Origin of the sequence: Phyllobacterium sp. 1468, assembly GCF_031455525.1 — a bacterium.
GTDB lineage: Bacteria > Pseudomonadota > Alphaproteobacteria > Rhizobiales > Rhizobiaceae > Phyllobacterium.
On the sequence record NZ_JAVDSX010000001.1, the window covers coordinates 169,364 to 400,049 of the forward strand.

General features: G+C 56.6%; 220 protein-coding genes, 1 tRNA gene, 1 pseudogene and 1 riboswitch (2 of these 223 cut by a window edge). Of the genes and pseudogenes, 86 read left to right on the plus strand and 136 right to left on the minus strand.

The window, feature by feature from the left end; translation table 11 throughout:
* The 4 genes from J2X72_RS00865 to J2X72_RS00880 all read right to left on the minus strand — a co-directional run.
* Positions 1-710, minus strand: partial view of a fumarylacetoacetate hydrolase family protein gene (locus J2X72_RS00865; protein ID WP_310067438.1) — the 5' portion only. Its footprint begins 445 nt before the window's first position; 710 of the gene's 1,155 nt are visible here — the first part of the coding sequence; the start codon lies at positions 708-710; its stop codon lies off the left edge, out of view.
* 146 nt (positions 711-856) lie between these two features.
* Positions 857-3,118, minus strand: a complete 2,262-nt coding sequence (locus J2X72_RS00870; protein WP_310067440.1) for a molybdopterin cofactor-binding domain-containing protein — start codon at positions 3,116-3,118, stop codon at positions 857-859.
* Positions 3,118-3,615 (minus strand): (2Fe-2S)-binding protein, encoded by a 498-nt coding sequence (locus J2X72_RS00875; RefSeq protein ID WP_209999269.1) that lies wholly within the window; start codon positions 3,613-3,615, stop codon positions 3,118-3,120. The genes J2X72_RS00870 and J2X72_RS00875 overlap by 1 nt, the downstream gene beginning before the upstream one ends.
* Positions 3,612-4,988, minus strand: coding sequence for a cytochrome c (locus tag J2X72_RS00880; RefSeq protein WP_310067445.1), 1,377 nt, complete (start codon positions 4,986-4,988; stop codon positions 3,612-3,614). The genes J2X72_RS00875 and J2X72_RS00880 overlap by 4 nt, the downstream gene beginning before the upstream one ends.
* Before the next feature lie 221 nt (positions 4,989-5,209).
* Here J2X72_RS00880 and J2X72_RS00885 point away from each other — a divergent pair, with 221 nt between their 5' ends.
* The 9 genes from J2X72_RS00885 (at position 5,210) to J2X72_RS00925 (ending at position 13,989) form a co-directional block, all read left to right on the plus strand.
* Positions 5,210-6,184 (plus strand): DMT family transporter, encoded by a 975-nt coding sequence (locus J2X72_RS00885; RefSeq protein ID WP_310067447.1) that lies wholly within the window; start codon positions 5,210-5,212, stop codon positions 6,182-6,184.
* Between the two features lie 80 nt (positions 6,185-6,264).
* Positions 6,265-7,155 (plus strand): MBL fold metallo-hydrolase, encoded by an 891-nt coding sequence (locus tag J2X72_RS00890; protein ID WP_310067450.1) that lies wholly within the window; start codon positions 6,265-6,267, stop codon positions 7,153-7,155.
* Between the two features lie 113 nt (positions 7,156-7,268).
* Positions 7,269-7,877 carry a cupin domain-containing protein gene (locus J2X72_RS00895; protein WP_112523865.1) on the plus strand — a complete coding sequence of 203 codons (609 nt, stop codon included), beginning with the start codon at positions 7,269-7,271 and terminating at the stop codon, positions 7,875-7,877.
* A gap of 117 nt (positions 7,878-7,994) precedes the next feature.
* Positions 7,995-8,933, plus strand: coding sequence for a substrate-binding domain-containing protein (locus J2X72_RS00900; RefSeq protein WP_310067453.1), 939 nt, complete (start codon positions 7,995-7,997; stop codon positions 8,931-8,933).
* Between the two features lie 75 nt (positions 8,934-9,008).
* Positions 9,009-9,812, plus strand: coding sequence for an ATP-binding cassette domain-containing protein (locus J2X72_RS00905; RefSeq protein WP_209999262.1), 804 nt, complete (start codon positions 9,009-9,011; stop codon positions 9,810-9,812).
* Entirely contained in the window at positions 9,809-10,837 is a 1,029-nt protein-coding gene (locus tag J2X72_RS00910; protein WP_405044627.1) for an ABC transporter permease, read from the plus strand. The genes J2X72_RS00905 and J2X72_RS00910 overlap by 4 nt, the downstream gene beginning before the upstream one ends.
* Positions 10,838-11,929, plus strand: a complete 1,092-nt coding sequence (locus tag J2X72_RS00915; protein WP_310067458.1) for a phosphotriesterase-related protein — start codon at positions 10,838-10,840, stop codon at positions 11,927-11,929.
* A gap of 30 nt (positions 11,930-11,959) precedes the next feature.
* Complete coding sequence (locus J2X72_RS00920) at positions 11,960-12,730, plus strand: glutamine amidotransferase (protein ID WP_209999260.1); 771 nt, start codon at positions 11,960-11,962, stop codon at positions 12,728-12,730.
* Between the two features lie 11 nt (positions 12,731-12,741).
* Entirely contained in the window at positions 12,742-13,989 is a 1,248-nt protein-coding gene (locus tag J2X72_RS00925) for a Zn-dependent hydrolase (RefSeq protein ID WP_310069227.1), read from the plus strand.
* On the opposite strand, the gene J2X72_RS00930 is transcribed toward J2X72_RS00925, so the two are convergent.
* Complete coding sequence (locus J2X72_RS00930) at positions 13,984-14,928, minus strand: GlxA family transcriptional regulator (protein ID WP_310067461.1); 945 nt, start codon at positions 14,926-14,928, stop codon at positions 13,984-13,986. The two genes, J2X72_RS00925 and J2X72_RS00930, sit on opposite strands and share 6 nt — an antisense overlap.
* A gap of 104 nt (positions 14,929-15,032) precedes the next feature.
* On the opposite strand from J2X72_RS00930, the gene J2X72_RS00935 reads away from it, so the two are divergent.
* Both J2X72_RS00935 and J2X72_RS00940 read left to right on the plus strand, forming a co-directional pair.
* A complete protein-coding gene (locus tag J2X72_RS00935; RefSeq protein WP_310067464.1) occupies positions 15,033-15,833 on the plus strand; it encodes an SDR family oxidoreductase in 801 nt (266 codons plus the stop codon).
* Positions 15,834-15,973: 140 nt separating this feature from the next.
* Positions 15,974-17,767 carry a chloride channel protein gene (locus J2X72_RS00940; RefSeq protein WP_310067467.1) on the plus strand — a complete coding sequence of 598 codons (1,794 nt, stop codon included), beginning with the start codon at positions 15,974-15,976 and terminating at the stop codon, positions 17,765-17,767.
* A gap of 26 nt (positions 17,768-17,793) precedes the next feature.
* On the opposite strand, the gene J2X72_RS00945 is transcribed toward J2X72_RS00940, so the two are convergent.
* Positions 17,794-18,630: an aldo/keto reductase gene (locus J2X72_RS00945; RefSeq protein ID WP_310067469.1), complete on the minus strand. Its 837-nt coding sequence runs from the start codon at positions 18,628-18,630 to the stop codon at positions 17,794-17,796.
* 2 nt (positions 18,631-18,632) lie between these two features.
* Positions 18,633-19,127 (minus strand): GFA family protein, encoded by a 495-nt coding sequence (locus J2X72_RS00950; protein ID WP_209999254.1) that lies wholly within the window; start codon positions 19,125-19,127, stop codon positions 18,633-18,635.
* Positions 19,128-19,343: 216 nt separating this feature from the next.
* On the opposite strand from J2X72_RS00950, the gene J2X72_RS00955 reads away from it, so the two are divergent.
* From J2X72_RS00955 to J2X72_RS00975, 5 genes are all read left to right on the plus strand, one after another.
* Entirely contained in the window at positions 19,344-19,952 is a 609-nt protein-coding gene (locus J2X72_RS00955) for a TRAP transporter small permease subunit (RefSeq protein WP_209999253.1), read from the plus strand.
* Positions 19,949-21,391, plus strand: a complete 1,443-nt coding sequence (locus J2X72_RS00960) for a TRAP transporter large permease subunit (RefSeq protein WP_310067473.1) — start codon at positions 19,949-19,951, stop codon at positions 21,389-21,391. Before J2X72_RS00955 ends, J2X72_RS00960 begins: the two co-directional genes overlap by 4 nt.
* Positions 21,392-21,542: 151 nt before the next feature.
* On the plus strand, positions 21,543-21,701 hold the full coding sequence (locus J2X72_RS00965) for a hypothetical protein (protein WP_310067476.1): 159 nt from the start codon (positions 21,543-21,545) through the stop codon (positions 21,699-21,701).
* Between the two features lie 82 nt (positions 21,702-21,783).
* Entirely contained in the window at positions 21,784-22,761 is a 978-nt protein-coding gene (gene dapA, locus J2X72_RS00970) for a 4-hydroxy-tetrahydrodipicolinate synthase (protein ID WP_310067478.1), read from the plus strand.
* Positions 22,762-22,828: 67 nt separating this feature from the next.
* Positions 22,829-23,101 carry a hypothetical protein gene (locus tag J2X72_RS00975; protein ID WP_310067480.1) on the plus strand — a complete coding sequence of 91 codons (273 nt, stop codon included), beginning with the start codon at positions 22,829-22,831 and terminating at the stop codon, positions 23,099-23,101.
* Positions 23,102-23,132: 31 nt separating this feature from the next.
* Here the strand turns inward: J2X72_RS00975 and J2X72_RS00980 are convergent, their stop codons facing one another.
* From J2X72_RS00980 to J2X72_RS01020, 9 genes are all read right to left on the minus strand, one after another.
* Positions 23,133-23,582: a PTS sugar transporter subunit IIA gene (locus J2X72_RS00980; protein WP_310067482.1), complete on the minus strand. Its 450-nt coding sequence runs from the start codon at positions 23,580-23,582 to the stop codon at positions 23,133-23,135.
* 38 nt (positions 23,583-23,620) lie between these two features.
* Complete coding sequence (locus tag J2X72_RS00985; protein WP_310067484.1) at positions 23,621-24,313, minus strand: response regulator transcription factor; 693 nt, start codon at positions 24,311-24,313, stop codon at positions 23,621-23,623.
* The gene (locus J2X72_RS00990) at positions 24,310-27,015 is read right to left on the minus strand and encodes a sensor histidine kinase KdpD (protein WP_310067486.1); all 2,706 of its coding nucleotides are present in this window, start codon (positions 27,013-27,015) and stop codon (positions 24,310-24,312) included. The genes J2X72_RS00985 and J2X72_RS00990 overlap by 4 nt, the downstream gene beginning before the upstream one ends.
* A gap of 322 nt (positions 27,016-27,337) precedes the next feature.
* Complete coding sequence (gene kdpC / locus J2X72_RS00995; protein WP_310067488.1) at positions 27,338-27,907, minus strand: potassium-transporting ATPase subunit KdpC; 570 nt, start codon at positions 27,905-27,907, stop codon at positions 27,338-27,340.
* 12 nt (positions 27,908-27,919) lie between these two features.
* A complete protein-coding gene (kdpB, locus tag J2X72_RS01000; RefSeq protein WP_310067490.1) occupies positions 27,920-30,013 on the minus strand; it encodes a potassium-transporting ATPase subunit KdpB in 2,094 nt (697 codons plus the stop codon).
* The gene (locus J2X72_RS01005) at positions 30,010-30,183 is read right to left on the minus strand and encodes a hypothetical protein (protein WP_310067492.1); all 174 of its coding nucleotides are present in this window, start codon (positions 30,181-30,183) and stop codon (positions 30,010-30,012) included. The genes kdpB and J2X72_RS01005 overlap by 4 nt, the downstream gene beginning before the upstream one ends.
* Before the next feature lie 11 nt (positions 30,184-30,194).
* A complete protein-coding gene (kdpA, locus tag J2X72_RS01010) occupies positions 30,195-31,898 on the minus strand; it encodes a potassium-transporting ATPase subunit KdpA (RefSeq protein ID WP_310067494.1) in 1,704 nt (567 codons plus the stop codon).
* 53 nt (positions 31,899-31,951) lie between these two features.
* Complete coding sequence (locus J2X72_RS01015; protein ID WP_209999238.1) at positions 31,952-32,041, minus strand: K(+)-transporting ATPase subunit F; 90 nt, start codon at positions 32,039-32,041, stop codon at positions 31,952-31,954.
* A 456-nt stretch (positions 32,042-32,497) separates the two neighbouring features.
* Positions 32,498-32,695 (minus strand): hypothetical protein, encoded by a 198-nt coding sequence (locus tag J2X72_RS01020; protein WP_310067498.1) that lies wholly within the window; start codon positions 32,693-32,695, stop codon positions 32,498-32,500.
* Between the two features lie 223 nt (positions 32,696-32,918).
* On the opposite strand from J2X72_RS01020, the pseudogene J2X72_RS01025 reads away from it, so the two are divergent.
* Together J2X72_RS01025 and J2X72_RS01030 are read left to right on the plus strand one after the other, a co-directional pair.
* A pseudogene (locus tag J2X72_RS01025) lies at positions 32,919-34,254 on the plus strand (PQQ-dependent sugar dehydrogenase).
* Between the two features lie 52 nt (positions 34,255-34,306).
* Positions 34,307-34,459 (plus strand): hypothetical protein, encoded by a 153-nt coding sequence (locus tag J2X72_RS01030; RefSeq protein WP_209999234.1) that lies wholly within the window; start codon positions 34,307-34,309, stop codon positions 34,457-34,459.
* An 83-nt stretch (positions 34,460-34,542) separates the two neighbouring features.
* Here the strand turns inward: J2X72_RS01030 and J2X72_RS01035 are convergent, their stop codons facing one another.
* On the minus strand, positions 34,543-34,857 hold the full coding sequence (locus J2X72_RS01035) for a hypothetical protein (protein ID WP_209999232.1): 315 nt from the start codon (positions 34,855-34,857) through the stop codon (positions 34,543-34,545).
* A 168-nt stretch (positions 34,858-35,025) separates the two neighbouring features.
* On the opposite strand from J2X72_RS01035, the gene J2X72_RS01040 reads away from it, so the two are divergent.
* Complete coding sequence (locus tag J2X72_RS01040) at positions 35,026-35,361, plus strand: DUF427 domain-containing protein (RefSeq protein ID WP_209999231.1); 336 nt, start codon at positions 35,026-35,028, stop codon at positions 35,359-35,361.
* A 21-nt stretch (positions 35,362-35,382) separates the two neighbouring features.
* Positions 35,383-35,667, plus strand: coding sequence for a DUF3175 domain-containing protein (locus J2X72_RS01045; RefSeq protein WP_310067503.1), 285 nt, complete (start codon positions 35,383-35,385; stop codon positions 35,665-35,667).
* A gap of 408 nt (positions 35,668-36,075) precedes the next feature.
* On the opposite strand, the gene J2X72_RS01050 is transcribed toward J2X72_RS01045, so the two are convergent.
* A complete protein-coding gene (locus J2X72_RS01050) occupies positions 36,076-37,065 on the minus strand; it encodes an SDR family oxidoreductase (protein ID WP_310067506.1) in 990 nt (329 codons plus the stop codon).
* 121 nt (positions 37,066-37,186) lie between these two features.
* Here J2X72_RS01050 and J2X72_RS01055 point away from each other — a divergent pair, with 121 nt between their 5' ends.
* Both J2X72_RS01055 and J2X72_RS01060 read left to right on the plus strand, forming a co-directional pair.
* Positions 37,187-37,540 carry a hypothetical protein gene (locus J2X72_RS01055; RefSeq protein ID WP_310067508.1) on the plus strand — a complete coding sequence of 118 codons (354 nt, stop codon included), beginning with the start codon at positions 37,187-37,189 and terminating at the stop codon, positions 37,538-37,540.
* Positions 37,537-37,947, plus strand: a complete 411-nt coding sequence (locus tag J2X72_RS01060) for a gamma-glutamylcyclotransferase family protein (RefSeq protein WP_209999224.1) — start codon at positions 37,537-37,539, stop codon at positions 37,945-37,947. The genes J2X72_RS01055 and J2X72_RS01060 overlap by 4 nt, the downstream gene beginning before the upstream one ends.
* Positions 37,948-38,032: 85 nt before the next feature.
* On the opposite strand, the gene J2X72_RS01065 is transcribed toward J2X72_RS01060, so the two are convergent.
* From J2X72_RS01065 to J2X72_RS01100, 8 genes are all read right to left on the minus strand, one after another.
* On the minus strand, positions 38,033-38,524 hold the full coding sequence (locus J2X72_RS01065) for a ferritin-like domain-containing protein (RefSeq protein WP_209999221.1): 492 nt from the start codon (positions 38,522-38,524) through the stop codon (positions 38,033-38,035).
* A gap of 134 nt (positions 38,525-38,658) precedes the next feature.
* On the minus strand, positions 38,659-39,345 hold the full coding sequence (gene phoB / locus J2X72_RS01070) for a phosphate regulon transcriptional regulator PhoB (protein ID WP_162701772.1): 687 nt from the start codon (positions 39,343-39,345) through the stop codon (positions 38,659-38,661).
* 13 nt (positions 39,346-39,358) lie between these two features.
* Positions 39,359-40,090 (minus strand): phosphate signaling complex protein PhoU, encoded by a 732-nt coding sequence (phoU, locus tag J2X72_RS01075; protein ID WP_310067514.1) that lies wholly within the window; start codon positions 40,088-40,090, stop codon positions 39,359-39,361.
* 22 nt (positions 40,091-40,112) lie between these two features.
* The gene (pstB, locus tag J2X72_RS01080) at positions 40,113-40,886 is read right to left on the minus strand and encodes a phosphate ABC transporter ATP-binding protein PstB (protein ID WP_245426403.1); all 774 of its coding nucleotides are present in this window, start codon (positions 40,884-40,886) and stop codon (positions 40,113-40,115) included.
* 70 nt (positions 40,887-40,956) lie between these two features.
* On the minus strand, positions 40,957-42,276 hold the full coding sequence (pstA, locus tag J2X72_RS01085) for a phosphate ABC transporter permease PstA (protein WP_310067516.1): 1,320 nt from the start codon (positions 42,274-42,276) through the stop codon (positions 40,957-40,959).
* A complete protein-coding gene (pstC, locus tag J2X72_RS01090) occupies positions 42,273-43,739 on the minus strand; it encodes a phosphate ABC transporter permease subunit PstC (RefSeq protein ID WP_310067519.1) in 1,467 nt (488 codons plus the stop codon). Before pstC ends, pstA begins: the two co-directional genes overlap by 4 nt.
* An 84-nt stretch (positions 43,740-43,823) precedes the next feature.
* On the minus strand, positions 43,824-44,864 hold the full coding sequence (locus J2X72_RS01095) for a substrate-binding domain-containing protein (RefSeq protein WP_209999216.1): 1,041 nt from the start codon (positions 44,862-44,864) through the stop codon (positions 43,824-43,826).
* Between the two features lie 388 nt (positions 44,865-45,252).
* The gene (locus J2X72_RS01100) at positions 45,253-45,510 is read right to left on the minus strand and encodes a DUF982 domain-containing protein (RefSeq protein ID WP_209999215.1); all 258 of its coding nucleotides are present in this window, start codon (positions 45,508-45,510) and stop codon (positions 45,253-45,255) included.
* Between the two features lie 314 nt (positions 45,511-45,824).
* Here J2X72_RS01100 and J2X72_RS01105 point away from each other — a divergent pair, with 314 nt between their 5' ends.
* On the plus strand, positions 45,825-46,295 hold the full coding sequence (locus J2X72_RS01105; protein ID WP_310067526.1) for an NUDIX domain-containing protein: 471 nt from the start codon (positions 45,825-45,827) through the stop codon (positions 46,293-46,295).
* Here the strand turns inward: J2X72_RS01105 and J2X72_RS01110 are convergent.
* A complete protein-coding gene (locus J2X72_RS01110; protein WP_310067527.1) occupies positions 46,292-47,167 on the minus strand; it encodes an aldo/keto reductase in 876 nt (291 codons plus the stop codon). The genes J2X72_RS01105 and J2X72_RS01110 overlap by 4 nt on opposite strands.
* 204 nt (positions 47,168-47,371) lie before the next feature.
* Between J2X72_RS01110 and J2X72_RS01115 the strand changes: the two genes are divergently transcribed.
* Positions 47,372-47,620, plus strand: a complete 249-nt coding sequence (locus J2X72_RS01115) for a DUF2188 domain-containing protein (RefSeq protein ID WP_209999209.1) — start codon at positions 47,372-47,374, stop codon at positions 47,618-47,620.
* 18 nt (positions 47,621-47,638) lie between these two features.
* Positions 47,639-48,268: a glutathione S-transferase family protein gene (locus J2X72_RS01120; protein WP_310067528.1), complete on the plus strand. Its 630-nt coding sequence runs from the start codon at positions 47,639-47,641 to the stop codon at positions 48,266-48,268.
* Positions 48,269-48,396: 128 nt separating this feature from the next.
* Here J2X72_RS01120 and J2X72_RS01125 read toward each other — a convergent pair whose 3' ends face one another.
* The 3 genes from J2X72_RS01125 to J2X72_RS01135 form a co-directional block, all read right to left on the minus strand.
* On the minus strand, positions 48,397-48,654 hold the full coding sequence (locus J2X72_RS01125) for a DUF982 domain-containing protein (RefSeq protein WP_310067529.1): 258 nt from the start codon (positions 48,652-48,654) through the stop codon (positions 48,397-48,399).
* An 89-nt stretch (positions 48,655-48,743) separates the two neighbouring features.
* Complete coding sequence (locus tag J2X72_RS01130) at positions 48,744-49,817, minus strand: hybrid-cluster NAD(P)-dependent oxidoreductase (protein ID WP_310067531.1); 1,074 nt, start codon at positions 49,815-49,817, stop codon at positions 48,744-48,746.
* A complete protein-coding gene (locus tag J2X72_RS01135; protein ID WP_310067533.1) occupies positions 49,807-51,060 on the minus strand; it encodes an aromatic ring-hydroxylating dioxygenase subunit alpha in 1,254 nt (417 codons plus the stop codon). The genes J2X72_RS01130 and J2X72_RS01135 overlap by 11 nt, the downstream gene beginning before the upstream one ends.
* Positions 51,061-51,195: 135 nt before the next feature.
* On the opposite strand from J2X72_RS01135, the gene J2X72_RS01140 reads away from it, so the two are divergent.
* Positions 51,196-52,116 (plus strand): LysR substrate-binding domain-containing protein, encoded by a 921-nt coding sequence (locus J2X72_RS01140; protein ID WP_310067535.1) that lies wholly within the window; start codon positions 51,196-51,198, stop codon positions 52,114-52,116.
* A gap of 36 nt (positions 52,117-52,152) precedes the next feature.
* Here the strand turns inward: J2X72_RS01140 and J2X72_RS01145 are convergent, their stop codons facing one another.
* The 8 genes from J2X72_RS01145 to J2X72_RS01180 form a co-directional block, all read right to left on the minus strand.
* Complete coding sequence (locus J2X72_RS01145) at positions 52,153-52,827, minus strand: isoprenylcysteine carboxylmethyltransferase family protein (protein ID WP_310067537.1); 675 nt, start codon at positions 52,825-52,827, stop codon at positions 52,153-52,155.
* 87 nt (positions 52,828-52,914) lie between these two features.
* Positions 52,915-53,889, minus strand: coding sequence for a DMT family transporter (locus J2X72_RS01150; protein ID WP_310067540.1), 975 nt, complete (start codon positions 53,887-53,889; stop codon positions 52,915-52,917).
* A 71-nt stretch (positions 53,890-53,960) separates the two neighbouring features.
* Positions 53,961-54,848 carry an alpha/beta hydrolase gene (locus J2X72_RS01155; protein ID WP_310067542.1) on the minus strand — a complete coding sequence of 296 codons (888 nt, stop codon included), beginning with the start codon at positions 54,846-54,848 and terminating at the stop codon, positions 53,961-53,963.
* 131 nt (positions 54,849-54,979) lie between these two features.
* The gene (gene ppk2, locus J2X72_RS01160; protein WP_209999198.1) at positions 54,980-55,900 is read right to left on the minus strand and encodes a polyphosphate kinase 2; all 921 of its coding nucleotides are present in this window, start codon (positions 55,898-55,900) and stop codon (positions 54,980-54,982) included.
* Between the two features lie 170 nt (positions 55,901-56,070).
* Positions 56,071-56,871, minus strand: a complete 801-nt coding sequence (locus J2X72_RS01165) for an inositol monophosphatase family protein (RefSeq protein WP_209999197.1) — start codon at positions 56,869-56,871, stop codon at positions 56,071-56,073.
* Positions 56,872-56,899: 28 nt separating this feature from the next.
* Complete coding sequence (locus tag J2X72_RS01170) at positions 56,900-57,964, minus strand: ABC transporter ATP-binding protein (protein ID WP_310067547.1); 1,065 nt, start codon at positions 57,962-57,964, stop codon at positions 56,900-56,902.
* Positions 57,961-60,189: an iron ABC transporter permease gene (locus J2X72_RS01175; RefSeq protein ID WP_310067550.1), complete on the minus strand. Its 2,229-nt coding sequence runs from the start codon at positions 60,187-60,189 to the stop codon at positions 57,961-57,963. Before J2X72_RS01175 ends, J2X72_RS01170 begins: the two co-directional genes overlap by 4 nt.
* Before the next feature lie 92 nt (positions 60,190-60,281).
* Complete coding sequence (locus J2X72_RS01180) at positions 60,282-61,310, minus strand: ABC transporter substrate-binding protein (RefSeq protein ID WP_310067553.1); 1,029 nt, start codon at positions 61,308-61,310, stop codon at positions 60,282-60,284.
* A gap of 182 nt (positions 61,311-61,492) precedes the next feature.
* Between J2X72_RS01180 and J2X72_RS01185 the strand changes: the two genes are divergently transcribed.
* A complete protein-coding gene (locus J2X72_RS01185) occupies positions 61,493-62,503 on the plus strand; it encodes a substrate-binding domain-containing protein (protein ID WP_310069232.1) in 1,011 nt (336 codons plus the stop codon).
* Here the strand turns inward: J2X72_RS01185 and J2X72_RS01190 are convergent.
* Positions 62,498-62,665: a hypothetical protein gene (locus J2X72_RS01190; protein ID WP_310067554.1), complete on the minus strand. Its 168-nt coding sequence runs from the start codon at positions 62,663-62,665 to the stop codon at positions 62,498-62,500. The two genes, J2X72_RS01185 and J2X72_RS01190, sit on opposite strands and share 6 nt — an antisense overlap.
* A 46-nt stretch (positions 62,666-62,711) precedes the next feature.
* Here J2X72_RS01190 and J2X72_RS01195 point away from each other — a divergent pair, with 46 nt between their 5' ends.
* Entirely contained in the window at positions 62,712-63,092 is a 381-nt protein-coding gene (locus tag J2X72_RS01195; protein ID WP_310067556.1) for a hypothetical protein, read from the plus strand.
* Between the two features lie 75 nt (positions 63,093-63,167).
* Here the strand turns inward: J2X72_RS01195 and J2X72_RS01200 are convergent, their stop codons facing one another.
* Both J2X72_RS01200 and J2X72_RS01205 read right to left on the minus strand, forming a co-directional pair.
* Positions 63,168-63,437: a DUF2312 domain-containing protein gene (locus J2X72_RS01200; protein WP_370637210.1), complete on the minus strand. Its 270-nt coding sequence runs from the start codon at positions 63,435-63,437 to the stop codon at positions 63,168-63,170.
* A gap of 164 nt (positions 63,438-63,601) precedes the next feature.
* Positions 63,602-63,907, minus strand: a complete 306-nt coding sequence (locus J2X72_RS01205) for a DUF1244 domain-containing protein (RefSeq protein WP_209999190.1) — start codon at positions 63,905-63,907, stop codon at positions 63,602-63,604.
* A gap of 333 nt (positions 63,908-64,240) precedes the next feature.
* Between J2X72_RS01205 and J2X72_RS01210 the strand changes: the two genes are divergently transcribed.
* From J2X72_RS01210 to pyk, 3 genes are all read left to right on the plus strand, one after another.
* Positions 64,241-67,300: a TIM-barrel domain-containing protein gene (locus tag J2X72_RS01210; protein ID WP_310067559.1), complete on the plus strand. Its 3,060-nt coding sequence runs from the start codon at positions 64,241-64,243 to the stop codon at positions 67,298-67,300.
* Between the two features lie 446 nt (positions 67,301-67,746).
* On the plus strand, positions 67,747-68,172 hold the full coding sequence (locus J2X72_RS01215) for a DUF1036 domain-containing protein (RefSeq protein ID WP_310069240.1): 426 nt from the start codon (positions 67,747-67,749) through the stop codon (positions 68,170-68,172).
* Positions 68,169-69,605: a pyruvate kinase gene (gene pyk, locus J2X72_RS01220; protein ID WP_114431201.1), complete on the plus strand. Its 1,437-nt coding sequence runs from the start codon at positions 68,169-68,171 to the stop codon at positions 69,603-69,605. The genes J2X72_RS01215 and pyk overlap by 4 nt, the downstream gene beginning before the upstream one ends.
* Positions 69,606-69,735: 130 nt before the next feature.
* Here the strand turns inward: pyk and J2X72_RS01225 are convergent, their stop codons facing one another.
* The 5 genes from J2X72_RS01225 to J2X72_RS01245 form a co-directional block, all read right to left on the minus strand.
* Positions 69,736-70,341 carry a hypothetical protein gene (locus tag J2X72_RS01225; RefSeq protein WP_310067563.1) on the minus strand — a complete coding sequence of 202 codons (606 nt, stop codon included), beginning with the start codon at positions 70,339-70,341 and terminating at the stop codon, positions 69,736-69,738.
* A 62-nt stretch (positions 70,342-70,403) separates the two neighbouring features.
* Positions 70,404-70,529: a type B 50S ribosomal protein L36 gene (ykgO, locus tag J2X72_RS01230; protein WP_027231189.1), complete on the minus strand. Its 126-nt coding sequence runs from the start codon at positions 70,527-70,529 to the stop codon at positions 70,404-70,406.
* A 166-nt stretch (positions 70,530-70,695) separates the two neighbouring features.
* The gene (locus J2X72_RS01235) at positions 70,696-71,769 is read right to left on the minus strand and encodes a 5-(carboxyamino)imidazole ribonucleotide synthase (protein WP_310067578.1); all 1,074 of its coding nucleotides are present in this window, start codon (positions 71,767-71,769) and stop codon (positions 70,696-70,698) included.
* Positions 71,770-71,771: 2 nt separating this feature from the next.
* The gene (gene purE, locus J2X72_RS01240) at positions 71,772-72,269 is read right to left on the minus strand and encodes a 5-(carboxyamino)imidazole ribonucleotide mutase (protein ID WP_209999185.1); all 498 of its coding nucleotides are present in this window, start codon (positions 72,267-72,269) and stop codon (positions 71,772-71,774) included.
* 89 nt (positions 72,270-72,358) lie between these two features.
* Entirely contained in the window at positions 72,359-72,562 is a 204-nt protein-coding gene (locus tag J2X72_RS01245) for a YdcH family protein (protein ID WP_209999184.1), read from the minus strand.
* Between the two features lie 227 nt (positions 72,563-72,789).
* Between J2X72_RS01245 and J2X72_RS01250 the strand changes: the two genes are divergently transcribed.
* Positions 72,790-72,969 carry a YdcH family protein gene (locus J2X72_RS01250; protein WP_114431205.1) on the plus strand — a complete coding sequence of 60 codons (180 nt, stop codon included), beginning with the start codon at positions 72,790-72,792 and terminating at the stop codon, positions 72,967-72,969.
* A gap of 107 nt (positions 72,970-73,076) precedes the next feature.
* Here J2X72_RS01250 and J2X72_RS01255 read toward each other — a convergent pair whose 3' ends face one another.
* From J2X72_RS01255 to J2X72_RS01265, 3 genes are all read right to left on the minus strand, one after another.
* Positions 73,077-73,340 (minus strand): helix-turn-helix transcriptional regulator, encoded by a 264-nt coding sequence (locus J2X72_RS01255; RefSeq protein ID WP_112524569.1) that lies wholly within the window; start codon positions 73,338-73,340, stop codon positions 73,077-73,079.
* A gap of 63 nt (positions 73,341-73,403) precedes the next feature.
* On the minus strand, positions 73,404-74,645 hold the full coding sequence (locus tag J2X72_RS01260) for an MFS transporter (protein WP_209999183.1): 1,242 nt from the start codon (positions 74,643-74,645) through the stop codon (positions 73,404-73,406).
* 112 nt (positions 74,646-74,757) lie between these two features.
* Positions 74,758-74,943 carry a DUF1192 domain-containing protein gene (locus tag J2X72_RS01265; RefSeq protein WP_112524575.1) on the minus strand — a complete coding sequence of 62 codons (186 nt, stop codon included), beginning with the start codon at positions 74,941-74,943 and terminating at the stop codon, positions 74,758-74,760.
* 94 nt (positions 74,944-75,037) lie between these two features.
* Here J2X72_RS01265 and J2X72_RS01270 point away from each other — a divergent pair, with 94 nt between their 5' ends.
* Positions 75,038-76,042, plus strand: coding sequence for an NAD(P)H-quinone oxidoreductase (locus tag J2X72_RS01270; protein WP_310067584.1), 1,005 nt, complete (start codon positions 75,038-75,040; stop codon positions 76,040-76,042).
* A 416-nt stretch (positions 76,043-76,458) separates the two neighbouring features.
* Here the strand turns inward: J2X72_RS01270 and J2X72_RS01275 are convergent, their stop codons facing one another.
* The gene (locus J2X72_RS01275; protein ID WP_310067587.1) at positions 76,459-78,657 is read right to left on the minus strand and encodes an esterase-like activity of phytase family protein; all 2,199 of its coding nucleotides are present in this window, start codon (positions 78,655-78,657) and stop codon (positions 76,459-76,461) included.
* Positions 78,658-78,885: 228 nt separating this feature from the next.
* Between J2X72_RS01275 and J2X72_RS01280 the strand changes: the two genes are divergently transcribed.
* Positions 78,886-79,581 (plus strand): DUF1013 domain-containing protein, encoded by a 696-nt coding sequence (locus J2X72_RS01280; protein ID WP_310067589.1) that lies wholly within the window; start codon positions 78,886-78,888, stop codon positions 79,579-79,581.
* A 49-nt stretch (positions 79,582-79,630) separates the two neighbouring features.
* On the opposite strand, the gene J2X72_RS01285 is transcribed toward J2X72_RS01280, so the two are convergent.
* The 4 genes from J2X72_RS01285 to J2X72_RS01300 all read right to left on the minus strand — a co-directional run bounded on the left by J2X72_RS01285 (position 79,631) and on the right by J2X72_RS01300 (position 83,246).
* On the minus strand, positions 79,631-80,341 hold the full coding sequence (locus tag J2X72_RS01285; protein WP_310067592.1) for a YafY family protein: 711 nt from the start codon (positions 80,339-80,341) through the stop codon (positions 79,631-79,633).
* Complete coding sequence (locus J2X72_RS01290) at positions 80,328-80,927, minus strand: DJ-1/PfpI family protein (RefSeq protein WP_310067595.1); 600 nt, start codon at positions 80,925-80,927, stop codon at positions 80,328-80,330. The genes J2X72_RS01285 and J2X72_RS01290 overlap by 14 nt, the downstream gene beginning before the upstream one ends.
* Positions 80,928-80,955: 28 nt before the next feature.
* Positions 80,956-81,255, minus strand: a complete 300-nt coding sequence (locus J2X72_RS01295) for a hypothetical protein (RefSeq protein ID WP_310067597.1) — start codon at positions 81,253-81,255, stop codon at positions 80,956-80,958.
* Positions 81,256-81,338: 83 nt separating this feature from the next.
* A complete protein-coding gene (locus tag J2X72_RS01300; RefSeq protein ID WP_310067600.1) occupies positions 81,339-83,246 on the minus strand; it encodes a propionyl-CoA synthetase in 1,908 nt (635 codons plus the stop codon).
* A gap of 120 nt (positions 83,247-83,366) precedes the next feature.
* Between J2X72_RS01300 and J2X72_RS01305 the strand changes: the two genes are divergently transcribed.
* The gene (locus tag J2X72_RS01305) at positions 83,367-83,531 is read left to right on the plus strand and encodes a hypothetical protein (RefSeq protein WP_209999176.1); all 165 of its coding nucleotides are present in this window, start codon (positions 83,367-83,369) and stop codon (positions 83,529-83,531) included.
* Here the strand turns inward: J2X72_RS01305 and J2X72_RS01310 are convergent.
* The 5 genes from J2X72_RS01310 to tkt form a co-directional block, all read right to left on the minus strand.
* Complete coding sequence (locus J2X72_RS01310) at positions 83,528-84,277, minus strand: SGNH/GDSL hydrolase family protein (protein ID WP_310067603.1); 750 nt, start codon at positions 84,275-84,277, stop codon at positions 83,528-83,530. The genes J2X72_RS01305 and J2X72_RS01310 overlap by 4 nt on opposite strands.
* Before the next feature lie 184 nt (positions 84,278-84,461).
* Positions 84,462-85,487, minus strand: a complete 1,026-nt coding sequence (locus J2X72_RS01315; RefSeq protein WP_209999174.1) for a class I fructose-bisphosphate aldolase — start codon at positions 85,485-85,487, stop codon at positions 84,462-84,464.
* A gap of 173 nt (positions 85,488-85,660) precedes the next feature.
* Complete coding sequence (locus J2X72_RS01320) at positions 85,661-86,857, minus strand: phosphoglycerate kinase (RefSeq protein WP_310067606.1); 1,197 nt, start codon at positions 86,855-86,857, stop codon at positions 85,661-85,663.
* Positions 86,858-86,944: 87 nt separating this feature from the next.
* The gene (gene gap, locus J2X72_RS01325; protein ID WP_310067609.1) at positions 86,945-87,952 is read right to left on the minus strand and encodes a type I glyceraldehyde-3-phosphate dehydrogenase; all 1,008 of its coding nucleotides are present in this window, start codon (positions 87,950-87,952) and stop codon (positions 86,945-86,947) included.
* Between the two features lie 57 nt (positions 87,953-88,009).
* Positions 88,010-89,995, minus strand: coding sequence for a transketolase (tkt, locus tag J2X72_RS01330; RefSeq protein ID WP_209999171.1), 1,986 nt, complete (start codon positions 89,993-89,995; stop codon positions 88,010-88,012).
* A 293-nt stretch (positions 89,996-90,288) separates the two neighbouring features.
* Here tkt and J2X72_RS01335 point away from each other — a divergent pair, with 293 nt between their 5' ends.
* A complete protein-coding gene (locus J2X72_RS01335; RefSeq protein WP_209999170.1) occupies positions 90,289-90,561 on the plus strand; it encodes a DUF4164 domain-containing protein in 273 nt (90 codons plus the stop codon).
* Positions 90,562-90,640: 79 nt separating this feature from the next.
* Positions 90,641-91,006 (plus strand): cell division protein ZapA, encoded by a 366-nt coding sequence (locus J2X72_RS01340; protein WP_114431216.1) that lies wholly within the window; start codon positions 90,641-90,643, stop codon positions 91,004-91,006.
* Here J2X72_RS01340 and J2X72_RS01345 read toward each other — a convergent pair.
* From J2X72_RS01345 to J2X72_RS01360, 4 genes are all read right to left on the minus strand, one after another.
* Positions 91,003-92,817 (minus strand): ABC-F family ATP-binding cassette domain-containing protein, encoded by a 1,815-nt coding sequence (locus tag J2X72_RS01345; protein WP_310067614.1) that lies wholly within the window; start codon positions 92,815-92,817, stop codon positions 91,003-91,005. The genes J2X72_RS01340 and J2X72_RS01345 overlap by 4 nt on opposite strands.
* Before the next feature lie 149 nt (positions 92,818-92,966).
* Positions 92,967-93,284: a YMGG-like glycine zipper-containing protein gene (locus J2X72_RS01350; RefSeq protein WP_209999164.1), complete on the minus strand. Its 318-nt coding sequence runs from the start codon at positions 93,282-93,284 to the stop codon at positions 92,967-92,969.
* A 149-nt stretch (positions 93,285-93,433) separates the two neighbouring features.
* The gene (locus tag J2X72_RS01355) at positions 93,434-93,724 is read right to left on the minus strand and encodes a hypothetical protein (RefSeq protein WP_209999163.1); all 291 of its coding nucleotides are present in this window, start codon (positions 93,722-93,724) and stop codon (positions 93,434-93,436) included.
* Between the two features lie 93 nt (positions 93,725-93,817).
* Positions 93,818-94,453 carry a thiamine diphosphokinase gene (locus tag J2X72_RS01360; RefSeq protein WP_310067618.1) on the minus strand — a complete coding sequence of 212 codons (636 nt, stop codon included), beginning with the start codon at positions 94,451-94,453 and terminating at the stop codon, positions 93,818-93,820.
* 648 nt (positions 94,454-95,101) lie between these two features.
* A riboswitch (TPP riboswitch) is annotated at positions 95,102-95,219 on the plus strand.
* A 44-nt stretch (positions 95,220-95,263) separates the two neighbouring features.
* Here J2X72_RS01360 and thiB point away from each other — a divergent pair.
* From thiB to J2X72_RS01380, 4 genes are all read left to right on the plus strand, one after another.
* A complete protein-coding gene (thiB, locus tag J2X72_RS01365; protein ID WP_310067620.1) occupies positions 95,264-96,280 on the plus strand; it encodes a thiamine ABC transporter substrate binding subunit in 1,017 nt (338 codons plus the stop codon).
* Between the two features lie 4 nt (positions 96,281-96,284).
* Entirely contained in the window at positions 96,285-97,910 is a 1,626-nt protein-coding gene (gene thiP / locus J2X72_RS01370) for a thiamine/thiamine pyrophosphate ABC transporter permease (RefSeq protein WP_310067622.1), read from the plus strand.
* 64 nt (positions 97,911-97,974) lie between these two features.
* On the plus strand, positions 97,975-98,649 hold the full coding sequence (locus tag J2X72_RS01375; RefSeq protein ID WP_310069243.1) for an ATP-binding cassette domain-containing protein: 675 nt from the start codon (positions 97,975-97,977) through the stop codon (positions 98,647-98,649).
* A gap of 198 nt (positions 98,650-98,847) precedes the next feature.
* Positions 98,848-100,275 (plus strand): M48 family metalloprotease, encoded by a 1,428-nt coding sequence (locus tag J2X72_RS01380; RefSeq protein WP_210000013.1) that lies wholly within the window; start codon positions 98,848-98,850, stop codon positions 100,273-100,275.
* A gap of 52 nt (positions 100,276-100,327) precedes the next feature.
* On the opposite strand, the gene J2X72_RS01385 is transcribed toward J2X72_RS01380, so the two are convergent.
* The 6 genes from J2X72_RS01385 to J2X72_RS01410 form a co-directional block, all read right to left on the minus strand.
* Positions 100,328-100,927 carry a CarD family transcriptional regulator gene (locus J2X72_RS01385; RefSeq protein ID WP_310067625.1) on the minus strand — a complete coding sequence of 200 codons (600 nt, stop codon included), beginning with the start codon at positions 100,925-100,927 and terminating at the stop codon, positions 100,328-100,330.
* Positions 100,928-101,281: 354 nt separating this feature from the next.
* Positions 101,282-101,620 (minus strand): ferredoxin FdxA, encoded by a 339-nt coding sequence (gene fdxA, locus J2X72_RS01390; RefSeq protein WP_209999158.1) that lies wholly within the window; start codon positions 101,618-101,620, stop codon positions 101,282-101,284.
* Positions 101,621-101,893: 273 nt separating this feature from the next.
* On the minus strand, positions 101,894-102,316 hold the full coding sequence (locus J2X72_RS01395; protein WP_310067627.1) for an RNA-binding S4 domain-containing protein: 423 nt from the start codon (positions 102,314-102,316) through the stop codon (positions 101,894-101,896).
* 2 nt (positions 102,317-102,318) lie between these two features.
* On the minus strand, positions 102,319-105,384 hold the full coding sequence (locus J2X72_RS01400) for a helicase-related protein (protein ID WP_310067628.1): 3,066 nt from the start codon (positions 105,382-105,384) through the stop codon (positions 102,319-102,321).
* Between the two features lie 555 nt (positions 105,385-105,939).
* Positions 105,940-106,665, minus strand: a complete 726-nt coding sequence (locus J2X72_RS01405; protein ID WP_209999154.1) for a beta-ketoacyl-ACP reductase — start codon at positions 106,663-106,665, stop codon at positions 105,940-105,942.
* A gap of 130 nt (positions 106,666-106,795) precedes the next feature.
* On the minus strand, positions 106,796-107,980 hold the full coding sequence (locus J2X72_RS01410) for an acetyl-CoA C-acetyltransferase (RefSeq protein ID WP_209999153.1): 1,185 nt from the start codon (positions 107,978-107,980) through the stop codon (positions 106,796-106,798).
* A 260-nt stretch (positions 107,981-108,240) separates the two neighbouring features.
* Here J2X72_RS01410 and phaR point away from each other — a divergent pair, with 260 nt between their 5' ends.
* A complete protein-coding gene (gene phaR / locus J2X72_RS01415) occupies positions 108,241-108,852 on the plus strand; it encodes a polyhydroxyalkanoate synthesis repressor PhaR (RefSeq protein WP_310067631.1) in 612 nt (203 codons plus the stop codon).
* Positions 108,853-108,896: 44 nt separating this feature from the next.
* A complete protein-coding gene (locus tag J2X72_RS01420; protein WP_310067633.1) occupies positions 108,897-109,175 on the plus strand; it encodes a cupin in 279 nt (92 codons plus the stop codon).
* A gap of 76 nt (positions 109,176-109,251) precedes the next feature.
* On the opposite strand, the gene rpmF is transcribed toward J2X72_RS01420, so the two are convergent.
* Entirely contained in the window at positions 109,252-109,434 is a 183-nt protein-coding gene (gene rpmF / locus J2X72_RS01425; RefSeq protein ID WP_008121851.1) for a 50S ribosomal protein L32, read from the minus strand.
* A 164-nt stretch (positions 109,435-109,598) separates the two neighbouring features.
* Positions 109,599-110,342: a monofunctional biosynthetic peptidoglycan transglycosylase gene (gene mtgA / locus J2X72_RS01430; protein WP_209999150.1), complete on the minus strand. Its 744-nt coding sequence runs from the start codon at positions 110,340-110,342 to the stop codon at positions 109,599-109,601.
* A 162-nt stretch (positions 110,343-110,504) separates the two neighbouring features.
* On the opposite strand from mtgA, the gene J2X72_RS01435 reads away from it, so the two are divergent.
* Positions 110,505-111,422: a polyprenyl synthetase family protein gene (locus tag J2X72_RS01435; RefSeq protein WP_210000010.1), complete on the plus strand. Its 918-nt coding sequence runs from the start codon at positions 110,505-110,507 to the stop codon at positions 111,420-111,422.
* 3 nt (positions 111,423-111,425) lie between these two features.
* Here J2X72_RS01435 and ispG read toward each other — a convergent pair whose 3' ends face one another.
* Positions 111,426-112,682 carry a flavodoxin-dependent (E)-4-hydroxy-3-methylbut-2-enyl-diphosphate synthase gene (gene ispG / locus J2X72_RS01440; RefSeq protein WP_405044644.1) on the minus strand — a complete coding sequence of 419 codons (1,257 nt, stop codon included), beginning with the start codon at positions 112,680-112,682 and terminating at the stop codon, positions 111,426-111,428.
* Between the two features lie 200 nt (positions 112,683-112,882).
* Here ispG and J2X72_RS01445 point away from each other — a divergent pair, with 200 nt between their 5' ends.
* Together J2X72_RS01445 and J2X72_RS01450 are read left to right on the plus strand one after the other, a co-directional pair.
* On the plus strand, positions 112,883-113,662 hold the full coding sequence (locus J2X72_RS01445) for a 3-hydroxybutyrate dehydrogenase (protein WP_209999148.1): 780 nt from the start codon (positions 112,883-112,885) through the stop codon (positions 113,660-113,662).
* The gene (locus tag J2X72_RS01450) at positions 113,659-114,780 is read left to right on the plus strand and encodes a patatin-like phospholipase family protein (RefSeq protein WP_310067645.1); all 1,122 of its coding nucleotides are present in this window, start codon (positions 113,659-113,661) and stop codon (positions 114,778-114,780) included. The genes J2X72_RS01445 and J2X72_RS01450 overlap by 4 nt, the downstream gene beginning before the upstream one ends.
* A 107-nt stretch (positions 114,781-114,887) precedes the next feature.
* Here the strand turns inward: J2X72_RS01450 and J2X72_RS01455 are convergent, their stop codons facing one another.
* From J2X72_RS01455 to J2X72_RS01515, 13 genes are all read right to left on the minus strand, one after another.
* A complete protein-coding gene (locus tag J2X72_RS01455) occupies positions 114,888-116,054 on the minus strand; it encodes an MFS transporter (RefSeq protein ID WP_310069247.1) in 1,167 nt (388 codons plus the stop codon).
* Between the two features lie 44 nt (positions 116,055-116,098).
* Positions 116,099-116,845 (minus strand): DeoR/GlpR family DNA-binding transcription regulator, encoded by a 747-nt coding sequence (locus J2X72_RS01460; protein ID WP_310067648.1) that lies wholly within the window; start codon positions 116,843-116,845, stop codon positions 116,099-116,101.
* Positions 116,846-117,034: 189 nt separating this feature from the next.
* Complete coding sequence (pyc, locus tag J2X72_RS01465) at positions 117,035-120,493, minus strand: pyruvate carboxylase (protein WP_310067650.1); 3,459 nt, start codon at positions 120,491-120,493, stop codon at positions 117,035-117,037.
* A gap of 172 nt (positions 120,494-120,665) precedes the next feature.
* Entirely contained in the window at positions 120,666-121,781 is a 1,116-nt protein-coding gene (locus J2X72_RS01470) for a branched-chain amino acid ABC transporter substrate-binding protein (protein ID WP_310067652.1), read from the minus strand.
* Between the two features lie 236 nt (positions 121,782-122,017).
* On the minus strand, positions 122,018-123,133 hold the full coding sequence (locus J2X72_RS01475) for a branched-chain amino acid ABC transporter substrate-binding protein (protein ID WP_209999140.1): 1,116 nt from the start codon (positions 123,131-123,133) through the stop codon (positions 122,018-122,020).
* Positions 123,134-123,259: 126 nt separating this feature from the next.
* The gene (locus tag J2X72_RS01480; RefSeq protein ID WP_209999138.1) at positions 123,260-123,613 is read right to left on the minus strand and encodes a DUF6867 family protein; all 354 of its coding nucleotides are present in this window, start codon (positions 123,611-123,613) and stop codon (positions 123,260-123,262) included.
* Positions 123,614-123,656: 43 nt separating this feature from the next.
* Positions 123,657-124,388 (minus strand): ABC transporter ATP-binding protein, encoded by a 732-nt coding sequence (locus J2X72_RS01485; protein WP_209999136.1) that lies wholly within the window; start codon positions 124,386-124,388, stop codon positions 123,657-123,659.
* A complete protein-coding gene (locus J2X72_RS01490; protein WP_209999134.1) occupies positions 124,388-125,785 on the minus strand; it encodes an ATP-binding cassette domain-containing protein in 1,398 nt (465 codons plus the stop codon). The genes J2X72_RS01485 and J2X72_RS01490 overlap by 1 nt, the downstream gene beginning before the upstream one ends.
* Entirely contained in the window at positions 125,785-127,182 is a 1,398-nt protein-coding gene (livM, locus tag J2X72_RS01495) for a high-affinity branched-chain amino acid ABC transporter permease LivM (protein WP_209999133.1), read from the minus strand. The genes J2X72_RS01490 and livM overlap by 1 nt, the downstream gene beginning before the upstream one ends.
* A 4-nt stretch (positions 127,183-127,186) precedes the next feature.
* Positions 127,187-128,095: a branched-chain amino acid ABC transporter permease gene (locus tag J2X72_RS01500; protein WP_209999132.1), complete on the minus strand. Its 909-nt coding sequence runs from the start codon at positions 128,093-128,095 to the stop codon at positions 127,187-127,189.
* A 266-nt stretch (positions 128,096-128,361) separates the two neighbouring features.
* On the minus strand, positions 128,362-129,363 hold the full coding sequence (locus tag J2X72_RS01505) for a 4-hydroxyproline epimerase (protein ID WP_310067664.1): 1,002 nt from the start codon (positions 129,361-129,363) through the stop codon (positions 128,362-128,364).
* An 8-nt stretch (positions 129,364-129,371) separates the two neighbouring features.
* A complete protein-coding gene (locus J2X72_RS01510) occupies positions 129,372-130,628 on the minus strand; it encodes an FAD-binding oxidoreductase (protein WP_310067666.1) in 1,257 nt (418 codons plus the stop codon).
* A 16-nt stretch (positions 130,629-130,644) separates the two neighbouring features.
* Positions 130,645-131,538, minus strand: coding sequence for a dihydrodipicolinate synthase family protein (locus tag J2X72_RS01515; RefSeq protein WP_310067669.1), 894 nt, complete (start codon positions 131,536-131,538; stop codon positions 130,645-130,647).
* A 73-nt stretch (positions 131,539-131,611) separates the two neighbouring features.
* On the opposite strand from J2X72_RS01515, the gene J2X72_RS01520 reads away from it, so the two are divergent.
* Positions 131,612-132,265, plus strand: a complete 654-nt coding sequence (locus J2X72_RS01520; RefSeq protein ID WP_310067671.1) for a GntR family transcriptional regulator — start codon at positions 131,612-131,614, stop codon at positions 132,263-132,265.
* Positions 132,266-132,300: 35 nt separating this feature from the next.
* On the opposite strand, the gene J2X72_RS01525 is transcribed toward J2X72_RS01520, so the two are convergent.
* The gene (locus J2X72_RS01525; protein WP_209999127.1) at positions 132,301-133,797 is read right to left on the minus strand and encodes a CoA-acylating methylmalonate-semialdehyde dehydrogenase; all 1,497 of its coding nucleotides are present in this window, start codon (positions 133,795-133,797) and stop codon (positions 132,301-132,303) included.
* A 131-nt stretch (positions 133,798-133,928) separates the two neighbouring features.
* On the opposite strand from J2X72_RS01525, the gene J2X72_RS01530 reads away from it, so the two are divergent.
* Both J2X72_RS01530 and J2X72_RS01535 read left to right on the plus strand, forming a co-directional pair.
* Positions 133,929-134,810, plus strand: a complete 882-nt coding sequence (locus J2X72_RS01530) for a LysR family transcriptional regulator (protein ID WP_310067678.1) — start codon at positions 133,929-133,931, stop codon at positions 134,808-134,810.
* A 116-nt stretch (positions 134,811-134,926) separates the two neighbouring features.
* Complete coding sequence (locus tag J2X72_RS01535) at positions 134,927-135,280, plus strand: DUF3011 domain-containing protein (protein WP_209999122.1); 354 nt, start codon at positions 134,927-134,929, stop codon at positions 135,278-135,280.
* 4 nt (positions 135,281-135,284) lie between these two features.
* Here the strand turns inward: J2X72_RS01535 and J2X72_RS01540 are convergent, their stop codons facing one another.
* The 11 genes from J2X72_RS01540 to rplU all read right to left on the minus strand — a co-directional run bounded on the left by J2X72_RS01540 (position 135,285) and on the right by rplU (position 145,643).
* Positions 135,285-137,228 carry a MacB family efflux pump subunit gene (locus J2X72_RS01540; RefSeq protein ID WP_209999120.1) on the minus strand — a complete coding sequence of 648 codons (1,944 nt, stop codon included), beginning with the start codon at positions 137,226-137,228 and terminating at the stop codon, positions 135,285-135,287.
* 2 nt (positions 137,229-137,230) lie between these two features.
* Positions 137,231-138,523, minus strand: coding sequence for a macrolide transporter subunit MacA (gene macA, locus J2X72_RS01545; RefSeq protein WP_310067683.1), 1,293 nt, complete (start codon positions 138,521-138,523; stop codon positions 137,231-137,233).
* A gap of 164 nt (positions 138,524-138,687) precedes the next feature.
* Entirely contained in the window at positions 138,688-139,170 is a 483-nt protein-coding gene (gene rlmH / locus J2X72_RS01550; RefSeq protein WP_209999117.1) for a 23S rRNA (pseudouridine(1915)-N(3))-methyltransferase RlmH, read from the minus strand.
* Positions 139,171-139,283: 113 nt separating this feature from the next.
* Entirely contained in the window at positions 139,284-139,646 is a 363-nt protein-coding gene (gene rsfS, locus J2X72_RS01555) for a ribosome silencing factor (RefSeq protein ID WP_209999116.1), read from the minus strand.
* A gap of 210 nt (positions 139,647-139,856) precedes the next feature.
* Positions 139,857-140,453: a nicotinate-nucleotide adenylyltransferase gene (locus J2X72_RS01560; RefSeq protein ID WP_310069250.1), complete on the minus strand. Its 597-nt coding sequence runs from the start codon at positions 140,451-140,453 to the stop codon at positions 139,857-139,859.
* 56 nt (positions 140,454-140,509) lie between these two features.
* The gene (locus J2X72_RS01565) at positions 140,510-141,793 is read right to left on the minus strand and encodes a glutamate-5-semialdehyde dehydrogenase (RefSeq protein ID WP_310067686.1); all 1,284 of its coding nucleotides are present in this window, start codon (positions 141,791-141,793) and stop codon (positions 140,510-140,512) included.
* A 3-nt stretch (positions 141,794-141,796) separates the two neighbouring features.
* Positions 141,797-142,987 (minus strand): glutamate 5-kinase, encoded by a 1,191-nt coding sequence (gene proB, locus J2X72_RS01570; protein ID WP_310067689.1) that lies wholly within the window; start codon positions 142,985-142,987, stop codon positions 141,797-141,799.
* A gap of 14 nt (positions 142,988-143,001) precedes the next feature.
* Positions 143,002-144,036 (minus strand): GTPase ObgE, encoded by a 1,035-nt coding sequence (obgE, locus tag J2X72_RS01575; protein WP_310067692.1) that lies wholly within the window; start codon positions 144,034-144,036, stop codon positions 143,002-143,004.
* A gap of 92 nt (positions 144,037-144,128) precedes the next feature.
* Positions 144,129-144,749, minus strand: a complete 621-nt coding sequence (locus J2X72_RS01580) for a GNAT family protein (protein ID WP_310067696.1) — start codon at positions 144,747-144,749, stop codon at positions 144,129-144,131.
* Between the two features lie 117 nt (positions 144,750-144,866).
* Positions 144,867-145,139 carry a 50S ribosomal protein L27 gene (gene rpmA / locus J2X72_RS01585; RefSeq protein WP_112531041.1) on the minus strand — a complete coding sequence of 91 codons (273 nt, stop codon included), beginning with the start codon at positions 145,137-145,139 and terminating at the stop codon, positions 144,867-144,869.
* Between the two features lie 24 nt (positions 145,140-145,163).
* Entirely contained in the window at positions 145,164-145,643 is a 480-nt protein-coding gene (gene rplU, locus J2X72_RS01590; protein ID WP_209999111.1) for a 50S ribosomal protein L21, read from the minus strand.
* A gap of 339 nt (positions 145,644-145,982) precedes the next feature.
* Here rplU and J2X72_RS01595 point away from each other — a divergent pair.
* The 3 genes from J2X72_RS01595 (at position 145,983) to J2X72_RS01605 (ending at position 148,394) form a co-directional block, all read left to right on the plus strand.
* Positions 145,983-146,072 (plus strand) — tRNA-Ser (locus tag J2X72_RS01595).
* 53 nt (positions 146,073-146,125) lie between these two features.
* Positions 146,126-147,535 carry an adenylate/guanylate cyclase domain-containing protein gene (locus tag J2X72_RS01600; protein WP_310067701.1) on the plus strand — a complete coding sequence of 470 codons (1,410 nt, stop codon included), beginning with the start codon at positions 146,126-146,128 and terminating at the stop codon, positions 147,533-147,535.
* A 190-nt stretch (positions 147,536-147,725) separates the two neighbouring features.
* Positions 147,726-148,394: a response regulator transcription factor gene (locus J2X72_RS01605; RefSeq protein WP_310067704.1), complete on the plus strand. Its 669-nt coding sequence runs from the start codon at positions 147,726-147,728 to the stop codon at positions 148,392-148,394.
* Between the two features lie 7 nt (positions 148,395-148,401).
* Here the strand turns inward: J2X72_RS01605 and J2X72_RS01610 are convergent, their stop codons facing one another.
* The gene (locus J2X72_RS01610; RefSeq protein ID WP_310067706.1) at positions 148,402-149,721 is read right to left on the minus strand and encodes an ATP-binding protein; all 1,320 of its coding nucleotides are present in this window, start codon (positions 149,719-149,721) and stop codon (positions 148,402-148,404) included.
* A gap of 396 nt (positions 149,722-150,117) precedes the next feature.
* Between J2X72_RS01610 and J2X72_RS01615 the strand changes: the two genes are divergently transcribed.
* The 8 genes from J2X72_RS01615 (at position 150,118) to J2X72_RS01650 (ending at position 166,307) form a co-directional block, all read left to right on the plus strand.
* Positions 150,118-157,380 carry a peroxidase family protein gene (locus tag J2X72_RS01615; protein ID WP_310067709.1) on the plus strand — a complete coding sequence of 2,421 codons (7,263 nt, stop codon included), beginning with the start codon at positions 150,118-150,120 and terminating at the stop codon, positions 157,378-157,380.
* Positions 157,381-157,452: 72 nt separating this feature from the next.
* Positions 157,453-157,770, plus strand: coding sequence for a hypothetical protein (locus J2X72_RS01620; RefSeq protein ID WP_209999103.1), 318 nt, complete (start codon positions 157,453-157,455; stop codon positions 157,768-157,770).
* A gap of 63 nt (positions 157,771-157,833) precedes the next feature.
* Positions 157,834-159,600 carry a type I secretion system permease/ATPase gene (locus J2X72_RS01625; RefSeq protein WP_310067711.1) on the plus strand — a complete coding sequence of 589 codons (1,767 nt, stop codon included), beginning with the start codon at positions 157,834-157,836 and terminating at the stop codon, positions 159,598-159,600.
* A complete protein-coding gene (locus J2X72_RS01630; RefSeq protein WP_310067714.1) occupies positions 159,597-162,275 on the plus strand; it encodes a cadherin-like domain-containing protein in 2,679 nt (892 codons plus the stop codon). The genes J2X72_RS01625 and J2X72_RS01630 overlap by 4 nt, the downstream gene beginning before the upstream one ends.
* Positions 162,276-162,309: 34 nt before the next feature.
* Positions 162,310-163,647 (plus strand): HlyD family type I secretion periplasmic adaptor subunit, encoded by a 1,338-nt coding sequence (locus J2X72_RS01635; RefSeq protein ID WP_310067716.1) that lies wholly within the window; start codon positions 162,310-162,312, stop codon positions 163,645-163,647.
* Positions 163,648-163,752: 105 nt separating this feature from the next.
* A complete protein-coding gene (locus J2X72_RS01640; RefSeq protein ID WP_310067718.1) occupies positions 163,753-164,679 on the plus strand; it encodes a Gfo/Idh/MocA family oxidoreductase in 927 nt (308 codons plus the stop codon).
* Positions 164,680-164,903: 224 nt separating this feature from the next.
* The gene (locus J2X72_RS01645) at positions 164,904-165,872 is read left to right on the plus strand and encodes a hypothetical protein (protein WP_310067719.1); all 969 of its coding nucleotides are present in this window, start codon (positions 164,904-164,906) and stop codon (positions 165,870-165,872) included.
* Positions 165,873-165,989: 117 nt separating this feature from the next.
* Positions 165,990-166,307, plus strand: coding sequence for a PepSY domain-containing protein (locus tag J2X72_RS01650; protein ID WP_209999097.1), 318 nt, complete (start codon positions 165,990-165,992; stop codon positions 166,305-166,307).
* Between the two features lie 64 nt (positions 166,308-166,371).
* Here the strand turns inward: J2X72_RS01650 and J2X72_RS01655 are convergent, their stop codons facing one another.
* On the minus strand, positions 166,372-166,662 hold the full coding sequence (locus tag J2X72_RS01655) for a DUF6074 family protein (protein ID WP_310067721.1): 291 nt from the start codon (positions 166,660-166,662) through the stop codon (positions 166,372-166,374).
* A gap of 253 nt (positions 166,663-166,915) precedes the next feature.
* Here J2X72_RS01655 and J2X72_RS01660 point away from each other — a divergent pair, with 253 nt between their 5' ends.
* The 3 genes from J2X72_RS01660 (at position 166,916) to J2X72_RS01670 (ending at position 169,651) form a co-directional block, all read left to right on the plus strand.
* Entirely contained in the window at positions 166,916-167,338 is a 423-nt protein-coding gene (locus J2X72_RS01660) for a hypothetical protein (RefSeq protein ID WP_209999095.1), read from the plus strand.
* A 72-nt stretch (positions 167,339-167,410) separates the two neighbouring features.
* Positions 167,411-168,259: an SDR family NAD(P)-dependent oxidoreductase gene (locus J2X72_RS01665; protein WP_310067726.1), complete on the plus strand. Its 849-nt coding sequence runs from the start codon at positions 167,411-167,413 to the stop codon at positions 168,257-168,259.
* Between the two features lie 141 nt (positions 168,260-168,400).
* Positions 168,401-169,651 carry an aminopeptidase gene (locus J2X72_RS01670; protein WP_310067729.1) on the plus strand — a complete coding sequence of 417 codons (1,251 nt, stop codon included), beginning with the start codon at positions 168,401-168,403 and terminating at the stop codon, positions 169,649-169,651.
* Positions 169,652-169,710: 59 nt separating this feature from the next.
* Here J2X72_RS01670 and J2X72_RS01675 read toward each other — a convergent pair whose 3' ends face one another.
* Complete coding sequence (locus J2X72_RS01675) at positions 169,711-170,814, minus strand: saccharopine dehydrogenase family protein (RefSeq protein ID WP_310067732.1); 1,104 nt, start codon at positions 170,812-170,814, stop codon at positions 169,711-169,713.
* A gap of 120 nt (positions 170,815-170,934) precedes the next feature.
* Between J2X72_RS01675 and J2X72_RS01680 the strand changes: the two genes are divergently transcribed.
* From J2X72_RS01680 to J2X72_RS01695, 4 genes are all read left to right on the plus strand, one after another.
* Entirely contained in the window at positions 170,935-171,363 is a 429-nt protein-coding gene (locus tag J2X72_RS01680) for an Lrp/AsnC family transcriptional regulator (protein WP_209999090.1), read from the plus strand.
* Between the two features lie 93 nt (positions 171,364-171,456).
* Positions 171,457-172,242: a hypothetical protein gene (locus tag J2X72_RS01685; protein WP_310067734.1), complete on the plus strand. Its 786-nt coding sequence runs from the start codon at positions 171,457-171,459 to the stop codon at positions 172,240-172,242.
* Positions 172,145-173,701, plus strand: coding sequence for a DNA polymerase Y family protein (locus tag J2X72_RS01690; protein ID WP_310067737.1), 1,557 nt, complete (start codon positions 172,145-172,147; stop codon positions 173,699-173,701). The genes J2X72_RS01685 and J2X72_RS01690 overlap by 98 nt, the downstream gene beginning before the upstream one ends.
* The gene (locus J2X72_RS01695; RefSeq protein WP_310067740.1) at positions 173,701-176,946 is read left to right on the plus strand and encodes an error-prone DNA polymerase; all 3,246 of its coding nucleotides are present in this window, start codon (positions 173,701-173,703) and stop codon (positions 176,944-176,946) included. The genes J2X72_RS01690 and J2X72_RS01695 overlap by 1 nt, the downstream gene beginning before the upstream one ends.
* Positions 176,947-176,950: 4 nt before the next feature.
* Here the strand turns inward: J2X72_RS01695 and J2X72_RS01700 are convergent, their stop codons facing one another.
* The 4 genes from J2X72_RS01700 to J2X72_RS01715 form a co-directional block, all read right to left on the minus strand.
* Positions 176,951-177,193: a DUF768 domain-containing protein gene (locus tag J2X72_RS01700; RefSeq protein ID WP_209999087.1), complete on the minus strand. Its 243-nt coding sequence runs from the start codon at positions 177,191-177,193 to the stop codon at positions 176,951-176,953.
* A 77-nt stretch (positions 177,194-177,270) separates the two neighbouring features.
* Complete coding sequence (locus J2X72_RS01705) at positions 177,271-178,077, minus strand: transglutaminase family protein (protein WP_310067743.1); 807 nt, start codon at positions 178,075-178,077, stop codon at positions 177,271-177,273.
* Between the two features lie 114 nt (positions 178,078-178,191).
* Positions 178,192-178,383 (minus strand): CsbD family protein, encoded by a 192-nt coding sequence (locus J2X72_RS01710; RefSeq protein ID WP_209999085.1) that lies wholly within the window; start codon positions 178,381-178,383, stop codon positions 178,192-178,194.
* A 256-nt stretch (positions 178,384-178,639) separates the two neighbouring features.
* Positions 178,640-180,607 carry an AI-2E family transporter gene (locus tag J2X72_RS01715; RefSeq protein WP_310067746.1) on the minus strand — a complete coding sequence of 656 codons (1,968 nt, stop codon included), beginning with the start codon at positions 180,605-180,607 and terminating at the stop codon, positions 178,640-178,642.
* Positions 180,608-180,787: 180 nt separating this feature from the next.
* Between J2X72_RS01715 and J2X72_RS01720 the strand changes: the two genes are divergently transcribed.
* The 3 genes from J2X72_RS01720 (at position 180,788) to J2X72_RS01730 (ending at position 182,014) form a co-directional block, all read left to right on the plus strand.
* Complete coding sequence (locus tag J2X72_RS01720; protein ID WP_112532203.1) at positions 180,788-180,946, plus strand: DUF3309 family protein; 159 nt, start codon at positions 180,788-180,790, stop codon at positions 180,944-180,946.
* Positions 180,947-181,197: 251 nt separating this feature from the next.
* On the plus strand, positions 181,198-181,536 hold the full coding sequence (locus J2X72_RS01725; RefSeq protein ID WP_209999082.1) for a YqjD family protein: 339 nt from the start codon (positions 181,198-181,200) through the stop codon (positions 181,534-181,536).
* Positions 181,537-181,594: 58 nt separating this feature from the next.
* Positions 181,595-182,014, plus strand: a complete 420-nt coding sequence (locus J2X72_RS01730; RefSeq protein WP_310067753.1) for a phage holin family protein — start codon at positions 181,595-181,597, stop codon at positions 182,012-182,014.
* Here the strand turns inward: J2X72_RS01730 and J2X72_RS01735 are convergent.
* A complete protein-coding gene (locus J2X72_RS01735; protein WP_310067755.1) occupies positions 181,991-183,517 on the minus strand; it encodes an HWE histidine kinase domain-containing protein in 1,527 nt (508 codons plus the stop codon). The two genes, J2X72_RS01730 and J2X72_RS01735, sit on opposite strands and share 24 nt — an antisense overlap.
* Positions 183,518-183,659: 142 nt before the next feature.
* Between J2X72_RS01735 and J2X72_RS01740 the strand changes: the two genes are divergently transcribed.
* Positions 183,660-183,881 carry a hypothetical protein gene (locus J2X72_RS01740; RefSeq protein ID WP_209999077.1) on the plus strand — a complete coding sequence of 74 codons (222 nt, stop codon included), beginning with the start codon at positions 183,660-183,662 and terminating at the stop codon, positions 183,879-183,881.
* A 9-nt stretch (positions 183,882-183,890) separates the two neighbouring features.
* Here the strand turns inward: J2X72_RS01740 and J2X72_RS01745 are convergent, their stop codons facing one another.
* Both J2X72_RS01745 and J2X72_RS01750 read right to left on the minus strand, forming a co-directional pair.
* Positions 183,891-185,249, minus strand: coding sequence for a CHASE3 domain-containing protein (locus tag J2X72_RS01745; RefSeq protein WP_310067759.1), 1,359 nt, complete (start codon positions 185,247-185,249; stop codon positions 183,891-183,893).
* A 79-nt stretch (positions 185,250-185,328) separates the two neighbouring features.
* Entirely contained in the window at positions 185,329-186,084 is a 756-nt protein-coding gene (locus J2X72_RS01750; protein WP_209999073.1) for a Crp/Fnr family transcriptional regulator, read from the minus strand.
* A 143-nt stretch (positions 186,085-186,227) separates the two neighbouring features.
* Here J2X72_RS01750 and J2X72_RS01755 point away from each other — a divergent pair, with 143 nt between their 5' ends.
* Positions 186,228-186,638 carry a hypothetical protein gene (locus tag J2X72_RS01755; protein WP_310067766.1) on the plus strand — a complete coding sequence of 137 codons (411 nt, stop codon included), beginning with the start codon at positions 186,228-186,230 and terminating at the stop codon, positions 186,636-186,638.
* Here the strand turns inward: J2X72_RS01755 and J2X72_RS01760 are convergent.
* Entirely contained in the window at positions 186,621-187,172 is a 552-nt protein-coding gene (locus J2X72_RS01760) for an RNA polymerase sigma factor (protein WP_112532195.1), read from the minus strand. The genes J2X72_RS01755 and J2X72_RS01760 overlap by 18 nt on opposite strands.
* An 11-nt stretch (positions 187,173-187,183) precedes the next feature.
* Positions 187,184-187,387: a NepR family anti-sigma factor gene (locus J2X72_RS01765; RefSeq protein ID WP_112532194.1), complete on the minus strand. Its 204-nt coding sequence runs from the start codon at positions 187,385-187,387 to the stop codon at positions 187,184-187,186.
* A 183-nt stretch (positions 187,388-187,570) separates the two neighbouring features.
* Between J2X72_RS01765 and J2X72_RS01770 the strand changes: the two genes are divergently transcribed.
* The 3 genes from J2X72_RS01770 (at position 187,571) to J2X72_RS01780 (ending at position 190,222) form a co-directional block, all read left to right on the plus strand.
* Positions 187,571-188,365, plus strand: a complete 795-nt coding sequence (locus J2X72_RS01770) for a response regulator (RefSeq protein WP_209999069.1) — start codon at positions 187,571-187,573, stop codon at positions 188,363-188,365.
* 74 nt (positions 188,366-188,439) lie between these two features.
* Entirely contained in the window at positions 188,440-188,604 is a 165-nt protein-coding gene (locus J2X72_RS01775; RefSeq protein WP_027231091.1) for a DUF1328 domain-containing protein, read from the plus strand.
* Positions 188,605-188,755: 151 nt separating this feature from the next.
* Positions 188,756-190,222, plus strand: coding sequence for a glycosyltransferase family 39 protein (locus J2X72_RS01780; RefSeq protein ID WP_310067790.1), 1,467 nt, complete (start codon positions 188,756-188,758; stop codon positions 190,220-190,222).
* Here the strand turns inward: J2X72_RS01780 and J2X72_RS01785 are convergent.
* A complete protein-coding gene (locus J2X72_RS01785; protein WP_310067793.1) occupies positions 190,164-190,976 on the minus strand; it encodes a glycosyltransferase family 2 protein in 813 nt (270 codons plus the stop codon). The genes J2X72_RS01780 and J2X72_RS01785 overlap by 59 nt on opposite strands.
* 206 nt (positions 190,977-191,182) lie before the next feature.
* Between J2X72_RS01785 and J2X72_RS01790 the strand changes: the two genes are divergently transcribed.
* From J2X72_RS01790 to J2X72_RS01805, 4 genes are all read left to right on the plus strand, one after another.
* Positions 191,183-192,553 carry a murein hydrolase activator EnvC gene (locus tag J2X72_RS01790; protein WP_310067796.1) on the plus strand — a complete coding sequence of 457 codons (1,371 nt, stop codon included), beginning with the start codon at positions 191,183-191,185 and terminating at the stop codon, positions 192,551-192,553.
* The gene (locus J2X72_RS01795) at positions 192,543-193,868 is read left to right on the plus strand and encodes a S41 family peptidase (protein WP_112532191.1); all 1,326 of its coding nucleotides are present in this window, start codon (positions 192,543-192,545) and stop codon (positions 193,866-193,868) included. Before J2X72_RS01790 ends, J2X72_RS01795 begins: the two co-directional genes overlap by 11 nt.
* A gap of 99 nt (positions 193,869-193,967) precedes the next feature.
* Positions 193,968-195,107 carry a divergent polysaccharide deacetylase family protein gene (locus J2X72_RS01800; protein WP_310067799.1) on the plus strand — a complete coding sequence of 380 codons (1,140 nt, stop codon included), beginning with the start codon at positions 193,968-193,970 and terminating at the stop codon, positions 195,105-195,107.
* Between the two features lie 26 nt (positions 195,108-195,133).
* A complete protein-coding gene (locus tag J2X72_RS01805; RefSeq protein ID WP_310067801.1) occupies positions 195,134-195,658 on the plus strand; it encodes an RNA pyrophosphohydrolase in 525 nt (174 codons plus the stop codon).
* Between the two features lie 32 nt (positions 195,659-195,690).
* On the opposite strand, the gene J2X72_RS01810 is transcribed toward J2X72_RS01805, so the two are convergent.
* The 6 genes from J2X72_RS01810 to J2X72_RS01835 form a co-directional block, all read right to left on the minus strand.
* Positions 195,691-196,551 carry an alpha/beta hydrolase gene (locus tag J2X72_RS01810; RefSeq protein ID WP_310067803.1) on the minus strand — a complete coding sequence of 287 codons (861 nt, stop codon included), beginning with the start codon at positions 196,549-196,551 and terminating at the stop codon, positions 195,691-195,693.
* Between the two features lie 40 nt (positions 196,552-196,591).
* Positions 196,592-198,094, minus strand: a complete 1,503-nt coding sequence (locus J2X72_RS01815; RefSeq protein ID WP_310067805.1) for an FGGY family carbohydrate kinase — start codon at positions 198,092-198,094, stop codon at positions 196,592-196,594.
* Positions 198,084-199,175: a sn-glycerol-3-phosphate ABC transporter ATP-binding protein UgpC gene (locus J2X72_RS01820; protein ID WP_310069252.1), complete on the minus strand. Its 1,092-nt coding sequence runs from the start codon at positions 199,173-199,175 to the stop codon at positions 198,084-198,086. Before J2X72_RS01820 ends, J2X72_RS01815 begins: the two co-directional genes overlap by 11 nt.
* A 112-nt stretch (positions 199,176-199,287) precedes the next feature.
* Positions 199,288-200,742 carry an extracellular solute-binding protein gene (locus J2X72_RS01825; RefSeq protein WP_209999058.1) on the minus strand — a complete coding sequence of 485 codons (1,455 nt, stop codon included), beginning with the start codon at positions 200,740-200,742 and terminating at the stop codon, positions 199,288-199,290.
* A 43-nt stretch (positions 200,743-200,785) separates the two neighbouring features.
* Positions 200,786-201,814, minus strand: a complete 1,029-nt coding sequence (locus J2X72_RS01830; RefSeq protein ID WP_310067808.1) for a carbohydrate ABC transporter permease — start codon at positions 201,812-201,814, stop codon at positions 200,786-200,788.
* Positions 201,811-202,686: a carbohydrate ABC transporter permease gene (locus J2X72_RS01835; protein ID WP_209999054.1), complete on the minus strand. Its 876-nt coding sequence runs from the start codon at positions 202,684-202,686 to the stop codon at positions 201,811-201,813. The genes J2X72_RS01830 and J2X72_RS01835 overlap by 4 nt, the downstream gene beginning before the upstream one ends.
* 246 nt (positions 202,687-202,932) lie before the next feature.
* On the opposite strand from J2X72_RS01835, the gene J2X72_RS01840 reads away from it, so the two are divergent.
* From J2X72_RS01840 to J2X72_RS01850, 3 genes are read left to right on the plus strand one after another with little or no spacing between them, the layout of a single operon-like run.
* On the plus strand, positions 202,933-203,559 hold the full coding sequence (locus J2X72_RS01840; protein WP_405044628.1) for a glucose-6-phosphate isomerase: 627 nt from the start codon (positions 202,933-202,935) through the stop codon (positions 203,557-203,559).
* 28 nt (positions 203,560-203,587) lie between these two features.
* Positions 203,588-204,541: a shikimate dehydrogenase gene (locus J2X72_RS01845; RefSeq protein WP_310067814.1), complete on the plus strand. Its 954-nt coding sequence runs from the start codon at positions 203,588-203,590 to the stop codon at positions 204,539-204,541.
* A 33-nt stretch (positions 204,542-204,574) separates the two neighbouring features.
* On the plus strand, positions 204,575-205,453 hold the full coding sequence (locus J2X72_RS01850; protein WP_310067816.1) for an SIS domain-containing protein: 879 nt from the start codon (positions 204,575-204,577) through the stop codon (positions 205,451-205,453).
* Between the two features lie 23 nt (positions 205,454-205,476).
* Here J2X72_RS01850 and J2X72_RS01855 read toward each other — a convergent pair whose 3' ends face one another.
* The 9 genes from J2X72_RS01855 to J2X72_RS01895 form a co-directional block, all read right to left on the minus strand.
* Positions 205,477-206,229: a GGDEF domain-containing protein gene (locus J2X72_RS01855; protein WP_310067819.1), complete on the minus strand. Its 753-nt coding sequence runs from the start codon at positions 206,227-206,229 to the stop codon at positions 205,477-205,479.
* Positions 206,230-206,380: 151 nt separating this feature from the next.
* The gene (locus tag J2X72_RS01860) at positions 206,381-207,166 is read right to left on the minus strand and encodes an LssY C-terminal domain-containing protein (RefSeq protein ID WP_310067822.1); all 786 of its coding nucleotides are present in this window, start codon (positions 207,164-207,166) and stop codon (positions 206,381-206,383) included.
* Between the two features lie 176 nt (positions 207,167-207,342).
* Positions 207,343-207,750 carry a F0F1 ATP synthase subunit epsilon gene (locus J2X72_RS01865; RefSeq protein ID WP_112532179.1) on the minus strand — a complete coding sequence of 136 codons (408 nt, stop codon included), beginning with the start codon at positions 207,748-207,750 and terminating at the stop codon, positions 207,343-207,345.
* A 57-nt stretch (positions 207,751-207,807) separates the two neighbouring features.
* Positions 207,808-209,454 (minus strand): F0F1 ATP synthase subunit beta, encoded by a 1,647-nt coding sequence (gene atpD, locus J2X72_RS01870; RefSeq protein WP_209999045.1) that lies wholly within the window; start codon positions 209,452-209,454, stop codon positions 207,808-207,810.
* Positions 209,455-209,472: 18 nt separating this feature from the next.
* Positions 209,473-210,351 (minus strand): F0F1 ATP synthase subunit gamma, encoded by an 879-nt coding sequence (locus J2X72_RS01875; RefSeq protein ID WP_310067827.1) that lies wholly within the window; start codon positions 210,349-210,351, stop codon positions 209,473-209,475.
* 21 nt (positions 210,352-210,372) lie between these two features.
* Positions 210,373-211,902, minus strand: a complete 1,530-nt coding sequence (gene atpA / locus J2X72_RS01880; protein WP_310067829.1) for a F0F1 ATP synthase subunit alpha — start codon at positions 211,900-211,902, stop codon at positions 210,373-210,375.
* Positions 211,902-212,462: a F0F1 ATP synthase subunit delta gene (locus J2X72_RS01885; protein WP_209999041.1), complete on the minus strand. Its 561-nt coding sequence runs from the start codon at positions 212,460-212,462 to the stop codon at positions 211,902-211,904. Before J2X72_RS01885 ends, atpA begins: the two co-directional genes overlap by 1 nt.
* A 245-nt stretch (positions 212,463-212,707) precedes the next feature.
* On the minus strand, positions 212,708-213,097 hold the full coding sequence (locus J2X72_RS01890) for a DUF4345 family protein (protein WP_209999040.1): 390 nt from the start codon (positions 213,095-213,097) through the stop codon (positions 212,708-212,710).
* A 51-nt stretch (positions 213,098-213,148) separates the two neighbouring features.
* Complete coding sequence (locus J2X72_RS01895) at positions 213,149-215,332, minus strand: primosomal protein N' (RefSeq protein WP_310067836.1); 2,184 nt, start codon at positions 215,330-215,332, stop codon at positions 213,149-213,151.
* Positions 215,333-215,422: 90 nt separating this feature from the next.
* On the opposite strand from J2X72_RS01895, the gene fsa reads away from it, so the two are divergent.
* The gene (gene fsa, locus J2X72_RS01900) at positions 215,423-216,076 is read left to right on the plus strand and encodes a fructose-6-phosphate aldolase (protein ID WP_112532174.1); all 654 of its coding nucleotides are present in this window, start codon (positions 215,423-215,425) and stop codon (positions 216,074-216,076) included.
* A gap of 55 nt (positions 216,077-216,131) precedes the next feature.
* Here the strand turns inward: fsa and J2X72_RS01905 are convergent, their stop codons facing one another.
* The 7 genes from J2X72_RS01905 to leuS all read right to left on the minus strand — a co-directional run bounded on the left by J2X72_RS01905 (position 216,132) and on the right by leuS (position 224,446).
* The gene (locus tag J2X72_RS01905) at positions 216,132-216,926 is read right to left on the minus strand and encodes an ATP-binding cassette domain-containing protein (protein WP_310067841.1); all 795 of its coding nucleotides are present in this window, start codon (positions 216,924-216,926) and stop codon (positions 216,132-216,134) included.
* Between the two features lie 9 nt (positions 216,927-216,935).
* Positions 216,936-217,715: an ABC transporter permease subunit gene (locus J2X72_RS01910; protein ID WP_310067843.1), complete on the minus strand. Its 780-nt coding sequence runs from the start codon at positions 217,713-217,715 to the stop codon at positions 216,936-216,938.
* Positions 217,712-218,866: an FMNH2-dependent alkanesulfonate monooxygenase gene (ssuD, locus tag J2X72_RS01915; RefSeq protein ID WP_209999035.1), complete on the minus strand. Its 1,155-nt coding sequence runs from the start codon at positions 218,864-218,866 to the stop codon at positions 217,712-217,714. The genes J2X72_RS01910 and ssuD overlap by 4 nt, the downstream gene beginning before the upstream one ends.
* 78 nt (positions 218,867-218,944) lie before the next feature.
* On the minus strand, positions 218,945-219,901 hold the full coding sequence (locus J2X72_RS01920) for an aliphatic sulfonate ABC transporter substrate-binding protein (RefSeq protein ID WP_310067848.1): 957 nt from the start codon (positions 219,899-219,901) through the stop codon (positions 218,945-218,947).
* 207 nt (positions 219,902-220,108) lie between these two features.
* Complete coding sequence (locus J2X72_RS01925; RefSeq protein ID WP_310067850.1) at positions 220,109-221,239, minus strand: AAA family ATPase; 1,131 nt, start codon at positions 221,237-221,239, stop codon at positions 220,109-220,111.
* A gap of 23 nt (positions 221,240-221,262) precedes the next feature.
* Positions 221,263-221,742 carry an LPS assembly lipoprotein LptE gene (lptE, locus tag J2X72_RS01930; protein WP_310067852.1) on the minus strand — a complete coding sequence of 160 codons (480 nt, stop codon included), beginning with the start codon at positions 221,740-221,742 and terminating at the stop codon, positions 221,263-221,265.
* A gap of 85 nt (positions 221,743-221,827) precedes the next feature.
* Positions 221,828-224,446, minus strand: a complete 2,619-nt coding sequence (gene leuS / locus J2X72_RS01935) for a leucine--tRNA ligase (RefSeq protein ID WP_310067855.1) — start codon at positions 224,444-224,446, stop codon at positions 221,828-221,830.
* Positions 224,447-224,579: 133 nt separating this feature from the next.
* On the opposite strand from leuS, the gene J2X72_RS01940 reads away from it, so the two are divergent.
* The gene (locus J2X72_RS01940; protein WP_310067858.1) at positions 224,580-225,242 is read left to right on the plus strand and encodes a YggS family pyridoxal phosphate-dependent enzyme; all 663 of its coding nucleotides are present in this window, start codon (positions 224,580-224,582) and stop codon (positions 225,240-225,242) included.
* A 41-nt stretch (positions 225,243-225,283) separates the two neighbouring features.
* On the opposite strand, the gene J2X72_RS01945 is transcribed toward J2X72_RS01940, so the two are convergent.
* Entirely contained in the window at positions 225,284-225,820 is a 537-nt protein-coding gene (locus tag J2X72_RS01945; RefSeq protein WP_209999028.1) for a D-Ala-D-Ala carboxypeptidase family metallohydrolase, read from the minus strand.
* Between the two features lie 291 nt (positions 225,821-226,111).
* On the opposite strand from J2X72_RS01945, the gene acs reads away from it, so the two are divergent.
* A complete protein-coding gene (acs, locus tag J2X72_RS01950; RefSeq protein ID WP_310067861.1) occupies positions 226,112-228,064 on the plus strand; it encodes an acetate--CoA ligase in 1,953 nt (650 codons plus the stop codon).
* Between the two features lie 140 nt (positions 228,065-228,204).
* Here acs and J2X72_RS01955 read toward each other — a convergent pair whose 3' ends face one another.
* The 3 genes from J2X72_RS01955 to J2X72_RS01965 all read right to left on the minus strand — a co-directional run bounded on the left by J2X72_RS01955 (position 228,205) and on the right by J2X72_RS01965 (position 230,448).
* Complete coding sequence (locus J2X72_RS01955; RefSeq protein WP_310067864.1) at positions 228,205-229,470, minus strand: cyclopropane-fatty-acyl-phospholipid synthase family protein; 1,266 nt, start codon at positions 229,468-229,470, stop codon at positions 228,205-228,207.
* A 351-nt stretch (positions 229,471-229,821) separates the two neighbouring features.
* The gene (locus tag J2X72_RS01960; RefSeq protein ID WP_310067868.1) at positions 229,822-230,109 is read right to left on the minus strand and encodes an addiction module antidote protein; all 288 of its coding nucleotides are present in this window, start codon (positions 230,107-230,109) and stop codon (positions 229,822-229,824) included.
* Positions 230,110-230,142: 33 nt separating this feature from the next.
* Complete coding sequence (locus J2X72_RS01965) at positions 230,143-230,448, minus strand: hypothetical protein (RefSeq protein WP_310067872.1); 306 nt, start codon at positions 230,446-230,448, stop codon at positions 230,143-230,145.
* 43 nt (positions 230,449-230,491) lie between these two features.
* On the opposite strand from J2X72_RS01965, the gene J2X72_RS01970 reads away from it, so the two are divergent.
* On the plus strand, positions 230,492-230,686 hold the 5' end (the start) of the coding sequence (locus tag J2X72_RS01970; RefSeq protein WP_310067875.1) for an MATE family efflux transporter. It continues 1,200 nt past the right edge of the window; the window shows 195 of its 1,395 coding nt (coding positions 1-195); its start codon is at positions 230,492-230,494; its stop codon lies beyond the right edge, outside the window.

A 230,686-nucleotide genomic window follows, 5' to 3' on the forward strand; every position in this document is an offset into this window, starting at 1 on the left:
AACGCCGAGCGTCCTTCAACATCGCGCAGATTGACATCATTGCCCAGCGTTGCACCGACGATGCGCCCGGCACTTGAAACGACCAGCACGATTTCCGGTTCTGGATTGTTCCAGCTCGAAATCGGGTGCAATCCGACATCGGCTCCGAAGCCCACCGTCGACATGGGTTGACCCTTGGTGAAGATTTCGGCATCGGGACCGATCCCGACTTCGAGGTACTGGCTCCAGACGCCGCGGGCGATCAACGCCTCCTTGACCTGCATGGCCGCAGGGGAACCTGGCACGATCTTTGAAAGGTCCGCCCCGATAAGCTTGAGAACGTCGTCGCGCAGCGAATCGGCCTTGGCCTTGTCGCCCTTCGCCTGCTCCTCGATGACGCGCTCGAGCAAGGAAGCGACGAAGGTCACGCCTGACGCCTTTACAGCCTGCAGATCGATCGGAGAAAGCAGCGCAGGAAGCGCCGGGTCGTATTTCTCCGTCCAGCTTTTCTCAATGATCGGGTCTACGTCACCAAGCCTGGTCCCTGCAGTTGCGGAAACATAACTGGCTGGATTGGCGAGTTCGGCAATATCGCGCACGGTCGGCGCGGCTTTGGCAGTGATGTCGAAAACCGAACCGTCGCGCACTGTGACAATCCGCGGGGTGGCATGGCCGGGAACTTTGGCGCGACCGACAAGAACACCGGAGCTGGGCACGATTGTATTTTGCATAGTCTGAATCCTGATATCGGGGGCGTGGCGCTGCGAATACTGGCGCGGATGAATGTGCCGCAGTTATGCGACAGGGCACCCCGCCAATCAAGACCGCAGCTTGCAATCACTTCAAGCTTAATCAGGCTGACCATACGGAAATCGTGTCAAACTCCGAGTGTTGCCTTCACCCGCGCCGGCGAAAAAGGCAGATTGTAGAGACGCTTGCCCGTCGCATTGGCGAGTGCGTTGGCAAGAGCGGCGGATGTCGGTCCCTGCGCAGCCTCGGCGACCCCGAGATAGGGCGAACCGGGATTATCGACAATATGGACATCAAGACTACCCGGTACGGCACTGAAACGCAGGATCGGATAGGTCGACCAATCTGAACTTGTGATCCGGGTGTTGTCGAAGTTGACCTCTTCGTACATCGTCCAGCTCAATGACTGGATGATGCCGCCCTCCGTCTGGTTACGGATGCTGTCGGGAGCCACGGCCTCGCCGCAATCGACGGCAGACACAATCCTCGGTATGCGGATATTGCCCGTTTCCTTGTCGACATCGATCTCCATCGCCAGTGCGAGATAGGCAGCGTGGTTCTTGTATTTGGCAAAGGCAAATCCCCGGCCGCGTCCTTCCGGCATGGGCTCGTTCGACCAGTTGAAAGCCTCGGCCGCCGTCGTCATCACCTTGCGTGCCCTTGGATCCTCCATGTGCCTGAGGCGGAACTCAACCGGATCGGCTCCTGCCTCCTTCGCCAGTTGATCCATGAAACTTTCAATCGAAAAGACGTTTGCATAGGCGCCCAGCCCGCGTAGCGATGAAACCCGCACTGGCATATCGGCAACGAAGTGCCAAAGCACCCGCATGTTGGGAATGGAATAAAGCGGTATGGCGTTGCGATCGCCATTGCCAAGCGGCGTGATGCTCATGACGGGTTTGTCCGGTGGATACCCGGAGGCCATCAGCTGTCCGGGCAGCAGTGCGCCCGCGCTGCCCGGCCGTGCCGAGTGCGTGTTGCTCCAAAGGTCATATTTCCAATTGACGATCTTGCCTGATGCATCGAGCGATGCGCTGACCTTGGTCAGCATTGCCGGACCGTAGGGCTCCCACAGATGCTCCTGGTCGCGCATCCACTGTACTTTGACAGGGCGGCCCGGAAGGGCGCGCGCAATCAATGCCGCGTCGCCGGCCGCATCGTCGGCGCCATTGTGTCCATAACAACCTGACCCTTCCGTATGGATGCACCGTACTTTGTCCAGAGGCATGCCGAGCATTTGCGCGATCGCCTTGCGGTCCGGATAAACACCCTGAGTATGGGTCCATACCGTCATTGTGCCGTTGTCGAGATGGGCCACGGAGCACGAGGGGCCGATCGACGCATGCATCTGATATGGCCGCATGAACTGCGCGGTGAATGTCTCTGCACCGCCAGTAAAATCGCCGCCAGCCTCAGCGACGACGCCCTGCTCGCTTTCACTCCTTTGCAGAACAGCAGGTAGATCCTGCTCGTTCGGCAGGCGAGGCTCTTCCTCCCATTCGGCAAGGCCTGTCAGAGCCCGCATGGCTTGTACGGCCTGCCACTCCTTCTCCGCAGCCACTGCGAGAAAGTTTCCATCATGAATAACCGCCACGACACCCGGCATCGCCTTGATGGAGGCGGTATCGATATTCTTCAGCGTCGCGAACCAGCTCGGCGGGCGAACGACGCGTGCATGCAGCATTCCCGGCAACCGCATGTCCTGTACATAAGCGGAACCGCCGGTAACCTTGGCCGGGATATCCACACGCGCGAAAGGCTTGCCAATATATTCATAGGCATCCGGGGACTTGAGCCTGGACTTCGGCTGCGCGTCCACATGCAGCATATCGGTCATGACCACTTCGCCATATCCGATCGATTTGTCATCGGGCCCGACAATACGTCCATTCTCTGCCTTGAGCTGATCGGCGGGAACTTGCAATTTGCCGCTTGCTTGCTGAAGCAGGATTTCGCGGACCTGTGCCGCGGCATTTCGGATTGCCGTGCCACTGTTCTGGACCGTCTGGCTGCCGGCGGTGAAACCTTCATCCGGGGTGACCGCCGTGTCCGCAGTAATCAGATTGATCGACGCAGGGGGTACCTCGAGTTCTTCCGCCGCGATCTGGCGCAGCGAGGTCTTTGTGCCCTGCCCAAGTTCTGCCTTGCCCGTGTAGACCGTAACCGAGCTATCGGCATCGATGCGTATCCATGCGTCCAGTGAAGGCGTATCGGCCAGACTGCCAGGGAGCTTCGGACCAGGCGCTGCTGGTTCCGGCGGTTTCGCCGGTACATTCAGTTCCCCTTCTTGGGCAAAAGCGTGATCTCGCAATGAAAAACTGACAACCAATGCGCCGGTACCCAACAACAGATGGCGGCGCGTAACATTCGGTAAGCGGGGAGCGTTCATCAGACTTTCCTTTCACCGCTTGCAAGTGGCACAGCCGCTGTTTTCATCAGCTCGCGTGCGCGTTTCACGGCCTTGAGAATACGCATATGCGTTCCGCAACGGCACAGATTGGGTTCGAGCGCTGTCTGGATTTCTGCATCGCTCGCATCGGGCTTCGATTGCAGCAATGCCTGGGCCCGCATCATCATACCCGGAATACAGTAGCCGCATTGCGCAGCCTGCTCCTCGATAAACGCCTGTTGCATCGGGCCAGGACTGTCGATGGTACCGAGGCCCTCCACGGTCTTGATCTCCCGTCCCTCAAGCAAGAGGATCGGTGTCAGGCAGGAGAAAATTGCCTTCCCGTCTACCATCACAGTGCAGGCGCCACATTGCCCTAGACCACAGCCGAACTTGGCAGCGTTGAGTTCGAGGTCGTTGCGCAAGACATAGAGCAGCGGCGTCGCGGGATCGGCATCCACTTCGTGCGTGCTGCCATTGACGTTGAGTTTCATCACTGATCCTCCGCTCCTATGTTGCTGGGCCCGCGCTCGATGCCGTCGGAGGGCCGAACACTGACATGGTATTTACCGGTTCTGGCATCGGCTGCACGCTCGACGATATCCGTCCACGCTGGCTGATCAGTAAAATGCCGGCGCAGATAGCCAAGCAGATCGTTGAGCTGATCATTGGTCAGCACATCTGCGAATCCTGGCATGATGGCGCTCGTGCGGCCACTTGCGGCTGGAAGACCATAAAGCACCATGTTGATGGCGTTTTGCGCGTCTGGTGCATGCACCGTAGAGCTCAGCCGCAGATCAAGTCCGCCGAAAGGCTGTGGCCGGCCGTTTTCATGGCAAGCGGCGCAGGCAGCCTCATAGATCGCCGCAGCCTTCCCGCCTGACGCCGATTGATCATTGCTTATCGCAGACGTGATCGGGCCCGATTTTATCTCTTCCAGGAGTTTATCTGACTTGGCGCGGCGCTCCGCCGAAGGTTCGCCCATCATCGATGCGATGTAAGTCGCCATCGCACGAATATCGCTGTCGGGCAGCAGACCGAGATTTCCGGTGACTTCACCCATGGGACCATTGGCTACACCGTGATCCGGGTGCCAGCCCTGCCGCAGATAGGTGTAGAGGCTGTCCTTTTCCCAGACCACGGGCGCAGGCGACGATCCGTCGAGGGCGAAAGCGCTCCAACCCTCGGCCTCGCCGCCGGCAAGGTGCAGTGAAGCTTTTTCGGCACCTAGCACGTTGCGCGGTGTGTGGCACGCACCACAATGGCCTAGACCATTGACCAGATAGGCGCCGCGGTTCCATTCCTCACTTTGGCTCGCATCGGCCTGATACGCGCCATCCCCGAAGAACAGCAACTTCCAGCCAGCCAGAACCATACGCACGTTCAAGGGGAAAGGCAGCTCGTTCGGCGGCGGCGTGGCCTTCACCGGCTGACGTGTCATCAGGAACGCATACAGGGCACGGTTGTCGTCATCCGAAACATTGGTGAAGTGATCATACGGGAACGCGGGATAGAGATGCTCGCCCTTTCGTCCGACGCCATCGCGCATGGCCCGCTGAAAAGCTGCCTCCGACCATGTTCCTATGCCGCTCTCCGCATCGGGTGTGATGTTGCTGGAATATATCGTCCCGAAGGGTGTCGGGATGGGCAGCCCGCCGGCAAAGGATTTTCCGCCGGGATTGGTATGACAAGCCGTGCAATTGCCGACGGCGGCAAGTTTCGCCCCATGCTCAATCAATGCCTGATCGAAGGAGGCACGTTCTGGTGGCTTGATCGGAGCAATTTCCGGCCTCCACGCGTAAACAAAAGCACCCGCAACACCGACAACGATCAGCGCACCAAGACCGGTAAGAAAACGACCGAATTTCACAGGCAATCCTTGGGATCAAACGTCCAACCATCGGGGGCCGGGAACCTCGGCGCGTGCAAGAGCTGGCGAGAACTTAGAACGAATCCAATTTAGATATATCAGCAACTTGGGTCAATTAAGCCGGGGTGCAATGCAATCAAGATTGTGTGATCGTTATACAAACTACACAAGCCGTTTCTTACGCGACAGCTGACATCGCCATGTCAGCAGGATGTCAATTTTTGGCTACCGCAGCCTTGCCATCTCCCCCTACAGCGGCGCTAGATCCATACGTATCCGGCCTTCGAACCATCAAGGCAATCATGAGGCCATCGGCTTATCAATTGGGACTGATTTTCGTAACCGGCTCGGCAATCGCGTGGAGCCTTGCGGGTCTGTTCACGCGTGTCATCCCGCAGGACAATTGGACCATTCTCGCATGGCGCGGGATTTTCGGTTCGCTCGGCATTGCAGCGGTGATGGTCTTTACCGAACGCGGCCGGTTCTGGTCGAGCTTCCGCGACATGGGTCAGGCTGGCTGGCTTTTTGTTGGCATTTCCGCGCTCGGCATGGTGTTTTTCATCAGTGCCTTGAAGGAAACGACCGTAGCGCATGTCGCTGTCATCTACGCCACCATCCCGTTTGTGGCCGCAATTCTTGGCTGGTTCGTTCTCGGCGAAAGATCGACCTGGAGCGCCATTCTCGCCAGCATCGCTGCCGCGGCCGGGGTATCGCTTATGGTAGGTTTCAGCATCGAAGGAACTTTCTTCGGCGATGCTCTCGCCTTTGGCATGACACTGTGTATGGCGGTGCTGATGATCATCGTCCGCCGTTCTCCGGACGTTTCTGTCATGCCGGCGGCCTGTCTGTCGGCGCTATTCAGCTCCTTCGTCTGCTGGCCACTCGGCTATCCGCTTGGGGTGACGGCCCATGATCTGATGCTCATTGCGCTTTTCGGCATACTGGTTTCTGCCGTGGGCCTTGCCCTCTTTACCCTTGGGGCCAAGCTCCTTCCGCCGATTGAAACCGCTCTGATCGGTTCCCTCGATGCCCCCTTGGCACCATTCTGGGTCTGGCTCGTGTTCAGCGAGGCGCCAAGTAAGAGTACGGTATTTGGTGGATCGATCGTTTTCGCTGCGGTGATCGTTCATGTGATTTCCGGCGCATCGCAAAAGGCCAAAGCACAACGCCTGGTTCAACAGAATAATGTATCATGACCCAATCTTTACGCTGATTGACAAGCTGAACCAAAAGCGGCGAGAATCGTGCCGAGCTCAAGCTCGGGGGACGCGCGAAAATGTTGGAAGCCGCCATAAAACCGGACGTTCAAGCATTCTTCGATAAACGAACGAATTCCGTCCAGTACGTAGTTGCAGATCCCGTAACCCGGCAATGTGCAATCATCGATTCGGTTCTGGATTTCGACGAAAAGTCTGGAGCTACGGCTACCGCCAACGCCGACCGAATCCTGGAGTTCGTTGACGCCAATCGCTTGAAGGTTGAGTGGATACTGGAGACCCACCCCCACGCCGACCATTTTTCGGCAGCCGATTATTTGCGAACCAGGACGGGCGCAACGACCGCGATCGGCAGCCATATCGTCGAGGTCCAGGCCTTATGGAAGCAATTCTACAACTGGCCGGATTTTCCGGCAAACGGATCGCAATGGGACCACCTGTTCGACGCCGGAGATTATTTCAGTATTGGGAAGCTGACCGGGGCCGTGATGTTCTCACCGGGCCATACACTTGCCTCGATCACCTATGTCATTGGCGATTCCGCCTTCATTCACGATACAATGTTCATGCCGGATGGCGGAACCGCCCGCTGTGACTTTCCCGGAGGGAGCGCCGAGCATCTATGGCAGTCCATTCAATCGATTCTTGCGCTCCCGGACGAAACCAGGGTCTTTGTCGGTCACGACTATCAACCAGGGGGGCGTGAACCTCTGTGGGAAAGCACAGTGGGGGACCAGAAGCGCCACAATATCCACGTCTCTCAATGCAATTCTCAAGCAGGGTTCGTGGCAATGAGACAAGCCCGCGACAAGACCCTGCCGATGCCCAGACTTATTCTGCCAGCCCTGCAGGTCAACATGAATGGTGGCCGGCTGCCTGAACCAGAAGCGAACGGTAAACGTTTTCTGAAAATACCCTTGAATGCACTCGGCGACACGAAATGGGATTGACCTTGCATTGTCAGGTCATGAGCGCCAAGGTATGCGAGGTCGTGCACTCTAAATCTGCTGACCAGATGTGCGAGTTCACAACCAAATGACCAGCTGACAGGTCACGGCAAGGCATGAACAAGATCGAACTCGAAAAACAGCCAAACGGTATCACCGAGACAAATCCGGCTCGGCTTGGCATACGGCTGAAACTGGCACGGCAGACACGCGGTCTCACACTGAAGGCCCTCTCCGAAGCCGCCAACTGTTCAGAAAGCCTGTTGTCAAAGATCGAGAATGGCAAGGCATCGCCTTCCCTGCCGATGCTGCACCGGTTGGTCCAGGTTCTCGAAACCAATATCGGCTGGATGTTCGAAGAGTCGGATGGCGAGGAAGGTATCGTCTTTCGCGCGGGCGCAAGGCCACTGATCGCGCTTGATCCCTTGCGGCGCGGTGAAGGCATATCGCTGGAGCGCGTCATTCCCTATTCGCCTGGGCATCTGCTCCAATGCAACATCCATCATATCGAAAAGGATGGCGCCAGCGCAGGCCCGATCCAGCACGCAGGCGAAGAAGTTGGCTATATCCTGGCGGGCGAAGTGGAACTTACCGTCGGCGAAAAACATTTCCAGCTGACGGAAGGGGACGCATTCGTCTTCAACTCCGATCTGCCCCATTCCTACCGGAACACGGGCAACAAGCGTGCAAGTATTTTCTGGGTCAATACACCACCGACATTCTGACGCCAGAAAACTTTCAATTTACTTGACAAGCATTCAAGTCTCTTGAATTATGAGCTGGCGTTCAGTTTTTATGAGGCCCTCACATGGGCCATCCATCAAATAAAAAGGGGAATCGGGATGCGTCTTACCAAAATACTATCGGGCTGCGCTGCAGCCATTGCCATGTCTCTTGCTGTTGGCTCCTCCGCCTGGGCCGAAACCTTCGCACTGGTCACCATCAACCAGCAGGCACTGTTCTTCAATCAGATCAACGAAGGTGCGCAGAAGGCCGCCGACGCGGCTGGCGCCAAACTGGTTATCTTCAACGCCAACAATGTTCCAAGCGCCCAGAATGACGCGATGGAGAATTATATCACCCAGAAGGTCGACGGCATTATCCTGGTTGCGATCGATGTGAACGGCGTCAAGCCCGCGATCACGGCCGCCAAGACTGCAGGCATCCCGGTTATCGCCATCGATGCGCAGATTCCGGACGGCGACAACGTCGCCTTTGTCGGTGTCGACAACACCAAGGCAGGCGAAGACATCGGCAAGTTCTATGCTGACTACGTCAAGTCCAACATGGCGGGAACCGCAAAGATCGGCGTGATTGGCGCCCTCAATTCTTTCATTCAGAACCAGCGTCTGGACGGCTTCAAGAAGGCCGTTGCGGACAGCGGCCAGAAAGTCACTTTCCTCGATACCGTCGATGGCCAGAATGTGCAGGACGTGGCTCTGACCGCGGCCGAAAATCTGATGACCGCCAATCCGGACATGACGACGCTCTACGCGACAGGTGAGCCGGCTTTGGTCGGTGCCGTGTCAGCCGTTACCAGTCAGGGGCGTACGGGGGACGTCAAGGTCTTCGGTTGGGACCTCACCAAGCAGGCCGTTGAAGGCATCGATGCCGGCTGGGTCACAGCCGTCGTCCAGCAGGATCCTGCTGGCGAAGGCAAGGCGGCCGTCGAGGCATTGATCAAGCTGAAGAAGGGCGAAAAAATCGAGCCCATCATCAATGTGCCGGTGACAATTGTAACGAAGGACAACGTCGACCAGTTCCGCGGCATGTTCAAGTAGAACAAATGCTGCAAAGGGGCGCGGCCGCACATGCCGCGCCCAATCCTGTTATTATTTTAACCCAATGGTATTGCGATGAACGATATTGGAAATGAAACCTACCGGGTCCGCATGACCGGCATATCCAAGCGGTACAATACGATCCAGACACTCGACAATGTATCGTTGAGCCTAAAGCCTGGTGAAGTGCTCGGGCTCGTCGGTGACAATGGCGCTGGCAAATCGACCCTGAGCAAGGTTTTGTCAGGCGCCGTCATACCGGACGCAGGCACGATCGAGATCGACGGCAAGACCGTATCTTTCTCCTCACCCGCAGATGCGCGATCGGAGCATGTGGAGATGGTTTATCAGGACCTTTCCCTGTGCGATACCGTCGATGTGGCGGGCAATATATTCCTTGGCAGGGAACCGAGACGCCGGATATTGGGTGTACCGTTTCTCGACAAAAAGCGGATGCACGACGAGGCCCGCACCATGCTCGACCGGCTTGGCATCGTCATCGCCGATACGGGTTTGAAGGTTGAAAATCTTTCCGGTGGCCAGCGTCAATCCATCGCTATCGGCCGCGCGGCCTCCTTCGAACCTTCCGTTCTCATCATGGATGAACCAACGGCAGCCCTCGCGGTCGCGGAGGTCGAGGCAGTTCTTGATCTTATTCGGGCTGTCAGCGCCCGCGGCGTCAGCGTGATCCTGATCACCCACCGGCTGCAGGATCTGTTTCTGGTCTGCGACCGCATCCAGGTCATGTATGAGGGCCGCAATGTCGCCGAAAGGCGCATTGAAGACACAAGCATCGAAGACGTCGTTAATCTCATTGTTGGCCGCAAATTCCAGGCGCGTTCGGCGCGCCGCAGCGAAGACAATGGAGCAAGGCCATGAGCAATCCATCGACTTCAAGCAACGATGCCCTGCATCCCGCCGCCGCTCAAACGCGCGTCCGAAAAAGTACGCTGCACGATCGTTTCATGGCCAACGGTAGCGTCGTTTCCATCGCCATCTTCTTCCTGGTCGTGTGCCTGTTGTTTTCCGGCATCACCGACGCCTTTCTCACCGCACCCAATCTCCTCAACATCGTCAGGCAATCGGCACCATTGCTGATCGTGGCGGCGGCCATGACCTTCGTCATCACTACGGGGGGCATCGACCTCTCGGTGGGTTCGGTCCTTGCACTCGTCGCCACCCTGTCGGCGGTAACATTGCAAGCGGGCTTGCCCTGGCCACTGGTTATCGTTGCCATGCTGTTGCTCGGCGCTGCCATTGGCGCGATCCAAGGCTTCTTCATCGCCTATGAGCGCATACCAGCCTTCATCGTCACGCTAGCGGGGCTGTCTGTCATCCGTGGCATCGCCCTGCTTATTACTGGCGGCTATTCCATCCCCGTCGAAGCAACGAGCCCTTTCACGGTCATCGGCCGCGCGTGGTTTCTCGGCGTGCCGGTCCCGGCACTGATTGCCCTGGTCGTCCTCGTCGTCGCGTATCTGGTTTTCAACGAAACCCGTTTCGGCCGCTATGTGACCGGCATCGGTGCCAACGCCGAAGCAGTACGCCGAGCCGGTGTCGATACGCGGCTGACAACGTTGATGGTTTATGTGCTTTCAAGCACGGCAGCAGCAGCGGCCGGTATCATACTTGCCGCTCGCCTCGGCTCTGGTTCGTCCAACGCCGGACAGGGCTTTGAGCTGGAAGTGATTGCCGCCGTCGTGCTGGGCGGCACCAGCCTCTTCGGTGGCCGAGGAACCCTGATCGGTACCGTGCTTGGAGCCTTGACCGTCGCCGTTATCGGCAACGGCCTCATCCTCGCTCATATGTCACCATTCTTTACGCCCATCGTCACGGGCACGATCATCCTGGTGGCAATCTGGCTTAACTTCCGGCTGTTTCGCGGCGCGATCCGGAGCAGATGAATGACTGGTCTCGACTTTCAGAGCAATGAACCTGGACGGGCACCGATCGGGATTAAGTCCGGAACGGTGATGACCGTTCAGGGGCCTCTGCCTTTAGATGAAATGCGCGTTACCCTGATGCATGAGCACATTCTGCTAGATGGTGCGACGTCGTGGAAATGCCCATGCCATCCCGACGAACTGGCGATCGCGGATCAGCCTGTATCGATCGAGATCATCGGCGAATTGCGCATGAATCCCTATATGAATCGCGACAACGTTTCTTTGGACGATACGGATCTTGCTCTTTCGGAGCTTAAGCGCTTTCAGGCGCTGGGTGGCCACACCGTCGTCGATCCCACCAACATCGGCATCGGCCGCGATCCGGTAAAGCTGCGGCGCATCTCCAGGATGGCAAATCTGAAGATCATCATGGGTTCCGGCTTCTATCTGCAACACACCCATCCCGAATGGCTGAAAGATATGGATGTCGACGCGGTCACCGAATTTCTCGTCAACGATGTTGGCGGCGGCGATACGCAACCCGAAATCATGGCGGGTATCATCGGTGAGGTTGGCGTCAGCAAGGACTTCACATCCGAAGAGCGCAAATCGCTGCGTGCCTCAGCGCGCGCGTCCCGTCTCACCGGCGTACCGCTATCGATCCATCTGCCGGGTTGGGAGCGTCTTGCCAATGAGGTTCTCGACATCGTCGAAGAAGAAGGCGCCGACCTGCGCCACACGATACTGTGCCATATGAACCCCAGTCACGAGGATCTGCCCTACCAGACCGGGCTCGCCAAGCGTGGAGCGTTCCTCGAATACGATATGATCGGCATGGATTATTACTACGCCGATCAAGATGCTCAATCGCCGTCTGACGAACAGAACGCCCGTGCCATTCGCTCACTCGTCGATATGGGTTTCGGCCACCGCGTTCTGCTCTCTCAGGACGTCTTCCTGAAGATGATGCTGACGCGTTATGGCGGATTTGGTTACGGGTATATTCTCAAGCACTTTGTGCCGCGGCTCAAACGTCATGGTGTCGACGCCGGAACCATCGAGCGCATGCTCACAGACAATCCCAGATCCGTATTTTCCGATGCGGCTTGATCGCTGCGTTCTGATATTCAAGGAGTTTTCATGTCCAAACACAAAGTTCTTCTCGCCGGCGAGTCATGGGTTTCCACCGCAACCCATATCAAGGGTTTCGACCAGTTCCCGACCGTCACTTATCACACCGGCGCCGACGAATTGCTGAAGGCGTTGAAGGACAGCGACTTCGACGTGAAATTCATGCCGGCGCATGAAGCGCAGCGCGATTTCCCTCAGACGATTGAAGCGCTGTCCGAATATGACGCGATCATTCTCTCCGATATCGGCGCCAATACACTGCTCCTGCATCCAGATACGTGGATTCACTCGAAGACCACGCCGAACCGGCTTCGCCTGTTGCGTGACTATGTTCGCAATGGTGGAGCGCTGCTGATGTTTGGAGGTTACTACAGTTTCCAGGGCATCAATGGCGGTGCGCGCTATCACAAAACGGCAGTTGAAGAGGTTCTGCCCGTCACTTGCCTTTCTGTCGATGACCGCGTTGAGGTGCCCGAAGGGTTTACGCCTGTCGTAACCGGTTCCGGCGACCACCCCATTTTACGGGGGCTCGGCAAGGACTGGCCGATCCTGCTCGGTTATAACGAGGTCACGATCAAGGACGGCGCGGAAGTCCTTGCAACTGTATCGACCGACTACGGCTCACAACCCCTTCTGGTCACGGGCACCTACGGTAAAGGCCGCACGCTCGCCTGGACCTCCGATGTCGGTCCGCACTGGCTCCCTTCGGATTTTATAGCGTGGAAGGGCTATAAGACGCTGTTCGAACAGATGCTTGCCTGGGCGATTGCAAAAGATTGACCCAAATCGCAATGAACACGGGCGGCAAGATCGACGGAGAGCGTCTCCTTCAGAGACTGGATGACTTCGCTGCTATTGGCGCAACCCCGGCAGGGGGCGTCAACCGCCAGGCGCTGTCTCCCGAAGATCGGAGTGCTCGGGCCAAACTTGCCAATCTGGCTTTAGAGCGCGGCTTTGGCGTTTTCCAGGATCCGATGGCCAATTTGTTCATCCGCCGGCCTGGGCTTTCAAACGACCTTCCGCCCTTCCTGATCGGCAGTCATCTCGACAGCCAGCCTATGGGCGGCCGCTTCGACGGCGCGCTTGGTACGTTGTCAGCCTTCGAATTGCTCGAATCCCTGGAGGATGCCGGTATCCAGACACCGAGAGCCGTGGAGGTGGTCGCCTGGACCAATGAGGAAGGCAGTCAATATGCGCCGGGCTGCATGGGTTCGATGGCCTTTGCCACCGGCATTATTCCCCCGGAGTGGTATTCCGCCCATTCTCCAGACGGCAAGGTATTGGGCGAGGAACTTGCCGCGACCCTCGACGCACTTCCGCAAGCGATTCTGCGCCCGCTAGGGAGCCCGCTAGCCGGCTATCTTGAATTGCATATCGAACAGGGTCCGTCACTTGAGCGCGAGAACATCCCGATCGGTATCGTCCATGCCATTCAGGGCACCCGCTGGCTCGAGGTCGTCGTCACTGGCCAGACCGCCCATGCCGGAACGACACAACTCTCGTTCCGCAAAGACCCGCTGGTAGCGGTCACCGAAGCGCTGCAGGAACTTTACAATTCCGTCATGCCCAATGATGAGCGGGCCCGATTGACCATCGGCCGCATATCGCTCGAACCGGCGTCCATCAACGCCATTCCCGGCAAGGTGTCTTTCAGCGTCGACCTGCGCCATCCGGACGCTGCCGAACTGGCGCGCCTGGAGGACCATGTTCGCGTAACCTGTGAAGAAAAGGCAGCTGCGTTCGGCTGTGCGGCAAGCATCCGCCAAACGTTCGACATGCCGCCGGCGCAATTTTCTCCCCTGCTGATACAAGCGGTCGATCGGGCGGTAACGCGTCTCGGTGTCGCCTCCAAGCCAATGCTATCGGGCGCGTTCCACGATGCGCTTTTCCTTGCACGCGTCACCGACGCTGCCATGATCTTCGTGCCTTGCCGCGATGGCCTCAGCCACAATGAAGAAGAATTCGTCAAGCCCGAACATTGCGTATTAGGCGCACAGGTTTTGCTGGAATCGACCCTGACTGCGCTTCAGATGCTATGAATTAGCTGCCATCCGAGCATTCCGCTGCATATATCGCGGTGGTTGCCCGAAAGCCCGCAGAAATGCGCGGCGCATGCGTTCCCGATCACCGAAGCCTACATCGCGGGCGATTGTATCGATCGGGATGCGCCCGTTTTCAATCATCAACCGCGCCGCCTCCACGCGAAGGTTCTCGATGGCCTTTGCGGGTGATTGACCGGTTTCCGCCTGAAACGCCCTGCTGAACTGGCGTGGACTGAGATGCACGACTTCCGCGAGCTGCTCTACGGATAGGTCCTTGTGCAGATTTTCCCTGGCATAAATGAGACTCTTTTGGATTCGGTCAGACTTCGGATCAAGTTCGAGCAGCGCCGAGTACTGCGATTGCCCACCCGCCCGGCGATGATAGACGACGAGCTTTCGCGCAACTGATTTGGCTATATCTGTCCCCAGATCCTTTTCCACCAGCGCCAATGCCAGATCGATGCAGGATGTCATCCCGGCGGATGTCCAGACCGGTCCGTCGATGATGAAGATGCGATCTTCCTCCATCTTCACATCAGGAAACGCCCGCTGGAAATTCCGGGCATGGAACCAGTGGGTCGTTGCGCGCCGCCCGTCGAGTAACCCAGCTTCGGCAAGGATGAAGGCGCCAGTGCAAGTCGAGCCGATGCGGCGCGATCGTGGCGCGACTTCGCGCAAGAAATCGATCAGGGCCGACGACACCGGCTCCACGTCATTGTTGCCCACCACCAGCACCGTATCGAATGGGGCGTTGCTGAAAGGGTCGGTACTGACCGAAAATCCAGCGGAAGACGCAGTTAGCCCACCCCTTTCCGACAACAGGCTGACTTTATAGTAAGGCTCATCGAGCGCCAGGTTGGCAAACTCGAACACTGTCGTAGCGGCCAGATTGAGAACCTGAAATCCAGGGAACAGGATGATTCCAATGTGATGCATCGTGAACGTCCTAAAAGGTGGTATATATGACATTTAAGACATACCAGCCGAGATGTAAACTGTTTCCATTGAAGGGAATTGTCCTCAACATATGGAGCAGATACATGACCAGCACATTATCCCAGGGCACTGCCCTTATCACCGGCGCATCCTCTGGCATCGGCGCTGTCTATGCGGACCGGCTTGCCAAACGCGGTTATGACCTCATTCTCGTTGCGCGCAACCGTGAAAGACTCAATACTCTCGCCGAGCGCCTGACGACGGAAACCGGGCGTACGGTCGAGGTCGTCGCTGCGGATCTCGGCAGCGAAGAAGGCATTGCGCGCCTTGAAGACATCCTGCGTACCGACGCGAGCATAACCACGCTTGTCAACAATGCCGGTGTGGGCGCAGCCGCCCCGCTGCTCGAGTCCGACGCGGCCAAGATGGATGCCATGATCACGCTCAATGTGGTTTCTCTTAACCGACTTACCAGGGCTGTCGCACCGCGGCTTGTCGAGCGCGGAGGCGGCACGATCATCAATATCTCCTCGATCGTGGCTATCTCCCCGGAACTCCTGAACGGGGTGTACGGTGGCACCAAGGCTTTCGTGCTGGCCTACAGTCAATCGCTGCATCACGAACTTGCCGACAAAGGCATCCGTGTCCAGGCCGTTCTTCCAGGCGCTACCAGCACGGAGTTCTGGGATGTCGCCGGCGTGCCCATCAGCAACCTTCCCGCGAGCATCGTCATGTCGGCCGAAGACATGGTTGACGCTTCTCTTGCTGGCCTCGACCAGGGGGAACTCGTCACGATCCCTGCTCTTCCGGATGCGGCCGACTGGAACACCTTCGAGGCGGCGCGTCAGGCGCTCGGTCCCAACCTGTCCCACAGCAAGCCGGCAGCACGTCTGCTGAGCCAATAGGTCGTAAACTGATGGCGCGCGCAGGTTTCGCGCGCGCTATCATCTGAAAAGCCACGAATCATGCCAACGCATTGACACAATAGACGTATATTGGGCTGTCGACCTGTCCACTCCTATCATCAAACCTCTTCGGGCCGACAATGTCTCGCAAACTGGCACTGCGCCGATTAGGCGTATTCTCCATATTTCTTGCACCAAGCCGTCTGAGGGCGTTTGCCCGCAGCACCGAACTCGGCCTCGTTCTTGCGGCGGCCGCTGTCGGCATCGTGTCGGGCTTTGTCGTCACCGCCATGAGCTTCGTCGCGCAGCAGATGCACGAGTTGATTTTCGGGTTGAACGAAGGCGAACGGCTCTCGTCGATCATGGCGAATGACCACGTCCTCTTGCTTGCCGCACCTGTGACAGGCGGCGCCATTTTGGGGATGGTGCTGCTTATCCTCAACCGTTATCGAAAAAGACCCATGGTCGATCCCATCGAGGCAAACGCGCTGCATGGCGGGCGTCTTTCACTCAATGACAGTCTCATCATTGCTGCTCAAAACCTCGTCTCAAACGGGTTCGGAGCCTCGGTTGGTCTCGAAGCCGGCTACACCCAGCTCGCATCGGGTCTTGCTTCGAAGATTGGGCTCTCCCTGCAATTGCGTCGTTCGGACCTGCGCATCCTCGTCGGCTGCGGCGCAGCCGGCGCAATTGCGGCTGCGTTCAATGCCCCGCTGACGGGTTCATTTTATGCTTTCGAGTTGATCATCGGCTCTTATACGATCCTCAGTCTGGCGCCCGTCGTCGTTTCGGCACTCACTGCGACAATCATCGCGCGGATGCTCGCCGGCAATAATTTCATCATCGATATCGGCGGTTTCGGAACAGTGGTCACGGCAGATTACATCCCGGCTCTGCTTCTCGGTGTCTTCTGCGCGCTGGCCGGCATCCTTCTGATGAAGGGCGTAGCGTTTGTCGAGCAGTTTGCGCGAAAGAGCTTCGTTCCCGGACCGATCCGGCCATTGTTTGGCGGTGCACTCATCGGTCTTTTGGCGCTGATCTCCCCTCAGGTGCTTTCCGGCGGCCATGGCGCGCTGCACCTCAATCTCGATAACACAACACCAATTGCGGCTTTGATCGGCGTGCTCCTGCTCAAGTCATTTGCCTCGGCGATTTCCATCGGTTCGGGTTTCCGCGGCGGCCTGTTTTTCGGCTCGCTGTTCATGGGCGCATTGCTGGGCAAACTCTTTGCCTATTCGGCCCCCTACGTCTTCGCTCACGCCACGTTGACACCGGTAATTTATGCTGTTGTGGGCATGAGTGCACTGGCCGTATCGGTCATCGGCGGGCCCATGACCATGACGTTCCTTGCCCTTGAGATCACAGGCGATTTCCCGATAACGGTGCTGGTCCTTGCCGCGGTAATTACCGCCTCTCTCACTGTACGCAATCTGTTTGGTTATTCCTTCGCTACCTGGCGTTTCCACCTGAGAGGCGAAAGCATCAGAAGTGCGCATGATGTCGGCTGGATCCGCAATTTGACCGTGGCCAAGCTCATGCGTGTCGATGTCCGCACAGCGCCATCCAACCTGAGCATTATTGAATTCCGTCGCGATTTCCCGCTCGGCTCGACCCAGCGGGTGATCATTGTCGATGATAACAACAAATATGCCGGCATGATTCTTGTACCGGAGGCGCATTCGGGCGTGACCGAAAGCTCTGACGAAGGTCAATCGATCACCGGCTTGATCAAATACAAGAACGACTTCCTGCAACCACAGATGAACGCCAAACAGGCTGCCGCTATTTTCGACAAGGCGGAGAGCGAGGAACTGGCCGTGGTCAATGATCTTGTCGAGCGCCGCGTCATCGGTCTCCTCACCGAAAGTCATACTCTGCGCCGCTACAGCGAAGAACTGGACAGACAGCGGCGTGACGTTTCCGGAGAAATCTAGAGCCTTTCATGCCTGGATGGAAAGCTCTAGAGCATCTCAAGTGGCCGTTTGCGTCGCGGTGGCGGGAAAGCTTCATCCAGAACTGCGAGTTGATCCGCCGTCAGTTTCACATCTACCGCGCGGCGGTTCTCCTGGATATGCTTGGAAGTACTCGATTTTGGGATAGCGATGACACCGTCGCGGCTCAGAACGAAGGCCAACGCCACCGCGGCCGGAGTTGCCCTGCACTCCCTGGCAACACGCGCGAGTGCCGGATGATTGAGCATCCGCCCCTGCTCGATCGGCGAATAGGCCATTATCGGCATCTTGTGCTCCTGGCACCAGGGCAATAGCTCAAATTCGACGCCGCGCCGACTGAGGTTATAGAGCACCTGGTTGGTTGAGACACCCTTGCCGCCGTCAACCACCTGAAGCTCTTCCATATCTTCCGTGTCGAAATTGCTGACACCCCAATGCCGTATCTTTCCGGCCTTGATCAGGTCTTCGAATCCCGCCACCGTTTCTTCAAGTGCATAGCCACCGCGCCAGTGCAGAAGATATAGGTCGATCGTTTCACATTTCAGCCGCTTGAGGCTGCGTTCGCAGGCGAGCCTGGTACCCCTTCGTGATGCGTTTGACGGCAAGACCTTGCTCACCAGAAACACCTCGTCGCGCCTGTGTTCGATAGCTTCGGCGACCACTTCCTCTGCCCCGCCATTGCCATACATTTCCGCCGTATCGATCAGGCTCATGCCGAGATCGAGGCCAAGCCGCAGCGCGTCCGCCTCCTGATAGAATTGCCGTCTGTCCTCGCCCATGAACCAGGTCCCCTGACCGAGCACCGGAACCATTTCACCTGAGGGAAGAGCCGTCTGCTTCATCATATCTAACCTTGCATCGCCGTTGTGAAACGCGCTTTGGCTTCAGCGCTCCAGACCTGTTCCGCATCGTAGTTTCCTTCGAAGGCCGGGACATCCGCTGGCAACGCGATCCATGGATGCTTGGTCGTCGTGAAACAATGAATGTCGGGAGATAGCTTCGCGGCATCATCCAGCGTGCCGACGTAGACGAGCGCGAAAGTCTCACCAAGCTCGGAGTGATTTGCCCATAGCGGTACCGAACAGCGCGGGCAGCGATGGATCATCTGGCCGGCCGGCAATGCCGATACCGTGTGAATCGCGTCGGGCTTGCCCTCGCCGGTGAGTGTGACGCGGTCCGCCTCGATCATGGCATTGACCGCGAAAGCCGAACCCGACATCCGCTGGCAATAACGGCAGTGGCAGCCGTGGACAACGATCGGCGCAGTTTCCATGCGATAGCGCACATGGCCGCAAAGACAACCGCCGGTCAGCACGCCCGAGACCTCAGATTCTTCCGCCATGATATTCCTCCTTGCCCTCCCGATGATTGCGCAATTGCATCAGGAAGGGAAGGCTCCGGATAGCCAACGACCGCTTCCATGCGGTGAAATTGACGAAAGCTGCGCCATTGCAACGTTCGATTCCTTGGGTTAACTCTGTCAACCCGCAAGGCCGGCTGCAAACTCGAACAAGAGATGCCGACTTGGCAGAAAGGTGTGAATGGGAGGGGACACTGCATGTCACGATGGCTGGCCATCACGGGCTGGATCGATGAATTCAATCGTCGCATAGCGATTGTCGCGATCTATTTTGTCCTGTTTGCATCGCTGGTTTGCGCCTTCAACGCGCTCCTGCGTTACAGCATCGGCACGATGATCTGGCTGGACCATCATGTCGGTGTCGGCGGCCTGTTTCGCGGCATCCTTGCCGTTTACGGCCGCAATTCAAATTCGCTTTCAGAACTGCAGTGGTATCTCTTTGCTGGCATGGTCATGCTCGGCGGCGCCTGGACGTTGAAATTGAACGAACATGTGCGCGTCGACCTCGTCTATGGCTCGGTCAGTGAAAGGACGAGGACGTGGATCGATTTGCTTGGCGGTCTGTTTTTTCTGCTGCCGATATGTTGCCTGATGATTTATTTCACATGGCCCTGGTTCGTCCTGTCATGGGTAACCAATGAAGGATCGTCCAACTCAGGTGGTCTTCCGCTATGGCCCGTCAAGTTGAGCCTTCCGGTGGGCTTCGCGCTGGTCGGTCTGCAGGGAATTTCAGAACTCATCAAATGCTACCTCGCCCTCACTACTGATTATGTTCGTGAATTTGCCTACGAGAAACCCGTTCAATGATGACATTTTTTGCTGACAATCTTGCCCCGTTGATGTTCTTCGGGCTGATCATCTTTATGGTCATCGGCTATCCCGCGGCGTTTTCCCTTGCCGCAGTCGGGCTCTTCTTCGGCTTCATCGGCATTGAAATGGGAGAAATCGGCCCGGACTTCCTGGGTAATCTCACCTATCAGATGTTTTCGGTGCTTTCCAACGAACTGCTGTTGGCCATCCCGTTTTTTACCTTCATGGGCGTCATCCTTGAACGATGCGGCCTCGCCGAGGATCTCCTCGAAGGGTTTGGTCAGCTATTCGGCGGCGTTCGCGGCGGCCTTTCCTACGCGGTCATTCTCGTCGGTGCCATTCTCGGCGCAATCACAGGAACCGTCGCAGCCTCGGTGATTGCCATGGGGCTCATTTCGCTGCCCGTGATGGCGAAATACGGTTACAATATCCGCCACGCCACCGGCGTCATCGCGGCTTCCGGCACGATCACCCAGCTTATTCCGCCATCGCTTGTACTCATCGTTCTTGCCGATCAGCTCGGCAAGTCGCCGGGCGACATGTATATCGGTGCGACCGGAGCGAGCATCGTCCAGGTGCTGTTATTCGCGGGCTGGGTATTCGTTCTCAGCATCATCCGGCCGGATCACGTTCCCGCGCTTCCGCCCGAAGCGCGCACCCTCCGAGGCTGGCCGCTATTGGCACGCTGCGCGCGCGGCATGGTTCCCTCGCTTGCGCTCATCTTCATCGTGCTTGGCACGATCTTCATGGGCCTTGCCACGCCCACGGAAGCTGGAGCGATGGGGGTTGTCGGTGCCATGTTCATCGCCTGGCTGAACCGCCGCCTGACCTGGAAGCTCGTCTATCAGGCGATGGATATGACAATGCGCCTCACCGCCATGGTCGTATTCATTCTGCTCGGCGCACGCGTGTTCAGTCTGGTGTTTCAGGGCGTCGGCGGCGGTCACTGGATCGAAACAATGCTGACCTCCCTGCCGGGCGGCGTCGTCGGCTTTCTGATCTTCGTCAATATCTTCATATTTGTCCTCGCCTTCTTCCTCGATTTTTTCGAAATCGCATTCATCGTCATTCCACTGCTTGCGCCGGCGGCAAGCGCACTCGGAATCGATCTCATCTGGTTCGGCGTCATGATCTGCGCCAATATGCAGACGAGCTTCATGCACCCGCCCTTCGGCTTTGCGCTGTTTTATCTGAGGGGTATCGCACCAAAATCGATCAAGACCAGCGATATCTACATGGGGGCAATCCCATGGCTGGTTCTGCAGCTGATCCTTGTCGGTCTGCTCATCGCCTTTCCGGGAATGGTTACCTATTTCCTTGATGCGGCGCCGGCAGTCGACCTGCAGAATATCCAGCTGAATTTGCCATCCGCCCCGGGCAACGACCTTGGCAACCCGCCGTCATTCGATCTTGGACAGCCGCCGTCGTTCAAGTGATCGACGGCGAAACGCCGGCCGGCCCGAACTCGGGTCAGGGTTTGTTCGAGCCTTATGACTTCTTGATATCTTTACTCTGAACCCGCAATGGAATTCATATCGGCGGGCATGGTATTTCCTTTGTGTACCCAAATCATTGGAGTGCATGGAAATGACCATCTCGATGAATACTGTAGAATTAGACAAAACTAAACAAACGAACCTTACCCCGAAACACAGCCAGAGGCTAATCATGCTGCTGGTGCTCACTGCTCTATTGGCAGCGGCCGCCGGTTTGAGACTCGCCGTCGCACTTGGTGTGTCTCTTTGAATGAGGCGGGTGACAAGTCCGTTGCCGGCAGTTTGCCGGCGTCGGGGCTGATCTGCAGATAGATCGCAACAAGAGGAACCCCATGATTACGAACAGCAAAGTCGACCCTTCACGATTGAAGGGCGTGATGACCGCGCTTGTCACGCCCTTCAAGAACGGCGTCGTCGATTATGATACACTCGGCACCTTGTCGGAGTGGCACCTGCAATGCGGCATCGATGCGCTCGTCCCCTGCGGGACCACCGGCGAAGCCCCCACCCTTGCCTGGGACGAGCGGCTGAAAATCATCAGAGCCTGCGTACGGACTTCACGTGGGCGCGTGCCGGTCATTGCCGGTACAGGCACCAACAGCACCGAAATGACCATTGCCCACACCTCCGCGGCCCAGTCCTGCGGTGCTGACGCTGCCCTCATTGTTACTCCCTATTACAATAAGCCGAGCCAGGAGGGCATTGTGCGTCACTTCGAGGCGATCGCTCAAAGCACCAACCTGCCGATCATCATCTACAATGTGCCGTCGCGTACGGGTGTGGATCTCACCATGCACACTCTCGATCGGCTTGCGCAAATTCCTTCGATCGTGGGCATCAAAGACGCGACGGGAGAGGTCAAGCGCGTCGAATATATCCGCACGATATTCCGTGACCGCTTCATATTGCTGTCCGGTCACGATGAGACGGCATACGCATTCAATCTCCTAGGTGGCGACGGGATGATCTCGGTGATCGCCAACGTGCTGCCGCACGTCTTCGTCGCCCTGCGCGATGCATGCAAAGCAGGTGACTGGGCTACCGCCCGATACATTCAGCAAAGAATGCAGCCAGTCTTCAAGGCTTTCGACCTCGATATAAATCCGTGCCCGATAAAGTGTGCACTCAAGCATCGCCGTGGCATGAGCGACGAAGTTCGCCTGCCGCTTGTACCCGTCTCCGTCGAGACAGCTATCGAGATCAGATCGGCTCTTGATCATCTGGGTGGAACAGATGACGGCGCCGCAATCTTCAAGCAAGTCGAGACAATTTCCGGGGGCCAGACCGCGCCACTCGCTTGGCGCGTCTAGTACCAATAGCAATTCAACAAAATCAATCGCTTCAGGCCGGCAAGCCTGAAGCTGAAAGTGAGAGATCATGGCACATGCTGTAAAAAATCACGATAACTCGAACGATTGTCGTCGCTTTCTTGTCGGTCGCAGCATTGACGGTTGCTGGATCGTCTGTGACAGGCAGCGTCTGGTCGGCGGTATTTTTGCGGACAAGCAATCGGCCGTACATTTTGCCGTTGCGCAGAGCGAGCACCAGCCGGGCGCGGTCTGGTGCGCCGAGGACGACGATTGCCTGCTCGCCGACCCCTGGCAGGACCTGTCCGACCGGTCGCAGCGGTCTTACCGTAAACGCGCCTGAGCGCTAGAGCCTTTCATGCTTGGAGGAGGCTCTAGCGTTCCTCAACAAAAGACGAGTAGAGCGACGCTGCGTCATGCGCCGCTCTCATGTGATCGAGAACACCGGGCGAGCGCAGCCTCCTGGAAAAACACGCCAACACATTGAGATGCGGCTTGGGTGCCTCGTTCGGCGTCAGTAACAGGAAGACGATATCCACCGGCTTGCCGTCGATCGATTCGAAGTCGATGGGTTGCTTCAATCGAGCAACCATGGCGATGGGCCGGCCAATGCCAGCGATATGCGTGTGCGGAAGGGCAACACCCTGTCCTACACCAGTCGACCCCAGCCTCTCCCGCTTTAGCAGCGCCTCCAGAATCGCGTCCGCTGGAATGGTTGCAAGTTCACTTGCGCTGGCAGACATCACCTGCAGCGCCTGCGTCTTGGTTGACACATCAAGAGTCGGGATTACATTTTCCGGCTTTATATAGTCGGCTAAGTTCATGGCAATTCTCATTCTCTTTTCAGTCGCGTACGCGTGTGTCACTCTACTTCCCTGAGGCGGTATCCAACGCCTGTCTCTGTCGTGATATATTGCGGTTGATCGGGCAGACGCTCGATCTTCTGCCGGAGTTGCCGCACGTAAACGCGCAGATATTGCACATCCGTCGAACCTCCCCACACCTGCGCCAGCAGGAACCGGTGCGTCAGGGCCTTGCCCGCATGCTGTACGAGAACACGCAGGATTTCGTATTCCTTTGGCGACAGCTTGACCTCTTTGCCATCGACCTTGACGATTCGCTTGACAAGATCGACCGAAAGCCCGCCCGTCTCGAAAATCGGTCTCTCGCCCTGTTGCTGCAACCTGTGCCGCAACGCGACGCGTATACGGGCGACGAGTTCATTCATGCCGAACGGCTTGGTGATGTAATCATCTGCACCGAGCTCCAGCGCCTGCACGATTCCGCCTTCGTCCGTCCGGCTTGACAGAACGACCACCGGCAGATCCGAGCCCTCATCGCGCCAGCGACGCAGCAGTTCGTAACCAGACAGGTCCGGCAGTCCGAGATCGAGCACAATGAGATCCGGCTGGGCCAGAGCTATCTGTTCGATCGCGGCGCTGGCATTCATGGCCTCGACAACACTGTAGCCCTGCGTGCTGAGGCCGAGCCGGAGCAACTTGCGGATGGGTGGCTCATCATCCACAATCAGGATCTTGACACTCGAATTTGTCATATGAGTTCTTCCAGATTTGGCGTCTCCTTCGGAACAGGCATCCTGATCGTGAAGATCGACCCCGACCGGTCGATGCGCCTTTCCGCGTTAATGGTACCGCCCATGGCTTCTATGAAGCCGCGTGATATCGACAGGCCAAGCCCCGTGCCGGCTGTGACCTGATCGCCCTTGCGTACGCGATAGAATGTATCGAAAACCCGCTCCAGATCGTCGGCGGGGATGCCCGGCCCTTCGTCAATGACCTGCAGGATTACCCAGCCATCATCGGTCCAGGCCTGAATTCGCAGCGAGGAACCTTCCGGTGCATATTTGGAAGCATTGTCGAGAAGGTTGAACAATACCTGCTCGAACAGCACCGGATCGACCCTGAGCATCGGCAGGTCGGGCGGAATATCGACCTCCGTCTTGTGCTGCCCAATGATCTTTCTGGCCCGGCTCAGCGCTGTACCGACAATGTCGCCAACGTAGTGGAACGCAAAATTCGGCTCCATCGCCCCGGATTCGATCCTGGTCATGTCGAGCAGATTGGCAATGAACCGGTTGAGCCGTTCGGATTCGTCGATGACAGTCCCGAGCAGTTCCACCCGCGCCTCGATCGGCAGGGCGGGTGCGAACTCCTTCAGGGTGCCTGCCGCGCCCATGATGGCCGCAAGCGGAGTCTTCAGATCGTGCGAAATGGACGTCAGGAGCGCCGAGCGAAGCCGGTCGGCCTCCGCTGCGAGCTTGGCCCGGTCGACGTCGGCCACAAGCTGTGTGCGTTCGATGGCGACAGCCGCCTGATCAGCCAGCGCATCCAGTAGACGTTGCTGCTCCGGTGTGAGCAGCGGCCCCTGTTTGTCACTGTCCAGCCCTATGACGCCCACCGCCATGCGTCCTGTCCGCAGCGGCAGGTAGAGTCGCTTCGCACCCGGCAGCGTGTCGGCGCCCCGCCCTGCGGCACGGTTGTTCTCCCACGCCCAGCGCGCCGCCGCGATGTCCGCGTCGTCCAGCGAATCGTCGGGCGGATAGCCGGCCTTCACTTCGATTGTCCCATGATCTGGCAGGAGCAGGACCACACGCACTTTCAACATGGATGCGATCTGGAACGCCGTCGCCCACAACACATCGTCGAGCGTGCCGGTCCCGGCAAGTTTCTTGCTGAAGAGATAGAGATCTTCGGTCGTTCGCGCGCGTTGACGTGCCGCCGCGGCCTGACGCTGGACCCGTGCGGTCAGATTGCTGGCAATGACTGCCACACCAAAGAAGAAGGCGAGAGCGATGACGCTTTCGGGATCACCAATATCGAGCGTGTAAAGCGGCGGAAGAAAGAAGAAATTGAGCATCAGGGCGCTGAGGACGGAGGCTAACAAAGCCGGCCAGAGCCCAACCGAAACGGCGGTCGCAAGCACCGCCATGAGAAAGACAAGCGCAATGTTGCGCACGTCAACCACGCTGGAGAGCAATAGGCCGAATACCAATGCACCGATCACATAGCCCGTGCTCAAGAGATAGGCTCTGATCCGGACGCGCGCCATCGGTGCCTGCTCGGCTGTCCGCACCGTAGCACCAGCATGCTCTTCGCTTCCGGAAATGACATGCACGCTGATATTGCCGGCCTGGCGGATCAGATCATGGGATACTGACCCCTCAAAGAGTTCGCGCCATTGCGCCTTATAGGGCTTGCCGATGACGATGTGTGTAACATTGTTCTCCCGTGCGTGACGTGCGATTTCCTCGGCAGCATCCCGGCCCGGGAGCGTGATCGCGTCACCGCCTAGCTGGCTTGCAAGGCGCAAGGTAGATGCGATGCGATTCCGATCCGCTTCTGAAAAACGCGTCGACCGCTGTGTCTCCACGTTAACAGCCGTCCACGGCGCCCGCAGCCGATCCGCAAGGCGGCGGGCATATCTGACAAGCGAAGCACCGCCTGGATGCTCATCGATACAAACGAGAACCCGGTCGCCGGCCGGCCAGGGCCCGGATATCGCATTCGCCTGCATATGCGTCAGCAGCTGATCATCGACACGTTGCGCAGTACGCCGCAGGGCGAGCTCGCGCAGGGCAGTCAGATTGCCCGGCGAAAAATAGTTTTCCATGGCGCGCTTGGCGTTGGCTGGAACGTAGACCTTGCCCTCCTGCAGACGCTTGATCAGATCAGCGGGTGTCAGATCGATGATCTCGACCTCATCGGCCTGGTCGATGACCGAATCCGGCACCGTCTCGCGCACCCGCACCTTGGTGATCTGCGCCACGACATCATTCAGGCTTTCGACGTGCTGGATGTTCATCGTCGAATAGACGTCGATGTCGTGGGCCAAAATCTCCCGCACATCCATATAACGTTTCGGATGGCGCGTGCCTGGAGCATTCGTATGTGCGAGTTCATCAACCAGAACGAGGCTTGGCCGACGTGCGAGGATCGCATCGAGGTCCATCTCCTCAAGATGATGATCCTTGTAGTTGACCTGTGAGCGCGCAATCACCTCGAAACCGTTGACCAGCGCCTGCGTTTCTTTGCGGCCATGCGTCTCGACGACGCCGATCACCACATCCTTGCCGTCTGCAAGTGCCGATCGGCCAGCCATCAGCATTTCATAGGTTTTGCCCACGCCGGGTGCCGCCCCGAGAAAAATCTTCAGCCGTCCTCGCGTCTCGCGCTCCGCAGTTTCAAGGAGTGCATCGGGTGATGGTCTCCTGTCGGTGTCGCGGCTGTCAGTGGGCATTGTGGGCCTCTCATGCCGGAGCCGGGTTTGCGGTTGCAGCTCCCGGCTCCCATTCAACCAGGTCGTGAACTCATAAATCTGATGGAAATGGTATGAGGCCATCTTTCCGGATACAAGGAGCAAAGGTGAAGGAAATGTCGTTCATTTTCGAGCCTTTGCGACGATGTTGCCGGGGAAGATGGACTTTATCCTGCGGACCTGATCGGGCTGCAAGCTGCAGTGTCGAACCGCTCGGCCGGGGAAAGACCCCGTCCTTCACGCTTCTCCTCGCATCTTCTTGTCGTTTCAGGCGCCATTTCTACCAGATTTATACGTTTACGACCTACTGTGCCGTCAGGCCATCAAGTGCCTGGTTCAGCGCCAGCACATTCACCACGGGCTCTCCCATGAAGCCGAGCTCGCGGCCCTGGACGTTCTGATCGACCAGCTGACGGATGCGGGTTTCATCGATACCGCGCGCCTTGGCGACGCGTGGCACCTGGAAATAGGCGCCTTCCGGCGAGACGTGCGGATCCAGACCGCTACCTGAGGTGGTGACGAGGTCCATCGGAACCGGAGTATTCGGGTTGGTTGTCTGCAAGGCGGACAGATCCGTCTTGATACGTTCGATCAGCTTCGGATTTGTCGGTCCGAGATTTGAACCGCTGGAGGCTGCGGCGTTATACCCGTCACCCGCAGCAGATGGCCTGCCATGGAAATACTTGTCGGCGGCGAAGGCCTGACCGATCAGTTCGGAACCGATAACGGTACCGTTCTTCTCGATGAGGCTGCCATTGGCCTGCCGAGGAAACAGGACCTGAGCGATGCCGGTCATGCCCAAAGGATAGATAAGGCCGGTTATGACCGTGAGGGCGATGATCATGACAATCGCGGGTTTGAGTTGTTTTAACATTGGAATAATCCTTTAAGCCAAGCCGAGGCTTGTGATGACGACGTCGATCGCTTTGATGCCGACGAAGGGAACAATGACGCCGCCGAGGCCATAGATGAGAAGGTTGCGGCTCAGCAGCGCGCCGGCACCGACAGCCCGGTATTTGACGCCTTTGAGCGACAGCGGGATCAGTGCGACGATAATGAGCGCGTTGAAGATGATCGCAGACAGGATGGCGCTCTGGGGTGTCTGCAGTCCCATGATATTGAGCGCGCCAAGCTGCGGATAGAACGCCAGGAACATTGCCGGGATAATGGCGAAGTACTTGGCGATATCATTGGCAATCGAGAAGGTCGTCAACGCACCGCGGGTCATCAGCAACTGCTTGCCGATACCGACGATCTCGATCAGCTTGGTAGGATCGCTGTCGAGATCGACCATGTTGCCGGCTTCGCGGGCTGCAACAGTACCGGTGTTCATGGCGACGCCGACATCTGCCTGAGCAAGGGCCGGCGCATCATTGGTACCGTCACCGCACATGGCGACAAGCTTGCCCTTCGACTGCTCGTCGCGGATCAGCGTGAGCTTGTTCTCGGGCGTCGCCTGGGCCAGGAAATCGTCAACGCCGGCTTCTGCTGCAATGGCGGCAGCGGTCAGTGGATTGTCGCCGGTGATCATCACCGTGCGGATGCCCATGCGGCGCAGCTCGGCGAAACGTTCGCGAATGCCACCCTTGACGATATCCTTCAGGTATATGATGCCAAGCAGCTTGCCATCGCGGACAACCGCGAGCGGCGTGCCGCCGCCTTTGGCGATCTGGTCGGCGATAGCCTGCAGGTCGCGAATGGTCTCGGCGGTGGCGCGTGTCGCAACAATCGTTCCACCAGCTCCGGGCGTCGCAAGCGACAACTGATTGGCATGGGCGAGAACAGCGTCGACCGCGCCCTTGCGGATCGATGATCCGTCGATATCGACACCGCTCATGCGGCTCTGTGCGGTGAAGGGCACAAAGGTCGCATGCAGTGTCTGCATGTCCCGGGCCCGTATGCCGTATTTTTCCTTGGCCAGGACGACGATCGAGCGGCCTTCCGGGGTTTCATCCGCCAGCGAAGCAAGCTGCGCGGCATCGGCAAGCTCCTGTTCCGATACGCCCTTGACGGGCAAGAACTCCGTCGCCTGACGATTGCCGAAGGTGATCGTGCCTGTCTTGTCGAGAAGCAGTGTATCCACGTCGCCCGCTGCTTCGACGGCACGCCCGGACATTGCCAGCACATTGAACTGGATGAGCCGGTCCATGCCCGCGATACCGATCGCCGACAGCAATGCGCCGATCGTGGTGGGGATCAGAGTCACGAACAGGGCAACAAGCACGACGACCGGGATTGCGCCGCCCGCATAGGAGGCAAAGCTCGGAATTGTCGCCGTAGCAAGAACGAAGATAAGCGTCATGCCTGCAAGAAGGATGTTGAGCGCGATCTCGTTGGGCGTTTTCTGGCGCTCGGCACCTTCCACGAGCGCAATCATCCGGTCGATGAAGGTCGAACCGGCGGCCGCGGTAATGCGAACGCGCAGCCAGTCGGACAGAACCTGCGTACCACCGGTCACGGCGGAACGGTCACCACCGGACTCGCGAATGACAGGAGCGGATTCGCCGGTGATGGCCGATTCATTGACCGAGGCGATACCTTCGATAACCTCGCCGTCTGACGGGATGATATCACCGGCATCGACGAGGACGATGTCGCCGACCTTGAGGCTCGCACCAGGCACCAGTTTGAAACTGGTGCGATCATCGCCGGCAAGAAGCTTCGCCTGGGTTTCAGTCCGGGCCTTGCGCAACGAATCTGCCTGCGCCTTGCCGCGTCCCTCGGCCACCGCTTCGGCGAAGTTGGCAAAGAGCACGGTAAACCACAACCAGATGATGATCTGGAAGGAAAAACCGAGGCTCTGTCCGCCAGATGCAATGTCTTTGAGGAAAAGCACGGTCGTCAGGGCTGAAACCACCGCGACGACGAACATCACAGGGTTTCGGATGAGGCTGCGCGGGTTGAGCTTTCTGAAAGCGCCCCCGATAGCTGGTATCAAGATGGATGAGTCCATAAGACTCGCTGATTTGGACTGGCTCATTTGAGACTCCAGTTGTGAAGGTGAATAAACCCGTATGCAGCGAGCCAGACGAACAGCATAATCAGCGTCATGCCGAGAATGATGTCGGAAGCGCGCACACGCTTGTCTGCTCCCCGCGCCAAATTTCCGGCGCGAGGCTTGAGATTGAATTGCAGGTAACTGTGACGCATGACGTGACTCCTCAGAATGTCTGGCCAAGGCCGATCGCCAGGTGCTCCACGATCGGTCCGACGGCCAGCGCCGGGAAGAAGGTGAGACCGCCGACGATCAGGATGACACCGACGAGCAGACCAACGAACAGGCCGCCGTGGGTCGGAAAGGTGCCTGCGGATTCCGGGACGGTCTTCTTGGCAACCAGCGAACCGGCGATCGCCAGCGCTGGAATGATGACGAAGAACCGGCCCATCCACATCCCGATACCGAGCGTAATGTTGTACCAGGCCGTATTGCCCGTCAGACCGCCGAAGGCCGAACCGTTGTTCGCCGCTGCCGAGGTATAGGCGTACAGGATCTCCGAGAAGCCATGCGGACCGGTGTTCGCTATGGAAGCGACTGCGGACGGCAGGACCGTGGCTATCGCCGTAAAGCCGAGCATTGCCAAAGGCAGAACCAGAACAGCAAGCATCGCCATCTTGACCTCCTTGGCCTCGATCTTCTTGCCAAGATATTCCGGGGTACGGCCAACCATCAGGCCAGCCACGAAGACTGCAATGATGACGTAAAGCAGGATGCCATAGAGACCGGCACCGACGCCGCCTACAATCACCTCTCCCAGCATCATGTTGATAAGGGGAATCATGCCGCTGATCGCCATGAAGCTGTCATGCATCGCATTGACCGCACCGCAGGACGCCGCCGTTGTGATAACCGCAAACAAAGCGGACAAGACGATGCCGAAACGTGCCTCCTTGCCTTCCATGTTGCCGCCGTCGATCCCGAGAGCGTGGACCAGGGGGTTGCCGGCAGCCTCACCCCAGTAGCAGACGATTACACCCGCCAGGAACATGACGCCCATGGCAGCAAAAATCGCCCAGCCCTGGCGTTGGTTACCAGCCATGCGGCCGAACACATTGGTCAATGCCGCGCCGATCGCAAAGATGGTAACCATCTGGATTAGGTTCGAGATGGCATCCGGATTTTCGAATGGATGCGCCGAATTGACGTTGAAGAAGCCACCGCCATTGGTTCCAAGCATCTTGATCGCGAGCTGCGAGGCAACCGGGCCGACGGCGATCGTCTGCTTGGCGCCTTCCAGCGTCGTCGCATCGACATAGGTCCCGAGCGTTTGCGGAACGCCGAGATAGACATAGACCAACGTCAGCACGATGCAGATCGGCAGGAGTATATACAGCGTACATCTGGTCAGATCGACCCAGAAATTGCCGATTGTCCGGCCGGAAGCCCTGGTGAAACCACGGATCAGTGCGATCGCTATGGCAATACCGGCCGCTGCCGAAACGAAGTTCTGCACCGTGAAACCGGCCATCTGCACGAGATAGGACATCGTGCTTTCACCGCCGTAATTCTGCCAGTTCGTATTGCTCACGAAGCTGACGGCCGTATTGAACGCGAGCCAGGGTTCCGTTGCGCCCATGGCAGCAGGGTTATAAGGAAGTGCTCCCTGGAACCGCTGCAGGAAATAGAGAACGATAAAGCCGGTCAGACTGAAAAACAGCAGCGACGCTGTATACGTCGTCCAATGCTGCTCTTCTCGTTCGCTGGTTCCAGCGATCCGGTAGAGGCCTCGCTCCACCGGAACGAGGACAGGCGAAAGCAGCGTGCGATCGCCGTTGAAGACGCGCGTCATGTAGCCGCCGAGCGGTTTCACGAGCAAAATGATGATCCCGCAGTAGACGAGGATCTGTATCCAACCGTTGAGAGTCATGGTGTAGCTTTCCGGGCCTTGACCGGTAATGCGCTGGAGACGTTTGCGGTCTCTTAGAAGCGCTCCGGACGAACGAGGGCATAGGTGAGGTAGGCGAGGAGGAACAAAGTCACTGCACCGCCGAGAATGTAGTCGATACTCATGTGCCGTTCCTTCCAGTCACAGATTATCGCAGGCTTTGGTGTAAGCCAGCGAGAGGACGACGAACAAAATACCTATCGCGAGAACAACAATGTCCATCGATAGAACTCCTTATTGATTGCATAAATGGTCCAATCAGATGGGGCAGTGGCAACACTGCCAAGCTCGCTGATCGCCGCGGAATATGGCTCGGAACGTCATAAAAGTTCGAGACGGGACGCGGGGAGAAGAAATAAAAAAACTATAAGGATTTGAAATCTACCAAGGCCTTAATCGAGGGGTCCGTGCTGATCAGGGCAAGAGTTTCATCAGAGAGGCAAGAGCTGCCATAAACACAAGCATCCCCAGCGCAAGCGGAATGAGCGATCTGATGGATCTTATATCTTCCGTCGGACCGCTATGTTCTTTAACCTCGGCTTCAGACCGGTCTGAAGCCGCGTTTCGCGCCATTTCGCGCATCAGACCGTCACCAGCCAGCTACTCAAGAGGATGACGGCGACGCCCGCGAGGATCACAAGCCACAGGCGCAGGAACACACCGAGTTCCTCCCGGTAGCCTGCGGCGATGACTGCAGAATCGTTGATTTTATGCGGGGGCAATGTGACCCGCCGTGCATGGTGCTGGGCTGCATAGTAGATCCCTGAACGCGGAAGCATCGTTTTCATCCTTCGTGTTTGCGTGGTTCGATGGTCGACAAACCCACAGCGTGAGGATAGAAGGGGACAAATATTTTTTCGATTGGACCGCAAGGTCAAATATATAAAAGCGGCATAATGAAAGCGCGACGATACCAACGCGCAAGTTTGCCGCATCGCCCGCAGCAACTTTGTTTATTTTCGTGCGTTGCACAACTCCAGGTTCTCCATTCAAGGGTCAGCCATGAAGACGGCGTTTCTCATTATCGCGGCATTGCTGGTGCTCGCATTGCTCGCAGCGGCCGGCGTCTACTTCTATTCGCGGGAGTCCGCGACAATTCCCGTTGAACAGGGGTACGGCCCCGATCCCACCCTGCCTCCACCCAATCCCAAACCTATCACCACGGTCAACATCGCCGAGGCTTCCTCCTGGCCGGAAGGCAAGACGCCGACAGTTGCGGCAGGGATGAAAGTCAGCGTCTTCGCCAAGGATCTTGACCATCCGCGCTGGCTGCATGTCCTTCCCAACGGCGATGTTCTTGTGGCCGAAACCAATGCCCCCGCGCGGCAGAACCAGTCCTTCAGCATCCGCAGTTGGGTCGAAGGCCTGATCATGGGCAGGGCTGGTGCGGGGGTAAAAAGCCCGAACCGCATCACGCTGCTGCGCGACGCCGACAATGACGGTGTGGCCGAGGTAAAGGAAACCTTTCTTGAGAACCTGAATTCGCCCTTTGGAATGACCCTTTCAGGGGGCAAACTCTACGTCGCCAATACCGATGCGATCGTCGCCTACCCCTATGATGATGGCAAAACGAAGATTTCGGCAGCACCGGAAAAGATCGCCAACCTGCCAGGCGGCCCGATCAATCACCACTGGACGAAAGATGTGATCGCCAGCCCCGACGGGACAAAACTCTATGCGACGGTCGGATCGAACAGCAATGTCGGCGAGAACGGCATCGACGCGGAAGCCAACCGGGCTGCCGTCCTCGAGATCAACCTGAACACGAAAAAAACCAGGCTGTTTGCCTGGGGTCTGCGAAACCCGAACGGGCTATCCTGGAATCCCGAAAGTGGCGCCCCTCTGGGTCGCGGTCAATGAGCGCGACGAGATCGGCAGCGATCTTGTTCCGGACTATATGACATCGGTTAAGGATGGCGGGTTTTATGGCTGGCCATACAGCTATTATGGCCAGAATGTCGATGTGCGGGTCAGTCCGCAGAACCCGGAGCTTGTCGCCTCGGCGATCAAGCCGGACTATGCACTCGGTCCGCATACCGCGTCGCTGGGTTTGACCTTTTATACCGGCTCGCTCTTTGGCCCTGAATACAAAAACGGCGCGTTTGTAGGACAGCACGGCTCCTGGAACCGCAAGCCGCGCAGCGGTTACAAGGTGATCTTCGTTCCTTTCAGCAATGGCAAGCCGAATGGACCTCCGCAAGATATACTGACGGGCTTCGTCGATGGCGATAAGGCTCTTGGTCGTCCGGTAGGCGTCGCCGTCGACAAGGCCGGCGCTCTTCTGGTTGCGGACGATGTTGGCAACACCATATGGCGGGTGACACCCTCCGCACCGTGAATTCGGAACCTATTGCGCCTCCGTCGGTTAGAGCCGAAACGGGAGTGGAATCATGGCTGAGTATTCATGGCTTCTTATACTGATCGGTGGGCCCTTCATATTGGGGCTGTTGCTGGCACTGGGAATGAGGCAGCGCCGGCTGAGCCGTTATGAACGGGAAGCTCGTGATCGGGCCACCGATCGCATCTATCGCGAAGAGCAGTAACAGCCGCCTCGAATCTATGTTCCCTCAAGGGATTTGGGGTGACGCGCTCGCCCTCCACAAACATGCCACGATCCATCCGGAGACTATCTGCGAATGAGTTCGTGAAACTCGTCGCGTTGGCCTGGCACGTCCTGCGCAACCACGAGACCAAGACCCTCCTGATCGAACACCGCGAACCACTCATCCCATTCGACCAGACGCGGCCTGCCAAAATCTTCGGGACGATCCGCGCCCTCGTGATCATCATCCTCATAGGCATGTTGACCAAAACGGATGGAGATTACAGGCTCATCGCTCCCGATCAGCTCTTCCGCATCGCGAATGGCAGGTATGCCGGATCGCGCCGCAGCCCAGTCCCGTATCTCCTGATGGTCCGTAAGCAATCTGGTCTCCGTCATGGGGTAATTCTCCTTTGCGTTTCTAACGCGTCAAAAGTGCCGGGGTTCCTGTGAAGAATAGAGTCGGCACGGTTTGTTCACTTTTTCATAGGCGCGGAACATTTTGCTTCCTTGTGGCTTAAAACTCAACGAAGCTCCGGTCAGTCAATTGCGAAAAAGGAATAGGCCATGGATAGCGGCATCACTATCACACCATATACTCGCCCCGTGACCGTACGATTTCATAGTGTCGTAGTCGCTTCGACGGAGCGGGCATTGGAATTATTGGAACCCGGACACGATCCAGTCCTCTATATTCCTTTCGACGATATTTATTTCGCCCATCTCGAAAAAACCGAAACCAGCACGACATGCCCTTGGAAGGGCGCCGCCTCCTACTGGCGGATCACGGGTCAGGGCGAGTCGGCCAACGATGCGATGTGGGCTTATGAAGACCCCATACCGGACGTCGCTGCGATCCGGGATCATGCTGCATTCGACCCAAAGAAGGTAACGTTCGAGTGAACGATCATTGGAGGTTTCAAGATGGCCGGCAAGCCAAAAGAGAAATGGTCACAGGATGTCACCGAGAATAGTGACGCACTCGACCTTGAAGCCCATATTTTCGAACAGGATGACCCGCACAAGATCGCTGTCTCGCTGAAGCGGTCTGCAGAGCAGTCCGAACGACGCAAATCAAGCCCTTACCGGTCTGCCATGTCGATGCTGACGTTCTATATCAACCGCGCGGGCCACAATTTGCCCGACAAACAAAAGAATGTATTGGAGCGGGCAAAGGACGAATTAAGGAAGGAGTTCGGCCGCACCTGAAGGCCGCCCGGAGACTTATTGCTTTATGTCTGCCGGCGGACATACAATTGCGCTTGCACGCAAACGGCGTACTGTTCTGTTTGACTATTGCAGAGGGTACTCGGATGGGCCAGAGACTGGACCACAAATTGGAATGCGCAAACTGTGGGACAATCTATCTCGACATACCGGCAGACGTAGATTCAAACTCGCCGATACACTGTAGTTCATGCGGCAATTTTCTTGGCTCATGGGGCGACCTGAAGACCGATTTTGCCCGTCAAGGCGGGCGACACGGGGTATTCCGTATGGAAAAAGGCATGATTACCCGGCTCGACGAACCTGCCCAGATTCTGCACGGTGTGGCCAACGAAAACGCTCCCAAGCCGCTGAAACCCGTCGGCTAGGTCGCAAACTCATATCGCCTCCTCAATACCCACCGACCACGGGCAGAATCTCGCCAGTGATGTAGCTTGAGCAATGGGACGACGCCAGGAAGACATAGGCTGGTGCCAGCTCCTCAGGCTGGGCGGGTCGTTTCATCGGTGTGTCTGAGCCGAACTTCGAGACGTCCCCTGCCTCCTTGTCGGCCGGATTGAGCGGCGTCCAGACGGGACCCGGCGCAACGGCGTTGACGCGGATACCGCGGGGGAGCAGGTTTCCGGACAAAGCCCGGGTGAACGCGTGAATGCCACCCTTGGTCATCGAATAGTCGATGAGGTTCTTGCTGCCCACCAGCCCCGTGACCGAGCCCGTATTGACGATCGCCGATCCGGGTTTCATCTTGCGCGCAGCTGCTTGGGCAAGAAAGAAATAGCCGTAGAGATTGGTCTTGATCGTTTCATCAAAGTGCTGTTCGTCCAAGTCCTCGAAATCGTCCGTGTGCAGCTGGAATGCTGCATTGTTGACCAGGATATCGATCTTACCGAAGGCTTTGATCGTCTGTTCGACCGCGTCGTGGCAAAAGTCTCGCTTGCGGACGTCCCCCGCGATGACGAGACAAGGTCTTCCTTCCTTCTCGACCAGTTTCTTTGTTTTGTCCGCATCACGCTCTTCGTCGAGATGCACGATAACCACGCTGGCCCCTTCACGCGCATAAAGAACCGCAACCGCCCGTCCTATGCCGGAATCGCCACCCGTGATCAATGCGACTTTTCCATCAAGTTTTTTCGAACCCTCGTAATAGGGGGCATCGTACATCGGTGCCGGCGTAAGCTCGGCCTCGAGACCGGGTTTCTTTAGATGCTGCTTGGGAAATGGCGGAACGGGATAGGCACGGGCACCGGTTTGTGGCGCATTCTTTTTCGCAGAACTGCCCTTGTGTTTATCGATCTTATCAATCTTTGCTTGAATTTCACGGTGCCGTTTCGCAGTCTTGTCCCCTGCCGCTTCATGCCGTGAAAGGTTTGCCTGTGTCATCTGAATCTCCTTCGCCGCATGTGATCTTAACCCCCAGGCATCCGAATTGTTCCTGTCGTAATGAGGAACTATCTGCTTTGATCTGACGTTTTCGACCAACGGCACAACCGAGGGACGACAGATGGCCAAACAACCGACGATTGCCCGCATTTGGCGTGGCCGAACCCGGCCGGAACACGCTGATGAATACGAGGTGTACAATTACGAAGCTGGCATCAAGCCGCTGATCGAAAAGGCGCTCGGGGTGCAGACCCTGCGGGAGGACCGGGAGGACGAGACGGAATTCATGACGATCTCTTATTGGGAGGACGTGGAGTCGATGGCGCACTTCACCGGAGGCGACCCCAACAGCATCCATCATCTTGCCCGGGATGGAGAGTTCCTGATCGAGCTGCCTACCCGCATACAGGTTCTCAAAATCCGTTCGGCTCACGGCCTGACTGGATTTGGCAAGTTCGTCGCAGACTTCCGATGAGAATATTCGCCTTCGGCACCTTGAAGAAAGGTTTCCCGCTGCACGCCCACGGCCTGAATGATGCCGTGTTTGTGGGAAACTGCCGCACAGTCGAGCGGTTTCCCATGCTCATTGCCGGATCCTGGTTCACGCCGATGATGCTGGATTTGCCTGGCACCGGTTTTCGCGTAAAAGGCGAACTCTACGACATTGCCGAGAGCCGATTGCCTCTGCTGGACGCACTCGAATCCGTTGGCTTGCCAGGTAATTTTCGCAAGTCGATCAAGATCTGCGATGAGGACGGCAACCTCGCAGGCTGGGCGTTTGCATTCCTCAAATCGCCGGATCTCGCCATCCCGGTTCATTCGGGCTACCTGGACGAATATCTGGATGGAAGGTTCATCCCTCCATGGGAACGGCAGAAATAGAGGAACGCCCGCCCCTGGAGCCTTTCCTGCCTGGATGACGGGCGTTCTGGATCATTTTCTTTTGGGACGGGGCGTTGGCAGACAGTCAGGCAGCTGCTGCCCGGTTGAGTGAGCCTTCCGCCAGTTTCGACAGCGCGGCGTCGGTGGCAATTTCCTCCTGCAGGGTTGCTCCCAGCAGTTTCTTCGCATCGGGCATATTCAAATCCCCGGCCCAGCGCGCCAAGGTTCCGTATCGCGCGATCTCATAATGTTCAACGGCTTGCGCTGCGGATGCCAGTCCGGCATCCAGAGCGGGCTCATCCTTGAATTCATCCAGAATTTCCTCGCCTTCGGCGATAATGCCTTCTATCGCATCGCAGGTCTTGCCCTGTGCGCGTTTGCCGAAAATTTCGAAAACCTGTTGCAGACGCTCGACATGAACCTCTGTCTCGGCCCGATGCTTCTCGAAAGCAGCCTTCAGTTGCGGGGACGCCGCGCCCTTGGCCATTTTCGGCAGCGCCTTTAAGATTTTGCGCTCGGCGTAGTAGATGTCCTTCAGGGTTTCATGAAAGAGTTTGTCCAGTGTCTTCTCGACCATTGTAAGACTCCCATTCGTTTGGCGGTTTCGTGGTTAAACGCAATCTGGCTGCGCAAGTCGACCGCGGGTGTAACGAGGGTGCTGGACAATGGTTCCTTGTTCGGGCCGGAAAGGTAATCCCGTCGCCTCCAATATTAACCGAATGAATATCCCGCGCCCCGCACCGTGCGGATGGGATCGATGGAGCGGCCAATGTTGATGGCCTTGCGGAGACGTCCGACATGAACGTCGACGGTGCGGTCGTCCACATAGATGTCGGCGCCCCAGACATTGTCGAGCAGCTGACCACGCGAGAACACACGGCCCGGAGATTGCATCAGGAATTCCAGGAGCCGGAATTCCGTCGGACCGAGTTTGAGTTCGCGTTCCTTGCGGTAGACGCGATGTTGCTCACGGTCGAGCTTGAGATCGCCGAAGCTCAGCACATGCGACAGAAGGCTCGGGTTGACCCGGCGCAGCATGGATTTGATGCGTGCAAGCAGCTCCGGCGTCGAGAACGGCTTGACCATGTAATCGTCCGCGCCGGTCGCAAGGCCGCGCACCCGCTCGCTTTCCTCGCCGCGCGCCGTCAGCATGATGATCGGCAGGATTTCCGTCTCGCGCCTGGCTCTCAACCGCCGGCAGAGTTCGATGCCGGAAAGGCCAGGCAGCATCCAGTCGAGGATCAGCAGATCCGGCACTTTCTCCCGCAGGGCTATCTCCGCTTCATCTCCGCGTGCGATCGTCTCGACTGCATAGCCTTCAGCTTCAAGATTGTACCTGAGGAGAACGCTCAAGGCTTCCTCGTCTTCCACAACGGTGATTTTGGGAGCTATAGCCATTTTCTACCTTCAATTAGGACGCGAGAGGTTCATCCACGACGATAGTGTGGGATTGGTCTTCCTTTGGGCGTTCCGCCGGAAGCTGCGTTCCCGTCACAATATAATAAACTGTCTCTGCTATGTTCGTCGCATGGTCGCCGATGCGTTCAATGTTCTTTGCACAGAAAAGCAGGTGCGTGCAGGCGGAGATATTGCGCGGATCCTCCATCATGTAGGTCAGAAGTTCGCGGAACAATGATGTGTAGAGCGCATCGATCTCATCGTCACGCTCGCGCACGATATTGACCTGCGCGACCGAACGTGTGGCGTAGGCGTCGAGAACGTCCTTGAGCTGCGTCAAGGCCAGTTCGGCAATGGTCTGTAACCCGCGATAGACGGAGAGCGTTTGCCTCGTATCGGTAACAGCAACCACGCGCTTGGCAATGTTCTTGCCAAGATCACCGATGCGTTCCAGATCCGATGAAATGCGGATCGTACCGATGACTTCACGCAGGTCGATCGCCATGGGCTGACGCTTGCCGATGATGGTAATCGCCTTTTCGTCGATTTCGCGCTGACCGGCATCGAGGATCAAATCGTCCGAGATCACGCGCTGTGCCAGCGCATTGTCCGACTTGACCATGGCAGCGACAGCCTGTTCGACCATGCGCTCCGCATGCCCGCCCATCTCGGCGATCTTGTGCGTCAGGAACTTCAGTTCTTCGTCGTAGGAACGGACGGTGTGCTGTGCTGTCTGTTCGGTCATGATATCAACCTCTTTCCCGTGATCAGCCGAAGCGTCCGGTGATGTAGTCTTGCGTGCGCTTTTCCGTTGGGCTGGTGAACATCATTTCGGTATCACCTACCTCGACGAGGTTGCCCAGATGGAACATTGCGGTGCGCTGCGATACGCGGGCCGCCTGCTGCATCGAGTGCGTCACGATGACGATCGTATAATTTTCGCGCAATTCGTCGATCAGTTCCTCAACCTTCGCGGTGGCGATCGGATCGAGCGCCGAGCACGGCTCATCCATCAGGATGACTTCCGGGCTGACGGCAATGGCGCGTGCAATGCACAGGCGCTGCTGCTGGCCGCCGGAAAGACCTGTTCCCGCTTCGTGCAGGCGATCCTTCACCTCCTCAAACAGGCTGGCGCGACGCAGGCTCTTTTCGACGATTTCATCGAGTTGCTGGCGGTTCTTGGCAAGACCATGAATACGCGGGCCATAAGCCACGTTCTCGAAAATCGACTTCGGGAAGGGATTGGGCTTCTGGAAAACCATGCCAACGCGGGCACGCAATTCCACAACGTCGATTTTTGGATTGTAGATGTCCTCATCGTCCAGTGTAAGAAGGCCGCCGACCTTACAGCCTTCGATCGTGTCGTTCATGCGGTTCAGGCTGCGCAGGAAAGTCGACTTGCCGCAGCCCGAGGGTCCGATCAGGGCCGTTACCATCTTCTCTGGCACATCGAGGCTGACACCGAACAGCGCTTGCTTGTCACCATAGTGGACGGTGACGTCCTTGCCCTGCATCTTGATAGCATTTCCCTGAGCGCTCATTTTGTCGTTTACCGCTTTTTCGAGATTTCGTTCCGTCATCAGGTTCATAATTAGAGCCTTTCCCGACCCGTTACCACCGCCGCTCGAAGCGGCGACGCAGAATGATGGCTGTGATGTTCATGACCGCGAGGAAAATCAACAACACGATGATAGCGCCCGATGTACGCTCGACAAAGGCGCGTTCCGCCTCGTTGGCCCACATATAGATCTGCACTGGCAGCGCCGTGGAAGGATCGAGCGGCGTTACAGGACTGTTGGCGACGAATGCGACCATACCGATCAGAAGCAGCGGCGCCGTCTCACCCAGCGCGTGCGCAAGACCGATGATCGTGCCGGTCAGGATGCCGGGGGCGGCCAGCGGCAGGACGTGGTGGAACACCATCTGGGTCTTCGACGCTCCGACGCCCAGCGCCGCAGCGCGGATCGATGGCGGAACGGCCCGCAGCGCTGCGCGGGTCGCGATGATGATGGTCGGCAATGTCATCAGTGTCAGCACCATGCCGCCGACCAGCGAGGCCGAGCGCGGCATGTGGAAGAAGTTGATGAAGACAGCCAATCCGAGAAGTCCGAACACGATCGAAGGAACAGCCGCGAGATTATTGATATTGACCTCGATGATGTCCGTCAGCCGGCTCTTCTTGGCGTATTCCTCAAGATAGATGGACGCGGCGACGCCAATCGGCAGGGAGAGACAAAGGACGATCAGCATCATGTAGAGCGAGCCGATCAGCGCCACGCCAAGACCGGATGTCTCGGGCCGGCTCGACGCGCCATAGGTGAAGAGGCCGGTATTGAAGCGCTGGGACATCGCGCCCTCACTCTTCAACCTGTTCATCCACTCGACCTGCTGGTCTGAAACCTTGCGGCGGGCTTGATCGACGGTGAGATCGATCTGACCCTTGAAGGCAGAATCGATGTCCGCACCAGTCAGCACCCAGACGTTCTGCGTCGTGCCGATAAGCGAAGGATTGGCTACGACGAGGTCGCGCAATTGTCCGCGCACGCCTTCCGAAAACAGCTTGCCGAGCTCACGCATCGCGGGCTTGTTCGTCGTCGCCACGCCCAGTTTTTCCGCCAGTGCATTGCGTGCCAGGATCGGATAATTGGCCGTTAACAGGACGTTCGGATCGGTCGCACGCTTGTTGTCCGGATCGATGATCTTCGGATCGAGATTGATCGCAAGATTGACCTCGGTCTGCCAGAAGGCCGTATAACCGTTCGAGAACACGGAATACATCAAGGCGACCAGGAAGAAGAGGCCGATGGCAATCGCGGTGATACCATACAGCTTGAAACGACGTTCGGCGGCATAACGGCGCTTGAGCCCGATGTCACGGCGCGCCGGACGTGCAGATGCTGGTGCAGCGGGATTGAGGGCTATGTCGGTCATTCGTACTGCTCCCGATACTTACGCACGATGTAGAGCGCAAAGATGTTCATCGCCAGAGTGATGAAAAAGAGGGTGAGGCCCAAGGCAAACGCCACCAGCGTTTGCGGTGAGTTGAATTCCAGATCGCCCGTGAGCTGATTGACGATCTTGACTGTGATCGTCGTCATCGCTTCGAACGGGTTGATGTTGAGATTGGCCGCAACACCGGCAGCGAGCACAACGATCATGGTTTCGCCGATGGCGCGCGACGCGGTCAAAAGCAGCGCGCCGACGATACCCGGCAAGGCAGCCGGAAGAACCACACGGCGGATTGTTTCGGACTTGGTGGAACCGAGCCCGAGTGATCCATCGCGCAGCGAGCGGGGAACCGCGGTGATGATGTCATCGGAAAGCGACGAGACGAAGGGGATCAGCATGACACCCATGACAATGCCTGCAGTCAAAACGCTTTGCGCCTGGATAAAGGCATAACCACCGGAAAGTGCCGCGCTGAGATCGCGCAGGAATGGACCGACTGTGACAAGCGCGAAGAAGCCATAGACGATCGTCGGGATACCGGCCAGCACCTCAAGCAGCGGCTTGACGACCGAACGTACGCTGCGGCTTGCATATTCCGCCATATAGATGGCGGCGAACAGGCCGACCGGGACCGCGAACAGCATGGCAACGAACGCGATGTAAAGCGTGCCGGCGAGCAGAGGGATCAGGCCGAACTGCCCTTGCGAACCACCGGAACCCGCCGCTGCAAAGCGCGGATCCCAGACCGTGCCGAAAAAGAAGGCCGAAGGCGATACCGATTGAAAGAAGGTTATGGTCTGGAACAGCATCGACAGGATGATGCCGATGGTGGTCAGAATGGCGATAGCCGACGCCGCGACGAGCGCGCCAAGGATGACACGTTCCACATTGTTGCGGGCCCTCGCCCGGACATGCACGCCCGAGAGGCCGAAGGCCGCGCCGGCAAGTGCCAGCACTATCGCGACAATTCCGCCTATACTGCTCGCCCAGGCGGTGTTCCTGTTCCACTCGGCGGCGATGGGAATCATATAGTCCTGACCCTCGGTGGCAAGCGCCACACCCTTGCTGGCGAGAAGCGGCTGCAGCTCTGCAAAGGTTTGCGGAAGATTGGCCCGTTCTGCATCGCTAAGCCTGTCCAGGCCGCGAGCAATGCCGCTGACCATCCCAAGCTCAAGGCTTTGGCTGGCAATGACGGTGTCGGCTGTGCGCGTTGGCAGCTCGGCAATGGCCGAACGCTCCAGGTAAACCCCGGTTCCAGCGGCCCAAACCGCGATAAAAAGGATAGCCGGCAGCGCGGAAGCCAGGAAAACCCACCATCCATGGTAATGCGGCAGGGAATGCGGCTTGACGTTTCCGCCCTCTTTGCTGACGGCACGCTGGCGGCCGATGAAGTATCCTGCCGCGGCAATCGCTATGACAATCACAAGCACCATTAAAGTGGACATCTAGGATCTTCCCCGTCCCGCAAATTCACGTCAATCAAAAAGATAAACGGGCAGCCGAAGCCGCCCGTTTAAGTAAGCCGAGGCTTACTTCATTGTTGTGCCGGCAGCAAATGCATCGCGCTGGGCTTTGCGTTCTGCATCCGGGGCAGCAACCAGGCCGTACTCGACGAGCGGGCTGTCCGGGCCGATCATCTGATCGTTGAGGAAGAAGTCGACATATTCCTTCAAGCCAGGGATGACACCAAGATGGGCCTTCTTGACATAGAAGAACAGCGGACGCGACACCGGATACTTGCCCGAGGAAATGGTTTCCGTGCTCGGAACGACACCCTCAACCGTAGCAACCTTCAGCTTGTCGGCATTGTTCTCGTAGAAAGCGAGGCCGAATACGCCAACGCCGGTCTTGTTGGCATCGATACGAGCCAGCGTTTCCGGATAATCGCCATCGATATCGATTGCCTTGCCATCCTTGCGGATCTTGACACAGGCAGCAGCAGCGGCCTTTTCGTCAAGGCCGAGCTTCTTGATCGCATCGGCAGCCCCAGTAGCTTTACAGCCACCGGTCATCAGCTTCTCTTCGAAAACTTCGCGTGTGCCGTGCTTTTCGCCAGGAATGTACGCGGCAATATCCCAGTCCGGGAGGGCCGGGTTCACCTGGTTCCACTTGGTGTTTGGATTATCGACGAGCTTGCCGTCAACAACGACCTGGGCGGCAAGCGCCGTGTAGATGTCCTTCGGTGCCAAAGCCCAATCTGGACCCTTGATATCGGTGGCGAAAACGATGCCATCGTAGCCGATACGGATTTCCTCGACGTCCTTGACGCCTGCATCGGCGCAAGACTTCAATTCACTTTCCTTGATTGGGCGGGATGAATTGGCAATGTCGACCGTGTCTTCGCCAACGCCTTTGCAGAATTCCTTGATGCCTGCACCGGAACCACCGGATTCGACGACTGGCGTCTTGAAGTTAGGATATGTTTCACCGAAAGTCTCGGCAACGATCTTGGCGTATGGCAGAACCGTCGAAGAGCCCGATACCTGGACCTGATCGCGTGCAGACGCTGCAACCGTGGACGCGCCGACGGCGATCGCAAGCACTGCGGCTGTAGTTAGAAGCTTGTTCATCGTTTTACTCCCGTTGGAAAACTGTTGAAGTAAGCGCTGTCTACAGAAGGTTTATAACAGTCATGTGACAGATATATTACAGTTTGGTCACAAGGGGAGTGACGCGGAGGCACGTCATCTAACGAATTGAAATTGTTAAATTAAATGAATTGTAAGCCGGCTGCGACCATTGCATCCAAGGGGGAGGATGATCAAAGATTCAACGATTTCAATAACATCCTCCGGGCGTATTGCGACAGCTTTTACAACCGCAAGCGACAAAAGCCGCCTTGCACAGCTGCGTCATCTCTACGCCAGCGCAAAAGACGGTCATGACTCCACTTCCCGCGCCCATGCGAACGGCGCGAGAGAGCAGTATGTGCTGGAGCAACCCCCAGGCGACTCTAGCTCATTTCAACGTTGGGTTGCCTATCAACACACCCGCGCGCTGCGCGGCAAGGACGAATGCTTGCCTTGCCTTTGCCGGCGGCATCCAGCCTTCTAGGGCATCCCGGCACATGCGCGTCGCACGCCGGTATTCGACCCCATCCTGCTGCGGCCATTGGTTCTTCAGACACTCCAATGCCTCCCACGCCGAAGAGACGAGGCGAAGCCCCATGGCACCGAGGCTGATCAGTACTGGAGATGAAAAAGACTTGTCGTTCATGACCCGCTGCCCCCCGTTTTGTACGAAACAGCGATATTTGCGTAGCTTGAATTCGAAATCATAGTTGTACTCCATCGAGAATTACGAACTATGTTTCCTCCTGTTCCCTGGTCTTTTTATTTGGACTTCTAGGATGGCCGATGATCTCAGATTTGCATTTACCCCGCAATACCCCAATTCGGACGATACACCTATTTCAATCGTTCCATAGTACCGCCGGCTTAGAGCCTCTTGTGACAATATTGACGCAAGAGGCCTTGTTCCCGTGCCCGCTTGTCAAAGCGGTTGAGATCACGTGACCCGGGGAGGGAGCCATGGCAAAGCAGAGCGCCGGCATTCTCATGTACCGCCAGACCGGCAATGAATGTGAAGTATTGCTGGTTCATCCAGGTGGCCCCTTCTGGCGCAACAAGGATATCTCGGCCTGGTCTATTCCGAAAGGCGAGTATGGCGAAGGCGATGATCCGGAACGGACGGCACGGCGCGAATTTGCCGAGGAAACGGGCGTGGTTCTTGATGGAGAGCTCCGGTTTCTGGGGTCCATCCGCCAAGCGGGCGGCAAGGTTGTGACCGCATTTGCTCTCGAAGGCGATTTCGACGTGGCCGGGCTCGTCAGCAATACCTTTGAAATCGAATGGCCGCCCAGGAGCGGACGCAATGAAATCTTTCCGGAGGTCGACCGCGCCCAGTGGTTTTCATTCGATGATGCGCACCGGAAAATCATAGCGGGCCAGCGCCGGTTCCTTGATCGCCTTCAGGAGATGCTTGAGCGCCGGATCGATTAGCCGGCGTTCCAGGCCCTCCCTTCCGCATCGAGCGCGGCGAATTCCTCGTTGGAAAGTTCGATGGCCGCAGCTGCGATGTTTTCCTCGAGGTGCGCCACCTTCGATGTACCCGGGATTGGCAACATCACCGGGCTGCGCTTCAGGACCCAGGCCAGCGCGATCTGGCTTGGACCGGCCCCGTGAGCCGAAGCCATCTTGTCGAGGAGCGATCCGGGCTTGGCCAGATCGCCCGCCGCAAGCGGAAACCACGGAATGAACCCGATATTGTTTTGGCTGCAATAGTCGAGCACGTCCTCGCTGGTTCGATCGACAAGATTATAACGGTTCTGGACCGTCGCCACTTTGAAATGTTTCGATGCGGCCCTGATATCGGCCACCGACACCTCGCTAAGACCCGCATGACGGATGACACCATCATCAAGGAGCTTTCTTACCGCCGAAAACTGCTCGTCCCCCGGCACCTTCGGATCGATCCGGTGCAATTGCCACAGTCCGATCTGATCCACGCCCAGCCGGCGGCAGCTCGCATATGCCTGCTGGATCAAATATTCCGGCCGCCCGAGCGGGGTCCACAGGTTCGGGCCGGTACGCGCAAGCCCGGCTTTCGTTGCGATCAACATATCGCGATAGGGATGCAACGCTTCCCTGATCAACTCTTCGGAGACATTGGGACCGTAGGAATCGGCGGTATCGATGAAATTGACGCCAAGTTCGGGAAGCCGTTTCAACGTGCGTAGCGCTTCCGCACGATCCGCCGGTTCCCCCCATATTCCTGGGCCCGTAATGCGCATGGCGCCGAAGCCGAGGCGATGGATTTCGACGTCTCCGCCAATTCTGAATGTGCCCGAAAGCGCTGCATTGGATTTGGACATGTCCCACCCTTTCGCTCGGTTGATCATCGTGAGATAAGTGTACTACATTAAACGCCCCGGATGTTCGTTCGACAAATCACTGAAGATTTACCTTGGCTGTTGATCGGATTTTGGCTGGAACAAAATCTTCGACAATTCATTTTTCTTTTCGCCTGATATGCTGCACCGTGCGATCAAATCGGCCGGTCCCAATGGAGAACTTTCATGCATCTCACCTATCATGTCCATGCCCATGACGGCGGTTGGGCCTACAAGCTCGGAGACGTCTGGTCTGAGAAATTTCCCTCCCACGACGCCGCATTGAGAGCTGCCAGGGAGGCAGCCAAACGCCAGCAGATTGGTGGCGAGGATGCGCAGATCAGCTATGAAACTTCAGATGGCACGTGGCATCAGGAATCGGTCAGGGGAAGTGACCGGCCTGAAGTCGATGTCGAGGATGACGCCAAGAGCTGATAAAGCCAGGAAGCGGCAATGAGCAAATATGTTCTCATCGGATCGGAAGGTTGCGGGTCGGTTATCGTCGAATTGGCGTTGCTCAAAGCCGGCGCTGAATTCGAACTCGAGGAGATCCCCTATCTCGAACCGGGCCCCGACCGTGACCGTTTGCTGGAATTGAACCCGCTCGGCCAGGTCCCGACCTTGATTATGCCGGGCGGCGATGTCATGACAGAAACCGCGGCGATTATTCTCCATCTGGCCGATGCATTTCCTGATGCCCAACTTGCGCCCGCAACCAGCGACCGGCAAAGGCCGGCCTTTCTGCGATGGCTCATTTACATCGTGAGTGAAATCTACCCGACGTCGAACTTCAGCGATGATCCGGCCCGCTGGCAATTGCCGAAAGACGCGCAGGACGAATACAAGCGGACTGTCGATCAATATCGCAAGACATTGTGGGGCCACGTGGAGGACGTCGCCGATACGCCCTGTTTCCTCGGCAATGATTTCTGTGCGATCGACCTCTATATTGCCGTTATGCGCAACTGGCGGCCGGGATGGAAAGAATTCGCGCAATCTTTCCCGAAGCTGACGGAAATCGCCGACAACGTGGCGAAAGACCCGCTGTTCTCAGGCGTTCTCAAGCGTAACTTTGACAAGTGATCTAGAGCAAGTTTTGTCTATTCAGAGTCGTTCGCCGGAGGGAATTCGGTTCAAGGTCGAGGGATTTGGCGAGGCCGATGTCTTTCCATCGGGCGAAGCCGAAGCCCGACGGACTTGGAAAATTCGCTCTAAAGTCTCTTCACCGGATAATCTACAAATATGCGAGCCTCTTTGGCCGCTTCGATGAACGCCGAGCGGCACTCGGTAATCGTTACCTTACCATCAAGCGCATCAAGACATTTCTGCCTTGCCGCCTTCAGTTTGACGCCGTCGTGGATCGGCCAGTCCATTAACAGGACTTCGGCTGCTTCTGGGACAGACGCGATGTTCCGGGGCTTCCCGGCCGGCTGAATTTCGATGGTTACAGAGGGAAACGGTGTGGTCATAGCGCAACCTAACGTTTCAATATGACAGTTGTTCCATGAAGATTCTCGCCCGCTGAAAATTCGCCGGGACTCGTCCTGCATTGGAGCGACTAGCGTTCGATGACGAGATCGCTCAATGGTCTGGAACAGCACGGCAGGAAGAAGCCAGCGTCGATTTCCCTTTGCCTGATCCCTCCATCGTGTTTCATGTCGACGGCTCCGCTTACGAGCTTGGACTTGCAGGTTCCGCAGATACCGCTGGCACAGGAGGATGGTATCCTGACGCCGGATTTTTTGGCGCAGGAGAGAACCGTCTGCTCGGCGCGGACTTCGATAGACTTGCCCTGTTTCGAAAACTGCACATTGAACGATTTCGTTTGGGCGTCCGCGCCAGCCGGCGCTGCCTCTTCTTCGATGACAACCGCGTCAAAGCTTTCTTCAAGGTAGCTGGATTCAGGAACACCCAGTTCGACGCCGATCTTTCTAGCAGCTGCCATGAACGGCGCGGGTCCGCAGCACATGACGACGCGGTCGGCGATATCGGGTGCCGCCAGGAAAAGGAACTCCCTGGAAATCCGGCCTGAAATGCCCGGCCAACCGCGTTCGGCCCCGATGTCTTCGGGAAGCAGCAGAATTCTGAACCCTTTGACACGTCGGGCAATGTTTGCAATCTCTTCGCGGAAGATAAGGTCTTTTGGAGTTCTACCGGCGTGGAGAAAGATGACGTCGGTCGACTCGGCCGTGTCAGCAAGTTCCCGCGCCATCGACATGAGTGGCGTGATTCCCGAGCCGCCCGACAGGAAAAGGTACTTCTTCGCCGCTGGCCGGACGAAACGTCCAAGTGGCCCCGACGCGCGGACGGCCATGCTCGCAATCAGATTGTCGTGCAGCCAGTTCGATACCTTTCCACCCGGCACACGCTTCACCGTGACAGTTATGGCGTTCTTGCGAAGTGGTGACGATGAGATGCTGTAGCAGCGCCCGTCGTCCTCATTATCGAGGCCGAGCTCGAATTTGAAATATTGCCCGGCGTTGAACTCGAATTGTTTCCGATCCGGCGACACGAACGTGAAACTTTTCACGTCATGCGTTTCGTCGTGGACGTCGATACAAACGAGTTCGTCGTCGGTCTCCGGGTCCCAATATCCGCCGCGCACGGCCTTGGGGAGGAGATCAGTAACCATGGGCACGCATCCGCTCAATGTACCAGCTCGCGAAGTCATCGAGAGCGACTTCGGTGAACCTGGAATAAGGGCCGGGCTCATAGCCGGGGTCCTCGACGCCCGCCTGGGCGCGGGCAACGAGTTCCGCATCCTGATTGGTGGTCTCGGTCCATACGTGGGTAAGTTTGGCGAGATCGTAGTCGACGCCTTCCATCGCATCCTTGTGAACAAGCCATTTCGTCCGGATGAGGGTGGTGTCGGCAGAGAGCGGGATCGCGATGGAGATCACGGCATGGTCACCCATGAAGTGGCACCAGCTATTGTGCCCCCAAAGATGCACATCGCCGAGATCCTTGCGGGTCATTGTCCCAAGAAGCTTCGACGAGGCGGCGGTTGAATCTTCCGTCTGGGACTCGCCCGCCCCGGCGATAATCAGGCGCTGGGTACGGAAATTGGTTTCGCAGTTTCTCACCTGTTCGACCGTGGAGGATGGAAATCCGTCTGCCTCCCAATCTTTCGTGCGCTCGCTATACATGGCGAAATGCGCTTCCGCCTCCTCCCGGTCCTCCGGGCTGAGGCTGTCGGGATCATATCCGAAATCAAGATCGACGAACGAAACACATAGCTCCGGGTGGTTCGCCGAGCAGTGATAGCACTCCCGGTTATTCTCCATGGTGAGCTTCCAGTTGCCCTTCTCGATGACATCCATTTGGTGTGCGACCTTGGCGTTCCGGATGTCATAGGGCTCCAGCCGCCCATCCATGACCTCCTCCAGCCGCTTGATGTCCTGCGGCGGATTGTCGGAAAGACAGACATAGATCAGGCCGCCGATCGACCTGAAGTTGACCGCCTTGAGGCTCTTGCAGCTCTTGTCGAAGTTCTTTCCCATATGCGGGGCATAACTGAGTTCACCCGAAAGCTCGTACGTCCACTGGTGGTAGGGGCACACCAGCTTGGAAATGACTGTTGATCCGGCGTCCAGCAGTCGCGCGCCTCGATGACGGCAAACGTTGCGGACCACCCGGATGGCGTTGTCGTCGTCCCTCAGCAAAATCAAGCTTGTCGATCCGATGTCGATGACCACCGCGTCGCCAGCTTCCGGAACATCGCACTCAAGACCAACATGAATCCAGTGCCTGGAAAAGAACACGTCGAGGTCCGCCTGGAAGACGTCCTCGCGGGTGTAAAGTCCGGCAGGAAGACAGTGCCCGTCGATACGCGCATCGAGCAGAGAGGAGATCGGCGATGGGAACGTATTGAGCATAATGTTTCCTTATGGATCAATCGGCTTTAGAATCGCAGCAAATATCGATATTTCAACCGCACAAATGCGCGGCGTTGACATTACCTGACGTAATGGGAAACTGTGACCTGTCGCTCGGCGAAATCGGGGTGAAGAGTGAAGAGCTTGAGGAAACAGCTGCCACCATTGACGGCACTTACCGCATTCGAAGCGGCGTCGCGGCTGTCGAGCTTTACGAAAGCCGCTGAGGAACTCGGCGTCACCCAGGCTGCGGTCAGCCGCCAGATACACCTTCTCGAGAAGGACTTTGGCTTTCCCCTTTTCATACGGCTGCACAGGAAGGTGATTTTGACCGACAAGGGCAAAGCGCTTTCGACGGCCACCGGCGACGCCTTCAATCTCATCGCGGAGGCCGTTACCGGCCTTCGCAAGGACGCTTCCAGCGATGAGCTGACGATCTCTGCGACAGTTGCATTCTCGCATTTCTGGCTGATGCCCAGAATTTCAGAGTTCTCGCGGCAATATCCCTACACCAACCTCCGCATCCTCTCTCAGGACAACATGCCGAACCTTCGACTGGGCGAGGTGGACGTTGCGATCAGATTCGGCAACGGCATGTGGCCGGATGGTCATGCCGAATTGCTGTTCGAGGACGAAGTTTTCCCGGTCTGCAGCCCGGAATATACAGGGGCAGATGGGCGCATCAAAACTCCGGCGGACTTGACCTCATATTCCCTCATTTCCAACGAAACCGACGATCCGACGTGGACAGGCTGGAATGAGTGGCTTTCGTCATTTTCCATCGTGGTTCCCAAGAAGACGCTGGGATTGCGTTGCAGCTTTTACACCGAAGCGATCTATGCGGCACTCAACGGTCAGGGGATCGCGCTGGGCTGGACACATCTCGTGGAAGACCTGTTGCAGCAGGGACGGCTGGTTCGCCTGACTGACGCCGCGATCAAACCCAGAGGGGCTTATTTCGTCGTGATCCCGACGAGGCAACATGGCAATGAAGCTGCAAGCCTCTTCGTCAATTGGCTGCAGATGGCATCGCAGGAACAAGAAGTGCACCTCTAGACGATGATCGGCAACGGCAGACCGCCGCAGGCTTGCTCACCAAAGACCGGGTACAAGCCTGTATCGCACTTTTTCCATATAATCCGGATAGCCTTCGAGCTCCTGTTGCAACATCTTTTCCTCGTCAAGGATGCGCAATATCAGGATCGGCACGTTGAGAAACAGGAACAACAGGCCCCAATACGAACCCAAGGCGAGCGGTGTCCCGACGATGAGGACGAGCACCCCGACATACATCGGGTGTCTGACCCATGAATATGGTCCGGTCGAGATGACCTTTTGATCTTCCATCTTTTCGATCGTCGACGCGCCATAGCTGTTCTCACGGAAGACCCGAAGATCGATCATCAGGCCCAGAGCCACCAAGGCGTTTCCCAGCACCGAGACAAAGGGCGGCACGTATGACCAGCCGAAACGATAGTCAAGCGCGGAGACCGCCGGCAAGGCAATGGCACCGGCAAAGGCAACCGTTATCAGTGCCTTTTGCAATGGACGTGTCTCGGCACCAGGCCCGGCTTTCAAGCGGCGCTCGAGCAGAGCTGGATCCTTGATTGCGAGATAGATGCCAATCAGGTTTGTCGAAAGTGTAAAGACGACAATGAAGGCCCAGCCCTGCCAGTAGTCCAGTGTCCCGGCCGATCCGAAGACGATGGCGCCTAGGGCAAGCAGGCCCAGAATGGCACTTCTTGCAGTCCGAACGATGAGATCCATCACAGAAGGCTCCGCCGCATTTCACTTGGAATCGCCGACGCCAGCATAAACGCCAAATGGATTGAGCCCCTTCACAATCAGTTCAACTTAGAGGGATTTGGTCGCCGCAGGCTTGGTCCGGGGCTTGAGCAGGATGACAAAAAGCACGCCGACCACTATGAGTGCTGCCCCTTCGAGATGATAGGTCTGCAGGCGCTCGCCAAGGATAAAATAGGCGAGGATGGCGACGAATATCGTCTGGATGTAGAGAAGCACGCCCGCCCGGCCTGCCCCCAACGCTTCGACACTCCAGTTGAAGAGGTAATACATCAGCGCACCGCCGGGGACTGCCACATAGGCCAGGGCTAGAAGCCCGTTGCTGTCGAGGGCCGAGCGTTCATCGGAAGCAAGTTCCCAAAGATAGAAGGGGAGCGCTGTCAGCGCCGCAGCCCCGAGTAAAAGCACCAGAAGCGGAAGACGCTCTTGATCGAATTTCGCGCGGCGGAGCAGAACGGCATAGAGGCCGAAGCAGAAGGCACCGGCGACGAGCCACAATTCACCGGGATTGACGTCGAGACGCATCAGCGCCGCGGGGCTGCCTTTGACGATGATGACCACGATCCCGACGAAGGCGACGATCGATCCGATCGCCTGCCATCTCCCCATCGGCTCACCCAGAATCAAACGGGCGAGGATCATCGTGATGATCGGGATCAGGGCCATGATGATGCCGGCCGTGGTGGCGTCGGCTTTCTCGAGCCCCATAAAGACCATGCCCTGACAGATCGCGAGCCCGATCCCGCCGACGAGAAGCAGCTCCAGCGGGCGCGCCCGCACGAGCGCAGCCATGGCGCCGAAATGCCCGCGCACGATCGGGAGCAGGATCGCCCACGCAATGAGGACGCGCCAGAAGCACAACGCCCATGGCGGCATTTCGGGAGAGACCCATTTTGCCGAAATATAGACACCGGCGGACAGCAGCCAGCACAGTACGGCCACGGTGTAGCCGACGGCCAGCGAATTGCCCGCTGCCTGCTCCGTCTCGCCGCCGCTGTTGTGGACCGCCAAGAGACTTATCGCCATGGCTCATCTATGCCATAATTTCTTGGAGCTGCACAGGTGGCGGGCGCGACCCCGACCGGCGGTTTCGCCGCTTAAGTCGCAAGGTGTCTGGTTATGAACGCGCCCGCCGAGGCGATCGCCTCGCGCCCCGAAGTCAGCCGTGCCGCCCAAAGGGGCCAGGCGTGGATCATGTGCGGCCAGATTTCGAGGTTCGTCGCCACGTCGGCAGCGCCAAGCCGACGGGCGATTCGGGCTGCATCGTCGAGCAGTGTCTCGGCCGAACCAACCTGGATGAGGACCGGCGGAAGCCCCGCAAGATCCGCATGGAGCGGCGAAACGAGCGGCTCGCGAGCGCTGGTCCCGTTAAGATATGCGCCGGCGAGCTCTTCGAGATAGTCCCGGTGAATAAGCGGATCGACCGCAGCCTTCTCGTCCATACTCGCACCGGTCATTTCGAGATCGACCCAGGGCGATACCAACCATGCGCAGCCGGGCAGCGGTCTGCCAACGTCGCGCAGACGTATCATGGTCGCCAGCGTCAGCCCGCCGCCGGCACTGTCGCCGCCGATTGCAATCGACGCCGCGGGAACGCCTTGTGCGATCAGGAATTCGAACGCGGCAAGCGCATCGTCCAGCGCAGCTGGAAACGGAGTCTCGGGCGCGAGCCTGTAACCGGGCGCAAGCGTGCGTACACCCGCGGCGCGACCGGTCTCGGCGACCATCCCGCGATGACTCTGGATCGATCCTGAGCAGTAGCCGCCGCCGTGGAAAAACAGCAGCGTCCTGGTGGTGTCGCTTCCCGGCGCCAGCGACCATTCGGCCTCAAGCGTGCCGATCATCTGACGCTTAAACTGTATATCGGGCGCGATTGGATCGTCGGCCGCTACGAGATCGAGGCGCTGGCGACGCTCGGCAAGGCTCGCGGGCCGCGGATGGGATTGCAACAGGGCCCTGACCGCATCGATCTCGTGTTCATCCATTGTGGCTATCCCCCAGCGTTTCAAGATGATCAAAACGATCGCCCTCCCGGTGATCGCACCCGGAAGGCAGTGGAGACGATATCACAGACCAGCGCGCAGCCGGGATTCCATCAGATTCATGAGTTCACAACCTAGTATTTTGACGGAACGTAGAGTTCGGGCGGCAACACCTTGCGCTCGTAGTCGGGGTTGAACACGCGATCAGGCAAGGTGATATCCTCGTGCGGCACATGCTCGTAGGGAACCTGTGAAAGAAGGTGTGCAATGCAGTTGAGACGGGCACGCTTCTTGTCATTGCCTTCAACGATATACCAGGGCGCTTCGGGTATGTTGGTGCGGGCGAAGGTTTCTTCCTTGGCTTTGGTGTAACTTTCCCAGCGCACGCGCGATTGCAGATCCATGGGAGACAGTTTCCACTGCTTCAGCGGGTCATGAATGCGCATGAGGAAGCGCAACTGTTGCTCCTCGTCAGTTATGGAGAACCAGTACTTGATAACCTTGATGCCGGATCGGACAAGCATGCGTTCGAATTCCGGCACATCGTGGAAGAATTGCTGCACCTGGTCTTCATTGGCGAATCCCATCACGCGTTCGACACCGGAACGATTGTACCAGGATCGATCGAACAGTACGATTTCGCCGCCGGCGGGCAAATGCGGCACGTAGCGCTGGAAGTACCATTGGGATTTTTCGCGATCCGAAGGAGCTGGCAGCGCTACAACGCGCGCAGTGCGCGGATTGAGCCGCTGGGTAATGCGCTTGATGACACCCCCTTTGCCTGCAGAATCGCGCCCCTCGAAGATGACGACGACCTTCTCTTTGTAATAGGCGACCCAGTCCTGCAGTTTGATCAACTCGGCCTGAAGCGCAAGCAGGGCGCGAAAATACTCCATACGCGGGATGGTTGGTGGATGAGTCTTGCGGTAGATTTTGCGTATCTCTTCGGACAGTGCCGGCTCGGAAAGTTCGAGTTCATAATCCTCATCGAGCGTATCGGCGAGTTCGGCCTCCAGCCAATCCTGGTTTGCCGCCTCATGCTTTGGATCGTTCATTTCGTCCCCTCTGATAGTCGTTCGAGCCGCGCCGCCACGGCACGTATCATGCAACTCTGCGGGCACTTATGCCATAACTCCATGAAGCAAATTTGAAGTTGCGTTTTTACGCAGGCTCATGATCAAGCGCGAACCGGCGATTGGCACCCTGATGCCGGATGAACGATGCTCTAAAGCCCCGCGATTGTCCGTAGATCGTCAACGGCACCTGCGGCGGCTGCAAGCACCGGGGAACCTTTTGTCAAACCATCGCCCTTGACCGGAAATGGAAGATGCCACCCACCGGCTTCCTTGACGAGACAATAGCCCGCCATACAGTCCCAGGCATGCATATAAGGCTCGTAATAGCCGACAAGGCGACCCGCGGCGACATAGGCGAGCATCAAAGCACCCGAGCCGTTGCGAATGAAGTTGCCCCCCGCGCCAAGCAGTTTTTCGACAATCGATGCGACAACCCCTGGCGTCACGTGATTGTTGGCGCCGATGCCAGTCACGGCGTTACGGATTGTTCGACTTCCATCGAGTTTGAGGGTTTTACCGTTCAACGTCGCCCCCATCCCTGCGGCGGAAGCGTAGAGCTCGTCATTGCACGGCACGTAAATAACACCGATGGCTATTTCCTCCCCATACATGGCAGCAATTGAAATGCACCACGTTGGCATGCCATTGACGAATGGGCTCGTACCGTCGATCGGATCGACGACCCAGGTATAGTCGGATGTGCCCGAGCTGACACCGTACTCCTCGCCAAGGATCGCATCGGCCGGAAAAGCTGCTGCAATCCGGGTCCGGATAAGATCTTCAACTTCGCGGTCGGCGATGGAGACGACGTCATGTGGATCCGCCTTGGTTTCAATAATCAGCCTTTCGCGCGCGTTGAAATGCGCAAGAGCCACGGCCCCGGCTTCAATCGCCATCTCCCGAGCCAGGGCAAATCGATCCTGAAGATCCACGGTGACATCGGATGTCATGTTCTTTCCTTAGTTATGAATGCAGATTTCAATTGTTGATGATGGCAATGCCGCGATGGTGAAAGCCGATGCTGACATTGGTCGCCGGTGCCAGGCTTCGGTCGACGGCCGGATCCACGACGAAGAGGGTGCCTGCCTCGGTTTCGACTTCGTATTCCACATGATCGCCGAGATAGGCGGCATGCCTGATGCTACCGGGAAACGCCCCGCTCTCTGCCGCCTCGAGCGTGATCGCATTGGGTCTGACGGCGATCCTTGCCGGTCCCGGGCGGGCACTCCGGCCTGGCACGGAATGTTCCAGCTTGCCGACTCGAATGATCGCCTGCCCCCCATCGCTACGCAGGACCTCGCAGGGCAGGACGTTCGCCTCGCCGATGAAGTCGGCGATGAATGACGATGCGGGAGCTTCGTAGAGCTCGCGTGGCGAACCCTGCTGAGCAACGGCGCCGTCCTGCATGACAATGATCCTGTCCGACACCGCAAGCGCCTCTTCCTGGTCATGGGTGACATAGACCGCGGTAAACCCCAGACGCTGCTGTAGTTCACGGATTTCCGTGCGCACGCGGCGCCGCAGGCGCGCATCGAGATTGGAAAGCGGTTCATCCAGCAAGAGCACCTGCGGCTCGAGCACCAGAGCCCTCGCAACGGCAACCCGCTGCTGCTGCCCGCCGGACAGTTCAGCAGGCAACCTCTGGCCGTATCCGGCAAGACCGACCTGCTTCAGGCCCTCTTCCGCCCGTTCCCGCGCTTCATTCTTTTTCATCTTCGATGATTCAAGTCCATAAGCGACGTTCTCCAGCACCGACATATGCGGGAACAGTGCGTAGGACTGGAACACCATTGAGACATCGCGTTCGTTGGCGGGAAGCATGGTGACGTCCTTGCCGCCGATGAGAATGCGTCCTGCTGTTGGATGCTCAAGCCCGGCGAGCATGCGCAGGGTCGTCGTCTTGCCACATCCTGATGGTCCCAGCAGGGTTACAAGTGTGCCAGGTTCGATGTCCAGAGACAGATCGTGGATCGCCGTAAACGTGCCAAACTGCTTTTTGACATTGGTGAAAACAACAGAGCCGGTGTGTTGTGCGGTGGTCATGAGGCGGCCTTCTCTTGTGGTGCGGCCGACGGAATAAAGGCCGTTGCAACGCGATTCTCGCGGCGCAATCTCCGTTCACCCACCAGCAGCTGGAAACAGGTAATGATGACGATCATGACAACGATGAGCATTGATGAGTACGCGACGGCGACGCCGTATTCGCCGTTCTCGACGAGCCCGACAATGTAGGAAGTCGCCATGTTATACTCGGCGCTGACAAGGAATATGACAGCGCTGATCGATGTGATGGCGCGGACGAACGAATAGACCAGCGCGGCAACGATCGCCGGACGAAGCAAGGGCAGGATGACCTTGCGAATGGTGCGGAAGCTCGTTGCCCGCAAGGTCAGCGATGCCTCGTCCAGACTCTTGTCGAGCTGGCTCATCGCCGCCACGCCGCCGCGCACGCCAACCGGCATGTTGCGGAAGACAAAGCAGGCTATGAGGATCAGCGCCGTGCCAGTCATTTCAAGCGGCGGGAGATTGAATGCCATGATGTAGCTGATACCGATGACAGTGCCCGGTATGGCAAAACTCATCATCAGGGCGAACTCGAATACATTTCGTCCGATGAACCGCTGCCTGACGATCAGGTAAGCCGTCAGCAACCCGACCGCCGCTGTCAGCGGGGCCGAAATCAACGCGATCTTTATCGTTGTCCAGAAGGAGTTCCAGGCAACGCCGGTCCAGGCGATAGCGCCGTTCTCAAAGCTGAAGGAGAAAGCGCGCTGGTAGTGCTCGAAGGTCAGGGTGTTGTCCAGACCCCATGTGCGGACGAAGCCGCCGAACAGGATCATGCCGTAGATGACCAGCGTGAACAGTATCCAGGGAATGACGATGGCATGGACGCCAATGGACAGCGATCGCGGCAAGGCAATATGCGCACCGGAATCGCCCTTGCCGGTTACGGTCGCGAAGCTTTTGCCGGCCAACCATAGTCGCTGCGCAAGGAAGGCAGAGAGCGTGAAGAACAAAAGGATGATCGCAAGTACCGCGGCACGCGAAGGATCGTTCTGCGAGCCGACAACGGCAAAGAAGATTTCTGTCGAGAGCACCCCATGGCTGCCGCCGAGCACCAGCGGGTTACCGAAGTCCGCCATGCTCTCGATGAAGCCGATCAGAAAGGCATTGGCGAGACCGGGCTTCATCAAAGGCAGCGAGACTTTCCAGAACGTACGCCAGCGATCCGCCCGCAGGGTTTGCGACGCTTCCTCCATCGAGGGGCTGACACCCTCGACGACGCCGATGAGCACCAGAAACGAGATGGGCGTGAACGACAGGACCTGTGCGATCCAGATGCCGGTCAGGCCATAGAGCCAACGGCCCGGCTCAATCCCGAAGAGGTTGGAAAGCTGATGGGTCACCACACCGGCGCGGCCGAAAAGAAGAATGAGTGCGAGGCCAATGACGAAGGGAGGCGTGATGATCGGCAGGATCGTCAGCAGCCGCAGTCCCTTCTTGAAAGGAAAGCGGGTGCGGGTGGCTACCAGCGCGAAGCAGAGTCCGAGCAATGTGGACCCGAACGCCGACAGGATAGCCAGCATCAGCGTGCGCCAGGCAACGCCACAGCGATTACCCCCAACAAGACAATCCAGGCTCCAGATAGACGGATCCTGAATATTGCGGACAAATCCGGAGGGATCGAAGGAGCCGTCAAAGCTCTGGAAAGCACCGATGAACATGCTGCCCACGGGGTAGAACACAAAGATACCGACAAGAAAGACGAGCAGCGCGATTGAAGCGACCACGAAGGCATCGCCCCGGAGCACACCACGCTCGGCAAGTCCGAAGGAAAACATAAGGACGAAAGAAAGCGCCACGAGCCCGGCACCTGCACCCATCGAAGGCTGGCCATCGGCAAGCGGTCCGAACAGCGCTTCCGTTATCGTCCACGTCCAGCCGGCAAACCCGACAGCGAGCCCTTGCAGCACAAGGAAAACAATTCCAGCGGCACCGGCAGCGATCAGCAGATTTGAACGAAGCGACGAGACTTTGAAAGCCCGCGCGCACAGGCCCGCAGCGAAGAGCAGCGCGATGACGGCAAGCGTCCAGCGGCCGTGTGCGAATATCTGCACAAGCGCAGGCGCTTCGCTGGAACCGTTCGGAAAATTGCCGAGCCAATCGAGGCTGAAAAAACCGCTTTCAATCCGGTACCACGGCACGAGGATGAACCCGGCGAGCCCGATCCCGAGAGCAATATTCAATCTCCGGTCGCTACGTTCCATAACGCCACCCGCCTTCGTTCATCATAGAAAGTTGCTTGCGCTGCCGATATGTCCGGAACGGTCCGGACATATCGCTTCAGGCAAAGGCAAGTTCAATTGGCGCTTGCACCAATCTCCTTGTCCCAGCGATCAAGCAGTTCCTTGCGCTTGGCAGGATCGCCATAGGTCTTGAAATCATAGTCGATGAGTTTGATGTCCTCGAATTTCGGAGCTTCGGGCGGAACGGTGGCGGATTTGTTCGATGGCAGCTGAAAGGACTTTGCATCCTTCATATGCGACTGCACTTCGGCGGAAAGCGCCCAGTCATACCATTTCTTGGCCGCGTCGAGATTGCGCGCGCCCTTGATGATTGACATCGAGCCGATTTCGTAACCCGTGCCTTCGCATGGCGCCACCGCCTTGACGGGGAAGCCTTCGGCAATCTGCGCGACGGCGTCATGCATGAAGACGATGCCCAGCGCCGTTTCACCCCGGGCCGCGGCCTTCACGGGTGCGGAACCCGATTTTGTATATTGCGATACATTCGCGTTCAGCTGTTTCAGGTAGTCGAATGCCTTGTCTTCACCCATGATCTGAACCAGGGAAGCCAGCGCCGTATAGGCGGTGCCGGACGAATTCGGGTTGGCGATCTGGATTTCGCCCTTGAAGGATGGATCGACGAGGTCAGCCCAGCACTTGGCCTCCTTGAGGCCCTTTTTCTTGACGATCTCGGTATTATAACCCCATCCAAGCGCACCCGCATAAACGCCAACGGTCTTGTATCCTGCGCTTTCGGCCTGCTTTTTCGCCCAATCCTGCAACTGGTCGAGCAGTGGCGATTTGTATTCCTGGGTGAGCCCCTCGGAAGCGGCCTGCAAATGCGGATCACCTGTCCCCGCCCACCAGATATCGGTTTTCGGATTGCGTGCTTCGGCGCGGATCTTGGCATAGGTCTCGCCCGACGATAGGCGAACCATATTGACCTGGATACCGGTCTCCTTCTCGAACATGCCCTTCATCAACTCACAGATAACGACATCGGCCGAACAGATCAGATTGAGATTGTCCGCTGCGCGCACCTCGGTTGGCATCATCTGAAGACCAACAGCAAAAGCGGCGGCAATTGCGAATACAGAACGCATGATTTTCCTCCCTGAAAAAGCGGCACCTCCATGCCGCACACTTTTTTGCAAGCGTGTGCAAAAGTTTCACACGTCATGTCTTCATGTCAAGCGGGCTATTGCGTTCTTTCAATAAAATTAGCGATCTGGTGGTTGCAGTAGCACGCAAGCGCGTGCAAGATATCGTAAACAACCATGGATTCATGCCGTTGAACAAATCATTCGTCAGCGCTGACGACGTAGCAAAGCGGGCGGGCGTTTCGCGCTCGGCTGTATCGCGCACGTTTACGCCAGGCGCGAGTGTTTCGGAGGAGACGCGCCAGCGGGTCATGGAGGCCGCGCAAGCGCTCGGCTATCACGTCAACCAACTTGCGCGCGGCCTGATGCGCAGTGAAAGCGGCATCGTCTGCCTGGTCGTATCCGAGATGGATACGCCCTACCGGGCCCGCCTGGTACGCGCTCTCACCCACGAATTGCAAACGGCCGGCAAGATCGCCATGCTCATCAACACTGATCGTTCCGACGGCAGTGTGGATGCGGCACTCCGGCAAACCCTGCATTACCGTGCTGATGCGTCCATCCTGTTATCCGGGCTTCCGGACAAGGCAATCACCAGGCTGTGCCTGAACAGCGGCCAGCGCATCGTGCTGATCAATCGCGACGATGATATTGATGGGCCGTTCCGCATCAATCTAGACGATGGTCAGGCGGCACGCGTGGCCGTGAGCGCATTCCTGCGTGCGGGCTGCCGGCGCCTCGCATTCGCCAACTCCGACGTTGGAACACCAAGTCTGATGGCGCGCGAACGCGGCTTCATCGCAGCGGCGGCCGAATTCGGGCTTGAGGTCAGGATCGTACGCCACGGCAACACCATCTACGAAAGCGGCCGCAAGATTGCGCAGACCTTGTTCACCGGTGCAGTGCGGCCGGACGCAGTCTTCTGCGTCAACGATCTGATGGCATTCGGGTTGATGGACGGTGCACGGCACGACTTTGGGCTGCACATTCCGGAAGATCTCTGTATCGTCGGCTTCGACGATATCGAACAGTCCTCATGGACGTCCTATAATTTGACGACGTTTTCGCAGCCGGTGGATGAAATCGTAAAGAGCAGTGTCGCCTGGCTCCAAGGCGATGCGACCGCCGGTCTTGTGCGGTCTGCCAACCTGCACGCACCGCTGATCTGGAGAAAAACCATCCGGAACAAATTATAGAATCGTTTGGTTGCGTCGACCGGCCACCCCGCCCATGGCGTTGCGGATCAAGCGCGCCGCGCCCGGCTCATGGACGAGAGTTTGTGTCTGCTTGACAGTGGTCAAGATGACATAGTCGTCGTAGGCTGCTTCAAAATCAAGTTTGACGAATCGGGGACGCATCGGCTTGAATCACACGAGGCTTTTGAAGAAATGCAAGACGCTTGCCGTGATCGCCTTGATCCTGTTTTCCGGCCAGGTTACGCCCTCTTTTAGCGACGATGCCAAGAGCTGCGTCACCGGGACTGAAAACGACAAAGGTTGGCTTTTCGTCAACAATTGCGACCGGGAAGTGGTCATTGAAATCTGCTTCGAAGAGGCATCCGAAGAACCATTGAATTGTGCCAGCGTAGTCCAGCACCAAGGTGACCAACTATATCCGGCCACGGTGATCGCCGCAAAAGGGGGACTACAGCTTTTGAGTGTTGCCGGGCGTTCGGGGATCAGGTGGGGCGCCTGTTATCATAACCCGAGGGAAGACAGGAACCCGGGAAAGCCCGAAGGAGAATACAAATTCACATATCGCTGCATGGACTCCAACGTCGAATGACCGCTGCAGCCCATGCAGATTGCAAATCTTGGTCCATGCCCAAGACTTGAGAAGACAGCCCTGTGAAACCAGCAATCACACCATGCCGAGCGCGTTCATATACAATTCAAGGATCGCTTCTTCTTCCTTGCGCTCATTGGCGTCCTTCTTGCGCAGACGGACAATCGTACGGATGATCTTGGTGTCGTAACCGCGGCCCTTGGCCTCGGCCATCACTTCCTTGATGTCGTCCTGGAGCGTCGTCTTTTCTTCTTCGAGACGTTCGATGCGTTCGATGAACTGCCGAAGCTCTGCCGCAGCCACACCTTCGACGCCGCCCTGCGCTGCCAAATCATCCATGCTCATCTCTCGCTCCGTAAATTTTCATTCTGCGACTCAAGACCGGCCGCGCGAGCGGTTCCGATGCCCGACCAGTGCATGGTGAGTCAAGACAATTGAGCAATTCCAAAAGGCGGAAACCGTTTCTGCGTCGGGAATTGTGTAAAACTAGAGGGTAGGGTCAGGAGCGATCAATGCGCAGGCTTGTTCGTCTCGAACGCAGCCTTCTGCGCATCGCTGGCCTCGCGCTGATGCTTGGCCTGCCATTCCGCATAGGGTTCGCCATAGATGATTTCACGCGAGTCCTCCTTGGACAATGCCAGTCCCGAAGCTTCAGCCGCTTCGCGATACCAGTTCGACAGGCAGTTGCGGCAGAACCCCGCCAGATTCATCAGGTCGATATTCTGCACATCGCTGCGCTCGCGCAAGTGATCGACCAGTCTGCGGAAGGCCGCAGCCTCCAGCGCGGTCCGCTGTTCGTCGGTGAGATCGGTCATTGCATGGTCTCCTCAGCGGAAGGTTTCTCGATCGGTCCGGCGCGAGCCTATCGCCGCGCAACAGGCATATCGGGATCGGTATCGAGGGTTTCAAGGATCGGCGCAGGGGCAAACCCCGCTATGATGCCGTGGCGCAATCCGCTCCACGGGCGGCCGTTCATTAGTCTTTCGACGAATTGCGCGCGCCATTTATATCAAATCTAGTACTCCCCGCCCCCCCCGTGTTCGGGTGCCTGTGCCAGTCCGTCAGGATGGTGAGGGTCAACCCCTCAAGGAGGGTCCGGTCAGATTTTAGTCAAAGCATATTTCATCAAGGAATTTCGGGAGGAAACAATGATTTTAAGGAAGACGACCATCTTGGGAGCGGTGGGCTGTGCGCTACTTGCAGGTTGCAAGGACGACAAGCCCCATCAGGCGAAAGCGCCACCGACGGAAAACACCGGTACTTTCACCGGTAACACGGGCGAAAAGACCACGGACACATCCGGCCTGACGCAGGAGGCGGAGGCCTGCACGTCAAGCCTTCCTGCCGAAGGCTGGGTGTCCAAGGCCGGGCTGCATTACCAGGTCAGCGCCGTCGATCCGCAGATCGTCCGCATCCGCATCGGCAAGGATGCCCTGCCCGAGGATGCTTCCTGGGCCGTGCTTCAGGACGCGCGCAAACCGCTCGGCTGCGCCACCGGCGGATCGGAAAAATCGTTGAAGACTGCGGCGCTGACTATCAGCGCAAGCGGCGAGGACAAGCTGTCGGTGGCTGACGCTGCGGGCACGGTGCTCTGGCAGGATGCGGATCTGCCCCGGTTCAACAAGGATGGCAGCTTTGTGTTTTCAGGAGCTATCCCCAAGGACAGCCATTTCTATGGCCTTGGCGACAAAACGGATTCAATCGACAAATCCGGCAAATCCTACATATTCTGGAATTCCGACACGCCTGGCTTTAGGTTCGGACAGGACCCGCTCTATCGCACCTTACCTTTCTTCATTCGCCGAAACGGCAATTCCTACTCTGGATACTTTCTCGACAACACATGGCGTTCGACTTACGATTTCGGCAAGTCCAAACCCGGCACCCTCGACGTGAACGCCGCTGGCGGCGGCATCGACTATTACGTCATCGCCGGTGCGAGCCCGAAGGAAATTCTGTCGAACTATGCGAAACTGACCGGAACCACGCCGCTTCCGGCACTATGGTCGTTGGGTTGGCAGCAAAGCCATTGGGGCGGCGACAAAACATATGATACTTCTAACCAGGTCATCGCAATCGCTAAAAAATATCGCGACAATAGGATCCCTGCCGACGCCGTCTGGCTCGATATCCAGTTTCAGCAAAACAATTATCCGTTTACGATCTCGGATTCTTTCGCGCCATTCGACACTTTCGTCAAGACACTGTCGGATATCAACTTCAAGGTCGTTCCGATCACGGACCTGCATATCGCGGCGGACAAATCGGGGAACTACTACCCCTACACATATGGGCACGACCACGACTACTTCGTCCACGCGAACAAAGATGCGGACAAAGATAAGAAAAAAGATGAATATGCCGACAATGTTTGGCCCCATCATGCGAACAGGACCCAGAGCGTGTTTCCGGATTTTACCAGCAAGCCGGCACGTGATTGGTGGGGAACCTTGTTCAAAGAACTCTACGAGACTGACGGCGTCGCGGGCATTTGGAACGACATGGACGAGCCATCCGTTTTCAACGGGAACCTAACTATGCCCGACGACAATATCCATAAGATTGAAGAAGCGGGCTTCAAAACGCGCGACGCGACGCACAAAGAGATCCACAACGTCTTCGGCATGCAGAACCATCGCGGCACATTCGAGGGACTGCTGAAGCTCAAGCCGGAGCAGCGTCCGTTTGTAATGACCCGGGCGAGCTATGCCGGTGGCCAGCGCTATGGGGTGACGTGGACGGGCGACAATCTCTCGACCTGGCAACACCTGCGCGTCGCTACGAACCAGATCACTGGGCTCGGACTGTCGGGCTTTCATTCGGGAGCCGACATCGGGGGATTCCAGAATCGGGGAGATCCAACGCCTGCCTTGCTGACGCGCTGGATGGAGATCGGTTCATTCTATCCGATCAGCCGTGTGCATTTTGAAAAGGACAAGTCACCGCAGGAGCCCTGGGAGAACGGCACGAACGAAGACATCGCGACCCGCACCCGATACATTCGCAACCGCTATACGCTGATGCCCTACCTTTATACGGCGGCCGAGGAAACCTCCCGTACCGGCACGCCGATGCTGCGCCGCATGTTCCTTGAATTCCCGGATGCCAATGCCCCCGGATCGACCACCCCGCTCGATATTGCCGCCGAAACCCAGTTCATGGTCGGCGGAAATCTTCTGGTCGCGCCATCGCCGATCGAACAGGGCTTTGTGACAACTGCACCTGCAGCATTTGCTTTCGGCAAACTGACCGAAGCGGAGTCGGCGGATTTCGCCGGAGGTGCCAGAACGGCAACGGATCACACCGGCTATACAGGCCGGGCATTCGTTGCCGGTCTCGAGACGGCCGGAGCGCAGATAGGCTTCACACTGACGGGCGTACCGGGCAGTTCGACTACCGCTCAATCTTACGACCTCAAGGTGAAATACGCCAATGGCATGGGCGACACACGGACGATGAGCGTATTGGTTGATGGCAAGACCGCCGGCCAGATTCCGATGCCTAAACTCTCCAATTGGAATCAATGGGGAACGGCAACTTTCGCTCTGTCGTTGACAGGAGGCGACCACAAGATTGAGATCGTGCAAACCGTGACCGATTCTGGACACGTCAATTTCGACAGCCTGATCGTGGGGCAGCCGGGCGCGGTGTTTCCCGCTGGCGCTGGCGATGATATGCGCGGCGGCTTGACCGAAGCCAAAAATATCACCGCGCCCTATGACGTCCTGTTGCCTCCTGGCAAGTGGTTCGACTACTGGACCGGCAAGGCCCTGGCCGAACCTGCATCCGGAACGGCCTCCTCCTGGGCTTATAAGGTCGCAACGTCCTCGCTGGAGGTGCTGCCCGTCTACGTCCGAGCCGGCTCGATCATCCCGCGCCTGCCGGATTCGATCGCAGCAAATGTCCAAAGCACGGTCGACGTCGCCAAGGCGGATACCTTGCAGCTCGATATTTATCCGGGCGAGAAATGCCAGGGATCCGTCTACACCGATGACGGATCGAGCTTTGCCTTCCGCAAGGGCGTCTACTACCGGCGCGGTTTCACCTGCACTCTATCCGGCAAACAGGCAACCGTCAGTTTCGGGGCCGTGGAAGGAACCTTCAAGCCGGGCTGGACCAAGGTGAAGCTGGCCATCGCGGGAACGAGCACGACTGCGGTGGTGAACGAGGCGGCGACCATCGCGCCCGTCGTGCTTCCGCTTCAATAAGGCACGACAACTTAAAACGGCTGCGGGCTGGTATTCCGGCCCGCAGCCGTTCAGTGCCTGCCCGTGGTTACGGAGAAAAACGTCGTCGCCATTCGATAAACAGTTTCAAATTGAAATTGCCTAGTCTTTCGCCCAAACCGCCCGCTATCGAGGCAAGGTTCATTCTTTTGTCGCAGTCGCGTAAGAACTTTGCGTTCAAACGATTAGCGCGTTGACAACGCACGAGAAACTACCGAAAAGGGTGACCACGATGTACGGAGGCAATATTGCGCAAGTGGTCTATATTCCACGCTGAACTGCATCAGCGGACGCGATTGGGCAGCTTTCTAGAGCAATTCCAGGAAAAGTGGAATCCGGTTTTCCGTCCGGGATTGTGTCAGGACAAAAGGCAAGGGCGTTTCCGTATTTCGCAGAAAAACGGACATGTCCTCGGAGCTTTTTTATTTATATTTGCAGCGGGCAGTTTTTTGGCCCCCGACAAGGCACATGCCGATTTTCGCGTCTGCAACACAACGCAAAACCTTGTCGGCGTTGCGCTCGGCTACCGGGCGAAATCCGGCTGGGTCACCGAAGGCTGGTGGCACGTCAATGCGTCCTCGTGCACAACACTTGTGGTCGGACCGCTGACATCGCGCTATTATTATCTCTACGCTGAAGACGCCCAGAGCGGCGGGCGCTGGGATGGCAGGGTGAACATGTGCGTCGCCGAAAACCAATTCAAGATCACCGGTATCAATGACTGTTTCGCGCGCGGCTTCCAGCGCGCTGGATTCCAGGAATACGACACCGGCGAACAGACAAGCTGGATGGTCCAGCTTACGGAAGAAAATCCCCCCTCCTCTCCAATCGTAACGGATACCCCCGCTCCATGAGACGCCGCCGCAAGGTCAAAATCCTAGCCACACTGGGTCCCGCTTCCTCCGACGAAGCCATGATCCGCAAGTTGTTCGAAGCCGGCGCGGACGTATTCCGCATCAACATGAGCCATGCCAGTCATGATCTGATGCGCGAGCTCGTGCGCCGCCTGCGCAATGTCGAAAAGGAACTGGGGCGGCCGATCGGCATTCTCGCCGACCTGCAGGGGCCGAAGCTGCGCGTTGGCAAGTTCAAGGACGGCAAGGCGGATCTCGTTGCAGGCCAGACCTTCACGCTCGACGACAATGACACGCCGGGCGACAATACCCGCGTATTCCTGCCCCATCCGGAAATTCTCGAAGCTGTTGAGCCAGGTCATCGCCTTTTGATCGATGATGGCAAGCTCGCGCTGGTGGCGGAAGCTTCCGACGGCAAGCACATTCGCTGCCGTGTCGTTTCCGGAACGAAGATTTCCGACAAGAAGGGCGTCAGCCTGCCCGATACGACGCTCGGCGTGAGCGCCCTCACCGAAAAGGACCGGCGCGACCTCGATGCCGTTCTGCAGGAGGAAGTCGACTGGGTTGCCCTGTCGTTTATCCAGCGGCCGGAGGATCTTGCCGAAGTACGCAAGATCTCGCGCGGCCGCGTTGCCTTGCTGTCGAAGATCGAGAAGCCGCAGGCCGTCACCCGCCTCGAGGAGATCATCGAGCTCTCTGACGCGCTCATGGTAGCCCGCGGCGATCTCGGTGTTGAAATGCCGCTGGAGACGGTTCCCGGTATCCAGAAGCAGATCATCCGTGCCTGCCGCAGAGCCGGCAAGCCCGTCGTCGTCGCCACGCAGATGCTTGAGTCGATGATCACGGCAGCGGTCCCGACGAGAGCCGAGGTGTCCGACGTAGCGACAGCCGTATTCGAAGGCGCCGATGCGGTCATGCTCTCGGCCGAATCCGCCGCCGGCGCCTATCCGGTTGAAGCTGTATCGACCATGGCGCGCATCGCCGAAGAGGTCGAGCGCGATCCGAACTACCCGGGCATCATTCACGCCCAGCGTCCCGAGCCGAACGCGACGGGCGCCGATGCAATTTCGCTGGCAGCCCGCCAGATCGCGGAAACGCTCAACCTCTCGGCGATCGTTACCTACACCGCCTCCGGTACAACCGGACTACGCGCGGCGCGTGAGCGGCCGCTCTTGCCGATCATCGCCTTGTCACCGGTTGTCGAAACGGCGCGCAAGCTCTCTCTCGTCTGGGGGTTGCACTGCGTTGTAACTGAAGATGCCAGCGACCTCGACGACATGGTCGACCGTGCCTGTCACATCGCCTACCAGGAAGAGTTCGGCAATCCGGGAGATCGCATCATCATTTCGGCTGGCGTACCGCTGCGTACGCCCGGTTCGACCAACATGTTGCGCATCGCCTATATCGGATCGGATGGGCTGACAGGGATCTAGAAACTTATTAACGAGTTCCATTGCGTTCCAATGGAAAATGGAACGCAAAAACTCGATTCTTGCGCAAGAATCACCGATTCTGGCGCAAGTTTTTCTATCTATACGGGAAATTTGGTTGTGGTGGCGTGCATTACGTGCGCTGGCCGGTCAGTTCGTCGGCCAGTTCACCCGCCTGCTTCTGAGCCTCGCGCATCATCGGATAGACCGTCAGAACGCGCTCGAACGCCTGTAAGGCGGCCTCCTTGCGGCCGGTATCCTTGAGGATCGCCGCCATGCCGGCCATCGCCCCGAAATGCCGTGGTTCAAGTGCCAGTGTCTTCTGGATGTCCGCCATTGAACGCCCGTAATCGTTCACCAGAAAATTCAGAGTCGCCCGTCTGTTCCAGCCCTCGGCATAGTCGGGCTTCATCACGACGACCTGATCCAAAAAATCCAGTGCGACCGAATATTTCTTTTCTTCCATGGCCTTAGCGGCCCAGCCCATCATCAGGTCGATAGTGGGACTACCGGAATTCTGCCATTGCGCCTGTATCTGTGAGGCAATGCGCGCCGCCTTGACTTCGTTGCTTTCGCGCTTGAGCGCGGCAAACAGGTCATCCAGTCTTGCCGCCCGCTTCTCGGCCAATGTCTGGTTGGGTAGGGCGGCCTGTTGCGGCGGCGGCAGCGGGTCCTGCGCGGTGGCAATTGCCGGCAAGGCAAGTAAAAAAACAGCTGAAAATACAACAACGTTCCGCATGACACGAATGGTAATCCGTATCAGCGAAACGTCAAATGCAAATAACCGTGAGACGGGTAATATCAGCCCTGGCGCGCTTTGAAACGCGGAGCGGTCTTGTTGATGATATAGATGCGGCCCTTGCGACGGACCAGCTGATTGTCACGATGACGGGCCTTCAGGGCTTTAAGGGAGTTCTTGATCTTCATTTCAGCACCGGTATCTTTCGCCCGAAACCGGGCACCAATAAAAAGCGCGCCTTAAAAGCGCGCCGGAAACACGTTGCGGGGAAATAGCCAACGATTACCTGTATTGTCAACACCCGGCTCACGATTTGTGGCATGATTCATCCGGGAATCATGCATTTATTTATCGTTAGCGGCGTTTCGTGATCCGCGTCACATGGCCCATCTTGCGGCCGGGACGTGCTTCCGCCTTGCCATAGAGTTGTACAACAGCGCCGGCTTCCTTGAGGATTTCCGGAACTTTTGCGATATCGTCACCGATCAGGTTCTCCATGACACAATCGGAATGCCGCCTCGTATCGCCGAGCGGCAGACCCGTGATTGCCCTGATATGCTGTTCGAATTGCGATACGGCGCAGGCTGCTTCAGTCCAGTGACCGGAATTGTGCACGCGCGGGGCAAACTCATTCGCCAGCACAGTCCCATTGGCAAGCACGAAGAATTCCACGCCGGCAACGCCCACATATTTCAAGCCTTCCAATAGTTTGCGGGCTGCATCGGCGGCAAGGCCCGCGACGGTCGATGATACCGAGACGGGCACGGTCGACGTCGCGAGAACGCCGTCCTTGTGGACGTTCTCGGTGATGTCATAGACCCTTATATTGCCCGCTTCGTCCCGCGCGGCGATAACGGAAATTTCACAGGTAAAATCGACCAGCGCTTCCAGTATGGAGGGCACACTGCCGATGGCGGCGAATGCTTTTTTGGCGTCTTCACCTTTTTTGCCGGAAAACTTGACCTGTCCTTTGCCGTCATAGCCGAAACGACGTGACTTGAGGATGCCTTTACCGCCAAAGGCCAAAAGGGCCGCTACAAGATCGCCGTCATTCTCGACACTAAGCCATTGTGCCGTCTGGATCCCCGCATTGTTAAGGAAGCGTTTTTCGCTGACGCGGTCCTGCGAGACTTTCAAAGCGAGGGACGATGGAAATACAGGTTTGATTTCACTGAGTATTTCGGCCGAATCGACAGGAACATTTTCGAATTCATACGTGATGACGTCGCTGAGTTCGGCAAGTTGTTCAAGCGCATTCGGATCGTCATAGGCCGCGACGATATGATCGTTTGCGACTTGCGCCGCCGGGCAATTTTCCTGTGGTTCAAGGATGACAGTCTTATAGCCGAGCCGAGCCGCCGCCATGGCAAGCATGCGACCAAGCTGACCGCCACCGACAATACCGATCGTTGATCCGGGAGAAATCATGCTTACGCCTCGTCAGAAGGTCTCAACGCGACCTTGTCGCTTTGTGCCTTGCGGAAATCATCCAGCCGCTTTGCCAGCGCGGCATCGTTCAAGCTAAGAACCGCAGCGGCCAGCAGAGCGGCATTGACCGCACCGGCTCGGCCGATCGCCAATGTGCCAACAGGGATACCGGCCGGCATCTGCACGATCGACAGGAGTGAATCCTGCCCGGAAAGCGCCTTGGATTCCACCGGCACGCCAAACACCGGCAATGCCGTCATCGATGCAGCCATCCCCGGCAGGTGAGCAGCCCCACCCGCGCCTGCGATAATCACCTTGAAACCGGCGTCGCGCGCGCCTTTGGCGAAGCTCACAAGTCTATCTGGCGTTCTGTGCGCGGAAACAATGCGGTCATCGTGAGAGATGCCGAGACTGTCGAGCGTTTCGGCGGTGTGACGCATGGTTGCCCAATCCGACTGGCTTCCCATGATGATTGCAACATCGGCGCGTTTGTCAGCCATTGAGCATCCTGTAAATCTGTCGGGAGGAATTAACGGAAAAGATGGACCGCCGCAAGCTGGCGGCGACACCGCAATATTCGGATTTGGGATCAGGCGATAATATCGGGAGTGATCTTGTCTTCAAGTTCGATGAGCTTGTCTTTTATGACAAGCTTCTTCTTCTTCATTCGCTGAATACGAAGCTGGTCACACCCAACCTGGATCATTGCTTGTATGGCGGCATCGAAATCCAGATGCTCCTGTTTCAATCTTGCGACTGCCAATCGAATGTCAGCCTGATCCTGGTCGGACATGCAGTGATTCCCGGTATTTCGCTGTAAAAAGAATCGCGTCTCTGGTTGTGGACAACCTGTCCTCGCCAGCACGTCGCCATATCATATTTCAAGGAACAAGAAAATCCTACGAAACAAATTCGACAATTGCTTAAAGTGATGGCACAGTGTCACCGCTCTGTCATAAACTTGCTGCCTGGCAAGTAGAGCATGCATACGTGGACGAAACCAACCAAGGGAGAAGCCGGATGGCCATTGAGTCTCATCTTGAAACGCTTGAACGTAAGCATGGAGCGCTCGAAAAGGAAATTTCCGACGCGCTGTTAAGTCCCGCCTCCGACGACCTGACGATCAGTAATATGAAACGACGCAAGCTGGTGCTCAAAGAGCAGATTGAAAGACTGAAAGCAGCCGTCACTCACCACTAACGACCTGGAAGGACCGCAGAATTCCGGTCGATTGCTTGAAGAAGCGTCGTACTGGCAGTGAGAAGGAACCCGGTTCCCGCATAGGCGGTGAGCCGGGTTTTCTATTTTCAGCGCATCCAGAACTGGTCGAGCCACAGGTTCAGATGAAAGAACCCGTTGTCATCGACGGCATAGATCCGCCGTGTGCCTTCGGCTTTGACTGATACCAGCCGCGCGTCCAGAAGCGCCTTGAGGTGTTGTGAGACAGCCGGACGGGAAATCGGTAGGCCTGTCGCAAGTTCGTTCACAGTTTTTGGTCCGCGTCTGAGCTCCTCGAGCAGATAGCGGCGATTTGGATCAGAAATTGCTGCAAAGGCATCCGTTTCGACCATCCGGAATAGTCATTTTAAACCAGCGGCAATGTCAACGGATTTCGTAGCCGACCGAATTGAAAACTATTCGGGCAGTGTCTCTGCACGAGGATCCAGCCTCACTCCTTCGGGCGTCACACGTTCGGAATGAACCGTCTGGAAGTTGTCGCGCAGTTCAATCGGAACCGGTGCACGCATTCGCGACCGTATGATTGCGTGAACCATGATCGAAATATGTGCCAGCGCCGTTATGGCAAAAAGACCCTCGGGTGCAACGCTTTCCATCGCCCACGCGCCAAGTATCGGCCCAATCATGGTGCCAAAACCATAGAGCAGCAACAGCCCGCTTGTGACCTTGATGAAGCTTTGCTGATCCGAAAAATCATTCGCATGGGCAACAGCCACCGGGTAAAGCGTATAGGCGAGGCCGCCATAGATCGCGGTCATGATCAGAATAACCGTGGCGTGCCTGGGTGCAATCAGGAAGATCAACAGGCCGATCAGCGCTGCAGCACCGCCGACAAAGGCCAGTACGTACCGCCGGTCGGTGCGATCCGACATGCGACCGACCGGGATCTGCATCAGCGCACCGCCCATGACCGAGGCGCTCATCATCAGGGCGATCTCGGTGGTTGATATGCCCGTCGCCGCGCCATAGACGGCGCCCAGCGTTCCGAACGCACCATTGGCGATGCCGATCAGAATACAGCCGAGGAAAGCCACCGGCGAATTGCGATAGAGAGCCTTCAGATCGAGCTGCACTTCGGTCAATGGTTTCGGGCTGCTGGCGGTTGAAATCGCGGTGGGGATGAGGGCGAGGCAAAAGAGAATCCCCGACAGCATGAAGAATGTGCCCGTATGCACGTCGCCGAAGCCGATCATCATCTGCCCGACGGTGATCGAACCAAAATTCACCACCATGTAGAGACCGAAAATTTGCCCGCGATTGGCATTGGTCGCTCGCTCGTTCAGCCAGCTCTCGATCACCATGTAGGAGCCTGCCATGGCAAAGCCGGTCAAGGCGCGAAGGACGATCCAGGCGGTCGAGTCGACGAGAATTCCCGTAAGCAGCGCCACGATCGCGGCGATCGATGCAAAGGCGCTGAAGGCACGGACGTGCCCGACCCGGCGCACAAGCCGCGGCGCCAGCAGACAGGAAGCGATGAACCCGCCCGCCCAGGCCGTTCCCAAAAGACCGAGAGACGACGTCGAAAAGCCTTCGGCGCCGCCACGCAATGGCAACAGCAACCCATGGAGACCGGATGCCATAACGAGGAAGGAGGTGCCGCAGAGGAGCGCGAAAACCTGAATGAACGAACGGAACACGGCAAACCCTTCAAGCGAATGGGGAGTGGAGCCAGCCTGGAGCAGGCTGGTGATGACTTCGTCTCAATCAGCAATGCGGAGATTTTAGGTCACCCGCAAAACTTTCATCGGCTCAGCGGAACAGGGCCTCTGCAGCGACCTTGCTATCACCCTTGCGTGACCGCTCTTCTTCGAGACGTGTGATCTCGGAACGCAGCAGGACAATTCGCTCGTCAAGTTCGGCAACCGACAACAGCGACAAGTCCTGCCCGATGTCGTGGACAATCTTGCGTCTTGGTTCTTCGTCGAAAAGTGACATTATTTCCTCCACTTGTCGTCCTAGTGTCGAGGATACAGCCCAACTGCTTGGAATTGCAAACCATTCCGGCGAATCAATCCAGAGGGAGATCACCATGGCCGAAACAATTCCGACGAAGATGACGGCGATCGAAATCACCGCGCCAGGGGGCCCCTTGGTCCTGAAGCCGGGCGAGCGCAGCGTTCCGGAGCCGAAAGCCGGCGAGCTTCTCATCAAGGTACGTGCCGCCGGGGTCAATCGGCCCGACGTGCTCCAGCGGCAGGGTCACTATCCCCCGCCAGCCGGTGCGTCCGATATTCCCGGTCTGGAAATCGCCGGCGATGTCGTCGCGATTGGCGAAGGTGTAACGCGATTTCGCGCTGGCGAACGTGTCACTGCGCTCGTTGCAGGCGGGGGTTACGCCCAATATTGTGTGGTGCACGAAACCAACGCATTGCCGGTGCCTGCGGGCTACGGTTTCATTGAAGCCGCAGCAATTCCGGAAACCTTTTTCACCGTCTGGCACAACGTGTTCGAGCGTGGCGGTTTGCAGAGCGGCGAAACCTTTCTCGTGCATGGAGGATCGTCCGGAATAGGCACCACGGCAATCCATCTGGCCAAGGCCTTTGGGGCCACAGTAATCACCACCGCAGGTTCGGACGAGAAATGCGAAGCCTGCCAGAAACTCGGTGCTGATCGCGCGATCAATTATCGCAATGAAGATTTCGTCGAGGCGATCAAGGAGATGACGGGGGGCAAGGGTGTCAACCTCATTCTCGATATGGTTGGCGGCGATTATACGGAACGCAATTATGACGCCGCAGCGCTCGATGGCCGTATCGTGCAGATTGCTTTCCTGAACGGCGCCAAAGTCACAACGGACATATCGAAGCTGATGGTCAAGCGTCTGACCCACACCGGGTCTACTCTTCGCAATCGTCCGGTCGAGTTCAAGGCGGGGATCGCCCGCGAACTTGAGCTCAAGGTGTGGCCCCTGCTGGTCGAGCGCCGTGTGGCGCCGGTGATCGACATGATCTACCCGCTGCATGAGGCTTGGCGGGCCCATGAACGCATCGAGGACGGTCGCCATATCGGCAAGATCGTGCTCGATGTGAGCTAGAGCCTTTCATAGCTGGATGGAAGCGTTCTGCCGGAGGGAATTTGGTTCAAGGTCAAGGGATTGGCGAGGCCGATGTTTATCCATCGGACGACGCCGAAGCCCGAACGAATTGGGCCAAATTCACCCGGCCCACTGGTCGAACCGCATTTCGCTCGAAATGCGGATAATTCGACCAGTGGTTTTGAAAGCTTATTGGTTTGCAAAGCAAACCAACGGCTGGGTTTCCGGCTGGCGGACATCCACTTTGTCAGACGGCATCGTGGGTAAACATCGGCCTCGCCACCTTCCGCGTGGATTGTCTCGCCATCCGGGAAACAGAACTGCTTCCAGCTAACTATGAAAGGCTCCAGAGCGGTGAAAAGAAAAACGTCCATCCTCCTGTTCGGGAGGATGGACCCGAAAGCCGGTAATCTGACTCAGTTTGTTGCCTGAACCTTACCGATATTGAGGAAGATGGTTTCGCCGGACGAACCGTCGACACCGTCATTATCGGTCACCGCATAGCCATTACCCTCGGAGTCGACCGTGAAGCCTTCAAGCTTCTCGGCGACATAACCATTGCTGGCCTTGAGGTCACCCATGAAGTCATGCGCCAGCGTCTTCTCGACCACTGGAAGCTTTTCGCCGATCTTGGCAGGCTTCAGCCCGTCAAGCGCCACGCGGTACAAGCGCTTGTTGACGGCATTTGCGCCGACCTGATTGTCGCGTTCGATGATGTAGAGCTGGCCGTCATGGGCGGTGATCTCGGACAATCCTACCCAGCCCTTTTCGGTCTTGTCGAGCGGATAGGAAACCGCGCTCCATTCCTTCTTCTTGATGTCGTAGCGCAGGAGCTTGACGAAACCTTTCTCGTCGTCCTTCCATTCGCGCTGGACCGGCATCCAGAGCACAGCGTCATCGCCTTCGCCGACACGGGTGATACCTTCGAGACCGTAGCGGACCTGGTTTGGCAGCAGGTCGTCCGGCAGTGCGATTTCTTTCTTGATTTCGCCCTTGTCGTTTACATTTAGGATTGCATGCGGAACGAGCTTTGCCTGATCGCCCTCGTTGGCAAGCCAGAAGCCGCCATCGCCATCCGTGGTGATCCCTTCAAGATCGAGCTTCTGGGCTGGCTGGCCGCCGCGTTTAACCACCAGAGCGTTGGTGATTTTTGCCGGAGTCTGCTTGGCATCGATCGTATAAATTGTCGGGGCGGAATAATAAATCGAATCCGACACGGCATAGAGCTTGCCGGGTTCCTTCAGATCCCCGACGAGGCCAGATAGCGCGCCCCAGCCGACAGGCGTTCCATCATCCTTCGTTGACGAGACGATGAGCGGATAGTTTGGCTTCTGATCCTTGAGCTCATAGATCATGACATGCGACCGGGCACCGCCGTCTTCGACGAGATCCGTTTCATTTGCCGTGACCAGAAGATTGCGCGACGGAATCGCCAAAACGCCTTCCGGTCCAATGCCCGAGGGCAGAAGCTGAACGAATTCCGGATCGGCCCCCGTGTCCTTGTACACGCCGACCATGGATGCGCGCTCGCTCGCGACGAAGAGATAAGGCGTATCGCCAAACTTGGCGAATTCGGCTCCTTCGAGTTCAACACCCTTTTTGTTGCGCTTGTCCGGATAGTGTCCGGCTTCCGCAATCTTGTATTCGAGCGACGGGCCGGACTCGTAGGCTACCTTGCCGTCCTTCGTGAAAATGGTGAAGCTGCGCGAACCGCCTTTATAGTCGCCTTCATTGGCGACAACGAAGCGATCATTGTCGAGCCACTTGATGGTGTCAGGCTCGCGGAGCACACCCTTCATGCTGCCGTCAAACTTGAAAGCCCCGTCATTCTTCACATCGATCTTGTCTAGATCGACGGTACCAGCGGAGAAATGGCTGACGATCTTGCCGGTCGCCGCGTCGACAACGGCAATGTGATTGTTCTCCTGTAGCGTCACCGCAATCTGGTTCAGACTGTTGATGGAAACGAATTCCGGTTCCGCGTCGGTTGGTGCGATCTCCGAAAGACCGGTCAGGTCCACCGTTTTCATGGTAGCGCAATCCGGGGTGCCGTCTTTCAGCGAGAATATCTTGAGGTTGCCCGAGGGCATCTGCGGTATTTCGCCGTCGTTCAATTCTTCGTCGCGCTCATTCTCGATGACCACGGCGGCAAAGGTCTTGTCCGGGGAGATGGCCACCGAATCGGGCTGTCCGCCGAGGTCGCAAGTCGCGTTGACCTTGCGCGTGGCGATATCAATGACGTCAAGCCGTCCCGATGGATTGGCTTTGCTTTCAGACGTATTCACAGCGGCCAGAACATTTCCGCCAACGGTTGCAACTGAAGTTGGCTCGCCCTCGACCTTGATGATCCCGCCCGCCTGCGGCTTGGCCGGATCGGTAATGTCGACGAATCCGATAGCGCCAAAGGGGCTGTCGGAATAGATCAGCGTCTTGCCATCTTCCGATGCAGTGATGATTTCCGACGATGTCGGCTTCGACTTGTCTGCATCCTTCGGCAGATTGTCCGCCACTGGAAAACTCGCGATTCGATTAAAAATCGGTTCAGCAGCGGCGGGAATGGCGACGGACGCCGCCAGGGTGGTCCAGAGACCAAAATAGAGCGATTTGCGCGACATATTTTTGTAAACCTCCTGTTTTCTTTGGAGGATGGTTCGCCCAGCCGCATTGCAATGGAATGACGGTTTTGTGACAGTTTGATGAAACGCCTGGTTGTACCCGGTTGTGAGTGAAACCGATTCTTGCTCATCGAACAAAATAACGCTATATAGGCGCCGAATTCCCGGAAATTGTGGTTGAACCCACGTCCCGCGCCCCCGGAGCGGACGAACGAGAGGACTATATCTATGGCCACCCAGCTTCTAATGCCAAAGGCAACGGCCGTCTGGCTTGTCGACAATACTGCGCTGTCCTTCGATCAGATCGCTGCATTCTGCAAGCTGCATCCGCTCGAAGTAAAGGCGATTGCCGATGGCGAATCCGCCCAAGGCATCAAGGGCCTTGATCCGCTTATTACCGGTCAGCTGTCGCGCGAGGAAATTGCCAAGGGTGAAGCTGATGTGAACTACAAGCTGAAAATTCTGGAGCCGAAGGTTCGCGTTCCGGAAACCAAGCGCAAGGGTCCGCGCTATACACCGCTATCGAAGCGCCAGGATCGCCCGAATGCCATTCTGTGGCTGGTTCGCAACCACCCGGAATTGAAGGATGCGCAGATCTCGCGCCTGATCGGCACGACGAAATCCACCATCGAACAGATCCGCAACCGTACGCACTGGAATTCAAACAACCTCCAGCCGATGGATCCGGTCACCCTCGGCCTGTCCTCGCAGATCGATCTGGACATCGAGGTGGAGCGCTCATCCCGCGGTCGGCCGGTACAGCAGCCAGGCGAAGGCGGCGACACTCTGCTCCCCGCATCGGCAACCGAAAACCTCGACATTCAGCCAACGGTCCGCGAAGAGGACCAGGAGCTCGATGCTGACAAGGTATTCGCCAAGCTGTCGTCCCTCAAGGGACACCAGGAAAACCAAGACGAGGAATAGACCTCACAAAAACAAGACAATGGAAAGCCCGGCGATGCCGGGCTTTTTGTTAAGACGCACGGGCCTTGGTGTCGGGTGTTTCGCTCAGTTCCACACGGCGGTAGAAATCCGCTAGCGTCTTGCCACGCTCCTGGCGGAAAATCCGGTCGATCTTCTCGACCTTGGCGATCCGGTCAATGCGGAACGTACGAAAATCATTTCGCAGCTCGCACCAGCTGATCAATGTCCACACCTTGCCCCAGAACCACAAGCCAAGCGGCCGGATGTCACGCGCACTCTCATTGCCTTCAAGGTCGGTATAAGTGATCGACAGAATGCGGCACTGTTCGGCGGCGTTCTCCGCAAGGTCGATGAGTGCCCGGTCATTGTCACTAATGTTGTAACTGGTCGAGTGAACATGGGTATTCGTGATGCGTGGGCGCTCTTCTTTGGGCAGAACGGCGCCGATCTTGATGATGGCTTCTTCCGCCGCGCGAGCCATGGATGCACCGCCCCAAGCTGTAATCAGCCGCGCACCGGCGACGAGCGCCACAACTTCATCGCGCGTAAACATGAGTGGCGGCAGATCGAAACCCTCGCGCAGGATGTAGCCGACGCCGGCCTCGCCATCAATCGGCACGCCGGTCGATTGCAGATCAGCGATGTCGCGATAGATCGTGCGCTCGGAAACCTCGAGCTTTTCGGCAAGCTGACGCGCGGTTACCAGGCGCCCGCCGCGCAGCTTCTGCACAATCTGGAAAAGACGGTCAGCCCTGCGCATGGTCGGACCTATACTCTCTGGCGATGAAGTCGCGCATCTCCGCAACCTGCCCGGCCTTCTCGGGGTAAAGAGCTTCTAGGAAATTGGTCGCGAATGTACCGGGCGCAGATCCTGGAGCGCTGACAATGTGCGCGTCCCGCACCGCATGGGGAACATCCTGGTAAAGCGAAGATCCCGAGTAGTCGCTTATCTTTGACTGTATCCAGCCGGCGCCGTTGCTCGTATGTCTTCGCCCTTCAAAAAGCCCGGCGCGCGCCAAAGCCAACGTCCCGCCGCAAATGCCACCAACGATACCGCCGCGTGCCAGTGTGGCGCTCAATAATGGCGCAATGTCAGGAGCATCCTCGCTCGGCCACGTCTCCGCGCCGATGACTGCAACCGCATCGAGGTCGGCATTTTCTTCGGGCGCAACGCCGCGATCTGGCACCAGTCTGAGGCCGCCTATGGATTTGACCGGACCGGTCGACGGCGACAACGCCAGGGTACGAGCGCCAAACCAATCGACCGCCGATCCTGAAAGCAATCCGAATTCCCAATCGGCGAATTTATCGACGAAAACGAACCCGATCGTCTTTTTCTGCTCCATATCTTTCGCTCCCATTTTGCCGATTATCTCAGCATTCTAGTCCGAAATACCCAGATTTGCTGACTTTTTTCGGGTGGCGAGCCTTCGGCCATCCGAGTTGCCATGGAGCGAGGTCGGAGCTGGCACTATCCGTGCCAGCCTCCTTTTCTTTCATCGAACCGCGACGTGCGAGGCGTTCGGCATAGGCATCCGGCCAGCCGATATCCTTCAGGATATACTCGGGAAGCGTACTGATATGACGCTCCGTACGCAGTTCCTCACGGTACGCCGTGAAATCCGAAAGCAGACGCCTTACTGTACGGGTAATGCCAAAATCAACGTAAGTCATATCCCTGTCTCCTTTTGACTACGGAGACACTATCTCACACCCCTCCTGACAACCTTCTGTCAGGAGGATGTCATGAGCGCGGATTAGTTTTTGACACCGATCCCGCGTGCATTGAGCACAAACTTGATCTCCTCGAGGATCGCGGGATCATCGATCGTGGCGGGCATATTCCACGGTTCCCGATCGGCGATCTTCTGCATCGTGCCCCGCAAAATCTTGCCGGAGCGCGTTTTAGGCAGGCGCTTTGCCGTCAGTGCCGTCTTGAAGGCGGCTATGGGTCCGATCTTGTCCCGAATCAGTGCGACGCAGTCCTGTTCAATCTCGGTCTCATCCCGTGTCACACCGGATTTGAGCACGATGAAGCCGCAAGGCACCTGCCCTTTCAGATGGTCCGCAATGCCGATGACAGCGCATTCCGCGACGTCCGGGTGACTTGAAAGCACCTCCTCCATCGCGCCTGTGGAGAGCCGATGGCCGGCGACATTGATGATGTCGTCGGTGCGGCTCATGATGTAGATATAGCCGTCTTCATCAATGACGCCGGCATCCGCGGTCTTGTAGTAGCCGGGAAATTCTGTGGTGTAAGCCTCGCGAAACCGCTGATCGGCATTCCACAGCGTCGGCAGGCAAGCGGGCGGCAACGGCAATTTGACGACGATATTACCGAGTTCGCCGCGTTTCACCGGATGCCCTGCATCGTCAAGAACCTGCACGTCATAACCCGGCATCGGCACCGTCGGCGAACCGTATTTGATCGTCAGCATGCCAAGCCCAGCCGGATTGGCCGCCATAGGCCAACCACTCTCTGTCTGCCACCAATGATCGATCACGGGAACGCCGAGCTTTTCTTCCGCCCATTTGATCGTATCCGTGTCGGCCCGCTCCCCTGCAAGGAACAGGTATTTCAGCGACGAGATATCATGCTTGCCTATGAACTCGCCTTTAGGGTCTTCCTTCTTGATGGCCCGAAACGCCGTCGGCGCAGTGAACAGCACTCTGACCTTATGTTCGGCGATAACGCGCCAGAACGTACCCGCATCCGGCGTTCCAACAGGCTTGCCCTCATAGACGATGCTCGTCGCACCGATAAACAGCGGCGCATAGGCGATATAGGAATGGCCCACGGCCCAGCCTATGTCCGAGGCCGCCCAGAACACGTCGCCCGGCCTTGTGTCATAGATTGCACCCATGGACCAGGCAAGCGCAACGAGATGCCCGCCATTGTCGCGTACGACCCCCTTGGGCTGGCCGGTCGTACCTGAGGTATAGAGGATATAGAGTGGGTCCGTCGCCTTTAGCGTGGCGCACGGCACTTCACGTCCCGCCGCAGCGGCAACAGCCTGCGCATAGTCGAAATCGCGTCCCTCGACCATCTCATGCGGCTGCTGCGGACGCACGAGAATCAGGCAGGCGCTGACCTTGTGCTTGGCCTGCTCCATGGCCTTGTCGAGCATCGGCTTGTAGGCGACGACGCGCCCGGGTTCGAGACCGCACGAAGTCGCGATGATCATCACCGGCCTGGCGTCATCGATGCGCGTGGCGAGTTCATGCGCGGCGAAGCCACCAAAGACCACGGAATGCACGGCCCCAATGCGAGCGCAGGCAAGCATGGCGACAACGGCCTCCGGCACCATGGCCATGTAGATGATGACGCGGTCGCCCTTTTTGACTCCCTTGTCTATCAGAACTGCGGCCAGCGCATTGATATCGCTCAAAAGCTCCGTATAGGTGATCTTGCGCTGGGTTTCTGTTGCTGCACTGTCGTGGATGAGGGCAAGCCGATCACCGCGCCCTTGCGCCACATGGCGATCGACAGCGTTATAGCAAGTGTTGCACTCGGCCCCCGCATACCAGCGGCCATAGGGTCCGTCATCCGGATCGAACACCTTATCCCATGGCCGGATCCAGTCGATCGCCACGGCCGCATGAGCCCAAAATGCCTCCGGGTCGGCCTGCCATTCCTGGTAGATTTCTTTATATCGCGACGTCATGCGTATCCTCCCGCTCGGAGCATCCATAATGTGCGACGCAGAGTCAAAGGTGGAATTGACAATCGCACATGGTTCGACCACTGCTCGGCTTATCGATCATCCGCGCAGGTAAATGCCTTCATGACCAAAATCCTGCCTCTGATGCTGATCCTGATTATGGCGTTGCACATTATAAAACCATTGGGCTGGCCGGGACTGAAAAAACGCGGTGATTTCTGGAAGATAGCCGCCGGTGCCATTCTTGCGATGTTTGCGCTCGTCCTGCTCGGACACGCTGGCTATTAACCATCCAGCGAATGGCTCTCAATGTCCGGCAGGTTGAGAATATAGGGCACCAGATGTTTCGCCCAGGCATCGTAGCCAAGCGCCGAGGCATGGAAGCCGTCGCTGGCAAAGCCTTCCGCTCCCTCTATAGGCAGGCGCGTCGCGGGTATCGCCATGCGCTCGCGGCACAGCCGTTCTCCCAGCTTATTGATAGCGTTGGCGCGCGCTTCCAGAATACGGCCGAGCAGCGGCGGCATGGCGGGCACATCGCGAAAATCGATAACCTTCGACCAGACGATATGGGCTTCCGGCCACTTCGCCTTGAGCGCGTAGAGCAGCCCGCCAAACTCCCGCTTGAAGCGCGGCAGTGAATGGAAATTCTTGGCGTCGTTGGTGCCGGTCGTCAGCACGATATGGGTCCACATGCCGCGTTCGAGATTGGGCACCACGTGATCGCGCAGTTGGCCGGACGTCGCCGAATTGAAGCCCGCGGTGCGCCAGATGATCTTGCGCCCGGTCCGCCCCTGCAGGTGTACCGCAAGCCGGACGCAAAGGCCTTGCCATGCATCGGTTACGCCAACACCGGCTGCGGACGAATCCCCGATCACGAGCAGCCTGATTGCAGGATCCTTGCCAGCTATCTCCCCTATAGGCAGGTTGCTTGGCGGCAGCAAGCGCTCTGTTTTCCGCCGCACGCCCGTGCCTTGCCACGCGTAGACGGGATAAAGCAGCCAGCTGACCAGCGGATGGAACGGCGAAGGTTTCATTAGCAGGCAAATACCTCCCTTGCCATTTATGCACTCGCCCGAATGCATAAATGCTACAATAACACATTGGATTTCCACGCATAAATGTTTCCGTTACAAATCGCGGCGGGCAAATGGTGCGCAAAAAACCCGGGCTGAATGTCCAGCCCGGGCTCCATCAGATACGTTTTTGGATAAAAAACGCTTAAGCTGCTTTCTCGAGGTCTTTTTTCCAGCCGCCCATTGCGGCAAGACTGTTCATCTTCGCGCGGTGGGTAAAGGCCCGCTGACCCGCGGCAACGTTTTCGGGTTTACCATTCCAGGCGCTCAAGGCAGCTGCCTGCAGTGCACGGCCATAAGAGAATGAGAGCTTCCAAGGCAGCGTGTAATTAGCATTCATCGCCGAAAGATGCGCAGTGGCTTCCTCGTCATTCTGGCCACCAGAAAGGAACGTGATGCCTGGAACTGCCGCCGGTACGGTTGATTTCAACAGCCGCACGGTTTGTTCGGCCACCTGCTCGACCGAAGCCTTGCGGGCATTCTTCCCGTCGATGACCATGTTTGGCTTCAGGATCATGCCTTCCAGCACAACGCGCGCATCATAGAGCTCATCGAAAACCGTCTTCAGAACCCATTCCGTGACTTCATAGCAGCGTTCGATGGAATGGGTGGCAGGCTTGCCATCCATCAGCACCTCCGGCTCGACGATCGGCACGATACCGGCCTCCTGGCAAAGGGCGGCATAGCGCGCCAGCGCCTGAGCGTTCTGCTTGACTGCACCCCAGGTCGGAATGCCGTCGGCAATGCCGATCACACCACGCCATTTGGCGAAACGTGCACCAAGCTTGTAGTATTCACCAAGCCGTTCGCGCAATCCATCGAGACCTTCAGTGATCGTCTCATCCTTGAAACCGGCAAGTGGCTTCGCACCTGCATCCACCTTGATGCCCGGGATGCAGCCATCAGCTTGAAGAAGTTTGACGAACGGCGTGCCGTCCTTGGCACTTTGCCGAATGGTCTCGTCGTAAAGAATGACGCCGGAGATGTAATCCTTCATCGCTTCATCTGAACGGAACAGCATTTCGCGATAGTCCCGCCGGCTATCGGCGGTCGATTCCAGTCCGATCGTGTCGAACCGCTTCTTGATTGTTCCTGTACTTTCATCAGCAGCAAGCAGGCCCTTGCCGTCAGCAACCATTGCAATCGCGATATCTTCCAGGCGTTCGCTCATTAGTAATATCACTCCATTTTCCCACAGCGTGGGCAATAGCAGAAGCAAATGACAAACGAAACTATACACCAACTTATTGAAACGATTGAAATTTTTTCAACCGATTTAGAAAGATAACATTTTCTGTTGTTCGTTAACCGTAGCGAAGACTGATCCTCGACAGGAATAAACCTCTAGCGCTTCGTTAGAGCATCCACTCCGGGCAGGGGCTTGCCCTCCATCCATTCAAGAAACGCTCCTCCTGCAGTCGAAACATAGCTGAAATCGTCTGCTACACCAGCATGATTGAGGGCGGCAACCGTATCACCGCCACCGGCGACCGACACGAGGTGGCCTGTCTTCGTCCTCTCGGCCACATGACGCGCAGCGGCAACTGTTGCACGATCGAACGGATGCAGTTCGAAGGCGCCAAGTGGGCCGTTCCACACCAGTGTGGAAGCATCATCGATGGCAGCCTTGATGCGCTCGATCGATTGCGGACCGACGTCGAGAATCATGCCGTCATCCGGAATGGCATCTAGACCATAAGCATGGAACGGTGCATTCGCCTCAAAATGCCAGGCAACGATGGCATCGACAGGCAGGATGATGGTGCAATTGGCAGCATTCGCCTTGGCCATGATTTCCCGCGCTGTTCCGGCTAGATCGTGCTCGCACAGGGATTTCCCCACATTCACGCCCTGCGCGGCCAGAAACGTATTGGCCATGCCGCCACCAATAACCAGCGCATCGACCTTCTGTACGAGGTTTCCGAGAAGGTCGAGCTTGGAAGATACCTTGGCGCCGCCGACAATGGCAACGACCGGGCGTTTTGGATTGCCCAAGCCCTTCTCCAGCGCCTGAAGCTCTGCCTCCATCGTGCGTCCCGCATAGGCAGGGAGCACGCGCGCAAGCCCCTCGGTTGAGGCATGGGCACGGTGAGCAGCCGAGAAGGCGTCATTCACGTAGATATCGCCGTGCGCGGCCAAAGCTTCCACATAGGCCTGATCGTTTTTTTCCTCGCCCTTGTGGAAGCGGGTGTTTTCCAGAAGCAGGATATCGCCATTTTTGAGGGTGGCAACCGCTGCCGCAGCCTTGTCGCCAACACTGTCTTCAGCAAACTGAACGCTGTGACCAATAACCTTCGATACCGCCTGCGCTATTGGCTTCAGCGAGAATTCCGGCGTCGGGCCATCCTTTGGGCGGCCGAAATGGGCCATCAGAATAACTTTCGCACCCTTTTTCGACAGTTCAAGAATGGTCGGCGCAACCCGCTCGATGCGGGTAGCATCGGTTACTTCGCCATTTGCTACCGGCACATTCAGGTCAACGCGCACAAGCACGCGTTTTCCAGAGACTTCGGCATCATCTAGCGTCTTGAAAACAGTCATGGTTTATCCTCGTCGCGGAAATGGCTGGTGCGGTGATTATCTCTCCTACAAGGGAGAGATAATCCGCCTCTACTGCCGCACTATAAATTATATTACCTTGCCGAAAGCCACAGCGGTATCAGCCATCCGGTTCGAGAAGCCCCACTCGTTGTCGTACCAGGACAATACGCGCACGAATGTGCCCTCCAGGACCTTGGTCTGGCTGATGTGGAACACGGAAGAATGCGGGTCGTGGTTGAAATCGACCGAAACATTTGGTTCGTCCGTATAGCCGAGAATGCCCTTCAGCTTGCCATTGGCAGCCGATTTGACGGCATCATTGATTTCCGCAACCGTAGTCGGCTTCTTGGCGACGAACTTGAAATCCACAACCGAAACATTCGGGGTCGGAACGCGGATTGAAGTACCGTCCAGCTTGCCATTGAGTTCCGGAAGAACGAGGCCCACGGCCTTGGCCGCACCGGTCGAGGTCGGGATCATCGACAGGGCTGCAGCGCGGCCGCGATAGAGATCCTTGTGCATCGTATCGAGCGTTGGCTGGTCGCCGGTGTAGCTGTGGATCGTGGTCATGAACCCATGATCGATGCCGACGGCTTCGTTGAGAACATAGGCGACCGGCGCAAGGCAGTTCGTCGTGCAGGACGCATTCGAAATGACCATGTGGTCTTTCGTCAGTTTATGATCGTTGACGCCGAAGACGACCGTCAGGTCGGCGCCATCCGCGGGCGCCGAAACGATAACCCGCTTCGCACCGGCTTCAAGATGAGCAGCGGCCTTGTCACGCGCGGTAAAGATACCGGTGCATTCGAGCGCAATATCGACATTGAGCTCTTTCCAGGGCAATTCGACAGGGTTGCGCACGGCGGTGACCTTGATCGGTCCGCGGCCCACATCGATCGTGTCGCCATCAACCGTTACGGTTCCCGGGAACCGGCCGTGGACGCTGTCATAGCGCATCAAATGAGCATTGGTCTCGACCGGGCCGAGATCATTGATCGCAACGACCTCGATGTCGGTGCGGCCGGATTCCACAATGGCGCGAAGAACGTTGCGGCCGATGCGGCCAAATCCGTTGATTGCAACGCGAACTGTCATTTGTATGTCTCCCTGGGTTTTGGGGCCCTTGAATGAATTATGCAGGAATGGTCTGGATTATTTCAACTTCGCTTCCGCCGCTGCGACGATATGGTCCGCGGTGATACCGAAATGCTCGTACAGGGCTTCGATCGGGCCGCTGGCACCAAAGCCGGTCATCCCGACAAAGATGCCGTCGATACCGATGAACCTGTCCCAGCCCATGCGGATGGCAGCTTCGACCGCAATCTTCACCGGCGCATCACCGAGGATGACGCGCTTGTACTCGTCGCTCGTCTGTTCGAAAAGCTCGAAGCAGGGAACGGAAACGACCCGCGTCGGATGGCCGTCTTCTTCCAGTTTCGTGCGGGCATTGAGAGCTATTTCGACTTCCGAACCTGTCGCAAAGATAGTGACTTCCGCCTTGCCGCTTGCCGCCGCGAGCTCATAGGCACCATAGGCGCACATATTCTCTGCAATGTGTTCTGTGCGAACCGTCGGAAGGTTCTGGCGGGTCAAAGCAATTGTCGACGGCGTCTTGCGTGACTTGAGGGCCAATTCCCAGCATTCCGCGGTTTCAACGACGTCGGCCGGACGGAAAACGTAATTGTTGGGGATGGCACGCAGCGCCGCGAGATGTTCGACGGGCTGGTGTGTCGGCCCATCTTCACCAAGACCGATTGAATCGTGTGTCATCACGTAGACAACGCGAATGCCCATCAGGCTGGAAAGCCGCATGGCGCCGCGTGCGTAGTCGGAGAACGTCAGGAACGTTCCCGAATAGGGAATGAGCCCGCCATGCAACGAAATTCCGTTCATCGCTGCAGCCATCCCGTGCTCGCGAATGCCATAATGCACATAGCGCTGACCGTAGTCTTCAGGGGTGATGTTGCTGGTCTGGCTGGTCTTGGTATTGTTGGAACCTGTCAGATCTGCGGAACCGCCAATCGTCTCGGGCACAATTCCGTTGATGACCTCGAGCGCCATCTCGGATGCCTTGCGAGTCGCAACCTTGGGCTTGTCTTCGGAAAGCTTCTTCTTGTAGGCCGAAATAGTTGCTTCGAAATTATCCGGCAAATCACCACGCAAACGGCGATCCCACTCGGAACGGATAGTCGAATCGGCATTGGCCAAGCGCTCTTCCCAGGCCTTGTGTTCTTTCACAGAACGCTGGCCTGCGGCACGCCAGTCATCGAGAATGCCGGCAGGAACTACGAAAGGCTCCGCCGTCCAGCCCAGCGCCTTGCGCGCGCCGGCAAGTTCTTCGGCCCCAAGCGGCGACCCATGGACCTTGTTGGTGCCAGCCTTCGTCGGCGCACCAAAACCGATTGTGGTCTTGCATGCAATGAATGTCGGCTTATCGGACTTGTGTGCTTTCTCGATTGCAGCGGCAATCGCATCCTGATCGTGACCGTCGACACTTATGGAATTCCAGCCTGAAGCTTCGACGCGCGCACACTGATCGGTGTTGTCGGCGAGGGTAACCGGACCGTCGATCGAAATATTGTTGTGATCCCAGAAGACGATCAACTTGTTCAGCTTGAGATGGCCGGCAAGCGCGATCGCCTCCTGGCTGATACCTTCCATCAAACAGCCATCGCCAACGATGACATAGGTATGATGGTCGACGAGATCGTCGCCGAAATGCGCATTCATGATGCGCTCGGAAAGCGCCATGCCTACAGAGTTGCCCAGTCCCTGGCCGAGAGGGCCGGTTGTCGTCTCGATGCCAGCCGCATGGCCATATTCCGGATGACCGGCCGTACGCGAGCCGAGCTGCCGGAAGTTCTCGATCTGCTCTATGGTGATGTCTTCGTAACCCGTGAGGTACAGAAGCGAATAGAGGAGCATCGAGCCATGGCCGGCCGAAAGCACGAAACGATCGCGGTCGGGCCAATGCGGCGCCTTCGGATCGAACTTGAGGAAGCGGGTGAAAAGCACGGTCGCAATATCGGCTGCGCCCATGGGAAGACCGGGATGGCCGGAATTGGCTTTTTCCACCGCGTCCGCTGAAAGGAAGCGGATTGCATTGGCCATTTGGTTGGATTTCTCAGAATTGGTCATGTTCACCGTCTTTCGAAGAGGAAAGGAGTGCCGTCTCTGGATGCCGGAAAGACAATATCCAAGAGGCACGCGACAAATAGCAGGTGTCTTCAGGGAGTCAATTAAACCTACGGCAAAATGGCCTCGCGGACAAACGGGTCATTCGTCGCACGAGATTATTATCGGTGCATGACTGGGCCATGACGGCGCGGATTGATTGACGGGACGTTGATGTAACCCTTAGACTCTCCAACATAAGCTGTTCTTCTTTTTGCGATTCGTTTAAAAAGATTGACACATGGGGAAGCATTGAAATGGCATCGGAAGCCACCCTCAAACAGGTTCTGGAAAGACTGGGAAAAGCTTTGGCCTCGCTCGAGGACGCGGTCGACGCACGTCTGGAGCACGAAGGCGATTTTGCCGAAGCCGAAGAAGAAGTGCAGCGGATGAACATGGACCGGCGCAAGCTGGCCCAGGAACTCGATGCGTCGGAAGGACGGGCCGAGCGCCTGGAGGCGGCAAACAAGGAAGTTTCGCGCCGTCTCGTGGCTGCAATGGAGTCCATCCGCACTGTCCTTGATCGCTGAGCATTTCCAGGGAAATTGTGAGGCGGTTTCAGTCGGGAAATGCGATAAAACAAAGAGTTAAACCGGGAAGAAACATACCATGGCCACGGTAACAGTTACGATCGACGGCAAAGCCTACAGAATGGCCTGCGATGAAGGCCAGGAACAGCATCTGACAGGCCTTGCCGAGCGCTTTGACCGCTACGTCACCCATCTCAAATCGTCTTTTGGCGAAATAGGAGACCTGCGCCTGACTGTGATGGCCGGCATCATGGTCATGGATGAACTCAGCGAATTGCAGATGCGGGTCAAGGGACTCGAAAACGAGGCGGAAGCGCTGCGCAAGAGCCGCGACGAGGCCTTGGCCAAGGCCGATAACAATGACGCTGCGATAACCGGCGTGCTGTCCGAGGTCACGACCCGTATCGAGACGCTAGCGACCAAGCTCGCGCCAAAAGCGAATTAGCCTTCCATTTCTTCCCGCAGCATTTCAAGTTCGAGCCATTCATGCTCGTAAGTTTCGAGGCTATGGCGCTTCTTGCTGATTTCATCGACCGTCTTGTTGAACTGCGCTGCGTCCTTGGCAAAGAGTTGCGGATCCGCCAGCTTTTGCTCCAGCCCTGCGAGCTCCGCGTGCAGCGCTTCAATCTTTCCCGGTAAAGTCTCGAGGGCGAACTTCTGTTTATAGGAAAGCTTGCGCTTTTCTTCACGTTGCGCCGGTATTGCCTTCTCCACCGAACCACCCGTGGGCTTTGCGGCTTTCAATTCCTTGCGCGTCGCTAAGGCGGCTTCCTTGCGCTGTGCCAGCATGTCCGTATAACCGCCGGCATATTCGAGCCAGCGGCCATTGCCCTCCGGCGCGATCACCGACGTTACCGTGCGGTCGAGAAAATCGCGATCATGGCTGACAAGGAGGACTGTACCCGCGAAGCCGGCTACCAGTTCCTGCAGCAGATCGAGCGTTTCCATGTCGAGATCATTGGTTGGCTCATCGAGCACCAGAAGATTGGCCGGACGGGCAAGTACTCGCGCCAGCATGAGCCGTGCTCTTTCGCCACCGGAAAGCTCGCGGATGGGTGTCCGCAATTGCTCTGGCTGGAACAGAAAGTCCTTCATATAAGATGCGACGTGGCGTTGCTCACCATTGACGATGACGTTCTCGCCGCGCCCGTCGGTCAGGTAATCCGACAGCGTCTGCTCAAGATTGAGACTGTCGCGCTTTTGGTCGAGGATGGCGATCTCAAGATTTGTGCCGAGCTTGACGAAGCCGCTATCCGGCGCGAGCACCCCGGTCAGCATCGACAGCAGTGTCGTTTTGCCGGCGCCGTTGGGGCCGACAAATCCGACACAATTTCCACGCTGTATCCGCGTTGAAAAATCATCGACCAGCACCCGTTCGCCATAGGCTTTGACGAGGTGTTCCGCCTCTATGACAAGCTTACCGGACTCTCTCGCATCGCTGGCTTTCAGCACGGCCTTGCCCTGCGCACCGCGATGATTACGGAATTCGCTGCGCATGGATTGCAGATCGCCGAGCCGCCGCATATTGCGCTTGCGCCGGGCGGTCACGCCATAGCGCAGCCAATGCTCCTCGCGCACGATCTGCCGCCCGAGCTTGTGCAGGTCGCGCTCTTCCTCTTCGAGAACCTTGTCACGCCATTCCTCGAAAGCGCCGAAGCCCTGCTCGAGCCGCTTGGTCACGCCGCGATCCAGCCAGATGGTCGAACGGCTGACGTTTTCCAAAAAGCGCCTGTCATGGGAAATAACCACGATCGCGGAACGTATCTGGCGCAACTCGTCTTCCAGCCACTCGATGGTTGTAAGATCCAGATGATTGGTCGGCTCGTCTAGCAAAAGAATGTCTGGTTGCGGGGCCAGCACCTTGGCCAATGCGGCACGGCGTGTTTCGCCACCGGAAAGATTGTCCGGCGCCTCCTCGCCGGTCAGGCCGAGATGTTCGAGCAGATAACTGACCCGGTAGAGATCGTCAGCCGGCCCCAGACCCGCCTCGACATAGGCGCGGACGGTGTCAAAGCCTTCCATGTCGGGAGCCTGCGCCAGGTAACGCACTGTGACGCCCGGATGCTTGAACACTTCGCCGTCGGTGGGCGCGATAAATCCGGCGGCAATTTTCAGCAGCGTCGATTTCCCCGATCCATTTCGGCCGACCAGCGCAATGCGATCGTTTTCGCTGACGGAAATGGCCGCGTCGCTCAAAAGCGGCGTGCCACCGAAAGTCAGCGCTATCTGGTCAAGACGGAGAAGAGGGGGAGCCATACAAGTTACAGTTCTGGAAAATGGAGCCACGATCGAAGATTGCCGTGCTTGTCGGCGAGATTATTGCCGCTGTCAAATGCCATGATGCAAAACAGGCCGGAATTTCCGGCCTGTTGTACCTACACAAAAGCTCTGGTCGAGCGGTGAGATTAGTAACCGCCACCGCCATTGCCTTCGCAGGGGGCCTCGTAGATGGATCCGTCACGCCGCTGGTAACGGCAGTAGTTGCCGCTTTGTCCTCGCGGGGTAGTTGCGGTTCCGATGGCTGCACCAAGAAGTGCGCCGCCTGCTGCACCAACGACGGTGCTCTTCGTATCATGTCCAAGAGCCTGGCCAGCCAGCGCACCAACGCCACCGCCGATCAAAGCGCCCGTCCCGGCGCGTTGATTTTGCTCACTCGTCGCGCAACCGGCTACAGACAAAGCCAGAAGTGCCGAAACCGCAATTGCAGTTAAACGAAGTGTCATCTTAAAATCCTCTCACATCGAAACGAACCAGACTCTGCGTAGATAATGCGGCAGAAGAAAGATCGCTGAGCGTTGGCCGACGAATGGTGATCTCGAAAACAAACAGGCCGGAATTTCCCGGCCTGTCTTTTTTCCAGCTTAATGCAAAATTAATAGCGGCGGCAAGGAGCGCGATAGCGTTCGCCATAGCGATTTTCGTAAGTGCAATAGCGGCTGCCATTGTTGTTATTCGTCGCAGCACCTACCAGAGCGCCACCGGCACCACCGATCGCAGCACCTGCGAGAGCTCCTTTTCCACCATTTATTGCACCACCTGCCAATGCGCCTATTGCTGCACCGCCAAGACCATAACCGGCAACGCGCTGATCACTGGTCGTGCAACCAGCAACTGAAAGCGCCAAAAGCCCTGCGACTGCAATCGTGGATAAACTTTTCAACATGGAAGACCTCTCCGTTTTAATACCAAACTCATCAGCTTGCGTCCCCAATGCTGCCTGCCGACAATTACACTTTCCGCTTTTATTTGACAAGCGTCAGGCAATTTGCGGCGCAGCAATCAGAATCGCTTTACCCGAATGAAGTGACACGTGGAGGTTCCCACGCACGGCATTCGACACTGTAAGCGATGAACCGAAAAAAAGTTCCACATTTTCAAGCGGCCAGCGCGCGCCACGGATGAAAAGTCCGCTCAATTGCGAAAATGCAACAATGCTAAAAAGGGTTCCGTCGACAAAATCGAAGTCGTAAGCACCTGCAACCAGGGGATGCGCCTCTTCGTAACCGCTCGAGAGAACAAGCTTCCTACCTTCGGCTGCATACCGCGTCGCCATGGTCAAATGCAGCAGTGCATGATCGGTGCGCTCGCCGCCAAAAGCCCCGCAGAGGATCACTTCAGTCGCACCCCGCCGGTAGGCTTCGTTCAAGGCGAGTTCGCCGTCAGTCATGTCCTTCTCGGACGGAAATTCCATCCGCGGAACTTTGGCATACTGTGCTGCGAGCTCCGGTGAAGTCGAGTCGAAATCGCCAAGCCAAAGTTCCGGTTCGAGCCCTAGCGGGGCTGCATGCGCGATTCCTCCATCGGCAGCGAGCACGTGCGCCCCGGCGACAAGGCGCAGGAGACGGTCCGTAACATGGACGGCTCCACCAAGAAGTATAACGAATTTGCTCATGGATCGCCCATAGCATGCGTGAGGACAGCGGGATAGATGTGTCTGTGCGCCGCATGGGTTGGTTGGCTATTAGTCGTGTCCGAATGGCAATGCTGCTGTGCGTGGTTCGACAAGTTCAGCAGCATTGCCATCGGCAAAATCGGCAGCCTCTGGCAAGAATAATCGTGGCCATTTATCCACGCCCATAAAACCTGAGCTATCCTGTTCCGGTCCTTTCCATGGGGAGCTGCTTCCGGAGCCGTTCGAAAGTGGGGAAGGACGGCGTGTCAGCGCGCGGGAAACGGACCCAAGCGCTGGCCGACCTGTTCGTCTTCGGAGGTCAATCTGCGCATTCTAGGCAGATATTGCCTCCATTGTTGACGCCAAACGCCAATCGTGCGGACACTGCACCGACGGCGACGATGGGCCCGGACTCCAGGGTTCATCCACTCGCCCCGCGGAAGAAGCAGAAGCTGGCCGGCAGGGGGACAACGTTAGCGGGCGGTCTTCGGATCGCATTACCAACTACAAAGACGCGCTTCGACGACCGCCCGTCTTCCCGCAATGCAAACAATGGCCAGACGCGAAAGCGGGCGTGGCAACGGGGCAAGCACACCCGAAGCTAAGGCATATTGCTTGCACGGCAACAGCTTTATCTCTAATCTTTGCAGTGCTCTAACGGGGTGCCAATTCGCAAGAATCGGCTGAGAGGCTCAAGGAGAAATCCTGCCAACCCGCGGAACCTGATCCGGTTTGTACCGGCGGAGGGATTAGACGCGGCAAAAAAGCCGGCGCACCAATCCTTTTGATCTTCAACTCTAGGAGGCGCCGATGCGGCCATTCGAGACTATTTTGAAATCTGCAACTCTCGCGGGCATTTTCGCCCTTGCCCTTGCCGGACCGGCGAAAGCTGAGAGCAAACTGACGGTCTATACCTATGAGAGCTTCACGGCCGAATGGGGTCCAGGGCCGAAAGTCAAGGAAGCCTTCCAAAAGCAATGCAATTGCACTGTGGACTTCGTCGCGGTTACGGATGGCGTCGCTCTGCTCAACCGTCTGAGACTTGAAGGTGCTTCAACCAAAGCCGATGTCGTGCTTGGCCTCGACACAAATCTGACCTATGAGGCGAAGGAAACCGGCCTGTTCGCCCCACACGGGATCGACACAAGTTCGATCAACATTCCGGGCGGCTATAAGGACGATACTTTCGTTCCTTACGACTACGGTTATTTTGCCGTGATCTATGATACGGAAAAACTCAAGAACCCACCCACCAGTCTCAAGCAACTGGTCGAGGGCGATCCGAACCAGAAAATCGTCATCGAAGATCCGCGGACGTCGACACCCGGCCTCGGCCTCCTGCTCTGGGTGAAGTCCGTCTACGGCGATAAGGCCGGCGAAGCCTGGGCCAAACTGAAGGATCGCGTGTTGACCGTGACGCCGGGCTGGTCGGAAGCCTATGGTCTGTTCACCAAAGGGGAAGCACCGATGGTCCTTTCCTATACGACGTCGCCTGCTTATCACGTGATTGCCGAAAAGACCGAGCGTTACAAGGCCGCTGCGTTCGAAGAGGGCCATTATCTGCAGGTCGAAGTGGCCGCGCAAACTGTGAACGGCGCAAAGAACCCGCTTTCGGCGCAGTTCCTGACTTTCATGACCGGAACGGCTTTCCAGGATACCATTCCAGAAAGCAACTGGATGTTTCCGGCCGCGGGGACAAGCGGACCGCTCGATCCTGCCTTTGATGCCTTGGTCAAACCGGCGAAAACATTGATCTTTCCACCGGAGGAAGTGGCCCGGAATCGCAAAGCCTGGATCGATGAATGGCTGTCGGCCATGAGCCTGTGACAAATTGATATCCTTGAAGCCATTGGCCGGGGCTCTCGCCCTCGCCTTCCTTACGGTGCTTGCGGGCGGTGCAGGCTTGAGCCTCGCAGTTGAAGCGCTGCGTGGCGGCACGGAAGGCTTTGCCGCCTTCGACGGCTATCTGTGGCGCATTGCTCGCTTCACATTGCTGCAAGCGCTGCTCTCTACACTGCTTTCGGTGGGGTTTGCCATACCACTTGCCCGCGCCTTGTATACGCATCCTGACTTCCCGGGACGTGCAATGATCTTGCGGCTCTTTGCTTTGCCGCTCGCGCTGCCAGCCCTTGTCGCCGTACTCGGTGTCACCAGTATCTATGGGCGCAATGGCCTGCTTGCTGCACTGTTCAACTGGCTGGGGTTAGAAACCATTCCCAATATTTACGGTCTCACCGGCATCCTCATTGCGCATGTGTTTTTCAACCTTCCTCTGGCAACACGACTGCTGCTCTCGAGCATGGACTCTATTCCGGAAGACTATTGGAAACTCACATCCCAACTCGGTATGGGAGAATGGGCGCGGTTTCGGTTGATCGAGTGGCCAGTGATCCTGCGCAACATTTCCGGAATCGCGGGGCTGATCTTCATGCTTTGCATTACATCGTTCACCGTCGTCCTGACGCTCGGCGGCGGACCGCGTGCGACGACGCTTGAGGTTGCGATCTATCAATCGCTACATTTCGATTTCGATATTGCCCGCGCGGTTTCGCTGACGCTTGTGCAATTGTGCCTGACGATTGCGGTTCTGTCTATTCTGAGCCTAAGCGGGCGCCCCACCGAGGAAGGGTTCAGCCTACGCACGACGACACGCCGTTTTGACCAGCCAACGTTAAGGACATGCCTTCTGAACGCCGCCACGATAATCCTCGGTCTATTTTTCGTCGCGCTGCCGATAGCCGGAACAGTCGTTTCGGGGCTGGCGGCCGATCTTGGCCGGCTGCTGGGTGAGTGGATCGTTTGGCGCGCTATCCTGACCAGCATCGTGCTCGGAGCAAGTGCGGCTGCGCTGGCGCTGGCCATTTCACTGGCGTTGGTGGTGGCGCGCGAGTATCTTGCAAGCCGGCGTGGCTACGCCTCGCCAAAACTGTTTGAGCGCGCGGTCGATCGTGGCGCAAGTCTCATCATAGTCATACCACCGATCGTCATCGGCTCCGGCTGGTTTATCTTGTCACGCCATTTTGTCGATCCATTCAGTCTCGCACCCTTTATGGTCGTGGGCGTCAACGCTGCGATGGCCGTCCCTTTTGCGTTTCGCATATTGCGCCCGACATGGGATACAGCTGCCAGCCGCCACAACAGGCTGTGCGCGCAATTGGGCATTGCCGGATGGAACCGGCTTCGTCTCATCGACTGGCCGGTACTGAAGCGGCCATTGAGCGTCGCTTTCGCGTTTGCGATGGCCCTGTCGCTCGGCGACCTTGGTACGATCGCTCTCTTCGGCAACAATTCCATTCAAACCCTGCCCTATTTGCTGCTGCAACGCATGGGGAGCTATCGTACACAAGATGCGGCAGGCCTGGCATTGATCCTCGGTGTACTGTGTTTGCTCCTGATGATCGCGGCTGACAGAGGTGCAGGCACTCTGGCAAAGAGAGAGGTCGCAAACATTGGCTAAGCGCGCCCGGACGAAAGATGGTGCGGCCATCCGCCTTGATGCGGTCGATTTCGACTATGCTGACATGTCGATGCATTTCGACCTGACCATCGAGCCGTCGACCGTCACCGCGATCATTGGTCCAAGCGGAGCGGGAAAATCCACCCTGCTCAATCTCATCGCCGGATTTGAAACGGCTAAATCCGGCCGGATTTTAATTGGGGGTACGGACATAACACGTGCCGCGCCATCGCAGCGGCCTGTTTCGATGGTCTTTCAGGATAATAATCTCTTCGCGCATCTTGATGTCACCACCAATGTCGGGCTGGGTCGCAAGCCCAACCTCGGATTGGACGAAATTGACAAGGCAGCTGTTGCGGAGGCAATCGACAAGGTTGGCCTCTCCGGCAAGGAGCGTCGAAAGCCGGAAGCTTTATCTGGCGGCGAACGCCAGCGAGTGGCGATAGCGCGAGCACTTGTACGAAATCAACCGGTGCTCTTGCTTGACGAGGCTTTCGCCTCTCTGGGTCCTGCCTTGCGGCATGAGATGCTCGACCTTGTCGGTGCTCTGCAAGAAGAAACCGGTATGACCGTGGTCATGGTCACGCATTATCCCGGCGATGCTTTGCGCCTGCAATCCCTGCTCGTTTTCCTCGACAACGGGGAAGTCGTTGCTTCGGGACCGGCGGCAGACCTGCTCTCAACCCGGGCGCCAACGCTGTTGCGGAAATATCTCGGTGCAGAAGACTCTGCGCTTTGACATATTTTCGACGCGTTGCCACATTCAAGAACACAATGAAATTCTTGCTCACAGCTGCTTGTCGGGCTAGCAAGGGCACGAAAACACGTATCTGCTTGCGCGCGCGACAATGAGGACATGATTCTGGCTTCGCACCAATCCCCGAATGACAACGGATGGCTTCCAGCCGCTCGACGCAGGAATCTTGCGTCGGCAACGCTGCTGCTCGCCTTCCTGTCGGGGTGCCAGGTTCTCAATGTCACCAAGGACGACGCGTTGGGACCTTCCTCAAATCCGGTAACAGTCGACAATGTCACCAAGAACGACAGGCTGGCAAAGCTCAGTGCGGAGCAACATCCTCGTATTCTTGCGACCTACGGCGGCGAATACAAGGATGCCAAGCTCGAACGCATGGTCGCCAAAGTCGTCGGTAACCTCACAACGGTTTCCGACAATCCTACGCACACCTATCGCATCACCATCCTCAACTCGCCCAACATCAATGCGTTCGCCCTTCCTGGCGGATATCTCTATGTAACGCGCGGCCTCCTTGCCCTAGCCAATGACAGTGCGGAACTCGCAGCAGTCATCGCCCATGAGATGGGTCATGTGATCGCCAATCACGGTATTGAACGCCAGCAGCGCGAGCAGGAAGCACAGATTGCCGGTCGCGTCGTTTCGGAGGTCTTGCAGGACGATAGTGCCGGACGCGAAGCTCTCATTCGCGGCAAGCTTCGCATGGCGCAATTTTCGCGTAATCAGGAACTCCAGGCGGATGCCATTGGCATCAAGATGATCGGCGAGGCTGGCTATGATCCGTTCGCTGCCGCCCGTTTCCTTCAGTCCATGGCGTCCTATGCGGATTTCCGCAGTGTCTCGGGCGCGACCGATGCGAGCCTCGACTTTCTTGCCAGCCACCCTTCCGCACCACAGCGCATCGAACTCGCGCGCGGGCATGCCCGTCGTATCGGCGCACCAGGTGTAGGCACGACCGATCGTGACTCATTCCTGCAGGGCATCGACGGTATTCTCTATGGCGACACCCCCGAGGAGGGTTACGTTCGTGGACGCAACTTCGTTCATCCGTTGCTTGGTGTAAGCTTCACCGTTCCTGAGGGCTTCACTATTGACAACAGCGCAGACGCGGTCATGGCAACGGGTCCGGGCGAGGTAGCAATACGCTTCGACGGGACGCAGGTTTCCGGTAGTCCGTCGATGACGGATTACATGCGCAGCGGCTGGGTTACGGGTCTCGACGACGCCAGCGTTCAGGCGGCTACTTTCAACGGGATGCCCGCGGCAAGCGCGAAAGCCCGAGCGGATCGCTGGGAGTTCGATATATTCGTCGTCAATGCCGGCAACCGGATTTACCGCTTTCTGACAGCCGCTCCAACAGGAAGCACCGCACTGATACCGGCTTCTCAGACTGTCATCCGGAGCTTCCACCTGCTCACACCGGATGAGAAGGCAAATACCAAGCCCCTGCGCATCCGGGTCGTCACGGTGAAGCCCGGTGACACGCTGGTCAGCCTCTCTAATCAGATCATGGGCACCGATCGAAAGCTCGACCTCTTCCGCCTGATCAATGCACTGCCGCCCGGCGGAACGGTGTCCGCCGGCGACAAGGTCAAGATCATCAGCGAATAAAAAAGCCCGGCACATGCCGGGCTCTTCCATTATGCGTCGGATGAAACCGTTTTTATGCGGCTTCTTCCTGCTCGTCTTCAACAACGACGTCTGCTTCGGCCTCAGTCTCTTCAGCCTTGGCGCCACGCTTCGGTCCTTTGGCGAGGTTAACCTCAATAAGGCGCACAGCTTCTGTTTCCGACATCTTGTTGACGGCGGAAATCTCGCGAGCCATGCGATCCAGCGCTGCCTCATAGAGCTGACGTTCTGAATATGACTGTTCCGGCTGGTTGTCAGCCCGGAAAAGGTCCCGCACGACTTCCGAAATCGAAATCAGGTCGCCGGAATTGATCTTCGCATCATATTCCTGCGCGCGGCGGGACCACATGGTCCGCTTGATACGAGCGCGTCCCTGGACAACCTTCAACGCACGATCTACATAGTCTGTCTCTGAAAGCTTCCGCATGCCGATAGCTGTTGCCTTGGCGACCGGCACCTTCAAGCGCATTTTATCTTTCTGAAAATCAATAACGAACAGCTCAAGCTTGTGGCCCGCAACTTCCTGTTCTTCGATATTGACAATTTGTCCTACACCGTGGGCCGGATATACAATAAACTCGCCCGTCTTAAATCCGATACGCTGGGCGGTCTTTTTCTGCTGAACTGCTGTCATGCGCTTAACTACTCCTTGCTGCGCCCGGCAAAACGCACCGGTCAAACCAATCACTGGAAACCGGAACCCGGTTTGTCGGCCGCCAATTGTCACGCAAAAGCAATCCGGACAAAACAGATTGATGGGCAAACAAACAACACGCCCTGAACTGCAGAGTCCGAAATAAATCTAGCCGATTGGTGATTTATGCTTTAGCGCCACGAAATTTGACGTCCAATGATCAACATATGCAGTTACACTATCACGAAAAGTGATTAGAATCAACTTTTTGCTGCGCCTGCGCAAAAGGCGCAATATTTCAAGGTGCGTCTTGCGATAAAAATCGGTTATTTATTTCTAAACTCGAATAAAATATCAGTCGCCTTCGCCAGGTTCCGGCGAAAAGAATTTTTCAAACTTGCCTTCGATACCATCCATGTCCTTGGCATCCGCCGGAGCATCGCGCTTCTGTGAAATATTAGGCCATTTCTCAGCGTATTCAGCATTGATCTGCAGCCAGTTATCCAGGCCCGGCTCGGTATCCGGTTTGATAGCTTCCGCAGGGCATTCAGGTTCGCAAACGCCGCAATCAATGCACTCGTCCGGATGTATGACGAGCATGTTTTCGCCTTCGTAGAAACAATCCACAGGACAGACCTCAACGCAATCCATGTATTTGCAGCGGATGCAATTGTCGGTCACAACATAAGTCATTTATTGGCTCCTGAAGACACCACGTGTCAGCCGTTGAGGTAACGATTCGATGCCGGGCTGACAAGAGGGGAATAACGGCTGCGGCACCAGAACGCGGTCGGTATTCCCTTAAAGCCAGGGACATTGGCGTTCACGGCGCCATTCATGGCATTGCGATACTCAATCGACAAGCAACGCCTATCCCATACTGACGCGCTTCGCGGAATAATATTTTAGCTTCCGAGCTTATGGTAGAGGTTATTTCGACATCATGGCCAATATTCGAAATTAACATCATTCGCCCGAACTGTCGTCGTCACTCTGCATAAACCGGTCAACCTGCCGGCGTTCGCGTTTTGTCGGGCGTCCGCTGCCCGCATCGCGCTTGGGTAACCCGTCAAGAGCAGTGACGCCGTCTTTGGGTGGAGGTGGCGGCGAGATGTCCTCGTACAACGTGCGCGCTTCTTCGGCCGGACCTCGGCGGGTTCCACCAGAGACCACCTTGTAGATCAGAATACGCCTATCGAGAGTGATCGTCAGCACATCCCCCGGTTTTACGCCGTGCGATGGCTGATCGATCTTGTCTCTGTTGGACCGAACACTGCCGCTAGAGACGAGCTTGGCCGCCAGGGCACGGGATTTGACCACTCGGGCGAAGAACAGCCATTTGTCAATGCGCTGCCTTGCACTGCCGTAATTTGAGGACGTGTCCGCCATCCCTATTTCTTCATTTGTTCCTTCAGTGCCAGCAGCTTGGCAAAGGGAGAGTCCATGTCGATCTTGACCGGACGCTCTTCACGTTCCGCGCGCTTCACATGAAGAGGTGGCTTGCCAGCGGACTTTCCGGTATCGCCTTGCTTAAAACGATCCTTGCCATTGGACTTGCCTTTACCGCGGAATTGTTCCTTGCGCGCACTCTGTTCGTTCTGCTGATTTGCGTCGCGTTCATTCCGGGCGGGACGTTGTTCGCCTTGGACACTGCGCGCCTGTCCGCCGCGGTGATGCTCGCGTTTTTCCTGGTGCCCGCGATTGTTGCGGCCGTCAAACCGCGCCTGGCGCCACAGCAGAATGGGCTTCGGCGCTTCTTCGGCTACAGTTTGCACAACAGTCGGGGCAGCCTCGCCAGCAGATACACTGGTCTCTGCAACCGGTTCCGGCTGGACCTCTATGGTGGCGGACGGTTCGGTGGAATCAACGGCTGTTTCCGTAGGTGTAACGTTCTCGTCTTCAGCAACCGCTGGGACCGCAACGGCGGCAACCGCAGCCACTGGGTCAGCAGCCATAGGCACTGCATCAAGTTCTGCCAGTTTGGCAGCGACGATCGATGCTTCGACCGGCTCAGGACGGTAGCCGAGGCTCTTGAGAATTTCTTCCATATCGTCGGCGGTAGCGCCGAGGATCGACATCATCGATGGCGTCACCACAAAGCGAGTCCCATCATACGCGCCGTCCGGCCGTGTGCCGGTTCCAGGCTTCCAGCCGAGTGCAGGCCGGATGAGATCTGCGAGGCGCTCCAGAATGTCGATTCGCACTGCGCGCCGGCCGAGGAGACGGTAGCCTCCAAGCCGATAGAAGGCCGGATCAAAGCTCGGGTCCGTAACCACAGATGTGCGTCCAGCGGATAGGACCTGCACCACATCTCCATATCCAGGACGATCCTTGGCATCTTCCTTAAGCGCCCACAAAAGTGTCAGCAAACCGGCCGGTGCTGGCTTGAGCAGAGCCGGCAGGAACACGTGGTAGGCGCCAAACCGTACGCCAAGGCGGCGGAGAGCAGCTCGTGAATCCTGGTCGAGGCCACGGACGTCTTCCGCGACATCACGGCGCTGAAGGACGCCGAAATTCTCGACAAGCTGGAAAGCAAGGCCCTTGGTGATACCAACGAGCGCGTCGGCATTGGCAAGATCGACAAGAGGCTTCAGGATCGTATCGATGTGATGGGCCAGAAAGCGATCGACGCGCGCAGCGACCTTATCGCGCGCCGGACCTGTCAATTGCTCGTCGGCAAGCAAAATAGCACGAGGCTTCAGCGCCTGCTCGCCCGAGACGACCGAGGCAACCGGCGCACCGATCCATCGCAAAGTCCCGTCGGAGCCGAGGGCGAAATCGCCATTGGCCGAGGCGGAGAACCGCTCGACGCGATTTTCGAATTCCGTCGCAAGCGCTTTTTGCGCTGCAGCCTTGACGGCCTTCGCGTCTGTTCCATCGACTTGGGCGTCCGTTGTGAAACGAAACCCATCCAAACGTCCAACATGATGCCCCTCGACAACAACGTCCCCGGCAGGGCTAATTTCGGCTTCTAGCATTGTATTCTCTCTCAGGCGCCTCATAAGCACGCTTGTCCTGCGGTCTACGAAGCGTTTCGTCAACCTTTCATGCAGTGCATCTGATAATCTGTCCTCAATTTCACGCGTCTTTTCTTGCCAATGTGCCTGATCTGCAAGCCATCCGGGCCTGTGAGACACAAAAGTCCAGGTTCTGATCTGGGCGATCCGCCGTGAAAGCGCGTCGATATCGCCATCCGTTGAATCGGCGCGGCGAACCTCTTCGGCCATGTAATTTTCGTTCACATGGCCCTTATCTGCAAGATCGGTATAGATCGATGCGATAATGTCAGCATGCTGCGCTGGCGCGATCTTGCGATAGTCGGGCAGCGCACAGGCGTCCCACAAAAGAGCTACACGTTCAGGCGTAGTGGCCAGTGGTGCGACATCCGGGTCGTTGGACAAATATTCCAGCGCCTGTTGGTCGACCGCCGGCAGAGCTCGCGTCAATCCTTCGATAGGAGCGGGCATATCAATAGATCTCTTCAGCGCGTCCAGGCTGGAATAATCAAAGCGAGCCGTGCGCCATTGCAGGATCTTGACGGCGTCGAAAGAATGGGATTCCACTCTTTGCACCAATTCCTCCGAGAACGCCGACACTTGGCCGGTCACTCCGAATGTACCGTCGCGCAAATGCCTGCCGGCGCGGCCAGCTATCTGCCCGATCTCGCCGGGTGAGAGGTTACGAAATTGGTACCCATCGAACTTGCGGTCCTGAGCGAACGCCACATGATCGACATCGAGATTGAGACCCATGCCAATTGCGTCCGTAGCGACTAGATAATCGACATCACCGGACTGATAGAGATCGACCTGCGCGTTACGCGTGCGCGGGCTAAGAGCACCCATGACCACCGCAGCGCCGCCACTTTGACGCCGTATCAATTCCGCAATGGAGTAAACCTCCTCGGCGGCGAAGGCCACTATCGCGGATCTGGGTGGCAGGCGGGTTATTTTCTTGGAACCTGCATAAGCGAGATTTGAAAGCCGCGGCCTAGTGACGACAGAAACGCCACGCAAGAGCTTCTCTAATATTCCGCGCATCGTTGCTGCGCCAAGCAACAACGTCTCCTGACGACCCCGCAAATGCAGAATGCGATCGGTGAAAATATGGCCGCGTTCAAGATCATTAGCAAGTTGCACTTCATCGATGGCGACAAAATCCACATCGGTTTGGCGGGGCATCGCTTCAACAGTACAGACCGAATAGCGAGCTCCGGGTGGATTGATTTTTTCCTCACCGGTAATCAGCGCGACATTTGCCAGTCCCACCCTGTCTGCCACACGATGATAGACCTCGCGGGCTAGCAGACGAAGGGGCAAGCCAATCATTCCGGTGTGATGGGCAAGCATCCGCTCGATCGCTAGATGGGTTTTCCCCGTGTTTGTGGGCCCCAAGACGGCTGTAACATCGCGGCCGGTCAAGACCAGGGGAAGTTCGGGGCTGGGCATAACGTTCATCAATTACAATCCAATACCGGCACCAAGGCGGTGAAAGCCGGGCATGCATTTTCGATTAGCATTTTAAGCGCCCGGCAGAAAGGTAGGCGGGGCTGTCCAGATAAACAATCACGAACCGATTCACGGAGTGTACCGTAACGAAATAGAACGCGAGGCGAACGAATCAGCTACGAAACGGCTCTAGGATGTGATTCCTGATTTGTTCACGGCCACATCTAGCTTTTCTGGCTCTGATTCGCACTACATGCTGAATCACCGAGAATGACACCCTCCGGTTACCTTTCACAGGCGTGTCATGTGTCAACGCCGATTGCGACGGAATTAGTCAGTCCTAAGAACGAATGATTTCTTATGGTTAGCTGGTTCGCACCGCCTTACCGCCAGCCATTCCGGTCCAGTCGAAACGAATCGGCGCCTCGCAAGATTTCCGTTTTGTTCACCACACAGATTTGGTCCTGCAGCGACAGAAACCGCGCAACGCGCAACGATTGACCCCCTCTATAGGACAAGATTCAGGCATTCAGCCGACAAAAGAATGCCGCGCTGGCACTGCGATCAGGTCGAATACTGTCCACCGTTGGCCGTGAGTGTAGACCCCGTAATGAAACCCGCATCGTCAGATGCCAGAAACACCACACAGCGCGCAACTTCTTCGGGTTCGCCAAGGCGTCCGACCGGAATTTGCGGAATGATCCGCTCATTGAGCACCTTCTCATCAATTGCCCGCACCATCTCAGTCCCTATGTAGCCAGGGCAGATAGCATTGACCGTAATACCGGCGCGCGCGCCCTCTTGAGCCAAAGCCTTCGTGAAGCCGATATCCCCCGCCTTTGAAGCCGAGTAGTTGGCTTGGCCGGCCTGGCCCTTTTGTCCGTTGATCGAAGAAATGTTGATCACCCGGCCAAATTTGCGGTCGCGCATACCGCTCCACACTGGATGGGTCATATTGAACAGGCCGGTAAGATTGGTATTGATTACATCGCTCCATTGTCCCGGCGTCATCTTATGGAACATCGCATCCCGCGTGATACCGGCGTTGTTCACCAGCACGGCGACCGGACCGAGTTCTGCTTCGATCCTTGCAATACCTGCTGCGCATTCCTCATAATTGGAAACATCCCACTTATAGGTTGCGATTCCGGTCTTTGTTCCGAATTCTTTGGCGGCGTCATCATTGCCCGCGTAGTTAGCGGCAACCTTGTAGCCTGCGGCTTTCAAAGCAACGCATATTGCTGCGCCTATACCACGCGTTCCACCTGTTACGATTGCTGTTTTTGTCATTTATCATCCCTCCCTGAAACTGATCTCGTATAACGCTGTGCGACAATGAAAACATGAAACGGGTTGTTGGCTGCAACCGCGGCCATCGATATAAAACCGGCCCAATAATATTGAGCCGGTTGAAGCCTTGTTAGTCCTTGATCCGCTCCACACAGAGCGCGACACCCATGCCGCCGCCGATGCAGAGCGTAGCCAGACCCTTCGTGCCGTTGCGACGCTTCAACTCGAACAACAATGTGTTGAGAACACGCGCACCGGAGGCGCCAATTGGATGGCCGATGGCAATTGCGCCACCATTCACGTTGACTTTGTCCGGATCGAACCCGAGATCCTTGTTGACGGCGCAGGCCTGTGCCGCAAATGCTTCGTTTGCCTCAATCAGATCGAGGTCTTCGGCCGTCCACCCGGCCTTTTCAAGGGCTTTGCGCGAGGCCGGGATGGGCCCTGTCCCCATGATGGATGGATCAACACCAGCTGTTGCCCAAGATGCGATTCTTGCCAGAGGCTTTATGCCGCGACGCTTGGCTTCCTCCTCGCTCATCAGCACGACGGCGGCGGCCCCGTCATTGAGACCGGATGCATTGCCTGCAGTCACCGTCCCGTCCTTGTCGAAAGCCGGCCTCAACTTCGCCAGCGAGTCCAGTGTTGCTCCATGGCGGATATATTCATCGTCGGCAACCACCACGTCACCTTTGCGCGTTTTGACCGTAAACGGCACGATTTCATCCTTGAACTTGCCAGCCTTTTGAGCTGCCTCGGCCTTGTTCTGTGAGCCAAGTGCGAACTTGTCCTGTTCCTCGCGGGTCAACTGCCACTTGGTGGCGATGTTCTCGGCCGTAATACCCATGTGATAACCGTGGAAGGCATCGGTCAAACCATCCTTGATCATCGTGTCAATCAGCTTCAGGTCGCCCATTTTGGTACCGCTGCGAAGATGCGCGCAATGCGGAGACAGGGACATCGATTCCTGACCTCCGGCAACGACAATATTGGCATCACCCATGGCAATCTGTTGCATGCCAAGCGCAACCGCGCGCAATCCAGAGCCGCAAACCTGGTTCAGGCCCCAGGCGGTCGCTTCCTGCGGAATACCGGCGGCCATCGCTGCCTGTCTGGCCGGATTCTGACCTTCGCCGGCGCCAAGCACCTGCCCCATAATCACCTCATCGACTTCCGCACCGTCGATCCCAGCGCGGCTCAGAACCTCCTTGATAACGGCTGCTCCCAGCTCATGCGCCGGAACATTGGCGAACGCACCGTTGAACGATCCAACGGGGGTGCGGGCGGCACTTGCGATGACGATGGAATGGGTCATAACGTTTCCTCATATTTGTCGTTCTGAATTCATAAAGCATCTATCGGTCAGAATTAGCTGCCTTCAACAGTTTGACAAGGCCCATTTGAGTATGAGACGCAAATATCGCTTGTCGCACTGCAGCATTGGACCCTATGCACTGCGTTGAATGCAATGCACAAATCGCTTTGAATTGACGCGCTTTGCCCCTATCCTCTCAAGTCTATCCGTAAGCCGGCACGTAAATTCGGTAGAGGAAACGAAGCTTTGGGGAGTGGGCAATGGCAGCGAAAACCGGGGACATCGTCATAAAAAAATACGCCAACCGGCGTCTCTACAACACCGGAACAAGTACTTACGTGACGTTGGAAGACCTGGCCGAGATGGTAAAGCGCAACGAGGACTTTACGGTTCAGGATGCAAAGACTGGCGAGGACATTACTCACTCCGTACTGACCCAGATTATTTTCGAGCTTGAGAACAAGGACGGGCAGAACATGCTGCCTATCCCGTTCTTGCGCCAATTGATTGCCTATTATGGCGATCAGATGCAGGTTGTGCTTCCAACGTTCCTTGAACAGTCCATGTCTGCTTTTGCAAAAGAGCAGGAGCGTATGCGCGAGCAGCTGACCGCGGCATTTGGCAAGACGCCAATGGACATGATGAATGTTAGCGCCCCGCTCAAACTGGTCGAAGAGCAGGTGCGTCGCAACACGGAAATGCTGCAGCATGCCATGCGCATGTTCACACCTTTTCCTTTGAACAAGACCTCCGCTCCTTCTGAGCCCGATGATGCGCACGCGCCCGAAAAGCTCGCAAAGGATACGGGGCTTGATGAGTTGAAGGAGCAGATTGCCGCTATGCAGCGCAAACTCGACTCCCTTGATAAATAATTATCACGGGGGATGGAGCTAACATTAGAGACGGAGTACGCGCTATGGGAACGGCCAAAGCAACGGTATTCATCGACAATGAGCGCGTCGTCGTTACAGAATATCGTTTTGCTGTCGGAGAGAACACGGGTTGGCACAGGCACACGCGTGATTATGTCGTCGTCCCCCTGATGGACGGACGGGTCAAGCTGGTGACGAAGGACGGTGAATCATTTGCGGAAATGGAAAAGGGCGTTCCCTATTTCCGGATTGAGGGCGACGAGCACGATGTCGTTAACGCCAATGATGGTGAATATGCTTTTATTGAGATCGAGCTGAAATAGCTCAAGGACTGGGTGCATCACACCACAAAAAGACCGGCACAGCGGCCGGTCTTTTTAGTGCGAATTCGGAAGAGAATTAGCCTTCCTTCGGCGTCAGAACCTGACGGCCACGGTACATGCCGGTCTTCAGATCGACATGATGCGGACGGCGCAGTTCGCCTGAATTCTTGTCTTCGACGTAAGTCGGTGCCTTCAGCGCGTCGGCGGAACGGCGCATGCCGCGCTTCGACGGAGAAGTTTTTCGTTTAGGTACAGCCATTGTTCCAGCTCCAGTAATCAGTCAAAATCCGGCACTGGCCCGATTGAGCCTGTCGCAATGGACAAAATTCCGGAAAGTTCGGTGGGGCTATACACGTCCTGACGGCTTTTGACCAGCAGGACTCGCATATTTTTTGTCGCCAAGGCTTTTATCGGTAGATTCGCCTAGTTCACGCATCCGACATAGGCCCCGGCGCCACGCGCTCTGCGTTCGTTGACCCGTGCTAATGTCTGCATGCCGCGGCCGGGCCGCGCAGGGTTGCGCACAATTGGATTGGGCAATGTCACCGCCAGATAAGCGGCCTGACGGGGAGAAAGCTTTGCTGCGCTTGTCTTGAAATGATATTGGGCCGCGGCTTCAATACCATAAATGCCGGGCCCCCATTCAGCGATGTTCAGGTAGATTTCCAGCAACCGCTGCTTGGGCAGAATAAGATCTGTGAGCACAGCCAGAGGCACTTCCAGTCCTTTGCGGATGAATGAGCGACTTGTCCATAGGAACAGGTTTTTGGCTGTCTGCATTGGAATCGTCGACGCCCCACGCGTCTGCTCGCCGTCAATTGTATCCGAAACGACGGAATTCAATGCATCCCAGTCCACGCCATTGTGAAAACAAAACCTCGCATCCTCTGACATCATCACCGAATTGACCAGGGATGGAGATATCTGGTCGAGTGGCACCCACCGGCGATCATACCCAGAAAACGTCACGATATCTTTCATCATCAATGTCGAAATCGGATGAATGAAGGGCAATCGGTAGAGACTGAGCAGGATAATCGGCAACATAATCAATATGATTCCCGCCAAAATGAGATAACGCACGGCGCGCCCGACGGGTGAACGTCCAGGATTGACCAGATAACCTCTGCCCCGCTTGTTTCTGACGAGAAGCCTTGCCACACACATCTTCCATTTGAATATTCCTGTCGGACATAAAGCAAAGAGCAACAGAAGGGAATTCTTTCTACGATTTTCTGAGCCGTACACACGGACTACTGCAAAAATGCAACCGCGCTTGCCCGGAGGCCATTGACCGGAACTCGATTTGTCGGCAATTGGCGGAGTATGATGACTGATCGGGATTTCTCATTGTTCCAGATTACCCTACAGCAGCGCGCAGCTTCGGTAGAAGCGCTGCTTGGCAATTTGCTATCGGATAGCCCGCAAACCGGCGAGATCAGCCGGCCGTCCCGATTGATGGCCGCGATACGCCACAGCGTGTTGAATGGCGGCAAGCGCCTGCGACCGTTCCTCGTTATGGAAAGCGCCGCCCTCTTTAAAGCGGATAATCTTGCCGCTTTGCGCGTTGCAGCGGCGCTCGAATGCGTTCACAGCTATTCTCTCGTCCACGACGATCTGCCGGCCATGGACAATGATGATTTGCGGCGGGGTCAACCGACAGTGCATCGGAAATTTGATGAAGCAACTGCCATCCTTGCTGGAGATGGCCTCCTGACCTACGCGTTCGAATTGATTGCCAGCGAGGAAACCGAGCTTGATGCTGAAGCTAGAGTAGCGCTCGTCGCGACACTGGCCCGCGCAGCAGGAGTTGGCGGCATGGTAGGTGGCCAGGCACTCGATCTAGAGGCGGAAAAGGTCAAACCAGACGAGCAAGGCATTATCCGCTTGCAGGCAATGAAGACCGCGGCACTCATCCGTTTTGCCTGCGAGGCCGGTGCTATCGTTGGCCGCTCCAACTCCGAGGAGCGCGAGCGGCTGGCGGAGTATGGCGCAGCCATTGGCCTTGCCTACCAGCTTGCCGATGACCTGCTCGATGTTACCGCCGATGCGGCCCACATGGGCAAAGCGACCGGGAAGGATGCGGCCGCCGGCAAGGCCACACTTGTCTCCATGCATGGCATTGAGTGGACTCAGCGCCAGTTGGCCGGTCTGGTGGCGCAGGCGGAAGAGCTTCTCGCCCCCTTTGGTGAGAAAGCAGCACTTCTTAAGGATGCGGCGCGCTTCATTGCCGAAAGGCAGAGCTAGGCACTACTCTGCCGCGTGCGAACCCGCGCCAAGACCGAAGCGGTTCTCGATGTAATCTGCCACCATTTTCTGGAATTCCTGAGCGATACCCGCACCGCGCAGGGTAGCAACCTTCTTGCCGTCAACAAATACGGGAGCGGACGGTGTTTCACCCGTTCCGGGCAACGAAATGCCGATATCGGCCATTTTGGACTCGCCCGGTCCATTGACGATGCAGCCCATGACAGCCACATTCAGTGCTTCAACACCCGGATATTTCTCACGCCAGATCGGCATGTTGGTGCGGATATCGCTTTGAATCGATTGCGCCAATTCCTGAAACACCGTCGACGTCGTGCGGCCGCATCCGGGACATGCCGCGACGATCGGGATAAATTGCCGAAAGCCCATGGTTTGCAGGAGTTCCTGCGCCACCTGGACTTCGCGCGTGCGATCGCCGCCCGGTTCAGGCGTAAGAGAAATGCGAATGGTGTCTCCGATGCCTTGCTGTAGCAGGATGCCCATTGCAGCCGAAGAAGCCACGATGCCCTTGGTGCCCATGCCGGCTTCGGTCAGCCCGAGATGCAGAGCGTGATCGCAACGTCGCGCAAGTTCGGCATAAACCGCGATCAGATCCTGAACCTGGCTTACTTTTGCGGAGAGAATGATTTTCGAACGCGGCAGGCCAATCTCTTCAGCGAGTTGCGATGAAATGAGCGCCGACTGCACAATCGCTTCCCGCGTTACTGCCTCCGCTGTCAGGGGCGATCCAGCAGCATGATTCTGGTCCATCAGGGCAGTCAGCAATTCTTGGTCGAGCGAGCCCCAGTTTACACCGATGCGTACCGGCTTGTTATAGCGGATTGCCATTTCGATAATGGCGCCGAACTGTGCATCCTTTTTGTCCTTGAACCCAACATTGCCAGGATTGATGCGGTATTTGGCCAATGCTTCGGCGCAAGCCGGATGGTCAGCCAGAAGCTTGTGGCCTATATAGTGGAAATCACCTACCAGCGGGACCGTGAGACCCAACCGGTCGAGCCGTTCGCGAATCTTCGGTACGGCTGCTGCCGATTCGTCACGGTCAACTGTAATGCGGACGATCTGCGAGCCCGCTTTGGACAGAGCCGCCACCTGCGCCACAGTACCATCCACGTCGGCGGTATCCGTATTGGTCATCGATTGAACGACAACCGGCGCTCCGCCACCTACCATGACGCCGCCTACATCGACACCGACTGACGGCCGCCGGCCAAAAGGTTGCGAGTAATAGTCTGACATCGTCAAGCTCCAGATATGCTGTTCAGGTGGCGCAGCTATCGCCATTTGTCAACTCCGTACTTACCACGGAGAGGGCGGCGCCTGCATTGCAGAGCTTGCATGACAAAGTGTTCATACGGCACATCTAGCAATTTTGCTGCGATGCAATATATTCTGTCGGCCTTCTGCACGCACGGTTGATCAATCAAAAGGAAATAAGCATGTCCAAAAAGACCGCAGTCGTTACAGGCTCGAATTCCGGCATCGGGCTCGGTTCCGCGCATGCTCTTGCTGCAGCAGGATACAATGTTGTGATCAACTCATTCACTGACCGGCCCGAAGATCATGCACTTGCCAGCGAAATTGCGGAGAAGCACGGCGTGAAGGTAGCCTACATCAAGGCAGACATGTCGAATGGTGCAGAATGCCGTGCCCTGATTGAAAAGGCTGCCCAGGCATTTGGCAGTGTCGATGTCCTGGTCAACAATGCTGGAATTCAGTTCGTTGCGCCAGTCGATGAGTTCCCAACGGAAAAGTGGGACGCAATCATCGCCATCAATTTGACATCGGCATTTCATACGACTGCTGCTGCCCTTCCATACATGAAGAAAGCCGGCTGGGGGCGTATCATAAACATAGCGTCAGCTCATGGATTGAGGGCTTCGCCATTCAAATCCGCCTATGTTGCTGCCAAGCACGGCGTCCTTGGTTTTACCAAGACTGTTGCGCTGGAAGTTGCAGAAAAACACATCACCAGCAATGCAATCTGTCCCGGTTACGTGCTTACGCCGCTCGTCGAGGCGCAGATACCCGATCAGATGAAAGCGCACGGCATGGATCGTGAGACCGTTATCCGCGAGGTCATGCTCGATAAGCAGGCAACAAAGGAGTTTGCCACTGTGGACCAGATTGGCGCAACGGTCGTATTTCTCGCCAGCGACGCCGCCGCGCAGATCACCGGAACCTCCATATCCGTCGATGGCGGCTGGACAGCGCAGTGACGAAAGTCAAATCGAAGACAATCAACATCGCCCTCCAAGGCGGTGGTTCGCACGGTGCCTTCACTTGGGGTGTTCTCGACCGTATCCTCGAGGATGGCCGACTGACAATCGAAGGCATATCCGGCACCAGTGCAGGTGCAATGAATGCCGTAGCGCTCGCCGACGGGTGGTCACACAATGGCGCTGAAGGCGCTCGGGTAAAATTGTACGAGTTCTGGCGCGCAGTGGGGCGAACGGGGCAGTTTAGCCCAGTCCAGCGCACACCATGGGATCGATTCTTCGGTAACTGGTCAGTTGAGCACGGACTCGGCTACAACTTGTTTGAACAGTTTTCGCGATTATTTTCTCCCTATGAGTTCAATCCGTTCAATCTTAACCCCCTACGGGACGTGGTTGAAAAGGAAATCGATTTCAAACGGGTACGGGCCTGTTCTCAGTTCAAGCTCTTTATTTCCGCGACCAATGTGGAAAGTGGGCGGCTACGTGTCTTCTCGCAATCGGAACTTAATGCAGATGTGGTCATGGCCTCAGCCTGCCTTCCCTATATTTTTCAGGCAGTGGAAATCGATGGCGAGCCCTATTGGGATGGCGGCTATGGCGGCAATCCGGCACTCTACCCGTTCTTCTATTCGAGCGAGAGCGAAGACGTCCTCTTGATCCAGATCAATCCAATCGAAAGACGCGGCACCCCCAAGACGGCACGCGAAATAACCGATCGTATCGATGAGATTACTTTCAACGCTGCCCTTCTGCGCGAGTTCCGTTCGATTGCGTTCGTCAATTCGCTGATCAAAGCCGGGAGGCTAGAGCATGGCGAATACCGCAACATTCGAATGCACCGCATCGACGCCGACGAAGCGCTCGAGGGCCTGTCTTCGTCATCCAAGATCAACGCAGAATGGGCGTTCCTGGAATATTTGCGCGATCTTGGCCGAGCAGCCGCAGGCGACTGGCTGGAGGAGAATTTCGATGCTGTCGGCGAACATGCTACGCTCGACCTGACCGGCGAGTTGACGCCGGAAATGAGCGTCGGTCTGAAGTCTCACAAGCCGGGCAAACGCGTAAGCGATTTTCTCATGCAACGCAAAAAGCCAGCCATCGTCGCCCGGCGCGCCTAGTCATCTCTCGCAAATTCCGTTTTCCTTCGAACTACGGAATTGCTCTAACTCTCTATTTTTACGCAATTGCCGACGGAAATCCGGGTCCTGCTTTCCCTGGAATTCCTCTATGATCGGTCAACATCAGCGCTCTTCGCCAGATTGGACATCAGAAACACGATGATGAGAAGTCCGGCAAGTACCATATAGACCGGTCCGAATCCGGTTCTGCCTCCGACAAAACCGATGGCCGATGGAGCAACAAGAATACCCGAATAGCCCATAAGCGTCACCATGCTAAGCGCGACCCCCGACGACGTCCCTTTTTGATTTCCTGCTGCCGAGAAGGCGATTGGGACCATATTTGCGATGCCAAGCCCAGCGAATGCAAAAGCAAGTATCGCAATCCAGGAGTTCGGTGCAATGCTGGCTATCAACATGCCGGTTGCACCGATAAGCGCCGAGTAACGCAATGTCTTCACCGCACCGAAGCGGTTGCGTACGCCATCGCCGAGAAAGCGCATGATTGACATCGTTCCGGAAAAGGCGGCGAAGGCGAAACCGGCTGTTGCGATGTCCGCGCCTCGTTCCTGCTGCAGGTATAGCGCTGCCCAGTCGAGTACCGAACCCTCGGGCACCATGGAAAACAACGCCATCAATCCTATGAGATAGATCAATGGATTGGTCGGGAACTCAAGCCTGTGCTTTTCCTGTGCCGCAGGCGAGTCTTCGGTGATCATATAGCTGAAGGTTGCCACGCCCAGCACGACGGCGATCAGCGTAACCACCAGCGCATGAGCCAAGTGGCCGTGTGCCTCTATCAGCAATCCGCCTAGCGCACCCCCGGCGAAACCGCCGAGGCTCCAAAAACCATGCGATGACGACATGACCGCGCGCGAAAGCTTTTTCTCCACCTCCACTGCATTGGCATTCATCGCCACATCCATGCCGCCAATCACGGCACCGAAAAGAAACAGCGCTGGCGCAGCCGTCCAGACGTTTGGGGCGAGAGCGACGAGTAACAGCGAAAAGGAGCAGAAAACCGCAAAGCCTTTTACGACCGCTCGCGATCCGAAACGGCTGATCAGATAACCGCACCATGGCATCGCAGCGAGCGCGCCTACACCAAAAACCAGGATGAGCAATCCCAACGTGAATTCGCTGATTCCGAGGCGCAGCATAAATACGGGAATTTGCGGCGCCCAGCTCCCAACCAGGAAGCCGTTGAAGAAAAACGCACAGGCAACGGCCCACCGGCCATAGACGGCTTTCCTGAGGTAGACCGAGGCATCCATTGGATCATCACCTGTTGTGCACTGATATTGCGAAGACATTTAGGTCACCGGGGTTCATCGTCTGCGACGACTATTTCGACGCCCATCCCTCTTATCCGCTCTAGAATCGACCGATCTGCCGTCCGGTCGGTTATAAGAGTAGATACGAGCGATATTGGGCCAATGGCAAAGGGAGCCTGCTTGACAAGTTTTTCGCTTGTGGCCAGGAGAATGATCTCATTGCACGCCTGACCAAGCGCAAGTTTCATGCGTGCATCATCATAGTTCTCGGCACGCAGCATCAGTTCTTCATCGATGGCGCATGCACCGAGAATGCAATAGTCAACACGCAAAGATTGGATTTCAGCCAGCGTGGATTGCCCGACGGCACTGCGCGTCAACCGGTTTAGGCTGCCGCCCAGTAGAATAACCTCACAGCAGGGATGGTCGAGCGCCGCCGAAGCGATATCCGGGGAACTGGTAATGATGCATGCCTGAAGATCTTTAGGGAGTGCTCGAACGAATTCCAGCACCGTTGTACTGGCGTCGAGAAGCATCGTGGCGTTCGCCGGTATGCGGCTCGCACCGGCAGCGGCGATTGCCTTCTTGCCGGCGGTCTCATCGCGAGCGCGCTGCTGAAAGCTTCGGGGACCCGATCTGCTTCTTCCAGCACCTCCATGGAATCGCTGGACGAGGCCCTGCTCGGCCAATTCCCGTAGATCCCGGCGTATGGAGTCTTCCGAGACGCCAAATTCCGATGCGGCCGCATTCGCTAGCACGCGGCCAGACTCATTGATCCTCTGGAGGATCATACTTTTTCTTTCGTCCGGCGATAGATCCTTGAGCATCGAACAACCCTGCATGTGCAGGCACCATAAAGGGTCTTGCCGATATCGGCAATATAGCATGCGCATATTTGCATGAATAAGCGTTTTAGCGCCTAGGCCGGAAACTAAAAAGGCCCCTGAGGGCCTTTTTGGCGCTTGCTAGTAGTGACAATTCTATCCGTAAACGACCAGAAGGTCTTTTGCATCGATCTGGTCGCCAGCGCGAACAAGCACCTCTACAATTGTGCCATCGCGTTCGGCACGTAGGGCAGTCTCCATCTTCATCGCCTCGATGGACAGCAACACGTCCCCCGCATTGACCTTTTGTCCACTTGCAATGCCTACAGTTGAGATAATGCCCGGCATGGGCGCTCCCACCTGCTTGTCATTTCCAAGCTCCGCCTTGCGCCTTATACCGGCGCCACTGCCGGCACGTGCGCGATCGGGGACCTTCACGCGCCGCGGCTGACCGTTCATCTCGAAAAAGACTGTGCACATTCCCTTATCATCGGGTTCGCCCACTGCCTGGTTGCGCACGACGAGGGTCTTCCCGCGTTCGATATCCAGAAATACTTCCTCCTCCTGCGCCAGTCCGTAAAAGTAGACATGCGTCGGCAGTACACTGGTCGGTCCATATGTATTGTGCGTTATGGCAAAATCCGTGAACACTTTGGGGTACATGAGATAAGAAGCGAATTCCTGATCGCTGATCTTCCGCTCCAATTTGGTCTCGATTTCTTTTCGCTCGGCATCAAGATCAGCTGGCCCCAACAGCGCACCTGGCCGCTCTGTGAATGGCTTTTCACCTTTCAGAATCTTCTTCTGAATATCCTTCGGCCAACCATTGGGCGGTTGTCCGAGATCACCTCGCATCATCGACACTACCGAATCCGGAAATGCGATATCCTTATCGGGGTTTTTCACGTCGGCGACGGATAGATCCTGGCTTACCATCATTAGAGCCATGTCTCCGACAACCTTGGAGGACGGAGTGACCTTGACGATATCACCGAACATCTGGTTCACGTCCGCATAGGTTTGCGCCACTTCGTGCCAACGCGTCTCAAGTCCGAGCGAGCGAGCCTGTTCCTTGAGATTGGTAAATTGCCCCCCGGGCATTTCGTGAAGGTAGACCTCGGAGGCGGGGCCCTTTAAGTCACTTTCAAAAGCCGCGTATTGCGTACGCACCGCCTCCCAATAAAATGAAATTCGGCGTATCCACTCGGGATCAAGGCCAGGATCGCGCTCGGTACCCTTCAATGCCTCAACGATCGAACCGAGACATGGCTGCGAGGTATTGCCGGAAAGCGCATCCATCGCAGCGTCAACAACGTCAACACCCGCATTCACCGCTGCAAGAACCGTTGCTGCGGAAACACCCGACGTATCGTGAGTGTGGAAATGCAGCGGCAAGTCGGTCGCTTCACGCAACGCCTTGAACAAAACCTCCGCAGCATTGGGCTTCAGAAGGCCCGCCATGTCCTTGAGAGCGATGATATGGGCCCCGGCCCTCTCCACCTGCTGCGCCAGGTCGACATAATATTTCAGATCGTATTTTGGCCGCGCGGAATTCAGTATATCGCCCGTATAGCAGATCGCGGCTTCGCAGAGCTTGTTCTCCTCGACGACCGCGTCCATGGTGACGCGCATGTTCTCAACCCAGTTCAAACTATCGAACACGCGGAAAACATCCACACCGCCTTTTGAAGCCTGACGCACAAAATATTTGACGACATTATCCGGATAGCTTTTGTAGCCGACGCCGTTGGCGCCGCGCAGCAACATTTGCAGAAGGATATTTGGAGCCCCCTCGCGGATTTCGGCCAGGCGCTCCCATGGGTCTTCCGTCAGGAACCGCATTGCCACATCAAACGTGGCACCGCCCCAGCACTCCAGCGAAAAGAGCTGTGGCAGGGCGCGTGCATAGGTACCGGCAACGCGAGCAATATCATACGTCCGCATACGGGTAGCCAAGAGGGATTGGTGCCCGTCGCGCATCGTGGTGTCCGTAAACAGCACACGCTTTTCATTGCGCATCCACTCGGCAAACTTTTGCGGCCCGAGTTGATCGAGCAACTGTTTGGTGCCATCGGGTATCGGCTTTTCCACGAAAGGAACACGCGGCAGCGCCGCATCTTTGGAGGGCGCGGCCCTGCCCTTGGTTTCGGGATGACCGTTTACGGTTACGTCCGCAAGATAGGTCAGAAGTTTGGTTGCACGGTCCTGCCGCTTCACCTGTTCAAAGAGTTCAGGCGTCGTATCGATGAATTTGGTCGTATAGGAATTATCGATAAATTTCGGGTGTGTGATGATCGCTTCAAGGAAGGTAAGGTTAGTGGCGACCCCGCGGATACGAAACTCGCGCAGCGCGCGATGCATCCTGTGGATCGTTTCTTCGGCGGTTGGCGACCAGGCTGTAATCTTTTCCAAAAGGGGATCGTAGAATCGAGTAATCACCGCGCCGGAATAGGCTGTGCCACCGTCCAGTCTGATGCCGAAACCCGTAGCGCCGCGATAGGCGGTGATGCGACCATAGTCCGGAATGAAATTCTGTTCCGGATCCTCGGTGGTTATGCGGCATTGCAAGGCATGGCCGTTGAGCTTGATATCTTTTTGGGCGGGTACGCCGGATTCCGGCGTGCCGATGGCCGCACCTTCAAGAATTCGTATCTGCGCTTTGACGATGTCGATACCAGTCACCTCTTCGGTAACCGTATGCTCGACCTGGATACGTGGGTTAACTTCGATAAAGTAGAATTCATTCGTATCGGCATCCATCAGGAACTCGATAGTTCCGGCGCCTATATAACTTGTCTCCTTGGCGATCTTCAGACCGTAGTCGCATAGCTCCTTGCGTTGGCTGTCAGTGAGATATGGCGCAGGCGCGCGCTCGACCACTTTCTGGTTGCGGCGTTGGATGGAACAATCGCGTTCAAATAGATGCACCGCATTGCCATGCGTGTCGCCAAGGATTTGTACCTCGACATGGCGGGCCCGCTGCACAAGCTTTTCAAGATAGACTTCGTCCTTGCCGAAGGCAGCCTTGGCTTCCCGCTTGCCCTCGGTGACCTCGCGGGCGAGATCACCCACGGAAAAAATAGCGCGCATACCGCGCCCCCCGCCGCCCCAAGAGGCCTTCAACATCACCGGGTAGCCAATCTGTTCGGCCATTGCCTTGACCGCTTCCATGTCGTCGGGCAGCGGCTCCGTTGCAGGAACCACCGGAACGCCAATTTCAATGGCCAGGTTGCGCGCGGCAACCTTGTTACCAAGCCGGCGCATGGTCTCCGGCTTCGGTCCGATGAAGATAATGCCGGCCTCCGCGCAGGCATCGGCAAATTCCGGGCTTTCTGACAGAAGACCGTAACCTGGATGGATAGCATCGGCGCCCGAGAGCTTCGCAACCCTGATAATCTCTTCGATCGAGAGGTAGCTTTCGATGGGCCCCATGTCCTTGGCCAGATGCGGACCGCGGCCAACCTGATAGGACTCGTCCGCCTTGAAGCGGTGCAGCGCAAGCTTGTCCTCTTCCGCCCAGATCGCCACGGTCTTCATGCCAAGCTCGTTGGCCGCACGGAATACGCGGATGGCAATCTCTGATCGATTGGCGACGAGTATTTTCTTGATAGGCAAGGCGAAACTCCAGACAGCGAAAAAGCGCTTTAAAATGGATTGGGCTGCATCAACATTTCTCGGGATTGTTGCAGTGCAAACAAATGCATATTGAACACAAGAATCTCAAATGTCCAATAGCAAAATGCCCGGCGCTAGGCCGAGCATTTCACGCATATATCCGGTAGTCGGCCTATTGCTGGAAATAGCCGATCTTGCCGTCGGGGCCTTTTTTCCATTCATACATGACGTAGCCCGGGAATTTCGGATCGCCCTTCTCATCAAACGCCAGATCACCGAGAACCGTTTTGAATGGTCCCTTTTCTTTCAATGATTTGGCTATCAACTCCGGATCGTTTGTTTCTGCGGCGCTTGCGGCCGCAGCAATGGCCTGAAGGGAACCATAGGCGTACAGCGTGAACGCTTCCGGCTCAAAACCGTCCGCCCTGAACTTCTCGATCAGTTCCTTGTTCGCCGGGTTGTTGCGTGGATCCGGACCAAATGTATTGAGCGTACCAATGACAGCGTCACCTGCTATCGATGCCAGCTCATTTGAGACGATCGCCGCACCTGAAATAAATTGTACCTTCAGCCCCTGGTCCGCCAGTTGACGCATGATCAGGCCCGCTTCCGTGTGTACCCCACCCCAATAGAATACGGTCGCACCGGCTTCTTTCACTTTGCTGATCAGCGCCGAGAAATCCTTGTCACCGGTATGGACGCCCTCGTTGAGCACTTCGGTAATCCCTTCAGCGTTCAGCGCTTTCTTAGTTTCATCGGCGAGACCCTCGCCGTAGGGCGTCTTGTCATTGACGATGGCGATCTTGGCGTCCTTAAAATGATTGGCGATATATGCTCCGGCGACCTTCCCTTGCTGGTCATCGCGGCCACAGGTTCGGAATGTGTTCCAGAGACCGCGCTCGGTATACTTCGGATTGGTCGACGCCGGGGTTACCTGCAGGATACCATTCTCCGCATAAACCTCCGACGCGGGTATCGATATGCCCGAATTGTAATGACCAATAACGATCTTCACACCGTCGGCCACGAATTTGTTCGCAACGGAAATACCTTGTTTCGGATCGGAAACATCATCCCCAAAGGTTAGATCGATCTTCTCACCATTGATACCGCCGGCGTCGTTTATGACAGCTGCAGCTGCCTCGACCCCTCGCTTTATCTGCGCACCCATGGCTGCATTCGGGCCGGTGAGTGGGGCGCCAACGCCGACCAGTATATCGGCGTCAGCGTAACCTATGAGTATGAGCATTGTTGCGGCAACCATGCCGGGGAAAAGTAGCTTCGTCATACAAAACTCCATTCTAAAATGACGTTAAAAAATGGCGGGTATCACCATATCCGGGGCTTGATCACCGGCTTAGGTTTGGGTGGATAAATGAAGGACTTGTGGAAAAAATAGCTGGTATTCTACGCGGGCTAATACGTGCTGGTATGTTCCGTCGGGAAACAACCAACGCGATAGGTGGTCAAATGTGAATGCCCAGCGCTGGGCCGGGCACTCACTTAGCGCCTCAAACTGAAGGCTTACTGCTGGAAATAGCTGTACTTGCCGTCTTCGCCCTTCTTCCATTCGTACATAACGTAGCCTGGAAGTTTCGGGTCGCCCTTTTCGTCAAAGGCGATATCGCCGAGAACGGTCTTGAATGGGCCCTTTTCCTTCATCGTTTTCGCAACTGTCTCAGGATCGTTCGATCCTGCTGCTTTCGCTGCGTCTGCGATAACCTGTGCTGCAGCATAGGAATAGAGTGTATAGGCTTCCGGCTCGAAGCCCTGTGCGCGGAACTTTTCAACGAGCTCCTTGTTGGCTGGGTTCTTGCTCGGATCCGGCCCAAATGTGTTCAGCGTACCGGCAACGGCATCGCCAGCGATGGAAGCAAGTTCGTTCGAAACAATACCGTCACCGGAGATGAACGTGACTTTCAGGCCCTGGTCAGCGAGCTGGCGGATAATCAGGCCAGCTTCCGTGTGCAAGCCACCCCAATAAAGAACCGTAACGCCGGCTTCCTTTGCCTTGGCGATCAGAGCGGAGAAGTCTTTGTCGCCGACGTTAACGCCTTCGTACATCGCTTCCTTCACGCCCTTGGCATTCAGCGTCTTCTTGGTTTCGTCCGCGAGGCCCTGGCCATATGGTGTCTTGTCATGAACAACCGCAATCTTGGCGTCCTTGAACTTCTCGGCAATGTACGTTCCAGCTACAACACCCTGCTGATCGTCACGTCCGCAAGTGCGGAAGGTGTTCCACAATTTGCGCTCTGTGAAGACCGGGTTGGTCGCAGCAGGTGTAATTTCCAGGATGCCGTTTTCGGCATAAACTTCAGATGCCGGGATCGAAACGCCGGAATTGAAGTGGCCGATAACGAACTTCACACCATCAGCAACAAACTTGTTGGCAACGGAAATGCCCTGTTTTGGATCCGAAACGTCATCCCCGAGTGACAGTTTGACCTGCTCACCATTAATGCCACCGGCTGCATTGATCTCAGCAATAGCTGCTTCTGCACCCTTCTGCAGCTGCGCACCGAAAGCGGCGTTCGGTCCGGTCAACGGTCCGCCGACACCGATCAGAAGATCGGCATAGGCGTTGCCGCTCAAGGCGAGCATTGCAGCAAGCGCAACGCCCGATAACAGTGACTTCTTCATTTGAAAACTCCCATTTTCTAGGTACTTACCAACCCCTCGCGACGGCTTGTTTTCGTCGCTTGAAGATTACATTTGCCGATTTCCCGGCGGTTGTCACGCTGATTCATTTCGCATCAGCGAGATAGGTTAAGCTCTCATTCTTTCTTTCCAGGCAAATGGAGAACTTTTTTCATAGAGCCAATGATATTGCCGAACCATCTGGTTGGTACGGGTGTAGCGATAGCCGAGGATTCCAATGATGGTCAGCACAATCGTGTCTACGATGTAGTAGTGAAGCGTGAACATCGTGCCACCAAAAAGAGCAAAGTGAATGAACCGGACAGCGATGCCCAAGAGCAGCATATAGAATATGACGATTATCAAGGGGCGCCATGTTTTGGCGCATGCTCGTCCTGCCATCCACGCCGCCCAGCCGCCCATGAGGCAGGTAACCAGTATGAACAGCCAGATTGAAGGTTCTTCGTATAAGATGCCTTGCATGGCAATATTCCCCTCGAGGCCTTTCAAGAAGGCCTTTCAATCATTAGTGGCGACCGCCTTCAAGATATGCGGCGCGCACTTCCGGATTTGCCAGAAGTTCCGCGCTCGATCCGCTCATAGTAACAATCCCATTTACCATCACGTAGCCGCGATCGGCGAGCTTCAGAGCGCCGAACGCGTTTTGCTCTACCAGGAAGACCGTCAATCCGGTGGTCTTGTTCAGCTCTTTGATAGCTTCGAAAATGTGCTTGATGATCAGTGGCGCGAGACCCAATGAAGGCTCGTCCAGCAGTAGCAGGCGCGGCCGTGCCATAAGTGCCCGCCCGATGGCCAGCATTTGCTGTTCGCCGCCAGAAAGCGTGCCGCCGCGCTGATTAATGCGTTCCTTTAACCGCGGGAAAAGATCGAACACCATGCGTGAATCTTCATCGAAGAACTCAAGCTTGTCGAGACTGGCACCCATTTGCAGATTTTCCTGCACGGTCATGCGGGGAAAAATGCGGCGGCCTTCAGGTGATTGCGCAATCCGCAGCCGCGCGATTTCGTGGGTAGGCAATTGCGTGATGTCCTTGCCATCGAAAACGACACGGCCGGTACGCGCGCGCGGCATCCCGAAGATCGTCATCATCAAGGTGGATTTTCCGGCGCCATTGGCGCCGATCAAAGCGACAATCTCACCCGGGTCGGCATGGACTGTCACACCGCTCAAGGCACGAATGTTGCCGTAGTAGGTTTCAACGCCTTCAACGCTGAGAAGGGCTTGCTTTTCTGACATTATTTAGCCCCTCCGGTCTTTTTGGGCGCCGGGGTTACCTGGCTCTGCTTTGCCAGTTTCTTGGCCTGTCCAATCCAGTCTTCGCGCGCGATCCGCCCATCAAAAGCAAGGTAGGCCTCAGCGGCGATAATGTCGGCCTTTTTCCAGGCAGCTATCTGGTCGAAGTGGAAGATGCCGTGTTCGTTGAGTTTGCGCTCGTTCACCGGCCCTATGCCCTTGATAACGATAAGTTTGTCTGCCTTGCCCCCACGCGGCTCTGCAAGTGCGTTCGCCGTTGCGCCGGGTTTGATCGCCGCCAGCGGCTTTGTGGCTGGATTGACCGGCTTCGATTTCACGGTACTCGCTGCTGCAGGCTTGGCAGCTTTTGTGTCTGTAGAAGACTTTGCAGCCGATTTTTTTGCAGCCGTAGCTCTAGGCCGCCTGACCTTGGCAGGCGCGGAAGGGATGAGGGTAGCCGGAGCCATATCCGGATGGGCTTCCTCGATCTCGTGCAGCGCCTCGGTTGAAAGCAGGTCTACCGCCGCGGTAATATCATCGACGCCAGCGGCTTCTGCCTGTTCGATGAGTTCGACCACTTCTTCGTCCTCGACGCCGAGATAAGCAGCGATAACCTTTGGATCGTTTTTCACTGTCGCAGGCGTGCCATCGGAGATCTTCGTGCCATATTCGAGAACCACAACGTGGTCGGAGATTTCCATAACGACAGACATGTCATGTTCGATGAGGAGGATCGAAGTCCCGGTCTCATCACGAATATCGAGCAGGAGCTTGTTGAGCTCGGCAGATTCGCGAGCATTGAGTCCTGCAGCAGGTTCATCAAGGCAGAGCAATTCCGGATCCGTACACATTGCGCGAGCGATCTCAAGGCGCCGCTGCGCACCATAGGGCAGATCACCAGCTGGGTCGTCGGCGCGCTCCACCAGATTGATCTTCTCCAGCCAGAAACGGGCCTTCTCGATCGCATCCGAGGCCGCCTTCTTGTAAGTAGGAAAGCCCAGCAAGCCGAGGATGGTAAAACCCGACGACAACATCAGTGGGTTGTGCTGAGCGACGAGCAGGTTTTCCAGTACGGTCAACCCTGAGAACAGGCGAATATTCTGGAACGTTCGCGCGACCTTGGCCTTCTTGGTGATGACGAAATCGGCCATCCGTTCCAGGAGATACTCCTCACCATTCTGACGGGTCATCGTCAGCATACCTTCGGTCGGCTTATAAAAGCCGGTTATACAATTGAAGACCGTGGTCTTGCCTGCACCGTTGGGGCCGATAAGCGCAGTAATCGCGCCGCGCCTGGCTTCGAAGTTCAGGTCGTTGATGGCGATGAGGCCACCAAATTTCATCGAGAGCCGTTCAACACGCAAGATTGCAGTGGGATTGTTTTGCACTTCCGAAACCATCAGCCATGGCCTTCTTTGGTAAACTCGCTGGACACCATCTTGCGTTTATGCAGGAAGGCACTCGGTTCTCGATTGCCGACAAATCCACGCGGCTTCCACACCATGACAACGATCATCGCGAGACCGAACAACAGCATACGATAGAGTTCAGGAGTGAAATCCGGTCCGAAGATACGCTTCAGGAATTCCAGTTCGCGCAAAAGTTCCGTACCGCCGATCATTACCGCGGCAGCGATAGCGATCCCGACCAGTGATCCCATGCCCCCCAGAACCACGATTGCAAGGATGATGGCGGACTCCAGGAACACAAAGGATTCAGGACTGACAAATCCCTGACGCGCTGCGAAGAAAGAACCAGCAAAGCCGCCAAACATCGCGCCGGTGGCGAACGCTGTCAATTTTGTCGTCGTTGTATTGATCCCGAGAGAGCGGCAGGCGATCTCATCCTCACGCAAAGCCTCCCAAGCACGACCGATGGGCATACGGCGCAGACGAATAGTGACCCATGCAGTCAGGAGCGCCAGGAGCAGAATGAGATAGTAGAGAAAGATCTTGTAGTAGACGCCGGAATTGGGAAGACCGAGCAGCGCTGCGAAACCCGTTGGTCCCGGGGTGAAAGGAATGCCAAACAAGGTTGCTTTGGCGATACCCGAAATACCGAACGTGCCTTTGGTAACGACGGTCCAGTTGATCAACACCAGACGAATGATTTCACCGAAAGCGAGGGTGACGATCGCCAGATAGTCGCCGCGGAGGCGCAAAACCGGGAAGCCGAGCATAATGCCCCAGAGGGCGGCGAAAATGCCCGCCATCGGCAACAACAGCCAGAACGATAAACCGAAATGGGTTGAGAGCAATGCGTAGGAATAGGCGCCAACAGCGTAGAAGGCGACATAACCGAGATCGAGCAGTCCGGCGAGACCGACCACAATATTTAGACCCCAGGCGAGCATCACATAAATCAGGATTTGAATGCCAAAATTATCGACATACTTCAGTGAGCCCTGCAGGCCAGCCATGATGGAGCCGTTATAGGCCCAGAGGATCAGAATCACGAGGAACGGATAGATGAGCAGCAGCCCGAGTCCAATCTTGGGGAAGCTCTTGCGGAATGCGGATTGTTCTTTTTCGACCGCAGCACGCTTGTTCTTGCTGCGCGCTTCGCTCCAGGGTGTAATGTAAGCGGTCAGTAAAAACCGCCCTATACCTGCGACAAGCACGAAGATCGCCAGCAGTCCCCAACGCTGGTTCAGAACAAGCTCGTTCCGGATATTCTGATCGGTGCGGAAACCGACGATCAGAAAGAACAATCCGAAGGCGAGAGCACCGGCGAGGAGCCCTTCCTTCACCGCTTTGGCGAAGACGGAATCCGGTTCTATTTTTTGGACGTCGGCCATACGCTTAAACCTTTTCGACTTCGGGCCGACCGAGAATGCCGGAAGGCAGGAAGATCAGAACAATTGCCAAAATCGAGAATGCGGCAACGTCCTTGTAGTCGATGGAGAAATAGGCGGACCAAAGAGCCTCGATCAGGCCGATCAGAAGACCGCCCACCACCGCGCCGGGGAGCGAGCCGATACCACCCAGCACCGCTGCAGTGAAAGCTTTGACGCCTGGGGTGAAACCATCGGTGAAGGAGATGACGCCGTAAAACATGAGGTAAAGCGTGCCGGCAACTGCCGCGAGCATGGCGCCCATAACGAAGGTCATGGAAATGGTTTTGTCTACGTCGATACCGAGCAGAGCCGCCATCTTGCGGTCTTGTTCACAGGAGCGCTGCGCCCTTCCGAGCGTCGTTTTGTTAACGAGATACCAGAAGGCGGCAAGCAGGACCACTGTCACGATGATGATGACCATCTGTTTGTAGGCAACCGTGATGTTGGTACCGTAAATCGTGATGCCACCATTGACGAGTGGCGGGATCGGCTTGTTGCGCGGACCCTGTGTAACCTGCACGAAATTGGACAACGCGATCGACATGCCGATCGCTGTAATCAAGGGTGCGAGACGGAACGACCCGCGCAACGGCCGATAGGCCAGACGCTCGATCGTCCAGCTCCACAACCCTGTCAGCAGCATGGCCACAATCATCATCAGGAGCAGCGCCAGAACGACTGGCACCCCGCCAATGAAAGTAGTCAAAGCAAGAAAAACAATCATCGCCATAAAGGCGCCGAGCATGAAAACATCGCCGTGGGCGAAGTTGATCATACCGATAATTCCGTAAACCATCGTATAGCCGATGGCGATCAGTCCATAGATCGAACCAAGCGTCAATCCATTGATCGATTGCTGGATGAAGTACTCCATCGCAACGATACCCCTCATTTTATTGGGAAGTTTTTTATCCGGTTTTTTTATCCGGTTCCCATTACCCCAATGTCCTTACACCTAGCGCCTGCGTTAGAGAAAGCAACTGCTTTTTTGGCGCATACGACAACGCTACATTTGCTGGCATATATTCACTGGAAATTTTCACCAAATTTGATGTGCAATGCAACAGAAATTCCGGCAATTCCGCCTTTGTTAGACGAATTGACTAGTCACGCCTTAATTCTCCGGTGATCCAAAAGGGACTATTTGACAACAAACCCGTGAGCAAAGGGGTCGCGGTCGTCTATGAAGATGGTGTTGTACCCGGTCATACGTGCCCACCCGGCAATGGATGGAATGATCGCCGGCTTTCCTGCCACGCCAGTGGCCTGTTCGACCCTGCCGTGAAATAGCGAGCCGATTATGGATTCGTGCACGAAATTATCGCCTGGCTTCAGCTTCCCCTTGGCAGCCAATTGCGCCATGCGGGCGGATGTTCCGGTCCCGCAGGGCGAACGATCGATCGCCTTATCCCCATAGAAAACCGCGTTTCGTGCATGGGCTTCTGGTTGCGTCGGTGCGCCGGTCCAAAGGATATGGCTGAGTGTATTGATGTCGTGTTTTTCAGGATGCTGGAATGAATAGCGCTCATTGAGGCGCTCCCGGAGTATCGGACTCCAGCCGATGAGGTCGAGCGCTCGATAATCGGCAATATCCGTGAAATTCTCCTGGGGATCGACGATCGCATAGAAATTCCCGCCATAGGCGACATCGACCAACAAGGTTCCCAGATCCGGACATTCGACTTCCAGCTTCTCGGCATAGAGAAATGCAGGGACATTGGTGATCCGCACACTGGAGACGTATTGACCGTCTAGTTCATACTCGGCGACCACAAGGCCGGCGGGTGTATCGAGCTTGAGGATACCTGGTATCTTCGGTTTTATAAGGCCGTGTTCGATCGCCATCGTCACCGTACCGATCGTTCCATGTCCACACATGGGAAGGCAGCCGGACGTTTCGATGAACAGGACCGCTACATCGCAATCGTCACGGGTGGGAGGATAGAGAATGGATCCGGACATCATGTCGTGCCCGCGCGGCTCGAACATCAGTCCTGTGCGGATCCAGTCGAATTCCGCGAGAAAATGCGCCCGCCTTTCCATCATCGTTGAACCGGAAAGATTGGGGCCGCCACCGGCCACCAGACGTACTGGATTGCCACAAGTATGACCATCGACACAGAAAAAAGAATGGCGCGCCATAATAATCCTTAGAAACGTTGCGGGCTGAATGGACCGATCGGAATTGAAGGGTTTGTTCCAACAATCAGATCCGTGATCAAGCGTCCTGTCGCTGCCGATTGTGTCAGTCCAAGATGACCGTGACCAAATGCATAGAGAACATTTCGGCTCGTTCTTGCATGCCCGATAATCGGTAATGAATCCGGCGAAGACGGCCGATATCCCATCCACTGCCTGCCGCCCGAAGTATCAAGATGAGGCATGAACATTTTCGCCTTCGTCAACATCGCGTCGGATCGTTTATAGTTGGGTGGCAGATCCAGTCCACCAAATTCGACTGCGCCGCCGATACGGATGCCGGTTTGGAGCGGCGTCACCACAAAGCCGTGGCCCGAGAAAATGAGCTGGCGCTTGAGATCGAACGACCCCGCCGGCAGGGTTGTATTATAGCCCCGCTCGGTTTCGAGAGGAATTACATCACCCAAACTCTTTGCCAGCCGGTGCGACCATGCACCCGCCGCAATAATCAGTTTTGCAGCCTTGATATGTGTGCCATCTGCCAGCTCAATCGTCGCACCGCTTTCTCCTGCCGCAACCGCACTGACCTCGGCGCACAGAAATTCAGCGCCAAGACGTGCTGCGTACAACCACAGGCTCTTACCCACATATTGAGGGTCACTGACCGTCTTCCAGCCAGGCACGAAGGTACCAGCAACAAAACGCGATGCGAGACCGGGTTGGCTTGCGGCGAGCTCTTCGCCGCGCAGATGCTCAAAGGGAATGCCCGCTCGCTTACGAGCGTTCCAGCCCGGCAAGGCCGCATTCAGCTCCTCTTCGCTTTCATAAAGTTCAAGTGAACCATCCTCGCGCACCATATGGCGAATACCTGCCCGGTCCATCAAACCGAGCATTTCCGGCTCGGCAAGCCGCATCAGCGCGCCCTGCGCCTGTACGGTCTGCACCAGCGCCTCATCACGGCTGGCGCGCCAGAACCGGTAGAGCCACGGTGCGAGCTTGGGCAGATATGATGGACGAATCGAGAATGGCCCCAGGGGGTCGATGAGCCAACCTGGTACCTTTGCGAGAATGCCCTTCGAAGCCATGGGAAGAATGTCGGAAAATGCCAAGGCCCCGGCATTGCCGGCGCTTGTCCCTTCACAGATACCCTGCCTGTCGATAACGAGCACCTTGTGCCCCATCTCGGAGAGATAGGCAGAAACGACGATGCCGACAATGCCGGCACCTACGATAACAATTTCCTTGGTGTCCGAACGTTGCCCGCCCATCAATCAACCGGCTGCCTCAGAGCGCAGGGAGTTTCGGGCGGGATGCGATCGCGTCCATGACGGTCTTCTCGACCGCAGCACGGCGTTCACCACGGAGCGGCAAACGCGGCAGACGAACACGGTCATTTGTTCCGATTTCATGTACTTCCGCCAGTTTGATGTTCTGCACAAGGTATGTGGAAACATCGAGGTCGAGAAGCGGACGGAACCAGCGATAAATTGCCAGGGCCTCAGCATAGCGTTCAGCCATAACCAGCTTGTATATAGCGACCGTTTCCTTCGGAAAAGCAGTGACGAGGCCGGCTACCCAGCCGATGGCCCCCGCGGTCAACGCTTCGAAGGCGAGATTGTCGACGCCCGTAAACAGATCAAACCGGGTACCGAACATGGTGATTATATCTGTCGTACGGCGAATATCATCGGAAGATTCCTTGATCGCGACGAAATGCTCATCCGACGCCAGTTCCGCCAGGATTTCACTCGTTACGTCGACGCGGTAAGCGATGCGATTGGAATAAATCATCACAGGCAAGTCGCCCGCCGCCGCCACAGCTTTCAGCGTTGTCACTGTTTCTTCGGGGTCTGTGTGGTAGATCGGACTTGGAACGAGCATCAGGCCGTCCGCACCGGCTTTGGCAGCGCGTTTTGCCAGCGCTGCACCATCGCGCGTTGCCGCTTCATTGACGGTCAGGAGCACCGGCCTGCCTTTCGCCACGCGCTGTGCAGTCTTCAAGACCTCAAGTTTCTCATCATGGCTAAGCATCGGCCCTTCGCCAAGAGACCCTGCCACGATCAATCCGTCGCAGCCTGCATCCATCAACAGCGCAAAGCAACGTTCCATTTCACCATGATCGAGACTATCATCCGCTGCGAATTTACTGGTAACTGCCGGAAATACACCTGACCACATGACGCTTGCTCCTTCTTGATATATCACAAATATATCTGTAGTTTTTATGGCTGTCAATCCGAGAGAACGACCTATGTATCAAACGACCATCCACACGGTTGCGCAAACGGGCGAGAGCCTGGCGGAGCTCGCTTATCGCCAGTTGGAGGAGATGATCGTAACACTGAAACTCGAGCCCGGCTCGATCGTCAACGAAAGGGCGCTGACGGATATCACAGGGATGGGTCGCACTCCGGTGCGTGAGGCGGTACAAAAGCTTGCTTGGGAAGGCCTCATGGAAATCCGGCCCCGTTCCGGCATCGCCATCGCCCCGCTCAATTTGCAGGACTTCGGTAAAATACTGGACACGCGCGAGGGGGTGGAACGCGTCCTTGCCCGTGATGCCGCCCGCTATGGCGGAGCCCTGCACCATAAGCGATTAAAGGAGGCCTCCGACGCTATGAGCGCCGCTCTTGCATCTGACGATGTCTGTCGATTCCTTATAGCAGACAAAATTTTCGATACTGTGCTTGCCCAAGCAGCCGAAAACCCGTTTGCTGCCCGGCTTGCATCACCGCTTCAAACCCATAGCCGGCGTTTTTGGTTCCGATTGCAGAGACCCGGAAGCCTTCAGCAATCAGGAGGCGCTCACAAGGCATTGATAGATGCAATCATTGCCGGGGCACCAGATCGAGCGTCAGAAGAGGCCACCAAACTTATTGATCATTTGCGTACCCTGGCACCTTAAAGAAAATGCCGCCGGAGACCGGCGGCATTTGTGTTTCATTTCATCGTGGGAATAACGAACTCGGCGCCGTCCTTGACACCCGACGGCCAGCGCGAGGTGACAGTCTTGGTTTTGGTGTAGAAGCGGAACGCATCGGGTCCGTGCTGGTTGAGGTCGCCGAAACCAGAGCCCTTCCAGCCGCCGAAGGTATAATATGCAATCGGAACCGGAATCGGCACGTTGATACCGACCATTCCGACCTGAACGCGAGAGGCAAAATCGCGAGCCGCATCTCCATCACGCGTGAAAATTGCAACGCCATTGCCGTATTCATGTTCGTTTGGCAGGCGGATCGCATCCTCATAAGTATCGGCGCGAACGATACCCAAAACCGGTCCAAAGATTTCTTCTTTATAGATCCGCATGTCTGGCGTCACATGATCAAACAGGCAGCCGCCCATGTAGAAGCCGTTCTCATAGCCTTGCATCGTGAAACCACGACCATCGACCACGAGTTTGGCACCTTCCTCCACGCCGAGATTCACATAACCCTGGATGCGCTCCAGCGCCTGTTTGGTGACAACCGGACCATAGTCGGCCGACATGTCGGTCGAAGGCCCAACCTTGAGGCTTTCCACACGGGGAATGAGCCGCTCGACAAGTCGATCAGCCGTGTCCTTGCCAACTGGTACCGCCACGGAAATGGCCATGCAACGCTCGCCGGCAGAACCATATCCTGCACCAATCAGTGCATCGACGGTCTGGTCCATATCGGCATCCGGCATGATGATCATGTGATTCTTGGCGCCGCCAAAGCACTGGGCACGCTTGCCGTTCGCCGTAGCGCGGGTGTAAATGTATTGTGCAATCGGAGTGGAGCCAACAAAGCCGACAGCCTTGATATCCGGGTCGTCAAGAATCGCATCGACCGCTTCCTTGTCACCATTGACGACGTTGAAGATGCCTGCAGGAAGCCCCGCTTCGATGAAAAGCTCTGCAAGGCGCATAGGCACGCCCGGATCACGTTCTGAAGGCTTCAAGATAAAGGCGTTACCAGACACGATTGCCGGGCCAGCTTTCCATAGCGGGATCATTGCAGGAAAATTGAACGGGGTGATGCCGGCAACTACCCCGAGAGGCTGCCGCATTGAATAGACATCGATGCCAGTTCCGGCGCTGTCAGAAAATTCGCCCTTCAGCATATGCGCTGCACCGAGACACACCTCGACCACTTCCAGGCCGCGCTGTATATCACCCTTGGCATCAGGGATTGTCTTGCCATGCTCGCGTGCCAGAAGTTCGGCCAACGAATCATACTCGGCTTCCACCAGTTCGAGGAACTTGCGCATGACGCGCACCCGGCGCTGCGGATTGGTGGCAGCCCAGGCAGGCTGCGCAGCTTTTGCATTCTCCACTGCAGCGCGAACTTCCGCCGGTGTCGCAAGCGCAACGCGGCCCTGAACAGTTCCGTCCATCGGTTGGAAAATCTCGGTCGTGCGACCGCTGGTTCCGGCGACATGCTTGCCACCGATGAAATGTCCTACCTCACGCATAGCGAATAACCTCCCGGCAATAGTTGGATTTCTGTTGCGGCCATCATCGCGCTTCAAAAACTTTATTGCAAGCCAAGCAAAAGCGTATCTGTTGTGCAAAAATTAAAGTACGACTTGAACGGGAGGCTTTTATGAATTGGGATGACGTACGTATTTTCCTCGCTGTTGCACGGTCCGGACAGATTCTCGGGGCTGCAAAACGTTTGGGGCTTAACCACGCGACAGTTGCGCGACGGCTGACGGCGCTCGAGAACGATCTTAATACAAAGCTTCTCACCCGACGCACCAACGGATGTGAGCTCACGCACGCCGGCGAAGAGTTTCTATTGTCTGCAGAGCGTATGGAAGCGGAAATGCTATCCATCCGCTCGTCACTCGGCGATGCCGACGTCGCCATATCCGGATCAGTTCGGATTGGGGCGCCGGATGGGTTTGGCGTTACCTTCCTCGCACCAAGATTGGCGTTGCTGACAGGCCGATACCCAGACTTGAAAATACAGTTGGTACCGGTCCCTCGCTCGTTTTCGCTTTCGCGGCGCGAGGCCGACATCGCAATCACTGTCGATCGCCCCGATCAGGGACGTCTCGTAGCCCGCAAGCTCGTCGATTACCGCCTGGGCCTCTACGCCAGCCGCTCCTACCTTGCCGAACGGACGGCGCCGCAGACGGTGGATGAGCTTTCGGCGCATCGTCTTGTGGGATACGTTGATGACCTCGTCATCAGCCCGTCACTGAACTACGCGCCTGAAATCACGCGTGACTGGAAAGCAGCCTTTGAGATTTCAAGTGCGCTTGGACAGGTCGAGGCGGTGCGGGCCGGTGCAGGCATCGGAATACTCCACATGTTCATTGCACGGGAGCATGAAGATCTCGTGCCAGTTCTGCCAGAACGCACGATTCACCGGTCCTATTGGTTGGCCTATCACGAATCCGTCCGAACGCTTCGCCGTATCGCTGCGGTCTCCAATTTCATTTCCGACATAGTGAACCGTGAAAACGCGCGATTCTCCTGAATAAGATGCCGTTTCATTGGCCTAATAATGATCAACCACCGCGGAACAAAAATCGCCAACCCGACTTTAAAATGGTGCACCATAATGGTGATTCGAAACCGTATCGGAGAGGGAAAATGTACCGATATATCCTGGCATTCGCTGTAGTCCTTGGCGGTGCGCAATTCTTGCCGGTGATGCCCGCGCAGGCACAAGATTCCGTCAAATGCGAATCGCGCAACTTTAGATATAGGGAATGCGATGCCGACATGCGCCGCCCGCGTGTCGCAAGGCAGATTTCAAAAAGACCCTGCATAGCTGGCGACAGCTGGGGCTACAATCGCGGCGCTATCTGGGTAGATAAGGGTTGCGCTGCGGTCTTCACCGATTCTAGGCGCGGTCGGGACAGATACCGTGAAGATGACCGATACGACGATCGGTATCCCCGCCGCCGGCGTGACAATGGTGTCGAACTTGATCTCGACTTTTAGGCGTTTACTCTGAGCTGAGTGCTACTGCCGGCTGAAGCCGTGAGGCGTTCCTGGCCGGCAGGTAGCCAAAGACGAGCCCTGTCAAGAATGAACAGGCAAAAGCTAACGCCACCGGCCCGATCGTGAAGCTGATCGGTGCGCCGAGGAGCTTTGCAAGTACTCCAGTCCCGATGCCTGCCGCGACGCCAATTGCTCCACCGATGGCCGAAACCACCAGTGCCTCTATTATGAACTGTAGCAGGATATCGCGGCGCCGTGCGCCCGTTGCCATGCGAACGCCGATCTCGCGAGTTCGCTCTGTGACGCTCACCAACATAATATTCATGACCCCGATCCCGCCGACAAGGAGCGAAATTGCAGCAACAGCACCAAGAAACAGCTTCAGCGTATTTGACGTCTCGGTCACGGCTTCGCGAATGGACGCCATATTGGTGATGAGGGTGTCCTGTCTCTGGTGGCGTTTGTCCAAAAGTGACTGAATCGTCTCCTGTGTGGCGTCTATCGCCGAGCCGTCCTTTACCTGGACGGTAATTGTCCGCACGTTGCGCTGGCCGAAAAGCCGCGTGCTGCCAGTCGTCAGGGGAACCAGCACCGTATCGTCCTGATCGTTTCCGCCCATGCCCGCGCCCATTTCGCTCATCACGCCGATGATCTGGAACGGAATTTTGTTGACGAGTACATACTTGCCAATAGGGTCGGTGCCATCGGCAAAGAGCGTCTTGACCACGGTTTGACCAAGCACAGCAACCGGGGCGTAATTAATCATGTCATCTTGATTGATGAACTCGCCCTTACCCACTGCCCAGGACTTCGCCTGAGTGAACTGCGGAACCGTACCATTGGCCGACGTCTGATAGTCGACATTCCCATAACGTACCGTCACCGTGCTCGTCATTTCCGGAACGGCGAAAGCAACATTTGGCTGTTCGAGGATGGCATCCGCATCGGCTGGAATGAGGGTAACGACGCTACCGCCCGTACCACCGCGGAAATTGGCCATGTTGGGGCGGATCACCAGAAGATCAGACCCCATCGAAGAGATCCGGTCGAGTACGGAGTTCTGCGCACCCGTGCCGATAGCGAGCATGGCCACAACAGAACCGACACCGATGACGATCCCTAGCAATGTGAGAATCGTGCGAAACAGGTTGGCCCGCAATGCCCTGAAAGCCATTTTGATGGCTTCGGAAATATCGGCGATTGCCGCAACACCCTCGAAAGCCTTTTGCTTGAGTCCCGTTGCGGCTTCGGGGTTGCTGCGCCCCTTTTTTGTCCGGTCCGAGATAATGCGTCCATCACGCAGTTCAATCAGTCGGTCGGCCTGTTCTGCCACTTCACGTGAATGGGTAATGACGATGATCGTGTGACCACTTTCGTTCATGCTACGGAGCAGCGCCATGACTTCGTCGCCGCTCTGGCTGTCGAGCGCGCCGGTCGGTTCGTCCGCAAGGATGACCCGACCGCCATTCATCAAGGCCCGGGCGATAGAAACACGTTGCTGCTGACCGCCGGAAAGCTGGTTCGGACGGTGATCGAGCCGGTCGCCAAGCTTCAATGAGCTAAGCAGTGCCTCTGCCCGGTCATGCCTGTCGCGAGCCGACGCGCCTGCATAGACCGCTGGGACCTCGACGTTCTCCTGCGCACTGGCCGTCGGGATGAGATTATAACTTTGGAAGACAAACCCAAACGTGCGCCTGCGCAATCCGGCAAGCTCATCAGGTTCAAAGCCAGAAACGTGTTCGCCATCAAGCAGATAATCCCCGCTCGTCGGCTGGTCGAGACAGCCGAGAATATTCATCAGCGTGGACTTGCCCGAACCGGATTGGCCGATGATCGCGACAAACTCGCCCGCCTCGATATCAAGCGATATACCGTGAAGGACCTCAACGGCGAGGTCACCGTTGTGATACGTCTTGCTTATGTCTCTAAGCGAGATGAGGGCGGTCATCGTCAGAACATCGACGGCATACGCATGCCGCGCTGCGAGCGATTGCCAGAACTACGGCCCGTGCCTGCGCCGTTGCTTTCGCCTCCTTGGCCGACGACCACGAGTTCGCCTTCCTTCAGCCCACTCTTGATCTCAGCGCTGACACGGTTGCGGACACCCACTTCAACCTCGCGCGTTTCCTGGGTGCCGGCGGTTGTGACAACCGTGACCTCGGCCTTGCGACCTTCGCCACTGCTTCCCGCACGACGCGATCCTTCGGAAGTGCTGACTGCAGAACTTGGCACAACAAGCACATCGTTTGCAGCTGACTGCACGAAGAACACCTGCGCACTCATTGAAATCATAAGATCGCCGTCAGGGTTCGGAACATCAAACAAGGCGTAGTAGAGTACGACATTGTTCTGGATATCTGGGGTCGGCTGGATCTGCCTCAATTTTCCCTTATAACGCTTACCCGGCTGCCCCAGCAGGGTGAAGTAGGCATCCATGCCGATCTTGAGCTTGCTGACATCAGCCTCCGAAACTTGTGCCTTCACCGTCATCGTCGACAAATCCGCGATCGTTGCGATCGTCGGCGCAGTTTGGCTGGCATTCAGAGTCTGGCCCTCTTTAACCGGGACAGCAGCGATCGTGCCAGCCATGGGTGCGTAAATCTTGGTGTAACCGAGATCGACCTGATCGCCGGCAAGTGTCGCCTGCTGCTTGCGTATTTGAGCCGCCAGGGCATTCACATCCGCTTCGGCCGCCGCAAGGTCGGCAATAGCTTGATCCAGCGTAGATTGTGAAACGCTGCGCGTCGCCACAAGATTGCGCTGACGCTCGATATTGGCCTGCTTCAGCACAAGCTGGGCGTTCTTCGAAATCAGCTGTGCCTGCAGATTGGCGAGTTCTGCCTGATCGATTTCAATCCTGTTTTGTATAGTGGCAGGATCGATCTCGCCGATAAGCTGATTTTGGGTGACCGTATCGCCGATCTCTACGTGCAGCACCTTGAGCTGTCCGGAAACCTGTGCGCCGGCATCCACCGATTTGATTGAATCGAGCGTGCCGACAGCGGTGACTGCATTCTCGATGTCACCGCGCACGACCGTTTGCGTGATAACGGTAGTGCTTGCCGTTGATGCGCTGTAGTTCCTCCATGCGTAATAACCTGCCCCTGCAACCGCGAGGACGACGGGCAGCCATATCCACAACCGGGACCGCTTCTTTTTTCGATCCGACTTTACGGTGGCCGGAATGAACGTCACATTGGACTCGGCAGGCGATGCCTTGCCTTGCTTGGCTATCTTGCTCATCAACCGTCCACCTTGTTGCGCCGACGAACGACACTTTCCCGATCCATCTTAGCAAGAAATGGAGATGAGCGGTTCGCCTGAAAAGTATTGAGATCATTATATTTTCGTAATGATCACTGCGACGCTATTATGGGCTGTGGGCATGAATGCGAGCTGAATGAATTTCAAATGCGGTGGTATGGATGACCCGCAAGGATTGTTGTTGCCCGGTAAAGTTGTTCTGCGACAAGAATGCGAACGATCTGGTGCGGCCACGTCATCGCGCCAAGTGCCAAAACGACATCGGCACGATCCCTCAGTGACGCGTCGTGTCCGTCAGGGCCGCCAATCGCCACGAGGAACTGACGCTTGCCATCATCGCGAAATCGCGCAACTGTTGCGGCAAATGCCTCGGAGGGCACCGTCTTCCCCCGCTCGTCCAGAAGAATGAGCACGCCGTCTTGGTCCAGTGCTTCAAGAACTTTCGCAGACTCTTCCCGCTTGCGCAGTTCCGCCTGCGGCGCTTTGCTTTCGGTAATTTCGATAACGGATGTGAATTCAAGCCCGAGCGAAACCCCCGTCTTTTTCAGGCGGTCGAAATATCGGTCTGCCAACTCCCGTTCGGGGCCAGACTTCATCCGGCCCACGGCAAAGACAGTAATCCGCATGTCACACTCCGGGTTTCAAGCCTATGGCGGCTCGAAAACACTCTTCCGGTCCGCGACCGGTAAAATCTATCTCCGTTCAGAGCATCGTGTTGTTCGATGCTCTAATCCGCCGCCTAGTGGACGGTCTCTCCGTCGAGCTCGGGAGCCTGCCACATCTTTTCGAGATTGTAGAACTCACGCACTTCGGGACGGAAAATATGGATGATGATGTCACCTGTGTCGATCAACACCCAATCGCCGCCGGTAAGACCTTCGATCTTGGCATTGTTGCCATGCCCGCTCTCTTTAAGAGCACGCAAAAGTTGGTCCGCAACCGCCGCCACATGACGATGCGAACGCCCTGATGCAATGATCATATGATCAGCAATGACGGACTTGCCTCGAAGGTCGATGGGGATGATATTTTCAGCCTTTGCGTCTTCAAGACTGGCAAGGACCGATTGAAGGGCAAGAGATACGGAATTGATACCGTTCATCTCTGCCGGTGAAGGTGCCAGGGCATCCTTCTTCTGAAATGCTGTTCTCAGTGTATTTCCTTTCCCTTAAGAACAACGCAACGCAGTTTGTACCCGTACTGCACACCAGTAAGATAGGCAGAGTCGCATGACAGTTTCAAGACGTCCTATCGAACTAAGTCGCTGTTACTGCCATGCTCCGAATGGTGGGCACGTAAGTGAAACGCCGCTTCACGTCTTTGGTTTCATCACGCCGTTGCGAATAGCAGTCGATGACAGCAATGATCTCGGCCCATGAATGAAGGTCCATGCTGGCGCGCGTGAACGGGCCAGGATCGGTGCGTCGTCTTCATCGACACGAGCATAACCGAACGTCTTGGCCATACGGGATGAAAGGAAGGCCAAAGTGGATCCTGGACGATCGATTACAGCAATCGGAAACGTCGAGGCGATCTCGTGCCAGCGCTGCCAGAGGTGAAAGCCCGCAAGATTGTCAGCCCCCATGATCCAGACAAAATGCACGCCCGGGTTGCGAGCTTTGATCATAGCCAGCGCGTCAGCAGTGTAGCGGATATTGTGAGCGGCTTCGAATGCCGTAATTTTCACGCGGGGATCGTGGATCAGTTTTTCACAGCGTTCCAGGCGCTCCGCCAACGGTGCCAGATGCCGCGTGTCCTTTAGCGGATTGCCCGGCGTGACAATCCACCAGAGCTGGTCGAGCTTCAGGCGACGCAATGCAATTTCGGCCACCAGCGCGTGACCCGCGTGTGGCGGATTGAAGGAACCGCCAAACAACCCCACTGTCATGCCCTTTTCGACGAAAGGCATGCGCAGATGTGCTTCACTGACGCCCGGAAGGCTCGTTTGCAGACTTGCCGTTATTGTCACGGACGAGTCTGACCGTTGCCGCGCACACGGTATTTGAACGAGGTCAGCTGCTCGACGCCCACCGGACCCCGCGCATGCATCTTGCCGGTGGCAATTCCGATTTCGGCGCCCATGCCGAATTCACCACCGTCAGCAAACTGCGTAGACGCATTGTGCAAAAGAATGGCCGAGTCGATCTCATTGAAGAACCGTTCCACGATGCGCGGGTCTTCGGCAACCACAGCTTCGGTATGATGAGAGGAATAGTGATTGATATGCTGTATCGCGCCGTGGACACCATCAACAAGCTTTACCGAAATGATCGTATCGAGATATTCGGTAGACCAATCTTCCTCAGTGGCGGGTTTGGCACCCGCGAAGAGCTCCACGACTCGGTCGTCACCACGAATTTCGCAGCCAGCTGAACGTAGGTCTTCAAGGAGCGGCACCAGATGGGTTGGTACAGCGAGCCTGTCGACTAGCAATGTCTCGGCCGAACCGCATACGCCGGTGCGGCGCATCTTGGCATTGACGACGATCTTGCGCGCCATCGCCAAATCGGCGGAGGCATCGATGTAGACGTGGCAAAGCCCTTCAAGATGGGCAAACACAGGTACACGCGCCTCGGCTTGCACTCGAGCTACCAGGCTTTTGCCGCCGCGCGGAATGATCACGTCGAGATTTCCATCGAGACCGTTAAGCATTTCGCCAACAGCAGCACGATCGGTGGTCGGCACCAATTGGACGGCGGCCTCCGGAAGGCCGGCAGCTTCTAGTCCTTCAAGCAAGGCTTGATGGATAGCCTTTGATGAATGCGCGGAATCCGATCCGCCGCGCAAGATCACAGCGTTACCGGATTTGAGGCATAGCGCACCCGCATCCGCCGTCACATTCGGCCGGCTCTCGTAGATCACGCCAATAACGCCGAGGGGAGTGCGGACACGTTCGATGTGCAAACCGTTGGGGCGATCCCATTCGGCAATGATGTCTCCAACCGGGTCCTTGAGACCGGCTATCGCACGAATGCTCGCGGAAATCCCGACAACCCGGTTCTGGTCAAGTTTGAGCCGGTCCAATAACGCTGGCGACATGCCGGCATGTTTACCGTTCTCAATGTCGCGGTCGTTGGCTTCGAGAATGTCAGCCGCACGCCTGTCGACGGCGTCTGCCATAGCAGCCAGCGCTGCTGTTTTCTTGTCAGGAGATGCAGTGGCAAGAGATTGCGCGGCTGCGCGTGCCCTGCAGCCGATTTCAGCCATCAATTCGGCAACCGACAGGTCTTTATCCACTCGTCGCAACATCTCTTACTCCTTGGCCGCGGCAGCGCGCTTTGCGGCGCGCACCACCAGATCATCGCGATGGATCATCGCTGAACGGGCATCATAACCGAGAATCGTGCCAATCTCATTGGTCTTGCGCCCCGCGATCTTTATGGCATCGGCAGCGTCGTAGGCAACAAGCCCGCGAGCCGCCTCACGGCCATCGGGTCCGAACACAGCGACCGTATCCCCCCGTGTGAACTGGCCAGCAACTTCGCGAACACCGGCAGCAAGCAATGACTTGCCGGATTTGAGCGCGGCAAGCGCGCCGTCGTCGATCACCAGCCGTCCGGATGGTTCGAGGTTGCCGGATATCCAGGTCTTCCAGGCATTGACGGGCGTCGAGCTGGCCTTGAACATTGTCGAGCGTCCGCCACGATCGATGGCAGCCAGCGGGTTGAGCCGTGTGCCGGAGGCGATGATCATGGCCGTTCCCGCCGCGTTGGCGATCTTACCCGCATCCAGCTTGGTTTTCATGCCGCCGCGCGAGTATTCCGATGCGGCTGCACCAGCCATCGCTTCGACATCGGGCGTAATCGCATCGATAACAGGTAGAAATTGCGCATGCGGATTCTGATGTGGCGGGGCAGTGTACAGCCCATCGATGTCTGAAAGCAGGACGAGGAGGTCCGCGCCCATCATGGTCGCAACACGTGCTGCAAGCCGGTCATTGTCGCCATAGCGGATTTCAGTAGTGGCAACCGTGTCGTTTTCGTTGATGACGGGAACTGCCTTCAATCGCAGCAAGGTGCCTACCGTTGCGCGCGCATTGAGATAGCGGCGGCGTTCCTCGGTATCGGCGAGAGTCAAGAGAATCTGTCCGGCACGCAGTTTGCGGTGGCTCAAAACCTCGGCATAAGCTTTGGCCAATTCGATCTGGCCGGCGGCAGCTGCAGCCTGGCTTTCTTCCAGCCGCAATGCCCCCTTTGGCAAACCCAGCACCGTCCGGCCAAGCGCGATCGCACCTGAAGATACAATCAACATCTCGACACCCGATGCGCTTAACGCAGCAACGTCGGTGCCAAGGCTCTCAAGCCAATCGCGCTTGAGGCCCGTGACACGATCAACAAGCAAAGCCGAGCCAATCTTGACAACGATCCGGCGATAAGACGCCAGTTTCGGTAGCGAATTCACCTGATCATCGTTATCCCGGAGTTGGACTGATTTCGCGGACATTCTACTACTACTACTCAATATTTGAAGCGGTTGTCGATCTCGGCAGGAGCTTCCGACTGACGCGATTCAAGAAGAATTGCAGACAATGCGCGCATCACCGGTTCAACGCCTTCGCGGCTGACGGACGATAATAGCATCGGCTCGCGGCCGGCCGCCTTCTTGAGCGCTGCAACCTTCTTCTTGCGGGCAGCTGCGTCAAGCGTGTCGATCTGGCTGAGCGCCACGATCTCCAGCTTGTCAGCGAGTCCCGCTCCATAGGCCTCGAGTTCCATCCGGACGGTTTTATAGGCTTCCGCGACATTCTCTTCCTGTGCCGAAACAAGGTGTAGAAGCACACGGGTCCGCTCGACATGCCCAAGGAAGCGGTCACCAATGCCCACCCCCTCATGCGCGCCCTCGATCAGCCCCGGAATATCAGCGATGACAAATTCTCTGGCGTCGATGCGTGCAACGCCGAGATTGGGGTGGAGCGTTGTAAACGGATAATCGGCAATCTTTGGTTTGGCGGCAGTGACGCTGGCAAGGAAGGTCGACTTCCCGGCATTGGGCTTGCCAAGAAGTCCAGCATCGGCGATCAACTTCAGCCGGAGCCAAAGGTTGCGCTCCTCGCCTTCGAGGCCGGGATTTGCGCGGCGCGGAGCCTGGTTGGTCGAGGTCTTGAAATGTGCATTGCCGAAACCGCCATTGCCGCCCTTGGCAAGACGATATCGCTGACCGACAACTGTGAAATCGCAGATAAGCGTTTCGTTGTCGTTTTCGAATATTTGCGTTCCGACCGGCACCTTCAGAATAACATCGGCACCTTTGCCGCCCGTCATATTGCGGCCCATGCCGTGCATGCCGGTTTTGGCCTTGAAATGCTGCTGGTAGCGATAGTCGATCAACGTGTTGAGACCATCGACCGCTTCCGCCCAGACGTCACCACCGCGTCCGCCATCGCCGCCGTCGGGACCGCCGAACTCGAGAAATTTCTCGCGCCGAAACGACACCGAACCGGCACCACCGTCGCCGGAACGGATATAGACTTTCGCCTGATCGAGGAATTTCATGAAAGTTCAGTCCTTTTGATGTTCCGAGGCATTACAGTAAAATCCTCGAAATGAAAACTGGTCGCCTCGATGTTGGAGACGACCAGCGTTGGTTATGAAGTCCAGCTGCGAAGACCGATCCACGTCCTCCGGTCGAGCATGTAACGTTCTACAGGAACATTCCCGGCAGTGATCGAATCCATCATACCGGTGTTTGTATACTGGAAACCGCTTTTATAGATCACCCGGCGTGACGCATTATTGGACACGCGGCAAGAAGCATAGAGTTTTTCGACTTGTGTTGCTCTGAACACCAGATCGACGAGCGCATGGGCGGCTTCCGTTGCGTAGCCCCTGCCCCAGTGGGGCTCGCCCAGCCAGTAGCCGATCTCCAACTCTTCCTTGCGGCAAGGCGTATGGTCATCCTTGCTGCGACGATAGTTGATACCACAGCAGCCAATGAACGTGCCCGATTGTGCCAATGTAATGGCGTAGACGCATTTGCCGATCTCGCCCGCATTGGCGCGGCGCACGAAATCCACCGCATGTTCCTTCGTATAGGGGTGTGGCATGCGAGAAAGCATTTCCGCTACGTGAAGGTTATCGGCGAGACGGGCAATTGCATCCACATCCTCGTTACGTGGCGCTCGCAGAACGAGACGTTCCGTAACGAGAACGGGACAGTCTATCAGATCCAACCGTTCTTCATCGTCTTCCAGTATTTCAGCAACCATTTGTCTATCCTCCAGACACGAAAGGGGAGATGGGTGGTTATCCCATCTCCCCTTTGATCTGTTGGCGGTTGCCATACACCGGGTCCGATGGGACGCCGGTGCTTCAAGCAGGACCGGCTATTCTGCTGCTTCGGCGATCGGGTTGACGATCGACACGTAGCTACGGCCGTTGGCTTTGGTGCGGAAGGAAACGGTGCCTGCTTCAAGTGCAAACAGGGTATGGTCCTTACCAAGGCCAACATTGACACCGGGGTGCCATTTGGTGCCGCGTTGACGAACGAGGATGTTGCCGGCAAGAACCTTCTCGCCACCAAACTTCTTCACGCCAAGGCGCTTCGATTCTGAATCACGACCGTTGCGTGACGAACCACCAGCTTTTTTATGTGCCATCGGATTGCTCCTCTAAATCTCTTTTTATTCGCCCTTAGCGGGCTTCTCAGCCTTGGCAGCAGCCTTCTTCGGCGCAGCTTTGGTCTTGGGGGCGGCTTTCGTCTCGATTGCATCCGCAGCAGCGGCTTCAGCCTTCGGAGCAGCTTCCTTCTTCGCCGGCTTTTCAGCGGCTTTCTTGGAAGGCTTCGCGCCATCGGTCAGGATTTCCGAGATACGGATCGTCGTCAATTCCTGACGATGACCGCGCGTACGCTTGGAATTCTGGCGACGACGCTTCTTGAAGGCGATGACCTTGCGTGCACGGCCCTGCTCTACGACTTCGGCTGTCACCAGCGCACCACCGACAACAGGAGCACCGATCGTTGCGTCAGCTCCGGCGCCAACCATCAGAACTTCAGCAAACTCAACGATATCACCGGCATTGCCGGCAACTTTCTCGACCTTCAACAGGTCATTGGCGGCAACGCGATACTGCTTACCACCGGTCTTGATGACTGCGAACATTTTTTCCCTTTCGGAGTCCGGTTCGGTTTAGTGCCGTTTATGGCAATAACCGTCTTTTTGTCAGTCGTGACAGATTGATCGAAAGGCACTCTTACGCATAAGAATAAAGGCACCCGAATTCAAAAACAAACGGCGCGGAGAATCCCCCACGCCAGTTGACGGGCGCTTATAGGATCAGGTTCGCCGCTGAGTCAAGAAATTTAACGCAAATTACTCTTGTATCTCGAAGCTTTGCCCGCTATCTAGCCGGTCGCACGCTCAAGCTGAGCCCATGGGGCATCGCGCATCAGCCGGGTTTTATATCCGGCAAATGGATCGGGGATATCAATTCCCCTACGCGGAGAGGTGGCTGAGTGGTTGAAAGCACCGCACTCGAAATGCGGCATGGGGGCAACTCCATCGGGGGTTCAAATCCCTCCCTCTCCGCCATCGCTTCCCACGAATTCGCTGTCCGCTCGCTGATTTCAGTGTAGAATAGTTTCATGAGTGAAGCTAAGTCTTTGTTTGCAATGCTCCGCCAATCGGCGCAGCCCCGCGTTGTCGATGCCATGGAACGGCTCGTTCACGAAGCGCCGGATCGCAAGCTGAGCCGTATCAATGCGCTGGCTTTCGCTGCCAGCGAACAACTTGACGAAGAGCAGACGATTAGCGCCTTCTTGCAGGCATCACGTCTCGGCCTGTTCGAAATGTCGTGGAATGTCCTTTGCCCCGGCTGCGGTGGCGTTCTGGATGCCAATACCTCGCTCAAGACCGTGCAAAGCGATGAATACACCTGCGCGCTCTGTGCTGCCGGCTACGAGCCGACGCTCGACGAAATGGTAGAAGTCACCTTCACCGTGACACCGCGTGTGCGCCATATCGAGGCTCACAATCCCCACCAACTTCCAGCCGTGGAATATTTCCGTCAGGTTTATTGGGGTTCGGGAGTCGATTTGCCGGACGACGATTTTGAGGAAAAAGTCGACGAGTTCATTATCGAGTCGCTTGAACTACCAGCCGGGGAAAAGGCGGTCATATCGCTGCATTTGCCACCATCCTTCATCATCGTCTTTGAACCGGTCACCCACGCCGCGCAATTTTTGGATGTGGCAGGGGAGCCGACCAAAGAGCGGCAGAGCATATCACTGGTATTTGACCGCGTGCACCGTCACAGCGAAACCATCACCTTGCGACCAGGCCCCTTACGGATATCAGTCGAGAATCATACGGACGTTCGCACGCTTCCGTCGGTGTGCCTGGCCAATGATGCCCTTCACACGATGCTCGGCCAACGCCGCCCGTTCCTTACCGCAAAATCTCTGCTTTCCAATCAGACATTCCGCGACATCTATCGTACCGATACCATCGACGTCGACCAGAAGCTGCGCATTACCAGTCTCACGTTTCTTTTCACAGATCTCCGCGGTTCGACCGAGCTTTACGAAAGAGTTGGCGATCTGGCTGCATTCGATCTTGTGAAGGCCCATTTCGGCGTACTCAACGAGATTGTCGGCGCAGAGGCAGGTGCTGTCGTCAAGACGATCGGCGACGCGGTAATGGCGACTTTTCCAACACCCGACCGGGCATTGGTAGCGGCGATGCGGATGCGTGATGCAATGCTGCGTCTCAACAAGGAACGTGGCAGCGAAGATCTGCTTCTGAAAATCGGTATTCACGAAGGGCCGTGCATAGCCGTCAGCCTCAACGAGCGGCAGGATTATTTCGGACAAACGGTCAACATTGCCTCGCGGGTCCAGCACCTCGCAACGTCACGCGAGATATTCGCTACCGGTTCGGTACTCAATGATCCGCGTGTTTCCCATGTCCTTACGGATCACGGTCTCAAGCCGATGTCGCAAACCGTTACTCTTCGCGGCATCACGGATCAGATCAGTATCTTTACAATTCCCTGAACCCAATGCTCATATCCGCTTGGCGTGGGGCGACGACATGGGGAAGATTTGACGCAATCCCTGGCAGTTCCCGCCTATTTCAATGCTTTCCGGCCATCGATTTTGGTTAGTCCCAATTGTTTAAGGACAGAACAGCCAAATAAGTGCCTAATACAGCCACAAGCCGCAAAGGCAAAGTGAGGGCATAAAAATGGGTTCAATATCGATCGCGTTGGTCGACGACCATCCGCTTTTGCTGGCTGGCGTCGTCCACCTCTTTGAAGTAAATGACGATTTTACGGTTGTCGCCAAGGGTGCGACTGCTGACGATGCTCTTCAAATAAACAAAAAGCTGCGTCCGGACGTTATGGTCCTGGACCTGTTCATGCCCGGCAACGTCTTTGATGTAATTACCGAGATCGTCACAAAATCGGGCGGCACAAAGGTGGTGGCTTTTACCGCCATGACCGCAAGCGATTATGCGGTGCGGGCCCTTAACGCTGGTGCCAGTGGTTATATCCTGAAGGGCAGCAGCGCCGAAGAACTCATTCAAGGGGTAAGGGCGGCCCATAATGGCGAAACCTACATCACTCCAAGTTTTGCCTGCAAGGTCGTCGAGGCCTTGAGAATTGCTTCCTTGCGACGGATGTCTGCGGGTCCCATCAAGTTGAGCATACGGGAGGAGCAGATCGTTCGTCTGTTGCTGCGAGGGTTTACTAATCGCGAAATTGCCGTTGGGCTGGGTATCGGAGAGAAGACCGTCAAAAATTACATGACAATTCTGATGCAGAAATTGCATGCCCGAAATCGGCTCGAAGTTCTCATTGCCGCCCAGAAGCTCGAGGTCGGCGGTCAACGAGAGCCGATGTCGCGCCACTAGAACCGTCTTAAGGCGAATTGCTTTCGAGAGAGACCGATACGATCAATTGCGTATCATTGCCGCTGCGCTGCTGGAATTGCACCGAGCCGCCGAAGGCTTCCACACGATTACGGATGCCTTGAAGTCCCAAAGGCCTTGTGCGTACCGAAGCTCCGTCTGCCCGCACCGGTCCCGGCCCAGCATCGCTGACGACAACAGTAATGGTTTTTTCGTCCGCCGAAGCCGTAACTTTTTGGCCCAATCCGGAAGCATGCCGGAACGCATTGTTGAGCCCTTCTTGAACAACACGGTAAAGGCAAATTTTCAACGGATAGGCAACGTTCTCTGGCAGGCCAACGTAGTTCGCGCTGACGACTGATCCGGTCGCATACTCGTGTCGTTCCACAGCAACACGAAGCGCCGCTTCGAGCGACATGTTCTCGATCTCTGGCAGAACGAGTCCCGTCGAGAGTTCGCGCAGCTCCGTAAGTACTTGGCTTGCCAGCCGCGAGGGATGCAGCTCCTGAGGCACGTTTTTCAGCAGATCTGACCCCTTCGTCGGGTCGGGAAAGCCGCCCCCAAGCCTGAGGATCAAAAGACTGAGCAGCTGAACCGGTCCGTCGTGCAGGTCAGAACCAATGCGATTGAGCAACGTCTCATTGGATTTGGTAGCGTCCATACGGGCGTGGTCAGCGGCCTTTCGAAGTTTTTTGTTCTGTTCAGCCAATGCCTGCGCATTGGCCAACTGGGACTTCAGCCTTACTCGCTGGCTTTCGATGACATTGCTCGCGCGCCTTACGATGAGAAAAAGCAGCCCCATGATTGCCAGCGTCGTCGCGCCGACAATGGCCCAGGTATGGCGCTGAACGCGGTTGCGCTGAACGATAAACTCTTCAGCGTCCTCGTAGAGTTCTCCAACAGCGATTACATCGTGTGAGCCCGGGCGATAGATGGGCGCGTAGATCTCAATCAAAGATTGATTGTCACCCAGCGTAATATCTCCTTCGTCGTTATGTCCAACTTCCAACTGCGAGACGACTGCCCCAGCGAACGCCTTGTCGATGTCGGTCGATGGCAACCGCTTTCCCATCAGGGATTTGTCTGTGCTGTAGATGACTGAACCGTCCTTGCCCCATATCCGGAATCCTTCGACGCGCGTGGAGAGTTCAGTCCCGATCAAAAGTTCGTCGAGTTCCTTCTGCCGGTCGGCGGCAACCCTCGGCCCATCTTCCGTCTCCTCCACATGGCGGGCCAGAAATCCCTCAACATAGAGTGCTCCGGCTTCAACACGGCTCCGAAGTTGGTTTGCGGCAATCTGTGAGCTCAGCCATTCACCCAATATTGCCATTGATCCACAGACGATGAGTGCCGCCACAATAAGGAATTGTGCTGTTAAACCCAGGCTGTGCCAATATCGGACCAGAGTGTTGGATTTCGAAGGAATACCTTCATCCTTTGGGCCATAGGTCACATTTTGGCCCGGGCCCAAAGTCCCACCTTTCCGCCGACGAAAGTCTGTGTATTTGACTGGACCTTCCGAACTATCAAGTTCGCCTCCCCCTCTACATTATCCGACCATCGAAACTCGTGTCGAAGTTATTTTGAACCAGTTTGTCCCTTTGTTTCGGGAGCGGTCAAGAGAAACCAAGTTACGGAACAAAGTAAATTGCGTCTGAAACCACAGACGTAACCAGAACCGACTGCCGCAGACGGCGATTCTCGTGGGGTCCAAAGGGAGGCTAAAATGGTAACCTATATTCGTTCTGATCTCGACTTCATCCTGGCGCAAATCAAAATTGCCGAGGCTCATGCCGGGGGACAACCGCTTTATGGACCAGGTGGTCTGATTCCCACTTATAATCTGGCTTGGGGCCTGCGCACAGTCGACGGCAGCTACAACCATCTCTTGCCCGGCCAGGAACAGTGGGGCGCCGCTGACCAGGAGTTCCTGGAGCTGCTCGACCCGCAATACAGAACCACGACCGCCATGATCGACTTTGATGGTCCCGGACCTCTCGCCGCGGTACCCGTCCCGATTCCCTATACCCCCGGCAACGACGTGGATGGCCCAGGAACCAATGCGGGGCCGGGTGACGTCATCGACCCTGAGGTTCGCACGATCTCCAACCTGATCGTCGACCAGACGCTCGGCAATCCTGCGGCAATCCTGACGGCGCTTCAGCGTGCCGGCAACAACGACCCAGGCATGGTGATCACCGCGACGATTTCGGCTGCTTATGCTCCCCTCAAGGACGAATTCAGGGCGGTGGCCGACGCCCAGCGCGTTGAAGCCGCCGCCGCAGCTGCTGCCGCCGCTAACCCCGGCAATGCTGGACTGCAGACGGCGGCCGCCGATGCGGCCGCAGCGCTCGCCGCCGCACAGACCGCCCTCGATACTGCAGCTGGCGGGGTCGGTGGGCTTTATGAACTGCTCGCAGCCAATGGCATCGAACTGGACGGCGCCAATGTCCACCTACCCAACATTGCGCCGGACGAGGGCCTATCGGCTCCGTTCAACTCTTGGTTCACACTGTTTGGCCAGTTCTTCGATCATGGCCTCGACCTCGTCAACAAGGGCGGCAACGGCGCGGTGATGATTCCGTTGCAACCGGATGACCCGCTGTATGTTGAAGGTAGTACGACCAACTTCATGGTGCTGACGCGCGCCACGACCTCACCCGGCGCTGACGGTGTGCTTGGCAACAACCCCGCAACGCCGCAGGACGAGAGCCTCGACGATGGACGTCCCGTCAATACGACGACTTCCTATGTCGACCAGAACCAGACCTATACGTCGCATCCCTCACATCAGGTGTTCATCCGGCAGTACGTATCCACACCGGATGGTCCGGCGGCAACCGGCAAGCTCATCGAAGGTGGGAATGGCGGCATGGCAACATGGGCCGAACTAAAGGCGCAGGCAGCAAACATCCTCGGCATTCAACTGACGGATCAGGACGTTACCGCCGTACCGCTCCTTCGAACCGACCCCTACGGCAACTTTATCCCCGGTCCCAATGGCTACCCGCAGTTGATCATCGGTATCGGCGGCGACGGCATTCCCAACACTGGAGACGATTTGGTGATCGAGGGCAATCCTGCCGATCCGGTCGATCCCCATAACGTCTTTGGCACTGCCGATCCTGTTGTGCCTGTGCGTTCAGTCTTCACGAACCACGCCTTTCTCGCCGACATTGCGCACGGCGCAGCACCGGAAGGTCTAGCCGATGGCGATACCGAAATCGGCGGCAACATTCCTGTAGACGGGGTGTATGACAACGAACTGCTGGACGCACACTTCATCGCCGGTGATGGTCGCGTAAATGAGAACATCGGTCTGACTGCCGTCCACCATGTCTTCCATGCCGAACACAACCGGCTGGTCGAACATACAAAGGAAGTCACCCTTGCCGACGCCCAGGCCATCCTCGATGGTGGCGGGTCCGAGGCCGAGGCCGTTGCTTTCCTCAACGAATGGCTTGCAGTCGATGTAACGAGTGTTCCGGCAAACCCAACTGGTCTGGTTTGGGATGGCGAACGCCTGTTCCAAGCTGCCAAGTTCGGCACCGAAATGCAGTACCAGCACCTCGTGTTCGAAGAATTCGCCCGCAAGATCCAGCCCAATATCAACGTCTTCCTGGTTCCGGACGGCTTCGACACAACGCTCAATCCATCGATCGTGGCCGAATTCGCCCACGTGGTCTACCGCTTCGGCCACTCGATGCTGACCGAGTCTATCGACCAGTTCGACCCGACCTTCACGCCCGCTCACATCAGCTTGATCCAGGGCTTCCTCAACCCGACGGCGTTTAACGGTCCGGGGGGGACAATTGACGACGAGGTCGCTGCCGGCTCGATCATCCGCGGGATGACCCGCCAGGTCGGCAACCAAATCGACGAGTTCGTCACCAGCGCGTTGCGCAACAACCTGCTCGGTTTGCCGCTCGACCTCGCGACCATCAACCTAGCACGCGGGCGTGATACCGGCGTACCGTCGCTGAATGCCGCTCGCGCGGAATTCTACGAGGCGAGCAACCAGAATGTCTTGCTCAAGCCCTACGAGAGTTGGGTCGATTTTGCCGGCCATCTCAAGAACGAAGCCTCGATCATCAACTTCATCGCCTCCTACGGCACGCATACGCTGATTACAACTGCGGACACGCTTCAGGAGAAGCGAGACGCAGCGCTGACCATCATCACCGGCGTGTCAGTCGGCGGCATGGCGGTCCCTGCTGATTCACTCGACTTCCTAAACGCCACAGGCGCCTATGCCGGTGGCTCGCTCGGCGGCCTCAACAATGTCGATCTCTGGATCGGCGGCCTGGCCGAAGAGACCATGCCGTTCGGCGGCATGCTTGGCTCGACCTTCAACTTCGTCTTCGAAGTGCAGATGGAGAACCTGCAGAGCGGTGACCGCTTCTACTACCTTCAGCGGCTCGACGGTCTGCATCTGTTCGGCGAGATGGAGAACAACTCCTTCGCCGCCATGATCATGCGCAATACAGACGCCACCCATCTGCCTTCGGACGTGTTCTCGACTCCAGGCCTCATTCTTGAAGTCAACCAGGCCAGGCAGTTCAACGATCTGAATGGCGACGGAACGCTCGAGAGCACCGATCCGATTGGTGGAGGCATCCTCACCCCTCTCGTCGTCCGCAACAATCCCGGCACCGTCGGACCTGACACCAACTACCTGCGCTACACAGGCGACGACCACGTGGTGCTCGGCGGTACTGAAGCGGCCGACATCATGATTGCGGGCATTGGCGACGACACGTTGTTCGGCGATGGCGGCAATGACAACATGGAAGGTGGCTTCGGCAACGACATCATCAATGGTGGCGATGGCGATGACATCATCAAGGACTCCGGCGGTGACGATAACATCAAGGCCGGCAAGGGCAATGACGTGGTCCATGCCGGACCGGGTCTCGACTTGGTGATGGGCAATGACGGCCAGGACTTCATTTTCCTCGGCACCGATGCAGGCTCGGAAGTCTTCGCTGGTACGGGTAACGACTTTATCTACGGTAACAAGAATGCCGAACGCATTCTCGGTAACGAGGGTGATGACTGGATCGAAACCGGCACGTTCGATGGTGCTCCCGGCGACAACTTCGACGAGATCTTCGCCCATGACGGTATTGATGGGAACGACGTGTTCCTCGGCGATGGCGGCTTTGACGAGTATATCGGTGAAGGCGGCGACGATATCATGGTCGGCAGCGCCGGCCGCGGCAAGATGGTGGGCATGTCCGGTTTCGACTGGGCGACCTACAAGGACAATCTGACCGGCGTGAACGCCGACTTGTCCATCCCGATCATTTTCGACGAGGCCCCGACACTGCCGCAGAACGCGGCGCTGGACGAGTATGAGTCGATGGAAGGGCTTTCCGGCACAAGGTTCAACGACGTATTAAAGGGCACCAACGATGTGGCAGCAGATCGTGCACCGCTGCTTGAGGGCGGGACGACGGGCTATCGCGGCAGCGTGCTGGATGCACAGGGCATCGCCCTCATCCAGGGCCTGCAGGCTGTTCTGGGCGCCGGCGTCACCACCTTTGATCGCGGCGACATCATCCTCGGGGGCGACGGCAGTGATGCTATCACCGGCAATGCCGGCGATGATATCATCGACGGCGACAAATACCTCGACGTTCAGATCGCCGTCTACGCCGCTGGTGATACCGAGCACACGGGTACGCCAATCGCCGTACACAAATCAATGACGACGCTCGCAGCCAGCATGTTCAACGGCTCGATCAATCCGGGCCAGCTGGGTATCCTTCGAACGATCAAAAACAGCAATGACGATGTCGACAGCGACGGCATTGCCGATGTCGATCGGGCGATCTTCTCTGGCGCACGAGACGAATATGATATCGACTTCAACACCGATGGGACCATCACCGTTGCCCATACCGGCGGTCTTGCTACCGACGGCACAGACACCATCCGCAATGTCGAGATTCTGGATTTCACCGATCAGGACATTTCGCTGGTGGCACCGACGCTCGATCTCAACGGCGACGTTACGAACACCACTACTCTAACCCTTCCTCAAGCCTATCGCGACACGTTCGATACCGCTTCGCATAGCAACAGCGATGGAACTCTGGCCTGGGCGGCGACGCCTTGGGTCGAGACTAACGATACCACAACCGGCAATGTGGTCACCGGCGGGCAGATCCAGCTCGACAATGGAACCAACGAGTTGCGCTTCACGGCCGGTGATGGGGCGCAGATAACGCGCACCGTCAATCTCAGCGGCGTGACGAGTGCCACGCTTTCGTTCAGCTACGATCGAAACAACGGGACCAGCAGCATCGATGCAGGCGAGTCTGTTGTGGTTCAGTACTCGCAGTCGGGATCGTTCGCGCCTGGAAATTTCACCGTCCTGACGACGATCAACGAAAACTCAGGAGGAGGTGACGGCGCAGATACGTTCAGTGTCGCTCTGAACCTTACCGGTGCTGGCCCGAACTCGGCGATCCGGTTCGTCTCCAGTGCGATCAGCGCCGGCGAATACGTGCTGATCAACAACTTCAACATCGCAACGACGACCACGACCACGACCGTCACTCCTGGTACCCCAGGCAACAACCATGTGACGAACTACGCGGAAAATGGCGCCCCAGTCGCAATTGCCGTCGGTGCACGGATCACTGATGACGGCCCGACTATGGCCTCGGCCCGTGTCGTTCTCACCAATGCCAGTGCAGGCGATCTGCTGACGGTGCTTGGTGGGCTGCCGGGCGGCATCACATCGGCGGTCGACACCAGCGTTGCTGGTCAGATCACCTTGACCTTGACTGGCAGCGCCTCCCTCGCCAACTATCAGACTGCGATCGGACAGGTCCGCTACTCCAACAACTCGGAGAACCCGGCCGCTGGCGCCAGAACTCTTCAGGTTACTGTCAATGACGGCCTGCTCGACAGCGCGGTTGCCACGACAACGGTGAATGTGACTGCCACGAACGATGCCCCTGTCGCCAATAACGACACGGTCATCACCAATGCGGCCGCGAACACCTCCTTCAGCATCTCCCACGCAGCTCTGCTGGCCAACGATACGGACCCGGAGGGGTCACCGATCACCATCACAGCGGTGGGCGGTGCCACCGGACTTGCAACGGGACCGACACTGGGAGCAGGGATAATCACCCTCTCCGACAATGCGACTGCCGGTGGCTCCTTCACCTATACTGGCAGCGATGGCACGCTGACCGACCCGGCAACAGTGACTGTCACCCGCGTCACGACTGCCAATATCACCGGCACAGGGGCCAACGACATCATCGTCGGCAACACCGCCATCAATGCGATCGCGGGCGGCGGTGGCAATGACAACATCGATGCCGGCGACGGCAATGACACGGTCACCGGGGGTACAGGCAACGATATCATCGTGGCCGGAACGGGCAACGACACCATCATCTGGAATACTAATGCCACCGGTGACACCGACGGCTTCGACATCATCGATGGTGGGGCCGGCGCTGCCGACACCTTCAACCTGAACGGGCGGAACGGTTTGGCCGAGACATTCCGGATCTACACGAGGGCGGAAGCAATCCTGGCCGGTATCGCGGTGTCCGGGGCCAACACTGAGATCGTTATTACCCGCACGGTCGGGCTAACGACGACCATCATTGCCGAACTCGACAATATCGAAGAGATCACCGTCAATACACTCAATACCACCGCCAACAATGGCAACAATCCAAACCAGCCCGATGGCGGCACAAACAATGGTGACACGATCCAGATCGTCGGCGACTTCACCAGCACGAGCCTGAATTTCAATACCATCACTATCGATGGCAATGCCGGAGACGATACCATCGATATCTCGTCGCTGGACTCCGCGCACCGGATCGTCTTCAGGTCCAACGGTGGTAACGACACGATTGTCGGCAACCTCCGTCCCCAGGATGTGATCGAACTGCCAAACGGAGCGACCATCGCAGACTATGAAGCAACGATAGAAGATGGCGTCACAACGCTGACCAATGGTCAACAAACGATCAAGTTCACTGCACCCGACGGAATGCCCCAGATTGGTGGGGAACCGGTAGACGACGATGACGATGTTCCTGCTCCAGGTTCGAACTCGCCAGGGGCTCCGGTTGTGGGTACAGCCAATGCAGACGTACTGCTTGGCACTGTCAACGGCGAGACGATTATCGCGCTCGGCGGCAGTGACACGGTAATGGGTGGCGCTGGAGCCGATGTCATCCGCGGTGATGAAGGCGACGACTTCATCAGTGCGCAAGACGGTGATGACATGGCTTTCGGCGGTGCTGGCAACGATGATGTTCTCGGCGGGGCCGGCAACGATATGCTCTACGGCGATGCCGGATCAGACCGCATCTTCGGCGATGCTGGAAACGATCTGATCAATAGCGGTTCCGGCAACGACACCGCACATGGTGGAGATGGCAATGACATGTTCGTCGCTGAAGCCAGCGACGGGAATGACAACTACTACGGCGATGCCGGCGGCGATACGCTCGACATGGCTGCCATCACGGCCAACCTCACAGTCGACCTCGGAACGGGCTTTGCGGGCCGGGGCAGTGCATCGAGCAGTCAATCGGGCAACGACACACTGTGGAATGTCGAGAATGTCGTGACCGGTTCCGGCAACGATACGATCACTGCAAGCAGCGCTGTCAATGTCATCGACGGTGGTGCAGGCAATGACACCTTCCGCTTCCTCTCCGCAGGAGATGCGGACGGAGATACGATCGCGGGCTTCCAGCCCGGAGACAAGATCGATCTAAGCAGTATCGATGCCAATGGCGGCGCAGGCGGTAACCAGTCCTTCACGCTAGTTGCAGGCTCGACCTTAAGCGGCGCCGCACAACTGGTTGTCACGCATGAAACCCGCGAGGACGGCGAATATACGATCGTCCAGGGCAGCGTCGATGGCGACAGCGGGGCAGAGTTGCGCCTGAGCATCAAGGGCAACCACGACCTGACCAACTCGGACTTCCATCTGTAGTCCGATAACTGACGGCGAGCCGCAATAACCGGCTCGCCGCCCTATACCAATAACAAAAGGGGGGTCACGAGAATGCGTACAAGAATTGATTTTGCCAACCCTGCGAGCAACGTGGCTCGCCATAGGCCGTTCAAGGGCCGCAATGCCGACGTTTCCCGCGGTCTGGAAGCCGCCAGCTTGATAAAGACGCTGCATCTGCCCTGGCTTCCCCTCTATCTCCTCGCAGTCTGTGCGTATCTGCCAATTCTTGGCCGGCAGGCGCTAATTGCTGCTTTGGTCACGGCAGTCATGACGATTGCTGCGGAAGTATTGACGAGGCGCCTCGCTACTGGGGCGTCCAAGAAGTCCCGGGGTGTCAAACAACAGGCGACCTCAACATATTGGATTTGAACTGGAAGCGTGGTCCGCCCGTGACCGCTCCGCCCAAAGCCTCAACTAGAAACGGTAAGAAAAATGCGCTCGAAAACCCCATTGACTGGCACCAAGCGGAGAAATGCCGAGAAGCTGACGCAAGGCTTTCGCGGGATATTCGTGTTTCTCTTCACCACCTCCGGCGTCATCAACATTCTCGCACTGACCGGCTCCTTCTACATGCTGCAGATTTACGATCGCGCCCTGACCAGCGGCAGCGTGCCGACGCTCCTCGCCTTGTCGGCTCTGGCGATCGGTCTTTATCTGTTCCAGGGCATGTTTGATATAATCCGCTCTCAGGTACTGGTGCGTATCGGCGCGCGTCTCGACAGCAGGATCGCTCCGATGGCGCATCAAGTGGCTATCGACATGCCACGCTTTGGTTTTTCAACAGCCGAGGCGCTGGAGCGTGGCCGTGATGTCGATACGGTACGCGGCTTCCTTGGCGGCCAGGGTCCAGTCGCGCTGTTCGACCTGCCTTGGATGCCGCTCTATCTCATCTTCGTCTATATGCTTCATCCCTACCTCGGCGCGCTCACCTTTGCCGGTGCATTCATCCTGTCGATGCTGACAATTGCTACCGAGCTGATGACCCGGCGCCTGGCAAGCGCTACCCATCAGGCCGCCATTGCACGCAACGGGATCGCTGATTCGAACGCCCGCAATGCCGATATTCTGAAGGCCATGGGATTTGCCGGAAGAGCAGTCGATCGCTTCAATCAAGCCAATCAGGATCACCTCGAACTTCAAACGCGCACAAACGACATCAGTGGAACATTTGGAGCGATCTCTCGCGTACTTCGCATGATCCTGCAATCTGCAGTGCTTGGTCTGGGTGCGTGGCTCACGATCCAGGGTGAGTTGTCCGCTGGCGCAATTATCGCCGCGTCGGTTGCTTCAGCCCGTGCTCTCGCGCCCGTCGATCTTGCAATTGGTAACTGGAAGAGCGTCGTCGCTGCGCGCACGGCATTTGGTAGGCTCAAGGAAACCGTCGTCGCATTGTCTTCCATTGAGACACCGATGGATCTGCCGGCGCCTGTTGGATCGTTGAAGGTTGAAAAGATCACGGTAGCCGCGCCAGGGTCCGGTCGGGTTCTTCTTAGTGATGTCAGCTTTGAGATCAATGCGGGTCAGGCGCTCGGCATTATCGGACCGAGCGGTGGCGGCAAGACGACACTTGCGCGTGCCCTGACAGGTATCTGGCCGACGCTGCGCGGTAGCGTGCGACTGGACGATGCCGAACTGACGCAATGGTCAGACAGCAAGCTTGGTCAATACCTGGGTTATCTTCCACAGGATGTGGCACTGCTGGACGCAACAGTCGAAGAGAATATCTCGCGGCTTGAGCCCAAGGTGGACGCACGAGCGATCGTCGAGGCGGCCCAGATCACCGGGATTCATGAGATGATCGTGCGCATGCCCGACGGTTATCGCACGGCGCTTGGTCCTCAGGGTGCCTCACTTTCTGCTGGCCAGCGCCAACGCATCGGCCTGGCACGTGCCCTTTACCGTAACCCCTTCATCGTCGTGATGGACGAGCCTAATTCCAATCTCGATGGTGAAGGCGAGATGGCACTAACGCAAACCATCAAGGCCATTCGTGAACGCGGCGGTATCGCCATCGTCATAGCCCACCGGCCAAGCGCTCTAGCCGCAGTGGACATGGTCGCCGTCATCCAGAACGGCAAGATGGTGGCCTTCGGACCAAAAGACGAAATTCTCAAATCGCCCGTACCCGCAGAAACAGTCAACCGACCCGCGCCTGCCGCACAAAATGCGCCGCGCGTCACATCGAGGGTTTCAGCATGATGATCGATGTCAAAGGGACCAAAACCACCAAGCCGGAAACGAACGAGTCACATGAACATTATGTCCTGAAGAACCAGGACAAACGCTCTAATGCCCCGTTGTTCTTTACGGTGTTTCTCACCGGGCTTGCGCTTTACCTGAAAAGCGCATTTCCGCGGTTGGGCAGTGACGAGCAGCAGGAAGAAGCCAAGTCTCAAGCGCCGGAGCAGTCCGGATCGCCCGAGGTTGCAGCGGCTGGCGCTTCCAACGTTGCGACGGAAGCGGAAGAATCGCCAAGGGATAAGTCAGGTTCCGGCGGTAGGTTGTTTGGCGGCGGAGACTGGCGCTATGAGCTTTCCGATTCCCCGATGATCGAGTTTCAAAAGCTCAACCTGCCAAACTCGGCTCTCTTGAAGAAGTTCGGTGGGGTTTCCTTCTCCTTCCATGCAGCAAACGACAATGCCTGGCGCGGTGGCAAGGTAGCCAGTATGGGCCACGGCGGCGGCGGTGGCGGTGGCTCAAACCCTCAGATTGCGCCGGTGCAGGACGTCGGTCCTCGCGAGGATATCGATGAAGAGGAGGATGACGATACGGACAGGGAGAAAGGCGTCAATCGTGCGCCCAGGGTCAACGGCCCCGTTTATCTCGCCGACGTCTTTGGCTGTGCGGTCGCCCTGATCGGGCTTTCCGATCTCCTGCGCGGTGCATCCGATCCGGACGGCGATGCGCTCCGCATCCAGAACATTAGCGTATCGTCGGGAACACTGACGCAGACCGCAAGCGGCTGGTATTTCGATGCAGCGATGCTTGGTCCGGTCACCGTTACCTATCAGATCAGCGATGGCAAGGTGTCGATCCTGCAGACGGCCGAGTTCTCCGTATTGAAAGCACCGCCGATCATCGGCACCCAAGGCGACGATATCCTTGTCGGAACAAACTGCGCTGACGACGTAGACGGCCGTGACGGCAATGACAATATCGACACCCGAGGCGGCAACGACACGGTCAACGGCGGCAACGGCAATGACCATATAATTACCGGCAGCGGTGATGACCTTATCTTTGCTGGCGCCGGCGACGACATCGTTCTGGCCGGCCTCGGCGACGATCAGGTCTTCGGCGGCAGCGGCAATGACCGTCTGTTCGGCGAGGAAGGTCGCGATACCATCTTCGGCGAAAGCGGCGATGATACGATCAGCGGCGGAGAGGGTGATGACCTGCTGTTTGGTGGTGAGGGCAATGACAGCATTACCGGTGATCTCGGCCGCGATACCATCCATGGCGACGCCGGCAATGACCGCCTGGATGGCGGCGGCGGCAATGATGTCGTTTTCGGCCAGGCCGGTGCCGATGTTATCGAGGGTGGCCTGGGCGACGATTTTCTTAGTGGCGGCAGTGGCAAGGACGATGTGCACGGCGGCGATGGCAAGGATACCATCGCCGCCGATACTGATCAGGCGGACGATGTTTATGATGGCGGCACTGACGTCGATACGCTGGATTATACCGCAGTCCTGTATGGCAGCACGATCGATCTCGATGAAGGCACTGCAACCAGCGACGAGATCGGTCACGACGCGATTTCGAACTTTGAGATTCTGCTGGCAGGAGCGGGGCAGGATGACATTCAAGGCAGCGATGCGGCCGAGGAGATCCATGGCAATGGCGGTGATGATCGGATTGAAGGCGGCGGAGGCGCTGATGTGGTTCTGGGCGGTGACGGCAACGATCATCTGTCCGACGGTTCGGGGCAAGACGCTGTAAGCGGCGGAGCCGGTAATGACATTGTCACAGCCGCCCTGGATACAGTCGATGATGCGTATGACGGCGGGGAAGGCATAGACACGCTCGATTATTCGGCCGCCCTGATGACCGTGGTCATCGACGTCGTTACCGCCAACGCCAGCGGCGTGGAAATCGGTACGGATAGAATCACCAATTTTGAGGTGATCAATGCAGGTGCTGGAGCCGACGAAATCAGCGGCGGTACCGCCGGGGAAAGTATCTTCGGGAACGCAGGCGACGATGTCATTTCCGGAGGAAGCGGCAATGACACTTTATCGGGGGGCGCGGGCAATGACGTGATTTCGGATGGCGAAGGAGCAGATTGCGTTTTGGCCGGGATCGGCGACGATATCGTGCTTGCGGCGGCTGATGGCAACGACGACATTTACGCCGGTCAGGCTGGATCCGACACCCTCGACTATTCGCAGTCGGCCCAAGGCGTGCTTGTCGATTTGACCACGGGCGCAGCGACAGGTTTCGATATCGGGCACGACGTGATTTCCGGCTTCGAACAGGTGGTCGGTAGCACCGGCAACGATCACATCAACATCGGTACGACTGCCATGGTGCTCGAGGGCGGCGGCGGTTCGGACACTTTCGAATTTCATATTCCGGAGGGAAGTTCCAGTGCCGAGGTTATCCATCAGATACTCGACTTCATGGTTGGCGATCGCATCGAGATGTCGAGGTACGAGATCTTCGAAGAGGTCATCGACAGTCTGGAAGATCGGTTCGAGGAAACCTACGGCGACGACGCCGACGCGCAACCCCTGCCGATCCGTGTTCGTCACGAAGGAACTGACGAACTGCAACAGACGCTGATCGAGGTCGATATGGACCGCGATGAACACTACGAAATGACTATCAATCTGACGGGTCATCACATGTTGATGATCGTCGAAAACCCTTGAGTAAAGACGTCGTTGTGACGCGTGGGAGTGAGACATGTTTGGGCGACAAAAACAAAAAGACCTGGGCCTGGGACCTCAGATCGATCCGGGAAACAGTTTCCCCGTGGGGCCTCGGGTCATCGCGGGTGTTACGCTCGGACTGATGCTTTTCGTCGGAGCGGGCGGCTGGGCAGCAACCGCACAGCTGACGGGGGCGATCATCGCACCAGGCATGGTCAAGGTCGATCAGAACCTGAAGTCGATCCAGCACCGCGATGGCGGCATCATCAGCGAGATCGCGGTCAGGGAAGGTGACTTTGTCACGAAGGGACAGGTCATGCTGCGGCTGGATGACGCCGAAACGCGCGCGGAACTTTCGATTGTTCGCACCCAGCTGGTCGAACTGATGGCGAAACAGGCTCGTCTAATGGCCGAGCGCGATAGTCTCGACTCCATCATGATGTCGCCGGAGCTCACTTCGCGCATCGAGGATTTTCCCCATGTCTTCTTTGGCGAAAATCGCATGTTCGAGGGCAATCGCCAGAACCGGAAAAGCCAAAAGGAACAGCTGGTCCTTGGGATCGATCAGCTTGGCGAGGAAATCAGGGGGCTTGAATCGCAGCGCGATGCCAAGATTGACGAGATTGCGCTGGTCAAGACCGAACATGGCAAGATCAAGGGCTTGACGGACAAGCGCCTTATCGAAACCTCACGCAAATATGTCATAGACCGCGAAATGGCCAAGCTGATGGGAGAGCGCGGCGAAGTTGAAGCAAACATTGCACGCGCCAAAGCCCGCATGAGCGAAATTCAGCTGCAGATCATCGCCATTGATGAAACGGCACGCACAGAAGCTCAGCGTGAACTTAGCGCAATCGAGCCAAAGCTCTCCGAACTCAGGGAACGCCGGGTGGCGATCGAAGACCGGCTCGCCCGCGCCGATATCCGCGCACCGCTCTCGGGCACAGTCAACGAACTCTCCGTCCACACCATCGGTGGCGTAATCACCCCGGCGGAGAAGCTTGTCACACTTGTCCCCGCAGATGCCGCGTTGAAGATAGAAGCGAAACTGTCACCGACCGACATTGACCAGGTTTTCGTTGGACAACCGGCAAAATTGCGCTTTTCGGCCTTCAACCAGCGTACCACGCCGGAACTGCATGGCCGTATCGCCTATGTTTCTGCGGCGACCAGCAGTGATCCCTCGACCGGCCAGGTCTATTACCTGGCCGACGTCATCGTGCCATCGGAAGAGCTCGAAAAGCTCGGCGACAGCAAGCTTTTGCCGGGTATGCCCGTAGAAGTCTTTGTTTCGACGGAACAGCGTACGGCAATGTCCTTCCTGTCCAAGCCGCTCGCAGATCAGTTCAGCCGAGCCTTCCGTGAGCAGTAGCGATACTGAGGATACAAGCGACATTCGCGAGATTCGGTTTCCTTCGCCGGTGCCTCTTGTTAAGGGCATATTCCATTGGTAAACCCCTCCAAAAGGGGATTCGCTATGCCACCAATCAACCTAGCAATTGTCGGCGTTGGTAAAATTGCCCGCGATCAGCACTTGCCGTCGATCGCCGGCAACCCCGATTTTCGGCTTGTCGCTGCGGCGAGCCGTAACGGCGCGGTCGAGGGTATTCCGAATTTTACGACAATAGAGGCGATGCTTGAGGCCGTCCCGTTCATTGACGCGGTGTCCCTGTGTATGCCCCCTCAGTACCGCTATGATGCTGCGTACAAAGCGATGTGTGCGGGCAAGCACGTCTTTCTTGAGAAGCCGCCTGGGGCGACGCTGAGCGAGGTCGCTGACCTGGGAGCTCTTGCCATTGAGAAGGATGTCTCACTTTTCGCCAGCTGGCATTCGCGTTCTGCCGCTGCCGTTGAGGCTGCAAAGTCTTTCTTGGCCTCAACAGATATCCAGAGCGTCCACGTTGTCTGGAAAGAAGATGTCCGCCACTGGCATCCCAATCAGGATTGGATATGGCAAGCCGGCGGTCTTGGTGTCTTCGATCCCGGCATAAATGCGCTTTCGATTATAACGCATATCTTGCCGACCAGCATTTTTCTGAGGAATGCGACGTTGGAGTTTCCGGAAAATAGACATGCGCCGATCGCAGCCAATCTTAATTTCACGAACAGTGACAATATTTCTGTTCGCGCGGAATTCGATTGGCGGCAAATCGGAGAGCAGACATGGGACATTGTTGCCGAAACGTCTGCAGGAAAGATGGTGCTGGCCGAAGGCGGTTCAAAGCTCACGATCAACGAGACGATTGTTCCAGTTTCATCGGAGACGGAGTACGCAGCTCTCTATCGGCAATTTGCCAAATTGATCAAAAATGGCGAATCCGACGTCGATCTAGCGCCGCTTCGGCATGTCGCCGACTCTTTCATGCTCGGCAAACGTGTCTTTGTTGCACCCTTCCACGATTAGCATCAGACGCAATCTGCCCGATACCGTTCGAGCTGATCCTGCGGAAACCGATTTGTGTATGGGAAATGCGGAAGGCTTCGCATGTCCGGTCGAGGCGCTCACATAGCGCGAACAAAATCAAACCATATTTCAGCGGGATTTTGTCGTTCAATCCATGAACATTTTCATGGTTAGCGCATTTCAATTCGTACCTGCCGAACAGGCGTCGAGCAAGGATTGCAACCATGAAGAAGTTCGTTGCCGCAGCCATCATATGTGCCGCCTTTTCCAACGCAGCATATGCCGTTGATGACAAGACGCGGGATGCCATTCAGGCGCTTAAATTTACGAAGGCGAGCGCGTATGCAAAAGCCATTGATCAGTATTGCTTTGCCGATCATCCATTTGCCACTCAACCCCTCGCCGATGCCGCCGCGCAAGAAGCGGAATTCCGCCAGGAAATGGATGGGAACGAAGCAGCTACGGACATTATTGCGGACGCCGATCGTTCCGCAGCGGAACATTTGAAAGTCGATCAATCGGCCTGCGCGCCGGCCGCTACATTCGTCGATGGTGTCGTAGCGACGATTGACGACTCAAAACAGCACCTGGCGGCCATTAAACAGACATTCGCCGATGCGAAGGCGGCCGAGGAAAAGGCTGCGCAGGCCGAAAAGCGGTCCGCCGCTTGCCGCGACATGCAATCGAGCGCCGACACTGCCGGCCTTGAGGACCTGGTTTCCAAACGCATGGCGCTTCTTGACTGCGCCGACGTCCTTGGTGTCGATAATATTGCCAAGGTTGACGCTCGAATCGAAAAGCTGCGCGCGGACCAAAAAACCGCTGACGATGCAAAGCAAAAGCAAGCCGCCGATGCAAAAGCGGCGGCCGCTGCCCTCGATGCTAAGAGAGCCGCCGAAGTTGCCGCAAACATGGCAAAGCCTGCCGTCAAGCCAGCGATCAAACCTGCAGCCGAGATGACTTTCGTCGGCAGGTGGGATCAGATCGACGGTAGCTGCAGAGGTCGACTCTGGGATTTCAACACAAGAACCTATGACGGAACACCGATCCGGAATGTCGAACGTAACGGCAATAGCTACCGGGTAGAATTGAGCGATGGCTATGCCTTCGAACTCCGGGATGTGACAAAAAGAAACCTGACCTGGTATTCGCTCGAGAGCGGCGACAGCTTCCGCTTGAAACGCTGCAGATAAGTCTGGTTAGCAGCCACGCCCATCCAGCATTTTCCGAAAAGTTGGAACCCCGCCCCTTGGTGAACGTTAACGTTGTCAAATGGGCGGGATATTTGATTTGAAAAAAGGAAGACTGTTATGTTGAAAAAAATCCTTATCGCCGGAGCAACGGCGTTAATCGCCATAACATCGGCTCCCCAGGCCTTTGCTCAGTCCATTCAGATTGGCCCTGACGGTGTCCGGTTACAAGAGCCGAGGCCGGAGCGGGATTATCGCCGTTATTCGGATATCAGTGAGCGCGAAGCGGTGCGTATCGCCAGAAGCGAAGGCCTTCGTGATGTCGACGACGTAAGGCGTACGAGGTCAAGGTTCGTCATTGAGGGTATGGATCGCCGGGGCAACGACATGCGCGTCAGCGTGGATCGCCGTACCGGTGATGTCCTTTCCGTACAGTAAGCGCTTAAGCTAACGAGGCCCGTCGCCGCAAAGTGGCGGGCTTTCCCCGTCGAGGGACGGTAGCTCAGTAGGCTGATGTATCGCCATAGTCCTCAGTGAGATCATATAGACGCGACAGTTCCAACTCGACTGCAGTGAAGAATGCTCCGACCTGCTCATCCTGTTCGTCCTCATGAACCCCAATGCGCTCAAGATGCCGAAATAGGGTATCGGCAATCTGGTTACGATAGGCTTCAGCCTGCCGATCCGTGGCCTTTTCCATGAGTTTTGCCGCAACGTCGCGAATCTTCGCCACACGCTTGGTCAGTGGGAACGCAATGATCTGGCATGGGATTGGGGATTCAGCTTCGAACATACTCATACTCTTCCCAGTTCGGCAACGCCGCGCTTACAATTGATTCGCCCAACGATAAGACGAAGGTTCCTAACAATGTGTTCAGCTGTGGGCCCGGTCGTACCGCGCGGAAAACTATAATTGGTTGCATAACAAGTTATGTAACAAGCCAGCGAACAGATTGTGTGTAACGAAATCACAATGTTGCCCGCTACGGCACGCATGCTTATTCAGGTTCGTGTAAAGTGATTCGCATTCGTTACGGCATTAACCCATGGCACTCAGTAATGCAGAGAGGCAAAGACGGCACCGCGAGCGGCAGAAGCAAAAGCTTGCCGAGGCGGCACCGGATCTCTCCACGCAGTACGAGAATGTCGGTGCTGATCTCCGTGACAAACTATACGCGCTTATCGACGCCGAAAATGGGCGGCGCGAGCGTGCCGTAACGCTTGTTGGACCGACCGATTTCCGCAGGGTCATTCTCGACATTGCTCTCAACGAAAATCGCTCGGGTATTGCCGACAGCGCGCGAATGGTCTTGCTCAGGGCTCTCAGTATGGGCGAAAGCTCCGAAAAGGAGATTCTTGACGCGCGCCGGCAAAAGGATGCCATCGCTGAGCGAAAGTCTGACTTACGCGACTCGAAGGAACAAGTGGCGCCGCTTGCGCATTATTTGCGTGTTCCGAATTTTGGCTAATTGTTACGTATCTGTTCTCATATTCCGTTAGCTGGCCGCGATAGCGCTACGTAACGATAAAGGACGAATTCCATGGCACATCCTGCCTTTTCACCTTCCCAGGTAGCCGTAGTCACAGGAGGTGCATCCGGCATCGGTCTTGCGGCTGCAAAGCGCTTCGCCGCCATGGGTTTAAAGGTTGCCCTTGCCGATCTTGCCGGTGAAAAACTCGACCGGGCCTGTGCGGCGGTTTCTGAACTCGCCAGCACAGGCGATGACGTCATCGCTATTGCCACAGACGTAACCAACGTCGAAGATCTGCGCGAACTGCAGCAGACGGTCAAGGATAGATTTGGCAGCGTTGCCGTCCTCATGAACAATGCGGGCATCCAGCCTGGCAGCAGCGTTTTCGATGCAGATCACTGGGACAAGATCATCGCCGTTAATATGTTCGGTATAATCCGCGGCTGCCAGGTGTTTGGCCCGGACATGATCCGGCAAGGCAAACCCGGCCTCATCATCAATACCGGCTCCAAACAGGGCATAACCACTCCGCCTGGCGATCCTGCTTACAATGTCTCGAAATCGGGTGTGAAGACCTTCACTGAAGCCTTGCAGCATGAGTTACGTAACAAAAAGGGCGGTCACGTAACGGCTCATTTGTTCATTCCGGGTTTTGTCTATACGCCTTTGACTGCAGGAGATCGCACAGAGAAGCCAGCTGGGGCGTGGACACCGGAACAAACTGTCGATTTCATGCTGGAGCGTGTGTCAGCCGGTGATTTTTATATCCTCTGCCCAGATAATGATGTAGCCCGCAGCCTCGATGAGCGCCGCATCCTCTGGGCAGCCAACGACATTATAAAGAATCGCCCACCTTTGTCGCGCTGGCATCCGGAGTATCAGAGCGAATTCGCTGATTTTCTTAATCAGGATATCTGACACGCTGATTCTGGGACGCAGCCTCGGATATTGCGGACTCGTAGTATTACGAAAGAGCAATTTCCAAATCGGTCGCTTGATACCGGGACTGATACGGTTCTATGCTGGAGAAAACCCTTCAATGACCAGGTTGGATTCGTTATGAACTCATCTCCCCAAATCCCTGCCGTCGATCCCGTCAAGCTCGACCGCCTGGCGGAAGTAGCCATCAAAATCGGCTTGCAGTTACAGCCTGGACAAGATCTCCTGATCACCGCCCCGCTTGCCGCAGTGCCTCTGGTGCGGCGGATCACAGAACATGCCTACAGGGCAGGAGCGGGTCTCGTAACCTCGCTATACAGCGACGAAGAAGCCACTCTCATGCGCTATCGCCACGCGCCAGACGAAAGTTTCGACCGCGCAACGGGCTGGCTGTTTGAGGGCATGGCGAAAGCCTTTTCTGCCAATACAGCGCGGCTTGCAGTCGCCGGCGATAATCCGATGCTGCTCTCTTCGGAGGATCCGGAAAAGGTCTCCCGCGCGAACCGGGCGCAATCCCGGGCTTATCAGCCCGCGTTGGAAAAAATCACCAATTTCGAGGTCAACTGGAACATCGTTTCGTACCCGAATCCATCCTGGGCCAAGCAAGTATTTCCCGATCAGGATCCTGAAGTGGCTATCACCATGCTCGCTGATGCAATTTTTGCGGCGTCGCGTGTTGATCTGGATGATCCCGTTAGCGCTTGGCGCGATCATAATGCGGCCTTGCATAAGCGCACGAAATGGCTGAACGAGCGCACCTTCTCGGCACTGCATTTCAAGGGACCGGGCACGGACCTCACTGTTGGCCTCGCCGATGAACATGAATGGCACGGCGGCGCTTCTGTTGCGAAGAACGGCATTACCTGCAATCCGAATATTCCCACGGAGGAAGTTTTCACGACACCCCACGCATTGCGGGTCGATGGCCACGTTTCGAGCACCAAGCCACTTTCCCATCAGGGCACGCTCATCGAAAATATCCAGGTTCGTTTCGAAGATGGCAGGATTGTCGAAGCCAAGGCGACGCGGGGCGAAGAAGTCTTTAACAAGGTGCTTGGAACTGACGAGGGCGCCCGGCGTCTCGGCGAAGTGGCGCTTGTTCCAAACTCCTCCCCGATTTCAGCATCGGGCCTGTTGTTCTTCAACACGCTTTTCGACGAAAACGCTGCAAGCCACATCGCGCTCGGCCAATGCTATTCGAAATGCTTCGTCAATGGTGGCGAGCTGACGCCCGATGAAGTTGCAGCGCGTGGCGGTAACAAGAGCCTGATTCACATCGACTGGATGATCGGTTCTGGCGAGATCGACGTAGACGGCATCAACAAGGACGGTTCGGCTATCCCGGTGATGCGCAAGGGCGAATGGGTCTGATCATTGAGTACATGATAACAAAAAGGCCATCTAGGTGGCCTTCTTGTTTCTGGCTAAGGTTAGGCAACCAGCCGCCCAGCTGATTCCGCTTGCGCATAGGCCTTGCCGAAACGATTGGCGAGAAACGCGTCAAGCGCGATATCTTCCTGCTTGAGAAAACCCTGCTGCGGCAAGGCACCGTTGGCAAGCATGTCAAGCACGGCACAAATGGCCGACGCCGTTGTGATCTGGATCCCGCTATAAAGCTGCGAGCCTATATGGCCGCTATAGACCTTGTTGGCATATGTTTCCTGAAGAAGACGGCCCTTCTTGCGGCCACTGACCGTAACGAAAATCACCACGACATCCTGCAAGGTAGATGGCAAGGCGTTTTCGAGAATATCCTTGAACACATCGCGGCGATCACGCAGGCCAAGGTCGTTGAGCAGCGCCTTCATGATGGCCGCGTGGCCCGGATAACGAATGGTGCGATAGTTGAGCGTGCGAACCTTGCCGAGGAGTGTTTCGCACAATGTGCCAAGGCCGCCTGACGTATTGAACGCCTCATAGGTCACTCCGTCGAGTGAGAATTCCTCGCGCTCTTCAAGCGGCGGCACCTCCGTGAGCTCGCCATCGACGATCGCTTCACAGGGCTCGCAATATTCGTTGATAACCCCGTCCGTGCTCCATGTCAGATTGTAGTTCAGTGCGTTTGAAGGATATTGCGGCAATGCGCCAACGCGCATGCGCACGCTTTCCAGCGTATCGAAGCGCTTGGCCAGATCGTTGGCTACGATCGAGATGAAACCCGGAGCCAGGCCGCATTGGGGAATAAAGGCGGTCTTTGCAGTCATTGCCAATTGCTTGACGATACGTGTGCTGGCCACGTCTTCTGTCAGATCGAGATAATGCACGCCGGATTTGGCAGCCGCTTCAGCTATGCGCGTGGTCAGATGGAACGGCGCTGCGCTGAGTACGGCAAATTTGCCATTAAGAGCGCTTTCAAGTACTCCGGCTTCAGCAATCTCGATGCAGGCGGTTTCAACGAGCGGCGAGATATCCAAGGCATCTAGCTGGGCTTGAGCCCGGTCGACGACCGTTACGCGATAATCCCCCGTACCGGCCAGGAGATTGGCGATGGTCCCACCGATTTTCCCTGCTCCAACGACAACGATCTCTTTCATGTGATTCCCCTCGGATGTAAAAACTTTATATGAATTTCGCATATTGCTCGGCGAAATGAAGTCTATAAACTGACGAAACAACGTTATAATTTTATCGATATGCCGATTGGATTTGTCATTATGCTGTCAGAAGCCGATCATGCCCTGCTTTCATTGCTGCGCGAGAATGCGAGAGCCTCGACTGCCGAGCTTGCCCGCAGGCTGCGCGTATCACGCACCACTGTGCAAAGCCGCATCGAGCGGCTGGAAAAGCGCGGTATGATAAGAGGATATAGCGTTCAGCTTTCCCCTGAGTATGAACAAAACCTGGTGAGGGCGCATGTGCTTGTGACTGCCTTGCCAAAATTGGCGGTGAAGGTTGAGGCTGCCTTGCGGAAAATCGCCTGGGTCAGAACGCTTCATTCTGTTAGCGGTCAATTCGATATGATCGTTATCGTTGAAGCACCTTCGATACAGGAACTGGACAAATTGCTCGACGAAATCGGCGCTCTTGAAGGTGTCGAACGCACCATGTCGTCGATTATTCTCTCCACCCGCATCGATCGATAATGGCGCCTCCTACAACCTGATACATGCCGCTTGACTCTTGCTGTCATCGGATTCCATAATAGAACATATCATGAACATTGAAAGGCTACCGTAGTGACAACCGTCGATCTTGCGGCGTTGAGACGCGACATCGCATCTCTTGGAGAGAGGGATGCGCGTGCTGCGCAGCGCTCCGCCTTTGACTTCGGCGACAATAATATAGATCGCGTCTTCCGCGAGGGTATGCAGCGTGGTGCCGTGCATGAAATCTTCGCAGAAGAAGCAGGCGACGCAGGTGCGGCAACCGGTTTCGCTATTGCCCTTGTCCTGCGGGCATCTCCGCATCAAAGCCCCGTTCTATGGTTGGAAGAAGATTTTGCAGCGCAAGAAAATGGCTTCCCATATGCTCCCGGCTTGCAAAATATCGGACTCGATCCGCAACGCCTCATCATAGTGCGATGCGCCTCACCACAGGACGTTTTGAAAGCTGCTTCGGACAGTCTCGGTATTCGTGGCACGGGCGCCGTCATCATCGCGCCGTGGAGCAACCCGAAGTGTCTGGACCTGACCGCCTCGCGCAAATTGCTGCTGACGGCGCAACAAACCAATGTGCCGGCCTTTCTTCTGCGATTGGGGGCATACCCCAGCGAAAATGCCGCCGTCACCCGCTGGTTGATCAGTGCCGCACCTTCGCAATCGAGTGGCGCCAATGCACCCGGACATCCGGTTTTCGACGCCACTCTCATACGCAACAGACAGGGAATGACAGGCCATTGGATCCTGCAATGGGAAAGTGATGATCATGTTTTCAGACAGATCGAGCCGTTTTCTGGCGCTATGGTTTCCGCACCTTCCTACCGACCGCCTCAAACACGAAAATCCGGAACGCGCCCATACTGATCAGCATCTGATCGTCGTGGACAAACTTGCCAATGCCTTGAGGCTGACAGCTGTCGATGAAAGGGCCGCCAAGGCGGGGCTCTACAAGGGCATGGCTCTCACAGATGCACGCGCGCAATTTGAAAAGCTGGATATCGCTTTCGCTTCACCGCGCAAGGATGCTGTCCTGCTTGAAAAACTGGCCGATTGGTGTGACCGCTACACACCGCTTGTGGCACTTGATGAGCCTCATGGCCTTATTCTAGACCTGACCGGCTGCATTCATCTTTTTGGTGATGAAAGCCACCTTATTGAAGATATTCATAAGCGTCTTCAGCACTATGGCATGACGGTCCGGACAGCTCTTGCAAGCAAACCCGCCGCAGCATGTGCCCTTGCTCGACACTCGCCAGGTGGAATCATCGACCGGAATGACGAGACACGCAGATTATACGCCTTGCCGCTTATTAGTCTCGATATCGAAGAAAACCATCTCGCCGGTCTCAAGCGGGCAGGATTACGCAACGTTGGCGATATCGATGTCTTGCCCCGAGCTGCACTCACGGCGCGTTTTGGCGCAAAACTTGTTAACCGACTCGATGCATTGTTCGGTCGTCAGGATGAGCCTATTACCCCTCGCCGTATCGTTCCTGTCTGCATGGTTGAGAGGCGCATGGCAGAACCGCTCATCGCTATGGAATCAGTGGAACACGTGCTTGTGTCCTTGAGCGACGAACTTTTCCGTCGTCTGCAACAAAGAGTCGAGGGAGCCCGCGAGATCGAAGCCAGCTTCTTTCGCGCCGATGGCAATGTACGCCGCATCAGTATTCAGACCGGACGCCCCGTGACCGAAACAAAAACCATGTTTCGACTTTTGAAGGAGCGGCTTTCAACACTTAACGATCCGCTCGATTCCGGTTATGGTTTTGATATTATCCGGCTTGCCGCTATACGTGTGGATCAGAGCCAAGCGATCCAGAAAAGCCTCGACGACCGGGCACAAGAAACCGAGGAAATCAACACGCTTGTCGACCGGCTTTCCATCCGACTTGGCAATTCCCGTGTGCTGCGCCCGCTGCCTGTCGACACACATATTCCCGAACGCGCGGTTTCACTTGAACCTGCAGCCTCTGCAAGACAGGACATGGTGTTTGAACGGACGCCGGAACATAATCCGGGCAATCCTCCGGAGCGACCGATCCGTTTGTTTCAGCCACCCGAGCGAATTGATGCGACGTTTGAAGTCCCTGATGCCGCCCCGGCACGATTCACCTGGCGCCGGGTTCAACATATTATCACCTTGGCTGAAGGACCGGAACGCATCGCCCCCGAGTGGTGGCGCGAACATGCAGGCGCGCTGACGCGGGATTATTACCGCCTCGAAGACAATAGAGGCCGTCGTTTCTGGGTGTTTCGCGAAGGCTTGTACGAGCGTGGCGATCCCACACCGCGCTGGTTCCTGCACGGGATTTTCGCCTGATGCCACCTTATACGGAACTTGCAGTTTCCAGTAGTTTTTCCTTTCTTGCAGGCGCCTCGCAACCGCATGAACTGGTGCAGGCTGCAGCCATACTCGGGCTCGATGGTATAGGCATCGCTGACTGCAACACACTGGCAGGTGTGGTACGGGCCTATAAGGCTCATAATGAGCTCAGGGAAAAAGCGGGAATACGACTGAACCTCTTTATCGGATGCAGGCTGGTTTTTATTGACGACACGCCAGATCTGCTCGTCTACCCACGCGATCGTAAAGCCTATGGTCAGCTCTGCCGACTTTTGAGCGAAGGCAAGGATCGGGCGAAAATCAAGGGTGAGTGCCACCTCCTTTTCGAAGATTTTCTTTTTCGGGCAAAAGATTTTCAGATCGCTGTCGTTCCGCCGTTAAGGGCAGATAAAATCTTAACTGCATTCCTGAGAAAGCTTGTGATTGCAGCACCGGGCTCTGTCTGGCTTGCCCTGGCAATGCCGCATCAGGGTGCAGACCGGCGATACGGCGAAAAGCTGGCGCGTATTGCAACTGAGGCCAATGTTCCCTTGCTGGCGATCAATAATGTACTCTATCACACCGCTGCGCGGCGGCCGTTGCAGGATGTGCTGACTTGTATTCGCGAACATCTCACGATCGATACGGCCGGACGCAAGCTGGAAAAGAATGCGGAACGGCATTTGAAATCGCCTGATGAAATGCAGCGACTTTTCCGGCATTTCTCTCTAGCACTTCAGGAAACGCAGCGTTTCGTTGAGCCGATCGGTTTTTCGCTCGATCAGCTGAAATATGACTATCCCGACGAACCGGTGCCACCGGGCAAGACACCGCAACAATATCTATGCGAGGAAACGTGGAAAGGTGCTGCACAGCGCTATCCGGAAGGCATTCCGGATAAGATATGTGCGATTTTGCGGAAAGAGCTGGCTATAATCGAAGGGCTTGAATATGCACCCTATTTCCTCACGGTTTATGACATCGTCAAATATGCCCGCTCGAAGAATATTCTTTGCCAGGGCCGCGGCTCCGCTGCCAATTCTGCGGTCTGTTATTGTCTTGCTATCACAGCAGTTGATCCAAAACATACGGATGTCTTGTTCGAACGGTTCCTCTCTGCGGAGCGGAAGGAGCCTCCGGATATCGATGTTGATTTCGAGCATGAACGCCGCGAAGAAGTGATGCAATGGATCTATGATCGTTATGGCCGCGATCGTGCGGCCATCGTGGCCACTGTCATCAGTTACCGCCCGCGCAGCGCTATCCGCGATGTGGGCAAGGCTTTGGGACTGACCGAAGACGTTACTGCTGCACTGGCCAATATGGTCTGGGGCAGTTGGGGTACGGCGGTTGAGAAGAACGAGGTCCGGCACGCCGGTCTGGATCCCGATAATGTCATGATACGGCGCGCTGTCCGGCTCGCGACCGAATTGATCGGTTTTCCACGCCACCTTTCCCAGCATGTGGGCGGATTTGTACTGACGAAGGAGCGTTTGGACGAAACCGTCCCTGTTGGTCCTGCGGCCATGAAAGACCGTACATTCATAGAATGGGATAAGGATGACATCGACGAACTCAACATCATGAAGGTGGATGTGCTGTCACTTGGTATGCTGACATGCATCCGCAAGGCTTTTGATCTCATTCATCTGCATGGGGGCAACCGTTACGAACTCGCAACCATTCCCCAAGAGGACCCCGCGGTTTACGACATGCTCTGCAATGCCGATTCCCTCGGCGTTTTTCAGGTGGAAAGCCGCGCACAAATGAACATGCTGCCGCGTCTTAAACCAAGAAAATTCTATGATCTGGTGATCGAGGTTGCCATCGTTCGTCCCGGTCCAATCCAGGGCGATATGGTTCATCCCTATCTGCGTCGGCGCAATGAAATAGAGGAGGTCCACTATCCGTCTCCGTCCCCTGAACATGGTGACGAGGACGAACTGAAAAATGTTCTCGGCAGGACCCTTGGCGTACCTCTATTCCAGGAACAAGCCATGCGCATTGCCATCGAGGCAGCAAAATTCACCCCCGACGAAGCCAATAAATTGCGCCGTTCCATGGCCACATTCCGCAATGTCGGCACAATCAGCGAAATGGAAGGGAAAATGGTGGAGGGTATGGTTCGCCGTGGTTATGAGCGGAGCTTTGCCGAAAACTGCTTCAACCAGATCAAGGGCTTTGGTGAGTATGGTTTTCCGGAAAGCCACGCGGCGAGTTTTGCAATCCTCGTCTATATTTCCTCCTGGATCAAATGCCATCATCCGGCGACATTTGCGGCTGCACTTTTGAACTCACAACCGATGGGTTTTTATGCCCCTGCCCAAATCATCCGCGATGCACGTGAGCATGGCGTCGAGGTCCGTTCTGTCGATATCAACTTCAGCGAATGGGACAACAGGCTGGAACGCATCGACGAGAATAATCTTGCCTTGCGTCTAGGCTTTCGACAGGTCGAAGGCTTTTCGAAAGCCTGGGCGGAAGAAATATGCACAAAACGAAAGCGCCACTATCATGATATCGAAGAACTGCGCCGCCTAACGCGGCTTGAAAGACGAGCCTTTGTTCTCCTCGCTGATGCCGATGCGTTTCGTTCGCTGGAAATTGATCGCCGGGAAGCACTCTGGGCGGTCCGTCGTTTCCCCAACAGTGAAACCCTGCCACTCTTCCAGGCTGCTGAAACGAATGAATTGGCAAGGGAAGCTGAAACCAGGCTACCGCATATGAAAATGTCCGAACACGTTATTGCCGACTATGAATCGACACGGCTTTCGCTCAAAGGTCATCCAATGCAGTTCTTGCGTGAAATGTTGACTACGGAAAACATTGTAACATGCAAGCAGGCAAACAGTCTGAGCAACAATCGACGAGTCAAACTTGCCGGCGTGATTACTGTTCGGCAAAGGCCAGGCAATGGCAAGGTCGTCTTTATGACAATCGAGGATGAAACTGGCATAGCCAATATCGTTGTCTGGGCAAAATTGCTGGAAAAATATCGCAAGGAAATCATGGGATCACGTCTTATCCTGATCGAAGGGATGGTTCAAAGCGCCGATAATGTCGTGCACATTGTTGCCCGAAAGCTGTTTGATCGTACCGGAGATCTATACCGCCTCTCCGAGCAAAGAACCGTCATACCTGTGTCTCACAGCGACGAAGTAATCCATCCAGTCCCGGATCGACCACGGGCCAGTCATCCACGCAAGGTGCGCATTTTGCCAAAATCGAGAGATTTTCACTGACCGCTCAAGCCTGCTTGCTCTCCTTTGCCAATGCTGCCCGGTCTATCGCAGTTATCATGCAAATTTCCAGGTCACCCAGACCATCCTTGATCTCCGATTCGGAAATACCGGCTGCCTCTGCATCTGCAGCACATTTTGCAGCAAGTTGTTTTGGCCGACGATCGTGATGTGCCATATCCGCCGGTTTGTTGGCGTCGACATTCTTGTCGATCCAATTATTAACGAAATCGATCGCTCTTTGGCTCATACATTTTCCTCCTTGGCATTGCCAACGTTTCTCGGACAAAACTGCCTAAGACCCAGAAGGTTGCGAAAAACACGCGATTAAACAGCTTCGCCGGCCCAAACCTTGAATTTCGTCAGGACATTGGGACCGAATATATTCGTCAGGGGTACATCGGCAGCGTCGCGCCCATGCGCCACCTTGATCCGTCCTATTCGCGGTCGGTTGTTCCGAGGATCAAAAGCGTGCCACTGACCGCCGAGGTAAACCTCCATCCATGCACAAAAGTCCATTTCCGCATGCGGCAATGGTATGCCGATATCGGTGATATAACCAGTGCAATAGCGCGTCGGAATGTTCAGGCAGCGGGAAAAGGCAACTGCAAGATGCGTGAAGTCACGACAAACACCGCGGCCTTCGAAATATCCCGCGGCCGCCGTGCGAGTGGGGTTCGAATGCTCGTAACCAAACACAATGTGGTTGTGCACGAAATCGCACACTGCCTGAACGCGTTGCCAGCCTTCGGGTACGTGGCCGAACAGGCGCCACGCTTCCTCGCTCAACAAATCGGTCTCGCAATAACGGCTGCCCATAAGATAGACCAGCGTTTCGTCTGGAAGATCCTGCACCCGGTGTTGAACAGCATCGAGAACTACGGGATCTGGCAGGCCGCTGTCCTTGACGATGGCATTTGTCGAGCAAAAAAATGTGCCCGGCGCAGCGAGAATGCGATTACACCAATTGCCGAACTGATCGTGATAGCCGTGGACACTGGAGCCAAATGTAGTTTGGAACGTCTCGATGCCCTCCAGATCGGCAAAACGCGAATGATGCACGTTCAAAATGGCAATCAGAGGCGTTTCCTGCGTAAACTCGAACGTCAGTTCACACCCCACATTGATCCTCATAAGCTGTTCCTTTAGACGAAAAACCTGATTTCAATAAAAAACAGCACGACAGACTCTCGCACAAAAAGCAACCGGCCCGACAAGGGACCGGTTGAATAGCAGCGTTAAGAACGATCAGGCCTTATCGACAACCTTTTTCACAGCATCCTTGGCTCTCCCTTTGGCCTGCTGTGCTTCGCCCTTTATTTCCTGCATTTTGCCCTTCGCCTGCATTTCTTTCGATCCAGTCGCCTTGCCGGCGGCCTGCCTCACATTGCCAGCCGCCTTGTTGGCCGCGCCGGAAAGTTTGTCGCTGGTACTACCCATAAGGAACTCCTTGAGCCTAAACTACACAGATCAAACGGTCGTAGTTGAAGTTTGTTCCTTCGGTTCACGCAGGTAACAAGTAACTGAAAAACCAGGATATTGCGCAGATCGACGGCAAACGACCCGGCGCCCACGGGGGAACAGGCACCGGGTCTCCAGTTACCGATCGAAGCTCGATCAGCTGGGTGGAAACGTAGCCAGCTCGCTCTTGGTTCCGCGAAAATTAAGATTGGTGAAAATTCTCCGCGAGGGCGGCTCACTCGCCAATCTCTTTAACCACCGCTTCTAACGACGATACAAAAAAACAGTTGCGTGTTGATCCAACGATCTTCTCGCCATCAACTTCGCTCGCGTCTTCTGCGAAGAATCCGATGACAATCTTTACGCGTGAGTTCCGCCGTCTTATGCGGCGGACGAGATAGCGTGCATGAGCGACCGAAGACGTGTTGAGGTAGCTGACGTAGATTGTGTTGACGCTCGTAAGATCAAGCTTGCCGATGTTGATCGCCTCGAGCTCCTCATGGGAAATATCGCGAACGTCAAAATCCTTGCGCTCAAGAATATCGCCAAGAACAACCGCTGCCGCATCGTCAAGGTCGCCGCGTCCGCCTGCGGACACGATTGTTTTCGACTTCTCAGGCTTGGCCTTCTCTTTATCAGCCACGGCTTTCTTGGAGCCTCCTTCGGGTTCGGCTCCTTCTTCTTCTACGTCCTCCACATCGCGATATTCCGACAGGTTCTCGACGAGAAGGATCATGCTTTGTGCCACGCGGTTTCGCCTGGGCTCGTCAAGCACGCCCCGGCCCCTGTCGTGTTCGGCAAGCAGCAACGCGGGAATAGCCACCGAAGCGTAATAATCCATGATCGTTGCCGATTGTAGATACTCCTCGGCTTTTTCCGTTGCTTCGTCCGGATCACCGGACAACAGCCGTTGATACAGCTGCTGCGGTGGAAGAAGGACCGGCTCGTTGCCAAGAAGAACATCCAAAAATTCAAACTTTGGCACGTGTCTTCCGAGAACGACCAGGCACACGGTGAGCGGTGTTGAAAGGATCAATCCGATCGGACCCCAGATCCACGTCCAGACGATGGCGGCCATCAGAATCGCAACGGGGGACAATCCGGTCTTGGAGCCGTAGAGAAGCGGCTCCATGATATTGCTACTGACGAGTTCGAGCACGATGAACAGAGCGGCTGTCCAGACCAGCACCATCCAGCCGGGATCGACTGCCAGCGACAGGATTAGTGGAAATGCGGCTGCAATGATTGGTCCAATGTAGGGCACGAAACGCAGAACGATCGCCATCATCCCCCACAGCATCGGGTTGGGAATACCGATGAACCATAGGCCGATCCCGATAGGCACGCCGAAGCTTATATTGATGATCAACTGCATCAGCAAATATTCGCCGACGCGCTTGCCAGCATCATGCAGGGCAGTCGTCGTCCGGTGAATATCGCTGGCGCCCACCAGCTTTATGAAGCGATCGCGCAAATCTTCCCGCCGCATCAGCATGAAAATTACCACCACGATGACAATGCCGATTGTCGCCAAAGGCTGAATCAACGGTCCGGCAAAAGTCTGCAGCAAACTCAAGGGATCTAGTGGTGGATTGCGTATTTCCACAGGTATGGGTTTGTTGGGATCTGTTCCGTGCAAGGGTGGTAAAGGGGCAGGCGGCGCAACGTTCTGGGGAGGTTGTCGTGCCGGATCCGGTTTGGTCGCTGCTCGGTTTTCGCTTTCAAAACGTTCCACTTCGTCCGACCGGCCGATTTCTTCGCTGAAGCGTTTGAACATCCGCGCGCCACGATCAAAGATGCTGTTGCCCGACTGGGCATCCTTGATCGCGCGGATTTTCGTTTCGATATTGTACTGATAGCTTGGCAGGTTCTGCGCCAGCACAGTGAGCTGGCTCGCAACAATGCTAACGAAAATGAAGATGACAAGAAACGTCGTTGTCACAACACCGAGTACGGCAACGCCTTTCGGAATGCCTGAGCGATGCAAGCGGGTGACCAACGGCGACAGCGCGAAGGTCAAAAGCAAAGCCAACGCCAGTGGCACGAAAATTTCACGGGCGAAATAAAGCGCCGCTACAACCGCTATGGCGACAATGACTGGTGGAAACTGGTTCGCCGCATTCGCCGAAACAGGCGTATAGATCGATCGTTGGGTTACCCGTTCAACGGCACGCGACGTCCTTCCGGCTTCCTCAGAAGGCATGAAAACCTACCGGCATGACATCCATATAAACCCATCTCCGTTGAAACCCCGCGACAGGAACGAAGTCGGCTCAATTTGGTTGCATTTCGCTTTCGGCTCTTGGTTCAGGCCTATGACTTGGGAACCAAATCCTGGTTCGGGTGTTTCGGAGCTGTAAAGTTTCCAGGAGAGGGCGAAAGAATGCCACTAACGACAATTCTCATCATCATTCTCATCTTGGCGCTTATCGGGGTGTTTCCAACTTGGCCTCACGCCAGGAATTGGGGCTACGGACCTTCAGGACTCGTGGGAATAATCTTGGTCGTTCTGCTGATTTTGCTTCTGATGGGCAGAATTTGACGCGCTTCTTATTGCGCGAACGATCATCTGGCATAACTGAAAAGGAGTTTTAAAATGCTACGAGGTGCTTTGCTTTGGCTCATCGGCCTGCCGCTTCCGATCATTCTTATTTTATGGTTGATGGGCTATCTTTCATAGGCTTTGGAAGGGATGCTCGCCAGTAGACTTGCAGCAGCCTCCAATGCATGGAACAAATACTGAAGGCCGACGTTCCCGGTCGATATGCGGCTGTTTTCTCAAGGAGTTCTTCTATGGCTACGGTTTCTTCAAAAATTCGCAAAGCGGTTGACGACGCGACCGATAGCAATCCCGATTTGCAAGCTCAGGTTGCGGCCCTGAAGGAGGACATCGCGAATATTGCAGCAACTCTTGCCAAGATAGGAAAGAGTTCTGCCAAAGACGCCAGGCGCAGCGCAGCAAGTTCCTACGAAACCGCAAAACTCCGCGGTGAGGAAACGTTTGATGACCTTCGGCTGCAAGCTCGCGAGCTTGAAGACCAGCTCACCGAAACTGTTCGTGAAAACCCCTTGACCACGATTGCCGTCGCCGCCGGCGTCGGGTTTCTTCTTGCCCTGATTGCCCGCCGCTGACATGCTCAAACTGTTAGCTCCACTCTTAACCAGCTTCGCCGCGGGTGAAGTTGGTCTCGTGATAAATAGATTGAAGCGCAACGCGGTCTTCGCTGGCGTCATCGCCGTACTGACAATTATCGGCCTGATTTTCCTGATTGTTGCTGCCTATATCGCGCTTGCCGAGCGCTATGGCGAAATGCATGCTTCGTTGATTCTCGCCGGCAGCGCGTTCGGCTTGGCTCTCATTACATACATAATCATGAAGATCCTCGAGCGGGCCGCGCGAAATCGCCAGCGCGAACGACCAAAGGTTGACACGCCCGCTCTTCTTACAGTTGCAGCTCTTGCTGCAGCACCGGTTGTTCTGCGATCACGTGCGCTTATGATGCTTGCAGTTCCTCTCGTGGCTTTCGGTGGTCTTGCGCTCCTGACAAAACCGAAAAGAAAAAAAAGGCGGCGTCCTGAGGACACCTCATCTATGGGCCAGGATATTTGAGCGATCGCGGATGGGCATGGAAATCAAAGCCTCCATGCCGGTTTCCGGATAGCTCAATCTGACACTACTTGACAGAACCTTATCCAGGCTGCGTTCGATCAATCTTTCACCGAGTCCTCGCGCTTCCGGCGGCTGGACCTTCGGACCGTTGGATTCTACCCAGTGGATGGTAACGCGAGATTCATCGAGGCCGGGTTCAATGTGCCATGACACCCGCACGCGACCGCCGGCGACAGACAGGGAGCCGTGTCTAGCTGCATTGGTAGCAAGCTCGTGCAGCGCAATGCCAAGCCCCAGTGCGTGGTCCGGCGGCAAAACCATGTCCTCCCCCGCGAGCTCAATCTGTCGAGGATCAAAACCCGCATAAGGCTCCACTTGTTTTGCAATCAGATCGATCAGGCTGATGCCGCTCCACTCTCGATCGGAAAGCAAGGTATGTGCTTCCGAAATGGCTCGAAGACGTCCTGAAAACGCCTCCATGAACTCAGCTGGATCGGATGTTCGATTGAGAGTCTGCCGTGCCAGCGATTGCAACATTGCCAAGGTGTTTTTGACGCGGTGATTGAGTTCGCGCAGCAGGAGCCGCGTTTTTTCGGCGGCTTTCTTTGTGTCTGTAATATCAATATTGACACCAACAGCCACCACGGGTCTTCCCTGGACATCGCGTTCGAAAATGCGGCCGCGTCCGAGAAGCCATTGACCCGATGACGCAGCGCGAAATTCCCCGACATAATCCTGATTACTGACGAGTGCGCGTGTGAAGGCTGATTTCATGCCGGGAAAATCGTCGGGGTGCATTGCCCGGAAGACGTCTTCGCCGCTGACGGGTTGATCCGGACTAAGACCAAGCATGGAATAGGCCATCCTGTTGCCGCTGAACTTGCCCGTGCGCAGATCCCATACCCAGCTGCCGACATTGCCCACCTCAAGTGCCATGGAATTACGATCTTCATCCTGATGCAACTTCGCCATGGCGTCCGTTTCTGCGCGGGACTCACGTTTTAGCGAGATGAACGAACCGGCAAGTCTTGCCAGAAGCATGAGTTGTTCCTGCTGCGCTAAAGTGAATTCGGTTCGGGGCTCGTCGGACAGGACGCTGAGAGCTCCAATACACTCGTTTGAGACGCAGATCGGTGCAACGGCGACGAACCGGATATTCGGACTATGGGTCACAGCATCGATTTCAGAGTAGCGAACATCCTCCGCGGCGTTCAGAATGATCAGGCAACTCTTGTCAGGTGACGCAAGGGAACTGGCTTCAATAGCCCAGATATTGACTATCCCAAGATGGCCTGCATGGGACAAGACCCGGCTTCGTTTCTCGTCCACAAGCGTGATCTGCGCACCGTCGCTGTTGGACATCGACAATGCGAGTTTTGCCAAACAATGGAATTCGTTGTCATGCTCGCGAATTTCAAGCGTCTTCAAACTCGAAAGAACATCACGACGCGACGACCCCGACAGAAATTCCAGCGTGCTTTCTGAAATGTTTTCCGATCTCATATCCAAACGATGGCTCGCATCGCCACCCTACTCACACCATCGATACAGCTTCCTCAAGAACGCGACCCTTTGTGCTTTGTTCCTTGGTGGGAACATTTATCGAGCCCCTTCGTTTTCGTCATGTTACCGAAGGAGGCCGAAAATGCTTGAAGCGAATGACATTCTTTCTGATGAAAGTCTCAGCAGGGTCCAGAAGATTGCCAAACTGGAGGAACTGTTGAGCGAGGCTCGGGGACTGCAGCGAGCGGCCACGGAAGGTGGTATGGATCCAGATGATGGTGTAACACGAAATTTGCGGGACATCGAACTGGCCCTTGGTAATCTGAACGCCGAAAAACCGGAAACAGGTGCCGCGACGCTGTGACGAAGGCGATCATTCGTGCTTTTCAGTCGCCTCTTCTGAACGTATTTCCATGAGGCCCGGCAACGCCACCTTCACGAAGGTTCCCCCGCCCGGATTGGCAGAATAGACAACGGATCCGTCGAATTGCTGGCAAAGCTGATTGACGATGAGTGACCCAAGTCCAGCGGAGCGCTTCTTCGCTGTTTTCTGCATGCCGACGCCGGTATCGGCAATCTCCAGCCGCAGAACGTCACCCTCACCCCGCAAAAAATCGATGCGTATCTCTCCCGGCTTGTTGCCTGGAAAAGCGTGTTTTATCGCGTTCATAGTCAACTCGCCGATGATTATTCCGAGCGTCGTCGCATCGCGGGAGCTCAGGTTTATTGGGGCAAGCTCTGCGACAATCCTGATATCTCGGTCATGGGCGGTCGACTGCTTGATATCAGCGATGACGTCCGGCAAATATTCATCTGCACGAACAGTCTCATGATCCTTTCCAAGCCGCAGACGTCTGTGGGCCGACGAAATGGTTTGAATTCTGTCGCGGGCTGCTCCGAGTGCGGCGCGTATTTCCTCCGACGATACGTCCCGCATCTGAATACCGAGTAGCGACGAGACTGTCGCAAGCGAATTTCCTATGCGATGGTCGGAATCCTGGAGCAGTGTTTCCACACGAGCCCGCTCCCGTTTTGCCAAGAGCATGGCCTTTTCAAGTTCCGCCGTCCTGCTTTGGACCATACTTTCCAGAATTGTTTTCTCTGAAAGAAGCAGTGTTTGTCCCTCTGTCAGCTTGCGTACATAACGTCGGGTTCGGTTCGCAAGAATGACCGCCAGAATGAGAGCAGCCCCGAGGGAAGAGAGCGCAGCTATTGTTAGCCAGCTTCTCATTTGATTTACAGCAATGTTTCGTTCAATCAGCCTCCGATCTTCTTCTGCAAGAAAGCCGTCGACCGTCTTGTTGATTTCATCGAGTTGGCCAACGCCGAAATTTGGTCCGAGGGACTCACGCGCTTCCGCAGTCATCCCCGCAACCGCCTGGGCAACCGCCGCATCCACCTTTCTCTGCTTTGCTTTCGACAGATCGCGGATTTTAGTCGCCGTAGCCTGCTGACGCGGATTTCCCTTGGTCATTTCCGTAAGCGTGTTGAGGCTCTCGTCGAGCCTGGCTGTTACATTGCGATAGTGATCGAGGAGCAGTGTACTCTGCGTCAAGATAAACCCCCGCTGGCTGTTGTGAGCCTCGGTCATCAATGACAGCGAACCATATGCCTGTTCGCGCACCTTATAGGTGGCAAGGATATCGTCGATCTGATTGTTGACGCTGCGCGCAAGGATAATCGTAGAGCCGGCCGAACCAATGATCATGGCGAGCGAAAGTACGATCGCCATGCCCCTTAGCGGCCTCCGTGAAAAGCTCATGACAATTTTGCGCCACCACAGCAAATGATGTGCCCTCCATGGAAATATCCTAGATATATGGTCGAGGCGTACCCGGCAAACCCTGCCATCCTGATATGTCCAGGAGCACGTCTTCCTCAAGGATCTCGCACCCGCGATCAAGCCAACGAAGGGCGTTACGAGCCGCCAGCTTCTTCAACGTCTTGTTTGTGTGAACAATCGAAAGGCCTAGCGTATCAGCCACATGTTGCTGCGTCAGCGGCACCATCAGCTTGTTACTCCTGACCATCCCTACTGATTTGGCACGCTGGAACACGAACGCAAAAAGATAAGCTGCTCTCTCCAAGGCAGTACGCCGTCCCACGCTCAGCAGGATTTCGTCAAGCATTTGTTCCTCGCGGGATGCAATCCAGGTTATGTCGTAGGCAAGTTCGGGATAGTTGCGGAAGAGGTTTGCAAGTTTATCACGTTGAAATACGCAAAGTATCATCGGCGACAAAGCCTCGATCGAATGCTGCATCTCACGCATCAAAGATCCCTGCAGGCCAATCAGATCACCGGGAAGAACATAGTTCAGGATCTGCCGCCGACCATCTTCCAATGTCTTGTAGCGGAAGCCCCAGCCCGAGAGAACAGTAAACAGGTGCGCGCTATTGGCACCTTCCACAAGGACTGTCGTGCCTGCGTCGGCCACCAACTCACCCGTTTTGAAGTCCGTGAGGAACGATATTTCTTCTTTGGTATGCCGTTGAAAATGCGGAAACTCCTGCAATGGACACTTGTCACAGGGATACTGCCGGGCAGCCGAAGTTTTCGTGGTTTTCATCGTGGCCGTTCAGTTGATGTCGGGTTGCAAGTTATCACGCCGCCTGTGAATTGCTTAGCATTTCTTCGCAATCCGTATGTCTTAGTTAAATGACATTGCGATTCCGTCCTGTGCATAAGAAGTCCCCCACAGGAGCAGTTTAAATGGAATTGAAAGGCATGCGACTTCTGGTCCTCGAAGATGAATATCTGATTGGACTTGAGCTGGAGCGCATCGCGGAAGAGTGCCAGGCGCAATCCGTCGATCTGGTTTCGAATGTCAATGAACTACTGGCCTGGATCGAAAGTGGAGCCGAATGCGATATTGCAATCATCGAGGTCGAAGCGCACGGCGTTTCTTCGCTGCAGGCGGCCAGCTTGTTGCAATCGCGCGGCGTGCCGCTGGTTTTCACCACTGCGTATGATGTGGAAGCAGGTGGCATAGATGGATTTGCGGGAGTTACCGTTGTCGGTAAACCCTACGGCAAGAGTCAAATTATCAAAGCTGTAGCCGCCTTATCTCCGTCGAAAAAGCGGTTAAATGAAACGGGCTCCTCCTCAGGCGAACTTGTTTGATGTGACCTGAGTTGCGATCGAATCAGGACCGTAGTCCACCTCCCCTTGAATCTCGAGCAATTCCTGCAGACGTGTTCTGGCACGGCTCACGCGGCTTTTGATCGTTCCGACGGCGCACTCGCAGATTTCGGCAGCCTCTTCATAGGAAAAGCCCGACGCGCCGACAAGTATGATCGCTTCACGCTGATCGTCGGGCAGTTTTTCGAGCGCTTTGCGAAAATCCTGCAAATCCAGCGAGCCATATTGTGCCGGATGAACGGACAACTGCTCGGTGAATATCCCATCGGAATCCTGAACCTCGCGCCCGCGCTTGCGCATCTGGCTGTAGAATTCGTTACGCAAGATCGTAAACAGCCAAGCCTTGATATTGGTGCCCGGCTCGAATGAATCCTGTTTGGCCCACGCCTTCATGATGGTATCTTGCACAAGGTCATCTGCCCTGTCCGGATTACCGATCAGTGACACCGCAAACGCTCGCAGTTTCGGCAAGGCAGCAATCAAATCTCTCTTGAAGTCGGCAGATTCATGTACCATTCAACAGCCTGCTATTTGGATGATTGCGTATGATTGCGTTCAGCCTCATCAAGCTTTTCAAGAAGATCGAGAAAACGAGCTGGTATTTCTTCCTCCTGCACCGATGCGTAAAGCGCGCGTAATTTCAGACCAATTTCCGTTTCGGCATTTTTGATGTCGCGGCGGCGAACTCGCACCTTCTCAGGAGCGTCAATAGAATTCTTTTTGGCGTTCATTGTCTGATCTTTGCTGGTGGTTCGTCGCTGCAGTATGAATAGGCCTGTACCCAAGGCACATTAATGGTGACAATTCCTGACAAAGAAGAAAGTTCCGTTACAGGGAACTTTTTTTTTGCGAAAGTGTTTCAGGAAAGAACTCACCACGCCTCAGTACCCACCCGAAACAGGGAAATCACTATAATGTCATTGTCCACCCGGATAGCCCCTCATCTGCCATATCTTCGCCGTTTCGCTCGCGCTATCACGGGCTCACAATCTTCCGGCGATGCCTACGTTGCGGCGACGCTCGAAATTCTCATCACCGACGTTTCCCTTTTCCCTCAGGCAGGATCAGATCGTGCTAGCCTCTACAAGCTGCTGATCAAACATTTCAACTCCGTCAATGTCCGGCCTCTCGAACTGAAATCCGAGTTCGGCTGGGAGAGACACGCAGCAGCCAACCTCACTGCAATTGCGCCGAAAGCCCGTCAGGCCTTCCTGCTGATCAGCCTTGAAGGTTTCAGCCAAGCCGAGACGATGGACATTCTCGAAGTCACGGACGGCGAACTTTACGGACTGCTGGATGAAGCATCCGTCGGCATTTCGAAACAGATCGCAACCGACATTCTGATCATTGAGGACGAACCCTTGATCGCCATGGATATTGAGCACATGGTGCAAACCCTCGGGCACCGCGTGGTTGGCATTGCACGCACGCGCGACGAGGCGCTCAAGATTTACTCCGCCACCCATCCGAGCATGATTCTGGCAGATATCCAGCTTGCCGACGGAAGCTCCGGTATCGACGCGGTGAACAACATTCTTAGCCAGGACGCTGTCCCTGTTATTTTCATCACCGCCTTCCCCGAAAGATTGCTGACAGGAGAACGGCCGGAACCGACATTCCTCGTTACCAAACCGTTCAATCCCGATATGGTCAAAGCACTGATCACTCAGGCCCTGTTCTTCAAAGAGAGCAGCAAAGCCAAGGCGTAGAGCCATGCCCTCGTGCCTTGGGAACAAAACGGCGTCTTACCCGTTTTGAATCCGACAAGACAGGGAGATGATAAATGCTTTATTATGCTGTAATTTTTCTGATCATAGCACTTGTGGCAGGCGCGTTAGGTTTTGGCGGTATTGCTGGCGCCTCGGCGGGCATCGCTCAGATCATTTTCTACGTGTTCCTGGCGCTGTTGCTGATCTCGTTGATCGCCAGCATCATACGCCGCGCTTAACAGCGGCAAATAGCAAAAACCGCCGGTCTCGTACCGGCGGTTTTCGTGTGTTTTCAAGAAGTCCTGTCTGGGATTGCGGCAAACTCAATTTTCGTAGTAGGTCAGGCTGAATGAAGCGTGGGAGCCAAGGGTGTTCTGGCGAAATTTCAGCATGGCCTCACTTGATGGCCCACCAATCAACTGGTCAAAACTTGCGCGCCTCGCCCCGCGTGCAATCGTTCTGTACATCCTTGCCATCTTTGTCCTGCGCCTCTTTCTTTCGCGGTTTATGGAAATCGATGAGGCGCAATTCGTTGGCGAAGTTGCGTTCGCTTGGAACTATGGCAACTCGCATCCGCCAATGTACAATTGGCTGGTGCGACTGGCGCTCGAACTGACTGGTTGGAACTGGGTTCTTGCTGTCCCTCTTGTGCGCCTTTCCCTGCTTGGGCTCTATCACTGTCTTAGTTTCGATACCGCGCGCAGACTGGGTGGCGACCGTGCGGGCGTACTGGCGCTAACTGCGTCGGCGTTTCTCCCACAGATAGTCTGGATGTCCATCCAGACCACGGCACATACTATTCTCGTTATTTCCGCATCAATTGGCATCATTCATGCTTTTGCCCTGTTGCGCGAGGGGAAGGGCACGCGTGCATATATCTGGTTTGGGATATGGGCAGCAATCGGGGCCTTGGCCAAATATAACTTCTTCATTTTTCTGGTCAGCTTCCTCATCGCTGCGGTGATGACGCCACCAATCCGCCGTCAATTGTTCCAGCGGCGGATCTGGATCTCGATTGCTATTTTCATTGCCGCTTTCACACCCGTCGTTGTCGCGTCCCTCAATGCACCCTTGGCGGCGACCGCCGGCAGAATGCATAAGCTTGCCCAGGCGATCGACTATCTGGAATCATTCGATCTCCCGCGGGTAGGGATCGACGGGCTAGCTAGTCTCCTGATTTCAACGTTCCTATGGGCTGGCCCTGCGCTCATAATATTCTGGATTGGTCGGAGTCGCGATCATCCACGTCCCCCGCCGGATGGCGACGCGGATGTCCGCAAGCTCCTGCTGCGCACGGTCCTGATTGGCCTCGCCGCCTTCGCCGCGCTGGTTTTCATTGCCGACTACCATTCCGTCGCAGAGCGTTATATGGCTCCGATTCTGGCACCAACTGCGATCCTTTTGGCGCTAGCTTTGCCGCAGGTACTCGGCGCACGCAATGTACTGGTCATCGCAGGCGCGATGTACATCCTTGCCCCGCTGGCAGTCGCAGTGATTGCCCTCTTCGGCACCCCTCGATTCAATTTTCCCTTCGACGGCATAGCCGATGCGATCCGCGCACAAAATCCCACGCCTGCGAGGATCGCGTCCAACCGTCAAGATGATGCGGGCAATGTGGCAGCGCTCCTGCATTGGCCACCTGAACGGGGCGAGGCCTCGGATATCGTTCTGGTCTGGCAGGGCAATGACGACCCTGGCGAAGAAGCGTTAGCGCGGTTACCGCCTGATGCACAGCCCATCGGACCGGTTACACGGGTGACCGCGCGAGTGCGAAACTTCAACGGGGAACTGCGAACCTTTAGCTTCCAGCGTTATTCATCTCGGTTACCGATACCGGATCAGAATAGCGACGGATGAGCCAGAAAACGCCGACTGTATCGAGGAACGCCACTGCGGCCCGGTCAAAAAAACCATATTTCGATACGCCGGCCAGTCTTGGCCGGTCCTCGACGTCGACCTCGATGACTGGCAGCCCGGCCCGTCGCGACAAAGCCGGAATGAACCGATGCATGTTGTCGAAATAGGGCAGACTTTGCGCTACTATAGCCGGAAGAATCTTGAAACCGCAGCCCGCATCCCGGCAATCATCCTTCAGAAGCCGCTTGCGCACGAAATTGGCGGATCTTGAAGTCACCAATTTGACGATACCATCGTTACGCCGTTTCCTTACGCCAGCGAAAAGCGCCGGAGATGCGCGCTCAAGGCGAGGCCACAATCGCGCAATATCCATCGGGTCATTCTGTCCATCGCCATCCAGCGTGGCAATCCAGCGGCCTTGGGCCGCCCGAAAGCCGCTGATCAAGGCCCGTGATTTGCCAGTGCGTTTTTTGTGGCGCAGCACACGGGTGTGGTCGCCGGCAGCTGCCGCTTCCTCGGCCGATCCATCAGCGGACCCGTCATCGACCACAATGATCTCATAGGATGGGCCGGATAGGAGCGCTGTATTGATTTCCCTTACCAGGTTTCCGATGTTGCCGGACTCGTTGTAACATGGGATTACGATCGTCAAATCGGTCATATTGAGAACCACTGGTGAAGGGGACGCCACATCCGGATGCCCAAGATCACTCAGGTGATTTTGCAGATGCAGCCACCGGGTAAATATAGACATTTTGGCGCGAATTCCATCCCCTAGAATGTATTCGCGCCAAGAAGCACTGACCAAACTTCCATGCGGTGACCGGAGCGCCGCAATTCCGCCACGTCAATCAATGCTAAATCATCAGGCTTTCGACGTGGCTGGTTTATGGTTAATACTTCATTAATCGAAGTCTCCCTAAAGTCGGGATCAAACCATCGCTCTAGTCCGGTCCGGCAATGAAATTTGAGGCATTAAAGGCAACGCTGAAAGGCAAACGCACATTCTCCCATGTCGTTTTCCTGATTCTGGCCTTGGCCGGCACGTCAGTCATTCCATCATTCGTTCGAGCGCAAGAAAATGGCTTGCAACCGGCTCCCGAACCACTGGATGCAAAGCGCGCACAAACTGCCAAGGAACTTGAAGAGCTGACCGGGCAGATATCGATGTCCTCGGAACGTGTCACGGCGCTGGACAATGAAATCGCGGCGCTGAAAAAGGATCAAACCACTATAACCGCCGCACTCATCCAGTCGGCCAAGACCGAGAAAAAGTTGAGCGAGGACATCACCGGCTTTAGCGACAAGCTCACCGGTCTGCGTGAGCGAGAAGACAGCATAAAGGCGTCGCTGAAATCGCGGCGTGGCGCTCTCGCCGAAGTGCTTGCGGCCTTGCAGCGCATGGGCCTCAACCCGCCGCCGGCAATTCTCGTTCGTCCTGATGACGCCCTCGCATCCGTGCGAAGCGCGGTACTTCTCGGCGCTGTTGTTCCCGAAATGCGTCAGCAAACCGAAACGCTGATCGCAGATCTCAAGGACCTAACCCGCGTGAAGACATCGATTGCCGAGGAACGGAGCCGTCTGACCACTGCACTTTCAGGGCAAGCGGAGGAAAAGGCACGCCTCGACCTGCTGCTTGCCGAGAAGCAAAAAATGCAGACCACCTCTGAAGAAACGCGCCTCGCCGAGCAACAGCGCGCCGAGGACCTCGCCAAGCGAGCCACGTCGCTGCGCGATCTGATTGCCTCCATTGAAAAGGATATGCAGGAGGTCAAGAAGGCCGCCGATGCTGCGAGCGCGCAAGAGCAACAGAAGATGGCCGCAAGCCAGCAACGTGCCGATGATTTCGCCTCCAACCAGAGCCGCCTTTCGGCACAGGTTAATTTTGCGTCGTTGAAAGGCCATCTTTCCATGCCAGCAGCAGGTAAGCTTGTGAAGCATTTCGGCGACGATGATGGCGTAGGCGGCACGGTTCAGGGTGATACGCTCGCGACCGCCCCAGGCGCCACAATCACTTCACCGGTCGACGCGGTAGTCCTTTATGCGGGCGCATTCAGGTCATACGGTCAACTCTTGATACTTGACGCGGGCAATGGATATCATGTTGTCTTGGCGGGAATGAATAAAATCAACGTCTCCCAGAACCAGTTTGTACTGGCTGGAGAACCGGTCGGTGTGATGAACAAGCAACTTATTGCGAGTACCGCACCTGTTCCGATGGGAAATGGAGCTCCAATGCTTTACATTGAGTTTCGGAAGGATACAAAACCTGTTAATCCCGCTCCCTGGTGGGCGGAAAGGCTTGCTGGAAGGACCGCAAATGATACGTAGGCTAACGCTTCTCATGGCCGGAGCCCTGTTGGGTGCGACGGCAATGGTCGTTGTGCAGGGAGCTCTGCCCACAACCGCTGCAGAAGCTGCGGGCACCGATACCTATAAACAGCTATCAATTTTTGGTGATATATTCGAGCGCGTCCGCGCCCAATACGTCACGCCACCCGACGACAAAAAGCTGGTCGAGAGTGCCATCAACGGCATGCTGACCTCGCTCGATCCACACTCATCCTACATGAATGCCGAACAGGCGCAGGACATGCGCGTTCAGACCAAGGGTGAATTCGGCGGCCTCGGTATCGAAGTCACCATGGAAAACGAACTTGTGAAGGTTATCGCTCCGATCGAAGACACGCCGGCATCGAAGGCTGGCGTCTTGGCGGGCGATTATATTTCGCAAATCGATGGCACCGAGGTGCGTGGCATGACGCTGACCGACGCCGTCGACAAGATGCGCGGCGAGGTGAACACGCCTATCGAATTGACGCTCATTCGTCAGGGCGCCGACAAGCCAATCAAGCTCACTATTGTCCGCGACGTGGTCAAGGTCAAAGCTGTCCGCTCACGGGTGGATAACGACGTTGGTTATGTCCGCGTCATTTCTTTCACTGAGCAGACTTTCGAGGACCTGCAAAAGGCAATCAAGGATATCCAGAGCAAGGTTCCGGATGACAAGCTCAAGGGCTTCGTCCTTGATCTGCGCTTGAACCCCGGTGGTCTGCTGGATCAGGCCGTCGCCGTTTCCGATGCTTTCCTCGACAAGGGCGAGGTTGTCTCGACACGGGGCCGCGATCCGCAGGATATTACCCGGTTCGACGCAAGGCCTGGCGATTTGACCAACGGCAAGCCGCTGATCGTCCTGATCAACGGCGGCTCGGCCAGTGCTTCGGAAATCGTTGCCGGCGCGTTGCAGGACCATCGCCGTGGAACGATCCTCGGAACACGCTCGTTCGGCAAAGGTTCGGTACAGACCATCATACCGCTCGGCGAAAGCGGCGCATTGCGTCTGACGACGGCGCTTTACTACACACCTGCTGGAAAATCGATCCAGGGCAAGGGTATTGTCCCGGATATCGCTGTCGATCAGCCGCTTCCCGCGGACCTTCAGGGTAAGGCGGAGCCAATGAGCGAATCCAGTTTGAAGGGTCACATCAAAGGCGTGCAAGAAGATGCTGAGGGTTCCGGGTCGATCGCCTATGTGCCGCCGGATCCGAAGGACGACCTGCAGCTCATCCAGGCGCTGAAGCTACTGCGCGGCGAACAGGCAAATGCAGCCTTCCCAGCTGATCCCAAGAAGGGCGTGCCTAACTAACATGAAAATGGGGACCGGACTTCTCTCCAATAGTCTGGTCCCCATCGCTCATACCTCCAGCCTCTATCCCTCCCCTAACATTCTCTGCGGCCAAAACGTGTGAACTCCGATCTCAACCGGCCGCTGGGACAAAACAGCAAACGGCCAGACTCAAAATCTGACAAGATGTCGCCGATCCGCTGGCTATTGCCCTCGGCTGCAATTGTCTGCGTCCTCGGTCTTGCCTCGTTCGTCACCTACACCAGCCATCAAGGCTTCCGACGGCCCGTACCTGAACCGCCAAAGCCGCAGGTTGCAGAAGCCGCACCGACGGTTATCCCACCCCCCGTCCCAGCGCATGACAATAAAAGCCAGCCGGGCAACATTGTCACAGCGCCGGAAGGCGGCCCCAAGATAATCGTTGTTGACGATCCTACGCGGCGCGCCCAGGACCCCCGCACTGCCCATATCCCCGAACCCGATATGCTCGAGCAAAGTCCGCAGGGGCCATTGCCCATAATTGCGCCCGATGGCCGCCGCCCGCTCGATATCTATGCCCGGCCGTGGTCAGGCGCGCGCGGTGCTCGCGTCGCCATAGTCATCGGGGGACTGGGCCTGTCGCAAACCGGGTCGCAACAGGCAATCCAGACGCTGCCTCCTGAAGTGACGCTGGCCTTCTCGCCGGAGGGCAACAGCCTCCTCCGCTGGATGCAAGCAGCGCGCCAGGATGGCCATGAAGTCTTGATGCAGATCCCGCTCGAACCCTACGACTATCCGCGAGTAAACCCTGGACGCAACACACTGACCGTGGATGCATCCCCAGCGGCGACCTTGGAAAACCTGCACCGGGCAATGGGCCGTATCACCAACTACACAGGCGTCATGAACTATATGGGCGCACAGTTCACCGCCGAACCAGAAGCGATGACCACCGTTATTCAGGATATCGCCAAGCGCGGTCTGCTCTATCTGGACGATGGCACATCGGCGCGCAGCAAGGCCGATAGCGTTGCCGCGCAACAGGGCGCGCCTTTCGCCGCGGCCGACCTGTTGATCGACGCTTCGCAGGATCGCGGCACGATTCTGAAGAAGCTTGATGAACTGGAGCGCATTGCCCGTGCCAAAGGTACTGCAATCGCCACTGGTTCCGCCTTCGACGTGACAGTGGAGGCGGTCACATCTTGGGCCAACGAGGCCAAGGCACGCGGTATCGAGATCGTTCCTGTCTCCGCCCTTGTCCGCGATCCGCAAAAAGGTTAGCAACCTGGTTGCGCGGAGTATTTTGCATGAGCAAGAACAAGAAACCTGTCGATCCCGAATCCCTGCCCTATCGGCCCTGCGTTGGCGTCATGGTGCTCAACCGGCAAGGTCTGGTCTGGGCCGGGCACCGCATCGTCACCGCCAATGATGAGATGGATGGTGCAACGCAGCTGTGGCAAATGCCGCAAGGCGGCATCGATCAAGGAGAGAAACCCGAACCAGCAGCCTTGCGCGAGCTCTACGAGGAGACAGGGATGAAATCCGTATCTCTCCTCGCCGAAGCACCTAATTGGATCAACTACGAGTTGCCTTCTCATCTTGTTGGCGTTGCGCTGAAAGGCAAATATCGCGGCCAGACACAAAAGTGGTTCGCCTATCGCTTCGAGGGCAACGAAAGCGAAATTGCGATCAATCCGCCTCCCGGCGGTCACACGGCCGAATTCGACGAATGGGCGTGGAAACCCATGGCACAATTGCCCGACCTCATCGTCCCCTTCAAGCGCAAGGTCTATGAAGAGGTGGTCGCAGCGTTTAGGCATCTGGTGGACTAAATTTAATCTCTTACCTGCCGGATCTTGCTGGATTAGCGCGTATTCTTTTTACTCTTTGTGTGCCTGACCAACGCCTCGAGCATTGTGTCCCAGTCGTTGGGATGCAGTTCATGACCGCCTCCTTCAACTTCGACCAACTTCGACCCCGGAACGATCTTGATGAATTCGCGACCGTGCTCGATAGGAAAGATGGGATCAGACGTGCCGTGGATAACGAGAAGCGACTGTCTAAGATGGCTAAGCTTGCTCTTCTGTTGATCTCCGCTGGAAATCACGAAGTGGTTGGTCGCACTTTCAAATCTCCGCGCCCGGTCGTAATCCGTTTCGATGAAGTCCCGCGCACGTTGCTCGTCAAACGAATGCCTCGTACTGGAAATCGCACGAACGTCCGCAAGCATGAACTCCACAACCTGCCTGCGATCTGACCAATCGAGATCGGCGTAACTGGCGGAATGCTCTGTGTAGGCGGGAGTCATTCCTGGTAGATGAGTGGTATCAACGCCAACAGGTGACGTGCTTATCAATGTGAGCGTTCGCGATCGCTCCGGATATGTCAAAGCCACAAGTTGTGCGATCATGCCTCCCATGGACATCCCGACGATATGCGCCGACGAAATGCCGTAGCCATCGAGCACACGAATTGCATCGTCGGCCATGTCGTCGAAACTGTATTCAGGTTTGCCAACCGGATAGTTTGTCGAAAGCCCCGTATCACGATTGTCGTAGCGGATCACGTAGCGGCCTTTGCCCGCGAGACGCTGGCAAAATTCCTTCGGCCACCACAGCATGGAGGCCATGGCGCCCATGATCAGCAGGATTGCTGGATCATTTGGATTGCCGAATGCTTCGCTCGCCAGCTCGACGTCATCTGTCTTGACTATCGTCGTCTGCATACCGCTCCCTTGAAAGCCGCCTCTCCGCTCTCACCAAATATCATTGAGGCAAGCCGTCCAAATCATCGTACAGCATTTGACTATGTCTATAGAGTTTCTCGAAGAAGACCTGCATTGGCGCGTATATTTCCGACCAACGGGCGTCCGGCATTATTTCATCGACATAGGAAACATGGTCGTCCACGGCCGCCAGCAAATTGGCAAAACGTCCGGTCGCGGTCGCAGCCATGATAGCGCAGCCGACAATGCCGCATTCAGCTTCAGCGGGCACCAGAATCGGTATGTTGTAGACGCTGGCCTTGATCGTCATCCAGAGCTTCGTCTTTGCGCCGCCGCCCGAAGCGATTATCCGTTCAAGCGGCACTCCAGAAATAGCATCGAGGACATTGATGTGCCGCTTCACCGCGAAGGCAACACCTTCAAGAATGGCGCGGTGCATGTGCGCAAGGCCATGGGAAGCGCCTATCCCGAAATATTGCGCACGCGCATTGCGATGTTCGCCAAGCCGTTCGCCCACAAGGTAGGGCATGAAGAACAGCCTTTCCGATCCCGGCGGGGCTTCTTCAGCCCTACCAACGATATCGGAATATGACAGCTGCTTTTCGTGGAAGGCCCGCCGAGCCCATCGCATGGCGTCCCCGCCCGATTCCAGCAACATGAAGGCACCCCAATTGCCCTCGACGGTTCCAACATTGCAGACGGCTGCATCAAGCAGCGGCTGACCTGAAACGGCAGTTATGATCGCGGAAGTGCCCATGACTTCCGATCCGACGCCGGGACGGCATACGCCCGATCCAAGAAGCGCAGCCGGATAGTCCCCCGCCCCGACCAGGACCGGTGTTCCCTCGCGCAACCCCGTTTCGATCGCTGCTGTCGCTGTTACGTAACCAAGAATCTCGACCGGATTTCGCAATGGTGCCCGCTTGGCCCTGTCGAGGTCGAGAAGCCGGATCATCGTTTCCGACCATTCTTTGGTGCTCGGATCCATGAGGAAGCTCGCACCCCCATCGGTGCGATCCATGGCAATCTCTCCGGTCAGCTGCAGATTGATATAGTCTTTTGGCATAAGGACTGCCGCTGTCCGCCGGTAGGCATCAGGGTCATTGTCACGCAGCCACTGCAACTTGAAACCCGGCCAGGCGGGCGTCGCCGGATTGGCAGAGTCAGCGAGGTAGCTTTCAGGGCGATGTGATCTTTCGAAAGCTGCAACGTAACTTGCTGTGCGTTTGTCGTTCCATAGCGGTGCGGTATCACGGACCAATTTGCCGCGATCGTCTACGAGCACGGTACCGTGCATCTGGCCGCAAGCGGCGATCGCGTCGATATTGGAAGACGCGTTTGGGACCTCGTCGAGCACTTCGCGGATCGTCTCCACAACGCCCTGCCACCAATCGCCGGGCCGCTGCTCAGACCAGCCGAATTGCGGCACGATCTGCTCGTGTTCCCGCGCGGCAATCATAAGGATATTGCCTTTAGCATCCACCAGCGCGCTTCGCACACTTCCCGTGCCGACGTCGATCGCAAGCGTGAGCTTACCTGCCAAGTGCTTCGCCCGTACTCTTCAAGAACAGATGCATCCTTTCCACATCGATCGGAATGTTGATGACATCATCGGGACGAATCGGCGAGCCCGCGGCAACCTGTGCCGTGAATGGCGCAGTTCCGGTCTTGCCAATGGCAAGCGTGTGGGGTCCGAGCGGTTCGATATCCGCCACCTTTAGCGGCACCGTTGGAAACGAACCTGCCGCAATCATGGTATGCTCGGGCCGGATTCCGAGCACGACCTCTTCGCCGGCCGCGGTCATCAGCGCTTGCGTTCGATTTGCAGGTATTGGCACTGTCACATCATTGCCTGCCCGAAAGCTGAGTCCGCTACCATCCCGCTCGCACCGGCCTTCGATGAAGTTCATGCTCGGAGCCCCGATGAAGGCGGCGACAAACAAATTCTTCGGCGACTCATAAAGTGTGATCGGGTCCGCCGCCTGTTCGATACGCCCCTGGTTCATCACAACCACGCGATCTGCCATTGTCATCGCCTCTACCTGGTCGTGCGTGACATAGACGATGGTGGTTCTCAGGCGGCGGTGCAGAAGTTTGATCTCGGTTCGCATTTCAATCCGCAGCTTGGCATCGAGATTGGAAAGAGGCTCATCGAACAGGAAAACCTCAGGCTGACGCACAATGGCGCGGCCAATGGCCACGCGCTGGCGTTGTCCGCCCGAAAGCGCGCTCGGCTTGCGTTGAAGATAGGCGCCGAGATTGAGAATGCGCGCTGCATTTGCAACCGACGTTTCAATATCGTCCTTGGACGTGCCGCGCACTTTCATGCCATAGCCAATATTTTCGGCGACCGTCATGTGGGGGTAAAGCGCATAATTCTGGAACACCATCGAACAGTTGCGCAAACCAGGGCGGAGATTGGTGACATCGCGGTCGCCAATGCGTATTTCTCCCGACGTCGCCTGCTCCAGGCCGGCGATCATGCGCAGGGTTGTCGTCTTCCCGCAACCGGAAGGCCCGACGAGCACAACGAATTCCTTGTCAGCGATCACCAGATCGAGTGGCGGAATAACCTCGACCTTGCCGAAGGATTTGGTGACCTGCTGCAAACGCACTAGGGACATGCTGTGCCTTTTCATACGAACTCCGTCGCGCTGCTACAGCGGCGACAGACGCTTCATTCACATCTCGAACTATCCCGCCCGCATTTGCCGCGGGCGGGATAGGGACTTGTCATTATTTTGCCGGGAGGCCCATCGACGAGCGATAGGCCGCAAGCTGCTTGTCGCGGCCGAAATCGTCGGTCAGCTTGTTCCATCCCTGCGCCACCGTATCGAGCGCCTGCTGGGGCGTCACCTCGCCAGCCAATGCTTTCGACAATTCGATCTCCAGAATTTCCGTGTAGGAGAAATAGCCCGGCAGGCGCATGTCAAGCGCCGTGTTCTTGGCAGTGACGGCGTCTTTCTGAGCACCGAGATATTCCTTGGCCTCACGGGGTGAGAATATCTTCGACCAGAGATCGGCGTTGGTCGTATGCGAGATGCGATAGGGGTTGACCCCGGTGCCACCGGTGATCGCCGCCTGTCCTGAAACAGCCGGACTGGTCAGGAACTTGATATAATCCCAAGCCGCATCCTGATTTTTGGATGAAGCAGGTACAGCCGCCTGCCACCCGCCGAATGCCATGAATGATGTCTGGATGACGTGGTCGAACTTGTCCCACTTTTTGGTCTTGTAGTTCCAGATTTCGTCCGATCCCGGCAGCGATGCCGAGCCAACGTTGCCCGCAACCTTGGATTGCTTGGGATCGGCGCCAATAACGCCGGTATCACCCCAGCCGATCGACTCCGCCACCTGACCGCCGGCAAACGCTGCATTCACTTCGCCGAACGAGAAATTCAGTGCGTTTGGCGGTGCGAGCTTCGACGCCTTGATATATTCTTCCAACCCGCGGACCCAGCCAGGATTGTTCACCTGGGCATCCATGGTGTCCGGATCAAAGAACATGGCACCCGGATTGTCCGGATGGCTCGTATATCCGGCAACATGGCTGAAGAGGAACCAGAATTGCTGTCCGCCACGGCGGAAAGCCTCGGCCGTGCCCCACAGTCCGTTTGCCGGCTGCTGGAAGAATTCAGCGATATCGAGATACTGCTTCCAGGTCTTTGGCGGCGCCAGATCGTACCCATACTTCGCCTTGAATGCCGTCTGGTTTTCCGGCTTCTCAAACAGATCGATACGGTAGGTATAGGTGTGCGCATCGCCGTCCATCGTCTGCGACAGAACCTTGCCATTCCAGACCATCAGCTGTTCACGATAGACGGGAGCGATATCCTCCCAGTCGGGGCCTGACTGCATGGCCTTGGGCATCTCCGACAGATAATCGGTGAAATCCGGCGCCCAGGCTGGCGCGAAGGCAATCACGTCAAACGTGTCTTCGCCCGATGTCAGCGATGTTACGATCTTTGGATAGAGCTCCGACCATGGAAATTCAACGACATTCACTTTGCCACAGGTTTTCTCCGACCAGCCCTTGGCTGCCAGCTGCAGTGCGGAAGCAATATAGGGTCCGGTCTGCGTCGTCGCAGTCAGGGTTATGCCTGTATAATCGGGGTCGCAGGCAAGCGCCGATGACGCGCCCGCCATCGCCAGCAAACCCGCAGCTGTAGTACTCAATAGCAATCTTCTCATGTCTTCCTCCCTGGAATTTACGATGATCCGTTATTGTGAATGGTTATTTTATTGCTCCCAGAAGCAGGCCGGATCGCATCATCCTGCTTAGAATTCCAGCCATGATAACCATGGGTATGATGGCAACCAGGGCGGCCGCAGAAATAGACCACCACTCGTCTCCGCGCTGACTGTTTTGACCCGCGACGAGAATTGGAAGAGTCTGCCATCTGGAGTTCGTCAGAAACAGCGCAAACAAAAATTCGTTCCAGACGAACGCCAACGTGATCATGAACGTCGCTATCAATCCTGGCTTCGACATTGGCACCACGATGCCAAAGAATATTCTCCACGAGGGAACATTATCCACCATTGCCGCCTCCTCCACTTCGATGGGCAATGCGGCGAAGAAATCGCGCATGAGCCAGATCACGATCGGTAGTGAAAAAGCCACATAGGCGAAGGTGAGGCCAATATACGTGTCGACGAGTTTGAATCCCAGCTTTCCCATTTCTGTATACATCAGGAACAGCGCGAATGCTGCAACGATCGGCGGAAACATGCGCTGGCTGACGAACCAGAAGACAATGTCGTTGTTGCCCAAAATAGGACCGGGGAGCCGTATCCGGCTGGAGCCGATAGCGAGTGCGAGGGCTGCAACAAAGGCATAAATAAGTGATATCGCTTGACCATAGCCGGCAATATGCCGGCCGAGCAAATATCCACCGAAAGCCACGACGACGAATATGACACCGGTCAGTAGCCTGACCTCGAAGGTGAATCTCACCAGCGCATAGGCTGCCATCGAACCGACCGCTGTTGCGATGACCGAAGCCGAAAGACCGACAATCGTGGATGCCATGAAGGTATTGTAGAACTGGCCGCGCTGGCCCGACAAAAGTTCGCGCCAGGCGGTCAATGTAGGTTCAAAATCGATAAATGGCAGGTATGTCGGTCCGCCAACAACCCCCAACGGCGATTTGAATGAGGTGATTGCCACCCAATAGAGTGGGAAGAAGGTAAACGCCAGCCAAAGAAGGCAACCAGCAAGCGCCCACCAGCGTCCATTCCCCTTCAGATCCCTCACACTCATTTGTGCTTCTCCAGATAGGGCTTCAGGATCGCGAGATAGACGAGACCAATAACCGTGATGACGATCAGGAACAGGAAGGACAGCGCCGACGTGTACCCAAGATTGAACTTCTTGAAGCCCTCCTGGTAGGCGAAGAGCGTCAAGGTTTCTGTTGAAATCCCCGGACCGCCACCCGTCATGACAAACACTGTATCCATGATCTTGTAGCTCTCGATCAGCCGGATAAATACGACCGCCACAGAAATTGGCAGCATCATCGGGAAGGTGATCCCCCAGAATTGCTGCCAAGAGCTGGCATTCTCCAGCGCTGCCGCTTCATAGACATCATCCGGCAAGGTCTGCAGCCCTGCAAGCAGCATCAGCATGACGAAAGGTGTCCATTGCCAAACCTCAACGGAAATGATCGCCCCGATAGCCCATCTCGTCTGGGTCAGGAAAGGCAGGTTGGGAAAGCCGAAAAATGTCATCAGCTCATTGAGCGGACCCATGGTCGGGTTGAGGATTTGCCGCGCGATCAAAGCAACCGCGACTGGCGCTACAAGCATCGGCAGCAGGAAACTGACGCGGAACAGACCTTCGCCCGGGACATTTCTGTTGAGCGCCAGCGCCACGGAGAAACCTATGACATATTGCAGAGCCACGGAGATGAAGGAGATGATCGTCGTCGTCCATGCGACGTGCCAAAACCTTGGATTCTGCAGAAGCTCGACGTAGTTGCCGAATCCGACGAATCTTGGCGGAATTGGCGGAACGAGCCGCAAGCTCATGAAGCTGGTCGTTAGCGAATAGATCAGCGGAAATATGGAAATCACCAGGACGATCAGTAGCGCTGGCCATATAAAAAAATGCTTGATCGGATCATTGCGAGTCATGCCGCACCGCTGACGCAGCAAACTGCGATCCGGAAGCAGGACACCTTAAAATCCGACATAGATCTCCTCCCACCAAGGACCTGACCTTGATGAATCCCCGAACTATTTGTAACGTAATTACGCAATTTTTGTCCGTCAACACAATTCTACCCCGAATGACAGCAAGCGAGCGCTCCGCTCGGATTGTAAATATTTGCTTGCGCGCGCACTTTTGTAGTTTTATGTAATTTTACTACAGAATGGAGATTGACTATTGTGCGCGAACCGGTCACTTGCCTCGTAGATCCCTTTGCCGGCCGAATGAGCGGCCACAGCGGTCGCTATGAAAAACGGTTGAGCGACCTGGCCGGGGTCTATGAAAACGCAGGCGCACATGAGGCGCTCGTCAAGAGCCTGAATGATCCGGTCGTCTACAGTGTCGAAGATTTTCGGCCAGGGACGCATTCCGGTGATCTTAACTACGGCGTCACCCGCATGAATCCGGGGCGCGTCGACAGGGAGTTTTTCCTCACGCGCGGCCACATTCATGCGCAGGCAGATCGCCCCGAGATTTACTATGGTCAAAGCGGGCATGGTCTCATGCAATTGGAATCGCCGAAGGGCGAGACACGCATTGTCGAAATCACCGCGCAGACTATCTGCTACGTTCCGCCATACTGGATTCACCGGTCCATCAATATCGGTGAAACGGACCTTGTGATGGTCTTCGCTTACCCTTCCGATAGCGGGCAGAACTACAGCATTATTGAGAAATCAAACGGCATGCGCCATCGTGTGATGAAAAGTGGCAACGGGTGGGAACTGGTGGACAACGCCTGTTACAACCCGCGAACAGGCGAAGAGGTAGCGGACCTCATGAAGAATAATTCTTGATCAAAAGCCCCCATCTGGAGAATCGTAAGTGATTGCTTACACACCCGCGACGCTGCCCACACTTTACTTCATCGGCGTCACAACCGGCAAAAGCTCCATTATGAAGGTCTTTCCCGCATGGGCCGAGTATCTCGGGCTTGAAGCCGCTGTCATAAAGGGCATCGATTTCAAGCTCCATGACCATCCTGCGGCCTACCGCGAAGCTGTGGCGTTCATCCGGGACGATCCCCTTTCTCTCGGCGCGCTGGTGACGACTCACAAGATCGATCTCTTTCACGCTTGCCGCGATATGTTCTACACCATCGATCCGCTTGCACTATTGATGGGTGAAACCAGCTGCATTTCCAAACGGGATGGCAAACTGATCTGTCATGCGAAGGATCCCATCTCATCCGGCCTTGCCATTGATGGCTTTCTCGGCGAGCAATATTTTTCCGGTAGTGAAGCCGACCTCTTCTGCATGGGCGCAGGCGGCTCTACGATTGCGATCACCTGGCACTTGATGCGCTATTCGCGCGGCGAGGACATTCCTCGGCGAATATTCGTGTCCGATCGCAACCAGGAACGTCTCGATGAAATCCGTCGCGTTCACGAACAGGTCGAAAGCGTCGTCCCTATAGAGTACGTCCTTGCCCCGGAGACCGGAGCCAACGACGATGTGTTACGCACGCTCAAGCCGGGCTCTCTCGTGATCAATGCCACAGGCCTCGGCAAAGATGCACCCGGCTCGCCATTGTCCAGCGCCTGCCGGTTTCCCGAGCGTTCTGTGGTGTGGGATCTGAATTATCGAGGCGATCTGATTTTCCTCGACCAGGCACGCAGCCAGCAACAGGACCACCATCTGCAGGTTGTGGATGGTTGGACCTACTTCCTGCACGGCTGGACGCAGGTAATCGCCGAGGTCTTCAACGTTGAAATACCCGTGTCGGGGCCGTCATTCGATCGCATTTCCGCAATCGCCCTTGAAGCATCGGAGCGATAGATGCATGGAGAACCACACGATGATGAAAGGGGAATGCGCCCGGATCTCCGCGATGCCGGCGGTCGCAACATCATCGAAATTATCCGCGCAATGCGGGCCGAGCTCCGCAAATCGGATCGTAAGGTCGCGGATGTGGTTCTAAAGGACCCCCAGCGAATCCTGAACGCGACAGTGGGTGAGACAGCAACACTTGCCGAGGTCAGTCAGCCTACGGTCCTGCGCTTTGCTATGGCGATCGGATGCAAAGGCTTCCAGGATTTCAAGATACGGCTCGCTCAGAGTCTGGCTTTCGGCACACCGGCGACCCATTCAGTCCTGCTGGATACTGATGATCCGGAGACGGTGGCCGAGAAGATCTTCGAGTACACCATGACGAGTCTCGATTGGGCGAGATCCCACCTTGACAGGACCGCTCTGCGCAAAGCCATCGACATTCTGGCGCAGGCCCGGACCATTGAATTTTTTGGCTTTGGCGCGTCGGGCATTGTTGCGCGAGACGCCCAGCAGAAGTTTCCACTCTTTGGTGTTCCTTGCGGGGCACAGCTCGATTCACATCAGCAAATCATGATCGCCTCGATGATGAAGCAGGGCGATGTTGCCTTTGTGATTTCCAATACCGGAACAACGCGCTCCATCATCGAGATTGCCCGCATTGCTCGCGCCAACGGCGCCGCCGTAATTTGTCTGACGGGTTCGGAGTCGCCCCTTACCAGTTACTGTGACGTGGCACTGATCGTCGAGACCCTGGAGAACACCAATATGTATACGCCGACGATCTCGCGCATAGCCGCGCTCGTCGTGATCGACGTTCTGTCGACCAGCGTGGCGATGCGCCGACCGATCGAAGATCAAGCGCGCATTCACAATATGAAGCGGCAACTGAGCGATATGCGCAAAGTCCAGCCCATTTGATAGCCTGGAGAAGCGCTCTGGGACTACGAAGCCATCTCGTAAACGATGCGATCACGCCCTTGGTTCTTGGCACGGTAGAGGCATTCATCCGCGGCATTGACCAGTTGCTCCAATGTTTGCCCAGGCTGATGAAACGCAACACCGATGCTGACCGTCAACGACAATTCGCTCCGGGCGACTTTCCGCGATATGCCTCGTACATCGAGCAGTATGCCGTGCGCCACCCATGATGCTTTGCCATAGTCTGCATCGGCGAGGAAAACCGCAAATTCTTCGCCGCCAAAGCGCGCGCCGACATCACGCCGGCCCAACCGCTTTCCAATGAGCGTTCCTATCTCTTGCAGGGCATCATCTCCAGCGGCGTGGCCGAACTGATCGTTGACCGACTTGAAGTGATCCGCATCTATATAGAGCACGGCTCCGGCACTGAGAGCAGGATTGTTACCGAGGATCATCTGCTCGACCCGTAAATAAAACTCATGACGCGTCGATAGCCCTGTCATCCCGTCTTTGCGGAATGCAATGTCGAGCTCGTGCGCCATGACCTTAAGGCGATAGTTCAATCCGACCAGGAATGCTCCAAGCGGGCCTCCGACAACAATAACGATCAGCGTTGTCACGAGGATCGTCCTGTCGAGACTTTCGTAACCGCCGAGCTTGAAGAAGATGGCGGCCAGACCATTGGCGAGAACACAGCCGAGCCCAAGCACCAGCAGGATTTGCCTGACGGGTGACAACGCCTCGAACATTGTCATCCAGCGATTGAAAGTGTTCATCCGAAAAATCCAAGGAACGCGCTTGCTGTCTTATATGCCTCGAATGTGAAACATGGAGTAAATGGCCTCGGTCCGGTTCTTTATTCTTTGAAGCGCAATGGCGATCCTCCCGATTTTTTAAGAAAACCAGAAGCCTGCGCAAAAAAATCTGCTAATTGCCCAACGCCTCCTTGATTGTCATCCAGGCATTGTCCTTGGCTTCAATCAGCGGCGGTGAGGCAAGTATTTCAGGCGGCTGGCTCCGGCGTAGCCCCTTATGGACCAAGGTCAGCATGCGAATTTCGCCGTCGGTAAAATATGGGCTGCCCTCGCCATTGCGGCCATTGAGCGTCGGCCCGACGCCCGAGACCTGATAGATCGCTTCCACCATACCCGCCTTGGTGAGGCTATTGGCAAAATAGTCACGCTCGGCATCGATATCCGGTGCGATGTCATGCGTTACCTGACCGGTATACTCGCTGAGCCCTACGCGTTGATCGAAGGTTGCGGAACCGAGCCACACGGGCCGTTGTTCTACGCCCGTGTCGAGCACCTTCCACAAACGAACATGATGTCGCTGCTTTGCACTGCTGCCAACGGGCATTTCGTAGGCTAGGTCCTCGCGGCGGCCGTCATAAAATAGCGGGCTGACCGGAGCCTTGTCGTAAGGCCGGTCGAGTAGCACGCTTCCAATGATATCGATGCTGGAACGCAGGGTGACGGGATCGGCCGGATACCAGGCACCGGCGTGCATGGCGCGGATGATGTCCTCACGATCACCTATGAGGCCGACGTTTAGCGGGTCGCCGGGAATGCCTCGTGCGGTCTTCGTCACCATGGGATGGTTGGCAAGGCCTGGCTGTCGTTCATAGTGAGTCCAGACCGTCGGTAGGACCACATATGCGAGCAAGAGGTAGACGGCAACGATGATGGCAGCACCGACAAACAGACGCTTCATTTCTTCTTTGCCCCCGCCCTATGGTTTCTCAGACCGATCTTAGCGTGATCGCTTCGGAAAGAACATGATGCGGTCGTTCAACCGGACTTGTTCGTCGGGACCGCCATTGCAGGAACCTGCCGTAATAAAAAACGGGCCGAAGCCCGCTTGATTTATCATCGCTCGGTTTGGCCCGATCACGCTGCCTTGATGGCTTCCTCGAGTGTCTTCAGTTGGCCGAGAAGGTCTTCTGCCTTGGCCCGGTCTTCGCGGGTTGTGGCGTCTTCGAAGTCTTCCTGAGCGTCCTTTATGCGGTTCTGCAACTCATCGGCCCTTATATCGGCGACATGTACGGCCGATTCAGCAAGGAGCGTGCAGCCGTCGGGCGTGATGTCGACGAAGCCGCCAAAAACCACATAGCTGTCCAGCTTGCCGTCCGGTGTCTTCACTGCGACGACGCCCGGCTTCACAGTTGCCATCAATGGCGCATGGTGCGCCATGACGGTCATGTAACCCTCCGTACCTGGAACGACGACCTCAATGATCTGCTCCGAAAGAAGCAGACGCTCTGGTGAGACGAGTTCGAACTGAAAGGCTTCTGCCATGATAATCACTCAAATCCTGTGGCGAAAAGACGGGCCGGAGCCCGCCATAGTCATGCGTTAAGCAGCTTCCGCAGCCAAACGCTGTGCCTTCTCGATCGCCTCGTCGATCGAGCCGACCATGTAGAACGCAGCCTCTGGCAGGTGATCATAATCACCATTGCACAGACCCTTGAAGCCCTTGATGGTGTCTGCCAGATCGACCAGCTTGCCCGGCGAACCGGTAAAGATTTCGGCGACGAAGAATGGCTGTGACAGGAAACGTTCGATCTTGCGGGCGCGGGCCACGGCAATCTTGTCTTCTTCCGAAAGCTCGTCCATGCCGAGGATGGCGATAATGTCCTGGAGCGACTTGTAGCGCTGCAAGATCGACTGCACCTGACGGGCCGTCTGATAATGCTCATCACCGACGATCAGCGGATCGAGCATGCGCGATGTCGAGTCGAGCGGATCCACAGCCGGGTAAATTCCCTTCTCGGAGATGGCGCGATTGAGAACAGTCGTCGCATCAAGGTGAGCGAACGAAGTCGCAGGCGCAGGATCGGTCAAATCGTCGGCGGGGACGTAGATGGCCTGAACCGACGTGATCGAACCCTTGTGCGTCGTGGTGATGCGCTCCTGCATCTGGCCCATGTCGGTCGCCAGCGTCGGCTGATAGCCCACGGCGGACGGAATACGGCCAAGCAAAGCGGACACTTCGGAACCGGCCTGCGTAAAGCGGAAGATGTTGTCCACGAAGAACAGAACGTCCTGGCCCTGGTCGCGGAAATGCTCGGCGACAGTCAGACCCGACAGAGCAACACGAGCGCGCGCCCCTGGTGGCTCGTTCATCTGGCCGTAGACAAGAGCGGCCTTGGAGCCTTCGCCGCCGCCTTCCTTGTTAACGCCGGATTCGATCATCTCGTGATAAAGATCGTTACCCTCACGGGTGCGTTCACCCACACCGGCGAATACCGAATAACCGCCATGCGCCTTGGCAACATTGTTGATCAGTTCCATGATGAGAACAGTCTTGCCGACGCCTGCACCACCGAAGAGACCGATTTTGCCGCCGCGTGCATAAGGCGCGAGGAGGTCGACCACCTTGATGCCGGTGACAAGGATCTCGGCTTCCGTCGACTGCTCGACATAGGCAGGGGCCGGCTGGTGGATGGCGCGGGAAAGCTTTGTCTTGATCGGGCCTGCTTCATCGACGGGCTCGCCGATGACGTTCATGATGCGGCCAAGTGTTTCTTCGCCAACCGGCACCATGATGGGCGAACCGGTATCGTAGACGACCTGGCCGCGGATCAGGCCTTCGGTCGAGTCCATGGCGATCGTGCGCACAGTATTCTCACCGAGGTGCTGCGCGACTTCGAGAACGAGGCGGTTGCCGAGATTGTCGGTTTCCAGCGCGTTCAGAATCTGCGGCAGAACACCACTATCGAAGGCCACGTCGACAACAGCGCCGATAACCTGGCTGACGCGACCGGCAACGCCAGTTGCCTTGAGAGCAGCCTTGGGTGTGGCTGCCGTTGTTGCCTTTGCAGGGGCTGCGGCTTTGGCAGCTGGGGCAGTCTTGGCAGCTGCTTTTGGAGCAGCGGCTTTTGCAACCGGCTTCACGGCCTCGGCAGTTGCCTTTGCTGCAGATGTCTTTGCTGCAGCTGTCTTTGCTGCCGGGGCAGCCTTGGCGGCTGCGGGTGTTTTCGGGGTCGCTGCTTTAGCCATCGATCCTTACCTTCGCGATTAGAGCGCTTCCGCGCCCGAAATAATTTCAATCAGTTCTTTGGTGATCTGGGCTTGACGCTGGCGGTTGTACGACATTGTCAGCTTGTTGATCATGTCACCGGCATTGCGGGTTGCATTGTCCATGGCGGACATACGTGCACCCTGCTCCGATGCCGCGTTTTCAAGGAGAGCGCGGAAAACCTGGACGGAAATATTACGCGGAATCAGATCGCCAAGAATGGCGGCCGGATCCGGCTCATATTCATAAACTGCATCGCCTGCGCTCTCCGGCTCGACATCGCCGATTTCACTGGCTGGAATCAGCTGCTGGGCAGTCGGTATCTGTGCGATTACCGATTTGAATTCCGAATAGAACAGCGTGGCAACGTCGAACGCGCCCTCATTGAAGAGCGTGATGATCTTGTGACCGATTTCGTCGGCGTTGACGAAACCAAGTGTTTTGACTTCACGCAAATTGACGTGGTCAATGATATTCTTGCCGAGATCACGGCGCAGGATATCTGCGCCTTTCTTGCCAACGGTAATGATCTTGACCGTCTTGCCGTCGGCGAGAAGCCGGCGGGTATGATCCCGAGCCAGACGCGCAATCTGCGCGTTGAAACCGCCACACAAGCCACGTTCAGAAGTGCAGACGACAAGCAGATGCACATCGTCCTTGCCTGTCCCGCTCATCAGCACAGGCGCATCATCGCCATCGACATTGGAAGCGATGTTCGCCAGAACCGCAGCCATGCGCTGCGAATAGGGACGAGCGGCTTCCGCAGCCTCCTGCGCACGACGCAGCTTCGCCGCGGCGACCATTTGCATCGCCTTGGTTATTTTCTGCGTCGCCTTGACCGAGGCGATCCGGTTTCTCAGATCCTTTAACGAAGGCATCCGTTCATCCCGTCCGTAATGTTAAGCGAAGGACTTGGCAAAGCCGTCAACAGCGGCCTTGAGCTTGCCTTTGGTCTCGTCGCTGATCTGCTTTTCCTTGGCAATCGTCGCAAGAACATCCTTGTGTTCCGTACGAAGCCATGTGAGCAGACCTTGCTCGAAATTATTGACTTGATTAACGGCAAGCTTGTCGAGATAGCCATTGACGCCGGCGTAGATAACCGCAACCTGCTCTTCCGTCTTCAGCGGCGAGAACTGTGGCTGCTTCAACAGCTCGGTGAGGCGCGCGCCGCGGTTGAGCAGGCGTTGCGTCGAGGCGTCGAGATCCGAACCGAACTGCGCAAAGGCCGCCATTTCGCGGTACTGAGCCAACTCGCCTTTGATCGAACCGGCAACCTGCTTCATCGCCTTGATCTGTGCGGAAGAACCAACGCGGGAAACCGACAGACCGACGTTCACGGCCGGGCGGATACCCTGGTAGAACAGGTTGGTTTCAAGGAATATCTGACCATCGGTGATCGAGATCACGTTGGTCGGAATATAGGCGGACACGTCGTTCGCCTGGGTCTCGATGACAGGCAATGCGGTCAGGGAACCGGCGCCGTTGTCGTCGTTGAGCTTTGCAGAGCGCTCCAGCAGACGGGAATGCAGATAGAAAACGTCGCCCGGATAGGCTTCGCGGCCCGGAGGACGGCGCAGCAGCAGGGACATCTGGCGGTACGCGACGGCCTGCTTGGACAGATCGTCATACCCGATCAGGGCGTGCATGCCGTTGTCGCGGAAGTATTCGCCCATCGTGCAACCGGCAAAGGGCGCCAGATACTGCATCGGCGCAGGATCGGAAGCCGTCGCAGCAACGATGATCGAGTATTCAAGCGCGCCGCGTTCTTCAAGGATTTTGACGAACTGCGCAACAGTCGAACGCTTCTGGCCGATAGCGACGTAGACGCAATACAACTTTTCGCTCTCATTGCCTGCATCATGAGCCGGCTTCTGATTAAGGAAAGTATCGAGAATAATCGCAGTCTTGCCGGTCTGGCGATCGCCGATGACCAGCTCGCGCTGGCCGCGGCCGACCGGGATCAGCGCATCGATAGCCTTGAGGCCGGTCGACATAGGCTCATGCACCGACTTGCGGGGGATGATGCCTGGCGCTTTGACGTCAACGCGCGAACGTTGCGCTGCCTTGATCGGACCCTTGCCGTCAATCGGATTACCGAGCGCATCGACAACACGGCCGAGCAATTCCTTGCCAACGGGAACGTCAACGATTGCGCCGGTCCGCTTGACGGTGTCGCCTTCCTTGATGTCACGGTCTGAACCGAAAATAACGACGCCGACATTGTCACTTTCGAGGTTCAGGGCCATGCCACGGGTACCGTCCGGGAACTCGACCATTTCACCGGCCTGAACATTGTCCAGACCATATACACGAGCAATACCGTCACCGACGGACAGAACCTGACCGACCTCGGAGACTTCTGCCTCCTGACCGAAATTCTTGATTTGCTCTTTCAGGATTGCGGAAATTTCCGCGGCACGGATGTCCATCAGCCGACCTCTTTCAGTGCAAGCTTAAGCGAAGAAAGTTTTGTGCGAAGTGAAGTATCGATCTGGCGGGACCCCAACTTGACGATGAGACCTCCAAGGATCGATGGATCAACAGTGACATTGATTGTCACGTCCTTGCCGGCGACGCTTTTCAGCGTGGCCTTCAATTCTGTTTGCTGCGCTGCCGTCAAGGCATGCGCCGAAGTAACGTCCGCCGAAACCTCGCCGCGCTGCGCGCTGGCGATCTGGCGAAATGACTGGATCATGGCAGGCACCGCGAACAGGCGCCGGTTCTGCGCGACGACACGCAGGAAATTGCCGACAAGGCCGCCGATCTTGGCCTTTGCAAGGATGGCGGAAATCGCCTTGACCTGATCCCCCGATGAGAAGACCGGGCTCAAAACCAGTCGCTTCAGATCGGCACTACCGTTAATGAGAGCCTCGAACTCGCCGAGATTCTTCTCCACCTCGGCAACGGATTTCGTCTCCGACGCAAGGTCGAACAACGAACCCGCGTAACGCTGGGCAACACCGGTAATGAGCGACGAAGTTTCTGCCACGAACGACAAGCTCTCTGCGTTGGAGCCAAAAATCTGGAAACCGGAAGGGATTTTCGGTCAAATCTTTGGCATTATTGATTTTTTTACCGCCGAAGGCACAACCCGAAAGCCGTATCCGACGAGATTTGAATGCCGTCTAGCATAGGAACTCAGGACTCGCAACACGCGAATCCCCTAAAAAGGCCGTCCCAATCGCCGCAGCTCTGGATAATTATGAGCAACTGATTCAACTAATGGTGTCATGTTTATGCAATGAAGCCGAAGGCAAAGAGCAACGGGCCTGTTGCCAGCGCAATTTCGACAAGCACCGATATCCAGTTATAAGCTGTGTTGCCTCGATCCGACATCATGGAGATCAGGCGTCCGAACACCGTAAAGCCCCACGAAACGCCAAGCGCGATCCAGAGAAACGGCTGGGAAAAAACCAGCGCGCTTAGCCCAAGTCCGAGATAGAATCCGGCAAACGTGGCGCGCACTTCAGATATCGCTTCAGGCCGCTCCGGTTTCGTCTGCAGGCGCATGATTTTAAGTGCGACGCGGGGCGCAAAAAACAGGATTAATCCGAAGATGACTGTAATTGCGGCTGACAGCCAAGCCAGCCATTCCCCCGTAGTCGCCGGCCAATAAAGTTCCATGACTTATCCCTTCCCCCAATCCCTTTAATCCTGCTTTCACAGCGCCGGATTTTATAAGAAGCTTTGCGGATCAATATCAACCTGCACGCGCACCGATCCCCGTTCTTTTGGTCCTGCCGCCAGCATGGCGCGGATAAAGCCCTGAATATCCGCTTTGCGGGTGCCGTGGATCAGGAGTCGGAAGCGGTGGCGCCCTCTAACAAGCGCGAGTGCTGCTTCCGCCGGACCGAGTACACTGATCTGCGGCGAGGCGGGCGCGCCACGCCGCAAAGCCCGGGCATGATTTTCTGCCTCAGGCCGAGTTGCTGCAGAGATAATCAATGCCGCCAGACGGCCGAATGGTGGCAGCCCGGAGCGTTCTCGCTCCTCTATCTCGCGCTCATAAAAGGCTTGTGAATCACCGGAAACGATCGCGCGCATGACGGGATGGTCCGGTTGATAGGTCTGCAACAGTCCAAGGCTCTTTTTGCCAGTGCGTCCCGCCCGCCCTGTCACCTGGTTCAGCAACTGGAACGTCCGTTCGGCTGCGCGCGGATCGCCATTGGCAAGCCCGAGATCCGCATCGACAACGCCGACGAGCGTCATGTTAGGAAAATTGTGCCCCTTGGCGACAAGCTGCGTGCCGATGATGATATCCGCCTCGCCGCGCGCAATCGCGTCGAGTTCAAGCCTTAGACGCTTCACACCCATGAGATCGGATGACAGGACGATGATGCGCGCATCGGGGAATGTCTTCTCCGCTTCCTCGGCAATGCGCTCGACACCCGGGCCGCAAGCGACCAGGTGGTCAAGCGTACCACAGGATGGACAAGCCTCGGGCCTGGCCTCGCGGTGCCCGCATTGATGACAGACCAGTTGACCACGAAAGCGATGCTCCACAAGCCAGCTTGAACAGTCCGGGCACTGAAACCGATGACCGCATACCCGGCACAAGGTCAGCGGTGCATAGCCACGCCGATTGAGGAACAGCAGCGATTGCTCCTTGCGCTGCAAGGTCTGGTTGATCGCCTCGACCAGAGCGGGGGAAAGAAAACCGCCCGGTCGCGGCGGCGATTTACGCATGTCGATCGATTTGAGGTCGGGCATCGCGGCCTGCGCATAGCGGCCCGGCAGGCGAATGCGCGTGTAGCGTCCCTGTTGGGCATTGACCTGGCTTTCGATCGACGGTGTCGCCGATGCCAGGACCACGGGAAAATTGCCGATATGCCCGCGCACCACGGCCATGTCGCGCGCATTGTAGAACACGCGGTCCTCCTGCTTGTAGGCCGGATCATGCTCTTCATCGACAATGATTAATCCCAGATCCTTGAACGGCAGGAACAATGCCGAGCGCGCGCCCGCGACAACTCTGACCTGGCCCTCCATCACTTGCCGCCACACCCGCTCGCGCGATCTTGGTGCGAGGTCCGAATGCCACTCCGCTGGCTTTGAACCGAACCGATCGTGAAACCGATCGAGAAATTGCTGGGTCAGCGCGATTTCCGGCAACAGGATCAACACCTGTTTGCCTTTTTCGATAGCCTTGGCCACCGCCTCGAAATAGACTTCGGTCTTGCCCGAGCCTGTGACGCCATCGAGCAAGGATACCGAAAAGCTATTCGTCGACATCGCTTCGACCAATTGATCTGCAGCTTGCGTTTGATCGGGGGACAAAGCCGCTTTCGCGTAATCCGGATCGGGAGCGGCTACGATTGGCCGCGCCGGGATCATCACCTGTTCGAAGACGCCCTGAGCGGCGAGACCATCGATGACAGTTGCCGACACGCCTGCGGCATGAGCAAGTCCGGTCCGGGTCCATGCCATTCCGTCTTCCGCAAGTTCCAATACGCGGGCGCGGGCTCCCGTCATCCTGTCGGGCTCGCGGCCGGAGAACCGCAACCCCGGAACAGGCGGCTCCGGATCGAACGCCGCAGGCACCCGCAGCACCATCCGCGCCACCATGCCAGGCGGCGATATCGTATAGTCGGCGGCCCAGCGCATGAACCGCATCATGCCATCATCGACCGGAGGACAGTCAAAGAGTTCTGAAATCGGCCGCAGCTTTTTCGCATCGATCGAATCTGTCGAGCCCTCCGTAACAATCCCTGCGACCTCGCGCGGCCCTAGCGGCACCCGAACGATTGAACCGGCCTGCACCGCCATGCCATCCGGCACGGCATAGCTATACGGCCGTTCGGCCGGCATCGGCACCAACACGGGAACTATTTTTTGCGGGATGAACGAATCCTGGCTCATATAGGCGTGACCTTGGCGCGGCTTTCGGATAAAGAAAAGCCACTTTCCGGGAGAAATATCCCCTCTATCATTTTTGGAAGGACTGCTCCGATGAAATTCTTCGCCGATACCGCCGATGTAAAGGAAATTCGCGAACTCAACGATCTTGGATTGCTTGATGGCGTGACAACCAACCCTTCGCTGATTCTCAAATCCGGCGGCAGCATCTTCGAGGTCACCAAAGAAATCTGCAGCATCGTCAAGGGACCTGTTTCGGCCGAAGTGACAGCGGTCGAATATGAGCAGATGATGAAAGAGGCGGCGGTGCTTGCCAAGATCGCCGACAATATCTGCATCAAGGTACCGCTTACTCTCGACGGCCTCAGGGCCTGTAAGGCGCTTCGCTCCGACGGACACCTTGTCAATGTTACCCTTTGCTTCTCAGCCAATCAGGCTCTGCTGGCCGCTAAAGCGGGTGCAACATTCATCTCGCCTTTCATCGGCCGCATCGATGACATCGGCATCAATGGTCTTGAGTTGATTTCCGAAATTCGGACGATCTACGACAATTACGACTATCCGACGGAAATCCTTGCAGCCTCGATCCGCACCGTAAACCATGTCAAGGAAGCTGCACTAATCGGCGCAGATGTCGTAACCGCACCGCCGGCAACGCTGAAGGCGCTCGTCAAGCATCCGCTGACCGACAAGGGTCTCGAGACTTTCCTCGCAGACTGGGCAAAGACCGGCCAGAAGATCGCCTGATCTTAATATAACTATCTGAATGCAACGCCCGCTGACATCGTCGGCGGGCGTTTTCTCATCGATTATACAACTGATCCAATATCTGCCGTTCAAAAAACGCCAGTTCGGGCGAAGCATGACGCCGCGGGCGCTCTACCGGGATCGCCAGGTCGAGCGCAATGCGTCCGCTATCGATAACGACGACCCTGTCGGCAAGCGAAACGGCCTCTGCTACATCATGTGTCACCAGAACCGCGGTGAATCCTTTCGCCAGCCAGATTCGTTCCAGCAGTTGCTGCATCTCGATCCGCGTCAGCGCATCCAACGCGCCCAGGGGTTCGTCCAGCGCCAATACGGATGGGTGCCCCACCAGCGCGCGCGCAAGAGCGACGCGCTGCCGCTGCCCGCCTGAAAGAACGGACGGCCAGTCGCCGTCACGATCCGCCAAACCGACTTCGGCCAGAATTTCCAGACTTTTCTTGCGCGCTGCCTCGCCCTTTTCGATACCGGTCAGCCCTACGCCGACATTGGCGGCAACCCTCGCCCAAGGCAGGAGTCGCGGCTCCTGAAACATGATGCGGGTACGTTTCTGATCAGCTTCCGCAACGCCTGCAATGATCTCGCCCGATGTCGGCTTTTCCAATCCGGCGATCAATCGCAACAAGGTACTCTTGCCGCAGCCACTCTTGCCGATGACCGCAACGAATTGTCCCTCGTAGACATCAAGATTGATGCCTTGCAGCACCGCCTTGCCGCCAAACTGCTTGGCAACATTGCGAAACGAGAACGAGACCTTGCCTTGGGGTGCCGGCCTATAGGCTGGCGTCGTCGTGGAGTAGGATTTGCGGGCTGTTATCGTCGCTGCGGTCATCTTGGTTCCTCAAACAGTCTGGAAGGCAGGGTGCCATTGCAGTGATAGCCGCTCGAGAAACCGAGCCAGCGAATCCGCAAGCTTTCCAAGCAGCGCGTAGATCAAAATCGATAGAACAACGACGTCGATCAGCAGGAACTCGCGCGCCTGCATCGCCATGTAGCCAAGACCCGAGGACGCTGAAATCGTTTCGGCGACGATCAATGTCAGCCACATGATGCCAAGCGCATAGCGCAACCCGACAAATATCGAGGGCAGCGCGCCCGGCAGGATTACGCGCAGGAAGAGCTGTGTCCGTGACATGCCATAGATGCGCCCCATCTCCACCAGCTGCGGATCGACACCCTGAATGCCAAGCAGTGTATTGACGTAAATTGGAAAGAACACGCCGAGCGCAACGAGAAACAGTTTCGCTTCCTCATCTATGCCGAACCACAGGATTACCAGCGGGATCAGCGCGAGATGTGGAATGTTGCGGATCATCTGCAGCGTTGTGTCGGTCAGTTCGCGGCTGAGCGCCGATAGACCATTGGCAAGGCCAAGCGCGAAACCGATGCTACCGCCGACGAGAAAGCCGCTGAGAGCGCGCAATGTCGAAATGCGTATATTCTCAATGAGTTCTCCCGACAGAAGCAATTTCCAGAATGCCTCTCCGACAGCGGATGGTGCTGGCAAGACGTTGGCAGGTATAAGCCCGGCTCGCGACGCGCCTTCCCATCCGGCAAGCAGAAAGGCAGGCAAGAGCCAGCCCAGCGCGCTGCGCCCGATAGATTGGAGCGCCCGGCTCATGAAGAGGCCTGCAGGCGTTTGTCGCCATAAAAGCCGACGCCGAACTCGTTCTCGATCGAACGGCGCGGGGCGCGCGCACTTCCGCCAAGACCAAGTTCTGGAAACAGAAGTTCCGCAACACGGTAGGCTTCTTCCAGATGCGGATAGCCCGAACCGATCACGGTATCGATACCAACCGCCTGATATTCGCGAATCCGCGTTGCGATGCTTTGCGGCGATCCGACAAGTGCGGTGCCTGCACCGCCACGTACGAGGCCAACGCCGGCCCACAGGTTGGGACCGACAACGAGTTTGTCGCGGCGTCCGCCATGCAGTTCCGCCATCCGGCGCTGTCCGACAGAATCCATTTCCTTGAGAAACCGCGCCTGCGCGACTTCGATCTGCTCATCGGTGATCCTGCTGATCAGCCGGTCCGCCGCGGCCCACGCTTCATCGTCAGTTTCGCGAACGATGAAGTGCAGGCGAATGCCAAACCGCAGCTTGCGGCCTTTTTGGGCCGCCTTTGCGCGGGCGCGCTCGATCTTTTCGGCAACCTGCCCCACCGGTTCGCCCCACGTCAGGTACATGTCGACCTGTTCCGCCGCTAGATCCTGTCCCGCATCGGATGAACCGCCGAAATAGAGCGGTGCGCGTTCCTGTACGGGCAAGAGGTCAAGCCTTCCGCCTTCTACCCGATAATGCTTGCCGTCAAAGTCGACTGTTTTGCCGGAGACGAGATCGCGCCAGATCTTCAGGAATTCAGCCGCCTGTTCATAGCGCTGGTCATGCGGAAGAAACACACCATCACCTGCAAGTTCCTTGGGATTTCCGCCAACAACCACGTTCAGCAGCAGACGGCCGTTGCTAAGGCGGTCGAGTGCTGCTGTCTGCCGCGCGGCGAAAACCGGGGACGTCACACCCGGACGCAGTGCCACCAGAAACTTCAACCGCTCCGTATGCGCGGCAAGCCCCGCTGCGGTGATCCAGGAATCTTCGCAGCTTTGCCCCGTTGGCAGCAACACACCCGGGAAGCCCAGACGATCGACCGCCTGCGCTATCTCACGGAGGTAATCATGTTCCGGCGGCCGTTGCTGCCGTTCGGAACCGAGATAGCTGCCATCGCCATGCGTCGGGATGAACCAGAAGAAATCAAGCGGGGCTGGCTGTGTCATAAGAATATCCAATCCTGATCTTGTGGGCTGAGACTTGCAGATGTTTGCAGCCCAGCATGGCGCGAATATCCTTGGCCTCTAATTGCTTGGAGCCGTCCATACGGCATCGGAAATCTTGATCGCATTGGGGATGAGCTTCAGCTTGAAGAAGCGGTCTGCGGTTTCCTGCTGATGGGCGATTATTGCCGGAGTTATCGGTTCGACGCTGAAAACAGAGCGGTTCGCCGCAAGGGTCTGCGCGTCGAGGGGCACGCCGGTCACTTCATGCAACGCTTCGGCCACCTTGTCCTTGTTGGCGTTGGCCCAATTAGCCGCGACCTTCAGCGCCCCGATTGTCTCCGTCACAACTTCTGGATGTAGCTTGGCAAAATCGCGATTGGCAATGAGATAGGTGTTGACGTTGAGAACGTCGCTGGTGCGGACGAGAATGCGCGGATTGTAGCGCGTCTCGGCAATCGCGAAGAATGGATCCCAGATTGCCCAAGCATCGATCTTATCGCTGGCGAAAGCAGCAGCGGCATCGGCCGGGCTCAGGTAAACCGGCGTGATCTCATCGTAGTTCAACTTGGCTTTTTCCAATGCCGCAATAAGAAGATTGTGCGCGCTTGTGCCTTTGCCGACGCCCACTTTCTTGCCCTTGAGGTCGGCAAGCGACTGGATGGACGAGCCGGGCTTGACGATGATGGCTTCGCCCTTGCCATTAGGCGCAAGAGCAGCAGCATAGGTAATGGCGGAACCTGCGGATTGTCCGAAAATAGGCGGTGCATCGCCGACCCAGCCGACATCTATACTGCCGACGTTAAGCGCTTCGACGAGCGGCGGGCCTGCGGTGAACTCAACCCATTTAACCGCAATGCTTTTCGGCTCAAGTGCTTTTTCGATCACCTGCTGCTGGCGGGCGACGACTGGCAAGCCTGTCTTCTGGAAGCCGATCTTCAACTCCCTCAACGGCTCGGCAGCGTGTAACGATGTGGTGGCAAATACAACTGCAGCGAAAAGGGCCGCGCCAAATGCTCTGCGTGTCAATCTGGACATTGGTCCCTCTGCGGATGCGGGCTTTGTTGACGAAAGCCTTCCCGCCCGACCGGGAATTGATCCAATGCTAGTTAACTCGACAACTCTAATAGAGAAAAGAAATTCTGTAGAATCCGGCGCGATGGGATTAGTTTTCTGGCGAGTCCATGGAGGCGCGCATTTCCATGACACGAGCAACCGCTGCAGGCGATAGCGATACCGCGAACATCAGAAATCGTCGTCGCCGAAACGGCCGTCTAGCCTCAACCCCTCGATGGATGTTGCGCCGTCCTGGCGAACCACGGTCATGGCACGCACGCCGGTTCGAGCAGAAATTTCATCTGCCAGCGCACGCGAATGCGTGACGATCCACAACTGCGTGCGCTCCGCAGCCCGGCTGATCATATCGGCAAGAGCCGGCAGCATCGACGGATGCAGGCTGGTCTCCGGCTCATTCAGCGCAATCAGCCGTGGCAGCCGATAGGACAGAAGTGCTCCCGCCAGCGCCAGAAACCGTATCTGACCATCCGACAGTTCTTCCGGACGGAACACGCGTTGTGGAAATTCCGGAAGGCGCAGGCCGAATGTTGCAGTCTCACCCGGAACCGGCACATCGAGGGTGGCACCTCCTAGTGCTTCAGCGACACAGCGATCGAGGTCAACCGTATCTTCTCGGATATACACCAGCGTCGCAAAGACAGCAGCAAGATTGCCACCGTCTTCGTCCAGCATCGGCGCGGTGATCGCCAACGTCGAGCGTCGAACGGGGGAATCGCGGTCGGTGCGAAAGCCGTGATAAAAACGCCAACCGAGCAGCGTGCCGCGCAGATCGCCGATTTCGGGGTACCGCCGGGAGCTACCGAGAATCGCCAGCCCCGTTTCGGAATCGAGAAGCTTGACTGGGTGCTCGGCGCGCCGGCCGGAATCATCCCTGGCAAACACAGCCGGCCCCTTGCGACCCATCATATCGACCGGCCTTCTACCGCTGGCGATCGTCAGCGCCTCTTCCTTGATCTGCGGCTCGAAAGCAAAACCAGCTGCGGCCGGCGGACGCAAACCAATTTCGACGGAATAATCCCCACGGGTAGTCGTTCCTTCATCTTCAAACGAAGCGCTGAAAGATATCCGTACCGGACCCGGTCTGCGCCTCCCGGTCCACAGGGCGGATTGCATGCCACCTTCGCGCGCAATCTCGTAGGAAAGCGTCCCTTCCGCCGAAGCCTTGACCAGTTGCATTGCCCGATAGAGATTGGATTTGCCGACGCCGTTCTCGCCGACAAACAGTGCGAGCGGACCGATACCGAGCCGTATGGAACGCAACGACCGGTAGCCAGTCGCCGAAAGCGAAGTCAGGCGCATTAGCTACACCCCGACGTTTGTATCTATGTTTTGGATAGATCCTGCGCGACAGCGAGATTGAGCGTCTCGGCGAGCTCCCGAGCCGCACGATTGTTCGCATCGCGCTGCGCCCTCAGTACGGCATAACGCTGCCTTGGCGCGTCGTAGTCCGCGGTGACTATGCGCGTTCCGCTACCAACAACCTTCCCGTCAGACAGGCGCGTCAAGGTATAGGAGCCGGTCATGCGCATCGAACCAGCCGTCGGCTGGCCGGATTTGTCGTTCGTTGCATTCTGCACGAGCAGCAACGACAAATCCCTTGAAGCGACACTCAGCGTCAGCGAATAGGCAGGGCTGGCCGGTTGTCCTGCTCCGCCGGCAAACAGGAAAATCAGATTGTTACGCACTTCCTGCGTCACCCGGTCGCCGGGCTGGTTGATCGAGATGGTGGCGAGCCTCGAGCGTATATTGTCGTTGACGCTTCCAGTCACCGTGGGACTAGGAGTGGAATATAGCGGCCTCACTTGGCATCCTCCGGCAATGAGGGCCATTCCAAGAAAGCAGACCGATAACAACAGACGCCCGGAACGCGATCCCGGTTGAAAACGATCAGGCAACGACATTGATGATCCTCTGCGGTACGATAATGACTTTCTTTGGCGGATTACCATTCAACGCGGCCCTGACGAAATCAAGCGCGAGGGCGGCTTTTTCGACCGCCAATTGATCCGCATCCCGGGCAATTGTCAAATCACCACGCTTCTTGCCGTTAATCTGCACCGGCAACGTCACATCGTTCTCGACGATCAGTGCCTCGTCATAGGTTGGCCATGGCTGATGCGCGACGAGATCCTTGCCGTTCAGCGCCTTGGAGCACTCCTCGGCCAAATGCGGCATCATCGGCGCAATCATGGCGATCAGCATGTTGATCGCTTCCCGGCATGCGCCGATCAACGCCGGGTCCGCCTGGCCTGCCGCAATTTTCTGCAAGGGACCGGACAGGATATTCACCAGTTCATAAAGCCGGGCGACCGCCTTGTTGAAGGCGAGCTTTTCGATATCCTCACCGACAGCCTTCACTGTCTTGTGTGCGGCCTTTGAAACCTGCAGCGCTTCGCCCTCGGAGGCGGTGGCCGGCTCGGCAGTCTTCAACACGTCTGCGGCTTCGGAGATCAACCGCCAGACGCGCTGAACGAACCGATGCGCACCTTCGACACCGGCTTCCGTCCAGATCACATCCCGTTCTGGTGGCGAATCGGACAACATGAACCAGCGCGCCGTATCGGCGCCATAGGACGCGATGATGTCATCCGGATCGACGACATTCTTCTTCGACTTTGACATCTTTTCGATCGAGCCGATCTCGATCTCTTCCCCGGTCTCGATCAGGATCCCGCGGCGCTTGCCGTCACTCTCTTCGACCTTGACCTCTGCCGGCATAACCCAGCCGTCCTTACCCTTATATGTCTCGTGCACGACCATGCCTTGGGTAAACATGCCCTTGAACGGTTCGCTTATATCGAGATGCCCAGCTATCTTCATCGCCCGGGTAAAGAAGCGTGAATAGAGCAGATGCAGGATCGCATGCTCGATGCCGCCGATATATTGATCGACGGGCAGCCAATGATTGGCGGCTTTCGGGTCAGTCGGCGCATCTTCGTGAGGGCTGGTAAAGCGGGCGAAATACCAGGAAGAATCGACGAACGTATCCATCGTGTCGGTTTCACGGCGCGCTGGCTTGCCGCACTGCGGACAGTTGACGTGCCGCCAGGTTGGGTGACGGTCAAGTGGATTGCCGGGCCGGTCGAATTCGACATCGTCTGGCAGTTTGACTGGCAGATCGGCCTTCGGCACAGGAACGACACCGCAATCGTCACAATGGATCATCGGAATCGGGCAGCCCCAATAGCGTTGGCGCGAAATGCCCCAGTCGCGCAGACGGAAGTTGACCTTTCTCTCACCTTGCGGCCGGTTGCCAATCGTCTGCTTCTCCAGCCGGTTCGCCACCTGCTCAAATGCCGCGGCGGGTGTCATGCCATTGAGGAACTGCGAATTGATCATCACCCCGTCATCGACATAGGCTGTTTCAGTAATCTGGAACGTCGCCGCATCCGCGTCTTTCGGCATGACGACAGGGACTACGGGCAAGCCATATTTGTTGGCAAAGTCCAAATCGCGCTGGTCACCCGACGGGCAGCCGAAGATTGCGCCCGTGCCGTAGTCCATCAGGACGAAATTTGCGACGTAAACCGGCAGCTTCCAGCTCGGATCGAACGGATGCTCGACGCGCAGGCCGGTGTCGAAGCCTTTCTTCTCAGCGGTCTCAAGCGCAACAACGGACGTGCCGGCGTGGCGGCATTCCTCGTTGAATTTTGCCAGCGCCGCGTTGGTTTCAGCGACCTTTTTCGCCAGCGGATGATCTGCGGCGATCGCGATAAACGACGCGCCGAACAGGGTGTCCGGGCGCGTGGTATAGACCTCGATTTCGTTCTCGCCACCGATTTGCGACTTACTATCCAGCGCCCAGCGGATCAGCATGCCCTCCGACTTGCCGATCCAGTTGCGTTGCATCAGCCGAACCTTTTCGGGCCACTGGTCGAGACCGTCCAGCGCGCTCAGCAATTCCTCATTGAAATCGGTGATCTTGAAGAACCACTGTGTCAATTCGCGCTGCTCGACCAGCGCACCGGAGCGCCAGCCACGGCCATCGATCACCTGTTCATTGGCAAGAACGGTCATGTCCTCCGGATCCCAGTTGACCTTGGAGGATTTGCGCGTCACCAGGCCGTTCTCGACAAAGTCGAGGAACAACATCTGCTGGCGATGGTAATATTCGACGTCACAGGTCGCGAACTCACGCGACCAGTCGAGCGACAGCCCCATCGACTTCAGCTGGCCTCGCATGGTTTCGATGTTCTGGTAGGTCCAGGTCTTCGGGTGAACCTTGTTCTGCATCGCTGCGTTTTCAGCAGGCATGCCGAATGCATCCCAGCCCATCGGGTGCAGCACGTTGAACCCCTTGGCGCGCTTGTAGCGTGCAACGACATCGCCCATCGCATAATTGCGCACATGTCCCATATGGATGCGGCCCGAAGGATAGGGGAACATCTCGAGCACGTAGTACGGGTCACGCGGATCGTCATTGGACGTTTCGAAAAGTCTGGCGTCGTCCCAAACCTTCTGCCAATGCTTTTCGGCTACACGGGGATTGTATCGTTCGGTTGCCATGAACGGGATTCTCTTGCAAAGGATAATAGTTGCGGGGACCTTCACCATGGAATGGCGGGACCGTCAACCATTTGAAGCTGAAGGAACCCGCGAAAACCGGGCTCGTGTATCATAAATAGGACTCAACCGCGCCATGCCCAATGCCGTTGAACAACTTTTTGCCGTTCAAAGCGAAATTCGCAAAGCCGAAGCCGAGGCCAACCGTCCAGAAGGTTCGGTGAAATTGGTAGCGGTTTCCAAGACTTTTGATGCCGACGCTATTCGCCCGGTTATCGAAGCCGGGCAGCGCGTTTTCGGTGAAAACCGCGTGCAGGAAGCTCTGGCGAAGTGGCCGTACCTGCGTACCGATTTCCCGGATATCGAATTGCACCTGATCGGCCCGCTGCAATCCAACAAAACGCAGGAAGCTGTCGCTCTCTTCGATGTGATCGAAACTGTCGATCGCGAGAAGATCGCCTCAACCCTGGCCGTGGAAATGAAGAAGCAGAACCGCTTTCCGAAGCTCTTCGTCCAAGTCAATACCGGCTCCGAACCGCAGAAAGCGGGCATTGGACCCAAGGAAGCATTGGCGTTCATTACGCGCTGCCGTGGCGTGCATGGCCTTATGATCGAGGGCCTGATGTGCATTCCGCCGGCCGATGAAAATCCCGGTCCGCATTTTGCCCTTTTGCGCAAAATTGCCGACGAAGCCGACGTGGAGAAACTTTCCATGGGCATGTCGGGCGATTACCGGATTGCCATAGGTTTCGGTGCGACGTCGATACGCGTCGGCTCGGCGATTTTTGGCGCCCGTTAGAGCCTTCCTGACTGGATGAAGGGTCGAGGTCGTAATTTGGCCTACCAGCTACGGCGCGGCCCGGTATCGATGTGATAGTAACCCGCCGGGTAGCGCTTCAGCCCACCCACGTCTTTCGCGGAAGAAAGAAAATTGACCAATCCGGACACGCCGCCATGCACCCGGAAGTCCACCGCCTGGCAGCTAAGGTGATAGGACTGATCACGTCCGCCAACACTGCGATTGCGTGACCGCGAACGAACCGTGGAGTTGACAGTAATCGGACCATATTTGGCTGACACGCGGTTGAGCACATTCCTCAAACGTTCCGGCACACATTTCGACGGGGCCTTGTAATCGATATAGGCCTTGCCGCGAGGCATGGCGGCGAGCACCAGGGGGCTAATCTTGTCGAAGACGGAATCTTTCAGGAGATGCGCGTGCTCTTCGCCGAACAGATGAGCGCCAATCCGCTCCTGGGGATTCGACGGCTCGGGTAACGTTCCGGCATCCGCGGGGATTGCCAGTGCGAGCACGGTCAGAAAAAGCATCGTGAATTTCGCGCGGAACACAACACTGCGCAAGGGTTGAATTGTCATTCTTCGATCCTTGGTGGCGCAGATTTTATGATTATGCGGCGCGCCCCGTTTGTCCTCCCAAGTCAAGGCAGCGACCGATCAAGCCGAAATGTGTTCAAAATAGACCGCGTTCCATGACAAAATGTAACGGTATATTACAACGCCCGGTTGTAGATCACGGCGCGGCACCTCCCGGATCAGTCATTTGGGATATTTACGCCATGATTTGCATGATGCTAAGGAAAGCGCTTCGCCCCTCGCTCGAGGGGTTCGCGGGTGGAGGCCCGTCATTTCAGATTCTGGAGGAAATTGATGTCCGAGAAGGTTTATCCCGTGCTGGCAAGCGCGAAGAAAAGCGCGCTCATCGACGATGATACCTATCAGAGCTGGTACAAGCAGAGCGTCAAGGATCCCGAGAAATTCTGGGCCAAGCACGGAAAGCGCATCGATTGGTTCAAACCTTTTACCAAGGTGAAAAACACCTCGTTCCAGGGAAAGGTCGCGATCAAATGGTTCGAGGATGGCGTCACCAACGTCTCGTACAACTGCATCGATCGCCATTTGAAAAAGCGCGGCGATCAGGTTGCCATAATCTGGGAAGGCGACAATCCCTATCTCGACAAGAAGATCACCTATAATGAGCTTTATGAGCAGGTATGCCGTCTCGCCAACGTGTTGAAGAAGCACGGTGTCAAGAAAGGCGACCGCGTCACCATCTATATGCCGATGATCCCTGAAGCCTCCTATGCGATGCTCGCCTGCACACGCATCGGCGCCATCCATTCCGTGGTTTTTGGCGGCTTCTCTCCCGATGCACTCGCCGGCCGTATTGTAGACTGCGAATCCACCTTCGTTATCACCGCAGATGAAGGTATGCGCGGTGGGAAACCTATCCCGCTCAAGGATAACACCGACAAGGCGATCGATATCGCTGCCAGGCATCACGTCAGGGTAAAGAACGTGCTGGTCGTACGCCGCACGGGCGGCAAGACCGGCTGGGCGCCGGGCCGGGATCTCTGGTACCACGAGGAAACGCAAAGTGTGAAGCCCGAGTGCAAGCCGGAGAAGATGAAGGCGGAAGATCCGCTGTTTATCCTCTATACGTCGGGTTCAACGGGAAAGCCGAAGGGTGTTCTGCACACCACCGGCGGCTATCTGGTCTATGCCGCGATGACGCATCAATACGTCTTCGATTACCATGATGGCGATATCTACTGGTGCACCGCCGATGTCGGCTGGGTCACCGGCCACTCCTATATCGTTTATGGACCGCTCGCCAATGGCGCGACCACGCTGATGTTCGAGGGCGTCCCCAACTATCCGTCGGTTTCACGCTTCTGGGAAGTCATCGACAAGCACAAGGTCAACATCTTCTACACTGCCCCTACCGCCATTCGCGCACTGATGAGCGCCGGTAACGACCCTGTCACCAAGACATCGCGCAAGTCGCTGCGCATCCTTGGCTCCGTTGGCGAGCCGATCAATCCGGAAGCCTGGGAATGGTACTATCAGGTCGTCGGCGACAAGCGTTCGCCCATCGTCGATACCTGGTGGCAGACCGAAACCGGCGGCATACTGATTACACCGCTACCCGGCGCAACCCCGCTCAAGCCGGGTTCGGCAACGCGGCCTTTCTTCGGGGTGCAGCCGCAGCTGGTCGACAATGAAGGCAATGTGCTTGAAGGCGCCGCCGACGGCAATCTTTGCATCATTGATTCGTGGCCCGGCCAGATGCGTACGGTCTATGGCGATCACAAGCGTTTCATCGAGACCTATTTTTCCACTTACAAAGGCAAGTATTTTACCGGCGATGGCTGCCGTCGTGACAAGGACGGCTATTACTGGATCACCGGACGCGTCGATGACGTGCTCAATGTTTCGGGTCATCGCATGGGCACGGCAGAAGTGGAATCCGCGCTTGTTTCGCACGATACGGTGTCGGAAGCCGCCGTCGTCGGTTACCCGCACGACCTGAAGGGCCAAGGCATTTACTGCTATGTCACGCTCATGGCCGGCCTTGAGGGCACCGATGCGCTGCGCAAGGATCTCGTTGCACATGTGCGCAAGGAAATCGGACCGATTGCTTCGCCCGACAAGATCCAGTTCGCGCCGGGTCTGCCCAAGACCCGCTCGGGCAAGATCATGCGCCGTATCCTGCGCAAGATTGCCGAGGACGACTTCGGCGCGCTCGGCGATACGTCGACGCTTGCCGATCCAGCTGTCGTCGACGATCTGATCGCCAACAGGCAAAACAAAAAGGGCTGATCTTTCCTTCTTCCATCGAGCACGACCTGTAAATTCAGCCTGACGAGTCAACGGGTGCGATATCGAGAACCGGAGCACAGTGGACATCTCGACCATGAGCACCCGAAGTCGAGAAAATCACATCAGGCGGCCGTCAAGATTTATCGATACAGGTCAGCCCGCGTCTGCGGCACGGCCGATAGACCCCGCTTGCGCTTGGATGCCAGCGTCTGGTTGATCTGGACGGTACCGCGTTCGAAGGCCAGCGCGCAACCGGTCAGATAGAGTAGCCACAGCCGTGCCTTGGGCGCGCCGACTTCGGCGATGGCTTCGTCAAATCGGGCGTGGAGCCGGTCCGCCCACATCCGGCAGGTCTTGCCGTAATGCTCGCGGAGATTTTCGACATCATGCACTTCAAAGCCGTGGCCCTCGAGATTTTCCACCGTCATTCCGAGGTTATCCAGCTCGCCGCCTGGGAAAATATATTTCACGAGCGCCAAGTGCTCGGCGCTCTTGCGCCCGAAGGTCTTCTTGTTACGTTTCATGCGCCGCGTGATGGCGTGATGCAGATAAAGCCCTCCCGGCCGCAACAGGCGGCGCACGCTGGAATAATAGGTATCGTAATGCGCTATGCCGACCGCTTCGAACATGCCGATTGACGATATCTTGTCGAACTGACCCTCGAGGTGTTCGTAGGATTTGACGTGGATAGTGATCTTGTCTTCAAGGCCCTCAGCCTTGATGCGCTCTCGCGCCAGTGCCGTCTGCGCCTCGGACAGCGAAACACCCGTCCCGGTCACGCCATAATGTTTTGCCGCGTAGATCAACATCGCCCCCCAGCCGCAACCGATGTCCAGCAGCCGGTCGCCAGGTTGCAACCGCAGCTTGCGGCAGATCAGCTCCAGTTTGTCCGCCTGCGCTTGGTCGATCGTGTTGGCCCAATCGGTGAAATAGGCGCAGGTGTAGACCATGCGCTCATCGAGAAAGAGCTGATAGAAAGCGTTCGACACATCGTAATGATGCGTGATGGCTTCCTTGTTGGAGCCACTGACAAAGGGGTCCTTGCCGCCCAGACCGGAATTGCTGGCCTTGCCGCGGCCAAGCAGCAGCGACGGCACATCTTTGAGCAATTGCCATTTCGGCAGGCTCTTCAGTTTCTGCTTGAATTTGCCCTTGGGGCCTTTCTCGACGAGGTCGAACAGGGTGCCGTTCTTCACATCGATTTGTCCGGAAACCCACAATTCGACGATCGAGCCAATGTTCGGCTTCAGGGCAAGCTGGCGCACGACCATGGGATCGTTAATCGCAAGAATTGGGCCATCGGTTTCGCCGATTCTGGTGCCATCCCATAATTCGACGCCAAATTGCGGCTCGAGTACATCGATTACCGTGCGGATAATCCGCGCCGCTCTATCTTCCGCTGCCATCCTGTACCCCTAAACACCGCGTTGGCGCTGATTGGCACCGGGCGCTTCTTGAAAAACATTTCTTGGCTTATGGCCGCAAACCGCCATTTGCAAGCCACCAGAAAGCTTCGACAAATTTTTCTCTTGAAACGCGGGCAAAGACACCCCATTCTTGTTTTGTGTTCAACGAATGTAAAGGAGGTGATCCGATGTCTCGTGATTTCGAAAACTGCCACAAGGCGTCTGATGCTTTCCATCGGGGGTCGTCTCTCCGTTGAATAAGCACCCTGGCTAAGTCCAGGGAAGAAGGCCAAACGACAGCTTTGTGCCAGACGGAATTGCGGGGCCACCCTTCGGGGTGGCCCTTTCCGTTTATGCCGCGCGCTTGCCGGTAATTTGAAAGCCGATCGCTTTCATAACGGCCATCGTTGTTTCGAGAGTGGGATTTCCGTTTTCACTTAGGGAACGATAGAGCTGCTCTCGAGCCAAGCCCGTGTCCCGCGCTATCTTTGTTATGCCCTTGGCACGCGCCACAACTCCGAGTGCTCTCGCGATGTATCGCGCTTCTCCAGTCTCGAAGGCATTTGCGAGAAAGACTTCTATCGCCTCGTCGGTCGTCAGATCCTCGGCGGGATCATACGGAATCAATTTTTCAAGCATTCTAACTCCTCTAAGCGTCAGCCAAAAATTGCGCTATGCGGATGTCCTTTGCCTGTGTGCTTTTATCATCACCGCAAAGCCTGCGGGCCCGAAAGCAAGGCGATCCAACCGCGAAGCGATCAAAGCTCGGGCTCGCCGGTCTTTGAGTTCCGTTCGCCATTTTCGAAACGTTTCAGTTTGTTCAAGCTGGAGCATATATGTATTTTTTAAATTACAAAACGTCAATAACTCTGATCGTATCGCCAAACCATCGCAGACAACACCAACGCCCGATTGCACAGGGCAGCTCTTGCTCTTCGCCAAATTGATGATACCAAGATTTGCCTGAAAACGCTGCATTCTGCCTAATCCCAAGGCAAAATCCCACTGAAAGTTTTGAACAATGTCGGCTGCTATAGTCCAAAACGCGTCAAAGCGTGCATGGCGTGATGAAATCGTTGCGATGCTCTCGCTGAGCTGGCCGATGATTCTCACCAATCTTGCGCAGACCGCGATGACAGCGACCGATGTCATGATGATGGGCTGGGTCGGGGCAAGCACGCTGGCGGCGGGTGCGCTGGGCACCAATCTCTATTAC

Coding starts and splice junctions, on each gene's coding strand:
- J2X72_RS01890 (WP_209999040.1), bottom strand. CDS start 213,097: ATGGAACTTTATTGGCCGGCGACTACGGGGGAATGGCTGGCTTGGCTG.
- J2X72_RS01765 (WP_112532194.1), bottom strand. CDS start 187,387: ATGAACGCCAAAAAGAATTCTATTGACGCTCCTGAGAAGGTGCGAGTT.
- J2X72_RS01060 (WP_209999224.1), top strand. CDS start 37,537: ATGAGAATATTCGCCTTCGGCACCTTGAAGAAAGGTTTCCCGCTGCAC.
- J2X72_RS01335 (WP_209999170.1), top strand. CDS start 90,289: ATGGCATCGGAAGCCACCCTCAAACAGGTTCTGGAAAGACTGGGAAAA.
- J2X72_RS01700 (WP_209999087.1), bottom strand. CDS start 177,193: ATGAGCCAAAGAGCGATCGATTTCGTTAATAATTGGATCGACAAGAAT.
- J2X72_RS01165 (WP_209999197.1), bottom strand. CDS start 56,871: ATGACATCCGATGTCACCGTGGATCTTCAGGATCGATTTGCCCTGGCT.
- J2X72_RS01645 (WP_310067719.1), top strand. CDS start 164,904: ATGAAGAAGTTCGTTGCCGCAGCCATCATATGTGCCGCCTTTTCCAAC.
- ppk2 (WP_209999198.1), bottom strand. CDS start 55,900: ATGAACGATCCAAAGCATGAGGCGGCAAACCAGGATTGGCTGGAGGCC.
- kdpA (WP_310067494.1), bottom strand. CDS start 31,898: ATGACTCTCAACGGTTGGATACAGATCCTCGTCTACTGCGGGATCATC.
- phoU (WP_310067514.1), bottom strand. CDS start 40,090: ATGACCGAACAGACAGCACAGCACACCGTCCGTTCCTACGACGAAGAA.
- J2X72_RS01020 (WP_310067498.1), bottom strand. CDS start 32,695: ATGCTTCCGCGTTCAGGGATCTACTATGCAGCCCAGCACCATGCACGG.
- J2X72_RS01300 (WP_310067600.1), bottom strand. CDS start 83,246: ATGACGTCGCGATATAAAGAAATCTACCAGGAATGGCAGGCCGACCCG.
- J2X72_RS01755 (WP_310067766.1), top strand. CDS start 186,228: ATGGAATTGAAAGGCATGCGACTTCTGGTCCTCGAAGATGAATATCTG.
- ykgO (WP_027231189.1), bottom strand. CDS start 70,529: ATGAAGATCAAGAACTCCCTTAAAGCCCTGAAGGCCCGTCATCGTGAC.
- J2X72_RS01065 (WP_209999221.1), bottom strand. CDS start 38,524: ATGGTCGAGAAGACACTGGACAAACTCTTTCATGAAACCCTGAAGGAC.
- J2X72_RS01485 (WP_209999136.1), bottom strand. CDS start 124,388: ATGTCAGAAAAGCAAGCCCTTCTCAGCGTTGAAGGCGTTGAAACCTAC.
- J2X72_RS01905 (WP_310067841.1), bottom strand. CDS start 216,926: ATGACCGCAGCGACGATAACAGCCCGCAAATCCTACTCCACGACGACG.
- J2X72_RS01630 (WP_310067714.1), top strand. CDS start 159,597: ATGATGATCGATGTCAAAGGGACCAAAACCACCAAGCCGGAAACGAAC.
- J2X72_RS00935 (WP_310067464.1), top strand. CDS start 15,033: ATGACCAGCACATTATCCCAGGGCACTGCCCTTATCACCGGCGCATCC.
- J2X72_RS01395 (WP_310067627.1), bottom strand. CDS start 102,316: ATGGCGGACACGTCCTCAAATTACGGCAGTGCAAGGCAGCGCATTGAC.
- J2X72_RS01305 (WP_209999176.1), top strand. CDS start 83,367: ATGACCAAAATCCTGCCTCTGATGCTGATCCTGATTATGGCGTTGCAC.
- J2X72_RS01355 (WP_209999163.1), bottom strand. CDS start 93,724: ATGTTGAAAAGTTTATCCACGATTGCAGTCGCAGGGCTTTTGGCGCTT.
- J2X72_RS01290 (WP_310067595.1), bottom strand. CDS start 80,927: ATGGAGCAGAAAAAGACGATCGGGTTCGTTTTCGTCGATAAATTCGCC.
- pyk (WP_114431201.1), top strand. CDS start 68,169: ATGAGACGCCGCCGCAAGGTCAAAATCCTAGCCACACTGGGTCCCGCT.
- J2X72_RS01035 (WP_209999232.1), bottom strand. CDS start 34,857: ATGACGGAGACCAGATTGCTTACGGACCATCAGGAGATACGGGACTGG.
- J2X72_RS01925 (WP_310067850.1), bottom strand. CDS start 221,239: ATGCGCCTGACTTCGCTTTCGGCGACTGGCTACCGGTCGTTGCGTTCC.
- atpA (WP_310067829.1), bottom strand. CDS start 211,902: ATGGACATCCGTGCCGCGGAAATTTCCGCAATCCTGAAAGAGCAAATC.
- J2X72_RS01470 (WP_310067652.1), bottom strand. CDS start 121,781: ATGACGAAGCTACTTTTCCCCGGCATGGTTGCCGCAACAATGCTCATA.
- J2X72_RS01655 (WP_310067721.1), bottom strand. CDS start 166,662: ATGTTCGAAGCTGAATCCCCAATCCCATGCCAGATCATTGCGTTCCCA.
- J2X72_RS00960 (WP_310067473.1), top strand. CDS start 19,949: ATGATGACATTTTTTGCTGACAATCTTGCCCCGTTGATGTTCTTCGGG.
- J2X72_RS01265 (WP_112524575.1), bottom strand. CDS start 74,943: ATGTCACTTTTCGACGAAGAACCAAGACGCAAGATTGTCCACGACATC.
- J2X72_RS01405 (WP_209999154.1), bottom strand. CDS start 106,665: ATGACAAAAACAGCAATCGTAACAGGTGGAACGCGTGGTATAGGCGCA.
- rlmH (WP_209999117.1), bottom strand. CDS start 139,170: ATGCGGATTACTGTCTTTGCCGTGGGCCGGATGAAGTCTGGCCCCGAA.
- J2X72_RS01625 (WP_310067711.1), top strand. CDS start 157,834: ATGCGCTCGAAAACCCCATTGACTGGCACCAAGCGGAGAAATGCCGAG.
- J2X72_RS01095 (WP_209999216.1), bottom strand. CDS start 44,864: ATGAACAAGCTTCTAACTACAGCCGCAGTGCTTGCGATCGCCGTCGGC.
- J2X72_RS01040 (WP_209999231.1), top strand. CDS start 35,026: ATGGATAGCGGCATCACTATCACACCATATACTCGCCCCGTGACCGTA.
- J2X72_RS01770 (WP_209999069.1), top strand. CDS start 187,571: ATGTCATTGTCCACCCGGATAGCCCCTCATCTGCCATATCTTCGCCGT.
- pstA (WP_310067516.1), bottom strand. CDS start 42,276: ATGACCGACATAGCCCTCAATCCCGCTGCACCAGCATCTGCACGTCCG.
- J2X72_RS01665 (WP_310067726.1), top strand. CDS start 167,411: ATGGCACATCCTGCCTTTTCACCTTCCCAGGTAGCCGTAGTCACAGGA.
- J2X72_RS01315 (WP_209999174.1), bottom strand. CDS start 85,487: ATGAGCGAACGCCTGGAAGATATCGCGATTGCAATGGTTGCTGACGGC.
- J2X72_RS01100 (WP_209999215.1), bottom strand. CDS start 45,510: ATGAACGACAAGTCTTTTTCATCTCCAGTACTGATCAGCCTCGGTGCC.
- J2X72_RS01180 (WP_310067553.1), bottom strand. CDS start 61,310: ATGCGTTCTGTATTCGCAATTGCCGCCGCTTTTGCTGTTGGTCTTCAG.
- J2X72_RS01055 (WP_310067508.1), top strand. CDS start 37,187: ATGGCCAAACAACCGACGATTGCCCGCATTTGGCGTGGCCGAACCCGG.
- rsfS (WP_209999116.1), bottom strand. CDS start 139,646: ATGAACGGTATCAATTCCGTATCTCTTGCCCTTCAATCGGTCCTTGCC.
- J2X72_RS01790 (WP_310067796.1), top strand. CDS start 191,183: ATGAAATTTGAGGCATTAAAGGCAACGCTGAAAGGCAAACGCACATTC.
- J2X72_RS01110 (WP_310067527.1), bottom strand. CDS start 47,167: ATGTCCAAATCCAATGCAGCGCTTTCGGGCACATTCAGAATTGGCGGA.
- J2X72_RS00940 (WP_310067467.1), top strand. CDS start 15,974: ATGTCTCGCAAACTGGCACTGCGCCGATTAGGCGTATTCTCCATATTT.
- J2X72_RS01725 (WP_209999082.1), top strand. CDS start 181,198: ATGGCTACGGTTTCTTCAAAAATTCGCAAAGCGGTTGACGACGCGACC.
- rplU (WP_209999111.1), bottom strand. CDS start 145,643: ATGTTCGCAGTCATCAAGACCGGTGGTAAGCAGTATCGCGTTGCCGCC.
- fsa (WP_112532174.1), top strand. CDS start 215,423: ATGAAATTCTTCGCCGATACCGCCGATGTAAAGGAAATTCGCGAACTC.
- J2X72_RS01360 (WP_310067618.1), bottom strand. CDS start 94,453: ATGAGCAAATTCGTTATACTTCTTGGTGGAGCCGTCCATGTTACGGAC.
- J2X72_RS01945 (WP_209999028.1), bottom strand. CDS start 225,820: ATGACAATTCAACCCTTGCGCAGTGTTGTGTTCCGCGCGAAATTCACG.
- tkt (WP_209999171.1), bottom strand. CDS start 89,995: ATGACCAATTCTGAGAAATCCAACCAAATGGCCAATGCAATCCGCTTC.
- J2X72_RS01620 (WP_209999103.1), top strand. CDS start 157,453: ATGCGTACAAGAATTGATTTTGCCAACCCTGCGAGCAACGTGGCTCGC.
- J2X72_RS01940 (WP_310067858.1), top strand. CDS start 224,580: ATGCCCAATGCCGTTGAACAACTTTTTGCCGTTCAAAGCGAAATTCGC.
- J2X72_RS01895 (WP_310067836.1), bottom strand. CDS start 215,332: ATGAGCCAGGATTCGTTCATCCCGCAAAAAATAGTTCCCGTGTTGGTG.
- proB (WP_310067689.1), bottom strand. CDS start 142,987: ATGTCCGCGAAATCAGTCCAACTCCGGGATAACGATGATCAGGTGAAT.
- J2X72_RS01400 (WP_310067628.1), bottom strand. CDS start 105,384: ATGAACGTTATGCCCAGCCCCGAACTTCCCCTGGTCTTGACCGGCCGC.
- pstC (WP_310067519.1), bottom strand. CDS start 43,739: ATGTCCACTTTAATGGTGCTTGTGATTGTCATAGCGATTGCCGCGGCA.
- J2X72_RS01420 (WP_310067633.1), top strand. CDS start 108,897: ATGGGAACGGCCAAAGCAACGGTATTCATCGACAATGAGCGCGTCGTC.
- J2X72_RS01865 (WP_112532179.1), bottom strand. CDS start 207,750: ATGGCAGAAGCCTTTCAGTTCGAACTCGTCTCACCAGAGCGTCTGCTT.
- J2X72_RS01680 (WP_209999090.1), top strand. CDS start 170,935: ATGCTGTCAGAAGCCGATCATGCCCTGCTTTCATTGCTGCGCGAGAAT.
- J2X72_RS00895 (WP_112523865.1), top strand. CDS start 7,269: ATGAACAAGATCGAACTCGAAAAACAGCCAAACGGTATCACCGAGACA.
- J2X72_RS01030 (WP_209999234.1), top strand. CDS start 34,307: ATGGCTGAGTATTCATGGCTTCTTATACTGATCGGTGGGCCCTTCATA.
- J2X72_RS01560 (WP_310069250.1), bottom strand. CDS start 140,453: ATGCCTTTCGTCGAAAAGGGCATGACAGTGGGGTTGTTTGGCGGTTCC.
- J2X72_RS01760 (WP_112532195.1), bottom strand. CDS start 187,172: ATGGTACATGAATCTGCCGACTTCAAGAGAGATTTGATTGCTGCCTTG.
- J2X72_RS01805 (WP_310067801.1), top strand. CDS start 195,134: ATGAGCAAGAACAAGAAACCTGTCGATCCCGAATCCCTGCCCTATCGG.
- J2X72_RS01660 (WP_209999095.1), top strand. CDS start 166,916: ATGGCACTCAGTAATGCAGAGAGGCAAAGACGGCACCGCGAGCGGCAG.
- J2X72_RS00905 (WP_209999262.1), top strand. CDS start 9,009: ATGAACGATATTGGAAATGAAACCTACCGGGTCCGCATGACCGGCATA.
- J2X72_RS01955 (WP_310067864.1), bottom strand. CDS start 229,470: ATGGCAGCGGAAGATAGAGCGGCGCGGATTATCCGCACGGTAATCGAT.
- purE (WP_209999185.1), bottom strand. CDS start 72,269: ATGGCTGACAAACGCGCCGATGTTGCAATCATCATGGGAAGCCAGTCG.
- thiB (WP_310067620.1), top strand. CDS start 95,264: ATGCGGCCATTCGAGACTATTTTGAAATCTGCAACTCTCGCGGGCATT.
- J2X72_RS01650 (WP_209999097.1), top strand. CDS start 165,990: ATGTTGAAAAAAATCCTTATCGCCGGAGCAACGGCGTTAATCGCCATA.
- J2X72_RS00990 (WP_310067486.1), bottom strand. CDS start 27,015: ATGCCCACTGACAGCCGCGACACCGACAGGAGACCATCACCCGATGCA.
- J2X72_RS01120 (WP_310067528.1), top strand. CDS start 47,639: ATGAGCAAATATGTTCTCATCGGATCGGAAGGTTGCGGGTCGGTTATC.
- J2X72_RS01920 (WP_310067848.1), bottom strand. CDS start 219,901: ATGTCCAGATTGACACGCAGAGCATTTGGCGCGGCCCTTTTCGCTGCA.
- J2X72_RS01135 (WP_310067533.1), bottom strand. CDS start 51,060: ATGCTCAATACGTTCCCATCGCCGATCTCCTCTCTGCTCGATGCGCGT.
- J2X72_RS01175 (WP_310067550.1), bottom strand. CDS start 60,189: ATGGAACGTAGCGACCGGAGATTGAATATTGCTCTCGGGATCGGGCTC.
- J2X72_RS01340 (WP_114431216.1), top strand. CDS start 90,641: ATGGCCACGGTAACAGTTACGATCGACGGCAAAGCCTACAGAATGGCC.
- J2X72_RS01445 (WP_209999148.1), top strand. CDS start 112,883: ATGTCCAAAAAGACCGCAGTCGTTACAGGCTCGAATTCCGGCATCGGG.
- J2X72_RS01310 (WP_310067603.1), bottom strand. CDS start 84,277: ATGAAACCTTCGCCGTTCCATCCGCTGGTCAGCTGGCTGCTTTATCCC.
- J2X72_RS01525 (WP_209999127.1), bottom strand. CDS start 133,797: ATGCGTGAGGTAGGACATTTCATCGGTGGCAAGCATGTCGCCGGAACC.
- J2X72_RS01835 (WP_209999054.1), bottom strand. CDS start 202,686: ATGACTCGCAATGATCCGATCAAGCATTTTTTTATATGGCCAGCGCTA.
- J2X72_RS01270 (WP_310067584.1), top strand. CDS start 75,038: ATGGCCGAAACAATTCCGACGAAGATGACGGCGATCGAAATCACCGCG.
- mtgA (WP_209999150.1), bottom strand. CDS start 110,342: ATGTGTGTGGCAAGGCTTCTCGTCAGAAACAAGCGGGGCAGAGGTTAT.
- J2X72_RS01875 (WP_310067827.1), bottom strand. CDS start 210,351: ATGCCTTCGTTAAAGGATCTGAGAAACCGGATCGCCTCGGTCAAGGCG.
- J2X72_RS00955 (WP_209999253.1), top strand. CDS start 19,344: ATGTCACGATGGCTGGCCATCACGGGCTGGATCGATGAATTCAATCGT.
- J2X72_RS01850 (WP_310067816.1), top strand. CDS start 204,575: ATGCGCCCGGATCTCCGCGATGCCGGCGGTCGCAACATCATCGAAATT.
- J2X72_RS01720 (WP_112532203.1), top strand. CDS start 180,788: ATGCCACTAACGACAATTCTCATCATCATTCTCATCTTGGCGCTTATC.
- J2X72_RS00965 (WP_310067476.1), top strand. CDS start 21,543: ATGACCATCTCGATGAATACTGTAGAATTAGACAAAACTAAACAAACG.
- J2X72_RS01130 (WP_310067531.1), bottom strand. CDS start 49,817: ATGGTTACTGATCTCCTCCCCAAGGCCGTGCGCGGCGGATATTGGGAC.
- J2X72_RS01280 (WP_310067589.1), top strand. CDS start 78,886: ATGGCCACCCAGCTTCTAATGCCAAAGGCAACGGCCGTCTGGCTTGTC.
- rpmA (WP_112531041.1), bottom strand. CDS start 145,139: ATGGCACATAAAAAAGCTGGTGGTTCGTCACGCAACGGTCGTGATTCA.
- J2X72_RS01670 (WP_310067729.1), top strand. CDS start 168,401: ATGAACTCATCTCCCCAAATCCCTGCCGTCGATCCCGTCAAGCTCGAC.
- J2X72_RS01515 (WP_310067669.1), bottom strand. CDS start 131,538: ATGTGGTCAGGTGTATTTCCGGCAGTTACCAGTAAATTCGCAGCGGAT.
- J2X72_RS01675 (WP_310067732.1), bottom strand. CDS start 170,814: ATGAAAGAGATCGTTGTCGTTGGAGCAGGGAAAATCGGTGGGACCATC.
- J2X72_RS01460 (WP_310067648.1), bottom strand. CDS start 116,845: ATGATCCTCCAGAGGATCAATGAGTCTGGCCGCGTGCTAGCGAATGCG.
- J2X72_RS01235 (WP_310067578.1), bottom strand. CDS start 71,769: ATGATTTCTCCCGGATCAACGATCGGTATTGTCGGTGGCGGTCAGCTT.
- J2X72_RS00950 (WP_209999254.1), bottom strand. CDS start 19,127: ATGGCGGAAGAATCTGAGGTCTCGGGCGTGCTGACCGGCGGTTGTCTT.
- J2X72_RS01385 (WP_310067625.1), bottom strand. CDS start 100,927: ATGACAGCAGTTCAGCAGAAAAAGACCGCCCAGCGTATCGGATTTAAG.
- J2X72_RS01410 (WP_209999153.1), bottom strand. CDS start 107,980: ATGACCCATTCCATCGTCATCGCAAGTGCCGCCCGCACCCCCGTTGGA.
- J2X72_RS01605 (WP_310067704.1), top strand. CDS start 147,726: ATGGGTTCAATATCGATCGCGTTGGTCGACGACCATCCGCTTTTGCTG.
- ssuD (WP_209999035.1), bottom strand. CDS start 218,866: ATGACACAGCCAGCCCCGCTTGATTTCTTCTGGTTCATCCCGACGCAT.
- fdxA (WP_209999158.1), bottom strand. CDS start 101,620: ATGACTTATGTTGTGACCGACAATTGCATCCGCTGCAAATACATGGAT.
- rpmF (WP_008121851.1), bottom strand. CDS start 109,434: ATGGCTGTACCTAAACGAAAAACTTCTCCGTCGAAGCGCGGCATGCGC.
- J2X72_RS00890 (WP_310067450.1), top strand. CDS start 6,265: ATGTTGGAAGCCGCCATAAAACCGGACGTTCAAGCATTCTTCGATAAA.
- J2X72_RS01435 (WP_210000010.1), top strand. CDS start 110,505: ATGACTGATCGGGATTTCTCATTGTTCCAGATTACCCTACAGCAGCGC.
- J2X72_RS01455 (WP_310069247.1), bottom strand. CDS start 116,054: ATGGATGCCTCGGTCTACCTCAGGAAAGCCGTCTATGGCCGGTGGGCC.
- macA (WP_310067683.1), bottom strand. CDS start 138,523: ATGAGCAAGATAGCCAAGCAAGGCAAGGCATCGCCTGCCGAGTCCAAT.
- J2X72_RS01205 (WP_209999190.1), bottom strand. CDS start 63,907: ATGACCGATCTCACCGACGAACAGCGGACCGCGCTGGAGGCTGCGGCC.
- J2X72_RS01475 (WP_209999140.1), bottom strand. CDS start 123,133: ATGAAGAAGTCACTGTTATCGGGCGTTGCGCTTGCTGCAATGCTCGCC.
- J2X72_RS00930 (WP_310067461.1), bottom strand. CDS start 14,928: ATGCATCACATTGGAATCATCCTGTTCCCTGGATTTCAGGTTCTCAAT.
- J2X72_RS00915 (WP_310067458.1), top strand. CDS start 10,838: ATGACTGGTCTCGACTTTCAGAGCAATGAACCTGGACGGGCACCGATC.
- J2X72_RS01795 (WP_112532191.1), top strand. CDS start 192,543: ATGATACGTAGGCTAACGCTTCTCATGGCCGGAGCCCTGTTGGGTGCG.
- J2X72_RS01190 (WP_310067554.1), bottom strand. CDS start 62,665: ATGCGTCCCCGATTCGTCAAACTTGATTTTGAAGCAGCCTACGACGAC.
- phaR (WP_310067631.1), top strand. CDS start 108,241: ATGGCAGCGAAAACCGGGGACATCGTCATAAAAAAATACGCCAACCGG.
- J2X72_RS00910 (WP_405044627.1), top strand. CDS start 9,809: ATGAGCAATCCATCGACTTCAAGCAACGATGCCCTGCATCCCGCCGCC.
- J2X72_RS01750 (WP_209999073.1), bottom strand. CDS start 186,084: ATGAAAACCACGAAAACTTCGGCTGCCCGGCAGTATCCCTGTGACAAG.
- J2X72_RS01015 (WP_209999238.1), bottom strand. CDS start 32,041: ATGAGTATCGACTACATTCTCGGCGGTGCAGTGACTTTGTTCCTCCTC.
- J2X72_RS01125 (WP_310067529.1), bottom strand. CDS start 48,654: ATGACCACACCGTTTCCCTCTGTAACCATCGAAATTCAGCCGGCCGGG.
- J2X72_RS00980 (WP_310067482.1), bottom strand. CDS start 23,582: ATGAACTTAGCCGACTATATAAAGCCGGAAAATGTAATCCCGACTCTT.
- J2X72_RS01635 (WP_310067716.1), top strand. CDS start 162,310: ATGTTTGGGCGACAAAAACAAAAAGACCTGGGCCTGGGACCTCAGATC.
- J2X72_RS01530 (WP_310067678.1), top strand. CDS start 133,929: ATGAATTGGGATGACGTACGTATTTTCCTCGCTGTTGCACGGTCCGGA.
- J2X72_RS01580 (WP_310067696.1), bottom strand. CDS start 144,749: ATGGTTGCTGAAATACTGGAAGACGATGAAGAACGGTTGGATCTGATA.
- J2X72_RS01255 (WP_112524569.1), bottom strand. CDS start 73,340: ATGGTCGAAACGGATGCCTTTGCAGCAATTTCTGATCCAAATCGCCGC.
- J2X72_RS01860 (WP_310067822.1), bottom strand. CDS start 207,166: ATGAAGCGTCTGTTTGTCGGTGCTGCCATCATCGTTGCCGTCTACCTC.
- livM (WP_209999133.1), bottom strand. CDS start 127,182: ATGGCCGACGTCCAAAAAATAGAACCGGATTCCGTCTTCGCCAAAGCG.
- J2X72_RS01540 (WP_209999120.1), bottom strand. CDS start 137,228: ATGACCGCCCTCATCTCGCTTAGAGACATAAGCAAGACGTATCACAAC.
- J2X72_RS01535 (WP_209999122.1), top strand. CDS start 134,927: ATGTACCGATATATCCTGGCATTCGCTGTAGTCCTTGGCGGTGCGCAA.
- J2X72_RS01965 (WP_310067872.1), bottom strand. CDS start 230,448: ATGCAGCGTTTTCAGGCAAATCTTGGTATCATCAATTTGGCGAAGAGC.
- J2X72_RS01640 (WP_310067718.1), top strand. CDS start 163,753: ATGCCACCAATCAACCTAGCAATTGTCGGCGTTGGTAAAATTGCCCGC.
- ispG (WP_405044644.1), bottom strand. CDS start 112,682: ATGTCAGACTATTACTCGCAACCTTTTGGCCGGCGGCCGTCAGTCGGT.
- J2X72_RS01170 (WP_310067547.1), bottom strand. CDS start 57,964: ATGACCACCGCACAACACACCGGCTCTGTTGTTTTCACCAATGTCAAA.
- J2X72_RS01480 (WP_209999138.1), bottom strand. CDS start 123,613: ATGCAAGGCATCTTATACGAAGAACCTTCAATCTGGCTGTTCATACTG.
- J2X72_RS00985 (WP_310067484.1), bottom strand. CDS start 24,313: ATGACAAATTCGAGTGTCAAGATCCTGATTGTGGATGATGAGCCACCC.
- J2X72_RS01225 (WP_310067563.1), bottom strand. CDS start 70,341: ATGCGGAACGTTGTTGTATTTTCAGCTGTTTTTTTACTTGCCTTGCCG.
- J2X72_RS01155 (WP_310067542.1), bottom strand. CDS start 54,848: ATGGATGAACACGAGATCGATGCGGTCAGGGCCCTGTTGCAATCCCAT.
- J2X72_RS01710 (WP_209999085.1), bottom strand. CDS start 178,383: ATGGGTAGTACCAGCGACAAACTTTCCGGCGCGGCCAACAAGGCGGCT.
- kdpB (WP_310067490.1), bottom strand. CDS start 30,013: ATGAGCCAGTCCAAATCAGCGAGTCTTATGGACTCATCCATCTTGATA.
- J2X72_RS01910 (WP_310067843.1), bottom strand. CDS start 217,715: ATGAGCCGGGCGCTCCAATCTATCGGGCGCAGCGCGCTGGGCTGGCTC.
- phoB (WP_162701772.1), bottom strand. CDS start 39,345: ATGGCTATAGCTCCCAAAATCACCGTTGTGGAAGACGAGGAAGCCTTG.
- J2X72_RS01005 (WP_310067492.1), bottom strand. CDS start 30,183: ATGCGTCACAGTTACCTGCAATTCAATCTCAAGCCTCGCGCCGGAAAT.
- J2X72_RS01250 (WP_114431205.1), top strand. CDS start 72,790: ATGGCCATTGAGTCTCATCTTGAAACGCTTGAACGTAAGCATGGAGCG.
- J2X72_RS01520 (WP_310067671.1), top strand. CDS start 131,612: ATGTATCAAACGACCATCCACACGGTTGCGCAAACGGGCGAGAGCCTG.
- J2X72_RS01375 (WP_310069243.1), top strand. CDS start 97,975: ATGTCGATGCATTTCGACCTGACCATCGAGCCGTCGACCGTCACCGCG.
- J2X72_RS00870 (WP_310067440.1), bottom strand. CDS start 3,118: ATGAACGCTCCCCGCTTACCGAATGTTACGCGCCGCCATCTGTTGTTG.
- J2X72_RS01830 (WP_310067808.1), bottom strand. CDS start 201,814: ATGAGTGTGAGGGATCTGAAGGGGAATGGACGCTGGTGGGCGCTTGCT.
- J2X72_RS01115 (WP_209999209.1), top strand. CDS start 47,372: ATGCATCTCACCTATCATGTCCATGCCCATGACGGCGGTTGGGCCTAC.
- obgE (WP_310067692.1), bottom strand. CDS start 144,036: ATGAAATTCCTCGATCAGGCGAAAGTCTATATCCGTTCCGGCGACGGT.
- gap (WP_310067609.1), bottom strand. CDS start 87,952: ATGACAGTTCGCGTTGCAATCAACGGATTTGGCCGCATCGGCCGCAAC.
- acs (WP_310067861.1), top strand. CDS start 226,112: ATGTCCGAGAAGGTTTATCCCGTGCTGGCAAGCGCGAAGAAAAGCGCG.
- pstB (WP_245426403.1), bottom strand. CDS start 40,886: ATGAGCGCTCAGGGAAATGCTATCAAGATGCAGGGCAAGGACGTCACC.
- J2X72_RS01775 (WP_027231091.1), top strand. CDS start 188,440: ATGCTTTATTATGCTGTAATTTTTCTGATCATAGCACTTGTGGCAGGC.
- J2X72_RS01695 (WP_310067740.1), top strand. CDS start 173,701: ATGCCACCTTATACGGAACTTGCAGTTTCCAGTAGTTTTTCCTTTCTT.
- J2X72_RS01600 (WP_310067701.1), top strand. CDS start 146,126: ATGAGTGAAGCTAAGTCTTTGTTTGCAATGCTCCGCCAATCGGCGCAG.
- J2X72_RS00945 (WP_310067469.1), bottom strand. CDS start 18,630: ATGATGAAGCAGACGGCTCTTCCCTCAGGTGAAATGGTTCCGGTGCTC.
- J2X72_RS00900 (WP_310067453.1), top strand. CDS start 7,995: ATGCGTCTTACCAAAATACTATCGGGCTGCGCTGCAGCCATTGCCATG.
- J2X72_RS01960 (WP_310067868.1), bottom strand. CDS start 230,109: ATGCTTGAAAAATTGATTCCGTATGATCCCGCCGAGGATCTGACGACC.
- J2X72_RS01690 (WP_310067737.1), top strand. CDS start 172,145: ATGTTTTCAGACAGATCGAGCCGTTTTCTGGCGCTATGGTTTCCGCAC.
- J2X72_RS01210 (WP_310067559.1), top strand. CDS start 64,241: ATGATTTTAAGGAAGACGACCATCTTGGGAGCGGTGGGCTGTGCGCTA.
- dapA (WP_310067478.1), top strand. CDS start 21,784: ATGATTACGAACAGCAAAGTCGACCCTTCACGATTGAAGGGCGTGATG.
- J2X72_RS01610 (WP_310067706.1), bottom strand. CDS start 149,721: ATGGCAATATTGGGTGAATGGCTGAGCTCACAGATTGCCGCAAACCAA.
- J2X72_RS01745 (WP_310067759.1), bottom strand. CDS start 185,249: ATGGCGATCGTACTTTCGCTCGCCATGATCATTGGTTCGGCCGGCTCT.
- J2X72_RS01740 (WP_209999077.1), top strand. CDS start 183,660: ATGCTTGAAGCGAATGACATTCTTTCTGATGAAAGTCTCAGCAGGGTC.
- J2X72_RS01505 (WP_310067664.1), bottom strand. CDS start 129,363: ATGGCGCGCCATTCTTTTTTCTGTGTCGATGGTCATACTTGTGGCAAT.
- J2X72_RS01715 (WP_310067746.1), bottom strand. CDS start 180,607: ATGCCTTCTGAGGAAGCCGGAAGGACGTCGCGTGCCGTTGAACGGGTA.
- J2X72_RS01825 (WP_209999058.1), bottom strand. CDS start 200,742: ATGAGAAGATTGCTATTGAGTACTACAGCTGCGGGTTTGCTGGCGATG.
- J2X72_RS01200 (WP_370637210.1), bottom strand. CDS start 63,437: ATGAGCATGGATGATTTGGCAGCGCAGGGCGGCGTCGAAGGTGTGGCT.
- J2X72_RS00920 (WP_209999260.1), top strand. CDS start 11,960: ATGTCCAAACACAAAGTTCTTCTCGCCGGCGAGTCATGGGTTTCCACC.
- atpD (WP_209999045.1), bottom strand. CDS start 209,454: ATGGCTAAAGCAGCGACCCCGAAAACACCCGCAGCCGCCAAGGCTGCC.
- J2X72_RS01500 (WP_209999132.1), bottom strand. CDS start 128,095: ATGGAGTACTTCATCCAGCAATCGATCAATGGATTGACGCTTGGTTCG.
- J2X72_RS01565 (WP_310067686.1), bottom strand. CDS start 141,793: ATGTTGCGACGAGTGGATAAAGACCTGTCGGTTGCCGAATTGATGGCT.
- J2X72_RS01285 (WP_310067592.1), bottom strand. CDS start 80,341: ATGCGCAGGGCTGACCGTCTTTTCCAGATTGTGCAGAAGCTGCGCGGC.
- J2X72_RS01345 (WP_310067614.1), bottom strand. CDS start 92,817: ATGGCTCCCCCTCTTCTCCGTCTTGACCAGATAGCGCTGACTTTCGGT.
- leuS (WP_310067855.1), bottom strand. CDS start 224,446: ATGGCAACCGAACGATACAATCCCCGTGTAGCCGAAAAGCATTGGCAG.
- J2X72_RS01735 (WP_310067755.1), bottom strand. CDS start 183,517: ATGAGATCGGAAAACATTTCAGAAAGCACGCTGGAATTTCTGTCGGGG.
- J2X72_RS01820 (WP_310069252.1), bottom strand. CDS start 199,175: ATGTCCCTAGTGCGTTTGCAGCAGGTCACCAAATCCTTCGGCAAGGTC.
- J2X72_RS00925 (WP_310069227.1), top strand. CDS start 12,742: ATGAACACGGGCGGCAAGATCGACGGAGAGCGTCTCCTTCAGAGACTG.
- J2X72_RS01855 (WP_310067819.1), bottom strand. CDS start 206,229: ATGAACACTTTCAATCGCTGGATGACAATGTTCGAGGCGTTGTCACCC.
- J2X72_RS01705 (WP_310067743.1), bottom strand. CDS start 178,077: ATGAGGATCAATGTGGGGTGTGAACTGACGTTCGAGTTTACGCAGGAA.
- J2X72_RS01490 (WP_209999134.1), bottom strand. CDS start 125,785: ATGGTTTCGGAAGTGCAAAACAATCCCACTGCAATCTTGCGTGTTGAA.
- J2X72_RS01245 (WP_209999184.1), bottom strand. CDS start 72,562: ATGTCCGACCAGGATCAGGCTGACATTCGATTGGCAGTCGCAAGATTG.
- kdpC (WP_310067488.1), bottom strand. CDS start 27,907: ATGTTAAAACAACTCAAACCCGCGATTGTCATGATCATCGCCCTCACG.
- J2X72_RS01275 (WP_310067587.1), bottom strand. CDS start 78,657: ATGTCGCGCAAATCGCTCTATTTTGGTCTCTGGACCACCCTGGCGGCG.
- J2X72_RS01145 (WP_310067537.1), bottom strand. CDS start 52,827: ATGGATCTCATCGTTCGGACTGCAAGAAGTGCCATTCTGGGCCTGCTT.
- J2X72_RS01810 (WP_310067803.1), bottom strand. CDS start 196,551: ATGCAGACGACGATAGTCAAGACAGATGACGTCGAGCTGGCGAGCGAA.
- J2X72_RS01150 (WP_310067540.1), bottom strand. CDS start 53,889: ATGGCGATAAGTCTCTTGGCGGTCCACAACAGCGGCGGCGAGACGGAG.
- J2X72_RS01050 (WP_310067506.1), bottom strand. CDS start 37,065: ATGACACAGGCAAACCTTTCACGGCATGAAGCGGCAGGGGACAAGACT.
- J2X72_RS01615 (WP_310067709.1), top strand. CDS start 150,118: ATGGTAACCTATATTCGTTCTGATCTCGACTTCATCCTGGCGCAAATC.
- J2X72_RS01185 (WP_310069232.1), top strand. CDS start 61,493: ATGCCGTTGAACAAATCATTCGTCAGCGCTGACGACGTAGCAAAGCGG.
- J2X72_RS01105 (WP_310067526.1), top strand. CDS start 45,825: ATGGCAAAGCAGAGCGCCGGCATTCTCATGTACCGCCAGACCGGCAAT.
- J2X72_RS01510 (WP_310067666.1), bottom strand. CDS start 130,628: ATGGGCGGGCAACGTTCGGACACCAAGGAAATTGTTATCGTAGGTGCC.
- J2X72_RS01045 (WP_310067503.1), top strand. CDS start 35,383: ATGGCCGGCAAGCCAAAAGAGAAATGGTCACAGGATGTCACCGAGAAT.
- J2X72_RS01350 (WP_209999164.1), bottom strand. CDS start 93,284: ATGACACTTCGTTTAACTGCAATTGCGGTTTCGGCACTTCTGGCTTTG.
- J2X72_RS01320 (WP_310067606.1), bottom strand. CDS start 86,857: ATGACTGTTTTCAAGACGCTAGATGATGCCGAAGTCTCTGGAAAACGC.
- J2X72_RS01785 (WP_310067793.1), bottom strand. CDS start 190,976: ATGTCTATATTTACCCGGTGGCTGCATCTGCAAAATCACCTGAGTGAT.
- J2X72_RS01780 (WP_310067790.1), top strand. CDS start 188,756: ATGGCCTCACTTGATGGCCCACCAATCAACTGGTCAAAACTTGCGCGC.
- J2X72_RS01295 (WP_310067597.1), bottom strand. CDS start 81,255: ATGACTTACGTTGATTTTGGCATTACCCGTACAGTAAGGCGTCTGCTT.
- J2X72_RS00975 (WP_310067480.1), top strand. CDS start 22,829: ATGGCACATGCTGTAAAAAATCACGATAACTCGAACGATTGTCGTCGC.